Here is a 230,686-nt window from a genome sequence, read left to right on the forward strand (position 1 = left end):
AACTGGCCCAGTGATGAATGCAGCGCGCCAGTTTGCCTTCGTTCTCCCATTCCCAGAAAAAACTGGCGCCACCGGCTAGCTGTCGCTCAACGATGACGTGCTGCTCGTTGTAGCGATAATGTTCGGTTTCCCCAGCGGCATTTTTAGCTTCAACCAGACGATGCTGGTCGTCATAGCCGTACGTAACCAGTGTCTGGACGGTGCTCCAGGCCTGTTCCAACGTGTCCGCCGGCCGAAACTGTTGGTAGTCGACACCGATAATGTGTTTGCCGTGGTAGCGCAAAAGCAGGGCACGCCCCGCGCCGTTGTCCAAGCGCTTGATCTGCCCGAGGATGTCGCGGGTGATGTGCAACCGATTACCGTAGTGGTCGCTGACGGCAATTAACGTTGCGAATTCGTTGTTGAAACGAAAGTGATAGAAGGATGGACGCTCACCCGCCTGAGCCACAATCAACTCGCTGGGGTCGTCACCCAGGTAAATGGCCGCCCGCGAGAGGCTGTTAGTGATTGCCGGGCGTTGCTGGCTGGGAAGCGGAAAGGGCGTCGAGCGATTTTCATGATCGGTCCAGATGACTTCATTGCCATTGATTTCGAGCCGATGGCCCAGCGCATGGCTCCAGCCGAAACCCAGGCCACAGTCGATTTCTGCCGCGCTGGTCCTGTACAAACGGGTCCACTCAAAGGGCAGCAGGCCATCAAGTTGGCCGTCGTTCAGCGTCAACAACTCTTCGCCGGTTACCATCGAGACCGGGCATTTGTCGGTGCAAGTACGGGCCGCGGGTTCTGTGCTCTTGCCGGTGGGTGTCGTCGCTTGCCGTGAAGCGTCATCGCCAGTCTTGCCGTTGACCAGCCTGGCATTCCTCTGGCCGTCGATACGTAACTCGACCTCACCCCTTTTCATAGGCGTTGCCGTTCCACGCACCGCTACGGGGATATATTTGGCAACATATGCCATGAAGCCATTAATGATGGCGAACACAGACTCCACAAAGCCAATCACGGCCTTGAGGATGATTTCGCCGTACTTTTTCAACCGTGCCGCGAGATAGATGACCCCGGTACCTTCTGCGACAACCGTCAGGACGATCGCAATCACGATATCAATCGCGATCCCCATGACCGCGGCCGTGGTCATCTTCGCGGCGTCTCCGGCCATCTGCATCGGGGGTAAGCTCGCCAGCCAGATCAATGCACAACGCATCATCAAAAAGAGCGCCGCCTCGTCACTGGCCAGCAGCATGGCCTTCTTCATGACGTTGGGCGTTTGCCTGGCCACGTCGATGAGTCGATCAGTGCCTTCACCCAATTGTTCGCTGAATTTTCCCGGGTCTTTCAGAATGTCGAGTACCAGGCTGATGCCGTCCCACACACCTTTGAGGGCTTCCCAGCCACCTTCAAGAATGCCGGTACCGATCGCCAGGGCAGTGCCCGAAAGGGAAAGGCTCGACCATTGCTGCCTGTAACCCGCCGGGCCGTCCCACTGATTGCGCAGGAATTGTTCCAGCTCGCTTGTCAGCCCGGCATAGGTGCCGAATAACTCGTCGATCTGAGCCGGTGTCACCTCGCTGTGCACGCGAATCTGGTAATACTTGCCCGCAACACCGGCCGTCCAACGGGCCTTTCCCTGGGCATCCAGTTTGACAGTGCTGATCTCACCACTCTCAACGTCTACGATTTCGACTTCGATATCGCCGATCGGGATGTCATAGACCGACTCGAATTTGCTCTCGATCAGCAACGGCCCTTCTAGCGGACATCGAGTCACACTCGAGAGAAAATCGCCGTCAGTTATGCTCACTGATTTTTGGGTGTCACCTGCTTTGATGACTCGCTCCATTCCTATGAAGGAAGGCAGATCGTTGAGTCGGCTGAAATCGTCGGCGCGTTGTGCATACCAGGCTTGGGTTTGCTCCCGATAACGTTTCAAACTGTCCTTGAATGTCGCCAGTTCCTGATCGACGAAGGCAATACGATCCTTTGTCGACATCAACCTTGCTCCAGCATCAGTTCGTTCAGTAGCGCTTCATGAAGATTGTCCGACGCGTTTGCGCGGCTTATGAAACGGGCGACCTTCAGCTTCAAATTGCTCTCGGGCCAAGCGGTATAGATATCCAGGCGTTCTTCTTCCAACCACTGCATCAGGCTGCCAATCATTGTGGACGGGTCTTGTTTGGCCAGGCTATCGAGCAGGTCCTTGGGCACTTCCCACCATGGCCAATCCCTCACCGTTGGTATCCTTCTGGGGCTGACTTCCAAGCACTTTCCATTGATCAGGTAGCGTTCGAACACCGGCAGCATATTTCCAGCCGCGTCCCCAAGCCCTTCAAGGATCGGATGGATATGTCGTCCATCCCAAAATCGGAAAAATACATTGCCTCCACTCGGCATTTTTACCTGGGTGAGGCTGCGCAGATGCCCCAGTACCTCGTTAGGTTCGCAGCGCGACACGGCCAGCCAGCCCCATTCGAGGGCCTCGGTTTCAGCAATCCACGACAGGAACGTCGAGTTGGATTGGAGCTCGGTGATATAGGGCATTACCGGATGCCAAGTGGCGTAAGGGGTGTCGCTCCAGATCGGCATCAGAGTGTGGGTGCGGTCAGACATACGAAGGTTTCTCAGCGCATCGGCATCGCTCGCCGCGCTGATGACCAAGTACAGGCGCTCGTGTTTTTGCAGCGGCTGTTGCGCCAGCCATGCCTTGGGACTGAGGGGCATATGCGCCGGTGTTGCCATACAGGCTCTCCTTGCCAAAAAGTGCGAGTGCCCGGGAGGTTGCTCGCCCCGGTGAGTGCCGCACTTCTATCAAGGAGTGAGCCAGGTTTTTTCAACGCCCTTTACGGTGGGGTTCCGAGCGCTTTTTGGACTGCTTTGGCTAGGAGCTTTGGACTTTTAGGCAAAAAAACGCGCAAGAAATACAACAATTCAGCACCAATTGTTGTGCACTTGACTGGAGGCCTCACAGTTAGAGGCTTTCAGAGGGGGTGGTCGACAAGATTGCAATCAGCAGCGCGCAAGTCTTGCCGACTGATGTGTAGGAGGTATCGCGCCTGTTTGAAGTGCGGTGATGCCTTCAGGGAACAATGCCTTTTTGGATGTTGAGCGCCAAAAAAGTCATATTCAAAGGCCGTTTTCCCGGGAAAAAGTCCTACTAATGAAACTTCAACCACCGTTTCAAGCGCCGCTTGAAATGCCTCAAATACTTTCTCATGGACGTAAATCCTGCAACTACTAGATTAGGCCGCTCAATGCAGTGGAGACCTATGAAAAATGATCGTTCTGAACAGGGAAGTGGGCGAAGCGCTAAGACGTGACAAATACGTCAACGTTCGCGGTGGGGACTTCAACCTCTACGGTCATTTCGGCGATTTTGTCCGGCTGACCAAAAGCTGGGAAAACATGGAGCCCGACAGTTACTACGGCCAGGCCGAGTCAGGCATGCGTTTTCGCCGCTACAGCGACTTCCAATACAACCCTACGACCCGTGAGCTCAGCCAGCTCGAACACCGGGCCTACATTCAGTCCAAGGCCAACAACAGCTATGTCGGCGGGCTGGAACGGCACTTCCAGGACTTCTCCAACGAAGTGATCAATTCGCCGGTGATGCGCAGCCTGATCGACACGGATTTCGAGGTTTACAAGAACGTCCTGCCGCAGGAGCTGCACGATGAAATCTGGCAGTGCCAGATTCATCAGATCCGCATCGAGATCAAGCCCGGCAAGCAACTGGAAATCACCCCCGAAGGGATCCACTGCGACGGCTATCCGTTCAGCGGCGTGCATTTCTGGGGTCGCCATAATGTGGCAGGTGCCGAAAGTCGCTTGTACAGCGCCCAGGAAGAGCAACTGGCGGCGACGACCTACGAGGACATCCTCGACACCACGTTTTTCCTGGATCGCGACATGCGCCATTACGTGACCCCGGCGCGCAACACCCATAGCCATGACATGGCGTATCGGCAGATCCTGGCCATTTCCTTCTCGCGGCCCGGGACCGCTTTCGACATTGTTCGCTGAACGGCTCGAACCCATGGACGACCCGACGCAGCAGGTCCTGTTGCGCCGGGCCATGGTCCGGGACGCCGAGCGACTGGAGCGGTTCTTTCGCGGTTTCGACGAAGTGTCGTTCTGCGAATGGCAGGATGCCCGATTCTTGCGCGGTGTGTTGTTGCAGGACACCACCACCGCGTACCTGGCCATCGATGAGAGCGGTGACGTGGTGGGCGCCGTGATCGGCGGCATGCTCGGTACCCGTGGCACGATCAATCACTTGGCGGTCAGCCCGCAGCATCGCACCAAAGGCCTGGGCCAGCGCCTGGTTGAAGCCGCATCGGCGGACATGAAGCGGGTCGGCGTGCTGCGCATGTTCCTTTTCGTCGACGATGCTAATCTGGCCGGCAAGCGCTTCTGGGCGGCCCAGGGGTTCTGTGAGCCCCGGGGTGAAATCACCTTCGAGAGAGATTTATGAACAAGACTTCCAGCCAGCCGCTGGCGGTCGAACCACAAGCCTCGCGTACCTTTGCTGAAGCCAGTCCGGTGGTAGCGGGTTATTTCACGGTTTCGTTTGTGTTCGGTCTGATGGCGGTCAACGCCGGGTTGCCCCTGTGGTTGCCGGTGGCGATGTGCCTGTTCGTCTACGCGGGCGCTTCGCAATTCGCGGCGCTGGCGTTGATTTCCAGTGGCGCGTCGCTGACCACCATCGTGCTCACCACGTTCCTGATCAATGCCCGGCACATGCTGATGTCGGTCTACATGGCCAAGGCCCTGCGCGCGCTGGGGCTCAGTCGTTTCGAGCGCTGGTGCTACGCGGCGGGGCTGACAGACGAGTCGTTCGCGTTCCACAGCGTCAAGCTCGGCAGCGGGGCACCGGTGAGCGTGCGCTACCTGGTCGGTTTCAATCTGTTCTGCCACACATCTTGGGTACTCGGTGGCTTGTTGGGCGCCGTGTGCGCGCAATACGCGGCGCACCTCATCAAATACCAGCTCGACTATGCCCTGACGGCGATGATGCTCTATGTGCTGGTTTCATTGTGCAATACCCGTAACAAACTGATCGCCGCCCTGGCGGCTGTCGTCTGCATGGGCGGGCTGAGCCTGCTGGGCAGCTCGCCATTCAATGTCTTCATTGCCACGTTCGTAGGCTGCGGGGTGGGCGTATGCCTGACCAAACGTTCCTGATCCTGGTCGTGGCCCTGATGATGGCCGTGACCTTCCTGCCGCGCGCGCTGCCGTTGCAGATCAATACCGACCATTGGCCGCCCTTCGTCGCCCGCGCCCTGGAATACCTGCCAGTGGCGATCGTCGCTGCCATCAGCCTGACCCCCTTGCTGATCAAGGACCAGCAGATACAGCTCGATCGCCCTGAGCTTTATGCCGCGATTCCGACGCTGTTATGTGCGTATTTCAGCCGCAACCTGTTTCTCAGTGTGGCGGTGGGCACGGCGGCGTACATCGCGCTCGGCTCGTTCCTGTAGCGTCAGGTCCACCACATCGTGCAGCGCCTGGCCGGGCAACTCCGGATTGTTCACCGCCAGGCGGACCTCAAGGAAATCCTCGAAGTCCGGGAAAATCGCCAGGCCGTTGCGCAGCGCGGCTTCCCGAGACACCAGCCCCAAGCCATCGAGCTGAGTGATCAACGACAACGTCAGCGTTTCACTGCAGGAATACACCATGCGCTGGCTCGACCCGTATTCACCCAGGCCGGCGTCGAGAAAGCGCAGGAAGCTGTGGGAATACGGACATTCTTCTGCCGGACGCACCTGAAACTTGTCACCGAGCAAGCCAAGGGAATCGTCTGCGTCGCCACAATGGGCGCCGACCACCCGCACCTGCACATCCGGCATGGTGATGCTGGTAAAGCCGCCCTGTTGCTGCCCGATCAGGATCGCCAGGTCAAAGTCTTCATTCCTGAGCTTGCTCAGGTTCTCCATCGACTCGGCGTAGCTGAATTCCAGCTGATACTGAGGGAACACGGCAATCAACCGGTCGATCATCCGCCGGTTGAAATCCGCCGGCAGGGTGGTATTGAGCGCCACTCTGAGGGTGCGCTGTCGCGGCGTCTTGAGCGCTGCCACCTTCTCCTCCAACTGGCGGGTGGCCACCAGCACCTGATCCATGAAAGGCGTCAGTTCCGAACCTTGGCTCGTCAACGTCAGGCCCTTGTTTGAGCGCCGGAACAACCGGAAACCGAACTGTTCCTCGACCTTGTTCAACTGCGCCGCCAACGCCTGCACCGTGAGGCACGAATGCTCGGCCGCTGCCGACAACGAGCCGGTCTGCACGATACGCATGAGGTTGCGTAGGATTCTGCTATCCATGAGGTAATGCCCTCTACTTAAGTGGGCTCGCTATTTTTGTGCACCTGGCCCGTGCCAGGCAGTGCATGCTGGCTATCATCATGCACCTTGCCACGCTTGTCGCGATTTTGTGCCGAAAAGCGCCGGGAGGCGATGGTTGAGCTTATGCGGGATTTGGGGATTTTGCCCAGTCGATGCTGGCCGGGATCAGTTAGCAGGGTCATAGGTGGACTGTCTTGCGAAAAATCCTGCGTGAGTCTCGGAGCACTCCCAACATCATGGCTGATCGCTCTGATATCCGTCCTTGGAAACTCAGGTTGAAATACGCCCCTTAATACAAGAGATGCCAAACCTGCCGTTATCCATGCAAGGCCGCTTATCCACCTGACGTTGACCCATGGCGGCAGTCCCACCACAATGTTTTTGAGGTAGCGCCAATGTAGCTACAAATTTAGCAATGAGGTTTATTTCATGGGTGCACTATTAAAAACCACCGACGTGCGTTGCCGCATTGATGAGGACTTGAAGGCCCGTGCCACCGAGGTTTTGAACGCCTGCGGATTGAGTGTTAGCGACGCGATGCGTCTTTTCCTGCGCCAGGTTGTTGAGACTCAGGGGCTTCCATTCGAGATACGAGTGCCTTCGGACAAGACCGCCCGGGCCATGATTGAGGCACGGGATATCCGTCAACGATTCAACTCGATAGACGACATGCTGAGAGAGGCTGATGGCGAAACCGGGAGAAAAGCAAAAACGCGCTGAATTGCCGAAGCAATGTGCATATACGTCTGAATTCAAAAAGTCCTGGGAGCGTTACAAACGGGCAGGGCGGCGCGATATGAATGAAGTGCGTCACGTGATGGTCATGCTTTTTTTGGGTGAGCAGCTACCGAGCGAATACATGGATCATGCCTTGACGGGTAACTGGGTTGGATTTCGAGAGTGCCATATTGGCGGTGACTTTCTGTTGATTTATGAGCATTCACGCCCGAACCTGGTTACGTTTGTTGACTTGGGAAGTCATGCCGAATTGTTCAAATAGGACGTCTGTGGATTCCACTTGCGAATAAAAACTTAAAAATAATCCACATCTGTACTATCCTCTAAGCACCACCCCGCGACAAAGGAGCCCTCACCCATGGCGACTTCCTCCATCACCCTCAACGCACAGCAACAATTGGATTCCCCGGATGCGGGTCGAGTCGCGTTGAAATTTTTCTTCAATCTCATGGCGCTCTGGGGCTGCAGCGTCGAGCAGCAGCGCACATTGCTGGGCAAGGTGGGAAACACGACCTTCTACAAATACAAACAGCTGCCGGAAAACGTGAAGCTGCCTCGCGATACGCTGGAGCGCATTTCCTACCTCATGGGTATCCACAAGGCGCTGAGCATTATTTTCAGCAATAGCCGGGACCGTGCGTATCAATGGGTCAGCAGCCCGAACACTGCGGCGCCGTTCAATGGCCAGTCGGCGCTGTCCTACATGCTGACCGGACGGGTAGTGGACATCGCCGATGTGCGGCGATACCTCGACGGAGTACGCGGTTGATGGTGCCACCATTGGCGGACCCGCAATGGAAACGGGCCTATCGCATCGTCAACAGCAGCTTCCCACCGATTTCGCTGTTTGAAGACGTACTCGACCCTGAAGATTTGCCCACGGCCTATGCCCTGGAAGCGTTGACTAACGATCGGCTGATGGAGCAAGCCGGCGTGCTGTCCCGGGTACGCCCCGAAGACCGTATTTCCGGGCCCGGCTCTTCGCCGGTAATGGCGGCGTTCACCCACATCGGCAAAAGCAGCCGCTTCAGCGACGGCACCTTCGGCGTCTACTACGCGGCCAGCAGCCAGGAAGCCGCCATTGCCGAGACCTGTTACCACCAGGCGCGATTCCTTGGCGCAACCAACGAGCCAGACCTGGAGTTGACCATGCGCACCTACGTCAACAAGGTCGTCAAACCGCTGCACGACATCCGCCACGACCACCCCCACCTCCACAACCCGGACCCTACCGCCTACGGCCCGTCCCAAGTGTTTGCCCGGCAGCTGCGTGAAACCTTGTCCTGGGGGCTGCTGTACAACAGCGTCCGCCTGCCCGGCCATGAATGCGTGGCCGCGTTTCGCCCGCCGGCGGTTTCGATTCCGACGCAGGGCAAGCACATTCGGTATGTCTGGAGTGCCCAGAAGCGGGAGATTTCGTTTGTGTTTGAGGTGAGCGAGGTTTGAATCAGGTTTTTGCGGTGTTTTATGGCTGGGCAATAATTATTGCCCAGCCATAATTTTCAACAATTCGTGATTATTGAAATCAGAGGTTGCCACGCTGCCAACAGGAGCAAGCCTCGTCACAGAAGCGCAGTCGATTGATCAAATCTTGAACTGCTGCACCGAAGCCTGCATCGACCCCGCCGCGTTGTTCAATTGATCCGCGGTTTGCGTCAGGGTGTGAATCGAACGGGTGTTCTCACGGGACTGCTCGGCAATCGACTCCACTCGCTGGGCCATTTCATCACTGGCCTTGGATTGCTCGGCAATGGTCTGGGAAATTTCCTCCACCACTTCGGCCGCATGCCGGGCACCGGTGCGAATTTCACTGATGGACACCCCGGCCTGCTGGGCCAGGTTGACGCCTTCGTCCACGCGGCTGACACACGCCTGCATGTTCGCCACCGCATCCCGCGCGCTGGACTGGATGCGCTCGATCATCGCGGTGATTTCCTGGGTGGACTGGGTCGTGCGCGCCGCCAGGTTGCGCACCTCATCGGCCACCACCGCAAAACCACGCCCCGCCTCACCGGCACGGGCGGCCTCGATGGCGGCGTTGAGGGCCAGCAAGTTGGTCTGCTCGGCGATGCTTTTGATCACTTGGATAATGGAGTGAATGTCTTCGGACGACGCGTCCAGTGCCGTGATCTTGCTGGACGACTGGTTGACCACCTCGGCGATCCGGTTCATGCCTTCCACCACCCCGAGAATCACCTGGCCGCCGCTGCTCGCCAACTGCTCGGACTGCGCCGAGATCGTGCGGGCGCTGTCGGCGTGCTGATGGATCTGGCTGATGTTCGCCATCATCTGTTCCATGCTGGCCGCCATGCTCGTCGCGCTATGGGCTTGCTGATCGGCGCTGGACACAATTTGCCGCGCCGTATCGCCCAAATTCCGGGACGTGCCATGCAACTCATCGCTCTGGCCGCGGATCGTCGCGATCATCTGCCGCAGATTGGTCTGCATCTGCTCGATCACACCTTGTAACTGACCCAGCTCATCCTTGCTTTGAGCCCCCATCGAGCGCTGCAAATCCCCTTGGGAAATCGCCTGGGTATTGAGGATGATCTTGTTCAGCGGTGTCAGCACCGCCTTGAGCAGGCTCCACGACAACAGCGCCAGCGCCACGCAGGTGGCCAGCAACGTCACGATCAGCCAGCGTTCCGAGGTGTGAATGCTGCTGTCTTGATGCTCACGAGACGACTGCGCCTGGTTCTCGATCAACTCGCTCACGGCCTCGTTGCGTTCCTCCAGCGCTGAAAACGCCGTGTCGAACTCTGCGCGCAACGCATGGCCATCCTGGGAACCACTCAGTGCCTTGCCAATGATTTGCTTGGCTTTATCGATGTAGGTTTCGACTTGTGGCTTGAGCTCGACAATCGCCTTGGCGACATCCCCTGGCAACTTGGCCTCGGCATTTTCGGCGATGACCTTGCGCATCCGCTGCGTATGCTCATCGAACGCCTCCAGCACTTCCTTCGCCCCCTGGGCATCCCCCGGCTTCACCAGCAGAGCGGCGAGCACATCAGCACGAATGGCATCGTGCATCATGTCCGCCTCCATGTGCTTGCGCATGGCCGAAATACTGGTCTCGTTCTGCACCAGGGCCTTGGTCATGGAGTGATAACCCCACAACCCGATACCGCCAAGCAACAGCGCAAAAGAAAGACTGACCAACCCCGAGCCTATGACCTTGGTGCGGATCTTCATCGCTTACTGCTCCTGGAGCGGGGGATTCTGGGAAAGTGTAGTCGAGTGCCAGCAGAGCCCTGGCACAGGCCATGTTCTTATTCAAGGCTATCGGCGCAGGGAGGAATTAGATGAGCCTGTGGCGAGGGAGCTTGCTCCCGCTGGGGTGCGAAGCAGCCCTTTTTTAAGCTGCTTCGGCAGATAGAATCCAATGCTGCCCCGCTCGTGAGCAGCATTGGGCTTGCAGCTCTTAAGCCGGATTACTCCCCGGCGCCTCCAGCACCTTCACCACGTCATCAATGACGGCCTTGCTCATATCCTGCAAATAACACGATGCCCAGGCATACCGATCCGTGCTGCGAATCATCGCCGCGTCCTCGGCCAGGACCTTGGCAACGTGGAGCAGGTCGGAAGCGTGGGACAGGGCTTCGCCGATGGGTATGCCGCTGTTGACGCGGAATAGCGGGCGGTCGGAGTGGTAGGAGAAGGGGGTTAGGCCTGGGGTTTTGAGGTCTTTGGGATGGGTCATTGCGCACCTCCGTTTACCAATTGGCGGCGGGTGGTGACTCGCAAATCTATAAAGCGAGACTGCAGCAGATCCATGGCATGCATCGATAAACTCCCATATCAAGTGAGAGCTGCCACGTTCGTTCTCAGGCGAATGGGTGGCAGCTGTGCGCAGGCTGAGAAACCGGAGATACAGGAACCCGGCAGACCCGAAGGTCTCCCACGCACAGCCGCCATTGCACGGAATGCGGACATAAAAAAACGCCGCAAAACGTGGTTCGGGCGCTGTAGCGCCTGCATCTTACTCGGGTTCTCAGGCCCGGTCGCTGAATTGGCAGCGACAGTTGGAGAGTAGCTGGCGATGGGGGAGGCTGCAATCGTGGCGCGATGCTGGCGGGGAGAGGTTTAGGTATTTTTATAGATGGGCAATAATTTGCCTCGCTGTCGAAATAGCCGGCTGTCGACGCGCGAAGATAAGCGATTGGAGGAAATATCCAATGGATGATGAATACGAGCAATTCCAGCAGGACGTGCTCGAGTCCGCGTATCAAATGACATCGGGAGAAACCTCGCAGATTGTGCCCAACCAGGGCCAATTGCCTTCCATGGCAGTCCTGATGGACGAGGATGATGTGGTCTTGATCCATAAGGCGCGAGAGCGGCTTGCTGCTCCCCAACGAGTTAAGGTTTCACTGGACGATCTATAGCCCTGAGTTAAGTGGGTAGGTAGAAATGGCGCGGTCGGAAGGATACCTGCCATGAGTGATCGTGAAGGCAGTGCTTGCTCATGCCGTGCTCGGCGTAGGGGGAGGAAGTGCAGCGGGCTCAAGCTCAGGCCCATCAACCGCTAGAAACAACAAAGCCCTCGCATTTCTGCGAGGGCCTCGTCTTGTATGGTGCGGCACCAGGAGTCGAAAAATCGGACTTTTTTAATTCAATACAATGAGATAACAGCTATGGTTAATCTGCTATACCCCTAAAGCTACCCTAAGATTTTGCAGTTTTTTCGCTAGGGATTATTCCCATAGCAGGTGCAACGATGTGCTTAATAAATTTCAGAGTCTGCTTTTAGACTTTTGGCCTGCTGAGAGCCATCTTTAAAATCAGGCCGAAGTCGTAAATTTCTTTGATTTAGGCTGCTAAAGCTGCATTTGAGTTATACAAAATTCTCTAAAAATTCCGCGAGAGCATCTCCTTGGGAGTCTACCTGAGAAGAAAGCATGTTAATTCCCCATTGGTTAAGAATGGCTTCTTGGACGGGGTTTGGTCTAGGTGAAAATATGTATGACCGAGGCTGTGCCTCACTATTGCAGTTGGCCTTCCAGATTTTGGATAACTTGTAGAATAGAAACCTTAAATTTATATCGGCAAGTCGGTAACCAATGAATAGTACTGATTTGCCAAGCACGTCCGATCGCAATTTAATATCTAGAGGTGTTTCGAATTCTAATCTTTCAAAATAACTAGTTTCATCAAGTACTATCGAGGTGTCATCATCGAAGTCTCCGTGAAACTTAATTATTTGAGTGCTTCCAGGTCTTATCTTAGTTACGTCAGATACTGATGCTATTTTGGTGTATGGCTTTTGGAAGTGATCGAATGTGTTTTCGATCCATCGATCATAGTTTGTAGTATAAATTATTGGAAAGTTGGCTTTTGCAATCAGTTCATGAATTTTCGACGATTCGATATTGATAGTCGGAGCATGCCAGCTTCGGTCCATCCAGCTTCGGAGGGGACCGATACTACCTTTTTTGATCCTATAATATTCGGCAAGGGCGTAATGATCGCCAAATGTCTTATAAATCTCAGGGTCATACCCTAGTTCTTGAGCGATTTTGTCGATCAGTTCGCCCCAAGATGGAAGCCCCAGATTGGTGGATACTCCAGCACCAACGAAAAGTATAACGTTGCCTTGCTTAAAAGATGATAGTAACTGTTCCATCAAGTATTTCCATCTTTAAGAAACTGTTTAAATTTATCGAATGCAATACGCCTCATCGATATGTCATTTTTTCTATCCCCCATTTCCGCGAAAGTTTCAGTAAAGCCTTCTGGAATAAAAACACAATCCCACTGAAAGTCTCTGTTTCCTCGGGGTTCAGCAGATATGGTGCCTTTTATTGCACCTTCAAAAAGATGGATTTTCATAGAGTCGCAATATCCAATTATCGTTTTTGCGACCAAGTTAGTATTTTCCCCGGATCCAAACAGGGTCGAAAATTTGTCAGCTTGAAGCTTGTCCCAAAAAATCTGCGTTAATCCACCTGGGAAGCCATTGAGGCTGTCAATATAGAGACCAGTATGCTCGACGAAAACAGGGCGTCCTATTATATTGAAAGCCTTCAGTAATTTATCTCTGACCAAACTATCAACATTCTCGGTTTGGATTTCATCAATTGAGTATCGGGCAGCAACGACCTCTACCCCAGTATCCTGAAGTATTTGTTGGACTTCTTGGACTTTGAAGTTGTTTTTTGAAACAAATCTAATTTTCATTTTGATCTTCCATGAAGCTATATTTTCTTTGTAAGGTCAGCATGTTCTCGAGGATGGCACTATTTTCTGTTTCTTTATAAAACTCATTATAGTCATCGCTAATGCTCGCACCGTGAATCGCCGGATTGTCCGAGCAAATAACGAATGGTACACCGAATTTTATGAACTCACATACAGGGTGGGACTCGCTTGATTTTACAGCACCTGTTAGGCGGTTGCTAATAGGGCATACCTCTACACATATATCGCGCTTGTGCATCAATTCCATGATTTTCGTTGATTTGAATGCGGCTGTACCGTGTCCAATCCTGTCAGCATCAAACTCGGTGATAGCTTCTATAATATTTTGGGGGTTGCCTGTTTCCCCTGCGTGTATAGTGACTTTTAATCCTAAATCAGATTTTGCTTTCCGATATAACTGAGGGAGCTCTGTTGGAGATACGGTATCTTCGTTGCCAGCTAAATCTAGTCCTACTATTATTCCAGGCTTACCAATAGATGCATAAGCGGCTAAGAGGGTGCGTAGATGTTCCGCAGCGTAATCCCCGCGTGAAACCGTTAATATCAGTCCGCCCCTAATACCGTATTTTAATGAGGCGCTGTAAATCTCTTCGGTCAACCACAAAAGCGCCTCGGGTACTGTGACGTTATTAAGAAGTGCAAGATAAATTACGCTACTCCGCAACTCGACAAACTTTACATTTTGAGCTACTAGGTTTTCGAATGCACTAAAAACCATTAAATTGAGAGCTGTGCGACCTTGAGGAATAAGCCTTAAAACTTGCCAAGGCTTTAGATATGTCTGAAGGTCAGGGGAAGGTGTAAACCTGGTGAGGTCTCTTTCTAAATTAAAATTATCAGGAATTTCTGCTCCCTGCTGCTGGAGTAAATCAATAACTAGTCGAGTACTGACGAGGCCATTTAAGTGTACGTGTAGCTCACCCTTTTCCATGCTTTTAAAATCGTGCTCCATCAGAGAGGTCTTCATCAATAAAAAGTTGATCTAGAGGCTAAATTGCGCTGGTAATATGAAGGGTGCGAAATAGGCAGTAAAGATCTCTAGACTTATAATGGGTAACAAGACTTTAGACACAGTTACAAGCTGAAAATCCTTGGGTGTCGATTTTATTAGATTTATGCTCATCGAGTCCGGACGTACTGCTGGGGGGCATCCCATACCCCCTTTTGATATATTGGTTCAGAAGCTAATTATCTTGGAAATTACTTCAAGAGCTCAATTCGCTTTCTTCTAAACTTGAACCAATAACGGATAGCTCAAAGTTGTTAACTTCGGCCATCACATAGGCCAGATGGTGGCTAGTGTCATTGGTAATCCATTGTGGGTGCCCCCCCATACACTCTTTCTTGCTGCATTCTAAAATACGGTTATCACCCCAGCTAAAGGTTTCCCCCATATAGTATCTAGACTCAACAACAGTTTTGGCGAGCCCCCACATTTGTTGACCTTTTCCAGGAAGCTTCATGGAGTGACCGCGAACTATGAAAAAGTGCTTATCGATCGTATATCTGATTTTTCCATTAGCGTGAGGGTTTCGAATGCCTTCGTTACTCGACGGACCTCGTACACCATAGTCACTGTAGATGATCCGCAATTTCGGATTGCTTTGACGGATCGCTTGCCATACCAACATTTCTTTGCGTGGAATGATATCTGATGTATCGGGTTTCTTTACAGCTAGATCAATTGATTTAGGCAGTGAGCATCCTGATACAGCAATGTAGCTGAATGCGTATTTTTCAAGGATAGAAAGAATCGAATCTACCTTATCCAGCATGTCTACAACGGACCAACCGGTCACGTCGCCAAAATCAATTAGGCAAGAGCAGTTGCTTGGTTCAAGTGACAAACCGTCTAAGATAGACTCAATGTTCTCTTCGAAAAACTCTGGCTCTTCGGTGTCCTCTAAGGCTTGAAGATCAAGGCGTATACAGGACTGATGTAAAAGTTCTGGATCTAAGTTTTGTAGTGCCAATCGATAAGCTTGGTTTTCCCAGCGGTCATATCCGATTATTGGACGGATATTAACTCCGAGCGCAGTGAGTCTGCCATAAATATATTGGACGATATGCTCTCCAGACTCTACAGTCGCGTCTGGTTGCCAATGGAAGGCATCGACCATCGATGTTCTGCCTTTCCATACAGCGGCAATCCTATCAGTCACTTCGTTTAGGTACGCTGTGGTCAGATGAGCGCATCCTTCAAAACGCTTTGCTTCAGTAATGTTCTTGCCGATACGTGGGATTTCAAACAAAGGGCAAGTTCGGTCGGCAGTTATCTTGCTCATTTGAGCAACTGCTTTGAATTCGCTATCCATTGCTTTGAGAACAGGTATGTATCGAGGGGTCATTTGAAAACCTCGTAATCAGCTGTGGATAAAAACAACGATTTTACTTGGTGCTGCCCTGTCAAATCTGGAAAGCTACTATAATTTCCAGATTCTTTCCTCAATCTACCGGCAATTATAGCTGGATGGATTCTAAGCTCTCTTGCTAATGCCTCTATGTTTTCTCTATTTGGGGAGATGAAGGCATCGCTTCTTCTCCAGATTCCTCTAGGAATAAATGCCTCTCGCGCCAATCGATTCGCTTCCGCCTCACGCCGATCCTCCGACTCTGTATTAAGATCGTCTAAAAAGGCATCTTCATTCCCTACATGCTTCCAAATATGGGCGACCTCATGAAGCAGCGTGAACCAGAAGTTGTCTAGCCTATCGTATCTCAGTGTTAACGCGACAATTGGAGTGCCATCATTATCTTTCAGAGCTGCACCGTCCAATTGAGTGCCTTTAAGGTGAGGCTCAATTACTACTGCTATTCCTTGCCTTTCCAAATACTCTACAGCAAGTAGCGGGCCGCGTTCCGACCAGCTAAGTTGTGCGAGCTCTCTTAAAAAATTGCTGGAAATATTTTCACTGTTGAACGGGCCAAGTTTTGGTTTTCTTATACGTGCGGATTGTATTACTCTAGCTAGCCAAGCATAAAGGGAGTATTGGGTTGTTGGAGATTTTGCTTCTCCCGAAAGCGTTCTTCGAAATGCTGCGGCTCCGAACTGTAATCCTGCGTCTGAGATGAAATGTTTAACAATCTCTTCAACCGAAGTTTTTGCTTGAAATGAAAAGTTTTGCAGCCATCCCCTACGTGTCATTTCTTTAATTGGAAATTTCGACCAATCTATATCTTGTTTTGTTTGCTCGTTATCAGGGCTTGATAAACCTATAAGAGTTTCTGCAGATATGCCCAGTCCAAGTGATAATGCTCGAATCATTTGAACGGTTAAAGGTCTTTTTCTATTTAAAACTTCTGAAACCCGACTGCTGGTACCGAAGTAGGGAACGAGGTCTGCCTGCTTCAATCCCTTTTCTTGCATGCGAAAGAGAATTGCATCAATTGGATCTGGCGGCTCAACTGGGTACTTACTATTTTCGTAGGCTTCAAGTAGGACAGTGAGTACTTCAAGTCTGTCACTATCAGTAGTGTAAAGGGATGGATTTTTGGCCATCAGTACCTGAACTTCTTCAAGGTATGCTCGGTACTGTTCGTCTGTCCGGATAACCTTAGTGTCCATGGGTGTCTTCGCTAACTTTTAGATCTGTAATAAGGGCTACACCCTGCGGGAAGACGATTAACAGTTGTATCGTTAAGCCGCCATTACATACAGGGAATAAAAACGTACCATTGCCAGTGTTTTTGGCATTTGGGAATTGGCTGCTCACTTCAGTGGGATGCTTCCAGTGAGCGCTCATGACCTCAGACGCCCAGGTTCGCACCCACTTCTCAATTTCGCTGCCGATGCCTTTCAAGCTGGCTAGCTTTTCACGTCCGATGAGTCGCATATTTTTTCTTCCCGATTTGGGAGGATAATGCTCGGATTAGATAAGGCTGTCAATATCCCAATTTGGGAAAACCATCTATGCGTAAGCGTCAGTGCTTTTCCCATGAAGGCTTTCGCGTGATGGTTGCTCTCTTGGGGGTGGGGCGAAAATCCACAAGGTCGTTTCTCCTTGTTTTGACTGACTATCATTCCCACAAGCTATGGGTCTAGAGCAGACAATTTGATGGTACGTAACGTCCAGGTCTTTCCGGCCCTTTTGCAAACCAAATGCGCGGTAACCAGATAGTAGGCCCGTGTGTAGGGGGAGTGCTGGGCTAGATGAATGTCGAAAAACCAGACGAGATGCTTTCGTTGCCAGGTCCAAGGATTGTCTCGTTGCCAGCGATCAGAGATCGCCGCTTGAATGATCTTTGCCTGGCGTATATGACGCTCGCGTGTGGCATGCGATCCGGTCAGGACGGCAGCCAAGAAAAGCTCGATGTCGAATGGCTTACTCACGTCCTACCGCCGATATAAGCTGACACAATGTCGACCCTGCCGTGGCCCAGTTCATAGCTGATTTGGGTTCTGGTCTCCTGATCGAGACGCGGGTCGAACTGGTAGCATCTGCCTCCGTTGATCGGCGCTTGATGGTGGGAGAGTTGCTCATAGCGTTCGCACGCATAGGCCGCCCGCAATTCGTGAAACCCTTTAAGGTTGTGCGTATGGAGGATGTCCCGGGCAGGCCGAACGACGCACTGCCTGAAGTCGCGAAAGCTTTCGTGCGGAGCTAACAGGTTGCGGCTACCGTCGGGCGAGACTTGTTCGGCAAACCTCAGCGCGTCACGAATATGATCATCTACCGTAATCCATCGATGTGCCGACGCACCCGAGCGCCCACCTTTGGTGCCATCCTGGATGTTGATCCTGCCCAATTGGTTTGCCTCACGTTTTAGGCGTACAAGGTCGGCCAAGATAGCCTCTCGCAAGCGCATTCCGGTGGCTCGTGCCAACTGTGTAATAGCGGCGGCACGGGGATGCTGTTCGCGAAGCGCGTCGATAATGCGTATCACCTGTTCACGATCCTGACCTTGCGGTATCCCTGCAAGGTCTGCCGATCAATTTGCCGCGCATCGTTGAACCCCGGTCCATCTTTTGATCGACACCATCGTACAAATGCTTGCCACCGATCACTGTGTGCTTTGACGGTCCCGTAATGCCCGCCGCCAAACAGATATCGTAGCGCTTGCGGCCCGGCATAGCTCAGTTGCCGACCATAGCCAAAATTGCGCCCATCCCGTCTACCGACCAATCCCATGACCAAACTCCTCTCGAAGCCACACTTGTAAAACCTTCCCCACGTCATCCCGCCAAGAATGTTGAGTGTTATCAGGGATCAAGGCCCCTGCGACCTGTGAGGGTTGTCCACTAACGCGGGACTGACGGCTCTTTACGACCGGGAGCTTGGGCATCTCATGATCAGGCCTCCTGAGCACTTCCGAAGAAGTGGGCGGGTGGAGGCTGCACTGGCTGACGAGACCAGCGCCGCGAGATCCTGAGTCAGGTGAAGGCAGTGAAGCGATGACTGGGGCATGCCTGACTGTCAGTCAGGTGCAGTCCGTTCCGTGGGCTGCGGCACCATCATCTGCATCGCTGTTGCTGGTGACTTCGGGTTTGTCACGCCGATTGTCACGAGGGGGAATGCTGCAAAGCCTTGTATGACGTGGCTTGCAGCAGTGGTACGAGCGCCCGTCTCTTTCCAGGAGAAAGAGACGGGCGCAGGTTGGCGCAATGAAATGGCCAAGCGGATAGGTTGCTGCAGTGCAGCTATGAAAGGGAATGAGTTGCCGCAGTGGGCACTCTGGTAGAAGTAGGCATCCATCACATTGTTGTGACCGTGCGAGCCACCGGACGCTAATCGCACTTTGGGAGAACCACCACCGTGTGGCGTAGCCTTGAAGGTTCTGGCTACCTGGGTGCTGTCAAAGACAGCGCTTTGCCCGATCTTTTCTACGCCTGTGGATAATTTGGGTCAAGGCTCCAATTTTCGGGAGTTCTGCGGCTGTGGATGAAATTATCCAGCGGTGGAAATCCGTGGTTTTCCACAGACAGTTGCGTGGGCTTTAGATTTTTTAAGTGAGGTCCATCCAAACAGGGCGGCTTTGCAGCCCTGTTTGGATGGACCCGCGTGGCAGAGCAGATTGCGAGATTCTTATGGATGTACGCTTGCTTTACTGCGGCATTTTAAAAGCCAAAGCAGTGTTAGCACCGTCGGCCAAAACAACGTGTTGAGAACGTCGTGAGCGCTTGCCTGCCAGCGCCAGTATCCGAAGCTTCCAATATCGTCTCGCCGATCTACCCACTCGCCAGCACACGCAATGATGAAAACAACCAGCCAGCCAAGGTATGGCCTGAATCGTCGGGTGCCAACGGTCAACGTTAAATAGACTGCCATGCCCAAATAGATATGCAGCGCGTCTTTTGACAGCCCGGTTGCCGACACGATGGCGAGCTTGATGCTTTGTGAGGTTGAGATATCCATATCAATTCCTCCTCTCTGCGCCATTGCCGGACTTACGCTAGACCCCATTGCTGTTGATCTTTCCAATCATTTGGAAATCCCATGACTAGCAGATGATCCACTTCCTGCTGATCCATGATTTCGGCCAGGCGGAGCTTCCACTGGCTGTCTGGGCTGATCAAATCGGTTAGGTAGGCCAGCATCGTCAATACGATGTATAGCCGGTGTTTGGGCTGAGGCCGGTCGGCGGGAGCCGTTGGGATGACCCATTCTTTAGGTAAGGATGGTCGAATCGAGAGCTCCCGGTTCCATAGCCGTGAGTGGTGGGCACAGCAGTTTCGAATGAAGGTCAGCGTGTGAAGCCAGGAGGCCAATACTTCGAAGGGCAGGCTGAATCGGGTGGCGATAGCTTTCTTATCGGCGCTTCTGCCTATGGCATTGAAGAGGGTAGATACCGTCCCAAGGCTGAGTTCTTCCAGGACCGCCCAAGCGGGTGGCAGCTCAGGGTGGGCATAGGTTGCACCGTAATATCGGAAGTAGTTGTCACGCATGCGGTTTTCGATCCGCTGTTGCTGGAGCCCATCGGTCTGTCGGCCCTTTCTGATGCGGTCGATATCACGTCTGAGTTTGCTGCGCTCCTTATTCATTTGCTCCCGCATCGGACGCAACAGATCGGGGTGTGAGTATGACGAGGAGAAGACTGACGCGTCAGCTATCCAGTCAGGCCCGTATTTTGGACACATATAATTGCTGATGGTCGCTCGTATGGCGACTTCGACACGTTCGATGGCATCCATGGTGATGCGCCGCAACGAACCATCGAAGCGGTAGATGTCGACGATTGCCTTCAGTGTGCTGCCTGGCTTGAACGTGTGTTCAGGGTCTGGCTCCTGAAAGGGGCGCATGTAGGGACTCAGGCGAAACAGCGTGACCACTTCGAGAAAACGCATGGCCCGATCATCGTTGGCGATGTGCAAGCCTCGTTGTTTCAGCAGTTCCAATTGCTGTTCTACGCTGAGGGCCGGTTTGTCGAAGGGCCTCATGTAGTTTTCTCCAGGCAAAAAAAACCCGCACGATTTGAGCTTGCTGACTGGGTCAACCTAGGCTTGGCGGGTGTGTTGGGGTGCATTATAGGTAGGTGTAAGAAGCCGTCAACGTTGCACTGACGTGAAATTGTAACGAGTAGACGCGCGAGTAAAGCTTGGTCTGTCGATGCTGATAAGGCGGTGCTGGACTTTATCCAGCTTCTAGGAGGTTTAAACCTCCCAGAAACAACAAAGCCCTCGCATTTCTGCGAGGGCTTCGTTTTGTATGGTGCCGGCACCAGGAGTCGAACCCGGGACCTACTGATTACAAGTCAGTTGCTCTACCAACTGAGCTATACCGGCGTGTGGGCGACGATTATAGCGATTGGGTGCGTTCTGTAAACCCCTGAATTCTGACTATTTTTGCACGACCCATACTCAAGCGCGGTGCAGCAGGTTGCGCAGTTTGTTCAGGGCTCGCCAGGTGCGGCTGTTTTGCATGGCCTGGAGTTGGGCTTCGGCCTGTTCAGCCCGTTGCAGGGCGGCGCTGAGCTGTTGGTCTGCGTCGTCGATGGGGTGGCTGAATTTGTGGCCTTTGCAGAGTTGGAAGCCGTCGAGGTTGCACGGAGGGATGTCGAAGGCAGGTTTGAGGGCCAGGTGTTCTTCGGCGAGGTAGTAGGTGTTGATGCCGTCGAACAGGATGGACTGGTAGCCGGCGCCGGTCACCAGGGTTTCCCAGGTCTGGTCGCGGGCCCATGGGGTTTCGATGAGGATGATCCATGGGCGCCAGCGGCTGAAGTCCATGCCGCGCAGGACGGTTTCTTCGTGGCCTTCGACGTCGATTTTCAGGAAGTGGATGGGGCGGTCCTGGGCGTATTGCTCGCAGATGGAGGCCAGGGTGCGGGATTGGACGGTCTGGTTGCGCACGTCCATGCCGGCATCGCGGTGTTGTTGGGCGATGCTGGCTTCTACGGTGGAAAGGCCCGTGTCGGCGATGGTGTAGAAGGTCAGGCTTTCGGCGTTTTCGCCGGCCACGCATTGCAGGTTGATGTCGTGGGGGCGTTGTTGGCAGAGCGCGTCGTAGTAAGCCGGCACCGGTTCGATGTTGATGCCGCGCCAGCCGCGGTCGTAGAACGCTCGGGTAACCGAATCATCTGTCGGATGGTTGGCGCCGACGTCGAGGTAAAAGCCGTTTTCCACCGATTGAAGGGCGCGCCACAGGCGTATGTCTTCGAAGTTCTGTGCGTAGGAAATGAACGTCACGGCCAGTCCTTGCGTGTGTCGGCATTATGTCAATCACGATACGTGGGGCTGTTGTATAGCACGGGCGTGGTGGACGCAATTATTGGCGCGGCACAGCACTGAATTCGGCGGTTATGTCGTTTTGCTTAGACGCTTATGCACAACGGGCAGGATGGGGCCGGTGGAACCTTGCGATTTTGTGACCGCTTTCGCGTTTCGTCGCAAATCCCTGTTTTCATGGTTTTTTATCCATGTGAACAAAAAATGACCAGCGTTGATTGGGTCAGGAAATGGCGAATTTCTTGGATCCAGGTTTATTTCATCAACAGAGTTATCCACAGGGTGTTTCGTCTCAGCAACGTTCTGCCAGCAACAGCAGATTGCGCGGCGTCAGCAGTGTTTCGCAGAAGGTGCCGAGGCGAACCTCGTAGCCTTTTTGAGAAAGGAAAAGCGCTCGGTCCAGTACCAGCCAAAGTTCCAGGGGGCGCCGGAAAAGGCCTCGCAGCAACTCCAGGTTGCGCACCTCGGACAGGCGCTGATGGCCTGCTGCTTCCAAGGCGACCCAATCAGGCGCGCCGACTGTGGATAAGTCTTTGAGGGCCGTCAGGTCGGTACAGTATTGGGCGAAGGATTTTTCCAACCAGGCGCTGGGCAGCGAGGGGGTGGGCAAGTAGTCGTCGCACCCTCTGATTTGTCGTTGCAGCAGGTCGAAGCCCAGGCGCCAGGCCATGGATTGGTCCCGTTGTCTTCTGACGCGCGCGCCAGCGGTGACGGTTTCGGTCAGCGGCAGGCTGAGATCGTCGAGCGACAGCTGTAGGGCAGAGCCCTTGGCCGCGTCGGACAGCGCTTGATAATGCTCGCTGCTGATGCGGTTGTAGCAGCACGGCGCGATAGCCAGTTGTGCACAACCCGCGGCGCTGGCCAGGTGCATCAAGCGCACATGCAGGTCGCCGCAGGCGTGCAGGGCTACAGGCGTGTGCTCGCGGTGGAGCGCCTGGGCGGCGTCCGCCGCCAATACGTCTTGTTGCAGGTGCGTGGCGGACAGGTGATGGCGCTGGCTCAGTTGTTGGCCGTTGGCGACCAGTGCGGGGTCGTACTCCAGGCAGGTCAGTTGCTGCTCAGCGTGCAATAGGCGTCGACCGAGGTGGCCTTTGCCGGCGCACCAATCCAGCCAATGGGTCGGTTGGGTGGTGAAGTGCAGGCGGCTGGCGAAGGCTTCGATCTGCTGCCATTTGCGTCCGGGCACGTCGACGTTGAGGCGATGGCCTGGTGCTTGGAGCGTGCTGGCCGGCAATTGTGCAACAGCGCTCAATGCACGGGAGATAGCGGCCAGTTCCGGGAATGGCGTTGGCGCGTCTTCCATCAACCAGGGCTGATGATGATCGTTTTCTGCAGCCTCCAGCGAACGCTGGCGTAGCCATTGGGACAATTTCGGGTGGGACGTTTCCCAGGGCAGTTGCAGATGGGTGAACGGACGCGGTTTCCACAGTGCCTGGTGCGCCGTGAGAAAAACGTCCAGCGCGGTAAAGCGGGCGAGCAGGGCCTCGCCCGTCAGCACGCCGCTGTCAGCGCCCTTGGCAGGCATCGACGCGCAACCAGCGCTCCAGCTGCTTGAAGCCTTGCACCAACAGGAAGGACATCAGCAGGTAGAACATGCCGGCCGCGAAGAAGATCTCCACCGGCAAGTAGGTCCGGGCGATGATGGTGCGGGCCATGCCGGTGAGTTCCAGCAAGGTCACGGTGCTCGCCAGGGCGCTGGCCTTGAGCATCAGGATCACTTCGTTGCTGTAGGCCGGCAGGCCAATGCGCGCGGCGCGGGGCAGCGTGATGTAGAGCAACGCCTTTGGCCGGGACATGCCCAGGGCCCGCGCGGCTTCGATCTCGCCCCGGGGGATGGCCTGGATTGCGCCGCGCAGGATTTCGGCGATATAGGCGGCGGTGTGCAGGGTCATGGTGGCCGTGGCGCACCAGAACGGGTCCCGCAGGTACGGCCACATTGCACTGCTGCGCACGGCATCGAACTGCGCCAGGCCGTAGTAAACCAAGAACAGCTGGACCAGGAGCGGTGTGCCACGGAAAAAGAAGATGTAGGCGTAGGGCAACGCCCGTACGTACCACAGGCGCGAAGAGCGGGCGATGCCCAGTGGAATTGCCAGCAACAGGCCAGCGATCACGGCGATGGCCACCAGCTCCAGGGTCAGTGTCGCGCCTTGGGCCAGCTTCGGCAGCCACTTGATGATGACGTCCCAGTTCATTGGGTGCTCCTGGTAAATCCACGGGCGGCGCGTCGTTCCAGCAGGTGCATGCCGATCATGGCGAGCACTGTCAGGCCCAGGTACATGAACGCTGCAACCGTATAGAAGGTGAACGGTTGCTTGGACACGGTCACGCCGATTTGTGCATGGCGCATGATCTCTTCCAGGCCGATCACCGAGACCAGCGCGGTGTCCTTCATCAGGATCATGAACAGGTTGCCCAGGCCAGGCAGGGCGATGCGCCACATCTGCGGCATGATCAGCCGGGTGAAGATCCGCCACTTCGACAGGCCCAGGGCAACGCCAGCCTCACGGTGGCCCTTGGGGATCGCCAGGATCGCGCCGCGAAACACTTCGGTGGCGTAGGCGCCAAAGCACAGGCCCAGGGCAATGACCCCGGCGGCGAAGGCGTCGAGGGCGAGGTCGGGTTTGCCGAAATACTCGCCCAGGGCACGCATCAGGTTGACGGTGCCGAAATAGATCAACAGCACCCAGAGTAATTCCGGGATGCCGCGAACCAGTGTCGAATAGGTGCCGCCCAGCCATTGCAGCGGCTTGTACGGTGAGGTCTTGGCCAAGGCGCCGAGCAGGCCGAGCACCAGCCCCAGGCTCAGGGCCGACAGTGCCAGCTTGACGGTCATCAGCGCGCCGGCGGCGAGCGCCGGGCCGAATCCGTAGAGATCGATCATCATGGGTGTTTGTTCATATCGCGGCAGGCTTTGCTAAGGACCGGCGCCGCAATAAAGCGGTGCCGGCCAGGCACGTCAGTATCAATAGATGCTGAACGGGAAGTACTTGTCGTTGATCTTTTTATAGGTGCCGTCGGCAACGATTTCCTTGAGCGCGGCGTTCAGCTTGTTGCGCAGATCGTCGTCACCCTTGCGCACGGCGATACCGATCTTGTCGCTTTCCACCACTGGCTCGCCTTTGAATTCGTAGGCGCCGCCGTCTTTGCTCTTGAGCCATTCGTATTGCACGTATTTGTCCGCCAGGATGGCGTCAACGCGGCCCGAGAGCAGGTCCAGGTAGGCGTTTTCCTGAGTGTCGTAGAGCGTGACCTTTACGTTGTAGTCATCTTCCATGTTGCGATCGTCCAGCCAGGTACCGGCCAGCGTCGCGCGTTGTGCGCCAATGGTCTTGCCGCTCAGGTACGCCTTGTCGGTCTTGAAATCGGTGGTGGTCTTCGGCGCGATGAATTGCAGCTTGTTGGAATAGTACGGCTCGGTGAAGTCCACGGCCTGCTTGCGTTCCTCGGTAATCGACAGCGAGGAGATCAGGAAGTCGAACTTCTTGGCGTTCAAGGCCGGAATGATGCCGTCCCAGTCGGAAGTGACCACTTCGCATTCGACTTTCATCTTGGCGCACAGGGCGTCGCCAATATCCTTGTCGAAGCCGACCACGTTGCCGCTGGCATCTTTGTTATTGAATGGCGGATACGCCGCTTCGATGCCCATCTTCAGTTTGTCGGCCGCCATGGCACTGGCCGAGAAGACCAGGCTGGCCGCTGCGGCCAGGAGGAATTTCTTGTAGGTCTGCATGTGTACTGCTCCGTTAGCGGTTGCTGGACATGAATTGTTTACAGCGCGCCGAAAGCGGGTTCTCGAAGACCTGCTGTGGCGATCCTTGCTCCTCGACCAGGCCTTGATGAAGGAACACGACTTCGCTGGAAACCTGACGGGCGAATCCCATTTCGTGGGTGACCAGCAGCATGGTGCGTCCTTCTTCGGCCAGGGCGCGGATCACACTAAGTACTTCCTGGACCATTTCCGGGTCAAGGGCGGAGGTGGGTTCGTCGAACAGAATCACCTTGGGTTGCATCGCCAGTGTGCGGGCGATGGCGGCGCGTTGTTGCTGGCCGCCGGACAGTTCGGCCGGGTAGGCGTGGCGCTTGTCGGCGATACCGACTTTAGCCAGCAGGGCTTCGGCCACTTCGACGGCTTCGGCCTTGCTCTGGCCAAGCACCCGGCGCGGCGCTTCGATGATGTTATCGAGCACGCTCATGTGCGGCCAAAGGTTGAAGTTCTGGAAGACAAAACCGATCTCGCTGCGCATGCGGTTGATCTGTTTACCGTCGGCGGCCACCAGTTCACCGTTCTTTGCGGCCTTGAGCTTGAGCTCTTCGCCGGCCACCAGGATCTGGCCCTGGTTGGGGTTTTCCAGCAGGTTGATGCAACGCAGGAACGTGGACTTGCCGGACCCGGAGGATCCGAGGATCGAGATCACATCGCCGTCGCGGGCGGTCAGCGAGACGCCTTTGAGCACCTCCAACTGTCCGTAGCGTTTGTGCAGGTTGCGGATTTCAAGCGCGGGCGTGGCCTGGGCCATGTGCGGTCCTCATGGTATGTGCTCCCTTGCTGTTGGCTGCCTTCCTTGGCGAGGCGGCCAAGCTAGCATGCGTCCGAATGGCAGCCAACAGCGCTACGGGCGGTAAACCGGTGATGTGCGGCAGTTTGTCGCATCGACGCAGCAGACTGTCGCGCCATCAACAACCGAACGGCTGTTTGAACCTTGTTTACCGGTGAAAAGTCCGGGGAGTCGCGTAAAAAAAGGCGCGATGGTGCCAGCTTTGGGCGGGGGTTGGAAGGGTTAACCGGATGAGCGTTGCCGCAATCAAAAGTCTGTTGGATTATTCGGGCGCGTCCTTGAGATCCCACAGTATTTTGAGAACCTCTTGAAGCTGGCCCATGCAGTTTCGAAATCCGCCTGTACTTCAGGGCTGTGAAGCAATACTCCGTAGTTTCCTGAGCGAGAAAGTAGTCGTAAACCTGTGGGAGCGAGCTTGCTCGCGATAGCGGTAGAGAAGCCAACGGAGATGTGAGGTTGATGGCCTCATCGTGAGCAGGCTCACTCCCGCATTGGGCCTCGATTGAGCTGTTTTTTAACTTCAAGCCACCGAAGTTATAACCCTGTCGTCGTCACAGTGGTCCAATCCTCGATGCGCAGTCCGGGGACTCTTTCGAACTCTTTCAGGTTATTAGTGACTACGATCAGCCCGAGGGAACGGGCATGGCCGGCAATCATCTGGTCGTAGGGGCCTATTGGCTTGCCTATCTTTGCCAGTTCTGCCCGGATCATTCCGGTATGTGCTGCAGCGTCATAACCAAAAGGTAAAACCTCAAGTCGGGCACAGAATCCTTCGATGACTCCGAGATTTTTCTCCGGGGCGGATGACTTTTCTGCTCCATAGATCAGTTCCATCAGCGTGACTGCACTAATGCAAAGCTGGCCGTGATGAAGATTGAAAGCCTCTCTAACGATCTGGGGTTTATTCTTGATGGTGAAAATACAGATGTTGGTATCGAGCATGAATTTGATCATCAGAAAGACTCGCGCTCCTGATCGGCAGGTTGCTCACGCTCTGCCATAAAATCTGCTGTCGCGCTATCGCCATCGAACCAGCTATCCCACGCTTCGCCCGCCGGCGTGATGATGCGGGCTCTGCCTATGGCGATCACGTCTACACGCTTTACGTCGCTTGGCATCGCCACTGCTTTGGGTAGCCGGACCGCTTGGCTGCGGTTGCTCATGAAAAGGGTGGTTTGTTCCATGTGCAAGTCCTCAACTAAATGCAGTTGGAAGCATAGGACAATGCAGGGATATGTCAATGGGATATACCGGCTGCGAGAATGATCTCGTCCTAATCGGTACTCCCAATCGATCTAAACCTTAACGAGCAACTGTGATCAAAAAAAGAACGCATGTGAGTTATTTCCAGAACCTGGAGTCCTCGCCATGAAGCTTATTCATTACTTTGTGTTGCCCTTCATCGCCATCAGCATCCTGCTGTTCCCCATCGCTCTCAACGCCACCAACCTCGCGCCCATCGACAACACCGGCGTCCAGGTCCAACCCATGCAGCAGAACGGCATCACTTATCTGTCCGGCGGTATCGGCGAGGATGAAGCCCGGGCCATTGGGCAGGCCGAGGGTTACAACTTGCACATGACATTCGCGGTTGGCCCGGAAAACAAATACATCCCGGATGTGGAGGTCACCGTCCAGAACGCGTCGGGGCAAACGCTGCTGACTCTCAGCGATGCGGGGCCGCTGGTTTATGTGCAACTGCCGCCGGGCAAGTACAGCGTGGTGGCGACGCGCAACGGTGAGGCACGGCGCGACACTGCTGAGGTAGGCAGCGGGGCCGCGCGCAACCTGGTGTTCCATTGGAACGGTGACGAATAGCCGGCCGGTTTATTCGCTGGCGGGCTCTTCCATCGACTGGCGATAACGGTCCAGCGCTTCGCTGAAGTCCTTGATGAACTCCGGTGTGCTGAGCCAGCGTTGGGCGGTCTCGCGGTCCATGTCATCGATCCACATGCGGTAGTCCACCAGCATGTCGGCGGCCAGGTTGGTCGCCGCCATGCTTTCGTTTTCGGCGTTTTTCAGGTCGAGCAGGCCTGGACGTTCACTGATCATCACGCTCAGGGACGCGAGCAGCGTATCGAGCATTTCATTGCGGCTGACGGCCTCGGCTTCGCGCAGCTTGGCGAACAGTTCCAGCACGTAGACCGGTGGTTGGGCGGTGGCGTGGGCCGGGTCGCCATACATCGGGATCGATTTGCGCCCGGTCATGCGGATCTGCTTGGCTTTGTCTTTGGCGCGCTTGGCGCGTTTTTGCTGTTTGTTCAGTGAGGCCATTGGGCTTCGGTTTCCAATTCGTTAGGGGACGGTGCCCGGCTCAGTCGATTTTCGGCACGCTAAAGCGGAATTCGCTGCCCTGGCCTGGCTGGCTTTCGGCGTGCAGTTTACCGCCATGGGCCTGGACAATCCCCTTGGAAATGTACAACCCCAGCCCGGTGCCGTTCGGGTTGCCTTCCTTGGTCGTCCAGTAGCGCTCGAAAACATGAGGCAACTGCTCTGGCGCAATCCCTTCGCCAGTGTCGCGGACGCTGAACACGATCTCATCGCCGACGGACATCGCACTGATGCCCACGGTGCCTTGTTGCGGTGTGAACTTGATGGCGTTGCCAATCAGGTTCGACAGCACTTGGAACAGCCGCTCGGGGTCGGCGTTGATCTTCAGGTTGGGTTCGGCGTGGAAGGACATGTCGATGGCCTTGGCAGTGGCCAGCGGCGTCAGCAGCGAGCAGGCGTCTTCGAAGATCTGGCTGACGTCCATCGGCTGGGGATTGATGGTGTAGCGCCCGGCATCGATGCGCGAGGTGTCGAGCAGGTCTTCGAGCAGCGAGTTCATGCGGCTGGTGGCCTGTTGCATGGTGTCGATGGCTGAAGCGATTCGCTTGGAACTGTGGGAGCCGTCGGAGCTGAAGGCCTTTTGCATCATGCCGCAGAGCATGGAAATGACCGTCATCGGGCTGCGCAGGTCATGGGACACCACGGCCACCAGTTCATCGCGGGCCTGTACGGCCTGGCGCTCCTTGCGCACCTGGCGCGCCAGGTCGTTTTCCAGGGCCGAGCGCCGCAGGTCGTTGGCGGCGAACAGGTCGCCATGGGTCCATTTGGTGCTGATGCCGGCCATTTCGACTTTCCAGATATCGAAAGACGTCCGGGGCCGCAGACGCAGGCCGGTCTCGCTGTTTTCCAGGTCCAGGGGCTTTTGCGGGTCGCCGCTCCATTGGAGGGTTTGCTTCACCTCGGGACGGAACCACAGCACGCCGTTTTCCACTGGCTTGGGCAAGTGGATCGCCAGCACGCCGCTCGCCACGTCCTGATAAGCCTGGGCAGGCGCGAAAACGCTGCTCAGGTTGTGCTGGGAGAACACCGGTTTGCAGGTTTCCAGGATCCATTTGTGCAGCTCGCGGATCTGCTCGGGCTCCGGGCATTGGCCGTGGCGATGCAGCTTGTTGTCTTCGAAAATCGCCACGCCGCTGGCGCCGGTCAGGTTCATGAGCCGTTGTGGCTCATGGGACAGGCCATCGAAGACGTTTTCGCTGGACTCGGCCATGACGGTGGCGAGGATTTTGAGGTCTTCGAGCTTGGCGTCCCGTTGCCGGGTCAGTTCCAGGGCTTGCATGGCGCTGATCTGCAACGACAGCACCTGGCCGATGGTCTGGCAGGCCATGCGCATTTCATGGGGGACCAGCAGCGGCTGGCGATTGCCGCAACTGATCAGCCCCCACAAGCGCTCGCCTTCCATCAACGAGATGCTCATGGAGGACAGCACGCCCATGTTTTTCATGTACTGGCGGTGGATCGGCGAGACGCTGCGCAGTGTGGCAAAACTCAGGTCCAGGGGCGCCTGGGGGTCGGGGCGCAGTTGCGGGACCAGTGGCACCGGCGCGTAGTCGGCGTTAGGGATGATCCGCAGCCAGTTGGTGCGATACAGCTCGCGGGCCTGTTCGGGAATATCCGACGCCGGGAAAAACAGGCCCTTGTAGAGTTCCATCGACGGCGCGCTGGCCTCGGCGATCACTTGGCCGTGGCCTTCTTCCTCGAAGCGGTAGATCAGCACCCGGTCGTAGCCGGTCATGGCCTGGATCTCCCGCACGCTGATTTCGTACAGGGCCTGGAGGGTTTTCGCACTTTGCAGGCGTTGCAGCATGCGGCCCAGGTTGGCCTCGCCGCTGACGCCTTCGGGGCGATAGTCGCTCAGGTGTTGTTCCAGTTCGACGATCAGGGCGCCCTGATGGCGATGCACCAAGGCGTCAAAGCGCTGCTGGTTCATGACAATGGCCACGGGCGCGTTGTCGCTTTGCGGGGCGGCGCGACAGGCGACCAGGATCGCCTCGGCCTGTTCCAGCCCCAACAATGTGTCCAGCGTCTGGCCCAACAGCCTGTGGGGATCCTGCCCCATCAATTGCAATGCGTTGGCACTGACCTGACGGATCACGAAGTCGGGTTCGGACAGCATCAACAGCACGCCATGAGGCTGGATGGCCCCGGGGAAGCGAATCGGTTCATCTGCGCAATTGGCTAGCAGCTCTTCGAAGGCTTCCTGGTTTTCCGGGGTCATAGCAGTACCTTTTGGCTGTCCAGCCAGTGTTCGAAATGAGTGAACGTCGCTTTGGCGGCGCGTGTGACTTCGAGCGTCTGGGCCTGGCCAAGGTTCCTGTCGTCCAGGTACTGAAGGAAATCCTTCCAGCGTCGGCCGGTGAGCTCGCCATACACATTGAGAAAGGCCGCGCCGCTGCAAGCATCAAGACCGAGCTGCTCGGCCACCCTGCGCCGCAGGATCTGCCCGCCGAGAGTCGCACCTTCCAACACATAGGAAACGCCGAGGGCGGCGGCTCGGGAGTCGATCCGCGGCAGCGCCTGGCAGGTGGGCAACGCCTCGATAGCGGCTTCATCCAGGCCCAGTGCCGTGAGGTCGGCCCGCAATACCGGAAGTTTGACGCGCAGGGACTGGTCCAACCCGGCCGGAATCAGCGCCAGCACATGCAGCCGTTGTTCCAGCGGTCGATAAAAGCCGTAGTAGGCCGCCATCAGGCGTCGGTACAGATCCAGGTCCAGCCGTTGTGAGAAAAACGGCAGGCGTTTTTCCAGGGCGACGTGCAGTTCAGCGGTTTCGGTCCGCAATGCCTGGATCAGGGAAGGGTGGGGCGCGACCGGTGACATGCAGGATGAAGCTCGTTGACTGAAGCATTGCTGGAAAAAAAGCGCGCCAATCTTACATGGGTTTTTTGAGTGCGCATTCATCGGGTATCGGCTTTTATTCCTTCAAGTCGCTGCGCCTGATTGCCCCTTCCTCGAGGCGCGCCTGTTCGCGATCCAGCGCGTTGCGCAGCTCTTCTTCGGTGGGGAGCACCAACTGATACTGGCTGGCGAATAGCTGTTCATTGCCCTGCAGCACGGAATAACGCACCACCGACTCATCCTTTTGAGCGCAGAGAATGATGCCGACGGTGGGTTTGTCGTCAGGGCCGCGCTTGAGATCATCGTAGAGACGCACATACATATCCATCTGGCCGATGTCCTGGTGGCTGAGCTCGCCACGCTTGAGATCGACGATCACAAAGCACTTGAGCAGGTAGTTGTAGAAGACCAGGTCGATGTAGAGGTCTTTGCTTTCGGTGCTGATGCGCTGCTGACGGGCGATAAAGGCGAAGCCCTTGCCCAGTTCGAGAAGGAAGCCTTGTAGTTGGTCGATCAAGGCCTGTTCCAGGTCCGTTTCCTGTAGCGTGCCGGCGTTGGGCAGCCCGAGGCGTTTCAGGACAGCCGGGTCCCCGACGATGTCCCCGGTGCCGAGGATCATCTCCCTGATATGGGTGATGGCCTCCTGGCGTGCCTGGCGAATCAGCTCGCCGAGTTCGTTGATCAAGGGGGCGAGCTGTGGGTCGTCTTGGGGCAGCAGTGGCGTCATCGCAGTGTCCAGCCATTGAGAGGGGCGGACCGCAAGGATGCTCCAGGCGACGTTTCGATGATGCCGGACGGGGCTGATTGCTTGGGCGGAAAAATAGCGGATTGACGCAGGACGGGTATGACGCCGCCCCCTGTTGGTAGACCTTGGCTTGTAGGAACTATTCCCGCAGCCTGTCAGCCACCGCGAACCCCTTCGCCACAAAGCGCTTGGCGGGCGAAAGTCAGGCCTTAACTTGCGCCAGAGCCTGGGATGCGGCCACATAATCGGCCTGGAACTGCTCGCTTTCCACCCAATCCAGCGCGGTCTGCTCATCGACACCAGTGGTCAGGCGGCGATATTCGATCAGGGCCGTAATGATGAAGTCAGTGGCTTCTTCCTCACCTTCCTGCTCCAGCACCAACTCCAGCAGTGGATGCCCCAGGAAGACCGTGCACATGGCCTGTTGGCTGATCTTTTCGGCAGCGCCCATGAGTCGGAACATGTCCGATAGGTCCACGGTTTCCAGGTCGATGCGCTCGTCGTTCGGGTCGAGGAAGTCGTTCGGTGCAGCAGCACGCTTAGTACGGTTCTGCTTGGCTTTCGCCTTGGCGCGCTGGCTGCGCTTGTGCTGTTTGTTCGCCGATGACATGGTCGGATTCCTGATGGATAAGGCTATCTATCCTACAGCTTCAGCGGGAGTGCTTCGAATCTCAATCGACTATGAAGAGCGTAGCCCCCGATGAAGTGGAGGATCGATGGGGCTCGGCCTGGTCGGCTACCTGATAGCTCATGCCGGGCTTGAGCAAAAATTGCCGGCCATCTTCGAGTTCAGTATTGAGCTCGCCTTTGAGGCAAAACAGGATGTGGCCCTTGGTGCACCAATGGTCGGCCAGGTACCCGGGCGTATATTCCACCATCCGCACGCGAATGTTCCCGAACTGTTGGGTGCGCCAATAAGCGGTTCCGGTGACGCCTTTGTGCTCGGTGGGTTCGATGGTTGACCAGTCGGTGGTGCCAAAGGGGATGCCGGTGATGTCCATGTCGACTCGCTTGCTAGAGGGGAGCGCAAGAATGTAGCCGAGTCGATAAGGCGGAGGAAGAAAATCCCGGGCAATAAAAAACCCCGATCAATTTCTTGATCGGGGTTTTCGGTATTTGGTGCCCAGAGACGGAATCGAACCGCCGACACGGGGATTTTCAATCCCCTGCTCTACCGACTGAGCTATCTGGGCAACGGGGCGCATTAAACGGGTTTTTCAGGGGGGCGTCAAGCACGTTTTCAAAAAATATTTAATTATTACCGTCGCTTACGATCCGCCCCCGCGCTGAACAGCTTATTCGGACGGCGGTACGTAGCCTTCGGCCTTGGCGTAATCTTCGCCGGAAAAGTACTTGTCCATCTCGCCCTGAAGGTATTTGCGATCTTCGGCGTTCATCATGTTCAGGCGTTTTTCGTTGATCAGCAGGGTCTGGTGTTTCTGCCAGTCGGCCCAGGCCTTGGCCGAGACGTGGTCGTAGATGTCCTGGCCCTTGGCGCCCGGGAACGGTGCACGTTCCAGGCCTTCGAGTTCTTCTTTGTACTTGCGGCACATGATGGTGCGGGTCATTGCAACTCTCCTGCGTTCATTACGGCGGCCGCGCGTTCGAGCAAGGTTTTGACCGGGGCGGCAAGGCCCAGGCGCGGCGGGGTGGCGAGGTTATACCAGAGCCAGTCGGCCTCGGCCACGTGATGGCCGGTTTCCCGGACCCGGACCAGCCAGGGTTCGATCGCCAACTGGAAGTGGCTGAAGGTGTGCACCAGGCTTGGCATTTCCTGTTGGCTGCCCAATTCCAGCGAGTGTTGCAGGGCCAGGTGTTGCAGGTCGTCGAGGTCGTCGAGTTCCGGCAGGCTCCACAGACCGCCCCACAGCCCCGTGGAAGGGCGACGGTAAAGCAGGATTGCGCCTTCGTGGTTGGCCAGCATCGGCATCAAGGTGCGCTTTTTGGGCACTTCCTTGCGAGGCTTGGGAATCGGGTAGCGGGTTTCCAGGCCCAGCATGTGCGCCTCGCAACCGTTTTTCAGCGGGCAGAGCAGGCAGCTGGGTTTGCTGCGGGTGCAGAGTGTGGCGCCCAGGTCCATCATTGCCTGGGTGTAGGCGTTGACGCGGTCCTGGGGCGTGAAGCGCTCGGCGGTGGCCCACAGCTGTTTGGCGACCTTGGGTTCGCCCGGGTAACCTTCCTGGGCGGTGAAGCGCGCCAGCACCCGCTTGACGTTGCCATCGAGAATCGGCGCCCGCAGGCCCATGCTGATGCTGGCGATGGCGCCGGCGGTGGACAGGCCGATCCCCGGCAACTCGGTGAGTTTTTCCACGTCCCGGGGAAATTCGCCGCCGTACTGTTCAACGACGATTTTCGCGGTTTTCTGCAAGTTGCGCGCGCGGGTGTAATAGCCCAGCCCGGTCCACAGGTGCAGCACTTCGTCCTCCGGCGCGGCGGCCAGGGCTTGAACGGTGGGCAGCGAGGCCATGAACCGGTCGAAGTAGTTGAGCACGGTGCTGACCTGGGTCTGCTGCAACATGATTTCCGAGACCCACACCCGATAGGGTGAGATGGCTTGTTGCCAGGGCAAATCGTGGCGCCCGTGGCGGTCGAACCAGTCCAGGACAGCGGTGGAAAACTGCTCGGCTCTCATCGCTTGAACAGCCCCTTGAGCGCGTCTTTGAGTTCGGGGCTGACCTTGTCGCCCAGCTTCTCATCGATCTTGTCGCTGAGGCGATCGCCGGCCAGTTTTGCCGCGACCTTGCCCATCCCTTCGTTGTCCAGGCGGCAGGCCTTGGCGCCCAGCTCCAGCGGGCCGCGGCAGCGCAACGGCCATTCGATGCCGACGTAGCGTTCGTTGACCTGGCAGGCGGGGTCGGGCATGTCGCTCTTGTCACCTTCGACGATGATGCCGACACGGTAGTCCATGCCCAGCACCCGCAGGTCGATATCACCGTTGCCGTTGACGGTCATACCGGGAATGCGCACTTTCAGGTCCGGGTTGTTGGCGACGCCATTGTTGAAGGTGAGATTGCCGTTGAGTTGTTGGAATGGCGTGTCCTTGCCCCGGGGTTCGCCGCTGAGGGTCTTGCGATTGAGGGTGGCGATGCCTTTGCACAATTGCTGTTCGAGGTTGGCATTGAGCAGCACGCCATCGTTGATGACGAACCCGGCGGTGCCGTTGAGGCTGTCGATCAGGGCTTTCTGGCTATTGCCGCTGGCGGTGATCGCGCTGTTGAGCGTGACCAGGCCTTTGACCGGCGGATTCTTGCCTTGGCTTTCGATGATTTTCTCGGCAGGGACCCGGTTGATGCGCGTTTGCAGGCTCAGGCGTGGCGTAGCCTGGCGCACGTCCAAGGTGCCCTTGGTTTCGAAGTTGCCGCTGTACAGGTCGCCTCGCAGGTTCTCCAGGGTCAGCAGGCCGCCCAGGCCGGTGGCCTTGAGCGCAGCGTTCTGGATCGGCAGTTTATCGAGGGTCAGTTGCCCGAAGGTCAGGTCGGCATCGACGTCCAGCTTGCTCAGGCGTTCCACCGGAAACAGCCGGTCGTTACTCCAGGCGCCCTGGGTCGGCGCACTCGGCAGCGGTGTACTGCCGGCACCGGCCATCGCGCTGGCTTCGGTGTTACTGACTTCGGCCTCGCGGGCTGCCTTGGAGCTGTCGGCTTCGGCGGACTTTGGCGGCAGGTAACGGTCGACGTTGAACGTGTCGGCCTTGAGCTGTACGCGCAGGGACTGTTTGGCAAAGTCTTCCACGGCGATGCGACCGCTGAAATTGCTGTCGTCGACCTTCAGGTTGATGTTGTTGAATTCGACGCTGCTCGGCGTGCCGGCAATGCGGCTGACCAGTTCGACCTTGCTCAGGCTGCCTTCGGCCATGGCCGGGAGTTGCTGGCCGACGCTGTCGACGAACTTCGCCAGATCGAACTGAGCGATCGACACCCCGCCATTCAATTGCGGGGTCTTGTCGAGGTCGTTGACCTTCAGTTCACCCAGGGCGCGCAGTTGATTGAGCGACAGCTTGATGCCGGTCCATTCGGCGACGTTTGCCGCCTTGTCCAGGAACAGTTGGCCTTGGGCGGCGAAGTTCAGGGTCTTGCCCTGCAAGGGGTCGCCCGTGGCTTCGCCGGACAATTTCAGGTCTTCGAACTTGTAGCGTTGCAGGGCACGTTCGAAGCGCAGTTCACCCGTCACTTCGGTGCGTACGCGTACGGCTGGCTGGTTGCTGGACAGGAAGGCGGTCAGGGTGACCGGGATGTTGGTGGAGTCGTGGACCGGGCCGGTGCTCAGTTGGATGCTCTCGGCCGTGAACAGCTTGCCGGTCTGCTCGTCGGTGTATTGGACCCGCGCGTTGTTCACGGTCAGGCTGTCGATATCCAGGCGGGTCGGCTGGGCAGGTTTTTCTGCCGTGGTGCCGACGGGCGGGGTCGGTTGTTCGGCCGGCACGGGGGCTGGCGCGTTCGCCGTCGACGCAGAGGCCGGCACCTTGCCGATGTCTTCCCAGTTACCGTGCCCGTTCTTGTCACGGTTGAGCCGCAGGTTCAGGCCTTCGACCCGCACATCGCTCATTTGTACTTCCCGGCGCAGCAGGGGTATTACCCGGACCGAAAGGCCGAGCATCTGCAGGTCGGCGAAAGGCTGGGTCGGGCTGGCCAGGGTCGCGACGCTGGCGTCGTGCAACTCAAGACCCAGCCATGGAAACAGGCTCCAGCCGATGTCGCCATTGAGGGTCAGCTCGATGTGGGCCTTGTCGCGGGCTATCTGGCGGATCTCTTCTTTGTAGTCGTTGGGATCGAACAGGTGGGTCAGGGCAAAGCCCAGGGCCACAATGATCAGCAACAGCCCGAGAAGTACCAGACCCAGGATTTTGCCGAACGCTTTCATGGGCGAATCCTTGTAGGTTGAGTTCAAAATTTAGCCGGGAGTATAACGTCCTGAGTTGGCGGCGCGTTGGGGGATCGTTTCTCGATTCGCCGCCGCGCTGTCCCCCGTGGCGAGGGAGCTTGCACTCGCAGCGCCGTAAATGCCGTGTAGCAACCGTGTAGCAGCCGTGTAGGAGCTGTCGAGTGCAACGAGGCTGCGATCTTTCCTCCAACCCTTGAGTCTCAAGCGAAAGATCAAAAGATCAAAAGATCAAAAGATCAAAAGATCAAAAGATCAAAAGATCAAAAGATCGCAGCCTTCGGCAGCTCCTACAGTGCAAGCCCCCTCACCACGGGATTTGTCTGCAGCCATCGATTAGCTTTCATTAAGCGGCATCTTCAGCTTGGCCGCCAGGGCCTGGGCTTGCAGTTGCCCGGCCGGGGCCAACAAGTGCAGCTCGGCACCGTTCTGCGCGGCCATTCGCCGGGCCTCGCTCACCAGCCGTTCAGCCACGCCACGGCGGCGGGTAACGTTTCGTACGCACAGGTGGGACAAGCGCCAAGCGTTCTGGTGCCGTTGCAGGCGTGCTGCACCGAGCAGGCGGTCATTGAACCGTGCCGCGATCAATGCACCTTCCTCAAGGCATTGCGCGATCAGTTGCGTGGCATCGCCAAAGGGGGCGAACAGCCAGCCCGGGGCATCCTGGTAGATTTTCTGCAGGTCCTGTTGGTCCTGACAGTTGGCGTCGCAAATGAGCTGGACAACGATGGGCATGAAAATTCCTGAAAAAATAAATCGTTAGCCCCCTACAGAAAGCGAGCAAGCGTGCGATAAGACAGATGGCACGAAAAAGGTGATATCACTTTGGTTTTTCTGTCACGAGCAAATGGTAACCTTTGCCCGTTCGTCCGTCCTTCTGCGACTTGATGTCGCACACTATGGAGCTTCACCAGAAAATACAGCCATGCCTGCGTGCGATGAAGGCTGAGGGTGATGCGTGGCTGACGGACCATTCCAATAATTGGGGGATACACAATGAGCACGAGCATCACGGCAGGCGGCATCGCCGACCAGCCAGCGTTCCTCTCCAAGGAACGTATCATCGCCAAACCCGGTTTCAACCGGTGGCTGGTTCCACCGGCCGCACTGGCCATTCACTTGTGCATCGGCATGGCCTACGGCTTCTCGGTGTTCTGGTTGCCACTGTCCAAAGCCTTGGGTATCACCAAGCCTGTGGCCTGTGCACCGGATATGAGCTTCATCTCGCAAGTCTTTTCGTCCCAATGTGACTGGCCGATCTCGATGCTCGGCTGGATCTACACCCTGTTCTTCATCTTCCTGGGTTGCTCGGCAGCCATCTGGGGCGGCTGGCTGGAACACGCCGGGCCGCGCAAGGCCGGTGTTGTATCGGCATTGTGCTGGTGCGGTGGCCTGGTGATTTCTGCGCTGGGTATCTATACCCACCAGATCTGGCTGATGTGGCTCGGTTCCGGCGTGATCGGCGGTATCGGCCTGGGGTTGGGCTACATTTCCCCGGTGTCGACCTTGATCAAGTGGTTCCCGGACAAGCGCGGCATGGCGACCGGCATGGCGATCATGGGCTTCGGCGGTGGTGCGATGGTCGGTGCTCCGCTGGCCGCGGCGCTGATGAGCCATTTCGCTTCGCCAACCAGCGTGGGCGTATGGCAGAGCTTCCTGGTCATGGCTGCGATCTACTTCGTGTTCATGATCGGTGGCGCCTTGGCGTACCGCGTCCCGCCGACCGGCTGGAAGCCTGAAGGCTGGACCCCGGCACCGAAGAAAGCCGCGAACGCGATGATCACCCATCGTCACGTTCACGTGAACGTGGCCTGGAAAACCCCGCAGTTCCGTCTGGTATGGCTGGTGCTGTGCCTGAACGTATCCGCCGGTATCGGCATCATCGGCATGGCATCGCCACTGTTGCAGGAAGTGTTCGGCGGCAAGTTGCTCGGCAATGACTTGCCTTTCGGTCAGTTGGATGCTGCGCAACTGGGTCAGATCGCGGCCATTGCGGCCGGTTTCACTGGTCTGCTGAGCCTGTTCAACATCGGTGGGCGGTTCTTCTGGGCATCCTGCTCGGATTACCTGGGTCGCAAGAACACCTATTTCGTGTTCTTCGCCCTGGGCATTGCCTTGTACGCGCTGATCCCGAACCTGGGTCACCTGGGCAGCGTCGCGCTGTTCGTGGCGGCGTTCTGCATCATCCTGTCGATGTACGGCGGCGGTTTCGCCACGGTGCCGGCCTACCTGGCGGACCTGTTCGGTACGCAAATGGTCGGTGCAATCCACGGTCGCCTGCTGACCGCCTGGGCAGCGGCAGGCGTGCTGGGTCCGGTACTGGTGAACTACCTGCGTGAGTATCAACTGAGCATCGGCGTTGAACGTGCCGCGGCCTATGACATCACCTTGTACATCCTCGCCGGCCTGCTGGTGCTGGGCTTGCTGTGCAACCTGCTGGTCCGTCCGGTTGCCGACAAGTACTTCATGACCGACGCCGAACTGGCCGCCGAACAGGCGCTGGGCCATGACAAAGGCGCCGATGGCAGCACTTCGCTGGAGTGGAAAGCCGCGCCGGGCACCAAGCCCCTGGCGATCGCCGCCTGGCTGGTGGTAGGCATTCCGTTGGCGTGGGGTGTGTGGGTGACCCTGCAGAAGACGGCGGTGTTGTTCCACTAAGGAGTAGCCCGAACCCATCAGGGTAAGGGCAAATTTGTGGGAGCGGGCTTGCTCGCGAATGCGGTGGGTCAGCAGGCATATATGTCAGCTGACACTCCCTCTTCGCGAGCAAGCCCGCTCCCACAGTTGTTTTGGGCGATGGCAAAGACTTGTATGGACATGTCTATCGCCGACAGCGCGGGAGACAACCCGTCAGGGATATCACCTCTCGTGTTTCTGTTTGCCGCTCGCGCCCCTATAATGGCTGCCTTTTTCGCCCAATGATTTTGCGGAGCTGGTGATGGCCGAACGTAAGGCGTCTGTCGAGCGCGACACTCTGGAAACCCAGATCAAAGCCTCGATCAACCTGGATGGCACCGGAAAGGCCCGGTTTGATATCGGTGTACCTTTTCTTGAGCACATGCTGGACCAGATCGCCCGTCACGGGCTGATCGACCTGGACATCGTCAGCAAGGGCGACCTGCACATCGACGACCACCACACGGTGGAAGACGTCGGTATCACCTTGGGCCAGGCGTTTACCAAAGCCATCGGCGACAAGAAGGGCATCCGTCGCTACGGCCATGCCTACGTACCGCTCGATGAAGCGCTGTCGCGCGTGGTCATCGATTTCTCCGGCCGTCCGGGCCTGCAGATGCATGTGCCGTACACCCGTGCCACCGTCGGCGGCTTCGACGTTGACCTATTCCAGGAATTCTTCCAGGGCTTCGTCAACCACGCCAACGTGACCCTGCACATCGACAACCTGCGCGGGCACAACACCCACCACCAGATCGAAACCGTGTTCAAGGCTTTCGGCCGCGCCCTGCGCATGGCCGTCGAGCTCGATGACCGCATGGCCGGGCAGATGCCTTCGACCAAGGGCGTCCTGTAATGCAGACGGTCGCTGTTATCGACTATGGCATGGGCAACCTGCACTCGGTGGCCAAGGCGCTCGAGCACGTGGGCGCTGGCAAGGTGCTGATCACCAGCGATGCCGACGTGATTCGCGAAGCCGACCGAGTGGTGTTCCCCGGTGTCGGTGCGATTCGCGATTGCATGGCCGAGATTCGTCGCCTGGGCTTCGACAAGCTGGTGCTCGAAGTCAGCCAGGATCGTCCGTTCCTCGGCATCTGCGTGGGCATGCAAGCCTTGCTCGAACGCAGCGAGGAGAACGAAGGCGTCGATTGCATTGCCATGTTCCCAGGCCAGGTAAAGTTCTTCGGCAAGGGCCTGCATGAAGACGGCGAGCACCTGAAGGTTCCGCACATGGGCTGGAACGAAGTGAAGCAGACGGTGGATCACCCGCTGTGGCACAACATCCCGGACCTGGCGCGCTTCTACTTCGTGCACAGCTACTACATCGCCGCCGGCAATGCGCGGCAGGTGGTGGGCAGCGGGCACTATGGTGTCGATTTCGCTGCGGCCCTGGCCGATGGTTCGCGCTTCGCCGTGCAGTTCCACCCCGAGAAGAGCCATACCCATGGCCTGCAACTGTTGCAGAACTTCGCAGCGTGGGACGGGCGCTGGTAATGGCCCGCAAGAAACCGCCGATCCTCACCCTCACATCCGAGCAGGAGAGTGAAGCGAACCGCAAGATCCAGCGGTTCATGGAGGAACGTTTCGAGCTGGACCTGGGTTCGTTCGAAGCGGCGGAAATTCTTGACCTGTTTACCCGCGAAATTGCTCCGCATTATTACAACAGGGCGATTTTCGATGTGCAGACGCACCTTAAAGAAAGGTTCGAAAGCATAGAAAGCGACTTGTGGGCGCTCGAGAAAAACTGATTTTCGAGCCAAGCTGAATATTCGTATTTGAAGGTTTGCCAGATGCTGATTATCCCCGCTATCGATCTCAAGGACGGCGCTTGCGTACGTCTGCGCCAGGGCCGCATGGAAGACTCCACGGTGTTTTCCGATGACCCGGTGAGCATGGCCGCCAAGTGGGTGGAGGGCGGCTGCCGTCGCCTGCATCTGGTCGACCTGAACGGCGCTTTCGAAGGGCAGCCAGTCAACGGTGAGGTGGTCACGGCCATCGCCAAGCGCTACCCGAACCTGCCGATCCAGATCGGCGGCGGCATTCGCTCGCTGGAAACCATCGAGCACTACGTCAAGGCTGGCGTGAGCTACGTGATCATCGGCACCAAGGCCGTGAAGGAGCCTGAGTTCGTGGCTCAAGCCTGCCGCGCCTTCCCGGGCAAGGTCATCGTTGGCCTGGACGCAAAGGATGGGTTCGTCGCCACCGACGGTTGGGCTGAAGTCAGCACCGTGCAGGTGATCGACCTGGCCAAGCGTTTCGAAGCCGACGGCGTATCAGCCATCGTCTACACCGACATCGCCAAAGACGGCATGATGCAGGGCTGCAACGTCCCGTTCACCGCTGCCCTGGCTGCCGCGACGAAGATCCCGGTGATCGCCTCCGGCGGTATCCACAACCTGGGTGACATCAAGGCACTGCTCGACGCCAAGGCGCCGGGCATTATTGGTGCGATCACCGGTCGCGCGATCTATGAAGGCACCCTGGACGTCGCCGAGGCCCAGGCCTTCTGCGACGCCTACAACGGCTGAGGACTCACCATGGCGCTGGCCAAACGCATCATCCCTTGCCTGGACGTGGACAACGGCCGGGTGGTCAAGGGCGTCAAGTTCGAGAACATCCGTGATGCCGGCGACCCGGTGGAAATCGCCCGTCGCTACGACGAACAGGGTGCGGACGAGATTACCTTCCTCGACATCACGGCCAGCGTCGATGGCCGCGATACCACGCTCCATACCGTCGAGCGCATGGCCAGCCAGGTGTTCATCCCACTGACCGTGGGCGGCGGCGTGCGCACCGTGCAGGACATCCGCAACCTGCTCAATGCCGGTGCCGACAAGGTGTCGATCAACACCGCAGCGGTGTTCAACCCGGAATTCGTCGGCGAAGCGGCCCAGCACTTCGGTTCGCAGTGCATCGTCGTGGCCATTGACGCGAAGAAGGTCTCCGGCCCTGGCGAAACCCCGCGCTGGGAGATCTTCACCCACGGCGGTCGCAAACCCACGGGCCTCGACGCCGTCGAGTGGGCGAAGAAGATGGAAGGCCTGGGCGCCGGTGAGATCCTGCTGACCAGCATGGACCAGGACGGCATGAAAAACGGCTTCGACCTCGGTGTTACCCGCGCCATCAGCGATGCGCTGGGCATACCGGTGATCGCTTCCGGCGGTGTCGGCAACCTGCAGCACCTGGCCGACGGCATCCTGGAAGGCCATGCCAGCGCGGTGCTGGCGGCGAGCATTTTCCACTTTGGCGAATACACCGTGCCGGAAGCCAAGGCCTACCTGGCGCATCGCGGTATCTGTATACGCTGATCGCTGGACACCATGGCGGGCCCAAGGCACTCTTGGGCACACCATGGATTGCGGTAGCCCGACATGCTCAAACGCCTCGTTCTTGCCTTTGCCGGTGCCACACTGCTGCTCGCAGGCACCGTCCGCGCCGCTGATACATCGCTGGTGTTGCTGACGGAAAATTTCCCGCCGTACAACATGGCCAAGAACGGCAAGAACTTTGCCCAGGACGAGAACATCCATGGCATTGCCGTGGACATTGTCCGCGAAATATTCAAGCGTGCCGATATCTCCTACAGCCTGACGCTGCGTTTCCCCTGGGAGCGGATCTACAAGCTCGCGCTGGAAAACCCAGGCTACGGTGTGTTTGTCATGGCGCGGTTGCCGGAGCGTGAAAAGCTTTTCAAATGGGTTGGCCCGATCGGCCCGGATGACTGGATCATGCTCGCCAAGACCGATAGCAAGATCGCCCTCGGTTCGCTGGAGCAGGCGCGTCAATACAAGATCGGTGCCTACAAGGGCGACGCGATTGCCGAGACCTTGGCCAGGCAAGGGTTGAACCCGATCGTCGCGTTGCGTGATCAGGATAACGCCCGAAAACTGGTTAACGGCCAGATTGATCTATGGGCCACCGGCGATCCTGCCGGGCGTTACCTGGCGCGTCAGGAAGGGGTGACCGATCTCAAGACCGTGCTGCGTTTCAACAGCGCCGAGTTGTACCTGGCGTTGAACAAGGACGTGCCTGACGATGTGGTCGCCCGGCTTCAAAAGGCCCTGGATGAATTGCGCAAGGAAGGTGAAGTGGACGCGATCATGGCGCGGTATCTCTGACCGCTGTGCAGGACTGTGCCGCCGCCATCGTCGGATCGCCGCCCGGAGCAAGCTCGCTCCCACGGTGGTTCTGAATCGGGCACAACGTTTGTGTTCACAGCAGATCCCCTGTGGGAGCGAGCCTGCTCGCGATGAAGGCAACGCGTTTCCCGCTACCGATAAACCCCATCTTTCCCATGCCCGAGCATCGCCCGATTGCTGCGCAGGCTGATCATCAACTTGATGTCGATCCATTCGATGCCCTGGGCCTTGAGCCGCGGTAGCTCGCGTTCGAGCACTGCCAGGGTCTGTGGGTAGGGATGGCCGATCATCACGGCCGAGCCTTGCCGGCGGGCCAGGTCGATGGCGATCTGGAGCTGGTGGGTGATGGCGGCTTCGGTGCGCTCGTCGTCCAGGAACACGTCCCGCGACACACTGGCGAGGCCGATCTTTTGCGCCTCGGCGGCGGCGACGGTCTGGGCGCTGGTGCGGCTGTCGACGAAAAACTTGTGTCGCTGCTGCAAGTTCGCCATCAGCCATTCCATGGCCTGGGGCTGGGCGGTCATGCGGCTGCCCATGTGGTTGTTGATCCCGCTGGTATAGGGCACGGCAGCGAATGCGGCGTCGAGGCGCTTGCCCAGCTCTTCGATGGGCAGTTCGGGGTGCCAGGCGAATGGCCCGGTGGCCGGGTCCATGGGCATGTGCAGCATGACCAGCTTGCCAGCGCGATGAGCCTCACGGGCGAATTCGGCGGCGTGGGGGGTGTCAGGCATGATCGCGGCGGTGACCGGGCCGGGGAGGGCCAGAACCCGGCGATCCCGAGGCAGGTTTTGCCCCAGGTCGTCGATGATCAGGCTCAGGTAGGCCTTGTGCGGCGAAGAGGGTGTGGCGGGCGCCGCGTTAACGGCTCCCGCCAGCAGGCACAGCAGGACGAAGATGAAGCGCAGGCCCATCTCAGCGGCCGGACGTGATGTTCAACCCTTTGAGCAGGCTCAGGGCCTGGGCCAACTGGTAGTCGTCATCCTGTGGCATTGGCTTGGCCTTGGCGCCGGAGCCCGTTGGTTTGTCGGCGCCGCCGTTGCCATTGCCCAGGTGACCTTGCAGGTCGGCTTCCTTGAAGTACTCGCTGTCCTGCTCGCTGGTGATCTTGGCCTTGCGCACCTCGATGTCCGGGACGATGCCCTGGGCCTGGATGGAGCGACCGTTGGGCGTGAAGTACAGCGCGGTGGTGATTTTCAGGGCGCGGTCGTTGTTCAGTGGCAATACGGTCTGCACCGAGCCCTTGCCGAAACTGGTGGTGCCCATGACCACGCCACGCTTTTGGTCCTGCAGGGCGCCGGCGACGATTTCCGATGCCGAGGCGCTGCCGCCGTTGATCAGCACGACCAATGGCACGGCTTCGCTCAGGTCGTTGCCGGTGGCCGAGAAGCGCAGCTCGGAATTGGCGATACGCCCCTTGGTGTAGACGATCAGGCCCTTGGTGATGAAGTGATCCACCACTTCCACCGCCGATTGCAGCACGCCGCCGGGGTTGTTGCGCATGTCCAGGACCAGGCCGTTGAGCTTCTTGCCGTTGTCCTTGCGCAGCTTGGCCAGGGCCTTGGCGACTTCTTCGCCAGTCTTGACCTGGAATTGGGTAATGCGGATATAACCGTAGCCCGACTCCAGCAACTGGCTCTTCACACTCTTGACCTGGATGATCGCCCGCGTGAGGGTCACGTCGAACGGCGTGCCACCGTCGCGTACCAGGGTCAGGGTGATCTTCTGGCCGATCTTGCCGCGCATCTTGTCCACGGCTTCGGTCATGCTCTGGCCGCGCGTCGGCTGGCCGTTGATCTTGACGATGAAATCACCGGCCTGGATGCCGGCCTTGGAAGCAGGGGTGTCGTCGATGGGCGAAACCACTTTGACGAAACCGTCTTCGCTGCCGACCTCGATGCCCAGGCCACCGAATTCGCCGCTGGTGCTTTCCTGCAGCTCGGCAAAGTCGTCCGGCCCCAGGTAGGCCGAGTGCGGGTCAAGGTTGCTGAGCATGCCTTTGATGGCATTCTCCAGCAGCATCTTGTCATCCACCGGTTCCACGTAGGCGGCCTTGATCCGGTCCATGACCTCGGCAAAGGTGCGCAGTTCGTCCAGCGGCAGCGGGGCCTTGGTGGTCGCGGCTGTGGCGGCGGGTGCCGACGGGACCGGTTCGGCGGCGAAAGCCAGGGGCGCTCCGATCACGAGGGCGATCGTCAGGGCCAGCGAGGTAAGGCGGGACAAATGCAGCATGTCGAACGAACTCCTTAATAGGATGGGCGCGCTTATCCTTGCGCACGACACCATTGGGCCGGGTCACTGGGGCGACCCTGCTGACGAATAGCGAAATACAGTGCTGGCGTGTCCTGCCCGCCACTGTTACCGACCGTGGAGATGGATTCACCGGCCTTGACCACATCCCCCGCAGCCTTGAGCAGCGTCTGGTTGTGGCCGTACAGGCTCAAGTAGCCGTTGCCGTGATCCAGGATTACCAGCAGGCCGGCGCCGCGCAACCAGTCGGCGAAGACCACACGCCCGCCATGCACGGCATGTACCTGGCTGCCGGCGGAAGCGCTGATCATCACGCCGTCCCACTTGGCCCGGGTGTCGTCGCCGCGGGTTTGGCCGAAGCGCGCAAGTAATCGACCATTGACCGGCCATGGAAGTTTGCCCCGCGCCAAAGCAAAAGCGCCGCCGAAGGTTTCGCCATCACTGGAAACCAGCGCGCCGGGGCTCGATTTCACCGGTTTGCGCGGCGCGGCGCCGTCGTCCGCGTCGGCCTGGGCCTCACGCAAGCGCTTTTTTTCGGCTTCCTGCTGGGCGATCAGCGCTTTCTGACGCGCTTCTTCTGCCTCTCGGGCCTGTCGGGCCAGGGTTTCTTCAATGGTTTTCAGTACCTTGGCCAGTTCGGCCTGGTCCTGCTCGCGGGCCTTGAGCTTGCTGTCGCGAGCCTTCACGTCGTCATTGAGCTTGGCCAGGGCCACCTGGCGTTCCTTGCGGACCTTCTCGAGTTCTTCGCGCTGGCTGTCGAGGCTGCTTTTCTGCACCAGCAACTGGGCTTGCTGCAGTTCGATGTCTTTTTCGACATTGGCCAGTTGGCGCAGGGTTTCGTTGAAGTTCTTGAGCTGTTCCAGGCGTGCCTGGCTCAGGTAATCGTAATAAGTGAGGGTACGGGCGAATTTCTCGGGGTTTTGCTGGTTGAGCAGCAGCTTGAGATATTCCTGGCGACCGTTCTGGTAGGCGGCCCGGGCCTGGATGGCGATCAGTTTTTGCTGTTCAGTGCGCGCGCTCTGGAGTTTTTTTTTCTCTCCATCGAGTCGCTGCAGCTCGGATTCGCTTTTCTTCAGCTCTTTTTGCAGGGCGTCGACCTGCTTCTCCAGCTTGCCCATCTCGGTCTCGGTGCCGCGCAGGTCTTTCTGCACGCTGGATTTCTCTTCCTGCAACTTGCCCAGCAGTTTCTTCAGCTCGGCAATGTCCTGGCGCGTGGCTTCCAACTGTTGTTGGGTTTGCGCGCGCTCGTCGGCAAAGGCCGGTTGGAGCAGGCAGGTCAGAGCGAGGGCTATCAGGACGCGAAGCATAGAGGCGGGCGACACCAGGGAAAGGGACGGCCTAGTATGCCCGCCCCACGCTGCAAAAAAAACGCCCATTTGGGGCTGTGTGATAACTGGAGGGGTGCAGGGCACTTATTTCCCGCCAAACCCCTGTGGGAGCAAAGCTTGCTCGCGATGACGTCAGCACATCCAACGTAAATGTAGATTGTTAGATTGCTATCGCGAGCAAGCTTTGCTCCCACAGGATTTACGGTGATTGATGGATCAATCAGACCAGGATCGAAGTCCCGGTCATTTCCGCCGGCTTCTCCATGCCCAGCAACATCAGCATGGTCGGCGCCACGTCAGCCAGCACGCCACCGTCGCGGACCTTGAAGTTGCGCTTGCCAACATAGATGAACGGCACCGGCTCGGTGGTGTGGGCGGTGTGGGCCTGGCCGGTGGATTCGTCGGACATCTGCTCGACGTTGCCGTGGTCGGCCGTGATCAGTGCTTCGCCGCCGACCTTTTCCAGGGCTTCGACGATGCGGCCAACGCAGGTGTCCAGGCATTCCACGGCCTTGACCGCTGCCTCGAACACGCCGCTGTGGCCCACCATGTCGCCGTTGGCGTAGTTGACCACGATCACGTCGTAACGCTGGTTTTCAATGGCGTCGACGATGCGGTCGGTCACTTCCGGGGCGCTCATCTCCGGTTGCAGGTCGTAGGTGGCGACTTTCGGCGAAGGGATCAGGATGCGTTCCTCGCCCGGGAAAGGCTCTTCACGGCCGCCGGAGAAAAAGAACGTCACGTGGGCGTATTTTTCGGTCTCGGCGATGCGCAGTTGGGTCTTGCCATTCTTCGCCAGGTAGTCGCCCAGCACGTTTTCCAGGCTGCCGGCGGCGAAAGCCGATGGCGCGGGGATGCTGGCGGCGTATTGCGTCAACATCACGAAACCGGCCAGTTTTGGCTGGCGAGCGCGTTCGAACTCCTTGAAATCGTCTTCGACAAACACGCGGGTCAGTTCGCGGGCGCGGTCGGCTCGGAAGTTCATGAAGACCACGGCGTCGCCGTCTTCTACCTTGACCGGCTCACCGATGGTGGTGGCCTTGACGAATTCGTCGCTTTCGCCGCGCTCGTAGGCGGCTTGCAGGCCTTGCTGGGCGGTGGCAGCGTTGAAATCGGCGCTGCCGTCGACGATCAGGTTGTAGGCCTGGGACACGCGGTCCCAACGGTTGTCACGGTCCATGGCGTAGTAGCGACCAATGAGGCTGGCGATGCGCCCCTTGCCGAGTGCCTGGAAGGCGGCGTCCAGCAGTTCGATCGACGAAGTGGCGCTTTTCGGCGGGGTGTCGCGGCCATCGAGGAACGCGTGCAGATAGATCTTCTCGGCACCGCGCTTGACGGCCAGTTCGGCCATGGCGATCAGGTGATCCTGGTGGCTGTGCACCCCACCGTCGGACAGCAGGCCCATGAAGTGCACGGCCTTGCCGGCAGCCACGGCTTTATCCACGGCGGCGCAGATGGTCGGGTTTTCGAAGAACTCACCGTCGCGGATCGATTTGGTCACGCGAGTGAAGTCCTGGTACACCACGCGGCCGGCGCCGAGGTTCATGTGGCCGACTTCGGAGTTGCCCATCTGCCCGTCCGGCAGGCCGACGTCCATGCCGCTGCCGGAGATCAGGCCGTTGGGCACGGTGGCCCACAAGCGGTCCAGCACAGGCTTTTTGGCCGAATACACGGCGTTGGATTCGTGGCTGTCACTGTGACCGAAGCCGTCGAGAATCATCAGGACCAAAGGTTTAGGCGTGGTAGTCATGGAATCCACTCGTGGCTGGTTAAAAGAAGACGATGGAAAAGGGACGGGCAGTTTAAAGGTAAGTTCCGACGGCGTCACCGCCGGGCGGGGTTTGGCCCACCTTGTGTGCTGTGTATACTGGCCGACATTTTAACGCCCTGGAACCTCCTTCGATGGTTGCTCACCTGATTGAATTTGCCACTAACCACTACATTCTCGTCGGTATCTTCGTCGTACTGCTGGCGTTGCTGGTAGTCCATACGATGCAGGGCGGCGGCCGCAGCCTCAGTACCGGCGAGCTGACGGCGCTGGTCAACAAGGATGCCGGCGTGGTGGTGGACATCCGCCCAAACAAGGATTACGCCGCCGGCCACATTGTCGGGGCGGTGAATATTCCCCAGGACAAACTGATCGCCCGTATCGGCGAGCTGGAAAAGCACAAGGCCAAGACACTGATCCTGGTAGATGCCCAAGGCCAGCACGCCGGCACCCACGCCCGCGAGCTGATGAAGTCCGGTTTCACCGCCGCCAAGCTGTCCGGCGGCGTTGCGAGCTGGAAAGCCGACAACCTGCCCCTGGTGAAGTGAAATGCCCCACGTTGTTGTCTATTCCAGCGATTACTGCCCCTATTGCTCCAGAGCCAAGTTCCTGCTCCAGAACAAAGGCGTGGCTTTCGAAGAGATCAAGGTCGACGGCAAGCCGCAACTGCGCGCCGAAATGACCCAGAAGGCCGGGCGCACGTCCGTGCCGCAGATCTGGATCGGCAGCACCCACGTGGGCGGTTGCGATGATCTGTTCGCCCTGGAGCGCGCCGGCAAGCTCGACGCGATGCTCAAGGCCTGAATTTCCTATTAATAGAACCTGAAAGTAAGAAGGATCTGCGATGACTGACCAACAGAACACAGCTGCCACTGAAGAAGAAGCCGCACCGCAATTCTCCTTGCAGCGCATTTATGTCCGTGACCTGTCCTTCGAAGCCCCGAAAAGCCCGGCGATCTTTCGCCAGCAGTGGGAGCCGAGCGTAGGCCTGGACCTGAACACACGCCAGAAAGCCCTGGAAGATGACTTCCACGAAGTGGTGCTGACCCTGTCGGTTACCGTGAAGAACGGTGACGAAGTGGCGTTCATCGCCGAAGTGCAACAGGCCGGGATCTTCCTGATCAAGAACCTGGATGCCGCTTCGATGAGCCACACCCTCGGCGCGTTCTGCCCGAACATCCTGTTCCCGTACGCCCGCGAAACCCTGGACAGCCTGGTGACCCGCGGTTCGTTCCCGGCCCTGATGCTGGCTCCGGTGAACTTCGATGCCCTGTATGCGCAAGAACTGCAGCGCATGCAGCAAGAAGGCGGCGCGACCGTTCAGTAAACGGCGCTGCCAGCCCGGCACAAAACTGTGGGAGCGAGCCCTGTGGGAGCAAGGCTTGCTCGCGATGAACGATGACGCGGTTTTGCAGTTGAACCGTGTCGACCTCATCGCGAGCAAGCTTTGCTCCCACAGGCTCGCTCCCACAGGTGTTTCTGGCTGACAGGCAGGGTTCAGGCGAAGCCGTTCTGCCGCCACGCTTCATAAACCGCCACCGCCACGGTGTTGGACAGGTTCAGGCTGCGGCAGCCTTCGCGCATCGGCAGGCGCAAGCGCTGGTCGGCGGGCAGGGCATCCAGCACCTCGGCCGGCAGGCCACGGCTTTCCGGGCCGAACAGGAACGCATCGCCAGCGACGAAGCTGGCGTCATGGAACGGCCGCGAACCCTTGGTGGTGAACGCGAACAGGCGCGGATGCCCGAGGCTTTCCAGACAACTGGCAAGGTCGGCGTGACGCTGCAAGGTGGCATACTCGTGGTAGTCGAGGCCAGCTCGGCGCAGGCGCTTGTCGTCCATTTCGAAGCCCAGCGGTTCGATCAAATGCAGGTGGCAGCCGCTGTTGGCGCACAACCTGATGACATTGCCGGTATTCGGCGGAATTTCCGGTTGAAAAAGGATGACGTGAAACATGCACGGCTCCGCAGATAAAGATGAGCGGCATTCTACGCTGCAAACCGACCGGCGTTCGAAGCTAATGCCTCGGGTGATGGGCTCGTTGGCGATCTTCGGGATGATGGTTGGCTTGATGATCGGCCGCCTGACCACGCCTGAACCGAGCGAGCTGCAGCAGGTCGAGGTGGCTGATGGCGTGCTTGTCGCTTGGTTCAACAATGAACCCAAGCTCCATGGGGAAATCGTCGACGGCTCAGTGGCGCTGCTGTTCCAGGCAGAAGGTCGGCCGCAGAAGGGCCAGCTCAAGCTCAACGGCAAAGACGTGAACTGGCGGGTGCGCTTGAGTGACAAGGGGTTGTTGTTGATGCTGGTGGCGGCGCGTCCGTTGCGAGGAGAGTGGACCGGCAGCGAGGTCGATGACCGCTGGCGGCTGGAGGTCCGTCTCCAGGAGCAATAAAAGAGGGAATCCCCGGCCTGCCTGTACCAAGGTCCCCAAAACGGGAGGGCTCACCGCGAAGGTTCAGCCCTGGTGTAAAGAAGGGAAACCTTGACCTGCCTGTATCAAGGCCCCCAAAACAGTGGGCTCGATGAGCCCGGTATAAAAGAGGGGAATCCCCGGCCTGCCTGTACCAAGGTCCCCGAAACTGGGTAGTGATTGAGTTATTGCAGGGGGCGTGCCAGTTTTAAATGGCTTGTCACAAATAATCTGCCGGTTATGCGAAAAGCCCCGTATTTCGGGGCTTTTGCTTTTATGTGGGCTGGTTTTTGCGTGGCGGGCCGATGGGGCCGGACTTGGGCGCATGAGCAATTGCGGTTCGCCGTGCATTGAAGCGGTGCATGGAGCCTTTAAAAGCATCGTCGGATCGCCGCCCGGAGCAAGCTCGCTCCCACAGGGTTCAGTGGTGTTCACGCGCTCGCGAACACTGAAAATCCATTGTGGGAGCGAGCTTGCTCGCGATGGGGCCTTCAAATTCAGCCAAGGGCTAAAGGCCGATCAGCCCTCATCCCCGTCATCATCATCCCCACCGTCGACCTTCATCCCCAATTCCTTGATCTTGCGGGTCAAGGTATTGCGGCCCCAGCCCAGCAGTACCGCCGCGTCGCGGCGGCGGCCGGCGGTGTGCTTGAGGGCGGTTTCGATCATGATCCGCTCGAAGGCCGGCACGGCGCTGTCCAAAAGGCTCGACTGGCCGCGGGACAGGGCCTGGTCGGCCCACTGGCGCAGGGCTTGCTCCCAGTTGGTCACCGGGGCCGAATCCTGCGGCAGGCTCAACAGCTCTGGCGGCAGGTCGCTGATGTGCACTTCGCGACCCGAAGCCATCACCGTGATCCAGCGGCAGGTGTTCTCCAGCTGACGCACGTTGCCCGGCCACGGCAGGTTCTTGAGGTATTCCTCGGTTTCGCTCTTGAGCAACTTGGGCTCGACCGCCAGTTCCTGGGCCGCGCGGCTGAGGAAGTGCCGGGCCAGGGTCGGGATGTCTTCGCGACGGTCCGCCAGGCGTGGGATATGAATGCGGATCACGTTCAGGCGATGGAACAAGTCCTCACGGAATTTGCCGGCGTGGACCAGGGTTTCCAGGTTCTGGTGGGTCGCGGCGATGATGCGCACGTCCACTTTGACCGGCGTATGACCGCCCACCCGGTAGAACTCGCCATCGGCCAGCACGCGCAGCAAGCGGGTCTGGGTGTCCGCCGGCATGTCGCCGATTTCGTCGAGGAACAACGTGCCGCCGTCGGCTTGCTCGAAACGCCCGCGCCGCAGGTTGGCCGCGCCGGTGAACGCACCTTTTTCGTGGCCGAACAGCTCGGACTCCATCAGGTCCTTGGGAATCGCCGCCATGTTCAGCGCGATGAACGGCGATGCCGCCCGTGGGCTGTGGCGGTGCAGGGCGTGGGCCACCAGTTCTTTACCGGTGCCCGACTCGCCGTTGATCAGTACGGTGATGTTGGAGTGGCTCAGGCGCCCGATGGCGCGAAACACTTCCTGCATCGCCGGCGCTTCACCGATGATTTCCGGGGTACGGGCCAGGGCTGGCACCTCTTCCATGCCCTGTTGTTCCTGGGCATGTTGATTGGCGCGCTTGACCAGCGACACCGCTTCATCGACGTCGAAGGGCTTGGGCAGGTATTCGAAAGCGCCGCCCTGGTAGGACGCCACGGCGCTGTCCAGGTCGGAATGGGCGGTCATGATGATCACCGGCAGCCGCGGATGCTGTTCGCGAATCCGCGCCAGCAGGTCCAGGCCGCTGGCGCCAGGCATGCGGATGTCGGAGATGATGACGTCCGGTTGCTGACGCGCCAGGCGACTCATCACCCCATCGGCGCTGTCGAAGCTCTGGGTGGTCATGCCTTCCTGTTGCAAGGCTTTTTCCAGGACCCAACGGATAGAACGGTCGTCATCGACGATCCACACGGTTTCACTACGGCTCATGTCGATGTGGCTCCTTGTTCCAGTGGCAGGAAGATCGAGAAAGTGGTGTGGCCGGGGTGGCTTTCACATTCGATCAAGCCCTGATGCTGACTAATGATGTTCTGGGTAATGGCCAGGCCCAGCCCGGTACCGTCCGGGCGGCCGCTGACCATGGGAAAGAAAATGGTTTCCTGCAGTTCGGCAGGGATGCCCGGGCCGTTGTCGATGATTTCGATCTTGGTCACCAGGCGATGGCGAACATGGCCGATGGTGAACTGGCGCATGGCGCGGGTGCGCAGGCTGATGCGGCCCAGGCGCAGCTCGTTCTGGCTGCTGATAGCTTGCATCGCGTTGCGCACGATGTTCAGCACGGCCTGGATCATCTGTTCGCGGTCGATCAAGACATCGGGAATGCTCGGGTCATAGTCGCGCACCAACGAGATGCAACCCTGGCTTTCGGCTTCCACGAGGCTGCCGACACGCTCCAGCACTTCGTGGACGTTGCACATCGCCAGCGATGGCAGCTTGTTCGAGCCGAGCATGCGGTCCACCAGGTTCCGTAGGCGGTCGGCTTCTTCGATGATGACGTTGGTGTAGTCCTTGAGGCTTTCTTCCGGCAGTTCGCGGGCCAGCAATTGCGCCGCGCCACGAATCCCGCCGAGGGGGTTCTTGATCTCGTGGGCCAGGCCGCGCACCAGCATCTTGCTGGTTTCCTGCTTGGACAATTGCGCTTCTTCCTTGGTGATCCTCAGCAGGCGATCACGCGGGTGGACTTCCAGCAGCAGCAGGGTGGCGCCGTTGTTCAGGATCGGTGTAACCGCGTAATCCACGGTCAGGGTCTGGCCGGTCAGCGCGGTGAGCATCGCTTCGCGCTTGGTGAACGGATGGGCTTGTTCCACCGCCTGGCGCAAGGAGTTGAGCGCTTCAGCGGATTCGGTGAACAACTCGCTGATGAACTGCCCGTGGCTGCGCTGGCCACTGACGGCCAGGAGCATCTCTGCCGCCGGGTTCATGTACTCGAGGCGCAGTTCGGCATCGAGCAGGATGGTCGCGGTGGTGAGGTTGTCGAGCAGCAAGCGGTGTAGTGCGTCGCTAATGGTCATCAGGACCTCTTTTGGAGCGTAGCAACTGGGGATCGGTCCCAAATTGCGCGCGCGATTGATGCGCTGTTGCTAGGAAAATGCAAAAACCAAACCAAGGCTCCGAAAAGAAGCGTTTAGAGCCTCAAAAGGGTGTTTTTCGCCCTGTCGCGTGGCGTTCTGCCAGCTTCTTCGGGTACTTTCGAACCAAAATGGGTTTGGAAACTGAGTAGCGTGCAAGGCTTTGCACCAATATAGTGCGCCAGCCTGAGCGACATCAGAAGAACGGCAAGATGCTGCTTTTTTCTTCTTCAGGCTTTTCGGCGAGGGGGCACTCGGGGCGTTGACCGTAATCGGCCGTGGCGCAGGGTTTGATGCGGCGCTTTTGCGCCAGGGACATGCGTTGCATATGGAAGGGCTGGTTGGCGGTGCGTTCGACGATCCGGTCCTGCTCATCGAGGATTTCTGCCGCCAGGTGATGGGTGCCTCGATCAATGTTGTTCAAGGCAAACACCGGGCTCGGCCCCGCCTCGCCCGTCGGCTGGCCGTCGAGCAGCAGGCGGTAGCGGTGGCCTTTTTTCAGGCCGGGTTCGCTGGTGACGCTGACGATCAGTTCGCCTGCGGTGCTGCGAATCGTGGCGTCCGGCTCGGGTATCAACAGTCGGAGCATTTCGTAATGAAACAGGGGCTCGGGCCGGGTTTCGGTCGTGGGCGCCGAGGTTGTGTCCAGGGGCGGCGCCGGCATCCGGTTGCTGGGCGGCAGTTGGACTTTCTTCGCATTGCCGGGGCGCGGTTGATCGGTGAAGACGCGATTACCCTGGGCATCGATGTAGGTGTAGACCTGCGCCACCCCAGGCAGCGCCGCCAGCGTCAGGCTAAGCGCGAGCAACCAGCGGATCATGGCTGGTGCACCCGCTGCACGGTGAAGGTCACGGTTTCGCTCTGTTGCACGAGCGTGTCCCCGTCGATGACTTGAACCGCCAGGCTGTGCTCGCCCCGATCGATGTTCACCAATTGCAGGCGCGGCACGTTGGACGGCTGGCCGTAGGGTTGGCCATCCAGCAGCAGCCGGAACAGATGCGGGCTGCGCAGGCGCGGTTGAGCCCGCACGCCGACGGTGAAGGTGCCATTGTTGGCACGCAGGGCTTGCTCAGTGGGGATGTCCGTCAGTTCGAGTATCTCGTAGGCATCGCGCGGCTCGTCGCTGTTCGCGGGGGCTGGTGGTGTGTCCGGGCTGGCGGGGGATTGGCGTTCGATGCTGTTGAGTGGCGGCAACTCCACCGTCTGGGCCGGTACGCCTTGGGGTGGCTGGTTGCTGTAGGCGGTGTTGCCGTCAGCGTCGGTGTACTTGTAGATCTGCGCGGCGGCTGGCAGTGCCAGCAGCAGCAACAGAATGATTGAAAAACCACGACCCATGGAAAATCGACCGAAAACGAAAAGTGATGGGTTGCAGCATAGGCCAGGGCGGAGGGTTGGCCCAGTTGTTGTGTTGCATGCGCCTCCTGTGGGAGCGGGCTTGCTCGAGAAGGCGGGGTGCCAGTCGCTGAGGTGTTGAATGTGCTGGCCTCATCGCGAGCAAGCTCGCCCACAGGGGGCCTCAGGATTTTGTGGAGATGCACAGCTCTCCGGTCGCCCGGATCAGGGCGAGCCGGTGCACCGGGTGCTGCTTGTTGTGGTGGGTTGCCTGGGCCAGCCATTGCGGGCACTGCGGGTCGGTGCGGTAGGGGGCGAAGTCGGCCAGTTGTTGCAGCAGGCGTTTTTGCAGTCGGTCGAGTTGCGGGCGGATCTGTCCCACCAGGTCCGGGCGTGGGAGGTCCGGGGCCTTGCCGTCCAGGGCCCAGTCGGACAGGTTGATGTACTGCACCATTTTGTTGGCTTCAATTTGGGCGGCGAAAAAAGCTTCCACGGTTTCGCCACTGAGCTTGTAGGTCGGCGCCTGGGCAACGGCGGCGGCAATGACTTCTCGCTCGCGCTGACGGTCTTCTACCGCTTTATGGCTGTCCCATTTGCTCAGCGCCACTTGATCGGCGAGGGCCAGGCGTTCGCCAATGGCGTTAAGCAGCGGGGTAAGGGCCTCAGGGGCGGGCGTCGAGGCGGCTTCGGCGGTGGGGGCCAGCAGCGCGGCGGACAGGGCAAGGCAGAGCTTGAAGCGTGAAGTCATGGGCAGTCTCGTCTTCAGTGGAGGAGCAACGAGGCATCATGCACGTAACCTGCGCGCATAAAAAAGGCCTCCCGAAGGAGGCCTCTTTTTATTCACGCCGTGCGTGGCGGCGTTTACTGGATCAGCAGCTGTAGTACAGCTCGTATTCCAGTGGGTGAACGAAGGTGCGAACCTTGATTTCTTCTTCGCTTTTCAGTGCGATGTAAGCGTCGATGAAGTCATCGCTGAATACGCCGCCCTTGGTCAGGAAGGCGCGGCCCTTGTCCAGCTCTTCCAGGGCTTCTTTCAGGCTGCCGCACACCTGTGGGATTTCCTTGGCCTCTTCAGGCGGCAGGTCATACAGGTTTTTGTCAGCGGCATCGCCAGGGTGGATCTTGTTCTGGATACCGTCCAGACCGGCCATCATCAGTGCGGCGAAGGCCAGGTACGGGTTGGCAGCCGGATCCGGGAAACGCGCTTCGATACGGCGGGCTTTAGGGCTGTTCACGTAAGGAATACGGATCGAGGCGGAACGGTTGCGAGCCGAGTAGGCCAGCATGACCGGGGCTTCGAAGCCAGGTACCAGACGCTTGTAGGAGTTGGTCGACGGGTTGGTGAAGCCGTTCAGGGCCTTACCGTGCTTGATGATACCGCCGATGAAGTACAGGGCGGTGTCCGACAGGCCGGCATAGCCTTCGCCTGCGAAGGTGTTCTTGCCGTCTTTGGAGATCGACATGTGAACGTGCATGCCCGAACCGTTGTCGCCATACAGAGGCTTGGGCATGAAGGTCGCGGTGCGGCCGAAGGCATCGGCAACGTTGTGTACGCAGTACTTCAGGGTCTGGACTTCGTCAGCCTTCTTGACCAGCGTGTTGAATTTCACGCCGATTTCGTTCTGGCCGGCAGTTGCCACTTCGTGGTGGTGAACTTCGACGGTCTGGCCCATTTCTTCCAGTGCGTTGCACATGGAGGTACGGATTTCGTGGTCGAAATCGAACGGTGGAACCGGGAAGTAGCCGCCCTTGATACCTGGGCGGTGGCCTTTGTTGCCGCCTTCCACGTCCTGGTCGGACATCCACGAACCTTGTTCGGAGAAGATCTTGAACATGGAGCCGGAGATATCGGACTTGAACTTGACCGAGTCGAAGATGAAGAACTCAGGCTCAGGACCGAAGAAAGCGGTATCGCCGATACCGGTGGACTTCAGGTATTCCTCGGCGCGGTGGGCGATGGCGCGTGGGTCGCGGTCATAGCCTTGCATGGTCGAAGGTTCGATGATGTCGCAGACCAGGATCAGGGTCGGCTCTTCGGTGAACGGGTCCAGGACGGCCGTTTCGTCGTCCGGCATCAGGATCATGTCGGAGGCTTCGATGCCTTTCCAGCCGGAGATGGAGGAGCCGTCGAACATTTTCCCGATTTCAAAGAATTCGTCGTCCAGCGCATCACGGGCCGGCATGGTCACGTGATGTTGAGTACCTTTGGTGTCAGTGAAGCGCAGATCAATCCACTTGACGTCATGATCTTTGATGAGTTGAACCGACTTCGACATATGTCCTCCGGGTGGCTTCGGGCGGGTAGTGGAGTGCCCTTAGATATGGGTGATGCCGGCGCGAATACTCTGCCAAGGCAACCTGCCTCACAAGGGAGCAAATTGCATGCCAGTGCCCCAGCATGGGTTTTTTGCACCAAATCCACGCTTTTAAAGGCATCAATCAAAGATTGCCAGACAATAACGCACTGCAATGTGGCGTCGTCAATGGATAATGACCTGTTTTGGTGCATGCAAAACCATCTGCACATAAACTGGTTAAACCTTGAGCAATTTCCGCTATAATCCGCGCCCCCCTTTTTCGGCTGGCCGTTCGCGCGCTGTTTTCATGAAACTAATCGTAAAAGTCTTCCCCGAGATCACCATCAAGAGCCGCCCGGTACGGATGCGTTTCATCCGCCAGTTGGCCAAGAACATCCGTGCCGTGCTCCGAGACCTGGACCCGGCCGTGGTGGTGAACGGCGTGTGGGACAACCTCGAACTGGAAACCCGTGTCAGCGAACCCAAGGCCCTGAAGGAAATGACCGAGCGCCTGAGCTGCATGCCGGGCATCGCGCATTTCCTGCAAGTCGATGAATACCCGCTGGGGGACTTCGACGACATCCTCGCCAAATGCATGCTCCATTATGGTGATGCCCTGGCCGGCAAGATTTTTTCGGTGCGCTGCAAGCGTGCCGGCAAGCACCCGTTCAGTTCGATGGATGTGGAGAAGTATGTCGGCAGCCAATTGCGCCGACAGTGCGGCGCGGCCGGTATTTCCTTGAAAGACCCGCAGGTCGAAGTGCGCATCGAAATTCGCGACCAGCGGCTGTTCGTGATCCACAGCCAGCACAACAGCATCGGCGGTTATCCGCTGGGTTCGCTGGAGCAGACCCTGGTGCTGATGTCCGGCGGCTTCGACTCCACGGTGGCCGCCTACCAGATCATGCGTCGCGGGTTGATGAGCCATTTCTGCTTCTTCAACCTCGGCGGGCGTGCCCATGAACTGGGCGTGATGGAAGTGGCGCACTTCATCTGGAAGAAGTACGGCAGCTCCCAACGCGTGTTATTTGTGAGTGTGCCGTTCGAGGAAGTTCTGGGCGAGATTCTCGGCAAAGTCGATAACAGTCATATGGGCGTCATTTTGAAGCGTATGATGTTGCGCGCCGCTTCACGAATTGCCGACCGCCTGCAAATCGACGCGCTGGTGACCGGCGAGGCGATCTCCCAGGTGTCGAGCCAGACGCTGCCGAACCTGTCGGTGATCGATTGCGTGACCGAGAAACTGGTCTTGCGGCCGCTGATTGCCAGCCACAAGCAGGACATCATCGACCAGGCCAATGAAATCGGCACCGCCGAATTTGCCCGGCACATGCCGGAGTACTGCGGCGTCATCTCGGTCAATCCGAAGACGGCGGCCAAGCGCGGGCGGGTGGAGCACGAAGAGAAAGAATTCGACATGGCGGTGCTCGAGCGTGCGCTCGAAAACGCCAGGCTGGTGCCAATCGATCGAGTCATCGATGAGTTGGGCCAGGACATACAAATTGAAGAAGTCGGCGAAGCGCTGGCCGGTCAGATCATCATCGACATCCGTCACCCGGACGACGCTGAAGACGATCCGCTGAGCATCGCCGGCATCGAGGTAAAAACGATGCCGTTCTATGCAGTGAACGCGCGTTTCAAGGAACTGGACCCTACTCGCCAGTACCTGCTGTATTGCGACAAAGGCGTGATGAGTCGCCTGCATGCCCACCATTTGCTCAGTGAGGGGCATGCCAATGTGCGCGTTTATCGACCGAGCTAAGTGCCCGGGGCTGTTTGCCTGTGGCCTGCGTCACCGGCCCCCCGACGCCGCCGACAGGCTGTAACGGCTTTGTCGGACTCAACGTAAATCGCTGCCACGACCTGTCAGCACACCGAATCCTCTGATCGAGATACACAAGTGATCGAAAATCTACGCAACATCGCCATCATTGCTCACGTTGACCATGGTAAGACCACCCTGGTAGACAAACTCTTGCGTCAATCCGGCACCCTGGAGCGCAACGAGCTCAACGACGAGCGCGTGATGGACTCCAACGACCAGGAAAAAGAGCGCGGTATTACCATCCTGGCGAAAAACACCGCCATCAACTGGAATGGCTACCACATCAATATCGTGGACACCCCGGGCCACGCCGACTTCGGTGGTGAAGTAGAGCGCGTGATGTCGATGGTCGACTCCGTGCTGCTGCTGGTCGATGCCCAGGACGGCCCTATGCCGCAAACCCGTTTCGTGACCAAGAAGGCTTTCGAAGCCGGCCTGCGTCCGATCGTGGTCATCAACAAGGTTGACCGTCCAGGCGCGCGTCCGGACTGGGTCCTGGACCAGATCTTCGACCTGTTCGACAACCTGGGTGCCACCGAAGAACAGCTGGACTTCAAAGTCGTCTACGCCTCGGCCCTGAACGGTATTGCCGGTCTGGACCACACCAACATGGCTGAAGACATGACCCCGCTGTACCAGTCGATCGTCGACGACGTACCGGCGCCGAAAGTCGACCGTGACGGCCCGTTCCAGATGCAAATCTCGGCACTGGACTACAACAGCTTCCTGGGTGTTATCGGTGTTGGCCGTATCGCCCGTGGTCGCGTCAAGCCGAACACCCCAGTGGTTGCCATCGACGCCGACGGCAAGAAGCGCAACGGTCGTATCCTCAAGCTGATGGGTCACCACGGCCTGCACCGCATCGACGTTGAAGAAGCTGCGGCCGGCGACATCGTCTGCATCAGCGGCTTCGAGCAACTGTTCATCTCCGACACCCTGTGCGACCCACTGAACGTCGAAGCGATGAAGCCGTTGACCGTCGACGAGCCAACCGTTTCCATGACCTTCCAGGTCAACGACTCGCCATTCTGCGGTAAAGAAGGCAAGTTCGTGACCAGCCGCAACATCAAGGAACGCCTGGACAAAGAGCTGCTCTACAACGTTGCCCTGCGCGTTGAAGAAGGCGACTCGGCCGACAAGTTCAAGGTCTCCGGCCGTGGCGAGCTGCACCTCTCGGTACTGATCGAAACCATGCGTCGCGAAGGCTTCGAAATGGGCGTGGGCCGTCCTGAAGTGATCATCCGCATGGTGGATGGCGTCAAGCACGAACCGTACGAAAACGTGACCATCGACCTGCCGGAAGAATCCCAGGGCGCGATCATGGAGCAAATGGGCCTGCGCAAAGGCGACCTGACCAACATGGTTCCGGATGGCAAGGGCCGTGTGCGCCTTGAGTACAACATTCCGGCCCGTGGCCTGATCGGTTTCCGTAACGAGTTCCTGACCCTGACCTCCGGTGGCGGCATCCTGACTTCGATCTTCGATCGTTACGACGTGATGAAGTCCGGCGACATGTCCGGCCGTCAGAACGGTGTCCTGGTATCGGTTGCGACCGGCAAGGCCCTGACCTACTCGCTGGAAACCCTGCAAGCGCGCGGCAAGCTGTTCGTCGAGCACGGCCAGGATATCTACGAAGGTCAAATCGTCGGCCTGAACAGCCGCGACAACGACCTGGGCGTGAACCCAACCAAAGGCAAGAAGCTCGACAACATGCGTGCTTCGGGCAAGGACGAAACCATCGCCCTGGTTCCACCGGTCAAGTTCACCCTGGAGCAAGCGCTGGAGTTCGTGCAGGAAGACGAGCTGTGTGAAGTGACGCCTAAGTCCATCCGTCTTCGCAAGAAGATCCTGGGCGAAAGCGAGCGTACCCGCGCTGCCAAGAAAAGCGGCAACTGAGTTTCGACTTAGCTAGCAGCTAAAAAAACGCCCCCGGTCGTGAGATCGGGGGCGTTTTTTTATGCCTGGAAGTTATGTGGCGGCTGTCAGGGCCCTATCGCGAGCAAGCTCGCTCCCACAGTGGGTCTTCAGTGGATACAGACTTCGTGTGGGAGCGAGCTTGCTCGCGATAACGGTGGTTCAGACACAGCAGAACCAGCAGTCGATCAAAATTTGTCCAACGTCCGCGGATTGCGCTCGCGCTCCACTTCCTTGGGCTTGTAGGCGCAATAGCCTGGCCGTGGTCCAACCCGCGGATGGTTGCGGCAGGTGTCCGGGCGTTTCTCGTAAATGGTGCACAACCGGCTCTTGCGATCCAGATAAAGGCAGTCGTTGTTGCTCATGCGCTGGAGCGTGAAGATCTCGGACTTCTGGTTGTAGCGCTCGACGATCCCTTCCTTTTGCAGGCGCTTGGCGATGTTCTTCGGCGGGTCGCCCAGTTCGAACTCATCGACGATGCCGATGCGGATCAGGTCCTTGATCTTGACCTCCACTGGCAGCGTGCAGCAGCTCGACACACAGGAGCCGCACATCGGGGCGGAGTACTTGGCCCAGGTATCGAGTCGGTCGATCTCCGCGGCGGCGATCAGGTTGGGCTTCATCATCACGGTTTACCAGCATGCATCAGGGCGCGCGATCATACCGGGACTGGTGAAATTTTGAACGACCATCCGCCAGTTTTTTTTCATCGCGGCCAAATCCGCCCGGATCGGCACGGCCCCTGCATTCATTCGACCATCCGGCAATTCCCTGGCGGCGATTCTCCGACACTCGGGGAAATCCACCGAACCAAGAGCCTGAACCGTCTGTCAGACCGTCTAGGCTCAGACAATTCCATGCTCGTTCGAGGTCTTATCAATGACTCAAGAACCACTTGTTCGCGAAGCCGAAGTTGCGGCATTTCGCGACGCCGTGTTGACCAAACTCACTTATGCCGTCGGCAAGGACCCGGATCATGCGTTTGATCACGACTGGTTCGAAGCCATCGCCCTTGCTGCGCGCGACCACATGGTCGAACACTGGATGGACCACACGCGACAGATCTACCGCAAGGGTCAGAAGCGCGTCTATTACCTCTCCCTGGAATTTCTCATCGGCCGCTTGCTCTACGACAGCCTGAGCAACCTCGGCTTGCTGGACACGGCGCGCGAGGCCCTGACCGAACTGGGCGTGGACCTGGAGCGTATCCGCCTGCTCGAGCCGGATGCGGCGTTGGGCAACGGTGGCCTTGGTCGCTTGGCCGCGTGTTTCATGGAAAGCATGTCGACCCTGGGCATTGCCGGCCACGGCTACGGTATTCGTTATGAACACGGCCTGTTCCGCCAAGCCATCGTTGACGGCTGGCAGCAGGAGCAGACCGAACACTGGCTGGATTTCGGCAACCCCTGGGAGTTCGAACGGCCGGAGGTGGTTTACCCGATCGGCTTTGGCGGCAGCGTCGAGACCGTGACCGATGACGCGGGCAAGACTCGGCAAGTCTGGACGCCGGGCGAAACCGTGCGGGCCATTGCCTATGACACGCCGGTGGTGGGCTGGCGCGGTGCCAGCGTCAACACCCTGCGCCTGTGGCGTGCCCGGGCCATGGAAGAGCTGCACCTGGAACGCTTCAATGCCGGCGATCACTTGGGCGCGGTGGCGGAAGTGGCCCGGGCCGAAAGTATTTCCCGCGTGCTGTACCCGGCCGACAGCACCGAGGCGGGCCAGGAACTGCGCTTGCGCCAGGAATACTTCTTCGTGGCCGCCTCGCTGCAGGACTTGCTGCGCCGTCATCGCAACATGCACACCTCGGTGCTGACCCTGGGCGACCACGCCGCGATCCAGCTCAACGACACTCACCCGTCCATTGCCGTGGCCGAGTTGATGCGGCAATTGGTGGATGTCTACGACGTGGCTTGGGACGCGGCCTGGCAGATCACTCAGGACACGCTGTCCTACACCAACCACACGCTGCTGCCCGAAGCCCTGGAAACCTGGTCGGTGGGGTTGATGGAGCGCATGCTGCCCCGGCACATGCAGATCATCTACCTGATCAACGCCCAGCACATCGATTCGCTGCGGGCCAAGGGCGTGCACGATTTCGATGTGCTGCGCTCGGTTTCGCTGATCGAAGAGGACAATGGCCGCCGGGTGCGCATGGGTAACCTGGCATTCCTCGGTTCCCACAGTGTCAACGGCGTGTCCGGGCTGCATACCCAGTTGATGCGCAGCACGGTGTTTTCCGAGTTGCACAAGCTCTATCCGGAGCGAATCAACAACAAGACCAACGGCATCACCTTCCGCCGCTGGTTGTTCCAGGCCAACTCCGAATTGACCTCGATGATGGTCGACGCCCTCGGCCCGAGCGTGCTCGACAACCCCGAGGAACGCTTGATCGAGCTGGAACCGTTCGCCGACAAGCCAGCGTTTCGCAAACAGTTTGCCGAGCAGCGCTTGCACAGCAAGAAGGCCCTGGCCTACTTGATCCACGAGCGGCTGGGGATTGCCGTGAACCCGGCGGCGATGTTCGACGTGCAGGTCAAGCGGATCCATGAATACAAGCGCCAGTTGCTCAACCTGATGCACACCGTGGCGCTGTACCAGGCGATCCGCGCCGAGCCGGAAGTGGACTGGGTGCCGCGGGTGAAGATCTTCGCCGGCAAGGCTGCCGCCAGTTACCACCAGGCCAAGCTGATCATCAAACTGACCAACGACATCGCCCGGGTGGTGAACAACGACCCGACCGTGCGCGGCCTGCTCAAAGTGGTGTTCCTGCCCAACTACAACGTCAGCCTGGCCGAAAGCATCATTCCGGCGGCGGACCTGTCGGAGCAGATCTCCACGGCCGGTTTCGAAGCGTCAGGCACCAGCAACATGAAGTTCGGCCTCAACGGTGCGCTGACCATCGGTACCATGGACGGCGCCAACGTGGAGATGCATGAGCGCATTGGTGGTGAACATATGTTCATCTTCGGCCTGACTTCCGAGCAGGTGGAAGCGCGCAAGCAAAACGGTGAATTCAGCGCCGCGCCGGACATTGCCGCGTCCCATCGACTCAACGACGTATTGCAGGCGATTCGCGGCGGGGTGTTCTCGCCGGATGATCCGATGCGCTACGCCGGGCTCGTGGACTCGCTGGTGGACTATGACCGCTTTCTGGTCTGCGCCGACTTCGACTCCTACTGGAACGCCCAGGCCAAGGTCGAAGAGCGTTGGCATGACTCCAAGCAATGGTGGCGTTCGGCGGTGCTCAACACTGCGCGCATGGGCTGGTTCTCCTCGGACCGGACCATCCGTGAATACGCGACCGACATCTGGAAGGCCTTGGAGTAGCGTTTGCTGCAAGAAATGTGAGCGAAGCCCAACGGCGGTTGGGCTTCGTCGATATACTAGGCGCCAGTTTCGCCGGGCTGTGATGTGGCCGGACTCAATTATTGGCAGCGCCGATATTCCAATGTGGGAGCGGGCTGTGTGGGAGCAAGGCTTGCCCGCGATGAAAACGCCGCGGTTTCTTGAGGACCGCAGCGCCTGGATCGCGAGCAAACCTTGCTCCCACACAGCCCGCTCCCACAGGGTTTGGGGGTTTCCACTAGACTGATCCAGGCATCGCATCACCACGGTTACGCCCGCAACGGGCTGCTTAGGGATATCGACCATGCAATGGATCTTGACGCTGTTGGGCCTGGCACTCGGCTGGGTGGTGGACGAGTCGTTCGCCGATGCGCTGATAGGCGCGTTGGTGGGGCTTGGCATCGCCCAATCGTTTCGGCTGGGCCGGTTGGGTGTCCAGGCGGCCAAGCAACAGATCTTATTGCAAGAAGCCCAACAGAGCTTGCTCACGCTGGAGGCGCGCCTGGCAGTGCTTGAGCGTGGGACCGTTGCCGCACCGAGTGAGCCAGCGCCAGCGCCCAAGGTTGTCGTGCCCCAGGCCGCGACGCCCGAGACGCGCACGACGTCTGAGCTCATCTGGGAGTTGCCGCCCGACCTCGAACCCGTTCCCGCGATGGCCACCCAGGCCAGCCAGCCATTGCCCGATGACGTTTGGAAACCCGCGCCAACCACGTCCAGTGGGCGTGCCGATCGCGACTTCGCGCCGTTGCCCCTGGAACCGATGGCTTCGAAACCCGCGTCTCCCCGTGGCCCGAATTTGTTCGACCGCGCCGTAATTGGTGCGCGCAACTGGCTGTTCGGCGGCAATACGGTGCTGCGGGTCGGCGTGGTGCTGTTGTTCCTCGGCCTGGCGTTTTTGCTGCGCTACGCCACCGAAGGCATGGTGGTGCCGATCGAATTGCGTTACGCCGGCGTCGCGGCCAGTGCGTTGGGCCTGTTGGGCCTGGGCTGGTGGTTGCGCCAGCGCAACAGCAGTTATGCGCTGATGCTCCAGGGCACGGGGATCGCCGTGCTGTACCTGACGGTGTTCGCGGCCATGCGCCTGCATCCGTTGCTCGATTCCAAGGCGGCCCTGGGCTTGCTGGTCGCGGTGACGGTGTTCTCGGCCATCCTGGCGATTACCCAGAACGCCCTGGGCCTGGCTGCGGCTGCGGCGCTGGGCGGGTTTGCCGCGCCGATCCTGACTTCCACCGGCAGTGGCAACCACGTCGCGCTGTTCAGCTATTTCATCCTGCTCAATGCCGGCATCCTCGCGATTGCCTGGTTCAAGGCCTGGCGCCTGCTCAACCTGATCGGCTTTGTCGGCACCTTCGGCATCGGTTTCGCCTGGGGCCTGCGCTCTTACGCGCCGGAACTGTTCTGGAGCACCGAGCCATTCCTGATTCTGTTCTTCCTGATGTACCTGGCGATTGGCTTGCTGTTCACCCGTCGCAAACTATTGGAAATGAGCGATGCCCCTGAAGACGCCAGCCGCGACGCGCTGCTGCACTGGTCGGCGCGCAAGGGCGATTATGTGGACGGCACCATGCTGTTCGGCCCGCCGTTGGTGGGCTTGGGCTTGCAGTTCGCGTTGGTGCAGCATCTGGAGTTCGCCGCTGCGTTCAGCGCCCTGGCCCTGGGCATGATCTACATGGGCCTGGCGCGGGTATTGATGGGCGGTCGCGCCTTGCTGCTGGCCGAAACCTGCCTGGCCCTGGGAGTGATTTTTGCCACCCTGGCGATCCCTTTGGGGCTCGATGCCCGTTGGACCGCTGCGGCGTGGGCCGTGGAAGGCGCGGGGATCTTCTGGTTGGGCCTGCGCCAGCAACGTCCACTCGCCCGGGCCTTTGCCTTGTTGCTGCAATTGGGCTCGGCACTGGCGTTCGTCAGCCAATTGCGTACCGGCGACGGCAGCCTGCTCGATGGTTCAGCGCTGGGTGCGTTGATGCTCGGCGGCGCCTTGCTGTTCACCTTTTACCAACTGCGCAAGGCTGAGCCTGAACATACCGCAGGTTGGGAGCGCCAAGGCCTGCCGGTGCTGGCTGTGCTGGGATTGAGTTTTCTCTATCTTCTGGCACCGCTGTTCTTCTTCACCTACGGCACCGCCATCGCCTGGGCCCTGGCCGGTTTGGCGACACTGTTTGTGGGCCTGCGCTTGCAATCGCGCAGTTTCCTGTTCACTGCATTTGCGGTGCAATTGCTTGGCGGCGCGCTGTTCCTGTTGCGCTTGCAAGGCGCCGAGGTGGATTCGACGGCGGTGTTCAGTGCCGGCTGGAACGGTTTGCTCAGTGCCTCGCTGATCGGCCTGGCGCTGATTGGCGGCATGTTGCTGGCGGCACGTGACGACATGGTGCGCAGCGATGGCCGGTTGCTGCGCGGCTTGTCGGTGGTGTTGCTGGCGGGGCTGGTGCTGATCAATCTTGCGGTGCTGTTCGTCCTGTCGTGGCAAACGGCGAGCGGTGTATGGGCGGCCAGCGGCCTGTTGATCATCTGGCTGAGCCTGTACCTGAAACAACGCGTGAGCTTTGTCTTCGGCCTGCTGCTGCAATTGCTTGGTGGTGCGGCGTTCTTGACGGCGGAGCCGGCGCTGTTGGGGCCGCTCGACGCCGAGGATCTGCGGCCCCTGGCCCATAGCGGTTTCTGGACGCCGCTGGTGCTGGGGCTGGCAGCGCTGGTGGGCGCATGGCGCCTGCAACGGGCACACGCGGCGCAGGAGCTCGAGGCCTTGAGCTTGCAGCGCTTGTCCGAGCTGCTGCTGATCTGGGGCGCCGGTTGGTGGGCGCTGGCGTGGACCAGCGAAGTATTGCGCTTTGCCCCGGCGAACCTGCAAGGCAGCTGGCTGCTGATGGTTGCGGCGATCAGCGTGGCGGTGGGGGCGGTCTTGGCGCTGCGCTTGAAATGGCCGGCGCTGGGGCTGCTGTGCACCTTGCTGATTCCGGCGGCGGGCTGCGTGCTCGTTGCGACTGGGCACAGCCGCTATCACCCGGCGGCGGACTTTGGCTGGCTGGCCTGGACGGTGGTGTTTGCCGTGCATTTGCTATCGCTCAAGCGCCTGGCCGCGACGCTGCCGGCCCAGGCGCGCAGCACAGCCCATGTGCTCGGTTGCTGGTTGCTGATCGGCGTGCTGGCGCTGGAGCTGCGTTATAGCCTGCTGTTGTTGTCCGAGCAGTACAACGCCTGGCGCTGGCTGGGCTGGGCGATCCTGCCGAGCCTTTACCTGGTGCTGATGGCCGCTGCGCGCGCCTGGCCGTGGCCGATATCGGCCCAAACGCGCGAATACCGTATCTACGCGGCGGCGCCCCTGGCGCTGTTGATGCTCGGTTGGTTCTGGCTGGCCAATACCTTCAGCGACGGTACCGCCGAACCCTTGCCTTATGTGCCGCTGGTCAACCCGTTGGAGCTGGGCCTGCTGTTTGCCTTGTTCGGTGTCTATGTGTGGGCACGCAGTGCGCTGGCGCAACTGGCGATCCGTTGGGCCCATGCCGAGCACGTTGCCCAGTTGATCGCCGGTGTGTCGCTGTTCGCGTTCTTCACCGCCCTGGTGATGCGCAGTGCCCACCATTGGATCGGCGTGCCATTCGAACTGGATGCGCTGCTCGAGTCGATGTTCGTACAGGCTGGGCTGTCCATTGTCTGGACCCTGATCGCCCTGGGCCTGATGATCGGTGGGCATCTGCGCCATCGCCGTGAAGTGTGGCTGATTGGCGCGGCGTTGATCGCCGTGGTCGTGGCCAAGTTGTTCTTTGTCGAATTGAGTAACCGTGGCGGTCTGGCGCGGATCGTGTCGTTTATCGGCGTAGGCGTGTTGCTGCTGGTAGTGGGCTATTTTGCGCCGCTGCCGCCCAAGCGCCCGGAGACGGTCGCGCAGGATGAGCCGCCGATGCCTGTCAGTGAGGGAGTGTCGTCTTGAGTCGCAAGTTGAGTCGGATCGGGCTGGGTATGGTCGGATTGTGGGTGGCATTGTCGGCTATGGCCCAGGAGCAACCGGCGGATTTTGCCCATCGGGTGCCATTGGCCTTGAGCGGCGAAGGGCCGTGGTATCGCCTCCCATTGCCCCTGGACGTGCAGTTGCAGGCGCGGCAGACCGACCTGAGCGACCTGCGGGTCTTCAACGCGGCTGGCCAGGCCCAGGCCTACGCTTTGGTGCGCGAATCGGCCCAGAGCCGGGAAAACCGCAGCCTCACCGACGTGAAGTGGTTCCCGTTGTACAACGCTGCCGATGACAACGAGCGCGCGCCCAGTGTGCGGGTGCAATCGAACGCCAACGGCACCCTGGTGCAAGTCCAGCCCTCCAGCCGGCTCGAAGCAGGGGAGGAGGAGTTGCGTGGCTGGTTGTTGGATGCCAGCGCGATCAAGGCACCGTTGCAGCAGTTGGTCCTCGACTGGACCAGTGAGCGCGACGGTTTCCAGCGGTTCACCATCGAAGCCAGTGATGATTTGCAGCACTGGCAGTCGTGGGGTGAAGGCCAGGTGGCGCGCTTGATCTTTGCCGATGAGCGGGTCGAGCAGCATGAAGTGAGCTTGCCGGGGCAATCGGCGCGTTACCTGCGGTTATTGTGGGATTCGCCGTCCTCCGCGCCGATCCTGACCTCGGTCCAACTGCAAAGCGCCAGCCGCGAAAGCCTGCCGTTGCCGCTGGCCTGGTCGCCGCCGTTGGCCGGCAGCACCGTGAAGGCCGGCGAATACACCTGGCAGTTGCCCATGGGGCTGAACATCGAGCAGGTGCAGATCGAGTTGAGCCAGGCCAACAGCCTGGCGCCGGTGACCCTGAGCGGTCGCCGTGAAAGCAGCCATCCGTGGCAACCGCTGGGCAGCGGCTTGCTCTATCGCCTGACGCAGAATGGCCAGGATGTGCTGCAAAACCAATTGCAACTGTCTGGCCAGACCGTGCAGCAATTGAAACTGACCGTGGACGAGCGTGGCGGCGGCCTGGGCAACGAAGCCCCGGCCCTGCGCTTTGCCGTGCGTACGACCCAGGTGGTGTTCCTGGCGCGCGGCGAAGGGCCCTACAGCCTGGCCCTGGGCAGTGCGACAGTGAAAGCGGCCAGCTTGCCCTTGACCACGCTGGTGCCCGACTACAAGCCGTCGCGCCTGGCGACGCTGGGTGCCGCGACCGTGAACGGCGCGGCCCCGTCGACGTCGGCCCCGGCAACCGCGCCGGCGACGGTCGATACCAACTGGAAGAAAATCGGTTTGTGGGCGGTGCTGCTGCTCAGCGTGCTGTTCCTCGCGGCGATGGCGTTCAGCCTGTTGCGCAAGCCACCGGCCAAATCCCCGTAGGAGCTGTCGAGCGAAGCGAGGCTGCGATCTTGTCCCAGACAATTGAATCTTGAGTGAAAGGATCAAGATCAAAAGATCGCAGCCTCGCTTCGCTCGACAGCTCCTACACGGGTTGGCAGGCCCGGATATGAACTCAATCCACCATTCCCCGTCTCATAGGAGGAATTAAGTCCCGACTCGCGCTAAACTGCGCTGGTTTTTCCGCCCCCTATTCTTCGGAGCCGTCCATGTCCCGCGTTACCTTGAGTCGCTATTTGATTGAGCAGACCCGCAGCAACAACACCCCTGCCGATCTGCGCTTTTTGATCGAAGTGGTGGCGCGTGCGTGCAAGGAGATCAGCCACGCCGTCTCCAAAGGCGCGCTGGGTGGTGTCCTGGGCAGCATGGGCACCGAGAACGTGCAGGGCGAAGTGCAGAAGAAGCTCGACGTGCTGTCCAACGAAATCCTGCTCGAAGCCAACGAATGGGGCGGCCACCTGGCCGGCATGGCGTCCGAAGAAATGGACAATGCCTACCAGATCCCGGGCAAATACCCCAAGGGTGCCTACCTGCTGGTGTTCGACCCACTGGACGGTTCGTCGAACATCGACATCAACGCACCGGTTGGCACCATCTTCTCGGTACTGCGCTGCCCGAACGAGTACCTGAGCCAGAACGAAGCCTTGAATGAAAAGGCCTTCCTGCAGCCAGGCACCGAGCAGGTCGCTGCCGGTTATGCCATCTACGGCCCTCAGACCATGCTGGTGCTGACCCTGGGCGACGGCGTCAAGGGCTTTACCCTGGACCGCGAGATGGGCAGCTTCGTCCTGACACACGAAGACATCACCATTCCTGAGAGCACCCAGGAATTCGCGATCAACATGTCCAACCAGCGTCACTGGGAAGCCCCGGTGCAACGCTACGTTGCAGAGTTGCTGGCGGGTGAAGAAGGCCCGTTGAAAAAGAACTACAACATGCGTTGGGTCGCCGCGATGGTTGCCGATGTGCACCGCATCCTGACCCGTGGCGGTCTGTTCATGTACCCGCGCGACAGCCGTGAGCCGTCCAAGCCGGGCAAACTGCGCCTGATGTACGAAGCCAACCCGATGTCGTTCCTGGTGGAACAGGCTGGCGGTGCCTCCACCGACGGCCATCAGCGCATCCTCGATATCAAGCCCGAAGGCCTGCACCAGCGCGTGGCGGTGTTCCTCGGCTCGAAAGAAGAAGTGGCGCGCGCCACGGCTTACCACAAGGAGTGAATCATGGCCGAGCCCTGGCAGCCGTTGCTCGATTGGTGGTTTGGTTCAGCCAAGACACCAGACGAAATATCCGCTGACAAGGGCAAGCTGTGGTTTGGCAAAGGCCATGATCGCCAGGCGCAGGAGCGCTTTGGCGATCAGGTCGAGCTGGCACTGGCCGGCGGATTGACCGACTGGGCGCAACGCCCGCAAGGTTGGCTGGCCCTGGTGCTGCTACTGGACCAACTCCCGCGAATGATCTTTCGCGATACCCCCAAGGCCTTCTCCGGTGACCTGCGTGCCCAAGCGCTGGTGGCCCAGGGCATGGCAGCGGGTTTCGACCGGCAACTCACACCGATCCAGCGCGTATTCATCTACCTGGTGCTCGAGCACTGCGAAAACCTGGCGGTGCAGAACGAAGCCGTGTCGCGGTTTATCGACCTGGTGCGAGAACAACCGGAGGCGCAGCGGGCGGTGTTTGAAGACAACCTGGATTATGCCGAGCGGCATCAGAAGATCATTGCCCGGTTTGGGCGCTTTCCTCATCGCAATGCGGTGTTGGGGCGGGAGTCCACGGCTGAGGAAATCGAGTTTTTGAACAGGCCTGGGTCCAGGTTCTGATTTTGCTGTGAGGCTGATGCCGCTATCGCGAGCAAGCTCGCACACACTGGATTTCCATTCGCTGACAGTCCTGTGGGAGCGAGCTCGCTCGCGATGGGGCCTTCCAGACTAGATCCGGAAACTACCCACCAACTGCTTCAACCGCGCCGCCTGCTGTTCCAGGTCGGCACAGGCCCGCAAGGTGGCTTGCAGGTTTTCCACGCCTTCCTGGTTCAGGGTGTTGATCTCGGTGATGTCGACGTTGATCGACTCCACCACGGCGGTCTGTTCTTCGGTGGCGGTGGCCACGGACTGGTTCATGCCATCGATTTCACCAATACGCTGGGTCACGCTGCCCAGGCGTTCGCCGGCCTGGTTGGCGATGCTGACGCTGCCTTCGCTCTGGCGCTGGCTATCGGTCATGGTCAGTACCGCTTCCCGGGCGCCGACTTGCAACTCTTCGATCATTTTCTGCACTTGCTGCGCCGAATCCTGGGTGCGGTGGGCCAGGTTGCGCACTTCATCGGCCACTACTGCGAAGCCGCGTCCGGCTTCACCCGCCCGGGCGGCTTCGATGGCGGCGTTGAGGGCGAGCAGGTTGGTCTGCTGGGAAATGCTGGTGATCACCTCAAGAATCTGGCCGATGTTCACCGTGTTGCTGTTCAAGGTTTCGATGTTGCCGCACGAATCGCTGATCTTGGCCGACAGCTGTTGCATGGCCGCGATGGTCTTATCCACCACGTGCTGGCCATCTTCGGCCAGGTTGCGGGCTTCGCTGGAATGCTGTGAGGCGAGGGCGGCGTTCTGGGCGATTTCCTGGGCGGCGGCGCCGAGCTGGTTGATGGCCGCGGCCACGCTGCTGGTGCGCGAAGCCTGCTGGTCGGAATTGAACATCGACGAGTTGGACGCGCTGACCACGCGCAGGGCGACTTCGTTGACCTGCCCGGTGGCCGAAGCCACTTCACGGATCGAGGTATGAATGCGCTCGACAAACCGGTTGAACGACGTACCCAGCGCACCGAACTCGTCGTGGCCATGGATGACCAGGCGCCGGGTCAGGTCGCCTTCGCCTTCGGCGATGTCATGCATGGCGCGGCCCATGGCCAGCAGCGGCTGCATCAGCACACGGATCAACAGGCCGAGCAGGGCGATGATGAACACCACGGCAATGACCATGGCGATCAGTGCCGAAGTACGGAACTCGCTGAGCATCGCCAGCGCGGTGTCCTTGTCGAGCACCAGCGCCACGTACCAGTCGGCTCCCGGCACGCCGTTGACGTGGGTGAAGGAGATGAATTGGGTCTTGCCGTCGAGATCGACTTCTTTCACGCCCGGGCTGATCTGAGGCGCGCCGTTAGGGTAGGCCTCGGCCAGGGTCTTGAGCACGCGCTTGCTGTCGGGGTGGATCAGGATCTTGCCGTCGGCGCTGACGATGAACGCGTGGCCGTGGCCGCCGAAGTTCAGCGAGTTGATGATGGCGCTGACGCTGGACAGGTCGATGTCCGCACCGGCCACGCCGATCATCTGGTTCTGGTGTTGCACCGGGGTGGCGACGGTGATCACCAGCTTGCCCGACGAGGCGGCGATGTAGGGTTCGGTGACGATGGTTTGCTGTGCGCTGTTGGCGGCCTTGTACCAGCCACGGGCGCGCGGGTCGTAATCGGCGGCGCGATTGCCGGCCGGTACCGAGAACATCACGCCGTCGGTGCCGCCAAAATAGCTGAGCTGGAAATTGCCGGTGTAGGCCGGCAGGCCCACGGCGCGCTTGAGGCTGTCGGCACTGCTGCCGTCCACGGCGATCTGTTGGGCCAGCGATTGCAGCAACTGGATGCGGCCGTCGACCCACGTCTGGATGTTGCGGCTGGTCAGGCTGCCGAGCTCCTGCATGGAGGTCTCGGTGCTGGTGTTCAAGCTCTGACGTTGACGATAGTCGTTGAACAGGATGAAACAGGCGAATGCAACGGCCACCACGAGGGCGGCAGCCAACAGGATTTTATGGCTGAATTTCATGTTTCTGGTCATTAATAACACTACCGCGGAGGGACGGGTCAGGACGGGGCGCCAATTTGCCATAACGCAGTCGATTGCGCTGTTTCTTTTTATCGGCGCAGGAACCCGTCTCATCAATCATCAGCGATTCATTGCGACGAAATGCACGACGCTGTCACAAACCGGGTGTTTCATCGTTGAAACACTTGTCGAGGCCCAATAAATACTGGGGCCGTCAGGGAACCAGATAGGGGTTTTCTCTTCTAAGCTTCTGGTTGGCACCTGCCACCCCCCTTCCGTTCCAGGAGTTACACCATGTCGCTGCGATCTATCGCCTTGTTGTTTGTGTGCGTCGTATTGACTGCATGCAGCAAGGTCAACCAGGAAAACTACTCGAAACTGTCGGCTGGCATGCCCAAGTCCGAAGTCGAATCGTTGCTGGGGAAACCGACCGATTGTTCAGGCGCGCTCGGCATGTCCAGCTGCACCTGGGGCGACCAGAAAAGCTTTATCAGCGTGCAGTACGCCGGTGACAAAGTGTTGATGTTTTCCGGCCAAGGCCTGAAGTAAACCGAGGCCAGAGGCCTGCGGGAGAAAAATAATGATGCGGTTAGTTTTTGTGCTTTTGGCCGGCCTGGTTTTGGCTGGCTGTGCCACTTCTGGCGAAGATCCGTTGGCGCCCAAGACGGTCAACAGCGTCAACCTCAAGCGTTACCAAGGGACCTGGTACGAGTTGGCCCGTCTACCGATGTACTTCCAGCGCAACTGCGCGCAATCGGAAGCGCACTACACCCTCAAACCTGACGGCAATATGGATGTGTTCAACCGCTGCCTGACCTCGGACTGGCAGTGGGAAGAAGCCAGGGGCACCGCCTCGCCGCAGGTGCCGGGCAAGACCGACAAGCTGTGGGTCGAGTTCGACAACTGGTTTTCGCGGATCGTGCCGGGCGTGGCGAAAGGGCAATACTGGGTGTTGTACGTCAGCGATGACTACAAGACCGCCATCGTCGGCGACCCAAGCCGTCGCTACATGTGGCTGCTGTCCCGTACACCGACCGTCAATAGCATCGTGCGCGAGGAGCTGCTGAGCAAGGCGCGCCAGCAGGGCTACGACACGACACGTCTGATCTGGCGCGCGTCGGATCGACAGATGGCCAAGACCTCGGACTGATTGCCTCCCGAGAACCAATGTGGGAGCGAGCTTGCTCGCGATGACGGACTTTCAATCAACCTCAGTGTTGAATGTGAAGGCCTCATCGCGAGCAAGCTCGCTCCCACATTTTTTATCCGCGTCAGCCTAAAAGTTCGCGCAGTACCTGGGTAAATGCCCGGGCACTTTCCTCTTCCCCGGCATGCCGCCCATCGCGCACCACCCACCGTCCGCCGACCATCACATCGCGCACCTGGCGATCGCCGCCGGCAAACAGCCAGCGATTGAGGATCCCGTCGCCCTGGGCCGTGGCCAGGTACGGGTCGCAGCCATCGAGCACCAGCCAGTCGGCGCGCTTGCCGATTTCGAGGGCGCCGATCGGTTGCCCCAGGGCCTGGGCGCCGCCTTCCAGCGCGGCATCAAACAAGGTGCGGCCGACCATCGGCTGATCCGCTCGATGCACGCGGTTGCGCCGTTGATCCCGCAGCCGCTGGCCATATTCCAGCCAACGCAATTCTTCGACCACGCTCAGTGATACATGGCTGTCGGAGCCGATCCCCAGGCGCCCGCCCTGGGCGAGGAAATCCACGGCCGGGAAAATCCCATCCCCCAGGTTGGCTTCGGTGGTCAGGCACAGGCCGGCAATCGCCCGGCTCCTGGCCATGAGGCTGACTTCCTGGGCGTTGGCGTGGGTGGCGTGGACCAGGCACCAGCGCGAGTCGACTTCGGTGTTTTCGTACAGCCATTGCAGTGGACGGGCGCCGCTCCAGCTCAGGCAGTCGTCGACTTCCTTCTGCTGCTCGGCGATGTGGATGTGCACCGGGCAATCACGGTCACTGGCGGCCAGCACGTCCTGGATCTGCCCGGGTGTCACGGCGCGCAACGAGTGGAAGCACAAGCCCAGGGCCTGGGACGGTTGCCCGGCCAGGATTGGCTGCAAGCGGGACTGGAGCTTCAAGTAGTTTTCGGTGCTGTTGATGAACCGGCGCTGCCCGTCATTGGGCGTCTGGCCGCCAAAACCTGAATGGCTGTAGAGCACCGGCAGCAGTGTCAGGCCGATGCCGGCGGCGCTGGCGGCATGGCTGATGCGCAAGGCCAGCTCCGCCGGGTCGGCGTAGGGCGTGCCGTCGGTGTCGTGGTGTACGTAGTGGAATTCGGCGACCGAGGTGTAGCCGGCCTTGAGCATTTCGATGTACAGCTGGCGGGCGATGATGCCGAGTTGGTCGGGGCTGATTTTTCCGACAAGGCGATACATCAAGTCGCGCCAGGTCCAGAAACTGTCGTTGGGATTGCCCGCCACTTCTGCCAGCCCGGCCATGGCCCGTTGGAAGGCGTGGGAGTGCAGGTTCGGCATGCCCGGCAACAGCGCACCGCCCAGCCGTTCGGCACCGTCTGCGTGGGAACCGGCCTGGATATGGGTCAGGACGCCTTTGGCATCGACCTCGAGACGTACATCATGGGCCCATCCACTAGGCAGCAGCGCGCGTTCGGCAAAGAAGGCGGACATGGTTCAACCTCATCGTGCGTAATTTGTATATACATATACAGACGTTTGCCTGGCCGGTAAACTCCGGCAAGCTAGCAACCTTATCCGCAGAACAGGGAACCGCCGTGCCGACTCCGCCTGCCAAACCGCCGCTGGCCGCAAACATGGGTGACAGTCCGGCACCCCTGTACGCCCGCGTCAAACAGATGATTACCCAGCAGATCGACAGTGGGAACTGGCCGCCGCATTACCGCGTGCCGTCGGAAAGCGAACTGGTCAGCCAACTGGGCTTCAGTCGCATGACCATCAACCGTGCGCTGCGGGAAATGACCGCCGACGGCCTGTTGGTGCGCATGCAGGGTGTCGGCACCTTCGTGGCCGAGCCCAAGAGCCAGTCCGCATTGTTCGAAGTGCATAACATCGCCGACGAAATCGCCTCCCGTGGCCATCGCCACACTTGCAAGGTCATCACCCTGGAAGAAGAGGCGGCCGGTTCCGAGCGGGCCCTGGCCCTGGACATGCGCGAAGGCCAGAAGGTGTTCCATTCGCTGATCGTGCATTTCGAGAACGACATCCCCGTGCAAATCGAGGACCGTTTCGTCAATGCACTGGTGGCGCCGGACTACCTCAAGCAGGACTTCACCGTGCAAACCCCCTATGCCTATCTGAATCAGGTCGCGCCGTTGACCGAGGGCGAGCATGTGGTCGAGGCGATCCTGGCCGAGCCGAACGAATGCAGGCTGTTGCAGATCGAAAGGGGCGAGCCGTGCCTGTTGATCCGCCGCCGTACCTGGTCCGGACGCCAGCCGGTGACCGCCGCACGCCTGATCCATCCGGGGTCGCGTCACAGTCTGGAAGGGCGCTTTCATAAATGAGCCAGTTGAAGGTTTTACGCGCGGCAGACTACCCACGCATGCCGTGGAAAAACGGTGGCGGCAGCACCGAAGAAATCACCCGTGATGCCGGCACCGGCCTGGAAGGTTTCGGTTGGCGGCTGTCGATTGCCGATATCGGTGAGTCGGGCGGGTTTTCCACTTTTGCCGGTTACGAGCGGGTCATCAGTGTCTTGCAGGGAGACGGCATGACGCTGAACGTCGATGGCCAGGCCACGCGGGCTTTGCATCCGCTGGACCCTTTTGCGTTCAGCGGCCAGAGCCATGTGTATTGCACGCTGCTGGGCGGGCCGATTCGCGACTTCAACCTGATCTACGCGCCGCAGCGTTACCGCGCACGGTTGCAGTGGCTGGGCGGCCAGCAGCGGTTTTTCAGCGAGGCGCAAACGGTGCTGGTGTTCAGTGCGGCTCCGGGATTGGCCGTCAAGATCGGTGAGTCCGCCGTGGGCTTGGGCCTCTACGACTGTTTACAACTGAGCGGTAACACCGGGCTGGTGAACATTTCCACCCACGGCCAATGCTGCGTGATCGAGCTGACGGCCCGCTGAATCGGCTTCACTCACCTTGTGGCGAGGGGATTTATCCCCGTTGGGCTGCGAAGCAGCCCTGAATCCAGACACCTAGATACATCAGGAAAAACGTAGGGAGTCGCTTCGCGACCCAGCGGGGATAAATCCCCTCGCCACAAAAGCTCACCTGATTGTTCCTTCCGTGCGCACCAACTTGTTACCGAATGCCCCAGCGTGGCGCAATACCACGCTTCTGTGCCCCTCCGATTTCCCCCTCGATAACCCTCTTCAAAAATTTCATGCAGCTCAGCAACCCTTAAATCACAAGGCTTTCAGCCAATTCCCCAACCATTTCTGAACACCGCCGCCAACAAGTTGGCCGCTTGATTGCATATGCTTGTACATACAAGTAAAGACGTATGCGTATGAGTCACCGATATTCAACGCAACGTTCACTGAATCGCTGCCCACTGCCCGGGCTGGTCTGGATTGATCGCTGAGGAGTTTTTGCTGTGACCGACGCTACCCGCAAACCCGAAAAATACCGTGACGTTGAAATCCGTGCCCCTCGCGGTAACACGCTGACCGCCAAGAGCTGGCTGACTGAAGCGCCGTTGCGCATGCTGATGAACAACCTCGACCCGGAAGTGGCCGAGAACCCCAAGGAACTGGTGGTCTACGGTGGTATCGGTCGTGCGGCACGCAACTGGGAGTGCTACGACAAGATCGTCGAAAGCCTGACCCACCTGAACGACGACGAAACCCTGCTGGTGCAATCCGGCAAGCCGGTAGGGGTATTCAAGACCCACAGCAACGCCCCTCGCGTATTGATCGCCAACTCCAACCTGGTGCCGCACTGGGCCAGTTGGGAGCACTTCAACGAACTCGACGCCAAGGGCCTGGCCATGTACGGCCAGATGACCGCCGGCAGCTGGATCTACATCGGCAGCCAGGGCATCGTGCAAGGCACTTATGAAACCTTCGTCGAGGCCGGCCGCCAGCATTACGACTCCAACCTCAAGGGCCGTTGGGTCCTGACCGCCGGCCTGGGCGGCATGGGCGGTGCGCAACCGTTGGCCGCGACGCTGGCCGGTGCTTGTTCGCTGAACATCGAATGCCAACAGGTGAGCATCGATTTCCGCCTGAAAACCCGCTATGTCGATGAGCAAGCCACTGACCTGGACGACGCCCTGGCGCGCATCGAGAAATACACCGCCGAAGGCAAGGCGATTTCCATCGCGCTGTGTGGGAACGCTGCCGAGATCCTGCCGGAAATGGTCCGCCGTGGTGTACGCCCGGACATGGTCACCGACCAGACCAGCGCCCACGACCCCCTCAACGGCTACCTGCCGGCCGGCTGGACCTGGGACGAATACCGTGCCCGTGCCAAGACCGAGCCTGCCGCCGTGGTGAAGGCCGCCAAGCAATCGATGGCCGTCCACGTCAAAGCCATGCTGGCCTTCCAGAAAATGGGCGTGCCGACCTTCGACTACGGCAACAACATCCGCCAGATGGCCCAGGAAGAGGGCGTCGAAAATGCCTTCGATTTCCCAGGCTTCGTCCCGGCGTATATCCGTCCGCTGTTCTGCCGTGGCATTGGCCCGTTCCGCTGGGCTGCGCTGTCGGGTGACCCGCAGGACATCTACAAGACCGACGCCAAGGTCAAGGAACTGATCCCCGACGACGCCCACCTGCACAACTGGCTGGACATGGCCCGCGAGCGCATCAGCTTCCAGGGTCTGCCGGCACGTATCTGCTGGGTCGGCCTGGGCCAGCGCGCCAAGTTGGGCCTGGCGTTCAACGAGATGGTGCGCAGCGGCGAATTGTCGGCACCGATCGTCATCGGTCGCGACCACTTGGACTCCGGTTCCGTGGCCAGCCCCAACCGTGAAACCGAATCCATGCAGGACGGTTCCGATGCCGTCTCCGACTGGCCGCTGCTCAACGCCTTGCTCAACACTGCCAGCGGCGCGACCTGGGTGTCGCTGCACCACGGTGGCGGCGTCGGCATGGGCTTCTCCCAGCACTCGGGCATGGTCATCGTTTGCGACGGTACCGACGAAGCGGCCGAGCGCATTGCCCGTGTGCTGCACAACGACCCGGCCACGGGCGTGATGCGCCATGCCGATGCCGGCTACCAGATCGCCATTGATTGCGCCAAGGAACAGGGGCTGAACCTGCCGATGATTACCGGGTAGGAGCTGGCGAAGCCTGCGATCTTTTGATCTTGATCTTGGTCTCGATCTTTCGCTTGAGATTCAAGTGTCAGGGGAAAGATCGCAGCCTCGTTGCACTCGGCAGCTCCTACAGGGGCGTTATCCAATGACCAGAACAATCCACAGAGGTTGAACCATGGCTGTCACCAGCACGCGCGCAAGCAGCAAGCCGTTGATCGAGAAACGTTCGATCGACTACATCCCGGAAACGGAGAGACACGGCCGATTGTTGAGCCAGTTCACCCTCTGGATGGGGGCCAACCTGCAAATCACTGCCATTGTCACCGGCGCATTGGCGGTGGTGCTGGGCGGTGATGTGTTCTGGTCGTTGATCGGTTTGCTGATCGGCCAACTGCTCGGCGGTGGCGTCATGGCGTTGCATGCCGCGCAAGGGCCCAAGCTGGGCCTGCCGCAGATGATCTCCAGCCGTGTGCAGTTCGGTGTGTATGGCGCGGCCATCCCGATCGTGCTGGTGTGCCTGATGTACCTGGGTTTCACCGCAACGGGAACCGTGCTTTCCGGCCAGGCGCTGGGCCAGTTGTTTGGCGTCAGCGACAGTGTCGGCATCCTCATTTTTGCCAGTGTCATCGTGCTGGTCACGGTGCTCGGTTATCGGGTGATTCACTTCATTGGCCGTGTCGCCAGCATCCTTGGTGTGATTGCCTTTGTTTACCTGTTCGCTCGCCTGATGAGCCAGACGGACGTTGGCGCACTCCTGCAAATCCGCCATTTCAGCTGGAGCAGTTTCCTGCTGGCGGTGTCGCTCGCGGCCTCCTGGCAGATCGCCTTCGGCCCCTACGTAGCGGACTATTCGCGTTACCTGCCGAGCAAGACGTCCTCGGTCAAAACCTTTTTTGCCGCGGGCGCCGGTTCAGTCATCGGCGCACAGGTGGCGATGATCCTCGGCGTGTTTGCCGCGGCCTCGGCCAACGGGCAGTTTGCCGGTCACGAAGTGGCCTACATCGTTGGCCTGGGGGGCACCGGCGCCACCGCCGCGCTGCTGTACTTCAGCATCGCGTTCGGCAAGGTCACCATCTCCACGCTGAACTCCTACGGCAGTTTCATGTGCATTGCGACCATCATCAGCGGCTTTCGGGGCCACTTGAACGTAACGCGCCTGCAGCGTCTGGTCTTCGTGCTGGTCATCGTTGGCGCTGCGACCCTGATCGCGCTGCTCGGCCAGCACTCGTTCCTCGGTGCGTTCAAGTCTTTCATCCTGTTCCTGCTGGCGTTCTTCACGCCTTGGAGCGCGATCAACCTGGTGGACTACTACTGCATCACTCGTGAGCGCTATGACGTGCCGGCACTGAACGATCCGAACGGTCGCTACGGTCGTTGGAACGCCCTCGGCATCAGCGTCTATGTCTTCGGCGTACTGGTTCAACTGCCGTTCATTGCCACCAAGTTCTATACCGGTCCGCTGGTGGAAGCCATGGGCGGTGTGGATATTTCCTGGATCATCGGCCTGGTGGTCCCGGCGGCGTTGTATTACGTCGTCGCCAGGAAGTGGCACAGCGCAGTACCCGATCAATTGATCCTGCCGGTCGAGCAGGACGCGGTTGACGCACAACCGAGCAGGGCGGGCCGCATCCAAGCGGTCTGATGGGACGTTGACAGGGCTGGATGCCTCTTGACTGCCGTAAGCCAATCCAACTGATTAGGAGCGTCACATAATGAAGTCGAACAAGACCCTGCTGACCACATTGCTTGCCATGGGCCTGCTGGCCAGCGCTGGCGCCACACAAGCGGCGGGTTGGTGCGAGTCGGGTAAACCGGTGAAGTTCGCCGGCCTGAACTGGGAAAGCGGCATGCTGCTGACCGACGTGATGCAAGTGGTGCTGGAAAAAGGCTACGACTGCAAGACCGACAGCCTGCCCGGCAACTCCATCACCATGGAAAACGCCTTGGGCAGCAACGACATCCAGGTGTTTGCCGAAGAATGGGTCGGCCGCAGTGAAGTCTGGAACAAGGCCGAGAAGGCCGGCAAGGTAGTCGGCGTCGGTGCCCCGGTCGTGGGCGCCATCGAAGGCTGGTACGTGCCGCGCTACGTGGTTGAAGGCGACGCCAAGCGCAAGCTCGAAGCCAAGGCACCGGGCCTGAAGAACATCGCTGACCTGGGCCAGTACGCCGCCGTGTTCAAGGACCCGGAAGAACCGTCCAAGGGCCGTTTCTACAACTGCCCGGCCGGTTGGACCTGCGAGCTGGACAACAGCGAAATGCTGAAAAGCTACGGCCTGGAAAAAACCTACACCAACTTCCGTCCAGGCACCGGCCCGGCACTGGATGCGGCGGTGCTGTCGAGCTACAAGCGTGGCGAGCCGATCCTGTTCTACTACTGGTCGCCCACGCCGCTGATGGGCCAGGTGGACCTGGTGAAGCTGGAAGAAAAACCGGGCGTGGATAAGAGCGTAAGCATCAAGGTCGGCCTGTCCAAGACCTTCCACGACGAAGCCCCGGAACTGGTGGCGGTGCTGGAAAAGGTCAACCTGCCGATCGATATCCTGAACCAGAACCTCGGGCGCATGGCCAAGGAGCGGATCGAGTCGCCGAAACTGGCGAAGATCTTCCTGAAGGAACATCCTGAAGTCTGGCACGCCTGGGTAAGCGAAGACGCTGCCAAGAAAATCGACGCGGCTCTGTAGGTCGAATACTTCCCGGCCAACCGTGGGGCTGGCCGGGACGTTCACCGCATCCACTTGATCGAGAGTCTCTTATGTTTCCCGAAAGCTTTACCTTCTCCATCGCCGATTGGGTCAACGGTTGGGTCGACTCCCTGGTGACCAACTATGGCGATGTGTTCCGGCACATCTCCGAGACCCTGCTGTGGGCCATCGTCAACCTCGAAGGCCTGCTGCGCATGGCGCCCTGGTGGCTGATGCTGGCCATCGTCGGCGGCATCGCCTGGCACGCCACCCGCAAGGTCGCAACCACGGCGATCATTGTCGGCCTGCTGTTCCTGGTGGGCGCGGTGGGCCTGTGGGACAAACTGATGCAGACCCTCGCCCTGATGCTGGTGGCGACATTTATTTCGGTATTGATCGGCATTCCGCTGGGCATTCTCTCGGCGCGCAGCAATCGCCTGCGTTCGGTGCTGATGCCGCTGCTGGACATCATGCAGACCATGCCGAGCTTCGTGTACCTGATTCCGGTGTTGATGCTGTTCGGCCTGGGCAAGGTCCCGGCGATTTTCGCCACGGTGATCTACGCCGCGCCCCCACTGATTCGCCTGACCGACCTGGGCATCCGCCAGGTGGACGGCGAAGTGATGGAAGCTATCAACGCCTTTGGCGCCAACCGCTGGCAACAACTGTTCGGCGTGCAACTGCCCCTGGCCCTGCCGAGCATCATGGCCGGGATCAACCAGACCACCATGATGGCCCTGTCGATGGTCGTCATCGCCTCGATGATCGGCGCCCGTGGCCTGGGTGAAGACGTACTGGTGGGCATCCAGACCCTCAACGTCGGACGTGGCCTGGAAGCGGGCCTGGCCATCGTGATTCTCGCCGTGGTCATCGACCGCATTACCCAGGCCTATGGTCGTCCTCGGCATGAGGTGAGCAAATGAGCAACGCAGCCATCAGCAAGATCGAAGTCAAGAACGTCTTCAAGATTTTCGGCAATCGCTCCAAGGACGCCCTGGAGCTGATCCGCCAGAACAAGACCAAGGACCAGGTGCTGGCCGAAACCGGTTGCGTGGTTGGCGTCAACGACCTGTCGCTGAGTATCGGCACCGGTGAGATCTTCGTGATCATGGGCCTGTCCGGTTCCGGCAAGTCCACGTTGGTGCGCCATTTCAACCGGCTGATCGATCCTACCAGTGGCGCGATCCTGGTGGACGGCGAAGACATCCTGCAACTGGACATGGACGCCCTGCGCGAATTTCGCCGGCACAAGATCAGCATGGTGTTCCAGAGCTTCGGCCTGCTGCCCCACAAGAGCGTGCTGGATAACGTCGCCTATGGCTTGAAAGTGCGTGGCGAGAGCAAGCAGGTGTGCACCGAGCGGGCGCAGCACTGGATCAACACCGTGGGCCTGAAAGGCTACGAGAACAAATACCCGCACCAGCTCTCCGGTGGCATGCGTCAGCGCGTCGGCCTGGCCCGGGCCTTGGCGGCGGACACCGACATCATCCTCATGGACGAAGCCTTCAGCGCCCTCGACCCGCTGATCCGTGCGGAGATGCAGGACCAGTTGTTGGAGCTGCAAAAGACCCTGCACAAGACCATCGTCTTCATCACCCACGACCTCGACGAGGCCGTGCGCATCGGCAACCGCATCGCGATTCTCAAGGACGGCAAGCTGATCCAGGTCGGCACGCCCCGGGAGATCCTGCACTCGCCGGCGGATGAGTATGTCGATCGGTTTGTGCAGCGCAGGGCGGCGGTGGTGTAAGGCAGGACTCAGTTGTGGCGAGGGGATTTATCTGTGGGAGCAAAGCTTGCTCGCGATACAGGCGCCTCGGTTCCAGAGAGATCGCGTTGTTTTTATCGCGGGCAAGCCTTGCTCCCACAGATATCCGCTCCTCGCCACAAATGTTATTGGCAACTTTATGTGCATGAGGCTTTAGATGTCCCAGGCTGAAAAAATCATAATCACAGGCGCCCCATTGCGTTGGCAGGACGTGGTCGCCGTTGCCCGCTTTGGCGCTGTGCTCGAGCTGTCGACCCAGACCTGGGCGCGGATCGACAATGCCCAGGCCATCGTCCAGCGCATCGTCGAAAGTGGCGAGCGCGCCTACGGCGTCAACACCGGCCTGGGAGCCTTGTGCAATGTTTCGCTCAAGGACGAACAACTCAGCCAACTGTCGCGCAACACCCTGCTCAGCCATGCCTGTGGTGTTGGCGCGCCGCTTTCTGACGAGCAGACCCGGGCGATTCTCTGTGCCGCCATTCTCAATTACAGCCAGGGCAAGTCCGGCATTCACCGCCGGGTGGTCGAAGCGCTGTTGGCGCTGCTCAATCGCGGCATCACGCCGCAAGTGCCGTCCCAGGGCTCGGTGGGCTACCTGACCCACATGGCCCACATCGGCATTGCGCTGCTGGGTGTCGGCCAGGTCAGTTATCGCGGGCAAATAGTCCCGGCGCAACAGGCCCTGGCCGCAGAGGGTTTGCAACCGGTGCAACTGGGGGCCAAGGACGGTTTGTGCCTGGTCAACGGCACGCCGTGCATGACCGGCCTCAGCTGCCTGGCCCTGGCCGATGCCACGCGGCTGGTGCAATGGGCCGACGTGATTGGTGCCATGAGCTTCGAGGCCCTGCGCGGACAGATTGCCGCGTTCGATGCCGACGTCATCGCCCTCAAGCCACACCCGGGCATGCAGCAGGTCGGGAGCAATTTGCGCGCGTTGCTCGACGGCAGCGAAGTCATCGCCGCGAGCCTGGGCATTCGCACCCAGGACGCCTTGAGTATCCGCTCGATTCCCCAGGTGCACGGCGCGGCGCGCGATCAGTTGGCCCACGCTCGGCAACAGATCGAAACCGAACTCAACGCGGTGACCGATAACCCGCTGTTGCTGGGTACGCCGGAGAACTTCCGGGTCATGTCCCAGGCCAATCCCCACGGCCAGTCGGTGGCGCTGGCGGCGGACCTGCTGGCGATTGCCATGGCTGAGATCGGCTCCATCGCCGAGCGCCGCCTCGACCGCTTGATCAACCCCCACGTCAGCGGCCTGCCGGCCTTCCTGGTGGCCAACCCCGGGGTGAACTCGGGGATGATGATCGTGCAATACGTCGCCGCGTCGTTGTGCGCGCAGAACAAACAACTGGCGCAACCGGCGGTGCTCGATAATTTCGTCACCTCCGGGTTGCAGGAAGACCACCTGAGCATGGGCACCAACGCGGCCCTGAAGCTGCACCAGGCGCTGGAAAACTGCACGCAGATCCTCGCCATCGAATACCTGCTGGCGGCCCAGGCCTTTGAGTTTCTCAAGACCCAGCGCTTCGGCGCCGGCACCGGCATTGCCTGGAAACTGCTGCGCGAGCGCGTCCCGGCCTACGACCAGGACCGCTGGCTGGCACCGGACATCGCCAGTGCCGCCGGTCTGCTCAAAGACCCGAACGTGCTGCACAGCGTATTACCGAATTTGAATTGATCAAAAAAGCGCCAGCGTGCCAAGGCACCTCTTGCCCACAAGGCATCGCCCACAAAGCGAAGGTGACGGATAACGGAACATTCCGGAGCGACTGGCGGGTGAAAACAAAACTCTCAAAAGGAGCAATACATGACTGCCTTAAACCTGATTCCCGGCCAACTGAGCCTGGCTCAATTGCGTGACATCTATCAGCAACCGGTTACCTTGAGTCTCGACGCCAGCGCCTCGGCACAGATCGAAGCCAGCGTTGCCTGCGTTGAACAGATCCTTGCCGAGAACCGCACCGCCTACGGCATCAACACCGGTTTCGGCCTGCTGGCCTCGACCCGCATCGCCAGCGAAGACTTGGAAAACCTGCAGCGCTCCCTGGTGCTGTCCCATGCCGCCGGGGTGGGCGAGCCAATCAGCGATGCGCTGGTACGGCTGGTCATGGTGCTCAAGGTCAACAGCCTGAGCCGAGGTTTTTCCGGCATCCGCCGCAAGGTGATCGATGCGCTGATTGCGCTGATCAATGCCGAGGTCTACCCGCACATTCCGCTCAAGGGTTCGGTGGGTGCGTCCGGTGACCTGGCGCCTCTGGCCCACATGTCCCTGGTGTTGTTGGGCGAAGGCAAGGCTCGCTATAAAGGCGAATGGCTGCCGGCCGTCGACGCGCTGAAAGTGGCGGGCCTCGCGCCGCTGACCCTGGCCGCCAAGGAAGGCCTGGCGCTGCTCAACGGCACCCAGGTGTCCACCGCGTTTGCCCTGCGTGGTCTGTTCGAAGGTGAAGACCTGTTCGCCGGGGCCCTGGCCCTGGGCAGCCTCACGGTGGAAGCGGTGCTCGGCTCGCGTTCGCCATTCGATGCGCGCATCCATGCCGCCCGTGGCCAGAAAGGCCAGATCGACGCCGCCGCTGCCTACCGCGATCTGCTGGGCGAGCGCAGCGAAGTGTCGGATTCGCACCAGAACTGCGACAAGGTCCAGGACCCGTACTCCTTGCGCTGCCAGCCGCAAGTGATGGGCGCCTGCCTGACCCAGTTCCGCCAGGCCGCCGAGGTGTTGGTGATCGAGGCCAACGCAGTGTCGGATAACCCGCTGGTGTTCGCCGCCGAGGGCGACGTGATTTCCGGCGGCAACTTCCACGCCGAACCGGTGGCGATGGCGGCCGACAACATGGCCTTGGCGATTGCCGAGATTGGCTCCCTGAGCGAGCGCCGTATTTCGTTGATGATGGACAAGCACATGTCGCAACTGCCGCCGTTCCTGGTGGCCAATGGCGGGGTGAACTCCGGCTTCATGATCGCCCAGGTCACCGCTGCCGCCCTGGCCAGTGAAAACAAGGCGCTGTCCCATCCCCATTCGGTGGACAGCCTGCCGACCTCGGCCAACCAGGAGGACCACGTTTCCATGGCCCCGGCCGCTGGCAAGCGCTTGTGGGAAATGGCCGAGAACACCCGTGGGATCCTCGCGGTGGAATGGCTCGCAGCATGCCAGGGGCTGGATTTGCGCGGCGGTTTGAAGACCTCGGCCAAGCTGGAGCAAGCCCGGGCACTCCTGCGTGCAGAAGTGCCGTTTTATGAGAAGGACCGCTTCTTTGCGCCGGACATCAATGCGGCCACTGAATTGCTGGCGAGTCGGTGCCTGAACGAATTGGTCACGGCGCAGTTGTTGCCGAGCCTTTAACTGCTCAAGAGCGTGCACCCTGTAGGAGCTGCCGAAGGCTGCGATCTTTTGATCTTGATCTGTTGTGCGTTCGCTCACGACTCAATTGTCTGGGGAAAGATCGCAGCCTCGTTGTACTCGGCAGCTCCTACGTGTGCGCTTGTCATTAATCATACGGAGGCATCGGGATGAAAACCCTCTGGCAAAACTGCCACGCCGCCACCATGGCCCAGGGCGTCTACTCGATCATCGAAGACGCCGCGATCGTCACCCAAGGCGAGCACATTCAGTGGATCGGCCCGCGTGCCGAATTGCCGACGGGTGACTATCCGGCGGTCAACGACCTCAAGGGTGCCTGGGTCACGCCGGGGCTGATCGACTGCCACACCCACACAGTGTTTGGCGGCAATCGCAGCGGGGAGTTCGAGCAGCGCCTGCAAGGCGTCAGCTATGCCGAGATCGCCGCAGCCGGCGGTGGCATCGCCAGCACCGTGCGCGCCACCCGCGCCGCCAGTGAAGACGAGTTGTTCGCCAGCGCCGCCAAGCGTCTGGCAAGCCTGATGCGCGACGGCGTGACCACGGTGGAAATCAAGTCCGGCTACGGCCTGGACCTGGCCAGCGAGCGCAAGATCCTGCGTGTTATCCGCCGCCTCGGCGCTGAGCTGCCAGTCAGCGTACGCAGCACTTGCCTGGCGGCCCACGCCTTGCCGCCGGAATACAAGGATCGCGCCGACGATTACATCGAGCACATCTGCACCGAGATGCTTCCGGCCCTGGCGGCCGAAGGGCTGGTGGATGCGGTGGATGCCTTTTGCGAATACCTGGCGTTTTCCCCGGCGCAGGTCGAGCGGGTGTTCATCACCGCGCAACAACTGGGGCTGCCAGTGAAGCTGCACGCCGAGCAACTGTCATCCCTGCACGGTTCAAGCCTGGCGGCGCGTTACCAGGCGCTGTCGGCCGATCATTTGGAGTTCATGACCGAGGACGATGCCAAGGCCATGGCCGCATCCGGCACCGTGGCGGTGCTGTTGCCGGGCGCGTTTTACTTCCTGCGTGAAACCCAACTGCCGCCCATGGATGCCCTGCGCAAGCACGGTGTGAAAATCGCCGTGGCCAGCGACCTCAACCCCGGCACCTCGCCGGCATTGTCGTTGCGCCTGATGTTGAACATGGCGTGCACCTGTTTCCGGATGACCCCGGAAGAAGCCCTGGCGGGGGGGACGATTCATGCCGCCCAGGCCTTGGGCATGGCAGACACCCACGGTTCGCTGGAAGCCGGCAAGGTCGCGGACTTTGTCGCCTGGCACATCGACCGCCCGGCCGATCTGGCCTACTGGCTCGGTGGCGATCTGGAAAAACGCGTCGTGCGTCACGGCGTGGAAATCGATTGAGGAGAGTGGTTGTGGAGAAGGTCCTGAATTTCAAGCAAGGGCGCGTGCCGCTGTTGATCAGCATGCCCCACGCCGGCCTGCGCCTGACCCCGGCGGTACAGGCCGGGTTGATCCCCGAGGCCCAAAGCCTGCCGGACACCGACTGGCACATTCCCAAGCTCTACGAGTTTGCCTCTGAGCTGGGCGCCAGTACCTTGGCCGGCGAATATTCGCGATTCGTCGTCGACTTGAACCGCCCCTCCGATGACAAGCCGATGTACGTCGGCGCCACCACCGGTCTGTACCCGGCGACGCTGTTCGATGGCGTGCCGTTGTTTCGCGACGGGTTGGAGCCATCGGCTGAGGAACGAGCGACGTATCTGCAGCAGATCTGGATGCCCTACCACCAGGCGCTGCGTCAGGAACTGGCGCGGCTCAAGGCCGAGTTCGGCTATGCCTTGCTGTTCGATGCCCATTCGATCCGTTCGGTGATCGCGCACCTGTTCGACGGCAAACTGCCGGACTTCAACCTCGGCACGTTCAACGGTGCCAGTTGCGACCCGACGCTTGCCAGCCAGCTCGAAGCCATCTGCGCTCGTCATGGTGAATTCACCCACGTGCTCAATGGGCGGTTCAAGGGCGGACACATCACCCGGCACTACGGCAACCCGGCCGAAGACATCCACGCGGTGCAACTGGAACTGTGCCAGAGCACCTACATGGAAGAGTTCGAACCGTTCAACTACCGCGCTGATTTGGCTGCGCCGACCCAGGTGGTGCTCAGCGAATTGCTGGAAGGCTTCCTGGCGTGGGGACGGCAGGCTTACAAGAAATAAAGACCTGCCCAATATCCTGTGGCGAGGGGATTTATCTGTGGGAGCAAAGCTTGCTCGCGAGACAGGCACCGCGGTTTCAGAGCGAGCGCGTTGTTTTCATCGCGGGCAAGCCTTGCTCCCACAGGCTCCCTCGCCACAAGTTTATGTGCGCTGATTCCTTGGAATGGGAACTGTCGCCACCGTGCAAAACCGAGTCGCCACAGTTCATCTTCAGCCCCTCGGCGCTGCGTAATGTTTTGGGCACGGTGCAGCAAGACACCGGCCTACAATAATCCGCTGCCGTACGAGACCTTCCCGATGAAAAGACTGTTCAAACGCTGTCTGTCGATCCTCTGCGGTACCACCCTCTTGAGCGCTGGGGCGATGGCCGCCGAGCCGGCGTCCTGCCAGACCGTGCGCATGGGCGTGGTCAACTGGACCGACGTGATCGCCACCAGCGGCATGGCCGATGTGTTGCTCACCGGCCTGGGCTATGAAAGCAAGCAGACCAGCGCCGTGCAGCAGATCATCTTCGCCGGCATCCGCGACAAGCGCCTCGACATCTTCCTGGGTTACTGGAAGCCGGCGATGGACAAGAACATCGCGCCGTTCCTGGCGGCCAACCAAGTGAAGGTATTGGACAAGCCTAGCCTGGCCGACGCCCAGGCCACCCTGGCTGTTCCAGACTACGTGGCAGCGGCGGGGCTCAAGACCTTTGCCGACATCGCCCGGTTCAAGGACCAGCTCGGTGGCAAGATCTACGGGATCGAGCCGGGCAGCGGGGCCAACACCACCATCAAGACCATGATCGAAACCAACCACTTCGGCCTCAAGGACTTCAAGCTGATCGAATCCGGTGAAGCGGGCATGCTGGCCGCGGTGCAGCGGGCGGTGAATCGCAAGGAGTTCGTGGTCTTCGTCGGCTGGACCCCGCACCCGATGAACATCAACATGAACATCACCTACCTGACCGGCAGCGAGGACGTCTATGGCCCGAACGAAGGCGCCGCGACCGTCTCCACCGTCACCGCGCCGGACTACGCCCAACGGTGCCCGAATGTGAACCGCTTGTTGGAAAACCTCACCTTCACCGCCGCCCAGGAGAGTCAGTTGATGGTGCCGATCATGGCGCGCAAGACGCCCCAGGACGTCGCCCGGCAATGGCTGCGCGATCATCCCGAGGATTTGCAGCGCTGGCTGGCTGGCGTGACCAGCTTCGATGGCAAGGATGGCGTGGCGGCGGTGCAGGCCAGTCTCAAGAAGTGACCTTGCATATCGTGGCGGGCGATCTATCTGTGGTGGAGTGAGCTATCTGTGGGAGCAAGGCTTGCCCGCGATGGCGGTGGTACAGCCAAACATTATGTCGACTGACACACCGCCATCGCGGGCAAGCCTTGCTCCCACATTTCAATAGGTGGTGTTCTTCATGGCCTCATATCCACTCTCAGAACAGATGTCAGCCTTCATCGACAAAACCCTGAGCTTCACCAGCCCGGACGACAGCCTCGCCGGTCTGCGCCAGGCCTACAGCCAAATGTGCCGGGCGTTCACCCCGGCATGCCCGCCAACACTGGCCATCGAGGATTTCGAACTGGCCGGTGTGGCCGTGCGCGCCTATCACCCACGGGGCGCCGCGCCACCCGCCGGCTGGCCGTGCATCCTCTATCTGCACGGTGGTGGTTGGGTAGTGGGGGACCTGGACTCCCATGACTTCATCTGCATGGAGCTGGCGGCTGCCCTGGGTGTGCTGGTGTTGGCGGTGGATTATCGGCTGGCACCAGAGCATCCGTTTCCAGCCGGGTTGGACGATTGCCTCGCCGTGTGGCGTCATCTGGCAGCCGCGCCCTTGGCCATTGACCCATGTCGCCGGCTGGTGGTCGGCGACAGTGCCGGCGGCAATCTCGCCGCGGCGTTATGCCTGGCCTTGCGCGATGCCGGGCAAGCGTTGCCTCGGTCCCAGGTGCTGATCTATCCGGCGCTCGGTGGCCCGGCAACACTACCCTCGCGCCACGAATGTGCCGATGCGCCGCTGTTGAGCCGCCATGACCTGGACAACTATCACGCGCTTTACCTGGGCGACGTTGCACCGTCGCCTTGCGCCATGCCGTTGCTTGCAGATCACCTGGGCGGCCTGCCGCCGGCACTGATCCTCGTGGCGCAATGGGACCCGCTGCGCGACGATGGTGTCCTTTATAGCGAGCGGCTGAACGCCGCAGGGGTAGCGGCTGCGCTGTCTGTCGGCGAAGGGTTGGTCCACGGTTGCCTGCGCGGTCGGGGCCAGGTGCCGGAGGTCGATCAGATGTATCGCACGCTGCTGGCGTACCTGGCTGACATGCTTTGACTGCGCAGGGGACATGCTCATTAAGGTAATTCGGGTTTATGATGCCGGACGGCAGACTAAATAGACGTCCCCACAGGGATGACTCGACCCCTTACGGAGCGCGCAATGCAGACTTTGTACCCGCAGATCAAACCCCATGCCCGGCACGATCTGGCTGTCGATGACACCCACACGCTCTATGTCGATGAAAGCGGCTCCCCCGAAGGCCTGCCGGTGGTGTTCATTCACGGCGGCCCGGGTGCTGGCTGCGATGCGCAGAGCCGCCGCTACTTCGATCCGAACCTGTACCGCATCGTCACTTTCGACCAGCGCGGCTGCGGTCGGTCCACCCCTCATGCCAGCCTTGAAAACAACACTACCTGGGATCTGGTCGAAGACCTGGAGCGCATCCGCAAGCACCTGGGTATCGAGAAATGGGTACTGTTTGGCGGCTCCTGGGGCTCGACCCTGGCCCTGGCCTACGCCCAGACTCATCCGGAGCGGGTACATGGCCTGATCCTGCGTGGGATCTTTCTCTGTCGGCCGCAGGAAATCGAGTGGTTCTACCAGGCCGGCGCCAGTCGCCTGTTTCCCGACTATTGGCAGGACTACATCGCCCCGATCCCGTTGGACGAGCGCGATGACCTGCTCAGCGCCTTCCACAAGCGCCTGACCGGTAATGACCAGATCGCCCAGATGCACGCGGCCAAGGCCTGGTCCACCTGGGAAGGGCGCACCGCGACCCTGCGTCCGAACCCGCTGGTGGTCGATCGCTTCTCCGAGCCGCAGCGGGCGCTGTCGATCGCCCGGATCGAATGCCACTACTTCACCAACAACGCCTTCCTCGAACCCAACCAGTTGATTCGCGACATGGGCAAGATCGCCCATTTGCCGGGCGTCATCGTGCATGGCCGCTACGACGTCATCTGCCCACTGGACAATGCCTGGGAGCTGCACCAGAACTGGCCCAACAGCGAACTGCAGGTGATTCGCGACGCAGGTCACGCCGCTTCGGAGCCTGGGATCACCGACGCACTGGTGCGCGCCGCTGCGCAAATGGCCCGGCGCCTGCTCGACCTGCCGCCTGAAGAAGCATGAAGGGGCTGTTGCAACGAGTTCGCGGCGCGCGGGTCGAAGTATCAGGCGAGATCGTCGGGGCGGTGGATCAAGGCTTGCTGGTGTTGGTGGCCGTCGAGCCCGGGGATACCCGGGCCAGTGCCGACAAGCTCTTGCATAAACTGCTTAACTATCGAGTGTTCAGTGACGCCGACGGCAAGATGAACCTGTCCCTGGTGGATGTCGGTGGTGGCTTGTTGCTGGTGTCGCAGTTCACCTTGGCGGCAGACACCAAAAGTGGTTTGCGCCCGAGCTTTTCGACCGCCGCGCCACCGGCCCTGGGAGAAGAGTTGTTCAACTATCTGCTGAGCCAGGCGAAACAGGTGCATGGCACTGTGGCATCAGGTAGATTCGGCGCCGACATGCAGGTGCATTTGGTCAATGATGGCCCGGTAACCTTCCTGTTACAGGCCTGAAAGCGTTTGAAACATCTTTTCGGTCCTGTTTCGGGGCAAAACAGGGTGTTTTCTCGATAAATACTTTGCGGCCCCTGATGCGTTGTCACGCGGGCTACTAGATAATCGCGCGCTACGGGGGATCAGCGCTCGCTGGTCCATTTGACTTTAGGTAGAGACTTGTCCTGAACCGTTTGGGGAATCATTTTGTCCCATCGGAGTCGGAACAATGCTCGCCAACTTGGCAAGAGTGGTCAGCAGGAACGGTTTTTCAGCGCCGTTACCGTGCAGATACTTTATCTGGCCGTTGGTTTTTTGATCAGTTTTCGGCGAGGGTTGCTCGTGATTGTTAGTCCCTGTAATGCACCAAAAATGACTGCCAAACGGTTTAGACGCGCTTTGGTAGCGGGCTCGGCCCTGCTTTGCCTGTTCGGCGCAGGCCAACTGTGGGCATTCAGCCTCGATGATGTATCGGCGAAGGCTCAAGAACTGGCCGGGCAAAAATTCGAAGCCCCGCGCAGCAATCTGCCGAACGAATTCCGCGATATGAAATTCGCTGACTATCAAAAAATCCGTTTCCGCACCGAAAAGGCCGAATGGGCCGACCAGAAGACGCCGTTCAGGCTGTCCTTCTATCACCAGGGCATGCATTTCGACACGCCGGTGAAAATCAACGAAATCACCGCGACCACCGTCGATGAGATCAAGTACGACCCGTCGCGCTTCGATTTCGGCGACGTGAAATTCGATCCCAAGGCTACCGAGCAACTGGGCTACGCCGGTTTTCGCGTGTTGTACCCGATCAACAAGGCAGACAAGCAAGACGAAATCATGACCATGCTGGGCGCGAGCTACTTCCGCGTCATCGGCAAGGGCCAGGTCTATGGCTTGTCGGCTCGTGGCATGGCCATCGACACCGCGTTGCCATCAGGTGAAGAGTTCCCACGCTTTCGCGAATTCTGGATCCAGCGTCCGAGACCGACCGACAAGCACCTGGTGATCTTCGCCCTGCTGGATTCGCCGCGGGCCACTGGCGCCTATCGGCTGATCTTGCGCCCGGGCACCGACACTATCGTTGACGTGAAGTCGCGCGTGTTCCTGCGTGATCGCGTCAACAAGCTTGGCATCGCCCCGTTGACCAGCATGTTCCTGTTTGGCGCCAACCAACCGTCCAAGGTGCTGAACTACCGTCGCGAACTGCACGATTCCAGCGGCCTTTCGATCCATGCCGGTAACGGCGAGTGGATCTGGCGCCCGCTGAACAACCCGAAACACCTGGCCGTGAGCAACTTCTCGGTAGAAAACCCGCGTGGTTTCGGCCTGCTGCAACGGGGGCGTGACTTCAGCCATTACGAAGACCTGGACGACCGCTACGACAAGCGTCCAAGTGCCTGGATCGAACCTAAAGGCGATTGGGGCAAGGGGTCGGTCGACCTGGTAGAAATTCCGACCGCCGACGAAACCAACGACAATATCGTTGCCTTCTGGAGCCCGGAAAAACTGCCGGAGCCAGGCCAACCGCTGGACTTCAGCTACCGCCTGCACTGGACCCTCGACGAAGCCAGCCTGCACTCGCCTGACAGCGCCTGGGTCAAGCAGACCCTGCGCTCCACCGGTGACGTGAAGCAGTCCAACCTGATTCGTCAGCCGGATGGCAGCGTGGCCTACCTGGTGGATTTCGAAGGTCCGTCCCTGCAAGCGCTGCCGGAAGACGCCGATGTGCGTAGCCAGGTGAGCGTCGGCGAAAACGGCGAGATCGTCGAGAATAGCGTGCGCTACAACCCTGAAACCAAGGGCTGGCGCTTGACCCTGCGGTTGAAGATCAAGGATTCGAAACAGGCCACCGAAATGCGCGCGGCGCTGGTTCGTCCATTGACGCCTGTCGAAGCCCCGGCCGCCTCGCACTCCGTGACCACGACCCTGGCCAAGGCCGATAAGGTTGCCCGGCAGCAGACCGAAAGAGAACTCGCCCAAGAAAAAGCGAAAGACGAAGCCAAGGCCGTCAAGACGGCGGACGCTGCTGTTGAACCGACCCCAACCCAGCAGGAACCGGAACCGACTGAACAAGTCCTGACCGAGACCTGGAGCTATCAGTTGCCAGCCGATGAGTAATACTCCAGTACAGCCAGAGACGCTCAGCGAGTACCTGGCCCATTTACCCATGACCGACGAGCAGCGCGCCGAACTGGCGGGCTGCAAGTCCTTCAGCGAATTGCACGAACGCCTGTCCTCCTCGACCTTTGACGCGCCTGCCGAGGCGGCGCAAGCTTCGGTGGGCCGCCGGCTGACCCTGAGCACTGCCGAAGAGCTCGAGGACGCCGAAATGCTGGGGCTCGACACCAGTGGTCGGGTGTGCCTGAAAGCCACGCCGCCCATTCGTCGGACCAAGGTCGTGCCGGAGCCGTGGCGCACCAATATCCTGGTGCGCGCCTGGCGGCGCCTGACCGGTCGTACCAACCCGCCGAAGCCGCCCAAGGATGAGCGCGTGCTGCCCCATGCACGCTGGCGTACCGTGGGCTCGACCCGCCGCTACATCCTGCTGATATTGATGCTTGGCCAGACCATCGTCGCCGGCTGGTACATGAAAGGCATCATGCCGTACCAGGGCTGGTCGTTCGTGGACCTGGAAGAAGTCCTGCATCAACCGCTGTTGCAGACCGCCACGCAGGTGCTGCCCTATGCGCTGCAAACCAGCATCCTGATTCTGTTCGGGATCCTGTTCTGCTGGGTCTCGGCAGGTTTCTGGACGGCGCTGATGGGCTTTCTCGAATTGCTCACCGGCCATGACAAATACCGTATTTCCGGTGCCAGCGCCGGCAACGAACCGATTCCCAAGGACGCCCGCACCGCCCTGGTGATGCCGATCTGCAACGAAGACGTGCCACGGGTATTCGCCGGTTTGCGCGCCACGTTCGAGTCTGTGGCCGCCACCGGTGACCTGGATCGCTTCGACTTCTTCGTGCTCAGCGACAGTAACGAAACCGATATCTGCGTCGCCGAACAACAGGCCTGGCTGGACGTCTGCCGTGAAGCCGGTGGCTTCGGCAAGATCTTCTATCGCCGCCGTCGCCGTCGCGTGAAGCGCAAGAGCGGCAACCTCGACGACTTCTGCCGTCGTTGGGGCAGCGACTACAAGTACATGGTCGTGCTCGACGCCGACAGCGTCATGAGCGGTACGTGCCTGACCAGCCTGGTGCGCCTGATGGAAGCCACGCCGGACGCCGGCATCATCCAGACCGCGCCACGCGCCTCGGGCATGGACACGCTGTATGCGCGCATGCAGCAGTTCGCCACCCGGGTGTACGGTCCGCTGTTTACTGCCGGCCTGCACTTCTGGCAGTTGGGTGAATCCCACTACTGGGGCCACAACGCGATCATCCGCATGAAACCGTTCATCGAGCACTGCGCCCTGGCGCCGCTGCCCGGTAAAGGCGCGTTCGCCGGTGCCATCCTGTCCCACGACTTCGTCGAAGCTGCGCTGATGCGCCGCGCCGGCTGGGGCGTGTGGATTGCCTATGACTTGCCGGGCAGCTACGAAGAGCTGCCGCCGAACCTGCTGGACGAACTCAAGCGTGACCGTCGCTGGTGCCACGGCAACCTGATGAACTTCCGGCTGTTCCTGGTCAAGGGCATGCACCCGGTGCACCGTGCGGTATTCCTGACCGGCGTGATGTCCTACCTGTCGGCGCCGCTGTGGTTCTTCTTCCTGGTGCTGTCCACTGCGTTGTTGGCAGTGAACACGCTGATGGAGCCTCAGTACTTCCTTGAGCCGCGCCAGCTCTATCCGTTGTGGCCACAATGGCACCCGGAAAAGGCCATCGCCCTGTTCTCCACCACTATCGTGCTGCTGTTCCTGCCCAAGCTGCTGAGCATTGTGCTGATCTGGGCCAAGGGTGCGAAGGAGTTCGGCGGCAAGTTCAAGGTGACGCTGTCGATGCTGCTGGAGATGCTGTTCTCCATGCTGCTGGCGCCGGTGCGGATGATTTTCCACACCCGCTTCGTGCTCGCCGCATTCCTGGGCTGGGCCGCAACCTGGAACTCGCCGCAGCGTGACGACGACTCCACGCCATGGAGCGAAGCGGTCAAGCGCCACGGTCCGCAAACCTTGCTGGGCTTCTTCTGGGCCTTGCTGGTGATTTGGCTGAACCCAAGCTTCCTGTGGTGGCTGGTGCCGATCGTCGGGTCGCTGATGCTGTCGATCCCGGTATCGGTGATTTCCAGCCGCGTGGGCCTGGGCTTGAAGTCCCGTGATGAAAGCCTGTTCCTGATCCCTGAGGAATACGCACCGCCACAGGAGCTGCTGTCGACAGACCAGTACACCCATGAAAACCGTTGGCATGCGCTCAAAGACGGTTTCATCCGGGCGGTGGTCGATCCGCAACAGAATGCCTTGGCGTATGCGTTGGCAACCTCGCGTCACGGCAAGGCCGAGCCGATCGAATGGCTGCGGGTCGAACGTGTTCGTCACGCCCTGAAGGTCGGCCCGGCCGGTCTCAGCAACGCCGAGCGACTGGCCCTGCTGAGCGACCCGGTCGCCCTGTCCCGCCTGCATGAGCAGGTCTGGAGCGAGGCTCATCCTGAGTGGCTGGCGGCGTGGCGTGAGTCGGTCAAGGCCGATCCCCATGCACCGCTGTTGCCGCTACAGCCGGTGAGCGCACAGCCTCAGGTGGCCTGATACGCAAAAAGCCCCGCTTCTGGAAGGAAGCGGGGCTTTTTGTTGGGCGTATTTTCTATCTGCGGATCGCCCTTGTGGCGAGGGAGCTTGCTCCCGCTGGGTGGCGCAGCCGCCCCCGATTTTGTGGTGCGGTCAGTGTTGTGGATTGATGCTATCCAACATCCGGTTTGCCAATAACCTGCTCAGTTCGATCAGTTGCTGAATGCCGAAGGCAACGTGGCGCCGCGAGCCTTTCAGGTCGAACGCGAGGTCGCTGACCATGGCATCGGCTGAGGCCAGGTTTTCGCTGAGGTTGGCCAGCAGGCTTTCGGTGTCGATGCCGTCGACGACGGTGAAGAGCTGGCCCGATGGCTGTTTTTCTTCGGGGTTGGGCTGTTTGGGCTTCAGGTAGTAATCGAGTGCGCGGTCGGTGGCTTCCTGGAGTTTCTTGGGGTCGGTTTCTGGTTCTGGTGGATTGGGTGTGACCTTGTGCATGGTTGACGCTCCTTGATTGATGGAGCCGCCAGACATCGCTGCTAAACGAAAAGGGTGGCGACTGTGCGCGGGTTAGCAGACCAGGAATCAAGGAACCCGGCGCACCGAAGTGCCCCACGCACAGCCGCCATAAAGCGGACCTGCGTGCCTTGATATTTTGCCGAGCTGCTAAACCCGATCGCTGAACTGACAGCGACCTGCAAACGTTAGAGCCCAGGGCCAAGGCGCACAAGCCGGCGGATTCTGGCGTAGTTGTAGGCAATGGCGCAAGGCTGTGTAGCCCTGTGCTGAAGGGCTGATCTTTGTGTGTATATCCGTTATTTAGGTAACGGCGGCTTATGGTTCCGCCCTTACGGCGGGTCACTTTCGAAAAGCCCGGAAGCCGGCCCAGTCGAAAGCAACCAAAGCGCTCATGCCCCACCACTTGGCACCTCGCTCCGCCATGGTGGTTAACGGGGCGCCGAGATCAACGTCCACCACGAGGCGGCCTAGTAGCCGACCTGGCTCTCCCGGTCGTACACCCCTCAGATCTGTTTGAGCAGGACCTGTGGGAGCAAAGCTTGCTCGCGAGGCGGCCTGACAGCCGGCCTGGTTCTCCCGGTCGTACTCCGATCCAATTGATGTGGGAGCGGGCTTGCTCGCGAAGACGGCGGGGCAGTCAGTATTGATGTTGCCTGACAGACCGCTATCGCGAGCAAGCTTTGCTCCCACAGATCTAACGGGTGTACGACCGGGAGAACCAGGTCGGCTGTTAGGCCGCCTCGCGGTGGACGTTGATCTCGGGCGCCCCGTTAACCACGCTGGCCGAACGCAGGCATTGCGCAGTGGGCATCCCGGCATGGATGCCGGGTTAGCCGCGCTGGGCCATGGATGGCCCTTCGCGGCGGGCCCACGGAGCAATGCCTTCGTTCGGGCATGCCGAGCCTAAGCGAGGCACCGAGTGGTGGGGCAGAAGCGTTTTGCTTACTTTTGCGCTTGTCAAAAGTGAGCCGCTGTAAGAGCGGAACCCTCAGCAGCCGTGACCTAAATAACGGATATACACACAAAGGGCGGCTGCGCCACCCAGCGGGAGCAAGCTCCCTCGCCACGGGTTATGCGTAGGCCTGCTAGACCCGAAACCGCCCCACCAACGTCTGCAAATGCACCCCCAACCGCGCCAGCTCAGCACTGGAGGCCGCAGTCTCTTCACTGGACGACGCCGTCTGCTCCGACACATCACGCACATTCAGCACACTACGGTTGATCTCCTCAGCCACCGCGCTCTGCTGCTCGGCTGCCGCAGCGATCTGCTGGTTCATCGACTGGATCGCCGAAACCGTACGGGTGATGTTCTCCAACGAGCCCCCGGCGCGGCGGGTCAGCTCGACGCTGTTGTCGGTCAGGTTGCGACTATTGTCCATGATGGTCGCGACCTGCTGGGTGCCCGATTGCAGGCCGACGATCAGCTCTTCGATTTCTTCAGTGGACTTCTGGGTGCGCTGCGCCAGGCTGCGAACCTCATCGGCCACGACCGCAAAGCCACGTCCGGCTTCCCCTGCGCGGGCCGCTTCGATGGCGGCGTTGAGGGCCAGCAGGTTGGTTTGCTGGGCCACGGACTTGATCACGTCGAGCACGCTGCCGATCTTGTCGCTTTCACGCTTCAGGTCGCCCATCGCGGCGGTGGAGTTGCCCACTTCGAGGGCCAGGCGTTCGATCTGGGCGATGGCTTCGCCGACCACTTTTTCACCTTCGCGCGCCTGCTGATCGGCGGCGACGGCGGCTTCGGAGGCTTCCTCGGCGTTGCGGGCGACTTCTTGCACCGTAGCGGTCATTTCATGCATGGCGGTGGCGACCTGATCGGTTTCCACTTTTTGGCTGTTGACCCCGGCGCTGGTCTGCTCGGTCACGGCCGAGAGTTGTTCGGCGGCGCTGGCGATCTGGGTAACACCTTCGCCTATGCCACCGATCAATTGCCGCAGGCCCACGGTCATGCTTTGCATGGCGCGTTGCAATTGGCCAAGTTCGTCGCGGCGTTCTGAGGTGAGATTGTGGGTCAGGTCGCCGGCGGCCACGCGCTCGGCGACCTTCAAGGTTTCGCCGAGTGGACCGACGATCTGCCGGGTGATGAACAGGGCAGCGATCACGCCAAACAGCAGCGCCAGGGCGGCGGCGGCGATCAGGACAGACTTGGCCTGGCCGGTATCATGGTCACGCACGGCCGTCTGGGATACGGTGAGCTTCTGGCTGGAGTCGATCAGTACCTTGCCTTGCTCACTCATTCGTTGCAGTGCTGCACCGTTATCCAACTGGGAGTCGCGGAACTGGCTGACCGCCGCGCGATAGACGTTCATCGAGTCGCTGGCTTGTTGGAGGGTATCGGCGTGTTCCTCGGGTAGCTGGGCCGGCAAGCGTGCCAGTAGCTTCAGGACATCGGTGATAGCATCGATGGCCGGCTGCTGGGCCTCGCTTTTTCCGCTGTAGGTGTAGCCGCGAACCTGATAGCGCGCCTGTTGGATCGCCTTGCTCAGGGCCACCACACTGTTGAACTGGGTTATATCACCGCTTTGCAGCGAGGCTTTTTCCACCTTGGCGACGTGGGCCACGGCGTTGTCGGCGCTGGCGCCGAGCTTGCTGCGGGCGTCTTCGCGGCTGACGGTGGCGCTGGTCATCAGGGCGAAGGCGCTTTTGTATTCGGCGACGGCGGCCAGTTGCGCATCGATCAGCGCCACATCGGCCGGTTGTTCGATCAATTGGCGAGCAGTCTGCAGGCCCTCTTCGAGCTTGGCCAGCAGGTCGTTGACCTGTTGTGGCCCTTTCTCGCCCCGCGTGGTGCTGTAGTCGATGCTGGCCAGGTTCAAGTCTTTGCTCAAGTCGTTGAGACTGGCAATGAACCCCAGTTTGTCACCCCGACTGATGACATTGCCCAGGCCGGACCAACCGGTGAATGCAATCATCAAGGTGAGGAATAGCACCAGGCCGAAGCCTGCGCCGAGTTTGCGATTAACGCTTACGTTTCCCAAGCCTTGGGCAAGCCACCGGACCATGCTGATACTCCTTTGGAGCGTTGTATTGGTTTTATGGGGACTATATCGGCGGCTTGGGCGGGATCTGTAGAAATGAGCTCAGGAATCTCGAAGTGGGTTGTTTGTGGCGAGGGGAAAGCAGCGATACCTCTCAGAACAACCGCGAAAGCAGCGCTGCAACCGCCGTCTCGACCCGCAGGATCCGCTCGCCCAGCTGCACCGGTTGCAGGCCGGCCTTGGCCAGCAGGTCGATCTCGTATGGAATCCAGCCGCCTTCCGGGCCGATGGCCAATGTCACCGGTTCGGTCAGTGCGCGAGGGCAGGGCGGGTAGTTGCCGGGGTGACCGACCAGGCCCAAGGTGCCGTCGGTCATGGCCGGCAGGCGGTCTTCGACGAAGGGTTTGAAGCGTTTTTCGATGATGATTTCTGGCAGTACGCTGTCCCGGGCTTGTTCCAGGCCCAGGATCAGTTGCTCGCGGATGGCCTCGGGCTCAAGGAATGGCGTCTGCCAAAAGCTCTTTTCCACGCGATAACTGTTGACCAGCACCACGCGTGGCACGCCCATGGTGGCAATGGTCTGGAACACCCTTCGGAGCATTTTCGGACGCGGCAGTGCCAACACCAGCGTCAGCGGCAACTTGGCCGGTGCCGGCTGGTCGAGAGTCACTTGCAGTTCGGCCTCGCGGGCTTCCAGGCGCAGCACCTGGGCCGTGCCCATCAACCCACCGATGCGCCCGACCCGCAGGCTGTCACCGACAGCGCAGCGATGGACTTCCTGCATGTGGGTCAACCGGCGATCACCCAGGATCACGCGGTCAGGCCCGATGAAGTCGGCCTCTTCGAGCAGCAGCAGGTTCACGCTTGGGTCGCTGGCGGCTGGTCGTTGTGGTCATCGGCTGGCTGTTCCTCGGGCTCTTCTTCCCGGCGCTTGCGCACCAGGCCACCGAACAGGATGCCGATCTCGAACAGCAACCACATCGGCACGGCCAGCAGGGTCTGGGAGAAGATGTCCGGCGGGGTCAGGATCATGCCGACCACGAAGCAGCCGATGATCACGTAGGGGCGGACCTTCTTCAGGTAGCTCACGTCAACCACGCCGATCCACACCAGCAGCACCACCGCCACGGGGATTTCGAACGCCACGCCGAAGGCGAAGAACAGCGTCATGACGAAATCCAGGTAACTGGTGATGTCGGTCATCATCTCTACGCCCGCCGGGGTGGCGGCGGCGAAGAACTTGAAGATCAGCGGGAACACCAGGTAATAGGCGAAGGCCATGCCGGTGTAGAACAGCAGGATGCTGGACATCAGCAGCGGCACGGCGATGCGTTTTTCATGCTTGTACAGGCCTGGCGCGATGAAGCCCCAGATCTGGTGCAGGATCACCGGGATCGCCAGGAACAGCGAGACCATCATCGTCAGCTTGAGCGGCGTCAGGAACGGTGACGACACGTCTGTGGCGATCATCGTTGCGCCTTCCGGCAGGTACTGGCGCAGTGGCGTGGAGACGAAGGTGTAGATCTGCTGGGTGAAGGCAAACAACCCGGCGAAGATGATGAAAATCGCCGCGACGCAACGCAGCAGGCGGGTGCGCAACTCGGTAAGGTGCGATACCAGCGGCATCGGCTGGTCGTTCTCTGGGATATTGCTCATGGGGCTCGCGACGGCAATGTAGGGTCGTTGGGCACTTCTGGCGTTGTCGCCGTCGGGGCGGGTTCCACCGGTTTGGCAGGCTCGGCCACCACGGGCGCCGGGTCATCCACCGGCACCTGTGGCGCAATCGTCGGCTCGACCGCAGGTTGGACCGGCGTCGGTTCCTGTTGGGTCGGCGTGAAGATTTTCCGCGCTTCTTGCTCCAGGGACAGAATATGTTCGTTGTGAAGTTGCCGACGGATGTCGTCGGCACCGATTTCACGTTCAACTTCCTGTTTGATCGCATTGAAGCTGCGCTTCAGGCGCCCGATCCACAGACCGGCGGTGCGCGCAGCACCCGGCAGACGCTCGGGGCCCAGTACCAGCAGGGCGACGAGGCCGACGAGCAGCAGTTCAGTGAAGCTGATCCCAAACATTAGTCAGTGCTCACGAGTCTTTGCGGGCGGGCTCTTCGACTTTCTGGGCCTGCACGTCGATGGTGTGCGGCGCATTCACAGGCTGGGCGGCCTGGGGGTGTACCGGTTGGGTCGGCTGCGCCGGTTGGCCAGGAGCCGCCGTCGGATCGGTCGGTTTTTCGTCATCGTTCATGGCTTTGCGAAAGCCCTTGATCGATTCGCCAACATCGGTGCCAAGGTTTTTCAGTTTCTTGGTACCGAATACCAACACCACGACGACCAGGATGACGATCCAGTGTTTCCAGTCAAAAATACCCATGGGACTATTCCTCTCAAAAGTTGATCAGGCAGACGGGCGCGAGGCTTTCTCGACGTGCCCGGACAGACCGAAGCGACGGTCCAGTTCATCCAGTACGGCCTGCGGATGCTGCCCCAGTTGGGCCAGCATGACCAGGCTGTGGAACCACAGGTCGGCGGTCTCGTAGATCACGTCGCTGCAATCGCCGCTGATGGCGGCGTCCTTGGCGGCGATGATGGTCTCGACCGACTCTTCGCCGACTTTCTCCAGAATCTTGTTCAAGCCCTTGTGGTACAGGCTGGCGACATAGGAACTGTCGGCCGCGGCGCCCTTGCGCTCTTCCAGCACCTGGGCCAGGCGGGTCAGGGTGTCACTCATGGGTATGTCCTGAATAAATGGCATGCGGGTCTTTGAGCACCGGGTCGACGGTTTTCCAGTCGCCGTTCTCGAAGACGCGATAGAAGCAGCTTTGACGGCCGGTGTGGCAGGCAATCTCACCGACTTGCTCGACCATCAGGATGATGACGTCGCCGTCGCAGTCCAGGCGCATCTCATGCAGGTGTTGGACATGCCCGGACTCTTCACCTTTGCGCCACAGCTTGCCACGCGAACGTGACCAATAAATGGCGCGGTTCTCGGCGGCGGTCAGGGCCAACGCCTCGCGGTTCATCCAGGCCATCATCAATACGCGCCCGGTCTTGTGGTCCTGGGCGATGGCCGGCACCAGGCCGTCAGCGTCCCATTTGATCTCGTCCTGCCAGTTTTTCATCTTTGACTCCGACCATGGGCCGCGCACCTGAGGACGGCGGGCCCAGCGTTGAAACAGTGTGCCAGCGTGAACCGGTGCTGGCTATCGGCGAACGACCAGATACAGACCGACCACCATCATGATACCGGCGGGCCAGTGACCCAGTTGGCTCAGCGGCCCACCGGTCGCCAGCACCGCGCCGCCACCCAGGTGAGCGGCGCCCAGCAGGCGCAACAGCCAGTCGTCCTTGCGGCGGTGCCACGGGGGCGCCGGGTCGTGGGCGTGGGGCTGTGACATGCGTTCGAGCAGGTCGCGGGTCATGTTGGCCAGGTGCGGGAGCTGCTCGAACTGGCTCTGCACGTTGCCCAGCAAGGTTTTGGGGCTGACACGCTCGCGCATCCAGCGTTCGAGGAACGGCTGGGCGGTGTTCCACAGGTCGAGGTCCGGGTACAACTGGCGGCCGAGACCTTCGATGTTCAACAGTGTTTTCTGCAACAGCACCAACTGTGGCTGGACTTCCATGTTGAAGCGTCGTGCAGTCTGGAACAGGCGCATCAGCACCTGGCCGAAGGAAATATCTTTTAATGGTTTTTCGAAGATCGGTTCGCACACGGTACGGATCGCCGCTTCGAATTCGTTGAGCTTGGTCTCGGCCGGCACCCAGCCCGAATCGATGTGCAACTGGGCGACGCGACGGTAGTCACGCTTGAAGAAGGCGAACAGGTTGCGCGCCAGGTAGTCCTGGTCTTCGGGGGTCAGGCTGCCGACGATGCCGCAGTCGATGGCAATGTATTGCGGGCTCCACGGCTGCACCGTGCTGACGAAGATGTTGCCCGGGTGCATGTCGGCGTGGAAGAAGCTGTCGCGAAACACCTGGGTGAAGAAGATTTCCACGCCGCGTTCAGCGAGCATCTTCATGTCGGTACGCTGGTCGGCCAGGGTCGCCAGGTCGGTGACCTGGATGCCGTAGATGCGCTCCATCACCAATACTTTCGGCCGGCACCAGTCCCAATAGACTTGCGGTACATACAGCAGCGGCGAACCTTCGAAGTTGCGACGCAACTGGCTGGCGTTGGCCGCCTCGCGCAGGAGGTCGAGTTCGTCGTAGATGGTTTTTTCGTAGTCCTGGACCACGTCCACCGGGTGCAGCAGGCGGGCATCGGCCGACAACCGCTCGGCGGCACGAGCGAGGATGAACAGCCACGCCAGGTCCTGGGCGATGATCGGCTTGAGGCCCGGGCGGATGACCTTGACCACCACTTCTTCGCCGCTCTTGAGCTGGGCGGCGTGAACCTGGGCTACGGAGGCCGAAGCCAGGGGCTCTACATCGAAACGGCTGAAGACTTCGCCGATCTTCTTGCCCAGTTGTTCCTCGATCAGCGCCACCGATACCTTGGAATCGAACGGCGGCACGCGGTCTTGCAACCGCATCAGTTCATCGGCGATGTCTTCGGGCAACAGGTCGCGACGGGTCGAAAGGATCTGCCCGAACTTGATGAAGATCGGCCCCAGGTCCTGCAAGGCCAGACGCAGGCGTGCACCGCGACTCAGGTCCAGGGGGCGCCGGGGGAACCAGCGCCACGGCAGCACGAAGCGCAGGGCCAGGAGAAACCAGGGCAGCGGCAGGGCGAACAGCAGGTCATCGAGGCGGTAGCGGATCACGACGCGCTGGATGCGCAACAAACGGCGGACGGCAAGCAGCTTCATGCGTTATCGCTTGGTTTCAAGGGATCGGGAAAGGCGCTCGAAACGCGCCTCGAGACGTTCCAGGTCAAGTTTGACCTGGTCCAGTTCATCAAAACGGGCTTGCGCTTCGCGTTGGCCTACGAGGGTACGCGATTCTTCGGCCAGGTATTCACTCAGATTCTGCCCCAGGCTGGCGAACCCCTGGCGATACCAGCGGCTGCGGCTGCGCAAATGGCCGCTGAGCAATTGGGTCGCCACCGGACCGATCCAGCGGGACACTTCGTATTCCCAGTCCAGCTCCAGGTCCTGGAGAATCGCCGCCAGCTCCAGCAGTACGCCGCTGTCGCCGTCCAGCTCCACGTCGGGGCTGTGCAGCACCGCGGTCTTGTCCTTGCCCAGGGCCAGCTTCAGCAGGCTCGACGCCGGGGCGCGCAGCGTGCAGTCGGCCTCGGCTTCCCAGTGCGCGGCGAGCATCAGGCCTTCGTCGCTGGGCAGGATGAACAACCGCAACGCCGGGCTGCGGCAGTCGACGGCGATCACGCGGCCGCTCAAGCGCGCCAGGCGCGCGAGCGCCGTGCTGTCCAGGCGCAGCACCCGGTTGAGGCCGAGTTCGACGCTGGCGAGCAGGCCGGTGAGCAGCATCAGGGCTTGATACCGCGGTGCAGGGCGACGATGCCTGCGGTCATGTTGTGGTAGGTCACTCGGTCGAAACCGGCCTCGACCATCATCGACTTCAGGGTTTCCTGGTTCGGGTGCATGCGGATCGATTCGGCCAGGTAGCGATAGCTTTCCGAGTCGTTGGTGATCAGCTTGCCCATCAGCGGCATGAAGGCGAACGAGTAGGCGTCATAGGCCTTGGACATCAGCGCGTTGGTCGGCTTGGAGAATTCCAGCACCAGCAGGCGGCCACCGGGCTTGAGCACTCGCAGCATCGAGCGCAGGGCATCTTCCTTGTGGGTGACGTTGCGCAGGCCGAAGGCGATGGTCACGCAGTCGAAATGGTTGTCGGGGAACGGCAGCTTTTCAGCGTCGGCCTGGACGAACTCGACATTGCCGGCCACACCCAGGTCCAGCAGGCGGTCGCGACCGACCTTGAGCATGGATTCGTTGATGTCGGCCAGGACCACCTGGCCGGTCGGCCCGACGATGTGGGAAAACTTCTTCGTCAGGTCGCCCGTGCCGCCGGCGATGTCCAGCACGCGATTGCCGCTGCGCACGCCCGACAGTTCGATCGCGAAACGCTTCCACAGGCGGTGCATGCCGCCCGAGAGCAGGTCGTTCATCAAGTCATACTTGGCGGCGACGGAGTGGAAAACCTCAGCGACTTTTTCCGCTTTCTGGCTTTCCGGCACGTTCTTGAAGCCGAAGTGAGTGGTGGGTTCGGCATCGCTGCCTTTGCGCTGATCAGTCATATCGCGGTCACCAAAAAAGAATGCGGGACATTCTAATCCCGGTGGAGGGCTTTGTCTTGGCAAGGCTGAAGGTAAGATGGGCTACCGCCGGGACGTTTTGACGCAGCCAGGGTCTGAAACGTTCAGGCAAGTCCCGATAGAACAGGAGTTACCCGATGGCCCGTATAACTGTTGAGCGTGCCCATGGCCTGGGCAAGGAAGCGGCGCGAGAGAAAGCCGACAAGCTGGCGCAGAAGTTGTCCGACAGCTATGGCCTGGAGCCGCAGTGGGTGGGCGACACCCTGAAACTCAAGCGTTCCGGGGTCAAGGGCGAGGTGCATGTGGGCGATGACTCGATCCGCGTCGACGTGGAGCTGGGCATGTTGATGTCGGCCATGAGCGGCACGATCAAGACGGAAATCGAAAAGGCGTTGGATAAGGCGTTGGCCTGATTGATCGAAAGGAGGATGCAGCACTCAAGTTCACCCCCAAACTCTGTGGGCGCGGGCTTGCTCGCGAAAGCGTTGGACCAGTCAACATCAATAGTGAATGACCCACCGCATTCGCGAGCAAGCCCGCTCCCACATGAGGCCACTCGCTATCCAGTTTGTGTCAGTTGTTAGGGTGCCCTTTCTAATTATTGTCACTACTTTGTGCCTGAGCCCGTCCATGTGCGGGCAGTTCCTCAAACCTTTTTCGAGTGAGGTGCACCATGGCCAAAGTTATTCTGAAGAAAAAAACCGACGTTGAATCTTCCACGCTCGGCGACGTGAAAACGTACGCGCGCAAGATCTGGCTGGCTGGCCTGGGCGCCTACACGAAGGTTGGCCAGGAAGGCAGCGAGTACTTCCAGGAGCTGGTAAAGGCTGGTGAAGTTATTGAAACCAAAGGCAAAAAGAAAATTGCCGGGAAACTTGAAGCGGCCAACAGCGAATTGATTGAAGCCAAGAGCGACGTCAATACTTTCAAGGCCCGGGTTGAAGTACAACTCGATAAAGTCGAGAAGGTATTCGATGCCCGTGTTGCAAGTGCCTTGAATCGTATCGGCATTCCGTCTAAACATGACGTTGAGACACTCTCTGCTAAGCTCGATGAGCTGACAGCATTGCTCGAACGTGTCGCGCGTAAACATTAAGGAGAACGGGATGGCTGGCAAAAAAATCACAGAAAAAGAGGGCAGCTCGTGGGCCGGGAAGATTGAAAAGTATTCCCGCAAAATCTGGCTTGCTGGTTTAGGCGTGTACTCGAAGATCGACACTGACGGCAGCAAGCTCTTCGAGTCCCTGGTTAAGGACGGCGAAAAGGCCGAAAAACTCACCAAGACGGCAGTCGGCAAACAAGTCGATGCAGCCAAGGACTCTGCCGAGTCCGCCAAGTCGCGAATCGGCGGCGTGAAGGATCGGGCACTGGGCAAATGGGACGAACTGGAAGGGGCTTTCGACAAGCGCCTGAACAGTGCGATCTCGCGCCTGGGTGTGCCGAGCCGTAATGAAGTCAAGGCACTGCACAGCAAGGTCGACACCCTGACCAAGCAGATCGAAAAACTCACCGGCGCCAAAGTCGCACCGGTGGCGACCAAGACTGCAGCGGCCAAGCCGGCCGCTAAAACGGCGGCCAAGCCACTGGTCAAGGCTGCGGCAAAACCCGCTGCCAAACCTGCGGCGAAAGCAGCGGCCAAGCCTGCGGCTAAAACTGCTGCGGCCAAGCCTGCTGCCAAGGCGGCGGCCAAATCGGTAGCGGCTAAACCTGCGGCCAAAGCGGCAGCCAAGCCTGCGGCCAAACCCGCGGCTAAGGCGGCAGCCAAACCGGCAGCCAAGCCCGCCGCCAAGCCTGCGGTAAAAGCGGCGGCCAAACCCGCTGCGGCGAAAAAACCGGCCGTGAAAAAACCGGCCGCGCCGAAAGCCGCTGCACCGAAGGCGCCGACCGCGGCCGCCAAACCAACGGCCCCGATGAGCACGGCGAACTCTGCCGCTGCTCCGACCCCGGTCGCCACGCCAACTCCAGCGTCGGCTCCAACGACGCCTACCACCCAGTCCTGATTCTGCGGGACATGCAAAAACGCCCGGCCTGTGAAGGTCGGGCGTTTTTGTTTGTACGCAGGTCAACCTGTGGGAGCGAGCCTTGTGGGAGCAAGGCTCGCTCACAATGGATCTGCCACTGCCGGTGGTTACTCGTGTTCTTCCAGGTAGCGCAACGCCAGTTGCTCAGTCGCTACCTTGGTCGCGGGCGGCAGGTGTGGGGCCACCAGCATCATGATCTGGTAGACCACCAGCCGCACCTCGCCTTCGCGGTCCAGGATCCGCTGGTAGTCCAGGGAGAACAGCAAGGTCATGGTGATCTGCTCCACCAACTGACCCAGGGCCTGGGTGTCGCTGACCAGCAACCCCTGGGCCTTGAGCTGCGCCAGCAGTGAGGCGAGGGTACGCTTCAGGGCATTGAGCAACTGGCGGATGCCCTTGGCGAGCTTCGGCAGGCGCCCGGCCAGGTTCGACAGGTCCTGGAAGAGAAAGCGGTACTGGGCCAGGCGCTCGACGATCAAGTGCAGGAACAGCCAGTAGTCTTCCGGCGCCAACTGCACGTCTGACGGAGGGTCCAGCAGCGGTGCCAGTTCGCCCTGGAATCGCTCGAACAGCCCGAGGATCAGCGGTTCCTTGCCATGAAAGTGGTAATAGAGGTTGCCCGGGCTGATGCCCATTTCGTTGGCAACTTCCATGGTGGAGACGTTCGGTTCGCCCTTTTCGTTGAACAACTGCAGGGCACATTCAAGGATGCGGTCGCGGGTTTTCATCCGGTCTTCTTAATGATCAAGTCGTGCCACGGCCAATCGCCTGGCCGTGGGGTAAGGCTTTCAGCGCACGCGAACATAGGTGCCGGGAGCTGCGTCCAGGGGCGGGTAGTTCGCGTTGCCCAAGGTCATCTGGGTTTCGTGCTGGGCGCCGGAACGTTCCTGGATCCAGCCCAGCCATTGGGTCCACCAACTGCCATCGACGTGCTTGGCGTCGTGGTACCAGGCCCGTGGGTCGCTGCTCATTTTTGCGCTTTCGATGTAGTTGGCCTTGGGGTTGCCCGGCGGGTTGAGGATGCTCTGGACATGGCCGCTGTTGGAAAGCACGAAGCGTTTTTCGCCACCGAGCAGCAGCGTCGAGCGATACACCGCGTCCCACGGCGTGATGTGGTCATTGATGCCGCCCACACTGAAACTGTCCACTGTCACTTTCTGCAGGTCGATGGGTGTGCCGCACACTTCCAGGCCGCCGGGATGGGTCAGTGGGTTGTGCTTGAAGAAGTCCAGCAGGTCGCCGTGGTAAGCAGCCGACAGGCGGGTGCAGTCGTTGTTCCAGTAGAGGATGTCGAAGGCCGGTGGCTCCTTGCCCAGCAGGTAGTTGTTGATGAAGTAGGTCCAGATCAGATCGTTGGGGCGCATCCAGGCGAACACCCGGGCCAGGTCGCGGCCATCGAGGATGCCTTTCTGGTAGGAGCGGCGCTTGGCGGCTTCGAGGGTCTGCTCGTCGATGAACAGCGTGGCCTGGCTATCGATCTGGCTGTCCAGCAGGCTCACCAGGTAGGTGGCACTGGCGACCCGGCGTAGCTGGCGCTTGGCCTGCAGGTGGCCTTGCAGGGCGGCGATGGTCATGCCCCCGGCGCAGGCACCCATCAGGTTGACCTCGCGGGCGCCGGTGATCGCCCGGCAGACGTTCATGGCTTCTTCCACGGCCTCGACGTAGCTGGACAGGCCCCATTCGCGGTGGCGTATGTCAGGGTTGCGCCAGCTGATGATAAAGACCTGCAAGCCGTTTTTCAGGGCGTACTGGACGAAGCTGTTGGAAGGGCTCAGGTCGAAAATGTAGAACTTGTTGATCTGCGGCGGCACGATCAGCAACGGCTTGGCGTATTGCTTTTCACTCATGGACCGGTACTGGATCAGCTCGAGCAATTCGTTGCGAAACACCACCGCGCCGGGGGTGGTCGCCAGGGTCTTGCCGACTTCAAAGGCATGGGGTGTGGTTTGTCGCGGCAACCCGTCGTTGTGCAGCAGGTCGTCCACCAGGTGGCTGAGGCCTCGAACCAGGCTGGTGCCGCCGGAGTTGAACAGTTCCTTGACCGCCAGCGGGTTGAGCAAGGTATTGGACGGCGAAACGGCGTCGTTGAGCAGGGCGAAGGCGAAGTGGGCGCGGGCGCGGTCATCCTGGCTCATGGTGCTTTCGTCGATCCAGCTCGTCACCTGTTTCTGCCAGCTCAGGTAGGCCTGCAGGCTGCGGCGGTAGAACGGATTGAGCTGCCAGGTGGGGTCGGCGAAACGCTGGTCGTTGGGGTTGGTGGGGTGCAGGGTCTCGCCCAGCAGCACGCGACCCAGTTGACCGCCCAGCTTCAACGCATGCCGGGCACTGTGCACCGGGTTGCGCAAGCCGTGTACGGCAACGCTGCGCAAGGTGGACAGCAGGTCCCTGCCACGCAGGCCGGTGACCGCACTTTGTACGTTGATGAAGCTGGCAGGGGCGGGCATGGAACCCTTCGCCGGTTTGTCGCGCATGAGTCAACTCCTTCGTCATCAGGCAAAAAACAAACACACCGAACCAGACAACATAGTCGCTGTTTCGGGTCGCTGCGCGGTCCGGCGTCCTGCCAGGCGCAAATGGGCGGTTTCAGCCGCCGCCCAGCGGCGAGGGATGCGGATGCATCACTGCACGCTGACGTTCTTCCTCCAGGAATTTCATGATGATCGGCGCCACTGCCTCGGCCCGGGTGATCAGGAACAGATGGCCGTCATCGATGATGTGCAATTGGGCGTTGGGAATGCGCCAGGCCAGCATGCGCATGTTGATCAGCGGGATCAGCGGGTCGTCGTCGCCGGCCAGCACCAGGGTCGGCTGGTGGATCTTGTGCAGCCAATGGATGCTGGTCCAGCCCAGGCCTGCGAACAGTTGCCAGTAATAACCGAGCTTGCCCGCCGAACGAACCTTGGCCGCATGGCTGGCCGCCAGGCTCGGATCGCGACGGAACGAACCGCCGTAGATCAGCGGGGCGATACGCATCACATGGGACGGTTGAACGTAGCGCCGGGGGCTGGCCATCATCCACAGCACCTTCGGTTTGCCCGGCACCATCACCGCCCCGGCCGCCGTGGCCGCCAGTACCAGCTTCTTGCAGCGCTCGGGGTAGTCATAGGCGAACTGCTGGGCCAGGGCGCCCCCCCAGGACACGCCGATCACGTTGACCTGCCCGTAGTCCAGGTAATCGAGCATCCGCGCGGTGAGTTTGGCCAGGCCAGGAAAGCGATACGGCCGGTTGGGCGTCGATGAACCACCGACGCCGGGAACGTCAAAGGCGATGACTTCCAAGTCCGGGTCCAGGGCCTGGATGAACGGGAACACCAGCTCGAGGTTGGCGCCGATGCCGTTGAAAATCAGCAGCGGCGTCAAGTGAGGCTTGCCGGGACGTACCGCGGTGCGCAAGGTCTGGCCATCCAGATCGACGGTACGGAAGATGTACGGTTGCGGCATGCTTCAAGCCCTGTGGGTTGGGTCGCTGTCTTTCATTTTTCCCCTACCCCCTGTGGGAGCGAGCTTGCTCGCGATTGCGATGTGTCAGCACATACAGGTGTTGAATGTACCGCCGTCATCGTGAACAAGCTCGCTCCCACATGGGATCTGCTGTGAACATGAGTTGTATGTTCCCCAGCGCTGTGGGCCTTGCATTCAGTGTCGGCTGGCGGGATGTATTCGTGAGCAAGCCCACCCCCGCAGCAGACGAGTTGCATCCATTACCGCTCATGCACATAAGTGCCGGGCGCCGCTTCACCGGCCGGGTAGGCCTTGTTGCCCAGCACGGTCGGGGCTTTTTTCAGTTTGCCCGAGCGTTCGGCCTGCCAGGCCTGCCAATGCAACCACCAGGAGTCGGTGTGCTTGGTTGAGTTCTCCTGCCAGTCCTCGGCCTTGGCCGGCATGTCGTCACTGGTCATGTAGCGTGACTTGGGGTTGCCTGGCGGGTTGAGGATGCTCTGGATATGGCCGCTGCTCGAGAGCACGAACTCGACCTTGCCGCCGAACAGCTGCGCCGATTTGTAGCAGGACTTCCACGGCGTGATGTGGTCGTTGGTGCCGGCCAGGGAGAAGATGTCGGCGGTGACCTGCTTGAGGTCGATGGGCGTGCCGCACACTTCCAGTGCGTTGGGGCGGATCAGTGGGTTGTTCTTGAACATTTCGATGAGGTCGCCGTGGAACGCTGCCGGTAGCCGCGTGGTGTCGTTGTTCCAGAACAGGATGTCGAACACGGGTGGCTCGTTGCCCAACAGGTAGTTGTTGACCCAGTAGTTCCAGATCAAGTCGTTGGGGCGCATCCAGGCGAACACCTTGGCCATGTCGCGACCTTCGAGTACACCGGCCTGGTAGGAGTGGCGCTTGGCCGCTTCCAGGGTCTGCTCGTCGACGAACAACGCCACGTCGGTGTCCAGGGTGGTGTCGAGCACGCTGACCAGCAGGGTCAGGGCATTGACCTTTTTCTCGCCGAGGGCGGCGTAATGGCCCAGCAGCGCGGTGCAGGTGATGCCGCCCGAGCAGGCGCCGAGCATGTTCACGTCCTTGCTGCCGGTGATGGCCGTGACCACGTCCACCGCTTCCTTGAGCGCCTCGATGTAGGTCGACAGGCCCCACTCGCGCTGCTCCTTGGTGGGGTTGCGCCAACTGACGATGAAGGTCTGCACGTTGCCGCGCAGGCAGAAGCGCGCCAGGCTCTTGTCCGGGCTCAGGTCGAATACGTAGAACTTGTTGATCTGTGGCGGCACCACCAGCAGCGGTCGCTCGTGGACCTGCTCGGTGATGGGCCGGTACTGGATCAGCTCCAGCACGTCGTTGCGAAACACCACGGCACCTTCGGTCACGCCCAGGCTCTTGCCGACCTCGAACGCGCCCATGTTGACCTGGCTCGGCATCCCGCCGTTGTGCACCAGGTCCTTGGCCAGGTGGGAGAGGCCATCGAGCAGGCTCTTGCCGCCAGTTTCGAAGAAGCGCTTGACCGCCGCCGGGTTGGCCGCCGAGTTGGTCGGGGCCATGGCTTCGGTCATCAGGTTGATCACGAAATGGCCACGGCTGATGTCCGCGGGCGAGAGGTTGCTGTCGTCGATCCAGGCGTGCAGCTCCTTGCGCCACGCCAGGTAGGTTTGCAGGTAGCGTTTGTAGAGGGGGTTCTGGCTCCACGCCGGGTCGGCGAAGCGACGGTCGTCGCCGGCCGGTTGCAGTTCGGATCTGCCGAACAGGACATTCTTGAGTTCGACGCCGAAATGGGCGACGTGCTTGACGCTGTGCAGCGGTTGCTTGATGGCCTGGGTCAGCACCATGCGGGCAGAGGCCAGCAGATCTTTTCTGCGCAAGCCGACGACGGGATTCAACCCCAGGGTATTTTCCGAGGCTTGATACTTCAGGTCATCGTTGTTCTTGTTGCTCATCTACGACGCTCCATTGTCCTTCAGACGAGTACCCGGATCGTGCCATGAAGCCACACAGCCAATACCAGGTACGCTGCTCGGGTGACCATTAATTCCGCATCGAGGGGCCAATGAGGAAACGTGTGCCAGGAACTCGGCAGTTCCTCTGCAGGTAACTTGCCAGCTCCATTGGTTACCCGAGTTTAATTTTTTTCGCAAGCAGGCCAGTCATTGACGTTGCCGCGCGGGCATTCAAGCAGATGAGTCTAGAAAATTCGCCCTAAAGCGCCAGCCCTTGAATTAGAGCATCAGCTTGACGACGGACTCGTTCGGATCGCGGGTTTTTCCGGCGGCCTTGAGTTCGCCAAGATAATCGTTCCACAAGTCTTCCTGGCGCACCGCCAACTGGTAGAGATAGTCCCAGGTGAACAGCCCGCTGTCGTGGCCGTCGTCGAAGGTCAATTTCAGTGCGTACTGGCCGGCCGGTTCGACCTTGGTCAGGGCAACGTTGAGCTTGCCGTATTGCAGGATGGGTTTGCCATGGCCCTGGACCTCGGCCGAAGGCGAGTGCACCCGCAGGAATTCGGCGGGCAGGTGATACTCCTCGTCCGGCGCGTATTTGAGCGTCAGGGTCCTGGAGGCTTTGTGCAAGTTGATGGCGGTGGGGAGTTTGGTCATGGGGTCGTCAGTCTCTTGAAGCCTTGCATGCACGATATGTGGCGAGGGAGCTTGCTCCCGCTGGACGATGTAGGAGCTGGCGAAGCCTGCGATCTTTTGATCTTGATCTTCACGCCAGACTCAATTGGCGGTGGAAGGATCGCAGCCTCGTTGCACTCGACAGCTCCTACAGAGCCCAGCGGGAGCAAGCTCCCTCGCCACAGAAGCTCGCTCACATTGGGTGTGGCTTACAGGATATACCGCGACAGGTCTTCGTTCTGCGCCAGCTCACCCAGGTGGCTGTTGACGTACTCGGCGTCGATGAGGATCGGCGTTTCGTTGTGGGCGCTGGCCAGGTCGCCGGCGCTGAACGAGACTTCCTCGAGCAGGCGTTCGAGCAGCGTGTGCAGGCGACGGGCGCCGATGTTCTCGGTCTTCTCGTTGACCTGCCAAGCGATCTGGGCCAGGCGCTTGATGCCTTCTGGCGTGAACTCGATGCTCAGGCCTTCGGTCTTGAGCAGCGCGCAATACTGTTCGGTCAGGGACGCGTGGGGCTCGCTGAGGATGCGTTCGAAGTCTTCCGGCGTCAGTGCCTTGAGTTCGACACGGATCGGCAGGCGACCCTGCAACTCCGGCACCAGGTCGCTCGGCTTGCTCAGGTGGAACGCACCGGAGGCGATGAACAGGATGTGGTCGGTCTTGACCATGCCCAGCTTGGTGTTGACCGTGCAGCCTTCGATCAGCGGCAGCAGGTCGCGTTGCACACCTTCGCGGGACACATCGGCACCGCCGACATTGCCGCGCTTGGCGACCTTGTCGATTTCGTCGATGAACACGATGCCGTGTTGCTCGACCGCCTCCAGCGCCTTGGCCTTCAACTCTTCTTCGTTGACCAGGCGGCTGGCTTCTTCGTCGCGCACCAGTTTCAGCGCTTCCTTGACCTTGAGCTTGCGGTTTTTCTTCTTGCCCTTGCCCATGTTGGCGAACAGGCTCTGCAACTGGTTGGTCATCTCTTCCATGCCTGGCGGCGCGGAAATGTCGACACCGGCCATTTCGGCCACTTCGATCTCGATTTCCTTGTCGTCCAGCTGGCCTTCGCGCAGGCGCTTGCGGAACAGCTGGCGGGTGTTGGAATCCTGGGTCGCGGCGGCGTCGGCGTTGAAACCCATTCGCGCCGGTGGCAGCAGGGCGTCGAGGATGCGCTCTTCGGCGGCGTCTTCGGCGCGGTGGCGGACCTTGGTGATTTCCTGTTCGCGCAGCAACTTGATGGCGGCATCGGCCAGGTCACGAATGATCGACTCGACGTCGCGACCGACATAGCCGACTTCGGTGAACTTGGTGGCTTCGACCTTGATGAACGGCGCGTTGGCGAGTTTGGCCAGGCGACGGGCGATCTCGGTTTTACCGACGCCGGTCGGGCCGATCATCAGGATGTTCTTGGGGGTCACTTCGACGCGCAGTTCTTCGGGCAGTTGCATCCGGCGCCAGCGGTTACGCAGGGCGATGGCGACGGCGCGCTTGGCATCGTCCTGGCCGATGATATGGCGGTTGAGTTCGTGGACGATTTCGCGGGGAGTCATGGACATAATAATAGGTGGTCCTCAAGCAGGAACGGGCCGTGGCGTGGGTCGCCTGGACAGGCTTATTCCGCGAGGTCCTGCTCCTCAATGGTCTGGGTGTGGTTGGTGAAGACACAGATATCGCCGGCAATGCCCAAGGCAGTCTCGACGATCTCACGGGCCGACAGGTCGGTTTTTTTCAGCAGGGCGCTGGCCGCAGCCTGGGCATAGGCACCGCCGGAACCCATGGCGATCAGGCCGTCTTCGGGCTCAACGACGTCGCCGTTGCCGGTGATGATCAGGGACGCGTCCTTGTTGGCGACCGCGAGCATGGCTTCGAGGCGGCTCAGGGAGCGGTCGGTGCGCCATTCCTTGGCCAGTTCCACGGCGGCACGGACCAGGTGGCCCTGGTGTTTCTCAAGCTGGCCTTCGAAACGTTCGAACAAGGTGAAGGCGTCGGCAGTGGCCCCGGCAAAGCCGGCGATGACCTGGCCGTGATACAGGCGGCGGACTTTCTTCGCGTTGCCTTTCATCACGGTGTTGCCCAGTGAAACCTGGCCGTCGCCGCCCATGACGACTTTGCCATGACGGCGGACTGAAACGATGGTGGTCAAGGGAGAGTCTCCACGCAGCGGGGCGAAAATGCCCGGATGGAACTCATATGGGGGTGGCGTGGGGTTTTTCAACTGCGGGGGACGAGTGGTGCGAGTCACGTAGGAGCTGTCGAGCGCAGCGAGGCTGCGATCTTTCCCCAGCCAATTGAGTCCCAAGCGAAAGATCAAAAGATCAAAAGATCAAAAGATCGCAGCCTCGCTGCGCTCGACAGCGCCTACAAACCCAGCGGCCACAAAAGCCTGTCCTCAGCGGAAATCAGCGGCTCTGGCGTTGTTGTAACAACAAATTGCTGAACCCGCTGCCGGCCAACTGTTTCTGGGCCATGGTCAGTTCCTCGCGGTTGCTGAACGGGCCGACCAGTACTCGGTACCAGGTTTCGTCCTTCACGGTGCCGGACTCCACCGACACGGATTGGCCCAGCAGAATGATCTGCGCCCGGACCTTGTCGGCGTCGGCTTCCTTGCGGAACGAACCGGCCTGCAGGAAGAACTTCGTCACCGGCGCGGCTTTCTGCACCGGCGGGGCCGGTGGCGGCGTGATGCCGGCCAGGGCTGCCTGGGCGCGAGCGGTATCGATCTTCGCCGCTTCGGCCGGGGTCACTGGCGTGGCGGGCACCTGCGGTACTTGCGGTGTCGGCAGGGTTTTCTCCGGCACGGCCTCGGGCGGCACGATGACTTCCGATTCCGGCAGCAAGGTGTAGAAGTCGTACTTCGGCTTCACCGGTTGCGTCGGGCTCGGCGGGGTCTTGTTGGCCTCGGCGATCCGCGTGGCTTTCTGCTGCTCTTGCCGCACGCGCTTGACGTCATCGCCCTGGCCCGGCTCCAGCTTCATCAGAAACACAATGAAAGCGCCGACGGTCAGGCCGATGGCCATCCACAACCAGCCCGGAATCGGTTTTTTGGCTGGAGGCTGGTAACGACTGGCGCCGCGTTTGGGTGCAGGTTTTTTCTTGGCGGCCAACTTACATGCGCTCCAGGGTTTCCAGGCCCAGCAGTTCCAGGCCTTGCTTGAGCGTACGCCCGGTCAGCGCGGCGAGGCGCAGGCGGCTCTGCATTTGCCCTGGGGTTTGCGCGCTGAGGATCGGGCAGTTCTCGTAGAAGCTGGAGAACAGGCCGGCGACATCGTACAGGTAGGCGCACAGCGTGTGCGGCGTGCCCTTGTCGGCGACGTTGTTCAGCACCTCGCCGAACTGCGCCAGCTTAGCCGCCAGCTCCTGTTCCTGAGGGGCCTCGAGCACAATCTGGCCGTCCACTTCGTTGAAGCTTTTGCCGAGCTTGCGGAACACTCCCGCCACGCGGGTGTAGGCGTACAGCAGGTACGGCGCGGTGTTGCCTTCGAAGTTGAGCATCAGGTCGAAGTTGAAGCTGTAGTCGCTGGTGCGGTGCTTGGACAGGTCGGCGTATTTCACCGCGTCGATGCCCACGACCTTGGCGATCTTGCGCAGTTCGTCCTCGGCCAGGTCCGGGTTCTTGCCCTTGACCAGGGTGTAGGCGCGGTCCTGGGCTTCGGTCAGCAGGTCGATCAGCTTCACCGTGCCGCCGTCGCGGGTCTTGAACGGGCGGCCGTCAGCGCCGTTCATGGTGCCGAAGCCCATGTGCTCCATGTCCATCGGATGGGTGACGAAACCGGCCAGGCGCGCGACTTCGAACACTTGCTGGAAGTGCAGGGCCTGGCGCTGGTCGACGAAGTACAGCACCCGATCGGCCTTGAGCACGCGGTTGCGGTAGCGCACGGCCGCCAGGTCGGTGGTGGCATAGAGGTAGCCCCCGTCGGCCTTGACGATGATCACCGGCAGCGGCTCGCCATCGGCGGTCTTGAACTGGTCGAGGAACACGCACTGGGCGCCGTTGCTTTCCACCAGCATGCCCTTGGCCTTGAGATCGTTGACCACGTTGATCAGGTCGTCGTTGTAGGCGCTTTCACCCATCACGTCGGCCATGGTCAATTTGACGTTCAGCAGCTCGTAGATTTTCTGGCAATGGGACAGGGAGATGTCCTTGAACTTGCTCCACAGCGCCAGGCACTCGGCATCGCCGGCCTGCAGCTTGACCACCAGGCCACGGGCGCGGTCGGCGAATTCGGGCGACTCGTCGAAGCGTTGCTTGGCGGCGCGGTAGAAGTTCTCCAGGTCCGACAGCTCATTGCTGGTGATGGGGTTTTCCTGCAGGTAGGCCATCAGCATGCCGAACTGGGTGCCCCAGTCGCCGACGTGGTTCTGGCGGATCACGGTGTCGCCGAGAAACTCCAGGACCCGGGCCACGCCATCGCCAATGATGGTCGAGCGCAGGTGGCCGACGTGCATTTCCTTGGCCAGGTTGGGGGCCGAGAGGTCGACCACGGTGCGCTGCACCGGGCCCGCCTTGCGTACGCCGAGGCGTTCGTCGGCCAGGGCTGCGTCGAGGCGTGAGGCCAGGGCCTGGGTGTTCTGGAAGAAGTTGATGAACCCCGGCCCGGCGATCTCGGCCTTGGTGACGTTCTCGTCGGCAGGCAGCGCAGCGATGATTTTTTCCGCCAGGTCGCGGGGTTTCATGCCGGCCGGTTTGGCGAGCATCATCGCGATGTTGCTGGCGAAGTCGCCGTGGGTCTTGTCGCGAGTGTTTTCGACCTGAATTGCCGGCGACAGGCCTTCTGGCAGCACACCTTCAGTGACGAGTTGGGCGATGGCTTGCTGGATGAGCTGGCGAATGGTGTCTTTCATGGTCTTCTCTTTCAACCGCAGGCGCGGCGGCGCTTCGATGCGCTGGTGGAAAAACTGAGCATTATCCGTGGCGAAGACGGGCTTGCCAACTGTAGCGGGTTGGTTGGGGATGTGTGGTGACTATTCTTGGTGGCCTGGATGTACACAATCCTCTGTGGGAGCGAGTTTGCTCGCGATGGCGGCGGGTCAGCTTGCATTGATGTTGAATGCCAGACCGCTATCGCGAGCAAGCTCGCTCCCACAGAGGCCAGGCTTGCAATCCATTCAATACAAATCCACCGGATCCACATCCAGCGACCAGCGCACCGCACGCCCGCTGGGCATCTGTTCCAGCACCAGCAGCCAGGCGTTCAGCAGTCGATGCAGCGGTGCCCGGGCATTGGCCTGTAATAAAAGCTGCGCGCGATAGCGCCCGGCCCGCCGTTCCATCGGCGCCGGCACCGGGCCCAAGAGTTCGATGCCGGTGAGGTTCTGCTGCGCCAGCAAGCGCTCTGCCTCGCTGCAGGCCTCATCGAGAAAGCCTTCGGCCTGCCCCGGCTTGTGGGCTTCGGCCCGCAACAGCGCCAGGTGGGCAAACGGCGGCAGGCCGGCGCTGCGGCGTTCGCTCAAGGCCTGTTCGGCGAAGGCGAAATAACCTTGCTCGGTCAGTTGGATCAGCAATGGATGATCGGCCAGGTGGGTCTGGATGATCACTTTGCCCGGCTCCTCGGCCCGCCCGGCCCGGCCTGCGACCTGGACGATCAACTGGGCCATGCGCTCGCTGGCGCGGAAGTCACCGGAAAACAGTCCGCCATCGGCGTCGAGGATCGACACCAGCGTAACCCGTGGGAAGTGATGCCCCTTGGCGAGCATCTGCGTGCCCACCAGGATGCACGGCTGGCCCTTCTGGATCGTGGCGAACAACTGGTTCATCGCATCCTTGCGCGAAGTGCTGTCGCGATCCACCCGCAAGACCGGGTAATCGGGAAACAGAATGCCCAGCCGTTCTTCGGCACGCTCGGTGCCGGCGCCGACCGGGCGCAAGTCCACTTTGCCGCACTGGGGGCAGTGCCTGGGCACGCGCTCGACGTGGCCGCAATGGTGGCAACGCAACTCGCCATGGCGTTGATGCACGGTCATCCGCGCGTCGCAGCGTTCGCAGCCGGACATCCAGCCGCAGTCGTGGCATAACAGGGTCGGGGCAAAACCGCGGCGATTGAGGAACACCAGGACCTGTTGCCCGGCGGCCAGGGTCTGGCCGATGGCTTGCTGCATCGGCCCGGAAATACCGCTGTCCAGCGGGCGACTTTTCACGTCCAGGCGCAGGAAGCGCGGTTGCTTGGCGCCGCCGGCCCGCTCATTGAGGCGTAGCAGGCCGTAGCGGCCGGTGTAGGCGTTGTGCAGGCTTTCCAGCGATGGCGTGGCCGAGCCGAGGACGATCGGGATGTTTTCCTGGCGGGCGCGCACCAGCGCCAGGTCGCGGGCGTGATAGCGCAGGCCTTCTTGCTGTTTATAAGAGCCGTCGTGTTCTTCGTCGATGATGATCAGGCCGGGGTTCTTCATCGGCGTGAACAGGGCCGAACGGGTGCCGATGATGATATCGGCCTCGCCGTCACGGGCGGCGAGCCAGGCCTCCAGGCGTTCGCGGTCGTTGACCGCCGAGTGCACCAGGGCGATCCGGGCGTTGAAGCGCTGTTCGAAGCGCGCCAGGGTTTGCGGGCCGAGGTTGATTTCCGGAATCAGCACCAGCGCCTGCTTGCCGGCCTCCAGGGCCTGGCGGATCAGTTGCAGGTAGACCTCGGTCTTGCCGCTGCCGGTGACACCTGCCAGCAGAAAGGCGTGATAACTGTCGAAACCTGCGCGAATCGCTTCGCAAGCGGCCTGCTGTTCGGCGTTGAGCGGCAGTTCCGGCTGGGCCAGCCAATGTTCATGGCGGGCGCCGGGGGCGTGCCTGCGCACTTCCACCTGGACCAGGTCCTTGGCCAGCAAGAGGTCGAGGCTGTCCTTGCTGAGCATCAGTTTGCTCAGCAGTTGATGAGCCACGCCGTGGGGGTGTTGGGCCAGGGTCGCCAAGGCCTCACGCTGGCGTGGCGCGCGGGCGATGCGTGGATCGTCCAGCGAGGCGCCGGGTGCCACCGACCAGAACCGCTCCTGGCGCGCCTCGGCCGGTTCGCCCTGGCGCAGCAGCACCGGCAGCGCCCAGCTCAGGGTGTCGCCGAGGCTGTGCTGATAATACTGGGACGTCCACAGGCACAACTTGAACAGCGCGGCGGGCAGCGGTGGCGAGGCATCGAGCAGAGCCAGGGCCGGTTTGAGCTTGTCGACCGGGACCTCGCTGTGGTCGGTGACCTCCACCAGGATGCCGATCATCTCCCGCCGGCCGAACGGCACCCGCAGGCGCATGCCCGGATGCAACTGGGCGCGCAGGACCCCGGCCGGGGCGCGATAGTCGAACAGGCGGCGCAGGGGCGAAGGCAGGGCGAGGCGCAGGATGGCGTCGGGCACGCGGGGCAATCTCAATAAACAGGCATTTGGTGAGGCTGGCGCTGAATGGGGGAGCGGGCTTGCTCGCGAAGGCGCAGTATCAGGCAGAAATGACGTGCCTGACACGCCGCCTTCGCGAGCAAGCCCGCTCCCACAGGGATCGCGCATGAGGCCGGGAGCCTAGCAGACGGTTGGTACAAGTCATAGCTTGCGTGATTGATGTTGTCTGGTAGAATCCGCGGCCTAATTACGTGCGGTATTCAACAATAGTGTTGGGTGGCGGCACGCTAGCCTGAGGAAAACAGCATGAAAACCGATATCCATCCGGAATACCCAGTAATTGCCGTAACCTGCAGCTGCGGCAACAAGTTCGAAACGCGTTCGACCTACGGCAAAGCCATGGCGATCGACGTTTGCAACGAATGCCACCCGTTCTACACCGGCAAGCAAAAGACTCTGGATACCGGCGGCCGTGTTCAGAAGTTCGCCGATCGTTTCGGTGCTTTCGGCAAAGTTACTCCAAAAGCCTGAGGCTGATCATTTTGGATGGTCGTCTCGACCGCTCCAGACTGATGAAAAAGGCGTCCCTTGTGGGCGCCTTTTTTGTGTCTGCGATTTGGCTGGCGGATGCCCAGGCCTTTTGCCCGGCGCCGGCGGGCCTTGTCCCGGTGACGGTACAGCGGGTGGTGGATGGCGATACGTTACGCCTGACGGATGGCCGAAGCGTGCGCATGATCGGCCTCAATAGCCCTGAGCTGGGGCGGCAAGGGGGTTCCGATGAACCCTTCGCTGTTGCGGCTCGCCGTCGGCTCCAGGCGCTGGTGGCTGACAGCGAGGGGCGCGTGGGATTGCTGCCTGGCAAGGAAGGCAAGGACCGCTACGGTCGTACCCTGGCCCATGTCTACAGTAGCCAGGGCGCGAATCTCGAAGCGCAATTGCTCGCCGAGGGTTTGGGTTTTCATGTGGCGGTGGCACCGAATGTCGACCTGGTGGCCTGCCAACGTGCTGCCGAACGTCAGGCGCGTGCAGCGGGGCTAGGGCTGTGGAAACGCTCGCCTGTGCTCAACACATGGCAAATCAAGGCATCGGGTTTCGCCGTGCTCAGCGGGCGCGTGAGTGAAGTCAGGCGTAATCGGGGCGGTATATGGCTCCAATTGCCGGATTCGGTTGTATTGCATGTTGCGCCCAATCTCGTGAGTCGTTTCGATAAGGCTTCGCTTGAGGGGTTCAAAGGTCGGCAGATTGAAGCCCGTGGCTGGCTGGTTGATCGTTCACGGCGTGGTGGGCTTAAGCAAGGCCAGGCGCGCTGGCTGCTGCCGTTGACGGATCCGGCCATGTTGGGCGCAACGCCTCGATAGAAAATTGTAGACATTTCCTTGCTGGATTGTATGCATGTAGCCCTTGTGTTTCGCGGCTCTTGGCCCAAAGTCGTAGGGCAGGGCGCTTGACAGCAGTGACTGGTCAGTCTTGTGGGGACTTTGCGAGGCGCGTATCCTCGGCGGTCCGTCTGTCCAACACAGTAAAAAGCGGAATGCCCACATGTCTGATCTGAAAACTGCCGCTCTCGAATATCACGCTAATCCTCGTCCAGGGAAGCTGAGTGTCGAGCTCACCAAGGCCACCGCTACTGCTCGCGACTTGTCGCTGGCCTACAGCCCCGGCGTAGCCGAACCAGTCCGCGAAATCGCTCGCGACCCTGAACTGGCCTACAAATACACCGGTAAAGGCAACCTGGTTGCAGTCATTTCCGATGGCACCGCGATTCTCGGCCTGGGTAACCTCGGCCCATTGGCTTCCAAGCCAGTCATGGAAGGCAAGGGCGTGCTGTTCAAGCGCTTCGCCGGTATCGATGTATTCGACATCGAAGTCGATTCCGAGAGCCCGCAAGCCTTCATCGACACCGTCAAGCGCATCTCCATCACCTTCGGCGGCATCAACCTGGAAGACATCAAGGCACCTGAGTGCTTCGAGATCGAGCGCGCCCTGATCGAGCAGTGCGACATTCCGGTATTCCACGATGACCAGCACGGCACCGCGATCGTGACCGCGGCCGGCATGATCAACGCCCTGGAAATCGCCGGCAAGACCCTGCCGGAAGCCAAGATCGTCTGCCTGGGCGCCGGCGCTGCGGCCATCTCCTGCATGAAGTTGCTGGTGAGCATGGGCGCCAAGATCGAAAACATCTTCATGGTTGACCGTACCGGCGTGATCCACTCCGGCCGTGACGACCTGAACCAGTACAAGGCTGTGTTTGCCCACGCGACCGAGAAGCGCTCCCTGGCGGACGCGCTGGACGGTGCCGACGTGTTCGTGGGCCTGTCGGGTCCGAACCTGCTGAGCGCGGAAAACCTGCTGCGCATGGCGCCGAACCCAATCGTGTTCGCGTGCTCGAACCCGGACCCGGAAATCGCCCCGGAACTGGCTCACGCGACTCGTAACGACGTGATCATGGCCACCGGCCGTTCGGACTACCCGAACCAGGTCAACAACGTACTGGGCTTCCCGTTCATCTTCCGCGGTGCCCTGGACGTTCGCGCCAAGCGCATCAACGAAGAAATGAAAGTCGCGGCCGCCAACGCCCTGCGCGAACTGGCCAAGCTGCCGGTGCCTCAGGAAGTGTGCGACGCCTACGGCGGCATCAAGCTGGAATTCGGTCGTGAGTACATCATTCCGAAACCAATGGACGCCCGTCTGATCACCCTGATCTCCGACGCCGTGGCCAAGGCCGCGATCGAGACTGGCGTGGCCACCCTGCCGTATCCGAAGAACTACCCGCTCAAGAGCGTGGATGATGTGTTCAACGGCTAAGCCGTTGTAGCGCTTCAACAAAAAGCCCCGGCTCCTGTGAGCCGGGGCTTTTTTGTGCATGCCGATCTTGTGTGACCACCGCAAATCCCTGTGGGAGCCGAGCTTGCTCGCGATTGCGGTCTGGCATTCAACATGGATGCAAGCTGACCCGCCGCCATTGCGAGCAAGCTCGGCTCTCACAGGGGATGTGTGTTTTAAGGGGTTGAAAAAAGCCCCGCACTTCTTCCGAAGGCGGGGCTTTTGGATGGTGTCCGGTCAGAACAGGTCGATCGGCGCTGCTTCGTCCGCCGGCAGCGGGCTGCCCGGTGCGACGCCGTTGCCCAGTTCGTTGACCGACGGTGGCGTGTCTTCGCTCTTGAACAGTTCGAAGTACGCACCCGGAGTACTTGGCGTCGCAGCGCGGCCACTGACCGGGTCGACCCGCAGGCTGAGGATGCCTTCCGGTTCCGGCTGGGTGTGAGGTGGTTTGTCCTTGAGGGCGGCGCCCATGTAGCTCATCCAGATCGGCAGCGCCACGGTGCCGCCGAACTCGTGGCGACCCAGGCTTTCAGGCTGGTCGAAACCGGTCCAGACAGTGGTCACGTAATCGGCGTTATAGCCGGAGAACCAAGCGTCCTTGGATTCGTTGGTGGTGCCGGTCTTGCCCGCGAGGTCGGTGCGACCCAGGGCCAGGGCGCGGCGGCCGGTGCCGAGCTTGATCACGTCTTGCAGCATGCTGTTGAGGATGTAGGTGGTGCGGCCATCGACAATGCGCTCGGCGATGGCGGGTGCCTGCGGCAGGCCCGGGGCCGTAGTGGCTTCACCCGCTGTCGCATTGACCGTGAACGACTCGGTGGCCGGTGCGGCGACGCCATCGCTGGCCTGCTCACCCGTGGGAACGCGTGGCGGGTTGGCGACGAACAGCGTCTCGCCGTTGCGGCTTTCAATCTTGTCTATGAGGTAGGGGGTGATCTTGTACCCGCCGTTGGCAAACGTACTCCAGCCCGTGGCGATTTCCATCGGCGTCAAGGTTGCGGTGCCCAGGGCCAGGGACAGGTTGCGCGGCAGGTCCTGCTTGTTGAAGCCGAACTTGGTGATGTAGTCGATGGTGCGGTCTACGCCCAGTGCCTGCAACAGGCGGATCGAGACCAGGTTGCGGGATTTGTACAGCGCCTCACGCAAGCGAATCGGGCCGAGGAACGTATTGGTGTCGTTCTTTGGTCGCCAGACTTTGTCCAGGTACTCATCGACGAACACGATCGGCGCGTCGTTCACCAGGCTGGCGGGGGTGTAGCCGTTATCCAGGGCAGCGCTGTAGACGAACGGCTTGAAGCTCGAGCCTGGCTGGCGCTTGGCCTGCAATGCCCGGTTGTAGTTGCTTTGCTCGAAGGCGAAGCCACCCACCAACGAACGGATGGCACCGTTCTGCGGGTCGAGGGACACCAGTGCGCCTTGGGCGGCCGGGATCTGGCTGAATTTGAGCGTGTTGTCCGCCTGGCGCTGGACGCGGATCAGGTCGCCGACCTGGGCGACGTCCGACGGTTGCCGTGGGTTGGCACCCATGCTGTTGGTATTGAGGAACGGACGGGCCCATTTCATGGTGTCCCAGGCCACGTGTTCCTCCTGTTCGCCGTTACGGGTCAGCACCTTGATGCCGTCCTTGTCCACCGACGTGACAATCGCCGGCTCCAGGCTGCTGATGGTGCGCTGCTTGGACAGCTCCAGGGCCCAGGCTTCCCTGGTCTTGCCCGGCAGGCGCGATTCGGGGCCGCGGTAGCCGTGGCGCTGATCGTAGGTCATCAGGCCCTCGTGCAACGCGGTGGTGGCCATTTCCTGCAAGTTGCTCGGCACCGTGGTGATCACGCGGAAACCTTCGGTGTAAGCCTCGCTGCCATAGCGCCCGACCATCTCGGCACGGGCCATCTCGGCGATATACGGGGCATTCACTTCCGGGGTAGGTACGTGATAGCTGGCGTTCAGTGGCTCATTGATCGCGGCGGTGTAGTCGGCCTCGCTGATCTTGCCGAGCTTGTACATGCGCCCCAGGATCCAGTCGCGACGCTCCTTGCTGCGCGCCGGGTTGGCCAACGGGTTGAAGCGCGAGGGTGCCTTGGGCAGGCCGGCAATCATCGCCATCTGTGCCAGGCTCACATCGCGGATCGACTTGCCGTAATACACCTGCGCCGCCGCCTCGATGCCGTAGGCGCGGTTACCCAGGTAAATCTTGTTCACGTACAGCTCGAGGATTTCATCCTTGGTCAACTGCCGCTCGATTTGCAGGGCCAGGAGAATCTCGGTGGTCTTGCGCGAGAAGCTGCGTTCGCTGGTCAGGAAGAAGTTCTTGGCCACCTGCATGGTGATGGTGCTGCCGCCGGACTGGATGTGTCCGCTCTTGATCAACTGGCTGGCGGCGCGCATCAGGCTGCCTGGATCGACGCCATAGTGGTTGGCGAAGTTATCGTCTTCAGCACTTAGTAACGCATTGATGAAATTGGGGGGAATGTCGGCGAAACGGATCGGTGTGCGGCGCATTTCGCCAAATTCGGCGATCAACTTGTCGTCGCTGCTGTACACCCTCAGGGGAATCTGCAACTGAATGCTTCTCAGCGCCTCCACGGACGGCAATCCCGGACTAAGGTAAAGAAAGGCACCGCTCAGGCCCAAAAGCAGTCCGCAGAAAACGGCGACGATGGACCATCCGAAAAATTTCAGCAGACGAATCAAGGCTTTTGGATATCCAGGCAAAGAATGAAAAGGCGCCAGGTGCAGGGATGGACCCGTGCTTGCAACAAAGCGAAAAAAAACGCTGGGCATTATAAGCATTTTTTTTCGTCGGGAATGCCATCCGGACGTCCGTCGGGCTGGAGTGATTGAACGCAATGCGTATTAGAGAGTCCGTAACTCACGGATAGTCATAGGGAATTGGTAGTGCTACGACTCTTCAATAAAAAAGCCCATGCGCTTCTGGGGATCGACATCAGTTCGACGTCGGTGAAGCTGCTGGAGTTGAGCCGCCAGGGCGAGCGATACCGCGTCGAGTCCTACGCGGTCGAACCGCTGCCAGTCAACGCCGTGGTCGAGAAGAACATCGCCGAGCTCGAAGGGGTGGGCCAGGCGTTGTCGCGGCTGTTGGCCAAGGCCAAGACGCCCTTGCGTAGCGTGGCGGTGGCCGTGGCGGGTTCGGCGGTGATCACCAAGACCATCGAGATGGACGCCGGTCTGTCCGACGATGACATGGAAAACCAGCTCAAGATCGAGGCCGATCAGTACATCCCTTATCCCCTGGATGAGGTGGCCATCGATTTCGAAGTGGTGGGTGTTTCGCCGCGCAGTACCGAGCGCGTCGAAGTGCTGCTGGCGGCGTGCCGCAAGGAAAACGTCGAGGTCCGCGAGGCCGCGTTGGCGCTCGCCGGGCTGACGGCGCGGGTGGTCGATGTGGAGGCTTATGCGTTGGAGCGGGCTTTTGGCATGCTCGCCACGCAACTGGCCGCGTCCCAGGAGCGGCTGACCGTGGCGGTTGTCGACATCGGCGCCACCATGACCACCCTCAGCGTGCTGCACAACGGACGCATCATCTATACCCGCGAACAATTGTTCGGTGGCCGCCAGCTGACCGAGGAAATCCAGCGCCGCTATGGCCTGACTCCCGAGCAGGCCGGCCTGGCAAAGAAGCAGGGTGGCCTGCCGGACGATTATCTCAGCGAAGTGCTGCAACCTTTTCGTGAGGCCCTGGTACAGCAGGTCTCGCGGTCCCTGCAGTTCTTCTTCGCCTCGGGCCAGTACAGTGCGGTGGACCACATTCTGCTGGCCGGGGGCACGGCTTCGGTCGCCGGCCTGGATCGGCTGATCGAGCAGCGCTTGGGCACGCCGACCCAGGTGGCCAACCCGTTTACCAACATGGCCCTGAGCAGCAAGGTCAATGCCGGCGCCCTGGCTGGTGATGCGCCCGCACTGATGATTGCCTGTGGGCTGGCCCTCAGGAGTTTCGACTGATGGCGCGGATCAATCTGCTTCCGTGGCGCGAAGAGTTGCGCGAAGAGCGGCGCAAACGCTTTTTGCTGGCCTTGGTGGGGGCGCTGGTCGGTGCGGTCGGCGTGGTCCTGGTTGCGATCCGGTACATCGACAACGCCATCGACCACCAGGTCGCTCGCAATAGCCATCTCTCCGAGCAGATCGCCGTACTGGACGAGCGCATCAAGCAGATCAGCGAATTGAAGGCTCGTCGCCAGCAGTTGCTGGAGCGCATGCGCATCATCCAGGATCTGCAAGGGAACCGGCCGGTGAGCGGGCGCATCTTCGACCAGTTGGTGCGGACCTTGCCGGATGGGGTGTATTTCACTGAAGTGAAGATGGAAGACCGGACGCTCTCGATCAAGGGGGCCGCGCAATCGAACAACCGGGTCTCGGACCTGATGCGCAACCTGGACTCGTCGGACCTGTTCGACACGCCCAGCCTGACGGAGGTCAAGGCCACCACCGCCGGGCAGCTCGACCAGGCCAACGTTTTCCAACTGACGGTTCGCCAGACCCGCCCTGCCGATGCGGAGGACGCCCAATGAAACCTGGGGAGTGGTTCGACGCGCTGCGCAAGATCGACCTCAGTGACCTGGACACCAACAACATCGGTTCCTGGCCGGCACCCATCAAATGGCTGGCCGGTATCCTGCTGGTGGTCCTGGTGCTGGGGCTGGGCTATAACTTTGCCTTGAGTGACCTGGAGAACCAGTTGCAGCAGGTGCGCGAAGAAGAAAACACCCTCAAGGCGCAATTCGCGGGCAAGGCCCACATGGCCGCGAACCTGGAGCGCTACACCGAGCAGATGAAGCAGATGGAAACATCCTTTGGTGTGCTGTTGCGGCAATTGCCCAGCGATACCGAAGTGCCGGGCCTGCTGGAGGACATTACCCGCACTGGCCTGGGCAGCGGCCTGGAGTTCGAGGAAATCAAGCTGCTGCCGGAGGTCACCCAGCCGTTCTACATCGAGTTGCCGATCCAGATCACCGTGACCGGCGGCTACCACGACCTGGCGACATTCGTCAGTGGGGTGGCCGGGCTGCCCCGGATTGTCACGCTGCACGATTTCGACATCGCACCGATGGAACCCGAGGCAGGCGCGAAGCTGCGCATGAGCATCCAGGCCAAGACCTACCGATACAACGAGCAGGAGGCGCAACCATGAGGTCGGTGTGTCGCATCTGTCTGCTGGCAGGCCTGGTCGCGCTGGCGGGGTGCAACAACGACGACGGTTTCAGCGACCTGGACGCCTACATGAACGAAGTGCGCCTGCGGCCACCCGGCAAGATCGAGCCGACGCCGACGTTCAGGCCCCACGAGACCTTTACCTACAGTGCCGCCAACCTGCGCAGCCCGTTTTCCCGGCAGATCCGCGTGGACCAGGCCGACCGGCAGCGGGGTTCACGCAACGTCCGGCCCGACCCGAACCGGGTCAAGCAGTACCTGGAAGGCTTCAACATCGAGCAGTTTGAAATGGTCGGTACGATCTCCAACGCCGGTGGTTCCTTCGCGCTCCTGCGAGGCGCGGGCGGGGTGCATCGGCTCAAGGTCGGTGACTATCTGGGGCGCAACGACGGGCGGATCGTCAACATCAGTGCCACCCAGGTCGATGTGGTCGAACTCGTTCCCGATGGCGAGGGTGCCTGGCTGGAGCGACCAAAGACCATTCCTTTGAAAGAGCACTCATTAGTGGAACTCGAACAATGAACAGGATTTTTCCAGCCCTCGGTATTTCGCTATGGATAGCGCTGTTGTCGCCGATGGTTCATGGGGCCAGTCTGAAGACGCTGGATGTGGCGGCGTTGCCGGGGGACCGTGTCGAGTTGAAGCTGACCTTCGACGGGCCGCCGCCGACGCCCCGGGGCTACACCACCGAACAACCGGCGCGGATTGCACTGGATCTGCCGGGCGTGACCAATCAACTGGCCAGCAAGCGCCACGACCTGGGCGGGGGCAATGCACGTAGCGCTACCGTGGTCGAGGCTGGGGATCGCACCCGGTTGATCATCGGTCTTACCCAGCTGGCGCCCTATGACGCCCGGGTCGAAGGTAACAACCTGTTCGTGGTGGTTGGCAAGGGCGCCGCCTCGACGGGCACTGCACCGAAGAGCGCGGCCCAGGCCTCGCGCCCGGCGGTTGCCAGCGCTGCGCCTGCGAGGGCCAGTGCGCCGGTGGGCAAGGCGATCCGTGGAGTGGACTTCCAGCGCGGGACCCAGGGCGAAGGTAACGTGGTGATCGATCTGTCTGACCCGTCCATCACCCCGGACATCCAGGAGCGCGAAGGCAAGATCATCCTCAATTTCGCCAGGACCCAATTGCCCGAGCCACTGCGGGTGCGCCTGGACGTCAAGGACTTCGCCACCCCGGTGCAATTCGTCAATGCCAGTGCCGGCAGTGAGCGGGCGACCATCAGCATCGAACCCAGCGGCACCTTCGACTACTCGACCTACCAGACCGACAATAAGCTCACCGTCAGCGTCCGGCCCATGACCGTCGACGACCTGCAAAAACGCAACGCCGACCGCGCGGCCTACACTGGCGAGAAGCTCTCGCTCAACTTCCAGGACATCGAGGTGCGGTCGGTCCTGCAACTGATTGCCGATTTTACCAACCTCAACCTCGTGGCCAGCGACACAGTGCAAGGAGGCATCACCCTGCGGTTGCAGAATGTGCCCTGGGACCAGGCGCTCGACCTGGTGCTCAAGACCAAGGGGTTGGACAAGCGCAAGGTCGGCAACGTGCTGTTGGTGGCGCCGGCCGATGAAATTGCCGCCCGTGAGCGTCAGGAACTGGAGTCGCAGAAGCAGATCGCCGACCTGGCACCGCTGCGGCGTGAACTGTTGCAGGTCAACTATGCGAAGGCGGCCGACATCGCCAAGTTGTTCCAATCGGTGACCAGTGCCGAGGCGAAAGCCGATGAGCGCGGCACGATCACGGTCGATGAGCGCACCAACAACATCATTGCCTACCAGACCCAGGACCGCCTCGACGAACTGCGCCGGATCGTGGCGCAGCTGGATATTCCAGTGCGCCAGGTGATGATCGAGGCGCGGATTGTCGAGGCCAACGTCGACTACGACAAAAGCCTGGGCGTACGCTGGGGCGGTTCGGTTCAAAACAAGGGCAACTGGAGCTCCTCGGGGGTCACCACGGGCGACTCCACCACTATCGGCACGCCGGGCAGCACCAGCACCAACCAGCCGTTCGTCGACCTGGGCGCCTCGGGCAACACCTCGGGCATCGGCATCGCCTTCATCACCGACAACGTATTGCTGGACCTTGAGCTGACGGCCATGGAGAAAACCGGTAATGGGGAGATTGTCTCCCAGCCCAAGGTGGTGACATCCGACAAGGAGACCGCAAAGATCCTCAAGGGCACGGAAATTCCTTATCAGGAAGCCAGCTCCAGCGGCGCTACGTCGGTATCGTTCAAGGAGGCTTCGCTATCGCTGGAGGTGACCCCGCAGATCACCCCAGACAACCGGATCATCATGGAGGTCAAGGTCACCAAGGATGAGCCGGACTACCTGAACAAGGTGAATGATGTGCCGCCGATCAAGAAAAACGAGGTCAATGCCAAGGTCCTGGTCAATGATGGCGAGACCATTGTGATTGGTGGGGTTTTCTCAAATACTCAGAGCAAGGTTGTAGATAAGGTGCCATTTCTTGGCGATGTGCCGTATCTTGGCCGCCTTTTCCGGCGTGATGTGGTTTCGGATAGCAAATCCGAGCTGCTGGTGTTCCTCACTCCGCGTATCATGAATAACCAGGCGATTGCTGTGAGTCGTTGATTCTGTGCGAAATTTGATTCTTGTTGGGCCGATGGGCGCTGGAAAAAGCACCATCGGCCGTTTGCTGGCCAAAGAGCTGCGCCTGCCATTCAAAGATTCCGACAAGGAAATTGAATTGCGCACGGGCGCCAATATCCCATGGATTTTCGACAAGGAAGGCGAACCGGGCTTTCGTGACCGTGAGCAGGCGATGATCGCCGAGCTGTGCGCGTTCGATGGCGTGGTGCTCGCCACCGGTGGCGGCGCGGTGATGCGCGAAGCCAATCGTCGGGCGCTGCATGCCGGCGGACGAGTGGTCTATCTGCATGCTTCTGTCGAGCAGCAGGTCGGTCGCACCGCCCGGGATCGCAACCGGCCGCTGTTGCGCACCGCCGACCCGGCCAAGACCCTGCGCGACCTCCTGGAGCTGCGTGACCCGCTGTATCGGGAAATCGCCGACCTGGTGGTGGAAACCGATGAGCGGCCGCCGCGGATGGTGGTGCTGGACATTCTCGATCGCCTTCAGCAACTGCCTCCCCGTTAATGCGCATGGCGAAATGCGCTATCCTCGACGTCCCGTCATGGCCCGCCTGGGGCGTGGCGGATGGCCATTAACTGGCCCCAGAACAAGCACCGTGGACTTTCGTTAATTGCAGGCAGGACGCCTGATTCCATCTTCACTGTGGGGACACATGCAGACACTTAAGGTCGACCTGGGCGAGCGCAGCTACCCGATTCATATTGGCGAAGGCTTGCTGGACCAGCCCGAACTGCTGGCGCCGCATATCGCCGGACGGCAAGTGGCGATCATTTCCAACGAGACCGTCGCGCCCCTGTATCTGGAACGTCTGACCCGCAGCCTGTCGGCCTTCTCGGTCATTTCCGTGGTGTTGCCCGACGGCGAAGCCTTCAAGAACTGGGAAACCCTGCAACTTATCTTCGACGGCCTGCTGACCGCGCGCCATGATCGCCGCACTACGGTGGTTGCCCTGGGTGGCGGTGTGATCGGCGACATGGCCGGTTTTGCAGCCGCCTGCTATCAGCGCGGCGTCGATTTCATCCAGATTCCTACCACGCTGCTGTCCCAGGTCGACTCATCGGTGGGCGGCAAGACCGGGATCAACCATCCGCTGGGCAAGAACATGGTCGGTGCTTTCTATCAGCCCAACGTGGTGCTGATCGACACCGCCACCCTCAATACCTTGCCGGCCCGCGAACTGTCTGCGGGGCTGGCGGAAGTCATCAAGTACGGGCTGATCTGCGACGAACCGTTCCTGGGTTGGCTCGAAGAGAATGTCGACCGTCTGCGTGCGCTGGATCAAGCGGCGCTGACCTACGCTATCGAACGTTCCTGCGCCGCCAAGGCTGCCGTGGTGGGTGCCGATGAGCGTGAGTCGGGGGTGCGCGCCACCCTCAACCTGGGTCACACCTTTGGCCATGCCATCGAAACCCACATGGGCTATGGTGTCTGGCTGCACGGTGAAGCGGTTGCGGCCGGTACGGTCATGGCCCTGGAGATGTCTTCGCGCCTGGGCTGGATCAGCGAACAGGAGCGTGATCGCGGTATTCGTCTGTTCCAGCGCGCCGGGCTGCCGGTGGTTCCGCCCGAGGAAATGAGCGAGGCGGATTTTCTTGAACACATGGCTATCGACAAAAAAGTGATCGACGGTCGTCTGCGTCTGGTGCTGCTGCGCCACATGGGCGAAGCGGTGGTGACCGACGATTATCCGAAAGAAGTTCTACAGGCCACGCTGGGAGCGGACTACCGCGCCCTGGCTCAGCTTAAAGGTTAATAAGATCCGATGACTAGTTTGCATGCCGACGAGGCTTTCCTCGGCCATTTCCAATTGAGTCATGACCCTTTTGCCCCACGGGTCCCGGGCTTCAAATTCTTCCCTGCCCAGCGCAAGCCGGTGCTGGGCCAGTTGCATCACCTGGCGCGCTACAGCCAGTTGCTGCTGGTGGTCACCGGCCCCCAGGGCAGCGGCAAGACCTTGCTGCGCCAGGCCCTGGTGGCCAGCACCAACAAACAGTCCGTGCAAAGCGTGGTGGTGTCGGCCCGTGGCGCTGGCGATGCAGCCGGTGTATTGCGTCAAGTGGCCCAGGCGCTGAACGTCGCGCAGGCTGAGATCGGTGCAATTCTCGATCAGATCGTGCAGCTGGCGCTGACCGGGCAGGAAGTCTATCTGTTGGTGGACGATGCCGAGCAACTCGACGAGTCGGCCCTCGAGGCCCTGCTGGCCCTGGCGGCCGGTGCGCCGGAGGGTCGCCCTCATGTGTTCCTGTTCGGCGAGTCGTCGCTGATCGCCGACCTGGACCAATTGAACCTTGATCAAGAGCGCTTCCACGTCATCGAGCTGGCGCCCTATACCGAGGAAGAGACGCGTGAATACCTGGCCCAGCGTCTTGAGGGGGCGGGCCGGGGTATCGAACTTTTCACCGCCGATCAGATCTCTGAGATTCACGAAAGCTCCGACGGATGGCCTGGCAACATCAACCAGGTCGCCCGCGATGCTCTGATCGAAGTCATGATTGCCAGCCGCTCAGCGGTGAAGCGTCCAAGTATGGGGTTCAACATGCCGAAGAAACACGTATTGGCAATTTCCGCCGTCGTCGTGGTCGCGGTTGCCGCCGCCTGGCTGATGCCGGGTCGCACCAAGGCACCCACCACGGGTGCCCCTGCCAACGAACAAGCGCAACTGCCCCTCGGTCAAGGGACCTCGCAACCCAGCGGTAGTGCGCCGGCAGTGGAATTCGCCGGCAACACCCAGCCGATGCCGTTGCCGCTGGTCGGCCAGTCGCAGCCGGTCATGCGCAGCCCGCTGGCTGAAGCAGCCGGTGGCATCAACGAGGGCGACGACGGCGCAGCGCCACCGATCGACGACAGCAGCGACACGCCGCCGACCGTGACCACCACCGCACCGCCTGAGGGCGTGCCGGCAGGTCCTGCCCCGACGCCTGCCCCGGCCGCCAAGCCGACCCCGGCGCCCACCCAGGTCGCCACTGCCAAGCCTGCCCCGGCGCCAGCGCCAGCCGCCAAGCCTGCCCCTGCCCCTGCCCCTGCCAAGGCCTCGGGCGGTAGCTGGTACGCCGGCCAGGCACCGAGCAACTACGTGGTGCAGATCCTCGGCACCAGTTCCGAGGCCTCGGCACAGAACTTCGTCAAGGAGCAGGGCGGCGAGTACCGCTATTTCAAGAAATTGCTCAACGGCAAGCCGTTGTATGTCGTCACCTACGGCAGCTTTGCCAATCGTGATGCCGCCGTTTCCGCCATCAAGGCCTTGCCAGCGAAGGTTCAGGCTGGTAAACCTTGGCCTCGCACTGTCGCCAGCGTCCAACAGGAACTGGCAGCAACTCGCTGAAGATTCGGCGGCCTTACCCAGGCCGCCTCTCCCGGCAACCTCAAAAATTCCGCAGGGGCGGGCGACCTTTCAGGCCGCGCGCCTTGTGGTGTCTGCGTCACAGTAGTGTTTGAGTCGTAGCGGTCGAACCCAAAAAAGTTTTGACTAGCACAGCGTATAGCTTTAAACCTTTCACAAATGCGACATGGATTTGCGACAGTTCGTCGTCAAATTTGTGAGCCTCTGTGTCGGTGTGTACAATGACCTCCCTTTTGCCCCCGCAAAGCTGGCGTACGTTCGGCGCGGAACGCAACTGGTTGAATTGAAAAGAAATTTGCCTCGATAAGAGGCAGCCTGGTGAGAAAGTGTCTATGAAAGCAGGTCTGTACCAACCAGATGAATTCAAGGATAACTGTGGTTTCGGCCTGATAGCCCACATGCAGGGCGAGCCGAGCCATACCCTTTTGCAAACGGCCATTGAGGCCCTGACCTGCATGACCCACCGCGGTGGGATCAACGCCGACGGCAAGACCGGTGACGGTTGTGGCTTGCTGATTCAAAAGCCTGACGAGTTCCTGCGTGCCATTGCCCAGGAAACGTTTGGCGTGACCCTGCCCAAGCAGTACGCCGTGGGCATGGTGTTCTTCAACCAGGATCCGGTAAAGGCCCAAGCGGCTCGCGAAAACATGAATCGCGAGATCCTGGCCGCCGGCCTGCAACTGGTGGGCTGGCGCAAAGTGCCGATCGACACCAGTGTCCTCGGCCGCCTGGCGCTTGAGCGCCTGCCGCAGATCGAACAGGTGTTCATCGCCGGCGACGGCCTGAGCGACCAGGACATGTCGATCAAGCTGTTCAGCTCCCGTCGTCGCTCGTCCGTGGCCAATGCCGCCGACACCGATCACTACATCTGCAGCTTTTCCCACAAGACCATCATCTACAAAGGCCTGATGATGCCGGCGGACCTCACCGCCTTCTATCCGGACCTGAGCGACGAGCGCCTTAAAACCGCAATCTGCGTGTTCCACCAGCGCTTCTCCACCAACACCCTGCCGAAATGGCCGCTGGCCCAGCCATTCCGCTTCCTCGCCCACAACGGCGAGATCAACACCATCACTGGCAACCGCAACTGGGCCGTGGCCCGTCGCACCAAGTTCGCCAACGACCTGATGCCCGACCTCGAAGAACTCGGCCCGCTGGTCAACCGCGTGGGTTCCGACTCCTCGAGCATGGACAACATGCTGGAACTGATGGTGACCGGTGGTATCGACCTGTTCCGCGGCGTGCGCATGCTGGTGCCGCCGGCGTGGCAGAACGTCGAGACCATGGACCCGGACCTGCGCGCCTTCTACGAATACAACTCCATGCACATGGAACCGTGGGACGGCCCGGCCGGTATCGTCATGACTGACGGCCGCTACGCGGTGTGCCTGCTGGACCGTAACGGCCTGCGTCCGGCGCGCTGGGTCACCACCACCAACGGGTTCATCACCCTGGCGTCGGAAATCGGCGTCTGGAACTACCAGCCCGAAGACGTCATCGCCAAGGGCCGCGTAGGTCCGGGCCAGATCTTTGCCGTGGACACCGAGACCGGCCAGATCCTCGACACCGACGCCATCGACAACCGCCTCAAGTCCCGTCATCCGTACAAGCAATGGCTGCGCAAGAATGCCTTGCGCATCCAGGCGACCATGGAAGACAACGACCACGGCTCGGCGTTCTACGACGTCGACCAGCTCAAGCAGTACATGAAGATGTACCAGGTGACGTTCGAAGAGCGTGACCAGGTGCTGCGTCCGCTGGGCGAGCAGGGCTACGAAGCGGTCGGTTCCATGGGTGACGACACGCCGATGGCCGTGCTGTCGCAGCGCGTGCGCACGCCGTACGACTATTTCCGCCAGCAGTTCGCCCAGGTGACCAACCCACCGATCGACCCGCTGCGCGAAGCGATCGTGATGTCCCTGGAAATCTGCCTCGGTGCCGAGCGCAACATTTTCCAGGAGTCGCCGGAACACGCCTCGCGGGTGATCCTCAGCTCGCCGGTCATTTCCCCGGCCAAGTGGCGCTCGTTGACCAACCTCGACCGCCCGGGTTTCGCGCGCCAGGTCATCGACCTGAACTACGACGAAAGCGTCGGCCTGGAAGCGGCCATCCGCAACGTTGCCGATCAGGCTGAAGAAGCCGCGCGCGCCGGTCGTACCCAGATCGTGCTGAGCGACCGTCATATCGCGCCGGGCAAGCTGCCGATCCACGCCTCATTGGCCACCGGCGCGGTGCACCATCGCCTGACCGAAAAAGGCCTGCGCTGCGACTCCAACATCCTGGTAGAGACCGCCACCGCCCGCGATCCGCATCACTTCGCGGTGCTGATCGGTTTCGGTGCCTCGGCGGTGTATCCGTTCCTGGCCTATGAAGTGCTGGGCGACCTGATCCGTACCGGTGAAGTGCTGGGCGACCTCTATGAGGTGTTCAAGAACTACCGCAAGGGCATCACCAAGGGCCTGCTCAAGATCCTGTCGAAGATGGGCATCTCGACCATCGCCTCGTACCGTGGCGCGCAACTGTTCGAGGCCATCGGCCTGTCCGAAGAAGTCTGCGAGCTGAGCTTCCGTGGCGTGCCGAGTCGCATCAAAGGTGCGCGTTTCGTCGACATCGAAGCCGAGCAGAAGGCCCTGGCCGCCGAAGCCTGGAGCCCGCGCAAGCCGATCCAGCAAGGCGGCCTGTTGAAGTTCGTCCATGGCGGCGAATACCACGCCTACAACCCGGACGTGGTCAGCACCTTGCAAGCGGCCGTGCAACAGGGCGACTACAGCAAGTTCAAGGAATACACCTCGCTGGTGGACAACCGTCCGGTGTCGATGATTCGCGACCTGCTCAAGGTCAAGACCCTCGACACGCCGTTGGACATCAGTGAAATAGAGCCGCTGGAATCGGTGCTCAAGCGCTTCGATTCGGCCGGTATTTCCCTGGGCGCCTTGTCCCCGGAAGCCCACGAAGCCCTGGCCGAAGCCATGAACCGCCTCGGTGCGCGTTCCAACTCCGGCGAGGGCGGCGAAGACCCGGCGCGCTACGGCACCATCAAGAGCTCGAAAATCAAGCAGGTGGCCACCGGCCGCTTCGGTGTGACGCCGGAATACCTGGTCAACGCTGAAGTGCTGCAGATCAAGGTTGCCCAGGGCGCCAAGCCCGGCGAAGGCGGCCAGTTGCCCGGCGGCAAGGTCAATGGCCTGATCGCCAAGCTGCGCTATGCGGTCCCTGGCGTGACCCTGATCTCGCCGCCACCGCACCACGACATCTACTCGATCGAAGACTTGTCGCAACTGATCTTCGACCTCAAGCAGGTGAACCCCAAGGCGCTGGTCTCGGTGAAACTGGTGGCGGAAGCGGGCGTTGGCACCATCGCGGCCGGCGTGGCCAAGGCCTATGCCGACCTGATCACCATCTCCGGCTACGACGGTGGCACCGGCGCATCGCCGCTGACTTCGATCAAGTACGCTGGCGCGCCGTGGGAACTGGGCCTGGCTGAAACTCACCAGACCCTGCGCGGCAACGATTTGCGCGGCAAGGTCCGGGTGCAGACCGACGGCGGCCTGAAAACCGGCCTGGACGTGATCAAGGCCGCCATCCTCGGCGCCGAGAGCTTCGGCTTCGGCACCGCGCCGATGATCGCCCTGGGCTGCAAATACCTGCGTATCTGCCACCTGAACAACTGCGCCACCGGCGTGGCGACCCAGAACGACAAGCTGCGCAAGGACCACTACATCGGTACCGTCGACATGGTGGTGAACTTCTTCACCTACGTGGCCGAAGAGACCCGTGAGTGGCTGGCGAAGCTGGGCGTGCGCTCGCTTGAAGAACTGATCGGCCGTACCGATCTGCTGGAAGTGATCGAAGGCCAGACCGCCAAGCAGCAACACCTGGACCTGACCCCGTTGCTGGGCAGCGATCTCATCCCGGCGGACAAGCCTCAGTTCTGCCAGGTCGATCGCAATCCGCCGTTCGACAAGGGTGAGCTGGCCGAGAAGATGGTCGACATGGCCGCTGCGGCGATCAACGACCTGAGCGGTGCCGAGTTCGACCTGGACATCTGCAACTGCGACCGTTCCATCGGCGCACGGATCTCCGGCGAAATCGCGCGCAAGCACGGCAACCAGGGCATGGCCAAGGCGCCGGTCACCTTCCGCTTCAAGGGTACCGCGGGCCAGAGCTTCGGCGTCTGGAACGCCGGTGGCCTGAACATGTACCTGGAAGGCGATGCCAACGACTACGTGGGCAAGGGCATGACCGGCGGCAAGCTGGTCATCGTTGCGCCCAAGGGCAGCGTCTACAAGTCCCAGGACAGTGCCATCATCGGCAACACCTGCCTCTACGGCGCAACGGGCGGCAAGCTGTTCGCCGCCGGCACCGCGGGCGAGCGTTTTGCCGTGCGTAACTCCGGGGCCCACACTGTGGTGGAAGGCACCGGTGATCACTGCTGCGAGTACATGACCGGTGGTTTTGTCTGCGTGCTGGGCAAGACCGGTTATAACTTCGGCTCTGGCATGACTGGCGGTTTCGCCTACGTGCTCGACCAGGACAACACCTTCGTTGACCGGGTCAACCACGAACTGGTGGAAATCCAGCGGATCAGTGGCGAGGCGATGGAAGCCTATCGCAGCCACCTGCAAAACGTGCTGAACGAGTACGTCGCGGAAACCGACAGCGAGTGGGGTCGTGAACTCGCCGAGAACCTCGATGACTACTTGCGCCGTTTCTGGCTGGTCAAGCCCAAGGCTGCCAACCTGAAATCGTTGCTTTCCAGCACTCGTGCCAACCCGCAGTGATATGCGCCTGAAGAGTTTGATGAGGTTTTAACAATGGCTGAACGTCTGAATAACGACTTCCAGTTCATCGATGTCGGGCGCAAGGATCCGAAGAAGAAACTGTTGCGTCAACGCAAGAAAGAGTTCGTGGAAATCTACGAGCCTTTCAAACCCCAGCAGTCGGCCGACCAGGCCCACCGCTGCCTGGGCTGCGGTAACCCGTACTGCGAATGGAAGTGCCCGGTGCACAACTTCATTCCCAACTGGTTGAAACTGGTGGCCGAGGGCAACATCCTCCAGGCCGCCGAGCTGTCCCACCAGACCAACACCCTGCCGGAAGTCTGCGGCCGGGTGTGCCCGCAGGATCGCCTTTGCGAAGGTGCGTGCACCCTCAACGACGGTTTTGGCGCGGTGACCATCGGTTCGGTGGAGAAGTACATCACCGACACCGCGTTCGCCATGGGCTGGCGTCCGGACATGTCCAAGGTCAAGCCGACCGGCAAGCGCGTGGCGATCATCGGTGCGGGCCCGGCGGGCCTGGGCTGTGCCGATGTGCTGGTGCGTGGTGGCGTGACCCCGGTGGTGTTCGACAAGAACCCGGAAATCGGCGGTCTGCTGACCTTCGGCATTCCCGAGTTCAAGCTGGAAAAGACTGTGCTGAGCAATCGTCGCGAAGTCTTTACCGGCATGGGCATCGAGTTCCGCCTGAACACCGAGGTGGGCAAGGACGTGACCATGGAGCAGCTGCTCGAAGAGTACGATGCGGTCTTCATGGGCATGGGCACCTACACCTACATGAAGGGCGGCTTTGCCGGTGAGGACCTGCCAGGCGTCTATGACGCACTCGACTTCCTGATCGCCAACGTCAACCGCAACCTGGGCTTTGAAAAGTCGCCGGAAGATTTCGTCGACATGAAGGGCAAGAAGGTCGTGGTACTCGGCGGTGGCGACACGGCGATGGACTGCAACCGTACGTCGATTCGCCAGGGCGCCAAGTCGGTGACCTGTGCCTACCGTCGTGACGAAGCCAACATGCCCGGTTCGCGCAAAGAGGTGAAGAACGCCAAGGAAGAAGGCGTGAAATTCCTCTACAACCGCCAGCCAATCGCCATTGTCGGCGAAGACAAGGTCGAAGGCGTGAAGGTGGTCGAGACCCGTCTCGGCGAACCGGACGCCCGTGGCCGTCGCAGCCCCGAGCCGATCCCAGGTTCCGAAGAGATCATCCCGGCCGACGCCGTGGTCATCGCCTTCGGCTTCCGCCCAAGCCCGGCGCCGTGGTTCGAGCAGTTCAGCATCCAGACCGACAGCCAGGGCCGCGTCGTGGCCCCGGAACAAGGCCAGTACAAGCACCAGACCAGCAACCCGAAGATCTTCGCTGGTGGCGACATGGTCCGGGGTTCCGACCTGGTGGTGACGGCGATCTTCGAAGGCCGCAATGCGGCGGAAGGGATCCTCGATTACCTGCAAGTCTGACCGAACGACACAAAACCCTGTGGGAGCAAAGCTTGCTCGCGATCCAGGCGCCTCGGTACCCAAGAGACCGAGGTGTTTTCATCGCGGGCAAGCCTTGCTCCCACAAGAAACTGTTCTCACAGTTGTTTTCGTGGTGTTGCGAACACTGCTTTGCCCCGCGACAAATTGCCCCGATAGATAAAAGGCACGGCTCTTGCCGTGCCTTTTGCCTCGCGCTCTGAGAAAATGCCCGCACTTTTTTTCCGGATGCCGACATGACTGCCCTGAAGAACGACCGTTTCCTTCGCGCCCTGCTCAAGCAACCCGTAGACGTCACCCCGGTGTGGATGATGCGCCAGGCGGGTCGCTACCTGCCGGAGTACCGCGCCAGCCGCGCCAAGGCCGGTGACTTCATGAGCCTGTGCATGAACCCCCAGTTCGCCTGCGAAGTGACGATGCAGCCGCTGGATCGGTATCCGCAGTTGGACGCGGCGATCCTGTTCTCCGACATCCTCACAATCCCCGACGCCATGGGCCAGGGCCTGTACTTCGAGACCGGCGAAGGCCCGCGCTTCAAAAAAGTCATCAGCACCCTGGCCGACATCGAGGCCTTGCCGATTCCCGATCCGCAGAAAGACCTGGGCTATGTCATGGACGCGGTCAGCACCATTCGCCGTGAACTCAACGGTCGCGTACCACTGATCGGCTTCTCCGGCAGCCCATGGACCCTGGCCACCTACATGGTCGAAGGCGGCTCGTCGAAGGACTTCCGCAAGACCAAGGCAATGCTCTACGACAACCCGCAGGCCATGCACTTGTTGCTGGACAAGTTGGCCCAGTCGGTGACGTCCTACCTCAACGGCCAGATCCTGGCCGGTGCGCAAGCGGTGCAGATCTTCGATACCTGGGGCGGCAACCTGTCGGCGGCGGCGTACCAGGAATTCTCCCTGGCCTACATGCGCAAGATTGTCAGCGGCCTGATCCGCGAGCACGAAGGTCGCAAAGTCCCGGTGATCCTGTTCACCAAGAACGGCGGCCTGTGGCTGGAAAGCATCGCCGATGCCGGCGCCGACGCCCTGGGCCTGGATTGGACCTGCGACATTGGCAATGCGCGCGAGCGCGTCGGTCACAAGGTCGCGCTGCAAGGCAACATGGACCCGACTGTGCTCTACGCCAAGCCTGAAGCCATCCGCGCTGAAGTCGGGCGCATCCTGGCCAGCTACGGCAGTGGCAGCGGCCATGTGTTCAACCTCGGCCATGGCATCACCCCGGAAGTCGACCCGGAACATGCCGGCGCCTTCCTGCGGGCGGTGCATGAGTTGTCGGCGCAATATCACCTCTGATTGCGGCCCTTGTCACCCAGCCTGTCCGGACCTGTGCCGGACAGGCTTTTTAATGTCCGTTTTTTGATAGATATTGCGTGAAATCAGTCGGTTGTTTTATTCGGTGTTTCTGTTTTTTTGTGCTGTGTTTGATAGCTAGTTCTATTTGTAAGAGTTTTCTCTATTTATGTAAGAAGAATAGAATCAGAGATCCTTCCTTCTATGTTGAGAGACTTATCCTACATAGGGGTAGTCCAACTTTCTGGCATTTGCCGTCGAAGAGCAATTGAGTGAAAACCTGGAGGCGCTGCACATCAGCATCGGCCCGCGCGACCGTCAGCATCGTTATCCGCTGATGGTGACGCAGCGAGACCGTTTCCAGGCGTTGCTGGCGTTACTCACCACGCAGGGCATCGATGTGCGTGCGGTGCATGTCGATGCCGACCTGCTTGCCGGCGACCAGGCAATTGGCGTGCGCTGGTTTGGGCTTTGTAGGAGCTGCCGAAGGCTGCGATCTCTTGATCTTTCGCTGCGACTCAATTGTCCGTGACAAGATCGCAGCCTCGTTGCACTCGGCAGCTCCTACACCAGGTTTGGACAGGGACCGCGTGTGGCTTAAACCTGAACATTCCCCGGCAACAACGGCAATTTGGCCAACTTCACCGCCACCCACAACGCGACCACCAGCAAACCACCGATGAACAAGCCGACACCGTTCCACCCGCCCAGGTGCCAGGCCACGCCGCCCGCCGTGCCCGCAACGCTGGAGCCGGCGTAATAGCTGAACAAATAAAGTGACGAAGCCTGACCCTTGGCCTTGAGGGCGCGGCGGCCGATCCAGCTACTGGCAACCGAGTGGGCGCCGAAGAAGCCGAAGGTGAACACCAGCATCCCCAGGACCACCAGCCACAGCGGGGTGGCCATGGTCAGCACGAGGCCGGCCAGCATCAGCGCGATGGTTGCCCAGAGCATTTTGCGCCGGCCGAGTTTGTCCGCCAATGCGCCGACTTTGGCCGAGCTGTAGATGCCCGACAGGTACACCACCGACAGCAGCCCGACGAAGGCCTGGTCCAAGTGATAGGGCTCGGCCAGAAGGCGGTAGCCGATGTAGTTGAACAGCGTCACGAACGCGCCCATCAACACGAAGGCTTCAAGAAACAGCAGCGGCAAGCCGGCGTCGCGAAAGTGCATGGTGAAACCGTCCAGCAGACTGCGCGGGTGCAGCGAACGGGGACGGAAATTGCGTGACTCAGGCAGGATTCTCCAGAACACCGCTGCTGCGATCAGCGCCAGGCCGCCAATCACCAGCATCGCGGTGTGCCAGCTGACGAAGTCGATCAAGACCCCGGCAATCAGGCGTCCGGACATGCCGCCGATGGCGTTGCCGGCGATGTACAGCCCCATCGCCAGGCCGATGTGCCTGGGATGGATTTCTTCGCTCAAATACGTCATCGCGACCGCTGCCAACCCGCTCAACGACAACCCCACCAAGGCGCGCAGCAGCAATACACCCTGCCAGGTCGGCATCATGGCGCTGGCAATCGTACACACTGAGGCGGCGAACAGCGCCGCGACCATCACCGGCTTGCGCCCGATGCGGTCGGAAATCGGACCGGTGATCAACAGGCCGATCGCGAGCAGGCCGGTCGCCACCGACAGAATCAGGCTGCTCTGCGCTGCATTGATGGAAAACTCCCGGGACAACAGCGGCATCATCGGTTGCACGCAATACAGCAGGGCAAAGGTCGCAAAGCCACCACAGAACAGCGCCAGCACCGTGCGCATGAACATCGGCGTGCCTTTCTCGATGTAGATGTCCTTGAGTTCGGCGACGGCATCATCCTGCGTACGCAGTGGGATTTCATGGGCCAGTGGAGCGACAGCAATTTTCACGGTGGACCTCGCAAGGGCACGATCAGGCAGGCAATGAAAAAAGCATATAGCCGGCTAATGATTCTATCCAATATATTGTTCGACCTGTTTAAGACGTTTTGCGACCTATTGGATTGCCCCATGGAATTGCGTCACCTGCGTTACTTCATCGCCGTTGCCGAAGAACTGCATTTCGGCCGTGCCGCGTTGGCCCTGGGCATCTCCCAGCCGCCCTTGAGCCAGCAGATCCAGGCGCTGGAGCAGGAGATTGGCGCGCGGCTGTTCGAGCGTACTAATCGTCGGGTCGAATTGAGCGAGGCCGGACGGTTGTTCCTTGAAGAAGCGCGGCGGGTATTGGTTCAGGTCGACAAAGCCGCCGACGTCGCCCGCCGCGCCCAACTGGGGGAATTGGGCGAGCTGAAAATCGGCTTCACCTCCTCGGCACCGTTCAATTCCACCATCCCCCAGGCGATTTTTTCATTCCGGCAACGCTTCCCGGCGGTGCACCTGAACCTGCGGGAAATGAGCAGTACCCAAGTGGCCGACGCACTGCTGGACGAAGTGATCGAGGTGGGCATCATGCGCCCATTGCCGCTGCCCGACACCCTGACGGAAATCGAGCTCAGCCGCGAACCGCTGGTAGCCGTGCTCAGTGCCAAGCATCCCTTGGCCCAGGGCAATGAAGACGGCCTGTTCCTCTCGGCCTTGGCCCAGGAGCCGTTCGTGTTCTTCCCCCGCAGCTACGGCAGCGGCCTCTACGCCCAACTCCTGAACCTGGCCCGCGACGCCGGTTTCAGCCCGCATTTCGCCCAGGAAGCCGGCGAAGCCATGACCATCATCGGCCTGGTCGCGGCGGGGCTGGGGGTCTCGGTATTGCCGGCGTCTTACCAGCGCATGCGTATCGATGGGGTTGTCTACCGCCCGCTGCTCGATCCGGCGGCGGTGTCGGCGGTGTGGCTGGTACAGCGCAAGGATCAGCGTTCGCCGATGGCGGCAGCGTTCGTGGCGTTGTTGACTGGCAATACCGAGTAGCGGTTAAGCGAAAAACGCCTGTGTTCGCGAGCAAGCCCCACCCTTGACCGTGGGTGGTCGCAGCACCTTCACTCTGCGCAAAACGCCTGTGGAGCGGGCTCAATCCCCCCAAACGGTCGCAGGTTTGTTGGCGTGGTAGTCAAAGAAGCCCTGGAGTGTCCAGGTATCGCGCTGGCGTTCGAACGCGGCGCGCCACGCGCCCCTGCCACCCCCTGGCGCCAGCCTGGCCATGTCGTACCAGTAATACCGGTTGATTTTCTTTGTGGTCACCCTGCCGGCACGAATGTCATCCATGATTTCAAGCACTTTCGTTCTGGCAGCTTCGGGAAAGTTGTCATAAGCCATTTGTGACTCAGCCAGTGGGCTCGTATTGACCGTGAACTTGTCCGGCGCTGACAAGAGAACCGTTGGCGCTGGGGACTCAGCTGGAGGTTGTGTGCCTGTCACTTTATTTGTGCGGGCCTGGGTCATCACCTCGATGTCGAACGCGTCATAGCTTAATAGTTTTCCGGTGAACCTCGTGATGTCTTCCTCGGTAACAAGCATCGTCTTCTGCTGTGATCTACCTCGGTTGACAATGACGTAGGGAAGACTGTTCTGCCGGATCTCGGTCAGGAGTCCTGGCATGTTTCTGCGGCGCATTTCCACGCGGAAGATACTGATGAATTTCGTTTTGTACTCTTCGCGATGTTCGGGAGAGGCAATATATTTCCACTTGGCAGTCTCTATATCAGGTCCATCTCCCGGGAATAGCGGTTGTAGCTCGTCCAGGATTTGCTTTTTTGTCGTTTTCAATACGTCTTCGTGGGCATCTGAGATTTTACGCACGGCTTCTCTCAGTTTTCCTTTCTCAGGGGTGATTGCCAGGAATGTTGCACCCGTTACGTTGTCCTCCAACGAGGAGACCACCGTCTTGAATTTGCCTTTGCGATCAATCAGCCTGCCTCCCAGTCGTTCAATCTTATTGAAGATGAGTATTTGTTGGGCGGCCGTCAGGGTGAAGCCATCGGGCCTCGCTTCGATGTAGTTAGCTGCCGAGTCGACGTGCATCCACATATTGATTTTATGTAAGAGCTTCTCGTGTGCGGTTATGCGTGTTTGATAGACCTGGCTTAGTTGCGAGCGATAAGTATCCAAGTCTCGTATGCCCACCTCTTGCATGCTTTCCTGGAGTATTCGTACAACCAGCTCTTCAGGCATGGAGTTAACGACACGTTTTACTGTGTTGGCCAGTTCGACAGGGGGGCTGAATTCAGTTATCAAAGCGCCCTCCACTAATATGTTGTATTTCTTCTGTTCCGGGGTTTCCCGGTAGCGACTGATCAGACTCTGTACAGCACCGCCACCAAGTAGCCGCAAGGGCGCCTCGATCTGCCATCGGCCGTTTTTCCAGGTGACCGGGCGTTGGTTCGTACGGTTGTTGGGGGCATAGATAATCCGCTCGCCTTCCTGCATGGCTGACTTGAAGTACTTGCTGCCTATTTTCAGATAACCCTGCCCGTTCGTGTCCTGGTAGCGATTACGGCCCTCTGCCACCAACCCTTTGCCGTCAAACCCCTTGAGATGAAAGGGTTCCAGCTCCGGATCCGGCATTCTGGGCAGAGACGAGAGCATCGGGCATGCCTGGCGTCGGATACGGCTTGCGCGAGCCATGATCACGTCCTGTCCGGCTTCGACCAAGACCTCACCCATCCCACTGATGAAATCACTTGTCCACTGGCTGAAGCTGCCGCCCTCGTTGTCTATCGCCGACACTGCGGCGCCCCCGGCCATGGTCGGCAGAATCGCCAGCCCGAATAGGCTGCCCAGCCGACCGCCAGCCACCATCGACATCGCGCCTGTCAACAGCATGACACCGTTGCGGCGTCCTTCCCGCGCCGCCGTGCTGTCACGCTGCGCGTTGCTCACTGTCAGCGTTTGCGCCGTATTTATTGCATGGGTGATTTGCGTCTCATGCAGTGCTTCGAACAGATTCCCTCCTACGATGGGCGAAGAAATTTTCGCTGTAAAATCCGCTTGAGCCCTGGCCCTCGCCCAGGTGAAAGTGGATTGCGTGACCTTCTTGATCTTTTCATCAAGGGTCAGGTTTTCCGGGGTCGGCACCATGCTGGCGAGTTGCGCGGTCTGCTCCAGCAGCGGCAGTTGCGCGATGAGCCAGCGGGTCATCTGCGGCGTAGCGGTGAGTGCCTGCGCCAGGGCGGCTTCCAATGTCCGGCCGCTGGCAGCGTCCACGTCCCTGAACGCTTTGCCATCCGGCGCGTCCGGCGTATACAACGTCAGCGACGGACGGCTCGCCACGCTCCTGACTCCAAATGCCACGATCGACTTCAAAACGCTGTCGCCCCATTGCAACTGGCGGACCACCACCTCGTGCCCGTTGACCTTGGCGCGCCGATCCGGCGTGGGACTGTCCAGCGCTGCCAGCACCAGGTTCAGTCCGGTATTGTCCTTGTCATGCCTCAAGTCCCCCGAGATGTGAGCCGCCCAGACCTGTGCCCGCATCTGCTTCGCTTTCAGGGCCAGCCATTGCGATTTCCGCTCCCGGGCAGCGAGTTGCAGTTCGGCCGGAAGCCGGCGACCGAGGTCTGCCCGTTCAATGACCTCGACAATCTGCGCAAAGCTCAGTGGCCCGACGACGGTCGGGTGGGCTGCGTTACGTTCGTCGTGGGTCAGGTTGGACATGGCCCATTGCGTCATGGAGCGCTGGTCATCAACGATCCCTCTCACGCGGTCTTGCGAGAGTCCGGAGCCAAACGGCGATGTGCCTGTCGGCGCACGCGGGTCGACAAGTTCTCTTCTGAAACTCAACGAGACGCTGTCAGGGTCAACCGGTGGGTATTTTTCTGCGATATAGCGGGCAAGCAGCGTGCGGCTCCGTTTTTCGAGCGCCTCTGGAGTGGCCAACATCACCGGGTCCGGGGGAGGCGGCGTGTCCACCATGCTCTGGTGCAGCGCCTGGATAGCCTTCCACCAGGCGAGGCGGTCAGCACCAGTGATGTGTGGCGAATCGTGAAGCCATTCGTCCAGTCTTTTCAGGTTCAGTCGCAGTTCACGCTCGTCCATGACGCCCGCCAGGTCCAGCGTATTGCCTATGTCGGCCGCGGCATCCATCCGTCTTACCCAGGCCGCGATGCCCTCTCCTTCGACGGGACCATTCAAAAACGTATTGCTGATGGCTGTTTTTTGCGTCGAGCGCAAATCGTCGACCAGATGAACCAGAAAGTTCTTGGCCAGTGGTACGGTGTCCAGCTCACTCCCAGCCTCATCGTCGTTCTTCAAACTGGACGTCAGTAGCGCCTGACTGGCGAACACTTCCAACGGATGACCTGGACGGTACAAGACGAACCCCGTCGAATGACTGGCATCGTCGGGCCGTGTCAGCACGACGGCACCCCGTACCGGCAGGCTGAACTCCCAAGGCTGGAGGCTCAGGCTCAAGCTGAAGACGCCGGATGTTGCGCGAGCGCCCCCAAGGCCCGAGGCTGCAGCCACATGGCGCGTCACCGCGTTGTGGGTGGCCCGGTCCAACGTCGTATCCCGAAGATGAAGATCCGCTTGCGCCTTAAGTTGCGTACCGAGTTCTTCGGCCAACCAGTCGGCGACACTGCGGCCCGGGGTGAAGTCGGCCGGTGTCGTCCAGAACTCGTCCAGTTTCTGTGTCAGCAGCTGTTCATAGGATGCTTGCGTGGTGTTCAGCAGCCGCTTGATTTGCTCCTTCGCTTCACGGCTGTTCAGCGCGGCGGGCGTTTGTGTGGAGGAGCCGTTATTGACGACAACTTCGAGATAGTCCATCTCGGAGAAAAACGCCTGGATGTCCATCTGACCGGCGACGGCACGCCAGAACAGCGTCTCGAGGTACGACATGGACGCCACTGTCCGCCTGGACGTCGGCCCAGCGGGCACGCGCTCCGAGAGCGGGATCGGCTCCTCTTGCAGCGTGCGTACAGATAAATCTTCGACCATCAGGTCGCTTGCCGATACCGGGAAGTTGTCGTTGAACCACTGCTTCAGGTGCTGCCTTGTGATCGTTGAAGGCGTTGGAACGGCGCCATTCAAGCGGAGCATGTGTTGCTGCGAAGTCATCAGCAGACTGATGTCGGCCTGTGGCGAGTCGAGAGGCGGTGTGGGGGAAGTGTCTTCCTGCATGTTCTCATCCTGAGAGTTTTCGGAAGAGCAACTTATTGCGGGCAGGCGACGATAGGGTGGTAGATGGATACCGCACATAAGCAAGGGAGGCGGTGTACGACGTCCGGTGTTGACCCATGGTCAGGGGCCTTTGGATTGTAGGAAAACGCGCATTTCGAGTTGCGACACTTCCTATTCGTACCAGATACCCCACCGCTGGGATTGCGACTCGCCTGCGCTGCAACGTCTTATTCATCATTCCGAATCGTCCGGCTCAGTGCTCCTCCCCAGCGGCAAGGGACGCAGCCTGAAGCCCATGAATAAGGCCCCTGGAAATGCACTCATCTTTGGACGCCCGCTACACCAACGAAATCTCCCGTGAAGCGCTCCGTCATTTGGATGACTTGTACCTGGAGCAACGCCACCTGGAGGGTTACGGCGAAGAAGTCGCGGCATTCGTTAATCGACAAAAAGCATTCGTCGAAGCTCATCCGCCCATCGCTATTTATCGAGTGGCCACCGAAGGCAGCCAGACGCGTAACGGCGGAACGATCCAGCAGGTGTCATCTTCGTTGACGTTCACCTTGGACAATGGCTGGAAAGTACGCGCCGCGCAGAAAGGCGACCAGGTGGTGTATGCCGATGGCAGCACGGCACGGATCATCACCGGCGCCGGGGAAAACAATAGCAACATCGCACTGGTTGGCAGTCGCTTGAGCAATGGCGACGAAATCATCAATACGCTTCAGAAACGTTTCTTGATCATCGTGCGTGAAGGTGTGCCGATGGCGGAGGATTTCTTGCCTGCGCTTAGGCTGGCGCAGGTTCATTGTTTGCACTCGAATGCGATGAAGGAGGACATCCAATGAGTGAGGGTTACTTCAAACCTGTGGGAGCGAGCTTGCTCGCGATGACGGTGGCACAGCCGACATCACTGGCACTGACTCTCCGCTATCGAATCCTGTAGGCGTTGCCGAAGGCTCGGGCCGCGTTCGGACGATCTTTTGATCTTTTGATCTTTTGATCTTTTGATCTTTCGCTTGAGACTCGGGTGTCTGGGGGAAGATCGCAGCCTCGTTGCACTCGACAGCTCCTACACAGCTCCTACGCAGCGCCTACGCAGCTCCTACGCAGCTCCTACATTCCGGCGGGGCTTCAAAAGGTGTTATTGCACCTTCGCCAAATCCCCTTTCAACGCAACCCCCGCCATGATCGCGCCGGTGCTGATGGCTTCGGCCACGGCTTTGTCGAATGGCAGGAGCAGCGCGGTATCACGGGCCTGGCTGAGGCTTGGCAGGGTGCTGAGCAACAGGGCGGCGGTCACGGCGATTTTCTTCAACGACATCAAGGTCTCCTTGACGAGGAGTAACAGGGTTTTGAATCCGATTCAGTGCCAGCGGCGGAAAATCAGCGAGGTGTTGACCCCACCAAAGGCGAAGTTGTTGTTCATCACGTATTCGTGGCTCATCGACCGTAACTCGTTACGCAGGTAATCGAGCTTGCCACATTGGGGATCAACCTCATCAAGGTTGAAGGTGTGCACGTAGAGGTCGCGGTTCATCATTTCGATGCTGAACCAGGACTCCAGCGCCCCGCAGGCACCCAGGGTGTGACCGAGGAAGCTTTTCTGCGAGCTGATGGGCATGTGTTCCCCAAACAGGCTGCTGGTGGCCAGGGTTTCGGCAATGTCGCCCTGTTCGGTGGCGGTGCCGTGGCCGTTGACGTAGCCGATGGCCGAAGGTTCGAGGCCGGCATCTTCCAGGGCCAGTTCCATGGCCCGGCGCATGGTGAGCAGTTCGGGGCGGGTGGCGTGCTGGCCGTCGGCATTGCTGCCAAAGCCGACGATCTCGGCATGGATCCGCGCGCCGCGCGCCAACGCATGTTCCAGTTCTTCGAGTACCAAGATGCCGGCGCCTTCGCCGATCACCAGGCCATCGCGGTCCTTGTCGTAGGGACGCGGGCTGGTTTGCGGCGCATCGTTTTTCAGGCTGGTGGCGTAGAGCGCATCGAACACCATCGCTTCGGTCGGGCACAGCTCTTCGGCGCCACCGGCGAGCATCAGCGGCAGGCGTCCGAACTTGATGGCCTCGTAGGCATAGCCGATTCCATGGCTGCCGCTGGTGCAGGCGCTGGAGGTGGGAATCAGGCGCCCGGTCAGCCCGAAGAAGATGCTGATGTTGGCCGCCGTGGTGTGGGGCATCATCCGCACATAGGAGTTGGCGTTCAGCCCTTCGGCCACGCTGTTGAGCAGCATGTTGCCGAACGCCTTGATCTCGTCGGTGCTGCCGGTGGACGAACCGCAGGACACGCCCATGCGCCCGTCCTTGATCGACGCGTCGCCCAGCAGGCCGGCGTCGGCCAGGGCCTGTTCCGCCGACGCGACCGCCAGGCGCGAAACCCGGCCCATGCTGCGCAGTTGCTTGCGGGTCCAGTGGGCCGGGACCTGGAAGTCGTCGATGGGGCCGGCCAGGCGGGTGTTCAGTTCGGTGAAACGGTCCCACTCATCCATGCGCCGGATGCCGCTGCGGTTGGCGGCGAAGTTGGCGGCGATGGTCTCCCAGTCGCTGCCTATGGAGGTGATGCCGGCCATGCCGGTGACGACGACGCGCTTCATCAGCACAAGCCTCCGTTGACGGCCAGGACCTGCCGGGTGATGTAGCTGGCTTCGGCGGACATCAGGAAATTCACCGCGCCGGCCACTTCTTCCGGGGTGCCCATGCGCTGGGCGGGGATCATTTTCATCAGTTCTTCCACGGGTACGTTTTCATTGAGCATGGCGGTGTCGATCAGGCCTGGCGCGACGCAGTTGACGGTGATCTTGCGCTTGCCCAGCTCGATTGCCAACGCCTTGGCCGCGCCGATCAAACCGGCCTTCGAGGCGCTGTAGTTGACCTGGCCGCGATTGCCGATCAGGCCGGAAACCGAGGTGATACAGACGATCCGCCCGGCGGCGCGACGACGGATCATCGGCATCATCACCGGATGCAGCACGTTATAGAACCCGTCGAGGTTGGTGCGCATCACCACATCCCAGTCGTCTTCGCTCAGGGCCGGGAAGGCACCATCGCGGGTCAGGCCGGCGTTGAGCACCACGCCGTAATAGGCACCGTGGGTTTCGACATCGGCTTCGAGAATGGCCTTGCACGCGGCACGGTCGGCCACGTCGAATTGCAGCACTCGGGCATTGCGGCCCAGGGCCTGGATTTGCGCCTGGACCGTCTCGGCCTCGGCGCGGCCGCTGCGGCAGTGCAGCACGATGTCGTGCCCGGCCTGGGCCAGGCGCAGGGCGATGGCGCGGCCGATACCACGGCTGGAGCCGGTGACCAGTACGGATTCAGTCATGACGGGTTTCCTGTTGCGGACGGTTCATGAAGGTAATGGGCGGCCTGGGGCGGACGGAATACGTTGAGCCGGGCCGTGGCATGGATGCCGGGGCCGCGGATGTGGCATTCGAACACGCCCATGCCGTTGTCGTCTTCCAGGGAGCGCACACCGTGGATGGTCAGTTCGACGCCCACGGGAAAACACTCGACGTTGCATTCGAACTTGCGGGTGCCGAGCAAAAAGCCCAGCGCCACGGCATCACCCCGTTGGCGTGCATGGCAACCGGCAAACGCCGCGACGCTTTGGGCCATCAGCTCGATGCCGACCCAGGCCGGCAGCGCGCCGTCGTCGCGGCTGAACAAGCCGCCGGGCTTGACGGTGGCGTGGGTATGGATCTGTTCGTCATCGAACGACAGGATCCGGTCGATGAGGATCATGTCGCCGGCATGGGGCAGCAGTTCGGCGAGCGGCCAGTCAATCATGGGGCGTCTCCGATAATCAGGCTGACGTTGTTGCCGCCGAATGCAAATGAATTGCTCATCAGGCGGCGTGGGGTGGCCGGGTTCAGGCGGGTGCCGGCGGTGACCCAGTCCAGTGCCGGCAGGGCCGGATCGGCCTTGCCGTCCCAGGCATGCGGCGGCAAGGCCAGGGCGGTGTTTTCGGTGCTCAGGGCCAGCCAGCAGAATGCTGCTTCCAATGCCCCTGCCGCGCCGAGGGTATGGCCGGTCATGGGCTTGGTGGACGAGCAGGGCACGCCCGCCGGAAACAGCCCGGCCACTGCCTGGCTTTCCATGGCGTCATTGTGTTGCGTGGCGGTGCCGTGCAGGTTCAGGTAGTCGATCTGGCTGGCCTCGAGGCCGGCGCAGCGCAGGGCTTTTTCCATGGCCTGGCGGGCGCCGCGACCGCTGGGTTCAGGTGCGGAAATATGGTGGGCATCGGAACTGGCGCCGTCGCCGAGCAAGGCAATCGGTGTGCCTTCGCCTGGCGTCTTGCTCATGAGAAACAGCACCGCTGCTTCGCCAATGTTGATGCCGCTGCGGTTCACCGAAAACGGATTGCAGCGTTCGTTCGACACCGCTTCCAGTGCGGAAAAACCGTTGAGGGTCAGTTTGCACAGGCTGTCCACGCCACCGCACAGCACGGCATCGCACAGGCCCAGGTCCAGCAGGCGCCGGGCGCTCATCAAGGCGCGGGCGCTGGAGGTGCAGGCCGTGGAAATCACGTACGACGGGCCGCTCAGGCCGAGCCATTCGGAAAGAAAATTGGCCGGCGCACTGAGTTCCTGTTGCTGGTAGTCGTAGCCATCGGGGAAGCGCTGCTCGCGCAGGTAATGGGCAATGCCCTGGCTGGCTTCATCGATCCCCGAAGTGCTGGTGCCCAACACGATGCCGATGCGGGCGCGACCGTAGGCCTCGATGGCCTGGTCGATCTCGGCGCGAATCTGCAACCCGGCTTCCAGCAGCAGTTGATTGTTACGGCTGCGGTGCGCCAACAGGGTTGGGGGAATGGGGGCGAGTTCACCCGGCACTGCGGCAACCGGCAATGCACGTTCGGCCACCCAGCCGTCCTTGATACGCACGCCCGAGCAGTCGCCGGCAAACAGGTTGCGTGCCACCTCATGTTTGTTGCGGCCGAGGGCGCAAATCACCCCGAGGGCATTCAAATAGGCGGTCATGGGGCGTTCTCGGTCAACGGTGTGATGCGGTAGCGTGGGCCTTGGAGCAGGCTCATTTCAAAATCCAGCGGCTGCGTGTAGCGCACCTGCCAGCGACTATCGAGCGTCCGTTGCGACGCCTGTTGCCGGGCGGCCGGGTAGTTGTCGGACAGTTCGGTTTCAGGAGTCAGGGCGAACAACAGCGCCGCGAACAACTCCCGGGCCTCGGCATTGGGCGGCAGCAGACCGTCAGCCTGCCACCGGCCAGCGACCAGGCGCTGGCGGGCCACGGGAATGCCCAGCGGGTCCATCATCGACCAGCGAAGGCCTGCGTCTTCGCGCTGGATCACCAGCAGCCAGTCCTGGCGTTGGCCGGCCATTGTCCGCTCGATGTGCAGTTGCATCGGCAAGGCCAGGGTTGGCGTGCGCTCGGGCAGCGGCGCATGGCTGGCGCAGGCGCTGAGCAGCAACAGGCAGCCGAGAAGCAGGGCACGAATCATCCGGGGGCCCCTTCGATGGGCTTGCGAGCCACTACATTGACCAGGGTTTCCTCTCGCTCGCCGAACGGTTTGGCACGGCGCAGGCCAAAACGCTCCAACAAGCCGAAGTCCTTGGCGCGGCTCCACCACAGATACGGATAGGACACATTGCGGGCTTCGAATTGCAAGCCTTGGCTGCGGATCATCTCCAGGTACTGGGTGGCACTTTTCTGCACGTGCATGGGGTGACGGAACAGCCAGCGGATCACCCAGGTATCGATGTAGGCCTCGGTGGATTCGGCGAACATCAGGTAACCACCGGGCTTGAGCACGCGATAGAACTCGGCGAGGGCTTTTTCCTGCTCCACCAGGTGATGGAAGGTCTGGTGGCAGAACAACAGGTCGACGCTGGCATCGGGCACCGCCAAGGTCGCGCAGTCGCTGCCGATCAGTTCCACGGCCATGTCCTGGCGCGTGGCTTCCTCCCGGCTCAGGTCGAGGCTGTGGGGATCGGCGTCGACCCCGATCAGGCGCTGCGGCGCGAACACCTGGCGCAGGTATTGAAACGACTTGCCCTGGCCGCAGCCGGCGTCCAGCAGCACCGGGTTGGTCGGCAGCGGGGTGCTGAACAGGCTGCACAGGTCGTTGATCGCAACGCGCAATACATGGTGCTGCCAGGTGTGGCTGCGCAGGAACCAGAAACCGAAGCGGGTTTCTTCGACGTAGTTGTCGCTCAGGTAGCTCATGGTCGCTGACTCGGCGCCGGGCTCGCGCAGATTTCCGAAAGCATGCGCAGGCGCCGCTTGGGTTCGCTGACGAACGGGTTAAGCGAGTCCCAGGCGTAGCCGGCCAGGATCGAGCTGATCATGCGCCGGATGTCGGCCGAACCTTCGGTGTAGAAAATCACGTCCTGGAAGGTGCCGGCGTACCAGCCCTCGACGTAGCAGCGGAAGGTGTCGACGCCGCGCTTGAGCGGCTCGGCAAACTCGCGTTGCCAGTCCACGCTTTCGCCTTGCAACTGGCGATGGAGCACGGCGGCGGCCATGCTCGCCGAGCGCATGGCAATGGTCACGCCGGAGGAGAACACCGGGTCGAGGAATTCAGCGGCGTTGCCCAGCAGGGCGAAGCCTTGGCCGTGCAGGGTCTTGACGTTGGCCGAGTAGCCGCCGATGGTCCGCGCCGGGGTGTCCCACACGGCGTTTTGCAGCACGCCGGCCAGGCTTGGGGTTTCATCGATGAAACCGCGCAGGCAGGCATCGAGGTCGTCGGTGCGGCCGGCGAAATGTTCCGCCGCCGCGACCACGCCCACCGAGCAGCGCCCGCCGCTGAACGGAATGGTCCAGAACCACACGTCGCGTTTGCTCGGGTGGGTGGTGATCAGGATTTTCTCCCGGTCGAACGCCGGTGCGTCGATGCGATCTTCGATGTGCGTGAATACCGCCTGGCGCACCGGGAAATTCGACGGGGCCTCAAGGTCCAGCAGGCGCGGCAGGACCCGGCCATAGCCGCTGGCATCGAGCACGAAGTCGGCCTCGACCCGGTACTCGCTGCCATCTTCGCGCAGCACGCCCAGTTGTGGCTTGGCGAGGCTGAAATCGGCGCTGGCAATCGCTTGGCCGTAGCGGATCTCCACGCCTTGCAGGGCGGCCTGGTCGGCCAGCAACTTGTCGAAGTCGGCGCGTTGTACCTGGAAGGTCGTAGGCTTGCCGTTGCTGAAGGTATCGCCAAAATCGAAGGCACTGTAGCGCTCGCCCCAGGCAAACGCGGCACCGTTCTTGCGCTGGAACCCGGCGGCATTCACCGCCTCGAGCATGCCGGCTTCTTCGACGAAATCCAGGCAATGGGACAGCAGGCTCTCACCGATGGAGAACCGGGGGAAATGCTGGCGCTCGATGACCAGCACATCATGGCCCTTGCGCTTGAGCAGCGCGGCGGCGATGGCGCCGGAAGGGCCTGCGCCGATGATGACGACCTGGCGATATTCCGTTTCAGTAACAGGCATTGGAATTCCTCGAATATCCATAGTCATCGTAGGTCTTGTCCTTGAGCGGGTGTGGGGTGTTCCCGACGTCCGGCCCACGGCGCCAGCATGAAGCTGAAGGCCAGCCCCAGGCTTACCGCCAGGCCGAAATTACTCACCGCCGGTGTGCTGGACAACGCCAGCAGGCCGAACGACAGCCAGGTGGTGATTGCCGCCAGCAATGTGCCCAGCAGGCTCACCGCCGCGCCGCCGATCTGCTCGCGCATCAGGATCGCGTAGTCGACGCCGATGGCTGTCACCAGCAACAGGCCGAACAGGCTGAACAAGGTCAGTGGCTGCCCCAGCCAGCCGAGGCTCGCCAGGCTGCACAGCGCGGCCAGCAGCGGCAATGCCACGATGCGCAAGGCGCCGCCGACGCCAAACGGCCAGATCAGTACCAGCACAATCAGTACGCAGGAAGCCAGTTTCAACTCGGCGGCGCTGACCTGCGTGGCGGCGAAGACCCGGTTGAGGTCGCCCAGGCGATCCACCAGTTGGACACCCGGCAAATCTGCCGCCTGTACCCGCAGCAGCGCCGCATCGTTCAAACCTTGCAGGCTGACCACCGCCGCGACGCCTGGCGCTGTTGATCCGAGCCAGAGTGTGCGATATGGCTCGGCCAAGGGACCTGCCAGGGCGGCGTCAATGTCGGTCACCGGCAGGGCCTGTAATTGCGCCAGCTCCGCTTGCAACGCAGCGACCGGGACGCCCAGGTCCAGCAGCGGTTGCCAGAAGGCTGGCAAGCGGGCCAGGGCCTCACGCACTTTCTGCTGTTCGGCGGGCGGGCTGACCAGTTGGTTCAGCGACAGGTAGCCCTGGAGTTTTTCCAGGCCGATCAACTGATCCAGCCGCTCGTTGAGGGCGGTCTGGCGCTCCAGCAGTTGGGATTGGTCGTCGGCGCGGATCAGGAAGAACTGACTGGTGGGCTGGAAACCGGTGATGCGCGCGACGTCGCGGGCTTCGTCGGTGAGGTGCTGGGGCGTGCCGATCCACTGGCGGATGTCGTTTTTGGTGGTCAGGTGCCAGAGGCCGCCTGCGCAGAACGTCAGCAGCAACATCAGCAGGACCGGCGTGCGTACCCGTTTCAGCAGGGCTTCGCGAGCCTTGAGCAGGTATTGGCAGACCTGGAGCGGCCATTGGGCCGGACGCAGCTCTGCGCCCTTGAGCAGCGCCGGCAGCAGGCAGACCGCGGTCAGGTAGGCGCCGAGCAGACCGGCGGCGGAAAATATCGCGATCTGGGTCAGGGCCGGGAAGGGCGTCCAGGCCAGGGCCAGGTAACCGATGCAGGTGGTCACCAGGCTCAGGCTCAGCCCCGGCAGGGTCAGGCGCAAGGCCGGCCAGCTACGCCACGGCTTGAGGCTCCAGCTCTTGGACAGGTAATGCAGCGGGTAGTCCACCGCGACGCCGATCAGGCTGGAGCCCAGTACCAGCGTCATCACATGCATGCGCCCGAACATGGCCACGCAGGCCACCGCGCCAAACAGCACGCCCACCAGCACCGGCACGAACGCCAGCCACACGCGCAGGCGTCGGAAGGCCAGCAACAGCAGCAGCAAGATGCCGACGGTCGCGCCACCGCCGACCCAGGTGATTTCCCGCGAGGCCTGTTGCTGGCCGCTGGCGGCGTACAGCAGGCCGCTGGCCGCCAGCAGTTGCCCTTGGGCCTGGCCCGCCTGGTCGCGGCTGCGTTGCAGCAGTTGGGCCACTTGCAATGGCAGGTTCATGTCGAAGGCGTTGCCCTGGGCGCGGGCCCGCAGCATCACCCAGCTTTTACCGTCGGCATCGGCGACCAACGCACCGCTGCCGATGTCGAATTTTATCGCGCCGCGTTGCGGCTGGCTGTTCTGGATGCGCCCGGTCAGGCCGAGCCAGTCGTCCTGGCTCGGCACCAGGCTGAAACCGCTGAACGGATCGAACAGTGCCTGCACGCGCTGTTGGATGAATGCCTCGGGCTGCTCGATCAGTTGCTGTCGGTCCGCCGCCGAGAGCATCGCCAATCGCCCGTTGAGCAATTGCCTGCGCAGCGCTGGCAAGTCGGTCTGCAACGTCCACTGGACCTTGTCGAACAGGCCGCTGGCCTGCCACTGCTCGCCCAGGGTTTGCGCCAGGGCGATGGCTTGCTGGCGATCAGCGTGGCCGACCAGCACCAGCACCTCGCGATTGAGCGGCTCCTGCATGCGTTGTTCGGCGACCAGCTCCAGGGCATCGGGGGATGTGCCCGGCACCAGCTCCATGAGGTTGACCGACAGCGGCGCGCCGTTGCGCCATTGCCAACCGGCGAGCGCGAGCACCGCCAGCAGCAGGATCAGGAACAGCCGGGGCAGCATCCGCTCACTCGGCAAAATCATGTTGCTCCGCTTCGCTCAAAGGTTGCGCGCCGGTAGCGTCCTGCATGCGCAGCACGGTGCTGTCGCCCTGGGTTTCCAGCAGTTCGATGCGCTGCACCAGTTCGCCGCCGTCGATGTTGATTTGATTGAAAACCTGTTTGAGCAGCACCGAGCGCGGGGTCAGGGTGAGCTTCCATCGTTGCGGCTCGCCCGACAGGCTCAGTTCGAAATCCCGCTGCAGGCCTGTGCTGTCACCCTGCAACACTGCCAGGAACAATCGGTTCTGCTCGGCGCCGGCGCTCTTGTTCGGCAGCATCTGCCAGGTGCTACCGTCTCGTCGGGCGATGCCTTGAGGGGTGATGCGGTAATCCTGTTGCAGCGGGGTTTGCAGCAGCCACAGCAGGCCGTGGTTTTTCGCCAGCACGAAGCGCCCCTTGCTGGTGAGGGGCTGGGGCAGGGCGCGCAGGTGTTTTTCCTGGATGAACTGCCCGTGGATCACCTCCGGGCGGGCCAGTTGGTCGCTCAGCTGTTGCAAGTCGAACGCCTGGGCCAGGGGCGCCAGGCAGCTTAGCAACAGGCAGCACAGCAACAGCCGGGCAGACAGGCGCTTCATGGCAGTTTCCTTTCCACGGCTTCGACAAACACCCGGGGCGAGGCCAGCAGCATTTCGCGACTGGCGAGGTCCACGGCCACTTGCACGGAACTGGCACGGGTCAAGCGGTCACCGGTAGCCGCGTCGCTGATCAGGTAGTTGATCTTCAGCCGGTTTTCCCACTCCACCAGGCTGGCGCGTACGGTCAGGGCCTGGCCGAACACGGCGCTGCGCACGTAGCGCAGTTGCAGGTCGATGATCGGCCATGCGTGGCCGGATTCGAGCATGTCGTTGTAGTTGTGGCCAATCAGGTCGAGCAAGGCGCAGCGGGCCACTTCCAGGTATTTGACGTAGTGGCCGTGCCAGACCACGTTCATCGAATCGACATCGAAAAACGGCACCACGATCTGCGTGTCGACGTGCAAGACACCTTGGTTACGCATGCAGCCTCCAGTGTTGCTCGGCGATGCGTTGCAGGCACAGGCGCAGTTCGCCTTCCAGGGCGCGGTCTTCGATCACAGGGGGGAAATCCTCGGTCAGTTGCTGGTGCATGGCGGCCAGGGCCGGCGGCAGTGGGCGCGCGTCTTCGGCACGGCTGCGCAGCCACACGCCCTGGTTGGCGGCCAGCAAGGTGGCGGCGGCAACTTGTTCGGTCAGCTCCAGCACGCGGATCGCGTCCCGGGCGGCGATGGTGCCCATGCTCACCTTGTCCTGGTTGTGGCACTCGGTGGAACGCGAGAACACGCTGGCCGGCATGGTGTTCTTCAGGGCTTCGGCGGTCCAGGCACTGGTGCCGATCTGCACGGCCTTGAAGCCATGGTTGAGCATCGCCCGCTCGGCGCTGGCGCCGGACAGGTTGCTTGGCAGGCCATGGTTGTAGCGCTCGTCCACCAGCAGTGCGAGCTGGCGATCCAGCAAGTCGGCGACGTTGGCCACCAGGTTTTTCAGGCTGTCCATGGCGAAGGCGATGTGCCCGCCGTAGAAATGCCCGCCGTGGAGCACGCGCTCGGCTTCGGCGTCGATGATCGGGTTGTCGTTGGCGCTGTTGAGTTCGGTTTCGATGAACGCGCGCAGCCAGCCCAGGCTGTCGGCCAATACCCCAAGTACATGGGGCGCGCAGCGCAGGGAATAGCGGTCTTGCAGGCGATGCAGCGGCGCGGTTGGGGCGTCGATCGCCAGGTCCTTGCGCAGCCACGCGGCGACTTGCATCTGCCCCGGGTGTGGCTTGGCGGCGAACAGGCGTTCGTCGAAGTGTTCCGGGTTGCCTTGCAGGGCGACGACGTTCAGCGCGGTGATGCGGGTTGCCAGTTGCAGCAGGTAGTCGGCGCGGGCGAAGGCCAGGCAGGCCAGGCCGGTCATCACGGCGGTGCCGTTCATCAGCGCCAGGGCCTCCTTGGGTCGCAGCACCAGCGGAGTCCAGCCCAGTTCGCGATGCACATCAGCGGCCAACCGCCGTTCGCCACGGAACATCACTTCCCGTTCGCCGGACAGCGTGGCGGCGACGTAGGACAGCGGTGTCAGGTCGCCGCTGGCGCCCACCGAACCTTCCTCTGGGATCAGCGGCAGGATGTCGTGTTCGAGAAAGGCCTGGAGGCGTTCCAGCAGTTCCACCCGCACCCCCGACACGCCGTGGCACAGCGACTGCAAACGCGCCGCCAGCACCGCACGGGTGGCCTGGGCGTCGAGCAGCTTGCCCAGGCCGCAGCCGTGGAACGTGTACAGGTGACGCGGCAGGGCCTCGACGTGGTGCAACGGCACGGCCACCACGCAGGAGTCGCCGTAACCGGTGGTCACGCCGTAGATCACGCCTTCCTTGTCCAGCAGGGAATCGAGGAATTGCGCACCCTTGGCAATGCGTTGGCGGAACGCCGGGTCATGCTGCAACCGGGTCGGTGCCTGGTGGTTGGCCAGGGCCAGCACATCTTCGATGCGCAAGGGGCGTTCGCCGAAGGTTACCGGCTCAGGAGTGGGCATCGTCATCGGTCTTCCAGAAAGGGTAAAAGTTGAACCACTGTTGGGGGGCCTGGAGGCAGTATTGCGCCAGGCACTCGGCGTAGCGGCCGGCCCAGTGGGCGATCACTTGCTCGCGGTCGTTGCGTTTCCACACCACGGCATCGGCGAAGGGTTCGAGGGTGACGCGATAGCGCCCCTCGTGCTTGAGGCACATCAACAGGTTGACCGGGCATTTCAGCAGGCCGGCCAGCAGCCAGGGGCCCTGGGGAAAGGCGGCCGGGTGGCCCATGAAGTCCACGGTCACGCTGCGCCCGCCGTGCAGCGGTACGCGGTCGCCGGCAATTGCCAGCCACTCGCCGCGCTCCAGGCGTTCGCTCAACTGCAACATGATCACCGGGTCCAGCTCGCTGACCTGGATCAGCCGCAGGTGCGTGGCACCGGCTTCGCCCAGCAAGCGGTTGAACTGCTCGGCGTGCTTGGTGTGCACCAGCACGTTCATGGTGACTTTCTCGCCCAGCTCGGCCAGGGCCCGGCACATTTCCAGGTTGCCCAGATGCGCCCCCACCAGCATTTGTCCGCGGGCATCGCGCAGATGATTGCGCAACAGGGCCGTGTCGACGATTTCGATCTGGTCGATGCTCAGCTTGCCGTTCCAGACGTCGAGCTTGTCCAGCAGGGAATCGGCAAAGGCCATGAACTGGCCGAATACCCGCCAACGGGTCGGGCGCAGCTCGGGACGTGCGCTCCAGTCGGCCAGGCGCTGCTGATATTGCCAGGCCGCCTGGCGGGCACTGCGACCGAAAATGAAGAAGTACAGGACGATGCCGTACAGCACCGGGGTCAGCAAGCGTCGACCGAGCACCTTGGCGGCGACCGCAGTGAGTTTCATCAGCCAGAAACTGCCGCGCTCCTGGCGGTCGGCCCAATGTTGCTTGTCTTCCTGAAGGCTCATGCCCGCCACCGTCGCCAGAGAATCAGGGGGGAACGCACGAGCATGCCGAAGAACAACCGGGTGTGCATGCTGGAAATTAGCACGTTGTCGTGGAACAGGCGAAAGTGCGAGACCCCGTCCTGAGGGTAATGGACCCGCGTGTGCAGCCAGTGCATCGGCTGATTGCGCCAGGCCAGGCGCACGAGGATGTCCGAATCGAAATCCATGCGCTTGCCGATATTGGCCGAGTCGATCAGCGCCAGGGTCGGTGCCAGGGGATAGACCCGAAAGCCGCACATGGAATCGCGGATTTGCAGGGACAGGCTGTTGATCCAGACCATGACGTGGGTCAGGTAGCGCGCGTACAGGCGACCTTTCGGCACGCTGGCGTCGTAGCGTGGATAACCACAAATCACTGCGTCCGGGTGGGCACGGGATTGTTCGATGAAGGCTTTCACGTCGCCAAGATCGTGCTGCCCGTCGGCGTCCACCTGCAAGGCGTGGCTGAAACCCAGGCGCGAAGCCTCGCGCAGGCCGGTCATTACCGCGCCGCCCTTGCCCTGGTTGACGGCCAGCCTGACCAGATGAACCTGATCGCTCTCGGCCAACCGTTCCAGCACGGCGGCGCACGCCGGGCTGCTGGCGTCATCCACCAGCACGCAGGGCAGGCCGTTGGCGAGCAACGCCTGGACCACGGCCGAGATGGCGGTTTCGTGGTTGTAGACCGGGATGACGGCGCAGGGGTTATGCATATTTTCTGCCCTCCACAAATCCACTGTGCAGCGCTTCCCTGTGGCGAGGGAGCTTGCTCCCGCCGTAGGAGCTGCCGGAGGCTCGGTGCCGCGTTCGGACGATCTTTTGATCTTTCGCTTTGGACTCAATTGATAGGGACAAGATCGCAGCCTCGTTGCACTCGACAGCTCCTACGCAGCCCAGCGGGAGCAAGCTCCCTCGCCACAGTGATACGTGCAGGTGCCTAGGCATTGTTTTCCCCCAACACAATCCGCCCACTGGAGCAGGCCGCCGTGTCATTGCGGTAGGCGAAGTACAGCTTGCCGCGCTCGCGGTCGAAGCGCAGGTGCAGTTGGATTTCATCGCCGGGGCGCACCAGTTGCTGGAATTTCAGCACTTCCATGCCGACGAACCGGGGCGGCAGGTCCAGCAGTTGCCGGCCCAGGCTCAAGGCCCAGTCGACCTGCACCACGCCCGGCAGTACCGGCGCGGTGGGGAAGTGGCCGCTGAAGTACGCCAGGTCTGGCGGCACGACCAATTGCAGGCTCCACTCACCGTCGGTTTCGACGTGCTCCAATACCTCAGGGGCCTTGGGGCGCGGCGCCATCAGCAGCGCCTCGACCTCGGCCTGGGGCAGCTTGCCCTGGGCGTTGAGCGGCAACTGCCGCAACCAGCGCCAGCGCCGCGGCAGGGCGAGGGTTTCGCAATGTTCGCTCAGGTGCCGGCGCAGGCCTTCGGTGACGGCGCGTCGGCCCTGGTTGCGCAAGGCAAGCAGGCCGGCGTCGCTCAGCACCAACAGCGCGCCGAGGGAGGCGCGATTCTCTTGCACCACCCCCAGCCGCGCTTCGCTGACCCAGTCGTGGGTCACCAGCGCTTGTTCCAGCATCGGCAGGGAGATACGTTTTTCTTCGAGCTTGACGATACGGTCCAGTCGCCCGAGCAGTTCAAAGCGGCCATCTTCGGCGATTCGCGCCGCGTCGGCGGTGTGTTCCACATGCCCGGTCGGCAGATAGGGCGAGGCGATCAGCAGGGCGCCGTCGCTGTCCTGGCTCAGCTTGACGTCGGCAAAGGGTTCCCACAATCCGCCTCCCTGGCGCCAGGCGATGCCGCCGGTTTCCGAACTGCCGAAAATTTCCGTCGGCCATTGCTCCAGGCGCCGCTGCAAGCTTTGCGCAGCCTCGGCCGGCAAGGCGCCGCCAGAGGAGAACACCCGGCGCACGCAGCTCAAGGCCGGCCAATCGAGGTTGTCGCCCATGCGCTTGAGCAGCGCCGGGCTGGCGACCCAGGCGAAGTCCGGCTGTTCGCGGCTGGCGCGTTGCAGGTCTTCGGGGAAGGCCAATTGCCGCCGCACGAAGGTACGCCCGGCGCACAGCGGCCATAGCACGCGGAACAGCAGGCCGTAGATGTGCTGGGTGGCAACGCTGCCGATCATGCAGGCCGGGCCCAGGTCGGCGCCCCACAGGTGTTCCAGGGCCTGGACCTCGTTACTCAACTGGCGCAGGGTTTTCTCGATGCGCTTGGGCTCGCCGCTGGAGCCGGAAGTGCACAGGCTCAGCCAGCAGTGATCGAGGTCCAGCTCGGCGGCGTCCATCGGCGCCTGTTGCAGGTCGCCGGGGTGTGTATCGCCGGGCTGGTCGGTCAGCCACAGGTCCACGTCCGCCGTCCAGCGCTGGCGTGTCTGCGCTTGCAGGTCGGCGGGAAGCAGGACCCGGACCCCGGCGCGCCAGGCTCCGAGCAGGGCGACGGCCAGGTCGGCGGCATCTTCCAGGTGCACTGCCACATGCCGCACGCCCCGGGCATGCAGGCCGGCCGCCAGGCGCAACGCCGCGTCCCGCAGTTGCGAGTGATTCAGCGCCGGATCGACCGCAACGGCGCGTTCCGGCTGAGCCTTGAGCAGCATCTGCTCAAGTGTTATCCAATTCATGGGCGGCCTCTTACCCGTTGTCGTATGAGCCATTCAATGGCAAACAGCAGCCCCATCAATCCGTAGGAAATCAGGCCGGTGTACAACATCCACCAACTCAGCGGCGCCCAGAGGGTCAGGGCGGCGGCGAGCAAACCGTTACACAGGAAAAACACACTCCAGGCCACCGTGACCTGGCGGGTATACACCACCGCCTTGGCCGGCAACTGCGGTTCACGCAGGCGGGCCAGGCGCTCGATCATCGGCGGGCCGTATTTCAGGCTCAGCACGAACAGCCCGAGCATGAACGCGCTGATCAGCACCGGATACCAGCGCAGCAGGAGCGGGCTGTCGAACAGCGCGAGCAATATGCAAAACACGATTGCCGTGGCCGCCATCCAGCGGCTGCCGGCCCCACCCTTGCCAAGCAATGCCCGGGCCAGCCACAGGCTTCCCAGCAACAGCCCGAACTGCCACGGGGCGAAGTGCTCCATGCCGAAATACACCGCAAAGGGGTAGAGCAGGCCCGCCAGCAGCAGGCCGAGGCCAATCAGCCGGGTCATGCGGCCGGTTGGACCAGTCGATAGACCGCCTCGACCACGTCATTGACGGTGCGCACCGACTTGAATTCTTCGGCGGCGATTTTCTTGCCGGTCTGACGCTTGATATGGTCGATCAGGTCGACCGCATCGATGCTGTCGATTTCCAGGTCCTGATAGAGGTTCGATTCCAGCGTCACACGCTTGGGGTCCAGCTCGAAAAGCTCGACCAGAGCATCGCGCAGGGTGTGGAAAATATCGTCACGAGTTTGCATGATCCGGTCTCAGGGGCGTTTTGCAGTGACGAAGGCCGCAAGGCTTGCCACATTGCTGAAATGGTTACGGGTGTCCTTGGCGTCGGCGTCTATCTTGATGCCGTACTGTTTCTGAATCGCCAGGCCGAGCTCCAGGGCATCCACCGAATCCAGGCCCAGGCCTTCGCCAAACAGGGTCTGGTCGTCGCCGATGTCGTCGATGCCAATGTCCTCCAGGCCGAGGGCGTCGATGATCAGCTGTTTGATGTCACGGTGCAGATCGCTCATCTTCGGCGAGCTCCTTGATGTAATAGTGATGCAAAAAATCGTTGAGCCTGCGCGAAGCCTGGGGTGGCGGGCCGAGCGCGGCGAACGCCTGTGGGTCTATATCGGCCCCGACGCGAAAACTGAAGTGCACGCGACGCCGGGGGATGCGATACCAGGGTTCAGCCTTGGTCAGGGTCGTGGGGCAGACCTTGATCGTGACGGGTGTGAGAATTTTCGCACCTCGCAGGGCGATAGCCGCCGCCCCCCGATGAAAGGCCGGCACCTGGCCTGGCTGGGTACGCGTCCCTTCGGGGAAGACGATCAGCGTCTGGCCTTCTTGCAGGGCATCGCTGGCGGCATCGAGCATGTCCATGCTGCCGTCGTTGCTGATGTATTGGGTCGAACGCAGTGGGCCACGGGTAAAGGGGTTGTCCCAGAGGCTTTGCTTGACCACGCAGTTGGCGTCGCGCACCAGCCCGATCAGGAACACCACGTCGATCAGCGACGGGTGGTTGGCAATGATCATCTGCCCGGGGCGCCCGAGCCGTTCGGCGCCATCGATCTGGTAGGTGAGCACCCCGGTGCGGGCCATGAACCGGATGAAGAACCAGAACAGCCGTCCGACCGTGCGACGGGCCCTCTGGCGGTGGGCCTGGGCATCGCCGGGCCACCAGGCCAGCAACGGGAACACCAGCAAACGCAGGCACAGCCCACCCAGCCCGAACAGGGCGAAGCTTGCGGCCGTCGCGACCAGGCGCCAGTAATAGGCGTCGCGAGGTTTACCGTTCACCGGTTGCGTTGCCAGGTCCATACACGATTCTTCCAGGCATGTTGGCAGGTGGTTTCGTTATCAAGCAGGGTACGCAACAGATCCAGGGCATGGGGCCAGTCGCTGCCAGGTAATTGGTCGTCCTGTGTACGCAGATCCAGTTGCCAATCGTCGCCCGGGGTCAGCAGCAGGCCCATGGCATAGGGAAACGGCACGTCATTGACCCACGGTGCGTAGACCTGCGGCGGTTGTTCTTCGGTGATCACCAGCAACACCGCCGGCGAGCCTTCGTTCAACAGCGCGACGGCCTCAAGCACGCCGTGTTCCAAGCCATCGCCGGTAGCGGCCAGGGCCGTCATTTCGCTGGTTTCGCCGCGCATGATCGACCACAGGCCAATCACCGCGTTGTGCACCGACAGGCTGAATTGGGTCGGCGACAAAGGCTGGTCGGCTGCCAGGTCCTTGAGAATCTCGAAAGTGCGCGGGGTTTCGCCGTGGCGGGAAATAAAGACCAACGGTAGGTCCGGCCGGCCCTCGGCCAGCGGCCAGCCGACACTGAAGGCCATCCGCGCCAGGCGGCTGAGGCGCCGGCGCTGCATGGCCGGCAGGAACGAAACGTCAGGGGCGGCATCGCTGGCTGGCAATACGACCGGCTGTCGGCTCCACGCCTGCCAATCGTCCACGCTTTCGAGCCCAGGGGCCCATGCGCGCCATTGGGCGATATTGAAATTGATCACAAAATTCATCCCACCCCTGCGGGCTTTTATTGTCACGGTTCAGTGGTTTGACCCGCGTCCAACCCTGCATGGCCTTGCGACACAAGTGGCGCGCATTATCCCGGTGCGGTTGGCTTGTAGCAAATACTGGTTACATTTTGTCCAGTGAAATGTACGAGTTGGTCCGCTTAAGACCAGGCTTGGACCATTGTCGTGATCAGCACGAGCCTGTCTGTAGGTTGTTTCTGTTACGGTCTGGGCGAATTGACGCTTGAATCGTTGGAAAAGCCACTGTTGCTGTAGTCCTTCTACGCAGAAGGTAGCTAAGCGGTGCCGCGGACTACTACACTCGGGAATCTTTGATACACGGAGGTTTTGACATGCGGCGTGTGGTGTTCAATCAGAAAGGTGGCGTGGGCAAATCCAGCATCGCCTGCAATCTGGCGGCAGTCAGCGCCAGCGAGGGCTATCGTACGCTGTTGGTGGACCTGGATGCCCAGGCCAACTCCACTCAATACCTGACTGGCCTGACCGGCGATGACATTCCCATGGGCATTGCCGACTTCTTCAAGCAGACCCTGTCGTCCGGGCCTTTCTCGAAAAAGAACAAGGTGGATATCTACGAAACGCCGTTCGACAACTTGCACGTGATCACGGCCACGGCGGAGCTGACGGATCTGCAGCCAAAGCTTGAGGCCAAGCACAAGATCAACAAGCTGCGCAAACTGCTCGAGGAGCTGGGGGAGGATTACGACCGGATTTACCTGGACACCCCGCCAGCACTGAATTTCTATGCGGTTTCAGCATTGATCGCCGCCGATCGGGTACTGATCCCGTTCGACTGCGACAGCTTCTCCCGACAGGCGCTGTATGGTCTGCTGGCGGAAATCGAAGAGCTCAAGGACGACCATAACGAAGGCCTGCAAGTCGAAGGCATCGTGGTCAACCAGTTCCAGGCCCGGGCCAGCCTGCCGCAGCAGATTCTCGACGAACTGATCGCCGAAGGCTTGCCGGTATTGCCGGTGTACCTGAGCAGTTCGGTGCGCATGCGCGAATCCCACCAGGCCAGCCTGCCGCTGATCCACCTTGACCCGCGGCACAAGCTGACCCAGCAGTTCGTGGAGTTGCATGGGTTGCTGGAGCAGGCTTGAAGCAAAAGATCGCAGCCTTCGGCAGCTCCTACAGGATGAGCGCTAACCCTGTAGGAGCTGCCGAAGGCTGCGATCTTTCCAGGCTGTGCTTCAAATCCCCTGGCTGCGCAACCAAGCCATCAACTGCGGCAACGGCAACGCCCCACTCTGGCGCGCCACTTCCCGACCGTCCTTGAACAGGATCAGGCTGGGAATCGAGCGGATCCCCAACTGCGCCGATAATTGCGGGTTGGCCTCGCTGTCGAGCTTGGCCAGCCGGCATTTGCCCGCCAGTTGCGCGGCGGCTTGTTCGAACACGGGCGCGAAGGACTTGCACGGTCCACACCAGTCGGCCCACACATCCACCAGCAACGGCAGGTCACCCTTGATCTGGCTGGCATAGTCGCCTTGCTTGAGTTCGAACGGCTTGCTCGATAACACCTGGGCCTTGCAGCGCCCGCACTTGGGTTGGTCGCCCAGGCGTTCGGCGGGTATGCGATTGAGCCCGTTGCAATGGGGGCAGGGGATCAGCATTGGGTCAGTCTCCAGAAAGTCATGGGCACAGATTGAACACTATATAGAAACCACCACAAAAGCTTGTGGGAGCAGGCTTGCTCGCGATGGCGGTGTATCAGTCAATACTGCATTGACTGTCAGACCGCCATCGCGAGCAAGCTCGCTCCCACAAGGGTATATCGGTGTGGCTGTTATTTAGCGTTGGTCAGCGTGTTATAGCTGGTCATCAGGTTGCGGTAGTCCGGGATGTGGTTGGAGAACAAGGTCGCCAGTCCTTCCACGTCGTTGCGCCAGTCGCGGTGCAGTTCGCAAGCCAGGCCGAACCAGGTCATCAGTTGCGCACCCGAGGATGACATGCGGTCCCAGGCCGATTGACGGGTCAGTTCGTTGAACGTGCCGGACGCATCGGTGACCACGAACACGTCGAAGCCTTCGGCCAGGGCCGACAGTGCCGGGAAGGCTACGCACACTTCAGTGACCACGCCGGCGATGATCAATTGCTTCTTGCCGGTGGCCTTGATCGCCTTGACGAAATCTTCGTTGTCCCAGGCATTGATCTGGCCAGGGCGAGCGATGTACGGCGCGTCCGGGAACAAGCTCTTGAGCTCGGGCATCAGCGGGCCGTTGGGGCCGGTCTCGAAGCTGGTGGTGAGGATGGTCGGCAGTTGGAAGTACTTCGCCAGGTCGGCCAGGGCCAGCACGTTGTTCTTGAAACGGTCCGGGTCGATGTCGCGCACCAGGGACAGCAGGCCGGCTTGGTGGTCCACCAGCAGGACGGCGGCGTTATCTTTGTCGAGACGGTTGTAGGAAGTGGTCATGGCGTAGCCCTCATTAAGTTTTGGTTGCCGAAGGTTTCGGCGTGGTTAAGGTTTTTAATGTCGGTGCAGCGATTGATCGGTGACTCATCCGGTCGAAGCGCCCCGGCTTCAATCCGTGTTGCGATTCGATGGGTGTAGATTAAAACTGGCACCTTTGATGCGCTAGACTGCAAAAATCCGCCTTAGCGTTCTATTTGGAGAACGATCATCGAAGACCTCAACACGCTTTACTACTTCACCCAGGTGGTCGAGCACCGTGGGTTCGCCGCTGCTGGCCGGGCGCTGGACATGCCAAAATCCAAGCTCAGCCGGCGTATCGCCCAGTTGGAGGAGCGGCTCGGGGTGCGCTTGCTCCACCGCACCAGCCGCCACTGCACGTTGACGGAGATCGGTCAGGCCTATTACCAGCGCTGCCTGGCGATGCGGGTCGAAGCCGAGAGCGCGGCGGAAGTGATCGAGCGCAACCGCTCCGAGCCCCAGGGGCTGGTGCGCATCAGTTGCCCGACGGCATTGCTCAACAGTTGGGTCGGGCCGATGCTGACCCGCTACATGCTCAAGTACCCGCGGGTGGAGTTGTTCATCGAGAGCACCAACCGCCGGGTGGACCTGATCCATGAAGGGTTCGATATCGCCTTGCGGGTGCGCTTTCCGCCGCTGGAAAACACCGACATGGTCATGAAAGTGCTGAGCAACAGCACCCAGTGCCTGGTGGGCAGCCCGGCGTTCCTGGAGCGCTTGTCTTCACCGGCCTCCCCGGCAGACCTCAACGGCTTGCCCAGCGTGCATTGGGGCGCGGCACAGCGTGAATACCAGTGGGAATTGTTCGGTCCGGACGGCACCCGCGCGCTGATCCGCCATGCACCGCGCATGGTCACCGACGACCTGCTGGCCTTGCGTCACGCCGTGTTGGCCGGCATCGGCATCGCCCACCTGCCCACCGTGGTGGTGCGCGAGGACATCGCGGCCGGCCGGCTGGTGGAACTGGTCCCGGGCTGGACGCCCAAGTGCGGGATCGTCCATGCGATCTTTGCCTCGCGGCGCGGGTTGCTGCCGTCGGTGCGTACGTTGATTGACTTTCTGGCCGAGGAATTCAGCCAGAGTGATATGGCGTAGGGCAGGCCCACTTGGGTGAGCCTGCTTCTGTGGGAGCCAAGCTTGCTCGCGATGAACGATAACGCGATCTTTCGATAGATCGAGGCGCCTTCATCGCGAGCAAGCTCAGCGCCCACAGGCTTTTCACCGACCTTCCTCCGGGGTTCGCCAAAGGTATCCGAGGCTGCCATTCATCAGGTGCGCCGCACTGAGAACGTGTCAAGGCCTCAAAAAGACTCCACGTACCTGTTTGCAACCTCAGGAGGTCCCATGAGCCATTCTCAAGACCCAGCCACTCCCCAAGCACCGGTCAACCCCAACGACGACGGCTTCGTGCTCGGCACCGCTGGCCGCGACGAAGACCCCAACGCCGCCCCGTCCTACGCTATCGACCGTCGCCACGAACGGGATGAACTGACCCCCGAAGACGCCCGTGGCATGCCCGGCTATCCCGAGGAAAAGCCAGCGGCTAAACCCAAGGAGAAGCGGGTTGAAGAGGCAGAGCCGGGAATCGAGACGCCTGAGCAGGGGAACGATAAGGTTGGATGATCAGGCCGCGATGACTTTCGCCCAGACAGCCCTCGCCGTAGAAACTGTCATCTTTCTTCCTAGGATTATCGCAATTTGCGATAAGTCCAATCTGTGTTTAACTCATCTATAGCAAAATGAGATGAGAAAAAAGATGAGCGCACTGATTGAACAAGTCGCCGCCCATTGGGAGTTTGTGTCGCCCCTGCTGCGTAAGCCCAGGAGCGAAGAGGATTACGACCGGTTGGTCGCTGCGCTCGATGAATTGTTGGAGTTGGTTGGCGAAGAAGAAGAAGCCCATCCGCTGATGAGTCTGGTGGATATCATCGGTGAATGGATCGAGGCCTGGGATCATCAGCACCGGCCGATGCCCAAGGCAAGCGGCGTTGAGGCGCTTCGTTATCTGATGCGCGAACACGGTTTGAGCCAGAGCGATCTGCCGGGTATAGGTGCCCAGTCGGTGGTGTCGGAGATATTGAGCGGCAAGCGCCAGTTCAATTTAAGGCAGATCCGCTGGTTGGCGGAGCGCTTCGGCGTATCGGTTGAGACCTTCATTTGATGGCTTGGATTGCCAATTGTGAAGAGGAAGCTTGCGCCCGCCCGCCCGCTCGCTCGCCCGCTCGGTTCCGTAGGAGCTGCCGAAGGCTGCGATCTTTTGATCTTTTGATCTTTTGATCTTTTGATCTTTCGCTTGAGATTCAAGTGTCTTTGGAAAGATCGCAGCCTCGTTGCACTCGACAGCTCCTACACAGCTCCTACACAGCTCCTACACAGCTCCTATACAGCTCTTACATAGCTCTTACATAGCTTCTACGGCCCAGCGGGAGCAAGAGCCCTCGCCGCAGGGGGATGCGCTATGTCGACCGGCGGGGCTCGACGTTGTCCAGTTCCCGGTTCGCCAATAAGCCGCTCAGTTCGATCAGCTGCTGAACGCCCATGGCAATGTGTCGCCTGGAGCCTTTCAGGTCGAATGCCAGATCGCTGACCATGGCGTTGGCCGAGGCTAGGTTTTCGCTGAGGTTGGCGAGCAGGGTTTCGGTGTCGACGCCGTTGACGACGGTGAAGAGTTGGCTTGGATCGGCTTCGGGTTTGCTGCGTTTGGGGCTGAGGTAGTAATCGAGGACGCGGTCAGCAGTTTCGTCGAATTCTTTTGAGTTTTTATTGGCTGGATCGGTATCGGGCGGGTTGGGGTTGCTTTGAATATGGTGAATCTCCGTGATTGGTTGAGCCACCACGACCTATCGCTAAACAAGTAAAGGTGGCGGCAGTACGCAGGTTAGCGATCCGGGTCACAGAAACCCCGGGTAGACCAGAAGGTCTCCCACGCACAGCCACCATTAAGCGAGTTGCAGACGTAAAAGACTGCAATCGAGACTGGGCATTGTTGCGTCTGTGTAGAGTCGGATCGCTAAACCCGATCGCTGATTTGTCAGCGACGGGGAAACGATAAAGCCCGACCCCAAGGCGCACAAGCCGGCGGATTCTGGCGCAGTTGTAGGCAACGGCGCAAGACTGCGTAGCCTGCTCCTGAATGGTCCTACATCGAAATAAACGCGCTGATGGTTACGGGCTTCAGCATTGGGCTCAGAGGCTGTGATGAGCTGAAGATCGCCATCGCGAGCAAGCTTGCTCGCGATGACTTTCTCCCAGACAACCCTGAACCTACGGCGAGGGAGGGTTACGACGAGCAACTGATCTCCAGATGCTTGCCCCACTCCGGCGGACGTTGCGCGTAGCTGTCCATGCCCGGTTGTTCTTCGAATGGCTTGCTCAGCACCGTGTGCAGGCGGCGGACTTCGTCGTAGTCACCGGATTCGGCAGCGTCGATGGCCTTCTGCGCCAGGTAGTTGCGCAGCACATACAGTGGGTTCACCGCATGCATGCGAGCGCGGCGCTGGTCTTGATCGACGGGGCCTTCGCGGTTGACGCGGGCGACATACAGTTCGCCCCAGGCATCGAAACCCTTGAGGTCGACGAAGTCATCGCGCAGGGTGGCGACGGCTTGTTCGGGGGCTTGGTCGCCCAGTCGACGGAAGAACAGACTGTAGTCGACGCCGCTGTTTTGCATCAATTGCAGCAAGCGCTCCAGCAGTTTCTGGTCATCCTCTTCGGCGCTGGTCAAGCCGAGGCGGCGGCGCATCAGGTCAAGGTAGTGGGCCTGGTACAGCGGTAAGTACAGCCCGAGGGTTTCACGCAGGGCTTCGACGCTGATGAACGGCGTCAGGGCCTGGGCCAGGGCGCTGAGGTTCCACTGGCCGATGGGGACCTGGTTGCTGAAGGAGTAGCGACCCTGGTCATCGGAGTGGTTGCAGATGAAGTTGGCGTCGAAGTCGTCGAGGAAGGCGAACGGCCCGAAGTCGAAGGTGATGCCCAGGATCGACATGTTGTCGGTGTTCATCACGCCGTGACAGAAACCGTAGGCCTGCCATTTGGCAATCAACTCGGCGTTGCGCTCGACGATTTCACGGAACATCGCCAGGTACGGTTCCGGCTGCTCACGGCACTCGGCGAAATGCAGGTTCAATACGTGCTCGGCGAGGGTCGCATGCAGCTCGGGTTTCTTGGTGTAGTAGAAATATTCGAAATGCCCGAAGCGCACGTGGCTGGGCGCCAGGCGCAGCACCATGGCGGCGCGCTCCTGCTTTTCGCGCCACACTGGGGTGTCGGAGCCGATCACGCACAAGGCGCGGGTGGTGGGGATGCCCAGGGCGTGCAGGGCTTCGGAGGCGAGGAATTCGCGGATCGAGGAACGCAGTACCGCGCGCCCGTCGCCCATCCGTGAGAACGGCGTCTGGCCGGCGCCCTTGAGGTGCAGGTCCCAGTGCTCGCCGGCCTCGTTGTACACCTCGCCCAGCAGCAACCCGCGGCCGTCGCCCAATTGCGGGTTGTAGTGGCCAAACTGATGCCCCGAATACACCATCGCTCGGGGCTCCGTTTCGGCCCACAGCTTGTGGCCGCCAAAGATCTCGGCAAACAGTGGTGCCTGGGCTTGCGCCGGGTCCAGGTCCAGCAGCGCCATGGCGGCCGGGCTGGCGACCACCAGCCGCGGATTGTCGATGGGCTCGGGCAGTACGTGGGTCGATAGGCCGTCGCCCAGGCGGGCAAAGCGGTTATCGAAGATCAAGGTTTCCAGCGTTTTCATGGCCGTCTCCGGCGCGATGCCCTCGGGCATTGCGCGATCAGTCGAGGGTGGCTGCCGGCGGCTCTGGCAAGGACTTGGGCCCTGGCGCGAGGGGAGGCTCGGGCGTCGTCGTCTTGTCTTGCGGCAAGACGGGCGTCAGTTTGTATTCCAGGCCCTGAACGTTTTTCAAGGAGACCTCCACCTGCCGGAACGCAATACTGATGTTGTGCTTTTTGAATTCGCGGCTGATGAACCGATTGATCTCGTCCAGTACGGGGTTGCGGTCGCCCAGGTCACGCACATGCATGCGCAGCTCATGGTCCAGGGTGCTTTCCCCGAAGTTCAGGAAGTACACCAGTGGTTCCGGCTCCTTCAGCACCCGTGGATTTTCCCGGGCTCCCTTGAGCAGCAGCTCCTTGACCAGGTCAAGGTCCGACCCGTAGTCGACACCTACCTTAAGGGTTACCCGCGTCACGGTATCGGTCAGCGACCAGTTGATCAATTGCCCGGTGATGAACGTCTTGTTCGGGACGATGATGTCCTTGCGGTCGAAGTCGGTGATGGTGGTGGCACGAATGCGAATCTTGCTGACCGTGCCCGACAGGTTGCCAATGGTGATGGTGTCGCCGATGCGCACCGGACGCTCGAACAGGATCATGATGCCGGAGATGAAGTTGGCGAAGATTTCCTGCATGCCGAAGCCCAGGCCCACCGACAGCGCGGCCACCAGCCATTGCAGTTTGTCCCAGCTCACGCCCAAGGTGGACAGGGTGGTGACGAAACCGACGCCGGCGATCACGTAGGACAGCAGCGTGGTGGTGGCATAGGAACTGCCCTGGGCCAGGTTCAGCTTTGACAGCACGAACACTTCCAACAGACCCGGCAGGTTGCGCGCCAGGGCGAAGGTGATGCCGATGATGATCAGCGCGCCGAGCATGTCGCCGATGCTGATAGGCACCATGCTCGTGGCGGCGCCGCTGCCGCTGGTGTACTCATAGAGGGTGATGTTGTCCAGGTAGGAGAACACGCTGATCAGGTCCGACCAGACCCAGTACAGCGCTGCGATGAAACCGCCGAGCAACGCCAGGCGAATCAGGCGCAGGGATTGTTCGTTGACCTTTTCGATGTCCAGCGTTGGCTCTTCGATCACCGCTTCGCCGTCGCCGGCCTCCTTGGCCGCCTGGCGCTTGGCCAGGGCGCGCTGGTAGGCCAGGCGCCGTGCCGCGACCGACAGGCCACGCACGAAAGTGGCCTCGATCACCAGCCAGAACATCAGCAGGTACAGGGTATTGATCAGCCGGTCGCTGAGTTTCAGCGCGGTGTAGTAGTAGCCAAAGCAGACCGCCACGAACAATGCGATCGGCAGGGCGGTGAACATCACCCCGACCGCCTTGCGAAACAGCGAGGTGTTCTTGTGGGTCGGGCTGCTGAGGAGCAGGCGGCTGAGCAGCCAGGCCATCGAGGCATAGCAGGTCAGTACCACCGGCATGCCGAGCACGTCATCGGCCAAGGCCGACGGTTGCAGTTCCGCCACGGCCACCACCGCCACCAAGGCCAATACCACCAGCCCGAGCCGACGAATCCAGCCCTGGAGGAATTCCACCTGGGGTTTTTCCCAACGGAAATGCAACTCGGCCACGCCACCGGGGGAAAGGATCCGATAGGCGGTATAGAACACCAGCCAGGCTTGCCCGATCTGCAGCAGCGCCGCGCCAAGGTTGGTGTTCTGGCCGCGGGCGTCGATCTGCAAGGCATAACCGCACAGGGCCAGCGCCAGGGCCACCGGCATCGCCAGCAAGATATTGATCAGGATCGCCTGGGGTGTATGCCACTGGCTGTCGCGCTTGAAGTGGCCGACATCCTGGTGAACCTTGTTCAAGCGGGCATAAAGGTTCTTGCGTCGCCACAGCAGCGCACCGATCAGCAATGCCAGGGGCAGGAACAGCAGCGGCCGCTGAGTCAGGCCGTCGGCCAGTTCGCTGAGGCTCGAGGCCCAGGGCAGTGAGTCAACCTGTTTCTCCAGGCGCATCGGCACGCCGCGCATCCAGTCGAAATCCAGCGGTTTGTTGCTGGGGATCCAGAACATTTGCTCTTCGAGGGTCTCTCGCAGGTTCTGGGCGGTGCTGAGCAGTTGTTTCTGGTTGAGCTGCAAGGTGATGGATTCGTTGAGTACCGCACTCAATTCGCGGTTCAGGCGTTCCAGCAGGTCGACGCGGGTCAGTGCCAGGTCCAACAGCGTCTTGCGCAACTGCGGTGTAGCTTGCTCCGACGGCTGGGAGGCCAGCAGGCTGTCGACATAGGCGCTGGGATTATTCAACAGCTCGCGCTGCTGGCTGACTTCGAACTGGTACAGGCGGATGTCGGCGATCTGGTCGGCCAGGTTCTGGTCCAGCTTCAGGCGCGGCAGGCTCTGGCGTTGCTTGTAGAGGATCTTGGAGAGCAGCAGGCTGCCCTTGAGCACGCTGATCTGCTCGTCCAGGGCGGCGTCGGTCTGGGTGACGCTGTCCAGCAGTTGCTTGGTCTGCAGGTTCTGCTGGGTGACTTCGTTGAGGCGGTCGGTGCTTTTGAGCAGGTAGTCGGAGAGCTTCAGGTTGGCCGCGCTTTCGGTCGCCAGCAAGCTGCTGCCGCCGGCCTTCTGGGCTTCGATGGATTGCTGGGTCACCGTCTCCTGTGACTGGGCCAGGCGCTTCTGGTTGATCAGGTTTTGCAGCTCCTGGATCTCCTGCTCCATGCGGTCGATTTTTTCCGACAGCAAGTCGTGCTGGCTATTGCCCAAATCTTGCAACTGGCTGTTGCCAGCCAGTTCCTGGCGACGCAACGGGATCAGCGCATTGAGTGCCGCCAGCTCGGCGTTGAGCTGGTCGCGTTGTTCGCCGCTCAAGGTCTTGCCGGCGTCCCTGCCGGCCTTGAGGGTGGCGTTGATCTGCTGGATGCGGCTCTGGCTGTTGGAAATTTCCCCCTGGGCCCGCTCGGGTCGTGTCTGGGCGGTGATGACCAGGCTGTTGGCCTCGGCCAGGGCTTTTTGCAGGTCGCCCTGCTGGGCGGAGCGATCCGTGAGCATTTGCTCGAGCTGGGGAATCGGCAGGTTGGCGTAGCGTTGCGCCACCGGTACCACCGCCGTGCCCTTGAGCCGCGCCAGTTCGCGCTGGTTCTCGATGTTCTGCTTGGGCGCAGTGGCCAGTTGCTGTTTGAGCGCCTGCAGCTTCTGTTCGTACTCGGCTTTTTTGTTGAGTTGGGTCAACGTGTTCTGCAAGACCGCCTGCAGGGCTTTCTGCTCGGCTTCCGGCAGTTTGCGGTCGGCGATCTTGTCCAGGCTGGCCTGCACCGAAGCGCTGGTGGGAAGGTCAGCGGCTTGCAGGGTGCAGACAGAGAGACTCAGGCCCAGCAGGGCGATGACGAAAAAGGAGCGCAGGGTAGGCATAGAGACCGGTCGAGCAAGTGAGAGTGGGAGCAGTTTAGAGGAACAAGCCGGGACCCGGGCGACTTCCTTCGGGGAATCTGACGCCCACTTTGCCGATCTTGTTCCCGTCCATGACTGCGACGGTCCACAGGGTGTTGTTCCAATCCACCTGGTCGCCGACCACTGGAGCGCCACCGACTTTCTGGGCAATGAAACGGCCCAGGGACATGTCGGGATCGATGCCGTCCAGTTTCAGTCCGTACAGCGCCGCAACCGCGGCCAGCTGGGCGTCTCCTTCGAGTACGAAGTCGCCGAAGAAGCGCAGATCCAGGCCCCGTTGCGGCGCTTGGCTGAACAGTTTTCCCAGGGCCGGCAAGTCGTGTTCATGGCCGATGACACACAACAAATCATCGACTTCCAGCACCGTACTACCCGACGGATGGAGCAGTTGCTGGCCACGAAACAGGGCAGCGATGCGCGTGCCGTCCGGCATTTTCAGGTCCCGCAGGGGCGAGCCGATGCACCATTTTTCCGCGCCCAGGCGATAGATGAACAGCTCCCACTCGCTGGTGACGTGGACTTCCAGCGCCGCCCGGGAAATCGGCAGCGGCTCGGGCGGGACGGTCACGTGCAGCAACTTGGCGACCCACGGCAGGCTCGTGCCCTGCACCAGCAGCGAGACCAGCACGATAAAGAACGCCAGGTTGAAATAGAGCTGGGCGTGGGGCAACCCAGCCATCAACGGGAACACCGCCAGGATGATCGGCACCGCGCCGCGCAGGCCGACCCAGGAAATGAACGCTTTCTCGCGACCGTGGAACGCCTTGAACGGCAGCAGGCCGACCACGACCGACAGCGGACGCGCAAACAGAATCATCCACAATGCCAGGCCCAGGGCGGGCAGGGCGATGGGCAGCAGGTCGTGGGGCGTGACCAGCAACCCCAGCACCAGGAACATGCCGATCTGCGCCAGCCAGGCCATGCCATCGAGCATGTGCAGGATACCGTGGCGGCTGCGCACCGGACGGTTGCCGATCACCAGGCCGCACAGGTACACCGCGAGGAAGCCGCTGCCGTGCAGGGCGTTGGTCAAGGCAAATACGGCCAGGCCGCCGCTGATGACCAGGATCGGGTACAGGCCGTTGGCCAGGTTGATGCGATTGACCAGTTGCAGCATCAGCCAGCCGCCGCCCAGGCCGATCACCGCACCGATACCAAACTCGCGCACCAGATGCCCCACCAGGCTCCAATGCAGGCCGGTTTCGCCACTGGCGAGCATGCCGATCAAGGTGACGGTCAAGAATACCGCCATGGGGTCGTTGCTACCGGACTCGATCTCGAGGGTGGCGCTGACCCGCTCATTCAGGCCCTTGCCGCCCAGCAGCGAAAACACTGCCGCGGCGTCGGTGGAGCCGACGATGGCGCCAATCAGCAGGCCCTGGATCAGGTTCAGGTTGAACAGCCACGCCGCCGCCAGGCCGGTCAGCCCGGTGGTGATCAATACCCCGACCGTGGCCAGCGACAACGCGAAAGCTCGAGACCCGCGTGCGCAAGCCGCCGTCCAACAGGATGACCGCCAATGCGAGGTTGCCGACCAGATAGGCCGTGGCGTAGTTATCGAAAAGAATACCGGCGCCGTCGACACCGGCCGCCATGCCCACGGCCAGGATGATCACCAGGATCGGGATGCCCAGGCGCGACGAAAGAGAACTCACCAGAATGCTCGCACCCACCAGCAACGCGCCGATCAAGAACAGGCTGTTGATGGTCGTCGCAGTCAAAGGCAGTACTCCGGGAATCTTGAGGGACAGGCACAAACTGACCATGCAGTCTGCGTGCCAGCGATTCTAACCTGTTGAAATGTGATGCTGTCAAAAAAGGTTTGGGCGTCTTCCTTCTAGCCTTGCGCCTGCCAGACCGTTTCGCAGGCGATTGTGCTTTAGACGAGTTATTTCGTAACCGGATATGGGAAACAGCTGATAACAAACCAGCAGCTCCATTGGGCCAATCCAATGTTGACTCCCGCAGGGGCGCTCCCTAGTATCCGCCCGCTATTTTGGATGCCGCTTCTTGCTCGAGGGATCGAACATGTCTTTACCCGCCCTGTGGGCGAGGTTGTGCCTGGCTTTGCTCTGCCTTTCTCCGCTTTCCCCTGTTTATGCCGCGCCAACCCCTGGCGACACTGACCTTATCCGCGAACGCCAGAATCGCCTGCTCGAAGAGCAGCGTCGGCGCCTCGAAGAACTCAAGGACCTGCCAGGCAAAGAAGCAAAGCCAGTCCCGCCGGCAAAACCTGCCGATACCCGTTGCTTCCTCATCAAGACCATCGAACTCAAAAGCGCCGATGCCCTGTCCGAGCGCGAGCGCCAACGCTTGCTCAAGCCCTACATCAATCAGTGCCTGGGCGTGCCGCAGCTTAACGAGCTGCTCAAGACCGTTACCGATGCGTACCTGGAAAAGGGCTTGGTCACGAGCCGTGCCTATTTGCCACAACAGGATTTGTCCAGCGGGCATCTGCAGGTGCTGGTAGTCGAGGGACGGCTTGAGAGCCTGAAGGGCGCCGAGGACAGCGGACTCTCCGAGCGGGAGCTGACCATGAGCTTTCCGGGCAAGCCGGGCGATTTGCTCAATCTGCGGGAGATCGAGCAAATGATCGATCAACTGAACCGCCTACCCTCCAACCGTGTGGAAATGGAGTTGGCGCCAGGGCAGAACATCGGCGGCAGTGAAGTGCTGGTCAAGAACACCGCGCAGAAACCTTGGCGCGCCGGTATGTCACGGCATAACGATGGACAAAAGAGCACCGGTGAGCAGCAATGGGGCGTCTCCCTGGACTGGGACAATCCCTTGGGCCTGGCCGATCAATTGGCCTTGCGCGGCGGCCACGATGCCGTCAGCGACCATCAGAAAACCTCGCGCAACGCCATGTTCTATTACAACTTGCCGTTTGGCTGGTGGAACCTGAGCTACAGCTATAGCCAAAGCGAGTACCGGACGCCGGCGCAGCTCAACGGCTTTACCTTCAAGCAGACCGGCGACAGCCAGAGCCATCAGTTTCGCCTGGAGCGGGTGGTGCATCGTGACGCGGTGAGCAAGACTTCCTTGAACACAGGCCTGGCGTACCTGCGTACCAATAACTTTTTCGAAGACAGCAAGCTCGATGTGAGCAGTAACCGCATCAGCGAGGCGCAGTTCGGCATCAATCATGGCCGGCGAGTGGGCAATGCCTTCGTCAACCTCGACCTGGGCCTGCAACAAGGTATCGGTGCCCTCGATGCCCAGGGCGATCATGAGCCGGGCCCTGGAGTGCCAGATGCGCGCTATCGCAAATACACCGCGACCCTCAGCTATTTGCAGCCCTTCATGCTGGGCGGCGAGTCCTTCAGCTTCAGCAGCCTGATGACCGGCCAGCGCAGCGAGGATGCATTGTTCGCCTCGCAGCGCATGAGCCTGGGCGGCCTGTCGTCGATTCGCGGCTACAAGGACCAGACACTGTCTGGCGACAGCGGCGGCTACTGGCGCAACGACCTGCGCTGGAGCCGTCCGGTGACCCTGCAATGGCTACGCCCGGTATTCGCCGAATACGGCACCAGCCTCGGTTATGACCAAGGCGTGATTCGCGGTAATCGCTACAACGGTAGCGAGCACGGGCGCATGTCGAGCAACTCGCTGGAGTTATTCGCCCGAGGCGAGCACCTGAGCGCCAGCGTCACCTTCGCCCATTCCCTGGAACGTCCGGATGTCCTGACCGCGCGCGAAGCGCCGATCTACTTCCGCGTGGATGTATCCATCTAAATTTCTGCTGTAACGAGACCTGATCATGGACGACCGCCAATACGCCTTCCTGGCCCGCCAGCCTTCCGCTGCCCTGCAAACCCGCGAGCAGTTCTGGGGCATGCCCAAGCGCGGCCTGGCGTTCCTGTTGGCCAACGTCATGTTCTGGCAACCGCTGTGGGCCCAGGCGGGCGGCATCGTGGTCAGCGCGCCGGGCACCAGCCTCGGCCAGGCCGGCAATGGCGTGCCGGTGGTCAACATCGCCAAGCCCAACGGCAGTGGTCTGTCTCACAACCAGTTCAAGGACTATAACGTCGGCAGCAACGGCGTGATCCTCAACAACGCCACGTCCCGCACCCAGTCCACGCAATTGGGCGGCATCATTATCGGCAACCCGAACCTCAAGGGCACGGCCGCCAAAGTCATCCTCAACGAAGTCAACGGCGGCAACCCGAGCCAGCTGCGTGGCTACACCGAAGTGGCCGGGCAGTCGGCCCACGTCATCGTCGCCAACCCCTACGGCATCACCTGCAACGGTTGCGGTTTCATCAATACCCCCAAGGCGACCCTGACCACGGGCAAGCCGATCATCGAAAACGGCCAGGTGGGTCGCTATCACGTGGACCAGGGCAGCGTCGCCATTGAAGGCGCGGGTCTGAACGCGAACAACGTCGACCGCTTCGAAATCATCACCCGCAGCGCCAAGATCAATGCCGAGCTCCAGGCCAAGAACCTGACCATCGTCGCCGGGCGCAACGACGTCAACGCCAATACCCTGAACGCTACTGCCCGGGTTGATGATGGCAGCGCCAAACCGGAGCTGGCCATCGACTCCTCGGCCTTGGGTGGTATGTACGCTGGCGCCATCAAGCTGGTGGGGACCGAGGCCGGGGTTGGCGTGAAGCTGGACGGCAAGATGGTTGCCAGTGGCGGTGATATCCAGCTCGATGCCAATGGACATTTAAGCCTGGCGCAGACCACGGCGTCGGGCGTGGTTGATATCAACGCCCAGAGCCTGGATGCCCGGGAAACGATTTATGCCGGAAATCAGGTCCAGGCGACGACCCGAGGCACCCTTACCAACCGACAAGCGATCGCCGCGCGGGACAACGTCACGCTGACGACCGACGGGCAGCTCAACAACCTGGGCATCATCGAGGCGGGCGTCAACGTCGACAACACTCGCAACCAGATGGGCGACGTGGAGTTGACCGCGGCGAATATCGACAATCGCAGGCAGAGCGTAATCGCCAGTCGTGACTTGAAAGCCACGGCCAAGCAGACCCTCGACAATCGCGGCGGCACTCTTTCTGCCGGAAAAACACTGACCCTCGATGGCAAGGACATCGACAACCGCGCCGGGACGTTGGTCAGCCAGGACACGTTGCAAGCGCGGGCCAACGGGACGCTGGACAACCGCGATAAAGGGACAATTGCCAGCGACGGCGAGCAGAAGCTGGTGGCCGGTACGCTGAAGAACAGCGTAGGGGTCATCAGCAGCAACGATCTTCTCAAGCTCGAAACGGACGACCTGGATAACAGCAGCGGCAAAATTGCGACGGACGCCACGCTGACTCTCAAGGGCGGCAGCATTGAAAACAGCGCGGGACAAATCACCAGCCAGGGTGACACGGTTGCGACGCTGAAAAGCTTCAACCAGAAGGACGGCAAGTTGGTCAGCCAGGGGAAACTGACCCTGACCGCAGACCACATCAACAACAGCGACGATGGTTATATCGCCTCGGTCAAGGCGATGAGCCTGACCGCTTACCAGCAACTGCTCAATAACGGCGAGGCGATCATCAGCACTGAGCAGGGGCTGACGATCAGCGGCGGTGGTCTCGATAACACCAAAGGCAGCCTGCTCAGCCAAGGTGACCTTAAGGTCGATATCACCGGTGACTTCGTCAACCAGGATGGCAGTGCCATCACCCAGGCCGGGAACGTGGATATCGAGGCGAGCAGCCTCGATAACCGTGGCGGTGTCCTTGCCAGTGTCGGCGGTTGGCTGAAAGCGACGCTGGACACGGTGTTGGATAACGGCGAGTCGCTCACCTCCGCCGACGCAGCTGGGTTGATCCAGGCGCACTCCGTCGATCTCGATGCGAAACAAGCGATGCTCAACAATGGCGGGCAGGTTTCGGCTTTGTCCGATGACGTTGATATCACCACCGCCACGCTTGAGAACCGCAACGGTGCAGTGCTCGCCAAACAGGCCTTGACTGTACGCGCTCGGAATCTGGACAACAGAGACGGACGCGCAGCGGCAAGCGCCATTGATTTCGGTTTGACCGGGGCACTGAACAACCAGCGTGGTCTGGTGGAGGGTTCCAACGGCCTGCTGATCCGTGCTGCGTCAGTTGATAACCAGGGCGGCAAGTTGCGCTCGGTGGGCAAGCTGGGGACTGCGACGCTAACGGTTGATCAACTGCTGGACAACCAGAGCGGCGTCATTGAAGCGGCCACCCAGGACCTGTCCTTGCAGATGGCAGGCTTCAAAAATGCTGGCGGCAATGTTCGTCATGTGGGCACCGGCACCTTAGGCGTGGACCTCGCCAGGTTCAGCAACATCGGCGGCAGCCTGATGACCTCAGGCACCCTGACCGTCGACGCGGCGCGTTGGGACAACAGCTCGGATATCCAGGCTAATGTCCTGAACCTGAAGGTGGGCCAGCTCAATCAGACCAGTAGCGGCAAGTTGGTTGCGGTGCAAAGCCTGTTGGCTACGGGCGGCACTTGGAACAACGCGGGGATCATCAGCAGCGACGTTGATTTGGATCTGAAGCTGACCGGTGCTTATGTCGGCACCGAAAACAGCCGCCTCAGCAGCGTCGGTAAATTCGATCTGAGTGCGGCCAGCCTCGATCTATCCAGCGCCTCGCGCCTGGCTGGTGGTGGCGTTACCACCGTCACCAGTCTCGGTGCATTGAACAATGCCGGACGGATCACCGGCGGCGGCAAGTTCTCCCTGGCCGCCACGAGCCTGGTCAATACGGGCACGCTGGGTGGTGCCGACACCTTGGAGCTGCTTGCCAACGAGGCCCGTAACGATCGCGGCCTGATCTTTAGCGGCGCGGACATGGCCCTGCGTTTCAATCGCTTCACCAACTATCGTGCGGACGTCTACAGCCTGGGGGCACTGAATGTCGCGGCCCGAGATGGCGTCGCTCGCAGCGTGTTGCTGGAGAACATCTCCGGCACCCTTGAGTCGGCCAAGGACATGTCGCTGCGCAGCGACACCCTGATCAATCGCAAGGACGTTTTTTCCACCACCGATGAGCTGGTGTCGGGCTCCATCAGTGTCAAATGCTATGACTGCGGTGGTGACCACCACAACGTCGACTATGTGGCCAAGGAAACCTTCCAAAGCGTCGTGCTCGAAGACTCGGCCAGTGCCACGTTGATGAGTGGGGCGAAGCTGACCGTCGACGGCTCCACAGTGACCAACCAATACAGCGTGATGGCCTCGGCTTCCGACCTGCTGATTACCGCAGACAACTTCGCCAACGTTGGCGCTGCTTCCGGCACCAGCGTCAGGACGCGGACCTGGAACACCGGCAGGGTCACCGATGGGACAGACGAGCGCTTCCGTTCCAGAGTCATCGTTCCTTACAACGCCCAGGCCAACCCGAAGCAAGTGCCTGTCGATGCACTGAACAATTTCCGCCAAGTGAGCGACATCACTACCGTGACGCCAGGGCAATCGCTGGCAGCAGCAGTGGTTCAATCGGGCGGGAACATCAGCATCCAAGCGACACAACAGCTGGAAAACAGCAGCATTGCGCAGTTCCAGACGCCGCTGGCGGGCGCAACCAAGTCAGCGGCCACCGATGTGGCCAATGTCGCACAGCCAGCGGTCGTGGTGCTCAACCCTCAATTGCCGCCTGATCTGGCCCAACAACAAGTCAACCCGACCACTATGCCCGGATTCGCCTTGCCGACGGGCGAGAACGGCCTGTTCCACGTCGTCGACAGCGCGGCGGCGGCGCAAAACAGTCATGACCAAAGCCAGGCCAACGTCCGGGGGGCGAACGCAAGCTGGGCCGTTACAGGCCACAAGTACGTAGTTGAAACCAATCGTGAACTGACCGACCTCAAACAGTTCATGAGCTCGGACTACCTGCTCGGTAATCTGGGGTATGACCCGGACACCAGTTGGAAGCGCCTGGGCGATGGCTTGTACGAACAACGCCTGATCCAGCAAGCCGTGATCGCCCGCACCGGCCAACGTTTTCTCGATGGCCAGACCTCCGACGAAGGCATGTTCAAGTACCTGATGAACAACGCCATCGCCAGCAAGGAACAACTGAACCTGGCCCTTGGCGTGACCCTGACTTCGCAACAAGTCGCCGCGCTGACCCATGACATCGTCTGGATGGAAGATCAGGTCGTCAATGGTGAGCACGTGCTGGTGCCGGTGCTGTACCTGGCGCAGGCCAACGACCGGCTGATGGCCGATGGCGCGCTGATCCAAGGCAAGAATCTCACGCTCATCGCAGGCACCGACCTGAGGAACGCCGGGACGCTGCGTGCCAGCGAAAACCTTTCGGCCGCAGCCGGCAACAATCTGCTCAACACCCGCCTGGCCGAGGCTGGCGAGCGGCTCAAGTTGGTCGCGGGCAAAGACCTGGTCAACATGCAAGGCGGCATCCTCAAGGGCAAGGACGTCGAGCTCTCGACCTTGACCGGCGACGTCCGCAACGACCGGACCATCACCACCATTGAGAACAGCGGCAAGGGCTTCAGTTCGAAAACCTCCGTTGTCGACAACGCCGCGCGCATCGAGGCCGGCAACAACCTCACCATGCGTGCAGCGGGCGATCTGCTCAACGTGGGCGGCGCGATCACCGCGGGCAACAACGCGGACTTGAGTGCGGGCAAAGACGTCGTCATCTCCGCCGCTCGCGAAGAAAACGGCTCGATGCGCCAGGACAAGCGCCACTTCTGGGAGCAGAGCCAGACCGTCCAGCACGCCAGTGAAGTCAAGACGGGCGGCGACCTCAACGTCACCGCCGGCAACAACCTCACCGTCGTCGCCAGCCATCTGCAAGCCAAGGGCGACATCAACCTGAGCGGCAACGACGTCGCCCTGATCGCGGCGGCGAACGAGGACTCCAGCGAATACCGCTACAAGCGCAGCGGCAAGAAAATCAACAAGGAAGAAGACCATGTCTCGCAGCAGGCGACCACCCTCGATGCCGGGGGGGATGTAAGGGTTGCTGCGCGCAATGATCTGTTGATGGTTGCGAGCAAGATTGCGGCGGGTAATGAGGCCTACCTGGTGGCGGGTAAGCAGTTGAGTCTGTTGGCGGAGCAGAATCGGGATTATTCGCTGTATGACATGAAGAAGAAGGGCGGTTGGGGGAGCTTGAAGATGCGGCGCGATGAGGTGACACAAATCACCCATGTCGGCAGCCAGATCCGCTCCGGAGGCGACCTGATACTCAAGAGCGGCGATGACCAGCGCTACCAAGTGGCCCAGCTCCAAAGTGGAAAGGATCTGATACTGCAAAGCGGCGGCGCCATCGTCTTTGAGGGCGTTAAAGACCTGCACGACGAAAGTCATACCAAGACCAACAACAACGCGTTCTGGAACTCTGCCAAGGGCAAGGGGAATACCGACGAAACCTTGCGCCAGACTCAGATGACGGCAGCGGGCAACATCACGATCAAGGCGGTCGAAGGCCTGAAGATCGATATCAAGCATGTCGATCAGCAAACGGTCAGCCAGACCATCGACGCGATGGTGAAAGCCGACCCGCAACTGGCTTGGATCAAGGACGCCGAGCGGCGCGGTGACGTCGACTGGCGGCAGGTGAAGGAAATCCATGAGTCCTTCAAATACAACACGTCAGGTTTGGGGCCGGCGTCGCAGTTGATCATCGCCATCGCCCTGGCCGCCGTAATGGGGCCGATGATGGCCACCATGAATACCATGGTTCAGGCCGGAGCAATCAGCGTCGCGACCAAGGCGACGGTCAGTACCATCGACAACCGAGGAAACCTCGGCGCGATTGCCAAGGACGTTACTTCCAAGGAGAGCCTGAAAGGGTATGCCGTCTCGATAGCTACGGCAGGGGTTACCCAAGGGCTTGGCTATGACGCCAGCACGGTTGGCTTCAATGCCGAGAGCGTAAAGACAGTCGCTATGAAAGTGGCTGCGGATGCTGCGATTAAAACAGCGGTGTACGGAGGCAGTTACCAAGACAACTTAGCAACTTCGTTGGCTGGAACGGCGGCCAGCATTGGTGGAGCGTATGGCGCCGGAAAAATCGGCGACTTAGGTCTGGCCGAAGGCAGCTTGGAAGCGATTCTGCTTCATTCGGCCTTGGGCGGATTGATGGCGGAAGTCATGGGAGGAGACTTCCGTACAGGAGCAATAGCGGGCGGGGCAAACGAGGTTCTTATCGGTTTGCTGGGGGATACGCTCCTGCCCTCGCATCTGGAGCCCGGTACGCCTGAATACACTCGGGCCCAAGAGAATCTGGTGGCACTTTCAAAAGTTGTCGGCGTTCTAGGCGCTGCGGCCTCCAATGGCGACCTCGAAGTCGCTGCGCAAGTGGCGGAAAACGGCACGCGTTACAACTTCCTAGGAGACCACTCCCGCGCGGAGCGAGACAGGGCTCTCAAGGAATATGAAGAAACCAAGAGCCTGGACGCCGCCAAAAAAATGATGGTGCTCCAAGGCTCGGACCAGCGTAGCGATGCGTTGTTGGCACGTTTTCACACCGATCCCGCGTCGCTTTCTCCGGCAGAAAAAACAGAGCTAGGCGCTTATCTTCAGGTCTACGGCTACGAGCAAAGTAAAGAACACGGGGTAGAGGCTGCCCGCACCAGCATCAACAATCTGCTTGAAAATGGACCGGATCCTTACCGAGACTTTCCGTATGCGGGCGGTACTACCCAGGAGCGAATTGCCTACGCCGACGGCCTGAGAGCTCAGGATGGCGTATCGGTTGCCAACATCTTTTGGTCCAGGGACCAGAGCGCTAGCGAAATGCTGTACCGCGATGCTGAGGGTTACCTGCGCATCAATCGTGAAATGCAGGCGATGAGTGACGTGGGGTCACCTGCTCTGTATTTCCTGACCGGAAATCTCGGCACTACGATTCGGGTCGCAGCTGCGGCGAATGGTGCACTCCAAGCAGGACACGGTGCGGGCCAGGTCTACGATGGTGATACGTGGAATGGCATCGGCAACATTGTGGTCGGCGCTATGAATGCGGCGAGTCTTGGGGTGCCAAAGATCGGCTCCTCTGGACGTGTCAATGGTAGTGCAGGTGCAAAAGGCGCTGCGTCCAAGAATGCGAATGCAACAAGCATGCTTACGGATCTGGAAGCCGCTGCGCTGGTCGAGAGAAATGTAATAGAAGGATCGGCTAAGGGAGCTGCACCAAAAGTGGCGGCAGAGGGAAAGGTAGGAGGACAGACCTTTCAAGACGTCAATCAAACCTCTCGTCCGCTCAACGAGGCGGATCCAAAAATACCTTCGTTGATTACGGATAGAATTGCAGATAAAGCCGCTACGAATCCTGGCAAGCTTTATCCAAACGGAAATATGAAAGATGCCCACGCTGAAATCGGTGTGATTCAGCAAGCATATAGCGCTGGTAAAACCGCCGGAGCGGACATGTCCATGACAGTCGCAGGAAAGGATGTATGCGGATTCTGCAAAGGCGACATAGCCGCTGCCGCGGAAAAGGCTGAGTTGAAATCTTTAACCGTAAGAGCTATAGATGATAAAACGGGACTGCCGAAAAATTATTACTGGGAGTCAGGTATGAAGTCCATTAAGGAGAAAAAATAGATGATAATCGGAGGGTATACGCTTAGTCCTGAGTGCGGTAGATTGCAGATCCCTCTTGTTCATCAGCCGACCATGGAAGATGTTAAATCCATTATATATGAATGTGGTAGATTCGATGGTGTCGCTTCGTTGTCTATTACCCCTGTACCTGAAGTTGGGCCTTACGAAATCAATCTTTATGCTGATTCTGGAAATTATCTTTTGATGTTAAATCAATACTTGGATGATGGGGAGCACGTTGTGCGTACCCTTAATAATACGTCAGCTGGAACAAAGCTGATTGACGTTTTGGGTGATTGCTATCAAGCGAATTTAATTACAAGAGATATAGGGCTCGTTGTTTCTTGTTTTCAGGAGTTTTTAAGTTTTGGTGATGTAAGTGCATTGGTGTTAAGTGTTTAGGGCAAAAAAAATGCTCTAAAAAGGGGGCAGATTTATGTGCGCCAGGCAAAGCTTGGTCGCTTGGGACTGACGGCGTAAGCCGTCACGAAATGGCGTAAGAAACCCAGCGGGTATGAACCCCGTCCGGTAAAGGTTAGCCACTGACCGGAAGCGAGTCTTGCGTGGTGACTGGGTAACCGGCGCTGCGAAGCGTAGACAGCGAGCGTATAGGCCGTGTGATTGAGCCTCGAAATATCCGCAGCGTGGAAGCCGACGCTCTATAAATGGCGGAAGGCCGCATGGAGATGCCGCAATGGCTTGGCATCGAAGTTCCACCGGGAGGAAATTGGAAGGAAGATGACTACACCAAATAACGGTTCTATAATTTGTGTTCGTGGGGTTTGTAAATAGGTGGCTTATGGATTTAGATAGGATGATTGAGAGCATTAAAACAAGAGAGGAGTTTGCAGACTTTATTTGTGGGCTTAAGGAGAATTTGGAATTAAATTCAGGCGAGTGGGAAAACCCTACGCTGGAAAGGTTTTTGGACGCAATGGAAGCTTGGGTTCGAGCGATGAATTTCTACGCAATGAACTCTGGAGATGAGGAAGCCCTCATCCCTAGTTGGCAGACATTTGCAAAAATATTGTTTGCATCTAAGATTTACGAATAGTATTAGCGTTTTAATTGGTTCGTTGGGACAAAAGGAGCTCGGGCTGTTGCAAATGACGTGATTAATCATTCAGAAATAGGGTTCATTGTGGATCGGAAAACCTACGACCTACTCCACGGCATACCGGATCATGCTGATTATGCCGCCGAGGCAGGTGAGCTGGAGGCCGAAGATATACCGCAGGAAAGAATGACTGCAGTGTTGGATTTGCTTCGCAATTCAGATGATGATGTTGTGCAGCTTCGAAGCTGCAAACTTGTTGACTAGCTGGGGGGTTTTCGAGGGGTTGGTTGCATTAAGCGAAAGCATGGAAAAGCCGGAACTTATCAAAAATACCTACCCCCACAGGTTGCATGGATACGATGATACTTATCGCCAGATCCTCATGGCTGTAACCATGTACTTCGCAAATATGGTCGACAGGGGACAAAGGGAAGTCGCTAGGGCTCAAGCTTTTTTACCACTGTCTACTATCATCGAGTTGGCAGGAACGGAACCCTTTGAAATATCTGACGCTTTCGCCTTCTTAAAGCGTGAGCGGTATCCGGAGTACATCCCGCTTGTTAAACAGCACCTCAGCTCGATAATAGATCGCCCCGAAATACATCAATGGAAAATCTACGACGCTATGGAGTTTCTGATGGGGGTTGAGCCAGAATTCGTTATGTCTCTGCTGCAACTGAGAAACAAGAGCACCGAAGATTTTATGCCGCGGCAACGTAGCTGATTTAAGCGAGGCGTTGATGGCAGTAGAGGGGGCAGCTTGTTTGATAAGCGAAGGGGGGCGTGACATACCTATAGCGGCGCGAGGACTGCTTGCGCAGCCCAGCGGGAGCAAGCTCCCTTGCCACGAGAGCCAGTTGATTAATCAATTGGTGGAGGTTATAGCGGGCACCACGGGTCTTCCCCGTTTGCGCTTTCCAGGATCTTCGGAAAGTTTCGCGCGAATCCCCAGCCTGAAGCCACGGCGGTCATGGTGGTTTTGCAGGCGGGGTTCTTTTCCGAGACGATCACGTTCATATAGAACTGGCTTCCGTAAATTGTTGGCGCCCACAGCACCATGTCACTTCTTTCGGCGTTCCGGTCGACTTTCAATTGAATGGTGTTGACGAGTCTTGCGCCGGTGTTGAGCTCGGTTACTTGGGGGTGGAAGCAGTGGTTCAGGTAGCCTTGCACGCGTTCTTCCACCACCGCCCGCTCTTGCGTCAGGCAATACTCGGGGCTGGTTGTGCCGGTGTTCAACAGCTCGTCCTTGGAATATGGATGCAGCGAGCAGCCGCCCAGTAACAGAAAAACGACTCCTGTAAATCCCTTGTACAAATTCAAGCTCCTTCTAGAAACGGCGGTTTGCCAAAGCGGATTGCCGCAAGGCGGCGGGCGGGACTATACGCAATTTTTTCGGCCTGGAACGACTAAACCAGCTCGCCGTAGGAATCGGCGGAAAGAATATTCCCCATTGACTTGCAGGACATTTCCTAGAAAATTCCAGCCTCTTGCGCCTGCCGATTTCGGTGCCTAGTCTTTGTTCACCGCTGCCCATCAGCGGTCGGGTTTAGCAGCTCGGAGTCACGTTAGGCGCATGGCAACTGCCATTCAGTGCGAGCGATTTTTATCGCTCGAATTCTTATGGCGGCTGTGCGCAGGGCATCCTCGGGTGCGCCGGTTTCCTAACGTACCGGTCTGCTAACCTGCGCACGGCTGCCACCTATTCGTTTAGCAGCGAACGTGGCGGCTCCCACTTACGTTAGGAGCATTCCATGGACAAACTCATCCCAGACCCACCCGTTCCACCGCTGCATCTGGATATCGCAGCCGACGCCAACGCTGAACGTGTCATCGATTCCTATCTGAACCCCAAACCTGCCCAGCGTGACAAGAAGCCATCCCCCGACCAGCTATTCACTGTCGTGGAGGGCATTGATGCTGAGAGCCTGCTGGCCAACCTCAGCGAAACCCTGGCTTCTGCCAATGCGATGGCCAGTGACCTGGCGTTCGACCTGAAAGGCTCGCGACGACATGTTGCGTTGGGGCTGCAACAGTTGATCGAGTTGGGCGAGTTATTGGCAAACCGGGCGTTGGATACCGTCGATCCCAGGTAAGCCGGAAGGTTGAGAAACGAGCGGATTCCAGAGTGAAAACATTGTGGCGAGGGAGCTTGCTCCCGCTCGGCTGCGAAGCAGTCGTCGCTTTTAAGGACGGGGCCGCTGCGCGGCCCAGCGGGAGCAAGCTCCCTCGCCACAAAAGCCAGGCGGATGATTGCTCACTATCATCCGTTACGCGGCTTAAAGGCTGAACCGTCCAACCATGCTGTTCAGATCCACGGCCAAACGCGACAGTTCAGCACTCGCGGCACTGGTCTGATTGGCACCCGTGGCCGATTGCACCGACAGGTCGCGGATGTTCACCAGGTTGCGGTCGACTTCACGGGCCACTTGGGCCTGTTCTTCGGCGGCACTGGCGATCACCAGGTTGCGTTCATTGATCTCGACGATGGCGGTGTTGATCGTGTCCAGGGACATGCCGGCACCGCGGGCGATGTTCAACGTCGACTCCGCACGTTCGGTGCTGTTGCGCATCGAATCCACGGCGTGTTCGGTGCCGCTCTGGATGCTGCCGATCATGCGCTCGATCTCGCTGGTCGACTGCTGGGTACGGTGGGCCAGGGCGCGCACTTCGTCGGCGACCACGGCAAAGCCGCGACCGGCCTCACCGGCACGGGCGGCTTCGATGGCGGCGTTGAGCGCCAGCAGGTTGGTCTGGTCGGCCAAGCCGCGGATCACGTCCAGCACCTTGCCGATGTCACGGGACTCATTGGCCAGGTTGCCGATCAATGTGGCGGTGCCCTGCACATCGGCGCTCATGCGTTCGATGGCACTGACGGTTTCCTGCACCAGGTCGCGGCCGTCGCCGGCAGACGTGGTGGCGTTTTTCGACGCTTCGGAGGTACTGACCGCATTGCGCGCGACTTCTTCCACGGCGCTGGTCATCTCGTTGACCGCGGTGGCGGCCTGTTCGATTTCGTTGTTCTGCTGGGTCAGGCCACGGGCGCTTTCGTCGGTGACACTGTTGAGTTCTTCGGCGGCGGAGGCCAGTTGCGTGGCCGAGCCGGAGATTCGCTGCAAGGTGTCGCGCAGTTTTTCCTGCATGGTCGACATCGCCCGCAGCAGGCGGCCGGCTTCGTCGCTGCCATCGACAACAATCGGGCGGGTCAGGTTGCCCTTGGCGATTTCTTCGGCGGCGTCCAGTGCGTTGGCAATCGGCTTGGTGATGCTGTTGGTCAGCAGCCAGGCGAACAGCAGGGTCAGGCCGGTGGCGATGACCAGCAGGGTGACGACCCAATTGAAAGCGGTGGAGTACTGTTTCGCCGCGCCTTGATTGAAGGCTTCCGCTTGCTGGTTGTTGATCTCCGTCAAACGGGCGAGCACTGCGTTGATGGCGTCGGAATTGCTCATCAGTTCGGTGTTGAGCAGCGCCTGCAATTCAGTGACCTGATTGTTGCGCGACAGGGTTTTCATCCGTTCTTCGAGCTGACGGTATTGCCCGAGCAGTTGCACATATTGATCGTAGGCGGCCCGTTCGTCCGGGGCGCTGATGAGTTTTTCATACGCGACCTGGGCGGCGCGGATCTGCTGGTTGCGTTGCTCGAACAGATCGAAGGTTTTCTGCTGGGTGTCCGGCTCGCGATTGGTCAGCAAGCGATAGGACAACACCCGCAGGCGCAGGGTGAGTTGGGTGAACTCGTTCAGGGCCTTGATGCTCGGCACACTGTTGCGGGCGATGCTCTCGCCGGATGCGCGGATGTTGCTCATCTGGGTCAGGGCAAATACCCCGAGGGCGAGCATCAGGGCGCCGATCAGGGCAAAGCCCAGGAACGCCCGCGGCGCGATGTTCATATTACGTAGAGACATGGAAAGTACCGGAAGGAGGCGCATCCGTGCGGGGCTGTGACTGCTGTTACCTGACTTATCGGTCATACGACTAAAGTCTTGAGTGACATGCGTGCTTTTGTCACAGGGCAGCCCTGGCCGCGCGACGAAGGGTAGGAACCAGATCCACGAATCGCAGTCTCTACAGCTCGCGAGCGAAGTACCGTCGCTGTGTAAACCATGGCATCGACGGTGACTTTTCTTTATCGTACGCGCCCCTTGAAAAAGCCTGGAAATCAATATGTTGGAAACATCCCTCAGCCAGTTGGAACAACTGGTCAATGACCTGGTGCAACAGAACCGTCACCTCACCGGACTGAACGAAACCCTGGGCGCGGAACTGGCCAGGGCCAAGGATGAAAACGAGAGCCTGCAACTGAGCCTGATGGAACAGGAAGAACTGCACGGCACCACCGCCGCTCGCATCCAGGCGCTGATCGAGCGCGCCAGCGCCGGGGCTGTCAGCGCATGAAGCACGGCGCCGATGGGGTGACAGTCATCTCGATCCTGGGAGAAGACTATTCAATCAAAGCGCCGACCGGGCAGGAACAGGCCCTGTTGGACGCTGCCTCCATGCTCAAGGCCGCACTGGCCGACACGAAAAGAAAATACCCGACGCTGATCGGAGATCGCCTGTTGGTACTGGCGGCGATGAACCTGTGTTCGCAACAGATGGAGATGCAAAAGGCTCATCAGGCGGAACTCGACCGTTACCAAGAGCAAGTCAGCGCCACGGTCGATGTGATTGCCAAGACGATCCAGCAGGCCTGAAACCTAAGGACCAAAGGTTGATGGTGATCTCATTGTGGGAGCGGCGGTGCGGCGATCCGACTTGCTCGCGAAGGCGGTGGATCAGGCAAATCAATTGCAACTGGCATACCGCTTTCGCGAGCAAGCCCGCTCCCACAGTGGAGGGTGGTGAACGCAGATGTCGTATTCACTTGGAACCCTGTGGGAGCGAGCTTGCTCGCGATGGGATTTGAGCCCCACCACAAGCGCTGGCTCAGAACCACTCATCCCGCATTTCCAGGCACGTATCATCCCGCGCCTCAAGAATCGCCAGCTCATGATGGCAACCCGGTACTTCCCAGGTCAGGAAGTAGCGCGCTGCTTGCAGTTTGCCTTTATAGAAGTCGTTGTCCGCCGCATTCCCCTTGGCCAAGCCTTCCTCGGCACGAATCGCCTGTTCCAGCCAGCGCCAGCCGATCACCATATGCCCGAACACCTTCAGGTACAGCGCCGAATTGGCGAGGCTGCTGTTGACTTTGCCTTGGCCCAGGTCCGTCAGCAGGCCCAGGGTGACGGTTTGCAGGCGCGCCACCAGCGCTTCCAGCGGCTGGCGCAACGGCGTCAGTGAGGCATGCGCCTGGGCGCGTTCAGTGGTGTCGGCCACCAGCCGGATTAACTGCTTGAGCCCGGCACCGCCGTTCTGCGCCAGTTTTCGCCCTAGCAGGTCCAGGGACTGGATGCCGTGGGTGCCTTCATGGATCGGGTTCAGGCGGTTGTCGCGGTAATACTGCTCCACCGGATATTCGCGGGTGTAGCCGTGCCCCCCCAGAATCTGGATCGCCAGTTCGTTGGCCTTCAGGCAGAACTCCGAGGGCCAGGATTTGACGATCGGGGTCAGCAGGTCCAGCAGCTCATGGGCGCGCCTGCGCTCGGCTTCGCTTTGCAGGGTAGTGGTGTCGTCGAACAGGCGCGCTGCGTACAGGCCCAGGTCAAACGAACCTTCAACGTAGGCTTTCTGGGTCAGCAGCATGCGGCGCACGTCGGCGTGCTGGATGATCGCCACGGGAGCAGTGGTTGGGTCCTTGCTGTCGGGAACCCGGCCCTGGGGGCGTTCGCGGGCGTATTCCAGGGAATACAGGTAGCCGGCGTAACCCAGCATCACTGCGCCCATGCCGACGCCGATCCGCGCCTCGTTCATCATCTGGAACATGTAGCTCAGGCCGTGGTGCGGCTTGCCTACGAGGTAACCGACACATTCGCCGTTGTCGCCGAAGTTCAGCGCGGTAGAAGTGGTGCCACGCCAGCCCATCTTGTGGAACAGCCCGGCCAACAGCACGTCGTTACGTTGGCCGAGGCTGCCGTCGTCGTTGACCAGGAACTTGGGCACGATAAACAGCGAAATGCCCTTCACGCCCGGCGGCGCATCCGGCAATTTCGCCAGGACCATGTGCACGATGTTTTCCGACAACGGATGATCGCCGCCGGAAATGAAGATCTTGTTGCCTTTGAGTCGATAAGTGCCGTCGGACGCAGGCTCCGCGCGTGTACGAATATCCGACAGCGAAGAGCCTGCATGGGGCTCGGTCAGGGCCATGGTGCCGAAGAAACGACCGTCGATCATCGGTTGCAGGAAGCGTTGCTTCTGCTCCTCGCTGCCGAAGCTCTCGATCAGGTTCGCCGCGCCCATGGTCAGGAACGGATAAGAGGTCGAAGCGGCGTTGGCCGACTGGAAATGTGCGAAGCAGGCCTGGGACAGCAGCGTCGGCAGTTGCATGCCGCCTGCCTCGAAGCTGCGCGCCGCGTTGAGAAAGCCCGCCTCGAGGAAGGCATCCACCGCCGGTTTTACCTCGGGAATCAGAATCGCCTCGCCGTTCTCGTAGCGCGGTTCGTTTTCATCATTCTTGCGGTTGTGGGGCGCGAAAAATTTCTCGGCGATGCTGCGGGCCGTGCCGAGGGCGGCGTCGAAGGTTTCGCGATTGTGTTCGGAAAACCGCTCGCGCTGGGTCAGGCCCTCGGCATCAAGGACTTCATACAGCTCGAAAGCCAGATTGCGGGAACTGAGCAGCGTCTCGGACATGGCAGCCTACCTTTTTTTGGAATGGGCCGAGTCTAGGCGCGGTAATGGAGGCTGAACAGGATGATTGATTTGGGTGATGGAGGAGCGAGGGTGACGCTAATCAGATGTGGGGGGCGGGCTCTGTGGGAGCAAGGTTTGCCCGCGATGAAAACGCCGCGCTCTCTTGAGGACCGCAGCGCCTGGATCGCGAGCAAGCTTTGCTCCCACAAAACTCGCTCCACACAGGGATTCGATTGCCAGGCACCCGTTGCAGGTGCCTGGTTTACAGCGGTTTAGCCGATAGTCATCAAGCTGGCGTTACCACCCGCCGCGGCGGTGTTGACGCTCAAGGCCCGCTCGATCACCAGGCGTTCCAGCGCAATGTTGGTCTCGCCCTGGGACAAGCCGTGCACCCCAACGATGGCGCCGGCGCGCTTGGCTACCTGCTGGCAAACGCCGCGCAGCTGGTCCGAATCGCCGTGGTGCAGGACCGCGTCGAATAGCACCTCGTCCTTGCTCCAGTCGGCAATCCGCTGGATGCGTGCCTGAATTTCCTTCGGCAAGCGTGCGAACAAAGCCTTGCTGGTGTCGGTTTCCGGCCACACGGCCGAGCCACCCACGGCCAGTACGGCCGCCAGTTGCGTCAGCAGGTCGCCTTCCACGTCGGCCAGGCACAACACGTGCTCGCGCGGCAGGATGGCGTAGCTGTTGCGTTCGCCGGTCGGGCCGGTCAGCTGGCGGGTGATACCGCTTTGCGACTGGGCCGCGAACTGCACGCACAGGGCGCTCAGCTCGGCAAGCTTCTGGCTGTCGGCCCAGGCTTGCAGGGCGGTGAGCGGTTTACCCATGGCCTCGCGCAAACGCAGGTCCGGTGCTGTCAGGGCGTCGCCACGGACGAAGGATTGTTGGATCGCATCGGTAGGACGTGTCGACAACAGGCGGTACAGGTACAGCGGACCACCGGCCTTGGGACCGGTGCCCGACAGGCCTTCGCCACCGAACGGCTGCACACCGACCACAGCACCGACAATGTTGCGGTTCACGTAGACGTTACCCGCATGCACATTGTCGATGACCTTGGCGATGGTCTCGTCGATGCGCGTGTGCACGCCCAGGGTCAGGCCGTAGCCGGAGGCGTTGATCTGGTTGATCAACTGATCCAGTTCCTTGCGCTTGTAGCGCACCACGTGCAGCACCGGGCCGAAGATCTCGCGCTGCAGCTCGTCGAAGCTTTCCAGCTCGATGAGGGTTGGCATCACAAAGGTGCCGCGCTTGCACTCGTCACTGTCGGCGATTGCCATCTGGTACACGGTGCGACCCTTGTCGCGCATGGCCTGGATGTGTTTCTCGATGCCGGCCTTGGCTTCGGCGTCGATCACCGGGCCGATGTCCACGGACAGGCGCTCAGGGTTGCCGAGGCGCGATTCGGCCATGGCGCCCTTGAGCATTTCGATGACGCGGTCGGCGGAGTCTTCCTGCAGGCACAGCACCCGCAGGGCCGAGCAACGCTGGCCGGCACTGTCGAACGCCGAGGACACCACGTCGATGACCACTTGTTCGGTCAGCGCCGAGGAGTCGACGATCATGGCGTTCTGGCCGCCGGTTTCGGCGATCAGCGGGATCGGACGGCCCTGGTTGTCCAGGCGGCCGGCGATGTTGCGTTGCAGCAGGCGAGCGACTTCGGTGGAGCCGGTGAACATCACGCCTTTGACCCGCTCGTCACCCACCAGGCGGGCACCGACGGTTTCGCCACGGCCCGGCAGCAGTTGCAGCACGCCTTCCGGAATGCCGGCTTCAAGCATCAGGCGCACAGCCTGGGCCGCCACCAATGGCGTCTGTTCGGCGGGCTTGGCCAGTACCGGGTTGCCGGCGGCCAGTGCGGCGGCGACCTGGCCACTGAAAATCGCCAGCGGGAAGTTCCACGGGCTGATGCAGACCACCGGGCCCAGTGGGCGGTGGGCGTCGTTGGTGAAGTCGTTGCGCGCCTGCACGGCGTAGTAGCGCAGGAAGTCCACGGCTTCACGCACTTCGGCAATGGCGTTGGCAAAGGTCTTGCCGGCTTCGCGGGCCAGCAGGCCCATCAGCGGCTGGATCTCGCCTTCCATCAGGTCAGCGGCACGCTCGAGGATCGCGGCGCGCTCGGCTGGTGGCGTGGCCTGCCAGATCGGTGCGGCGTTGAGGGCGCACTGGATGGCGTTGTCGACGTCGGCGACCGTGGCTTCCTGCACATGGCCGACCACGTCGCGGTGATCGGACGGGTTCAGCACCGCTGCCGGGGTTTCTTCGCTGGCAGCGCAACCGAGCATCGGCGCGGCTTTCCAGTCGTTATGGGCCGTGGCCAGCAGGGCGCAGGACAGCGAAGCCAGACGATGTTCGTTGGCCAGGTCGATGCCGCTGGAGTTGGCGCGGTCGCTGCCATACAGATCCCGAGGCAGAGGGATGCGCGGGTGCGGCAGGCCGAAGCCGCCTTCCAGCGTTGCCATCTGCTCGATGCTGGCCACTGGATCGGCCACCAGCTCCTGAATCGAGATGGACTGGTCGGCGATACGGTTGACGAACGAAGTGTTCGCGCCGTTTTCCAGCAGGCGACGTACCAGGTACGCCAGCAATGTTTCGTGGGTGCCGACCGGCGCGTACACACGGCACGGACGGTTCAGCTTGCCTTCGGAGACCTTGCCTACAACCTGTTCGTACAGTGGTTCACCCATGCCGTGCAGGCACTGGAATTCGTACTGGCCCGGGTAATAGTTCTGACCGGCGATATGGTAGATGGCTGCCAGGGTATGGGCGTTGTGCGTGGCAAATTGCGGGTAGATGACTTCCGGCACCGACAGCAACTTGCGGGCGCAAGCGATGTAGGACACGTCGGTGTACACCTTGCGGGTATAGACCGGATAGCCTTCCAGGCCTTCGACCTGGGCGCGCTTGATCTCGCTGTCCCAGTACGCACCTTTTACCAGGCGGATCATCAGGCGATGACGGCTGCGGCGGGCCAGGTCGATGACGTAGTCGATCACGTACGGGCAACGCTTCTGGTACGCCTGGATCACGAAGCCGATGCCGTTCCAGCCGGTCAGTTGCGGCTCGAAGCACAGGCGCTCCAGCAGATCCAGCGACAGCTCGAGGCGGTCGGCTTCCTCGGCGTCGATGTTCAGGCCGATGTCGTATTGCTTGGCCAGCAGGGTCAGCGACAGCAAGCGCGGGTACAGCTCTTCCATGACGCGCTCATACTGGGCGCGGCTGTAACGCGGGTGCAGGGCAGACAGCTTGATGGAAATGCCTGGGCCTTCATAAATCCCACGACCATGGGACGCTTTGCCGATCGAATGGATGGCTTGTTCGTACGAGGCGAGGTACTTCTGGGCGTCATGTTCGGTAAGTGCGGCTTCACCCAGCATGTCGTAGGAGTAGCGGAAGCCCTTGGATTCGAACTTGCTGGCGTTGGCCAGGGCCTCGGCGATGGTTTCGCCGGTGACGAACTGCTCGCCCATCAGGCGCATGGCCATGTCGACGCCCTTGCGGATCATCGGCTCGCCGCTCTTGCCGATGATGCGGCTCAGGGAGGAGGTCAGGCCCGCTTCGTTATGGGTGGCGACCAGTTTGCCGGTCAGCAGCAGGCCCCAAGTGGCGGCGTTGACGAACAGCGACGGACTGTTGCCCAAGTGCGGATGCCAGTTACCGGTGCTGATCTTGTCGCGGATCAGCGCATCACGGGTGCCTTTGTCCGGGATGCGCAGCAGCGCTTCGGCCAGGCACATCAGCGCCACGCCTTCCTGGGACGACAGGGAAAATTCCTGCAGCAAACCTTGAACGATACCGGCACGGCCGCCGGCACTTTTCTGGTTACGCAGTTTTTCCGCAATCGAGGCGGCCAGCTTGTTGGTGGCTTCGGCCATTTCGGCCGGCAGGCGGGCCTGCTCGATCAGCATCGGCACCACTTCCGGCTCAGGGCGACGGTAGGCGGCAGTGATGGAGGCGCGCAAGACCGATTGCGGCAGGATGCTCTCGGCAAATTCGAGGAAGCATTGGTGAGCATGGTCGACCTGCACATCGCCGGCATCCTCGCTGTCGGTGCGAGGTGAACCGTTCAGCTCGGTCAGGGTTGCACCACCCTCGAGTTTTTCCAGGTAATTGAAAATTGCCTGCTTGATCAGCCAGTGCGGCGTACGATCAATCGAGGTTGCGGCCGCCTTGAGGCGTTCGCGGGTCGGGTCATCGAGTTTGACCCCAAGGGTGGTGGTAGCCATATTTTTATCCTCATGTTTACCACGTATTGCGTGGCATCAGCTGGCGGCAAGATTAGCTGCGAGATGACTGAGGTGCAACCGGGTGCAACCCTTTTTTTCCTGAAATGACAGGCAGCTCATCCGGAAGCAAACACTGGCCTGTTAATCCTGCACCGGCTTAGTGCTTTGGCTTCTAGCTGAGTGCTATGAACTGCACTAAAAGGGAGCAAAAAACACGGTTTTTGCGATAAAACCGATCAGGTGCAACTTATTCGAGCGAAACTGGTTGCACCTTATTTGATTTGTTGAATAGCATTCGCGGCCAAGGTGCAACCGGTTCAAGGCCGAGGGGCATCGGCTGATGGCTTTCCTGGGGAAACATCAGTCATAAAATCGCGGGACTGCAAATCGTCGCTACAACGTCTGCGTTGTCGACGCTTTCAACTGCCACCGCTACATAAAAACAAAGCCAGGGCGTAACTCATGAGTGTTAGTAATCCCACCCTGATCACTTTCGTGATCTATATCGCTGTAATGGTCCTGATCGGCCTGATGGCTTATCGCTCCACCAACAACCTTTCCGATTACATCCTGGGCGGCCGCAGCCTGGGCAGCGTGGTAACCGCATTGTCCGCCGGTGCCTCCGACATGAGTGGCTGGCTGTTGATGGGCTTGCCCGGTGCTATCTACATGTCCGGCCTGTCGGAAGGCTGGATCGCCATCGGCCTGATCATCGGTGCCTACCTGAACTGGCTGTTCGTGGCCGGTCGCCTGCGGGTACAGACCGAGCACAACGGTGATGCGCTGACACTGCCGGACTACTTCTCCAGCCGTTTCGAAGACAAGAGCGGCCTGCTGCGGATCATCTCTGCGGTGGTGATCCTGGTGTTCTTCACCATCTACTGTGCCTCCGGCATCGTGGCCGGTGCCCGTCTGTTTGAAAGCACCTTCGGCATGTCCTACGAGACAGCACTGTGGGCCGGTGCGGCGGCAACCATTGCCTACACCTTCATCGGTGGCTTCCTGGCCGTGAGCTGGACCGACACCGTACAAGCGACCCTGATGATCTTCGCGCTGATCCTTACGCCGATCATCGTGCTGCTGGCTACTGGCGGCGTGGATACCACGTTCCTGGCCATCGAAGCGAAAGATCCTACCGCTTTCGACATGCTGAAAAACACCACCTTCATCGGCGTGATCTCGCTGATGGGTTGGGGCCTGGGCTACTTCGGCCAGCCGCACATCCTGGCGCGCTTCATGGCGGCTGATTCGGTCAAGTCGATCGCCAAGGCGCGTCGCATCTCCATGGCCTGGATGATCCTCTGCCTGGGCGGCACCGTGGCCGTGGGCTTCTTCGGTATCGCGTACTTCTCGGCACACCCTGAGGTGGCCGGTCCCGTGACCGAGAACCCTGAGCGGGTGTTCATCGAGCTGGCGAAGATCCTGTTCAATCCATGGGTTGCCGGTGTGTTGCTGTCGGCCATCCTGGCGGCGGTCATGAGTACCTTGAGCTGCCAGTTGCTGGTGTGCTCCAGTTCCCTGACCGAAGACTTCTACAAGACCTTCCTGCGCAAGGGCGCTTCCCAGTTGGAACTGGTCTGGGTCGGCCGCGCCATGGTGCTGCTGGTGGCCTTGGTCGCCATTGCCCTGGCCGCTAACCCGGAAAACCGTGTACTGGGTCTGGTGAGCTACGCTTGGGCCGGTTTCGGTGCCGCCTTCGGCCCTGTTGTCCTGATCTCCGTGATCTGGAAGAACATGACCCGCAATGGCGCGCTCGCCGGCATCCTGGTGGGTGCAATCACCGTGATCGTCTGGAAGCATTTCGCGTTGCTGGGCCTGTACGAAATCATCCCTGGCTTCATCTTCGCCAGCCTGGCCATCTACATTGTCAGCAAGATGGGCTCGCCTACCGCGGGCATGCTGCAGCGTTTCGACGCGGCGGAAAAAGATTTTCGTCTGAACCAGTAAGGTCTTCAGCGCGGCCTCGATGGCTCGCAGGAGGGTTTGCATGAAAAACGGCCCGTCTCTAGTGGAGGCGGGCCGTTTTTTCATGGGTGTCAGTCCGGGTTGGCGTCAGGCTGGTTTAGAAAGATCAGCACGCCCAAAATCGCCATGTAGAACCTGAACGCAGCGTCCTGGCCATTCCAGATTTCTGATTGCCACATCAGGAACCACTCGCCACCGATGACCATGAAACCAAAGAACCAGACGAAGAAACCCACCGTCAAGCCGGTAACGGCCCATCCCTTGGCGCGGGCGAACACCGGGGCCTCGGCCTGGCGTGCCTGCCACAGTTTCAATGCTCCGTAGCCCAAAAGCCCCGCCGTCAGCGCTTCGCCGAAAATGATCAGCCAATAGGCTCCGTGCCACATCCAGGGTTGATCGATGGCGCGATACCGGGCGGCATTGTCGGGAAAGGTGGTATCCATACTCAATACGTGATGGACGAAATTGAAATTGGAGCTGTAGTCCGTGACGTTGTTGAACACGGTCAGGAAGGCGAATGCGGCGAGCGCCAGGGTCATTGCGATTTTTGCGTAACGTGTCGTCATGCCGTGCGTCCTTTGCTTTTTTGCGACCAGAGCACGTTATCACGCACGCCAAAGCCCAGAAATCGGCAACGTTGCAGGAAATGGCTGATTCGTTTGTAGGGCGGTTGCGGTTGGCCGCGATGCCTCGAATGTCTATCGGAAAATGCATCAGGTTCTGCGGCTTTTAGCTTCTTGGCTGTAGGGGAAATCTGTTTTTCCTGACCGCCAATCCATTCACCCTATCGCTCGTGCAGAATCGCCCGCCTCCATTTCGCAGAGGCACATTGGATGTTCCCGCCTGCCAACCAACCTCGTTTCACGCTAACGCTCGACAGCGGGCCGAATGAACTCAAGGTGCTTGAGTTCAAGGGCAAGGAAGCCATCAGCCAGCCCTATCGCTTCGACCTGGAACTGGTCAGCGAGCGGTCTGACCTGGCGCTGGAAGAGCTCCTTCATCACCAGGCATTTCTGAGGTTCGATGATTTGGGCGGTGGCATACACGGTCAGGTCTATAGCGTGGCCCAGGGGGATTCGGGCAAGCGCCTGACCCGTTATCAGATCAGCCTGATGCCCCGCCTGGCCTACTTGCGCCATCGCATCAACCAACGGATTTTCCAGCACCTGAGCGTGCCCGATATCGTCGCCAGGGTGTTGAAGGAACACGGGATCCTGGCGGATGCCTGTCACTTCACGCTTGGTGGGCAATACCCCGAGCGCGAGTATTGCGTGCAGTATGGCGAAAGCGACCTGGCGTTCATCGAGCGGATCTGCGCCGAAGTCGGCATCCATTATCACTTCAGGCACCTCCCGGATAGCCATCTGCTGGTGTTCGGTGACGACCAGACGGTGTTTCCCCGCCTGCCCGAATCAACGCTGTACCTGCCGGGCAGCGGCATGGCCGCCGCCGAGCCGGCCATCAAGCGCCTGGCGGTGCGGCTCCAGACCCGTACCACTGCGGTGACGCTGCGTGATTACGACTTCCGCAAGCCCGGTCTGTTACTGCAAACCCACCTCGACAATCGGCAGCGCCCTGTGCTCGAGGACTATCACTACCCCGGCGGTTTCTCTGCCCGTGACGACGGCAAGCATCTGACCCGACGTGCCCTTGAGCGCCATGGCGCCGACCACTGCGTGGCAGAAGGCGGCAGCGATGAAAGTGCCTTCGTCAGCGGGCACTTCATGTGCATCAAGGATCATCCCCGGGAACCGTGGAATGATCTCTGGCTCCTGACGCAGATCGACCATCATGGCCGTCAACCGCAGGTGCTGGAAGAAACAGCCGCTGTCGGCCCGGATGAATTCCAGGGCTACAAAAATACCTTTCTCGCCACGCCATGGGACGTGTTCTTTCGGCCGCCGCTGCATCACGAAAAGCCCCGCGCCCACGGCTATCAGTCGGCGGTAGTGACCGGGCCGGTCGACAGCGAAATCCACTGCGATGAGTTCGGACGGGTCAAGGTGCAATTGGTCTGGGATCGCGACGGTCAGTGCGATGAGCACTCCAGCTGCTGGCTGCGCGTGGCCTCCGGTTGGGCCCACGATCACTATGGCGCAGTGATGATCCCCCGGGTCGGGATGGAAGTCCTGGTGGGGTTCATCGATGGCGACGTGGACAAACCGTTGGTCGTCGGGTGCCTGCCCAATGGCGCCAACCCGGTGCCGCTGGACCTTCCGGCGGACAAGACCCGCAGCGTGTTGCGCAGCCAGAGCAGCCCCGGCGGGGGAGGTTACAACGAATTGCGCATCGAGGATCGCAAGGGTGCCGAGGAGATCTACCTGCGGGCCCAGCGCAACTGGACCCAGCATGTGCTTCACGACCAGCGGGTGCAGGTCGATCACGAGCGCAGCATCGTTGTCGCCGGTACGGCACGGCACGAGCTCAAGGCCGATGAGCAGCGCCTTACCCATGGTGGGCGCCGGGCAGAAGTGCGGCAGGACGATCATCTGCTGGTGAGCGGCGAGCGGCATATTCGTGTCACCAGCCAGGTACTGAGCGCCAGCCAGCACTTTCATGTCAGCGCCGGCCAGCAAGTGGTATTGGACGGGGGCGCCAGCGTCACGCTTCAGGCCGGCGGCCATTGGATCAACATCGGCGCCGGCGGGATCTCCAGCAGTGTACCCATTGAAGTCGGTGGGGCGCCGATGGCAGTCATGAGGGCGGCATCCGGCGCGCCAGACAGCGCCGAGAAGCTGGTCGCTGCGGCGGCGCCTGCGCTTTCCCTTGCGCAAATCCTCAGTTTCCAAGGCTCGGCGCCGTTCTGCGAGGAGTGTGAGCGTTGCAGAAACGGTGCCTGCACAGTGCCGCCGGTCTTGCACAAGCCTGTCGATGTCCGGGGGCGTCCATGAGCAGCGACCAATCTCCTCGCGCCTGGCTTGAGGACCACCCCTTGCAGGCCTCTGAGCAACTTTTCGCCATTTTCAGCAATGCCAGTAGCGCCGGGGCGTTGTCGGCCTGGAGGCGCTCTATGAACGCAGTCGCCAGCCCGATCTGGGCCGATACGTCGTACGCCGAGTGGGAAACGGTCATGCCCTATGCAGGGCTGGTCAGCGCAGACAGCGGGTTTCTTGATTGGATAGCCGCCACCGACTCCCTCGATTGGGGTTGGCTGGCGGTTTCGTGTGTGAGCCAGCAAATCCTTGCCGAACACTTGCGAGGACTCACAAAGGTGCTGTTGCCCGATGGCAAGCCGGTCTTCCTGCGTTTTTGGGATGGGCGCTTCATGCGGCCGATTCTGCAATCTACGGAGGTAGACGCCGGGCAACTCTTGCCGGTCATCAAGCGATGCCTGATCAACGGGCAATCCCTTGAGATCGGGGGAAATGCCCTGCGCCCGGCCCAGGCTTTCCCCTGGTGGCAAGTGCCCGTCGCACTGTTGGACGCAATGGTCGAGGTTCCGACGGACTGTCTGCTGGACAACTTGCTCGCCTGGCTGGGTGAAGAGCATCCGTATTTGTTCGAACGGGTCGACGGCAGCGTCCTGCGGCGCAAGATTGCCCACTTTCTTGAGCGATCGGAGGCGGTTGAGGCGAAAAAGGCGCCATTGCAGGCGTATTTGATGCGTGAGCTGGGCTGATGTTGGCGTGTCCGCCGGGCTGCGAACCCCTGACGTCCGACGCGCTTCAAGGTAAACTCGTCGCCCTTCGCAGGAGCCGCCATGAACTATCGCCACGCCTTCCACGCCGGCAATCACGCCGATGTGTTCAAACACCTGACCTTGACCCGCCTCATCGCTTTGATGTCGCGCAAGGAGCAGCCCTTCGCCTACCTCGATACCCACGCGGGCATCGGGCTGTACGACCTGCAGGGTGACCAGGCCAACCGTACCGGTGAGTACCTGGAGGGCATTGCGCGGTTGTGGGGCGAGAGCGATCTGCCACCGTTGACCGCCGATTACATGAAGGTGCTGCACGAAATGAACCCGGACGGGCAGTTGCGCTACTACCCGGGCTCGCCGGAACTGGCGCGGCGCCTGACCCGTTCGCAGGACCGTGTGCTGCTCAATGAAAAGCACCCTGAAGATGGCGTGTTGCTCAAGGACAACATGAAAGGCGACCGTCGCGTGGCGGTCCATCTGGGTGAGGGCTGGCATGTGCCGCGGGCGCTGCTGCCGGTGGCAGAGAAGCGTGCCCTGATGCTGATCGATCCGCCGTTCGAACAGCTGGACGAGATGCAGCGTTGCGCCGCCTCCCTCAAGGAAGCCATTGGCCGGATGCGACAGACGGTGGCGGCGATCTGGTACCCGGTAAAGGACCAGCGGATGTTGCGTCGCTTCTACCAGGATCTGGCCGGCACGGGCGCGCCGAAGCTGTTGCGGGTGGAGCTGCTGGTGCACCCATTGGCGACGCCCAACAGCCTGAACGGCTCCGGCCTGGCGATTGCCAATCCGCCGTGGGGGCTGGAGGAGGAATTGCGTGAACTGCTGCCGTGGCTGTCGAAAAAGTTGGGACAGACCCAGGGTGGGTGGCAGATGGATTGGTTGATCGCTGAGAGCTGATGCGTCGATGGCGCCTGGAAGGTCGTCATCGCGAGCAAGCTCGGCTCCCACAGGGTTGTGGGGTGTACACAGAATTGTAGCTGCCACAAATCCCTGTGGGAGCCGAGCTTGCTCGCGATGACGGTGGTTCAGCTGCATTGCTGTTGAATGTGCCGCCGCCATCGCGGGCAAGCCTCGCTCCCACGAGCCCAGCTCCCACACTGGGACCGGGGGCTTGAAAGTCAGATCGGGCAGGTCACGCCCGTACCGCCAATCCCGCAATAGCCTTCAGGGTTTTTCGCCAGGTACTGCTGGTGGTAGGTCTCGGCGAAGTAGAACGTCGGTGCTTCTTCGATTTCGGTCGTGATGGTGCCTTTGCCCGCCTTGGTCAACTCGGCCTGGAAGACTTCTTCGCTGTGTTTGGCCGCCGTCAGTTGAGCCGGGGTGGTGGCATAGATCACCGAACGGTACTGGGTGCCGATGTCATTCCCCTGGCGCATGCCCTGGGTCGGGTTGTGCAGTTCCCAGAACATTTTCAGAAGCTGCTCGTAGCTGACTTTTGCTGGCTCGTAGACCACCAGCACCACCTCGCTGTGGCCGGTGAGGCCCGAACAGACTTCTTCATACGTCGGGTTCGGCGTGAAGCCGCCGGCATAACCCACCGCCGTACTGACCACGCCTTCGCGCTGCCAGAATTTGCGTTCTGCGCCCCAGAAGCAGCCGAGGCCGAAGATTGCGAAATCCACGTCCATGGCAAACGGGCCCAGCAGTGGCGCGTCGAGGACGAAGTGTTTTTCCGGCACGGTCATTGGCGTTTCACGGCCAGGCAGGGCTTGTTCTTGAGTAGGAAGCACGTTTTTGTTCACCAGAATTTCCGAGCGCAAGACCATCATCAGTCCTCTCAGTCAGATTGAGTTGAGCGAAATAGACCGTCAGTGTGCCCAATGCCGATTCGTTAAGAAAGCGACAACGGTGGCGAGGGGATGGACGTAGAGGTGGCTGCGACCGTCAGACCAGCGGTCCGCGGGGGTAGCGCTTGAGTTTTTCGACCAGATCGGCGCCGGGGATTGGTCGGTCGAACAGGTAGCCCTGGCCGACGTCGCAGCGATGACGGCGCAGGAAGGCCAGTTGCTGGGCGGTCTCGATGCCTTCGGCCACGACCTTGAGTTTCAGGTTGTGGGCCATGGCGATCACTGCGGAGGTGATCTCCATGTCGTCCTGGTTGTCCGGGATTTCGTGGATGAAGCTGCGATCGATCTTGATGATGTCGATCGGGAATTTCTTCAGGTAACTCAGGGACGAATACCCGGTGCCGAAGTCGTCCATGGCCAAGGTCAGCCCCAGGCGCTTGAGCTGGTCGAGCTGCAAGTGGGTGTCTTCGGTGGCTTCCAGCAACAGGCCTTCGGTCAGCTCCAGTTCCAGCAGCCGGGCCGGCAGTTGCTCCTCCTTGAGAATGCTGGCGATGGAGGCGACCAGGTCCGGGTCGGAAAACTGCTTGGGCGACAGGTTGATCGCCACTTGCAGGTTACCCAGGCCGGCTGCGGTCAGTTGCTTGCTCATGCGGCAAGCCTGGCGAGCGATCCATTTGCCAATGGGGATGATCAGGCCGGTTTCTTCGGCCACGCTGATGAACTGGTCCGGGCGGATCATGCCCTTTTCCGGATGGTTCCAGCGCAGCAGCGCTTCCATGCCCAGCAGGCGGCCGCTGCGCAGGCACAGCTTGGGCTGGTAGAACACGTCCAGCTCGTTCTGGGTCAGGGCGCGGCGCAGGTTGTTTTCTACGAACAGCTTGTAGCTGGCCTCGGCATTCAGGGCCTCGGTGAACACCTGGACCTGGTGCTTGCCGTTGGCCTTGGCCTTGTGCAGGGCGAGACCGGCGTTGCGCATCAGGGTCTGTGGATCGCGACCGTGCAGCGGCGCGCAGGCCAGGCCCACGGAGCCGGTCACGCTGATCAACTGGTTATCGACGAACATGGGTTTGTCGAGGGTCATCAGCAACTGACTGGCGATCTGCTGCCCGGCTTCCAGGCTCGTGTCGTCCAGCAGGACCGCGAATTCGTTACTGGCAAATCGCGCCAGGCTGCCGCTGGGGCTCAAGCTGTTGCGCAGGCGCCGGGCCAGGCTGATCAGCAGTTTGTCGCCGGTCTGGTGGCCGAGGCTGTCGTTGATGCGCTTGAAGTTGTCGATGTCCACCAGCAGCAGGCTGATGGGTGAGTCACTGTCCCGGGCGAAGCGTTCATCGAGGTTGCGAATGAACGCCGGACGGTTGCCCAGGTTGGTCAGGTTGTCGGTGTAGGCCAGGCGCTCGATGCGCTGCTGGGCCAGCTTGGTCTGGGTGATGTCTTCGTAGATGCCGATGTAATGGGTCAGCTCGCGGTTATCGCCATAGACCTTGGAGATCGACAGCTGGCCCCAGTAGGGCTCCAGGTTCTTGCGCCGGCTCTTGAACTCACCCTGCCAGCTGTTGCTCTGGGCCAGCGCCGAGGGTGCGTCGAACAGCAGTTCGCTGAGGTTCTCCAGGGCCGGCAGTTCCGAGAGGCGTTGGCCGTGGACTTCCTCGGTGGTGTACTGGGTGATCGCGGTGAAGCTCGGGTTGACGTACTCCACCACACCGTCGCAATTGACCAGCAGGAACGCGTTGGCGCTCTGCTCCACAGCGCGCTGGAACAAGTGCAGGGCGCTGGTGGCGGTACGTCGGTTGTGGTTGTTGATAACCTGGGCGAACTGGTCCGCCAGCTCGCCGGCAAAGGCGATTTCATCCGATTGCCAGGCGCGGGTGACGCCCACTTGCTCCAGGCACAGCACGCCCACCACCTGGCCGTCGATACGCACGCTCGCGTCGAGAATGGCATTGACGTCACGGGCGCGCAGGCTCTCGGCCATTTCCCGGGTGCGCGGGTCGCGCATCGCATTGTGGGCGTCAATGGCGCGGCAGGTCTGCAACGCCTCCATGTAGTTGGGAAAGTCGTTGGCGTTGATCACCGCTGGCAGGAAATACTCCTGGGACGCGTGGTTGTAGGCGGAAATCGGCACCAGTTTGCCATCGTCCAGATTCCAGAGGCTGGCGCAGTCGATCTGGTAGATGTCGCAGGCGCTGCGGGTGATGAGTTCGGCCGCTTCGAGCAGGGAGTTGTTGGCACTGTAGCGTTGACGGGTCAGCAGCAGGATCAAGTCTTGTTGGGCGCGTACCCGGTCCAGGTGCTGGAGCTGTTCTTGCTGGGCGCGCTGGTTCAGTTCCAGGGCGATCTGCAGGCGTGAATTCTGGGTTTCCAGGTCCAGCGCGGGCACGGAGGGTTCGCCTTGCAGCAAATGGTCCACCGCCAGCAGGTAACCGCGTAGCAGATGACGATTGTGTTGCTTATAGGCTTCACCCGTCTCCAGCACATTCATCGGGCCCTTGGTGGTGTGGAGCGTGTAGCGAATCTGGTAATGCGCGGCCTGGGCCAATTGTTGCTGGATGGCGTCGTGCAACTGATAGCGCGCTTCGGGCTCCATCAAGCTGGCGTAGGGCGCACTGACCAGCGAGCACAGTTCTACCGCCGGCAGACCGAAGTATCGCTCGCAGTTGGGGTCGAGGAACAACAGCGCCCAGCTTGCTTCATTCAGCCGTTCGAAACGCAGCATACCGAGCCGCGAGGGCACCGGTAACTGCGTCACTACCTCGGCCGCCATACGGCTGGCGGCATCGGGTTGGCTTTTCATGGGGAAACTCGCTTCGAAAATGCTGATCGCGCCGGGCTGACGCCCTCGTTATTACGGATTGGCGCAAGGTTGCATCATTGCGGCACTGGCTGACAAGAGAGATGAAGGCCAAGTGCTATAAACCTTTTATCGGCCGACGAGAGGATTTCTCCAGTCGCCGACCGATCAGAGGGCATGGAAGGTCATTGCAGGGCAATATCGACGGTTTGCAAGGGATTGCCGTCCCGGTCGTGGAAGGTGACTTGAAGGCTCTGCGCCGTGACATGCAGGCGGGCGAAGTTGTCCTGGCTCACCACTTTGCTGGTCAGTTCATAGCGGTACTCACCGCTTTTGGTGCGGGCCATGGGCCTGTGGAAAATAAAATCCGAGGCTTTTGCAAAAGGCAGCAATTTGCTGTTGTAGAACGGCGAGGAAACGACGGTGTTGACCTCGAAATCAGGATCCTCGCTGTGACCCAGGCGGCTGGTCATGGAACCGTGGACATCGCCCGAGACGAAAACCACGTTTTTGATCCGGTGGCGGCGTATGGTTTCCAGCAGGCGCAGGCGTTGTTCCGGGAAGGCCTGCCAGGCATCGCCATCATCGTGCTTGCTGTCAGGGAAGAACATGACGCTGGTCACGACGAGTTTGACCCGGGCGGGGCTGTTGACGAGCCACTCGAGCAAAGACTGTTCCTGTTCCTTGTCGAGGATGCGCCGATCATCCGCCGACAGGTTGCGTTGCGTCCGGCTGTCGGTGACGAACCATTGGATATCGCCGTGGGTGAAGGTGTACCAGTAGCGGGTTAGCGACTTGTTTAATGTTCCGTCGTTCGACAGTTCATGGGCGGGTCCATGGCTGGCCTGATAAAGCCCATAAGCGTCCATGGCATTGGCGTACAGGATGTCGTCGTTACCGGTTCTCCTGGCAGGCCAGTTGTCTTCGATCTCATGGTCGTCGAGGATCATGTAGGTAGGGGTACCAGACATCAGTTTCCTGATGTGCGGCTGGGTGAATACCGTGCGGTATCTGGAGAGAATGTTCTTATAGGTTCGGTCCGGGCCGATGACATTCAGGTCATCCAGATAAACCTGGTCGCCGGTCATCAACACCGCGCTGATCGGTGGGTCGGCCTGCGCCACGAGGCGGTTGATGCCGGCAAAGGTGCGGTCCCCAAGCCCGGGTAGCAGCGGCGTGCCTGCGGCGATTCGCAAGTAGCGGCAAGAACCCACGATATAGGCGCGAGGTGCATCGGTTCTGCTGGCCGGTGTGCGTAAGCAGTAGGTGTTCCGGGGCCATTGCAGCGGCAGTTCCTGGACGGTTACCACGGTATGGGTCGGGCTCAGGGGACTGACCCAGCCGGCCTGGTATTCGTAGGCGGTATCGGGTTGAAGGTCTTTCAACACGATCACATCGGACATGTCGCGGTAGGCCTCCAATTGGACAAAGTGCCCTTTCGACCAGCGTGTATCGCCTTGGCGCCGGTGGCGAATGCCGGCGAATGCCCGGTTGTTGGCGTGATCGCCCCGCAGGAATATCCGGGCGTGATCCGTTGTCGTGTGGCCGACTATGGGGCCGACGGTAGGTTTGAACATATTCGAATCCATTCGAAATTTTAGTAGTGGGGGCAAGTATCAAGTTGCCTTGGCGGCTTGATGCTAAAGCTCGACGCGCCATAAATATCGCTAGGGAAGGGGGCGCAAGTTGTGGGAAATGACTAACAGGTGGCGTGGTCATTTAGAGCTTGTGTGGTAGGAAAATAGCCTTGGCGCCGCAAGACCATTGTGGGAGCAGGCTTGGATTCCAGGCAAAAAAAGCCCCGCCAAACGGGCGGGGTTGAGGTACGAGCGTGGCGCTCGGAAAACGGTGCGCCGAATGGCCCTCCCAAGGGAGGGCCGCCCGGTGTTACAGCAGGATGGTGCGGATGTCGCCCAGCAGGTCGCTCAAGCGCTTGGTGAAGCGTGCAGCGGCGGCGCCGTTGATCACACGGTGATCGTAGGACAGCGACAGTGGCAGCATCAGCTTGGGCTGGAAGGCTTTACCGTCCCAGACCGGCTGGATGGTGGCCTTGGAAACACCCAGGATCGCCACTTCCGGCGCGTTGACGATCGGCGTGAAGCCGGTGCCGCCAATGTGCCCGAGGCTGGAGATGGTGAAGCAGGCGCCTTGCATGTCGTCGGCAGTGAGCTTCTTGCTCCGGGCTTTTTCGGCCAGGGCAGCGGCTTCGCCAGCCAGTTGCAGCAGGCTCTTCTGGTCGACGTTGCGGATGACCGGTACCAGCAGGCCTTCCGGGGTGTCGACGGCAAAGCCGATGTGCACGTATTTCTTGCGGATCACAGCCTTGCCGCTTGGCGCCAGGGAGCTGTTGAAGTCCGGCAGTTCCTTGAGCAGGTGCGCACACGCCTTGAGCAGCAGGGGCAGCACGGTCAGCTTCACGCCGGCCTTTTCCGCCACGGCTTTCTGGGCGACGCGGAAAGCTTCCAGCTCGGTGATGTCGGCCTGGTCGAACTGGGTCACGTGCGGAATGTTCAGCCAGCTGCGGTGCAGGCTCGAAGCGCCGATCTGCATCAGGCGCGTCATGGCCACTTCTTCGGTTTCGCCGAAGCGGCTGAAGTCCACCGCCGGGATCGGCGGAATGCCCGCGCCGCCAGTGGCGCCTTCGGCCGGTGCGTTCTTGGCCTTCTGCATCATGGCCTTGACGTAGGCTTGCACGTCTTCTTTCAGCACGCGACCGTGAGGGCCGCTTGGGCCGACGGCCGACAGCTCGACACCGAATTCACGGGCCAGCTGACGCACCGCAGGGCCAGCGTGCACCTTGGCACCGCTTGGCGCAGGCGCGGCGACCGGGGCTGGGGCAGCCTCGGCCTTGGCGGCAGGCGCGGCGGCTGGAGCCGGGGCTTCGGTCTTGGCGGCAGGTGCAGCGGCCTGGGCGGGTGCGGCAGGCGCCGCAGCGCCAGCGACCTTGAGTTTCAGGATCAGGTCACCGGTGCCGACTTCGTCTTCCAGCTTGATCTCGACGCTTTCCACCACACCGGCGGCCGGCGAGGGGATTTCCATGCTGGCCTTGTCGGATTCCAGGGTGATCAGCGACTGGTCGGCTTCGACGGTGTCGCCAACCTTGACCAGCACTTCGATGATCTTGGCCTTGCCCGACGAACCGATGTCCGGGACATGAATGTCCTGGACGGTGGCAGCGGCAGGCGCAGCAGCTGGCGCGGGAGCCGCTTCGGCAGCCGGTGCGGCGGCAGGCTTTTCAGCCGCGGCCGGGGCGGCAGCAGGGGCGGGTGCTTCAGGCGCCGCAGCGGCGCCCTCGACTTCCAGTTCCAGCAGTTCGTCGCCTTCTTTCAGACGGTCGCCGAGCTTCACTTTCAGGCTCTTGATGACACCGGCCTTCGGCGCAGGCACTTCCATGCTGGCCTTGTCCGATTCAAGCGTCAGGATGCTCTGGTCGGCTTCGATGCGGTCGCCGACCTTCACAAACAGTTCAATTACTTCACCTTCACCGCTGCCGATGTCAGGTACGCGAATGAGTTCGCTCACGAAAATTCTCCTCAGCAGTCCAGTGGGTTGCGTTTTTCCGGATCGATGCCGAACTTGGCGATGGCTTCGGCCACCACTTTAGGTTCGATATCGCCACGGTCAGCCAGGGCTTCCAGGGCTGCCAACACAACGAACTTACGGTCGACTTCGAAGAAGTGACGCAGCTTCTTGCGGCTGTCGCTACGGCCGAAACCGTCGGTGCCCAGCACTTTGAATTCCTTGGAAGGAACCCACTGACGGATCTGTTCGGCGAACAGCTTCATGTAGTCGGTAGACGCGATGACCGGACCTTTGCGGCCGTTCAGGCATTCTTCGACGTAGCTCAGCTTTGGCTTCTGGCCAGGGTGCAGGCGGTTGCTGCGCTCTACGGCCAGGCCGTCGCGACGCAGTTCGTTGAAGCTGGTGACGCTCCAGACGTCGGCGCCGACGTTGAACTCTTCACGCAGGATCTTCGCCGCCTCACGCACTTCGCGCAGGATGGTGCCCGAGCCCATCAGCTGGACGTGGTGCGCCGCTTCGCGGGTATCTTCTTCGAGCAGGTACATGCCCTTGACGATGCCTTCCTCTACGCCGGCCGGCATGGCTGGCTGCTGGTAGGACTCGTTCATCACGGTGATGTAGTAGAAGACGTCCTGTTGCTCTTCGGTCATCTTCTTCATGCCGTCCTGGATGATCACCGCCAGCTCGTAGCCGTAGGTCGGATCATAGGTGCGGCAGTTCGGGATGGTCCCGGCCAGCATGTGGCTGTGGCCGTCTTCGTGCTGCAGGCCTTCACCGTTGAGGGTGGTGCGGCCTGCGGTACCGCCGATCAGGAAGCCACGGGTACGGCTGTCGCCGGCCGCCCAGGCCAGGTCGCCGATGCGCTGGAAGCCGAACATCGAGTAGAAGATGTAGAACGGCAGCATCGGCTGGTTGTGGCTGGAGTACGAAGTACCGGCGGCAATGAAGGAACTCATGGCGCCCGCTTCGTTGATGCCTTCTTCGAGGATCTGGCCCTTCTTGTCTTCGCGGTAGAACATCACCTGGTCTTTATCGACTGGCTCGTAGAGCTGGCCGACGGACGAGTAGATACCCAACTGGCGGAACATGCCTTCCATACCGAAGGTACGGGCTTCGTCCGGGATGATCGGGACGATGCGCTGGCCGATTTCCTTGTCCTTGACCAGTTGCGCGAGGATCCGCACGAAAGCCATGGTGGTGGAGATTTCACGGTCGCCCGAGCCGTCCAGGATTGCCTTGAGGGTCTCCAGTGGCGGGGTCGGGACGCTGAAGCTCTTGGCGCGACGCTGCGGTACGAAACCGCCCAGTGCGGCACGGCGCTCTGCCAGGTAACGAGCTTCGGCGCTGCCTTCTTCGGGCTTGAAGAACGGCAGGTTTTCCAGCTCGCTGTCCTTGACCGGAATGTCGAAGCGGTCGCGGAACAGCTTCAGGCTGTCGACATCGACCTTCTTGGTGTTGTGCGCGGTGTTCTTCGCTTCGCCGGCACCGGTGCCATAACCCTTGATGGTCTTGGCCAGGATGACGGTTGGCTGCTCTTTGTGGTTGACTGCCTGATGGTACGCCGCATAGACCTTGTACGGGTCGTGGCCGCCACGGTTGAGCTTCCAGATCTCGTCGTCGGACAAGTCGGCAACCATTGCCTTGAGTTCAGGCGTGTTGAAGAAGTGCTCACGGACGAACGCGCCGTCCTTGGCCTTGTAGTTCTGGTACTCGCCGTCGATGACTTCGTCCATACGACGTTGCAGGATGCCGTCGACGTCCTTGGCCAGCAGTGGGTCCCAGAAGCGACCCCAGATGACTTTGTTGACGTTCCATTGGGCGCCACGGAACACGCCTTCGAGTTCCTGGATGATCTTGGCGTTGCCGCGAACCGGGCCGTCGAGGCGCTGCAGGTTGCAGTTGATGACGAAGATCAGGTTGTCCAGTTTCTCGCGGCCGGCCAGGGAGATCGCGCCCAGGGATTCCGGCTCGTCGCACTCGCCGTCACCCATGAAGCACCAGACTTTCTGCTTGCCTGGCTGGATGAAGCCACGGGCTTCCAGGTACTTCATGAAGCGCGCCTGGTAGATCGCCTGGATCGGACCCAGGCCCATGGAAACGGTCGGGAACTGCCAGAAGTCCGGCATCAGCCAAGGGTGCGGGTACGAAGACAGGCCGTTGCCGTCCACTTCCTGGCGGAAGTTGTTCATCTGGTCTTCGGAGATGCGGCCTTCCATGAACGCACGGGCGTAGACGCCTGGCGATGCGTGACCCTGGAAGTAGATCAGGTCGCCGCCGTGTTCGTCGGTCGGGGCCTGGAAGAAATAGTTGAAGCCGATGTCATACAGCGTCGCGCTGGAGGCGAAGCTGGAGATGTGACCGCCCAGGTCAGAATCTTTCAGGTTGGTACGCATGACCATGGCCAACGCGTTCCAGCGTACCAGCGAGCGAATGCGGCGTTCCATGAACAGGTCGCCAGGCATGCGTGCTTCGTGGGTAACGGGGATCGTGTTGCGGTACGGCGTGGTGATGGCGTAGGGCAGTTGCGAACCGCTGCGGGTTGCGAGTTCGCCCATACGGGTCATCAGATAATGAGCACGGTCTTCGCCTTCTTTGTCGAGAACCGATTCCAGGGCGTCCAGCCATTCCTGGGTTTCGACGGGATCGAGGTCTTGCATGGCTTGCTCCAGGGCGGAAAGGCTACCAGAATCGGTTGCCTGAGTTTGCGACTGGCCTTGTGGGCAGACGATATAAATTCTTGGATTGCCGAAGGTTGTTTCGGCGGCGTGTAGTTTTACTACAAATCGTCGGCCGTTTCAGCCTTTCGAATGTATAGACGAGTAGTAAAACTACACATGAGCGGCTTATGGCCCCTCGTTTCGTTGTGAGAATAATCGTTACTGTTGGTCTTTAGCCAACTCGAACAGGTAAAAACTTGATGCCGGCTGCCAATAAAATCAGATTTTCAGCTATTTATCATCTTTGTTCGACAGTCGATCAGGTAGTGTCTTTTGAAAAAACACTACATCCAGCCTCCCCTGCGCCGATCAAGGATAGACCATGAGCCTGCCCTCGCTTGCCCCAATACCGGAAATGGTACCGGCCATTCTCCAGTCATTGGTCAGTCGCGCCGAGCAGTCGTTCCGTGCGGTGGTCGCCTTGCTCGACGACGATCACGGGCTGTCGGCCTGGACCCCGCAGCGCTGGGAGGCGTTCAACCGTATTGCCGCCGCCAGCGACTTTGTCATCGAGCAGAGTGTCCGTGACCCGGTGATGCTACTGGAACTGGTGCGCAGCGGCGAACTGGACCGCAGCCTGGCGCCCGGTGAAATGTGCGCGCAGATCGGTGCCGCCGTGCAGGCCGCCGAGACGGAAGAAGAGCTGGGCCGCGTCCTGCGCCGCCAGCGCACCCGCCAGCAAGTGCGGATCATCTGGCGCGACCTGACCCGCCAGGCCGACCTGGTCCAGACCTGCCGCGACCTCTCGGACATGGCCGACACCTGCATCGACCAGGCCTATCAATGGTTGTACCAGCGCCTCAGCCAGCAATTCGGCACACCCACCGGACGGCGCAGCGGCGAGCCGCAGCAGATGGTCATCCTGGGCATGGGCAAGCTCGGCGCCGTGGAGCTGAACCTGTCGTCGGACATCGACCTCATTTTCGCCTACCCCGAGGGTGGCGAAACCGTTGGCGTCAAGCGACCGCTGGATAACCAGGAATTTTTCATCCGCGTCGGCCAACGCCTGATCAAGGCCCTGGACCCGATGACCGTCGACGGTTTTGTGTTCCGCGTCGACATGCGTCTGCGCCCCTACGGCTCGGCCGGAGCGCTGGTGCTGAGCTTCAATGCCCTGGAGCAGTATTACCAGGACCAGGGCCGCGACTGGGAGCGTTACGCTATGATCAAGGCGCGCGTGGTGGCGGGTGACCAGGTGGCGGGAGCGCAACTGCTCGACATGCTGCGCCCGTTCGTCTATCGCCGTTACCTGGATTTTTCCGCCATCGAAGCGCTGCGCACCATGAAGCAACTGATCCAGCAGGAGGTGCGGCGCAAGGGCATGGCCGACAACATCAAGCTGGGCTCGGGCGGCATTCGTGAGGTGGAGTTCATTGCCCAGGCGTTCCAACTGATCCATGGCGGTCGCGACCTGAGCTTGCAGCAGCGCCCGCTGCTCAAGGTGCTGGGCACGCTGGAAGGCCAGGGCTATCTGCCGGCCAAGGTGATCGACGAGCTGCGTCAAGGTTATGAATTCCTGCGTTATACCGAGCATGCGATCCAGGCCATTGCCGACCGCCAGACCCAGATGTTGCCGGACAACCCGCAGGATCAGGCGCGCATTGCCTTCATGCTGGGGTTTGCCGACTGGTCGACCTTTCACGAGCAATTGATGTACTGGCGCGGGCGTGTGGCCTGGCATTTCGGCCAGGTCATCGCCGACCCGGATGAAGAAGCGGGCGTCGAAAGCGAAGTGGTGGTGGGCGGCGAATGGTTGCCGTTGTGGGAAGACAGCCAGGATGAAGAGGCGGCGTGTCGTCAGTTGGAAGAGGGCGGCTTCGTCGATGCACCCAAAACCCTCAAGGCCTTGGCCGCCTTGCGCGGCAGCCCGCAACTGCGCGCGATGCAACGCCTGGGACGCGAGCGTCTGGATGCCTTCATTCCGCGCCTGCTGGCCCAGGCTGTGGAGCATGCCGATCCGGACTTGGTGCTGGAGCGGGTGCTGCCCTTGGTGGAGGCCGTGGCCCGCCGTTCGGCCTACCTGGTGCTGTTGACGGAAAACCCCGGCGCCCTGCGGCGTTTGCTGACGTTGTGCGCGGCGAGCCCGTGGATTGCTGAACAAATCACCCGCTTCCCATTACTGCTCGATGAATTGCTCAACGAGGGCCGGCTGTTCAAGCCGCCCTTGGCGCCGGAGTTGGCGGCGGAGTTGCGTGAGCGCCTGACGCGCATCCCCGAGGATGACCTTGAGCAACAAATGGAGGCGCTGCGGCATTTCAAGCTGGCGCACCGCCTGCGGGTGGCCGCCTCGGAAATCGCCGGCAGCCTGCCGCTGATGAAAGTCAGCGATTACCTGACCTGGCTGGCCGAGGCGATTCTCGAACAAGTGCTGGCCCTGGCCTGGCGCCAGACGGTGGCCAAGCACGGTGTGCCATTGCGCACCGATGGCAGCCTGTGCGATCCGGGCTTCATTATTGTCGGTTATGGAAAAGTCGGCGGCCTGGAATTGGGGCATGGTTCGGACCTGGACCTGGTGTTCATCCACGATGGCGACCCTCAGGCGGAAACCGACGGCCCGAAACCCATCGACGGCGCGCAGTTCTTCACCCGGCTCGGCCAGCGGATCATTCACCTGTTGACCGCCCAGACCAACTCCGGGCAGTTGTATGAAGTGGACATGCGCCTGCGGCCGTCCGGGGCGTCGGGGTTGCTGGTCAGTTCCCTCGGGGCGTTTGCCCGTTATCAGGAGAATGAAGCCTGGACCTGGGAGCATCAGGCGTTGGTGCGGGCGCGGGTGCTGGTGGGCAGCCAGGACGTGGGCCAGGCGTTCGAGAAAGTCCGCGCCCAGGTGCTGGGACGCAAGCGTGACTTGCCGACGCTGCGCCAGGAGGTCAGCGAGATGCGCGCCAAGATGCGCGACAACCTTGGCAGCAAGGCCACCGCCGCCGGGACTGCGCCGAATGCCTTCGAGGCCACGGCGCCCTTCGACCTCAAGCAGGACGCCGGAGGTATCGTCGATATTGAATTTATGGTGCAATACGCGGCCCTGGCGTGGTCCGAGGAACACCCGTCGCTGGTGCGCTACACCGATAACATCCGCATCCTGGACGGGTTGCAGGAGGTTGGGTTGATGCCGGCCGAAGATGCCACGCTGTTGCGCGAGGCCTACAAAGCCTACCGATCCGCCGCTCACCGCCAGGCCTTGCAGAAGGATGCCGGGGTGATCCCGGGCGACCAGTTCGTGGATGAACGCAGGCAGGTACTGCGGATCTGGCGGGAGCTGGGGCTGAGCTGAAGATTTAAATGTGGTGTGTTGTAGATTAGGGCAACAGGCAACGACCTAAGCCACAGTGATTCTCGAGGCGGGGAGGCGTAGGCCTCCCCGTATCGTTTTTGGAAAACACATGAATATTCTGATCGTTGGGCCCAGCTGGGTCGGTGACATGGTGATGGCGCAGACACTGTTCCAGTGCCTTAAACAGCGTCATCCGCAGTGCGAAATCGACGTCCTGGCCCCCGAGTGGAGCCGGCCGATCCTTGAGCGCATGCCCGAGGTACGCAAGGCCTTGAGCTTCCCGCTCGGCCATGGCGTGCTGGAGCTGGCGACCCGTCGGCGCATCGGCAAATCCCTGGCCGGTCAGTACGACCAGGCGATCCTGTTGCCCAATTCGTTGAAATCGGCGTTGGTGCCGTTCTTCGCCGGCATCCCCAAGCGCACCGGCTGGCGTGGCGAGTTTCGCTACGGCCTGCTCAACGACGTGCGCACGCTGGACAAAGAACGTTATCCGCTGATGATCGAGCGTTTCATGGCCCTGGCCTGCGAGCCTGGGGCCGAGCTGCCCAAGCCGTATCCACGACCCAGCCTTGCGATCGATCCGGTGACCCGTGAAGCGGCACTGGCCAAGTTCGGCCTGAGCCTGGATCGTCCGGTGCTGGCCCTGTGTCCGGGGGCCGAGTTCGGAGAGTCCAAGCGCTGGCCGGCGGAGCATTACGCCCAGGTTGCCGAGGCGAAGATTCGCGAAGGCTGGCAGGTCTGGCTGTTCGGCTCGAAAAAAGATCACCCGGTGGGCGAAGACATCCGTTCGCGGCTGATCCCGGGGCTTCGGGAAGAGTCGGTGAACCTCAGCGGCGACACGTCCCTGGCCGAAGCCATCGACCTGCTGTCCTGCGCCGATTCGGTGGTGTCCAACGACTCCGGCCTGATGCATGTGGCCGCAGCCCTGAACCGGCCATTGGTGGCGGTCTACGGTTCCACCTCGCCAGGCTTCACGCCTCCGCTGGCCGACAAGGTCGAAGTCGTGCGCCTGGGCATCGAGTGCAGCCCGTGCTTCGACCGCACCTGCCGCTTCGGTCACTATAATTGCCTGCGCCAGCTCATGCCGTCGTCGGTGAACGAGGCCCTGGAGCGTTTGCAGGGCATACCCGTGGAGGTTCGGTAACTTGCGGGTATTGCTGATCAAGACCTCTTCGCTGGGGGATGTGGTTCACACCCTGCCGGCGCTGACCGATGCGGCGCGGGCGATTCCTGGCATCAAGTTCGATTGGGTGGTGGAAGAAGGCTTTGCCGAAATCCCCACCTGGCACCCGGCTGTGGGCAAGGTCATCCCGGTGGCGATTCGTCGCTGGCGCAAGAACCTCTGGCAAACCATCAAGAGTGGCGAATGGCGACGCTTCAAGCAGAGCGTGCGCGCCGAAAAGTACGACCTGGTCATCGACGCCCAGGGTCTGCTGAAAAGCGCCTGGCTGACCCGCTACATCAAGGCCCCGGTGGCCGGTCTGGATAAAGATTCGGCGCGTGAGCCCCTGGCGGCGCGCTTTTATTCCCGGTGCCTGGCGGTGGCTCGCGGTCAGCATGCGGTCGAGCGCGTACGGCAGCTGTTTGCCCTGGCGCTGGGTTATGACTTGCCGCAGACGCAGGGTAGCTATGGCCTCAACGTCGACCGATTGGTGGAGTTGCCACGCCCCTATCCCTATGTGGTGTTCCTGCACGGCACGACCTGGGAGTCCAAGCATTGGCCCGAACTGTACTGGCGCCAGCTCACCGAGCGCATGGGGCAGTTCGGCGTGGTAGTAAAGCTGCCGTGGGGCAGCCCCGCCGAGAAGGCCCGGGCCGAACGCATCGCCAGCGGGTTGCGCAATGCCCTGGTGCTGCCGAAGCTGAACCTCGGCGGGATGGGCAAGGTGCTTGCCGGGGCCCAGGCTTGCGTGGCCGTGGACACCGGTCTCGGTCATCTGGCCGCGGCCCTGGACGTGCCGACCATTTCCCTGCTCGGCCCGACCAATCCGGTGCTGACCGGTGCCTACGGCAAGGGCCAGATTCACCTCGCCAGTGATTTCCCTTGCGCACCGTGCATGCAGAAACACTGCACTTACCCGCCGACCGCCGAAGACGCCCGGCGGTTTGACCTGAAACGCGAGCAGCCCCTGTGCTTCACGCGTCTGAACCCCGAGCGTGTTGCCAGCCACCTGAGCACGTTATTGGCTGAGGAGCCGCGCTGATGCAATTGGCTTTTGTCCTTTACAAGTACTTCCCCTTCGGTGGCCTGCAGCGTGACTTCATGCGCATCGCCCTGGAATGCCAGCGACGCGGTCACCAGATCCGTGTCTACACGCTGATCTGGGAAGGTGACGTGCCGCCCGGTTTCGAAGTGCTGGTGGCGCCGGTCAAGGCGCTGTTCAATCATCGTCGCAACGAGAAGCTCAGTGCGTGGATGGAGGCCGACCTGGCCAAGCGCCCAGTGGACCGTTTGATCGGCTTCAATAAAATGCCCGGCCTGGACGTGTATTACGCCGCCGACGGCTGCTTCGAAGACAAGGCGCAGAACCTGCGAAATTCGCTGTACCGGCGCTGGGGCCGCTACCGGCATTTCGCCGAGTACGAGCGGGCGGTGTTCGCCAAGGACGCCAAGACCGACGTGCTGATGATTTCCGAAGTCCAGCAGCCACTGTTCATCAAGCACTACGGCACGCCGCTTGAGCGCTTTCACCTGCTGCCGCCGGGCATCGCCCAGGACCGGCGGCGGCCCGCCAACGCCGACGAGATCCGTGCCGCGTTCCGGGCCGAATTCGAGCTGGCCGAGGATGATCTGCTGCTCGTGCAGATCGGTTCCGGATTCAAGACAAAGGGCGTGGATCGCAGCCTCAAGGCCCTGGCCGCGCTGCCCGCCGAATTGCGAAAGCGCACCCGGCTGTTTGTAATCGGCCAGGACGACCCCAAGGTATTCCAACTGCAGAGCGCCGCACTGGGGCTCGGTGAAAATGTGCGGTTCCTCAAGGGCCGCAGCGACATCCCGCGTTTCCTGCTGGGCGCCGACCTGTTGATCCATCCGGCGTACAACGAGAACACCGGCACCGTACTGCTCGAAGCGCTGGTGGCCGGGTTGCCGGTGCTGGTGAGTGCGGTGTGCGGGTACGCCCATTACATCGCCGAGGCCGACAGTGGCCTGGTGTTGGATGAGCCGTTCGAGCAAGCACAGCTCACCGAGTACCTGGGCCGCATGTTGAACGATGCCGATGCCCGGGCGGCCTGGAGCCGCAACGGTCTGGCCTTCGCCGAGACGGCTGACCTCTACAGCATGCCGCAGCACGCGGCCGATGTGATATTGGCGGAGCACGCACAATGAAGTTGATGCTGGCCGAACCGTTCAAGAGCCTTTGGGCCGGGCGCGATGCGTTCGCCGAAGTCGAGGCGCTCAAGGGCGAGGTCTATCGCGAACTGGAAGCCCGGCGCACCTTGCGCACGGAGGTGGACGGTCGCGGTTTTTTCGTGAAGATCCACCGCGGCATCGGTTGGGGCGAGATCTTCAAGAACCTGTTCACCGCCAAGCTGCCGGTACTCGGCGCAGGGCAGGAATGGAAAGCCATCCAGCGTTTGCAGGAAGTCGGCGTGCCGACCATGACCGCTGTCGCCTACGGCGAGAAGGGCAGCAACCCGGCAGACCAGCACTCGTTCATCGTCACCGAAGAGCTGGCGCCGACCGTCAGCCTTGAAGACTTCAGCATCGACTGGGTCAAGCAACCGCCGCAACCGGCACTCAAGCGTGCCCTGATCGCCGAAGTGGCGCGCATGACCGGCATGATGCACCGCGCCGGGGTCAATCATCGCGACTGCTACATCTGCCATTTCCTGTTGCACACCGACAGGCCAGTGACACCTGCCGATTTCAAACTTTCGGTGATCGACCTGCACCGTGCCCAGACCCGTCCAGCCATTACCACTCGCTGGCGCAACAAAGACCTGGCGGCGCTGTATTTCTCGGCGCTGGACATCGGCCTGACCCGGCGCGACAAACTGCGTTTCCTCAAGGGCTATTTCCAGCAGCCGCTGCGCCGAATCCTCGCTGAAGAGGCGTCCTTGCTGGCCTGGCTCGAAGGCAAGGCCAATAAGCTGTATGCCCGCAAGCAGCGATATGGGGACGCGCTCTGATGTCGGGTTGGAATCTGGAACCGGCCTACGCCGATCTGGCGCAGGATTTCGGTAGCCTCGAAGCGGTATTCGCGTTGCAAGGGGAGCGGTTGACCCGTGATCCGTTGTCAGAGGTGATCCGGGTGCAGCGAAACGGCGTGAATTACTACGTCAAGCGCTACGTCGGGGCCGGCAAAGGCTTGCGGCGCTACCTGGGCAAGCCGCGGGTCAAGTCTGAATGGCAGAACCTCAAGCGCTTCGCCAAATGGGGCATTCCCACCGCCGAAGTCGTGGGTTGGGGCTTGGAGCGAAACGGCGCGACCTATGCCCGTGGCGCGATGATCACCCGCGAGCTGCCGCATACCGAAGACCTTTCGGCCCTGGCCGAGCGTCGCGATCCAAGGCTGGCCGACCGCGCCTGGGTCGACAATGTGAGCCGGCAACTGGCCGTCTACACGCGGACCATGCACGATCATCGTTTCACCCATAACGACCTGAAGTGGCGCAACCTGTTGATCGATGACCAAGCGAAGCTGTTCCTGATCGACTGCCCGAACGGCGCCTTCTGGCGTGGCTTCTGGCTCAAGTACCGTATCACCAAGGATCTGGCATGCCTGGACAAAGTGGCCAAGTATCACTTGTCGGCCACGAAGCGCCTGCGGTTCTACCTGCAATACCGCCAGCGCGACCGGCTCGATGCGTGTGACAAGAAACGCATCCGTCACGTGGTGAGATTTTTCGAGGGGCGTGAATGACTGATTTTCTGGCCGCTGAAGACCGGGCGTTGTTGCAACGTCATGGCCTGGACAGCTTCGAGGCCTTGTGGGCGCGGGAACTGGACGCGGTGGACGAACCCAACACCTCGGGTGACGGCTGGAGCAGCGTGTTCCGGCTGGAGCTGGAGGGGCAGGGTTATTACCTCAAGCGCCAGAGCAATTACCTGACCCGGACCTTGTCCCACCCTTTTGGCGAGCCAAGTTTCTCCCGAGAGTTTCGCAACATCAGCCGTTATCGCCAACTGGGCATTCCGGCCCTGCAAGCGGTGTTCTATGGCCAGCGCAAGGTGAGCGGCGAGGTGCGGGCGATTCTGCTGACCCGCGCCCTGGACGGCTGGGATGACCTGGATTCGCTGGTGCAGCGCTGGTCGAGCCTGACGGCGGCGCAGCGCACCACCATCCTCAACGCCTGCGGTCAGTTGGCGCGGCGCC

At 60.7% G+C, this 230,686-nt stretch carries 190 protein-coding genes, 2 tRNA genes and 7 pseudogenes (2 of these 199 running past the window's edge); 90 read left to right on the forward strand and 109 right to left on the reverse strand.

Going from position 1 to position 230,686, the window contains the following annotated elements; genetic code table 11:
• Both GFU70_RS01720 and GFU70_RS01725 read right to left on the reverse strand, forming a co-directional pair.
• A protein-coding gene (locus GFU70_RS01720; RefSeq protein ID WP_153387508.1) for an RHS repeat-associated core domain-containing protein crosses the window boundary here: on the reverse strand, positions 1 to 1,987 show its 5' portion. Its footprint begins 2,714 nt before the window's first position; 1,987 of the gene's 4,701 nt are visible here — the first part of the coding sequence; it begins with the start codon at positions 1,985 to 1,987; its stop codon lies beyond the left edge, outside the window.
• Positions 1,987 to 2,733, reverse strand: coding sequence for a DUF4123 domain-containing protein (locus GFU70_RS01725; RefSeq protein WP_413468835.1), 747 nt, complete (start codon positions 2,731 to 2,733; stop codon positions 1,987 to 1,989). Before GFU70_RS01725 ends, GFU70_RS01720 begins: the two co-directional genes overlap by 1 nt.
• A gap of 534 nt (positions 2,734 to 3,267) precedes the next feature.
• Here GFU70_RS01725 and GFU70_RS01730 point away from each other — a divergent pair.
• Genes GFU70_RS01730 through GFU70_RS01745 form a run of 4 tightly spaced genes read left to right on the forward strand, consistent with a single transcriptional unit; the run spans position 3,268 to position 5,471 of the window.
• On the forward strand, positions 3,268 to 4,014 hold the full coding sequence (locus GFU70_RS01730) for a 2OG-Fe dioxygenase family protein (protein WP_058544977.1): 747 nt from the start codon (positions 3,268 to 3,270) through the stop codon (positions 4,012 to 4,014).
• A gap of 13 nt (positions 4,015 to 4,027) precedes the next feature.
• The gene (locus tag GFU70_RS01735) at positions 4,028 to 4,465 is read left to right on the forward strand and encodes a GNAT family N-acetyltransferase (RefSeq protein ID WP_175360550.1); all 438 of its coding nucleotides are present in this window, start codon (positions 4,028 to 4,030) and stop codon (positions 4,463 to 4,465) included.
• Positions 4,462 to 5,175 carry an AzlC family ABC transporter permease gene (locus tag GFU70_RS01740; RefSeq protein WP_003196767.1) on the forward strand — a complete coding sequence of 238 codons (714 nt, stop codon included), beginning with the start codon at positions 4,462 to 4,464 and terminating at the stop codon, positions 5,173 to 5,175. Before GFU70_RS01735 ends, GFU70_RS01740 begins: the two co-directional genes overlap by 4 nt.
• Positions 5,154 to 5,471 carry an AzlD domain-containing protein gene (locus GFU70_RS01745; RefSeq protein ID WP_058544978.1) on the forward strand — a complete coding sequence of 106 codons (318 nt, stop codon included), beginning with the start codon at positions 5,154 to 5,156 and terminating at the stop codon, positions 5,469 to 5,471. The genes GFU70_RS01740 and GFU70_RS01745 overlap by 22 nt, the downstream gene beginning before the upstream one ends.
• Here GFU70_RS01745 and GFU70_RS01750 read toward each other — a convergent pair.
• Complete coding sequence (locus tag GFU70_RS01750; protein ID WP_058544979.1) at positions 5,388 to 6,314, reverse strand: LysR family transcriptional regulator; 927 nt, start codon at positions 6,312 to 6,314, stop codon at positions 5,388 to 5,390. The genes GFU70_RS01745 and GFU70_RS01750 overlap by 84 nt on opposite strands.
• Positions 6,315 to 6,764: 450 nt before the next feature.
• On the opposite strand from GFU70_RS01750, the gene GFU70_RS01755 reads away from it, so the two are divergent.
• The 4 genes from GFU70_RS01755 (at position 6,765) to GFU70_RS01770 (ending at position 8,519) form a co-directional block, all read left to right on the forward strand.
• A complete protein-coding gene (locus GFU70_RS01755) occupies positions 6,765 to 7,055 on the forward strand; it encodes a type II toxin-antitoxin system RelB/DinJ family antitoxin (protein ID WP_041475661.1) in 291 nt (96 codons plus the stop codon).
• Positions 7,021 to 7,335, forward strand: coding sequence for a type II toxin-antitoxin system YafQ family toxin (locus tag GFU70_RS01760; protein ID WP_058544980.1), 315 nt, complete (start codon positions 7,021 to 7,023; stop codon positions 7,333 to 7,335). The genes GFU70_RS01755 and GFU70_RS01760 overlap by 35 nt, the downstream gene beginning before the upstream one ends.
• A gap of 96 nt (positions 7,336 to 7,431) precedes the next feature.
• Positions 7,432 to 7,842 carry an MbcA/ParS/Xre antitoxin family protein gene (locus GFU70_RS01765; protein ID WP_003196771.1) on the forward strand — a complete coding sequence of 137 codons (411 nt, stop codon included), beginning with the start codon at positions 7,432 to 7,434 and terminating at the stop codon, positions 7,840 to 7,842.
• Positions 7,842 to 8,519 (forward strand): RES family NAD+ phosphorylase, encoded by a 678-nt coding sequence (locus GFU70_RS01770; RefSeq protein WP_153387509.1) that lies wholly within the window; start codon positions 7,842 to 7,844, stop codon positions 8,517 to 8,519. Before GFU70_RS01765 ends, GFU70_RS01770 begins: the two co-directional genes overlap by 1 nt.
• A 138-nt stretch (positions 8,520 to 8,657) precedes the next feature.
• On the opposite strand, the gene GFU70_RS01775 is transcribed toward GFU70_RS01770, so the two are convergent.
• The gene (locus GFU70_RS01775; protein ID WP_153387510.1) at positions 8,658 to 10,265 is read right to left on the reverse strand and encodes a methyl-accepting chemotaxis protein; all 1,608 of its coding nucleotides are present in this window, start codon (positions 10,263 to 10,265) and stop codon (positions 8,658 to 8,660) included.
• Between the two features lie 229 nt (positions 10,266 to 10,494).
• Positions 10,495 to 10,773 (reverse strand): DUF3077 domain-containing protein, encoded by a 279-nt coding sequence (locus GFU70_RS01780; RefSeq protein ID WP_057449173.1) that lies wholly within the window; start codon positions 10,771 to 10,773, stop codon positions 10,495 to 10,497.
• A gap of 475 nt (positions 10,774 to 11,248) precedes the next feature.
• Here GFU70_RS01780 and GFU70_RS28915 point away from each other — a divergent pair, with 475 nt between their 5' ends.
• Positions 11,249 to 11,458, forward strand: coding sequence for a hypothetical protein (locus tag GFU70_RS28915; RefSeq protein ID WP_193034272.1), 210 nt, complete (start codon positions 11,249 to 11,251; stop codon positions 11,456 to 11,458).
• A 449-nt stretch (positions 11,459 to 11,907) separates the two neighbouring features.
• Here the strand turns inward: GFU70_RS28915 and GFU70_RS01790 are convergent, their stop codons facing one another.
• From GFU70_RS01790 to vapB, 18 genes and pseudogenes are all read right to left on the reverse strand, one after another.
• The gene (locus GFU70_RS01790) at positions 11,908 to 12,696 is read right to left on the reverse strand and encodes an SIR2 family NAD-dependent protein deacylase (protein WP_153387511.1); all 789 of its coding nucleotides are present in this window, start codon (positions 12,694 to 12,696) and stop codon (positions 11,908 to 11,910) included.
• Entirely contained in the window at positions 12,696 to 13,250 is a 555-nt protein-coding gene (locus GFU70_RS01795) for a non-canonical purine NTP pyrophosphatase (protein WP_112196100.1), read from the reverse strand. The genes GFU70_RS01790 and GFU70_RS01795 overlap by 1 nt, the downstream gene beginning before the upstream one ends.
• Positions 13,240 to 14,223 carry an adenosine deaminase family protein gene (locus GFU70_RS01800; protein ID WP_153387512.1) on the reverse strand — a complete coding sequence of 328 codons (984 nt, stop codon included), beginning with the start codon at positions 14,221 to 14,223 and terminating at the stop codon, positions 13,240 to 13,242. The genes GFU70_RS01795 and GFU70_RS01800 overlap by 11 nt, the downstream gene beginning before the upstream one ends.
• Before the next feature lie 253 nt (positions 14,224 to 14,476).
• Positions 14,477 to 15,619: a beta family protein gene (locus GFU70_RS01805; RefSeq protein ID WP_112196101.1), complete on the reverse strand. Its 1,143-nt coding sequence runs from the start codon at positions 15,617 to 15,619 to the stop codon at positions 14,477 to 14,479.
• On the reverse strand, positions 15,616 to 16,836 hold the full coding sequence (locus GFU70_RS01810) for an ImmA/IrrE family metallo-endopeptidase (protein WP_153379197.1): 1,221 nt from the start codon (positions 16,834 to 16,836) through the stop codon (positions 15,616 to 15,618). Before GFU70_RS01810 ends, GFU70_RS01805 begins: the two co-directional genes overlap by 4 nt.
• Entirely contained in the window at positions 16,826 to 17,104 is a 279-nt protein-coding gene (locus GFU70_RS01815) for a type II toxin-antitoxin system HigB family toxin (RefSeq protein ID WP_058418254.1), read from the reverse strand. Before GFU70_RS01815 ends, GFU70_RS01810 begins: the two co-directional genes overlap by 11 nt.
• Positions 17,105 to 17,597: 493 nt before the next feature.
• A pseudogene (locus tag GFU70_RS01820) lies at positions 17,598 to 18,400 on the reverse strand (integrase domain-containing protein).
• An 894-nt stretch (positions 18,401 to 19,294) separates the two neighbouring features.
• Positions 19,295 to 19,624, reverse strand: a complete 330-nt coding sequence (locus GFU70_RS01825; protein WP_153387513.1) for a hypothetical protein — start codon at positions 19,622 to 19,624, stop codon at positions 19,295 to 19,297.
• 32 nt (positions 19,625 to 19,656) lie between these two features.
• A complete protein-coding gene (locus GFU70_RS01830) occupies positions 19,657 to 20,646 on the reverse strand; it encodes an Abi family protein (protein WP_153387514.1) in 990 nt (329 codons plus the stop codon).
• 269 nt (positions 20,647 to 20,915) lie between these two features.
• Positions 20,916 to 20,991 (reverse strand) — tRNA-Thr (locus GFU70_RS01835).
• 75 nt (positions 20,992 to 21,066) lie between these two features.
• Positions 21,067 to 21,891, reverse strand: coding sequence for an FkbM family methyltransferase (locus GFU70_RS01840; RefSeq protein WP_153387515.1), 825 nt, complete (start codon positions 21,889 to 21,891; stop codon positions 21,067 to 21,069).
• Positions 21,892 to 22,222: 331 nt separating this feature from the next.
• Positions 22,223 to 23,455, reverse strand: a complete 1,233-nt coding sequence (locus GFU70_RS01845) for a methyltransferase (RefSeq protein WP_153387516.1) — start codon at positions 23,453 to 23,455, stop codon at positions 22,223 to 22,225.
• Positions 23,436 to 24,125, reverse strand: a complete 690-nt coding sequence (locus tag GFU70_RS01850; protein WP_116643371.1) for an ABC transporter permease — start codon at positions 24,123 to 24,125, stop codon at positions 23,436 to 23,438. The genes GFU70_RS01845 and GFU70_RS01850 overlap by 20 nt, the downstream gene beginning before the upstream one ends.
• Positions 24,122 to 24,817, reverse strand: coding sequence for an ABC transporter permease (locus GFU70_RS01855; RefSeq protein WP_064106967.1), 696 nt, complete (start codon positions 24,815 to 24,817; stop codon positions 24,122 to 24,124). The genes GFU70_RS01850 and GFU70_RS01855 overlap by 4 nt, the downstream gene beginning before the upstream one ends.
• 78 nt (positions 24,818 to 24,895) lie before the next feature.
• Positions 24,896 to 25,663 carry an ABC transporter substrate-binding protein gene (locus GFU70_RS01860; protein ID WP_058546212.1) on the reverse strand — a complete coding sequence of 256 codons (768 nt, stop codon included), beginning with the start codon at positions 25,661 to 25,663 and terminating at the stop codon, positions 24,896 to 24,898.
• A 13-nt stretch (positions 25,664 to 25,676) separates the two neighbouring features.
• On the reverse strand, positions 25,677 to 26,450 hold the full coding sequence (locus GFU70_RS01865) for an ABC transporter ATP-binding protein (RefSeq protein ID WP_003196795.1): 774 nt from the start codon (positions 26,448 to 26,450) through the stop codon (positions 25,677 to 25,679).
• Positions 26,451 to 27,023: 573 nt separating this feature from the next.
• Entirely contained in the window at positions 27,024 to 27,443 is a 420-nt protein-coding gene (gene vapC / locus GFU70_RS01870) for a type II toxin-antitoxin system tRNA(fMet)-specific endonuclease VapC (RefSeq protein ID WP_058546213.1), read from the reverse strand.
• Complete coding sequence (gene vapB, locus GFU70_RS01875) at positions 27,443 to 27,673, reverse strand: type II toxin-antitoxin system VapB family antitoxin (protein WP_058546214.1); 231 nt, start codon at positions 27,671 to 27,673, stop codon at positions 27,443 to 27,445. The genes vapC and vapB overlap by 1 nt, the downstream gene beginning before the upstream one ends.
• A 184-nt stretch (positions 27,674 to 27,857) precedes the next feature.
• Here vapB and GFU70_RS01880 point away from each other — a divergent pair, with 184 nt between their 5' ends.
• Positions 27,858 to 28,307 carry a carboxypeptidase-like regulatory domain-containing protein gene (locus GFU70_RS01880; protein ID WP_153387517.1) on the forward strand — a complete coding sequence of 150 codons (450 nt, stop codon included), beginning with the start codon at positions 27,858 to 27,860 and terminating at the stop codon, positions 28,305 to 28,307.
• A gap of 9 nt (positions 28,308 to 28,316) precedes the next feature.
• On the opposite strand, the gene GFU70_RS01885 is transcribed toward GFU70_RS01880, so the two are convergent.
• The 11 genes and pseudogenes from GFU70_RS01885 to panM all read right to left on the reverse strand — a co-directional run bounded on the left by GFU70_RS01885 (position 28,317) and on the right by panM (position 38,016).
• A complete protein-coding gene (locus GFU70_RS01885; protein ID WP_116643368.1) occupies positions 28,317 to 28,763 on the reverse strand; it encodes a hypothetical protein in 447 nt (148 codons plus the stop codon).
• 40 nt (positions 28,764 to 28,803) lie between these two features.
• Entirely contained in the window at positions 28,804 to 31,038 is a 2,235-nt protein-coding gene (locus GFU70_RS01890; protein WP_153387518.1) for an ATP-binding protein, read from the reverse strand.
• A complete protein-coding gene (locus GFU70_RS01895) occupies positions 31,035 to 31,640 on the reverse strand; it encodes a biliverdin-producing heme oxygenase (protein WP_153387519.1) in 606 nt (201 codons plus the stop codon). Before GFU70_RS01895 ends, GFU70_RS01890 begins: the two co-directional genes overlap by 4 nt.
• Positions 31,641 to 31,734: 94 nt before the next feature.
• Positions 31,735 to 32,307 (reverse strand): annotated as a pseudogene (locus GFU70_RS01900) (PDDEXK nuclease domain-containing protein); the annotation flags it as partial.
• A 298-nt stretch (positions 32,308 to 32,605) separates the two neighbouring features.
• On the reverse strand, positions 32,606 to 33,013 hold the full coding sequence (locus GFU70_RS01905; protein WP_058546220.1) for a hypothetical protein: 408 nt from the start codon (positions 33,011 to 33,013) through the stop codon (positions 32,606 to 32,608).
• Positions 33,014 to 33,074: 61 nt separating this feature from the next.
• A complete protein-coding gene (locus GFU70_RS01910; protein WP_014336091.1) occupies positions 33,075 to 33,404 on the reverse strand; it encodes a DHCW motif cupin fold protein in 330 nt (109 codons plus the stop codon).
• Positions 33,405 to 33,520: 116 nt separating this feature from the next.
• A tRNA-Phe gene (locus tag GFU70_RS01915) sits at positions 33,521 to 33,596 on the reverse strand.
• Positions 33,597 to 33,698: 102 nt separating this feature from the next.
• On the reverse strand, positions 33,699 to 33,971 hold the full coding sequence (locus tag GFU70_RS01920) for an oxidative damage protection protein (RefSeq protein ID WP_003196814.1): 273 nt from the start codon (positions 33,969 to 33,971) through the stop codon (positions 33,699 to 33,701).
• A complete protein-coding gene (gene mutY, locus GFU70_RS01925; RefSeq protein WP_153387521.1) occupies positions 33,968 to 35,035 on the reverse strand; it encodes an A/G-specific adenine glycosylase in 1,068 nt (355 codons plus the stop codon). Before mutY ends, GFU70_RS01920 begins: the two co-directional genes overlap by 4 nt.
• Positions 35,032 to 37,263: an AsmA family protein gene (locus GFU70_RS01930; RefSeq protein WP_153387522.1), complete on the reverse strand. Its 2,232-nt coding sequence runs from the start codon at positions 37,261 to 37,263 to the stop codon at positions 35,032 to 35,034. Before GFU70_RS01930 ends, mutY begins: the two co-directional genes overlap by 4 nt.
• A 354-nt stretch (positions 37,264 to 37,617) precedes the next feature.
• A complete protein-coding gene (gene panM / locus GFU70_RS01935; RefSeq protein ID WP_058546223.1) occupies positions 37,618 to 38,016 on the reverse strand; it encodes an aspartate 1-decarboxylase autocleavage activator PanM in 399 nt (132 codons plus the stop codon).
• A 261-nt stretch (positions 38,017 to 38,277) separates the two neighbouring features.
• On the opposite strand from panM, the gene GFU70_RS01940 reads away from it, so the two are divergent.
• The 7 genes from GFU70_RS01940 (at position 38,278) to GFU70_RS01970 (ending at position 44,075) form a co-directional block, all read left to right on the forward strand.
• Positions 38,278 to 39,939, forward strand: coding sequence for an OFA family MFS transporter (locus GFU70_RS01940; protein ID WP_058546224.1), 1,662 nt, complete (start codon positions 38,278 to 38,280; stop codon positions 39,937 to 39,939).
• 280 nt (positions 39,940 to 40,219) lie between these two features.
• Positions 40,220 to 40,813 carry an imidazoleglycerol-phosphate dehydratase HisB gene (hisB, locus tag GFU70_RS01945; RefSeq protein ID WP_003186751.1) on the forward strand — a complete coding sequence of 198 codons (594 nt, stop codon included), beginning with the start codon at positions 40,220 to 40,222 and terminating at the stop codon, positions 40,811 to 40,813.
• Positions 40,813 to 41,451, forward strand: a complete 639-nt coding sequence (hisH, locus tag GFU70_RS01950; protein ID WP_058546226.1) for an imidazole glycerol phosphate synthase subunit HisH — start codon at positions 40,813 to 40,815, stop codon at positions 41,449 to 41,451. The genes hisB and hisH overlap by 1 nt, the downstream gene beginning before the upstream one ends.
• On the forward strand, positions 41,451 to 41,705 hold the full coding sequence (locus GFU70_RS01955) for a DUF2164 domain-containing protein (protein WP_058546227.1): 255 nt from the start codon (positions 41,451 to 41,453) through the stop codon (positions 41,703 to 41,705). Before hisH ends, GFU70_RS01955 begins: the two co-directional genes overlap by 1 nt.
• A gap of 42 nt (positions 41,706 to 41,747) precedes the next feature.
• A complete protein-coding gene (gene hisA, locus GFU70_RS01960; protein ID WP_058546228.1) occupies positions 41,748 to 42,485 on the forward strand; it encodes a 1-(5-phosphoribosyl)-5-[(5-phosphoribosylamino)methylideneamino]imidazole-4-carboxamide isomerase in 738 nt (245 codons plus the stop codon).
• A 9-nt stretch (positions 42,486 to 42,494) separates the two neighbouring features.
• Positions 42,495 to 43,265: an imidazole glycerol phosphate synthase subunit HisF gene (gene hisF, locus GFU70_RS01965; protein WP_153387523.1), complete on the forward strand. Its 771-nt coding sequence runs from the start codon at positions 42,495 to 42,497 to the stop codon at positions 43,263 to 43,265.
• A gap of 63 nt (positions 43,266 to 43,328) precedes the next feature.
• Positions 43,329 to 44,075: a substrate-binding periplasmic protein gene (locus GFU70_RS01970; protein ID WP_058546229.1), complete on the forward strand. Its 747-nt coding sequence runs from the start codon at positions 43,329 to 43,331 to the stop codon at positions 44,073 to 44,075.
• A gap of 152 nt (positions 44,076 to 44,227) precedes the next feature.
• On the opposite strand, the gene GFU70_RS01975 is transcribed toward GFU70_RS01970, so the two are convergent.
• The 4 genes from GFU70_RS01975 to gpmI form a co-directional block, all read right to left on the reverse strand.
• The gene (locus GFU70_RS01975; RefSeq protein WP_116643360.1) at positions 44,228 to 45,007 is read right to left on the reverse strand and encodes a divergent polysaccharide deacetylase family protein; all 780 of its coding nucleotides are present in this window, start codon (positions 45,005 to 45,007) and stop codon (positions 44,228 to 44,230) included.
• 1 nt (position 45,008) lies between these two features.
• On the reverse strand, positions 45,009 to 46,325 hold the full coding sequence (locus GFU70_RS01980; RefSeq protein ID WP_058546231.1) for a S41 family peptidase: 1,317 nt from the start codon (positions 46,323 to 46,325) through the stop codon (positions 45,009 to 45,011).
• A gap of 32 nt (positions 46,326 to 46,357) precedes the next feature.
• A complete protein-coding gene (locus tag GFU70_RS01985; RefSeq protein ID WP_058546232.1) occupies positions 46,358 to 47,650 on the reverse strand; it encodes a murein hydrolase activator EnvC family protein in 1,293 nt (430 codons plus the stop codon).
• Between the two features lie 241 nt (positions 47,651 to 47,891).
• On the reverse strand, positions 47,892 to 49,421 hold the full coding sequence (gene gpmI, locus GFU70_RS01990) for a 2,3-bisphosphoglycerate-independent phosphoglycerate mutase (RefSeq protein WP_058546233.1): 1,530 nt from the start codon (positions 49,419 to 49,421) through the stop codon (positions 47,892 to 47,894).
• 152 nt (positions 49,422 to 49,573) lie between these two features.
• Between gpmI and GFU70_RS01995 the strand changes: the two genes are divergently transcribed.
• From GFU70_RS01995 to secB, 3 genes are read left to right on the forward strand one after another with little or no spacing between them, the layout of a single operon-like run.
• Positions 49,574 to 49,987: a rhodanese-like domain-containing protein gene (locus GFU70_RS01995; RefSeq protein WP_116643359.1), complete on the forward strand. Its 414-nt coding sequence runs from the start codon at positions 49,574 to 49,576 to the stop codon at positions 49,985 to 49,987.
• Between the two features lies 1 nt (position 49,988).
• Positions 49,989 to 50,243, forward strand: a complete 255-nt coding sequence (gene grxC, locus GFU70_RS02000) for a glutaredoxin 3 (protein WP_003186737.1) — start codon at positions 49,989 to 49,991, stop codon at positions 50,241 to 50,243.
• 40 nt (positions 50,244 to 50,283) lie between these two features.
• The gene (gene secB / locus GFU70_RS02005; protein WP_058546235.1) at positions 50,284 to 50,766 is read left to right on the forward strand and encodes a protein-export chaperone SecB; all 483 of its coding nucleotides are present in this window, start codon (positions 50,284 to 50,286) and stop codon (positions 50,764 to 50,766) included.
• Between the two features lie 170 nt (positions 50,767 to 50,936).
• On the opposite strand, the gene trmL is transcribed toward secB, so the two are convergent.
• A complete protein-coding gene (gene trmL / locus GFU70_RS02010) occupies positions 50,937 to 51,392 on the reverse strand; it encodes a tRNA (uridine(34)/cytosine(34)/5-carboxymethylaminomethyluridine(34)-2'-O)-methyltransferase TrmL (protein ID WP_058546236.1) in 456 nt (151 codons plus the stop codon).
• Between trmL and GFU70_RS02015 the strand changes: the two genes are divergently transcribed.
• Positions 51,391 to 51,831, forward strand: a complete 441-nt coding sequence (locus tag GFU70_RS02015; protein WP_058546237.1) for a hypothetical protein — start codon at positions 51,391 to 51,393, stop codon at positions 51,829 to 51,831. The genes trmL and GFU70_RS02015 overlap by 2 nt on opposite strands.
• Positions 51,832 to 52,368: 537 nt before the next feature.
• Here the strand turns inward: GFU70_RS02015 and ntrC are convergent.
• The 6 genes from ntrC to glnA form a co-directional block, all read right to left on the reverse strand.
• Positions 52,369 to 53,805: a nitrogen regulation protein NR(I) gene (ntrC, locus tag GFU70_RS02020; RefSeq protein ID WP_058546238.1), complete on the reverse strand. Its 1,437-nt coding sequence runs from the start codon at positions 53,803 to 53,805 to the stop codon at positions 52,369 to 52,371.
• Positions 53,802 to 54,887 (reverse strand): nitrogen regulation protein NR(II), encoded by a 1,086-nt coding sequence (glnL, locus tag GFU70_RS02025; RefSeq protein WP_058546239.1) that lies wholly within the window; start codon positions 54,885 to 54,887, stop codon positions 53,802 to 53,804. The genes ntrC and glnL overlap by 4 nt, the downstream gene beginning before the upstream one ends.
• Positions 54,888 to 55,140: 253 nt before the next feature.
• Positions 55,141 to 55,764, reverse strand: a complete 624-nt coding sequence (locus GFU70_RS02030; RefSeq protein WP_058546240.1) for a DUF4124 domain-containing protein — start codon at positions 55,762 to 55,764, stop codon at positions 55,141 to 55,143.
• Positions 55,761 to 56,279 (reverse strand): DUF4124 domain-containing protein, encoded by a 519-nt coding sequence (locus tag GFU70_RS02035; RefSeq protein ID WP_058546241.1) that lies wholly within the window; start codon positions 56,277 to 56,279, stop codon positions 55,761 to 55,763. Before GFU70_RS02035 ends, GFU70_RS02030 begins: the two co-directional genes overlap by 4 nt.
• A 181-nt stretch (positions 56,280 to 56,460) precedes the next feature.
• The gene (locus GFU70_RS02040) at positions 56,461 to 57,024 is read right to left on the reverse strand and encodes a chorismate mutase (RefSeq protein ID WP_058546242.1); all 564 of its coding nucleotides are present in this window, start codon (positions 57,022 to 57,024) and stop codon (positions 56,461 to 56,463) included.
• 121 nt (positions 57,025 to 57,145) lie between these two features.
• Positions 57,146 to 58,552 (reverse strand): type I glutamate--ammonia ligase, encoded by a 1,407-nt coding sequence (gene glnA / locus GFU70_RS02045; RefSeq protein ID WP_057449143.1) that lies wholly within the window; start codon positions 58,550 to 58,552, stop codon positions 57,146 to 57,148.
• A gap of 328 nt (positions 58,553 to 58,880) precedes the next feature.
• Between glnA and thiI the strand changes: the two genes are divergently transcribed.
• The gene (gene thiI, locus GFU70_RS02050) at positions 58,881 to 60,335 is read left to right on the forward strand and encodes a tRNA uracil 4-sulfurtransferase ThiI (RefSeq protein ID WP_153387524.1); all 1,455 of its coding nucleotides are present in this window, start codon (positions 58,881 to 58,883) and stop codon (positions 60,333 to 60,335) included.
• A 138-nt stretch (positions 60,336 to 60,473) separates the two neighbouring features.
• The gene (typA, locus tag GFU70_RS02055; protein ID WP_058546244.1) at positions 60,474 to 62,294 is read left to right on the forward strand and encodes a translational GTPase TypA; all 1,821 of its coding nucleotides are present in this window, start codon (positions 60,474 to 60,476) and stop codon (positions 62,292 to 62,294) included.
• A gap of 206 nt (positions 62,295 to 62,500) precedes the next feature.
• Here the strand turns inward: typA and GFU70_RS02060 are convergent, their stop codons facing one another.
• Positions 62,501 to 62,938, reverse strand: coding sequence for a YkgJ family cysteine cluster protein (locus tag GFU70_RS02060; RefSeq protein WP_003196865.1), 438 nt, complete (start codon positions 62,936 to 62,938; stop codon positions 62,501 to 62,503).
• A 253-nt stretch (positions 62,939 to 63,191) separates the two neighbouring features.
• On the opposite strand from GFU70_RS02060, the gene GFU70_RS02065 reads away from it, so the two are divergent.
• The 5 genes from GFU70_RS02065 to GFU70_RS02085 all read left to right on the forward strand — a co-directional run bounded on the left by GFU70_RS02065 (position 63,192) and on the right by GFU70_RS02085 (position 72,796).
• Positions 63,192 to 65,642 (forward strand): glycogen/starch/alpha-glucan phosphorylase, encoded by a 2,451-nt coding sequence (locus tag GFU70_RS02065; protein WP_058546245.1) that lies wholly within the window; start codon positions 63,192 to 63,194, stop codon positions 65,640 to 65,642.
• A 322-nt stretch (positions 65,643 to 65,964) separates the two neighbouring features.
• On the forward strand, positions 65,965 to 69,588 hold the full coding sequence (locus tag GFU70_RS02070; RefSeq protein WP_153387525.1) for a DUF2339 domain-containing protein: 3,624 nt from the start codon (positions 65,965 to 65,967) through the stop codon (positions 69,586 to 69,588).
• Positions 69,589 to 69,617: 29 nt separating this feature from the next.
• Positions 69,618 to 70,958, forward strand: a complete 1,341-nt coding sequence (locus GFU70_RS02075) for a DUF3999 domain-containing protein (protein ID WP_413468841.1) — start codon at positions 69,618 to 69,620, stop codon at positions 70,956 to 70,958.
• 227 nt (positions 70,959 to 71,185) lie between these two features.
• A complete protein-coding gene (locus GFU70_RS02080) occupies positions 71,186 to 72,196 on the forward strand; it encodes a class 1 fructose-bisphosphatase (RefSeq protein WP_058546248.1) in 1,011 nt (336 codons plus the stop codon).
• A 3-nt stretch (positions 72,197 to 72,199) separates the two neighbouring features.
• The gene (locus GFU70_RS02085) at positions 72,200 to 72,796 is read left to right on the forward strand and encodes a DUF924 family protein (RefSeq protein WP_058546249.1); all 597 of its coding nucleotides are present in this window, start codon (positions 72,200 to 72,202) and stop codon (positions 72,794 to 72,796) included.
• 108 nt (positions 72,797 to 72,904) lie between these two features.
• On the opposite strand, the gene GFU70_RS02090 is transcribed toward GFU70_RS02085, so the two are convergent.
• On the reverse strand, positions 72,905 to 74,797 hold the full coding sequence (locus GFU70_RS02090) for a methyl-accepting chemotaxis protein (RefSeq protein WP_196764469.1): 1,893 nt from the start codon (positions 74,795 to 74,797) through the stop codon (positions 72,905 to 72,907).
• A 282-nt stretch (positions 74,798 to 75,079) separates the two neighbouring features.
• Between GFU70_RS02090 and GFU70_RS02095 the strand changes: the two genes are divergently transcribed.
• The gene (locus GFU70_RS02095) at positions 75,080 to 75,334 is read left to right on the forward strand and encodes a hypothetical protein (protein WP_058545945.1); all 255 of its coding nucleotides are present in this window, start codon (positions 75,080 to 75,082) and stop codon (positions 75,332 to 75,334) included.
• Positions 75,335 to 75,365: 31 nt separating this feature from the next.
• Positions 75,366 to 75,935 (forward strand): lipocalin family protein, encoded by a 570-nt coding sequence (locus GFU70_RS02100; protein WP_058545946.1) that lies wholly within the window; start codon positions 75,366 to 75,368, stop codon positions 75,933 to 75,935.
• 121 nt (positions 75,936 to 76,056) lie between these two features.
• On the opposite strand, the gene GFU70_RS02105 is transcribed toward GFU70_RS02100, so the two are convergent.
• Positions 76,057 to 77,421, reverse strand: coding sequence for a formimidoylglutamate deiminase (locus GFU70_RS02105; protein ID WP_153387527.1), 1,365 nt, complete (start codon positions 77,419 to 77,421; stop codon positions 76,057 to 76,059).
• Between the two features lie 143 nt (positions 77,422 to 77,564).
• Here GFU70_RS02105 and hutC point away from each other — a divergent pair, with 143 nt between their 5' ends.
• The 17 genes from hutC (at position 77,565) to mdoH (ending at position 99,441) form a co-directional block, all read left to right on the forward strand.
• Positions 77,565 to 78,275 carry a histidine utilization repressor gene (gene hutC / locus GFU70_RS02110; protein WP_193034295.1) on the forward strand — a complete coding sequence of 237 codons (711 nt, stop codon included), beginning with the start codon at positions 77,565 to 77,567 and terminating at the stop codon, positions 78,273 to 78,275.
• Positions 78,272 to 78,841 carry a HutD family protein gene (locus tag GFU70_RS02115; RefSeq protein ID WP_058545650.1) on the forward strand — a complete coding sequence of 190 codons (570 nt, stop codon included), beginning with the start codon at positions 78,272 to 78,274 and terminating at the stop codon, positions 78,839 to 78,841. The genes hutC and GFU70_RS02115 overlap by 4 nt, the downstream gene beginning before the upstream one ends.
• 473 nt (positions 78,842 to 79,314) lie before the next feature.
• Positions 79,315 to 81,000, forward strand: coding sequence for a urocanate hydratase (hutU, locus tag GFU70_RS02120; RefSeq protein WP_064106964.1), 1,686 nt, complete (start codon positions 79,315 to 79,317; stop codon positions 80,998 to 81,000).
• 154 nt (positions 81,001 to 81,154) lie between these two features.
• Entirely contained in the window at positions 81,155 to 82,621 is a 1,467-nt protein-coding gene (locus tag GFU70_RS02125; RefSeq protein WP_153387529.1) for a purine-cytosine permease family protein, read from the forward strand.
• A 70-nt stretch (positions 82,622 to 82,691) separates the two neighbouring features.
• Complete coding sequence (locus GFU70_RS02130; protein ID WP_116643352.1) at positions 82,692 to 83,660, forward strand: ABC transporter substrate-binding protein; 969 nt, start codon at positions 82,692 to 82,694, stop codon at positions 83,658 to 83,660.
• Between the two features lie 71 nt (positions 83,661 to 83,731).
• Positions 83,732 to 84,583: an ABC transporter permease gene (locus tag GFU70_RS02135; RefSeq protein WP_058546448.1), complete on the forward strand. Its 852-nt coding sequence runs from the start codon at positions 83,732 to 83,734 to the stop codon at positions 84,581 to 84,583.
• Entirely contained in the window at positions 84,580 to 85,410 is an 831-nt protein-coding gene (locus tag GFU70_RS02140; RefSeq protein WP_153387530.1) for a quaternary amine ABC transporter ATP-binding protein, read from the forward strand. The genes GFU70_RS02135 and GFU70_RS02140 overlap by 4 nt, the downstream gene beginning before the upstream one ends.
• 175 nt (positions 85,411 to 85,585) lie before the next feature.
• Positions 85,586 to 87,109 (forward strand): histidine ammonia-lyase, encoded by a 1,524-nt coding sequence (gene hutH, locus GFU70_RS02145; protein WP_153387531.1) that lies wholly within the window; start codon positions 85,586 to 85,588, stop codon positions 87,107 to 87,109.
• 129 nt (positions 87,110 to 87,238) lie between these two features.
• Positions 87,239 to 88,771: a histidine ammonia-lyase gene (hutH, locus tag GFU70_RS02150; RefSeq protein WP_058546445.1), complete on the forward strand. Its 1,533-nt coding sequence runs from the start codon at positions 87,239 to 87,241 to the stop codon at positions 88,769 to 88,771.
• A gap of 167 nt (positions 88,772 to 88,938) precedes the next feature.
• Positions 88,939 to 90,141 (forward strand): imidazolonepropionase, encoded by a 1,203-nt coding sequence (gene hutI, locus GFU70_RS02155; protein ID WP_153387532.1) that lies wholly within the window; start codon positions 88,939 to 88,941, stop codon positions 90,139 to 90,141.
• 11 nt (positions 90,142 to 90,152) lie between these two features.
• Entirely contained in the window at positions 90,153 to 90,956 is an 804-nt protein-coding gene (hutG, locus tag GFU70_RS02160) for an N-formylglutamate deformylase (RefSeq protein ID WP_153387533.1), read from the forward strand.
• 297 nt (positions 90,957 to 91,253) lie between these two features.
• Positions 91,254 to 92,201 carry a choline ABC transporter substrate-binding protein gene (locus GFU70_RS02165; protein ID WP_153387534.1) on the forward strand — a complete coding sequence of 316 codons (948 nt, stop codon included), beginning with the start codon at positions 91,254 to 91,256 and terminating at the stop codon, positions 92,199 to 92,201.
• Positions 92,202 to 92,361: 160 nt separating this feature from the next.
• Positions 92,362 to 93,276 carry an alpha/beta hydrolase gene (locus GFU70_RS02170; RefSeq protein ID WP_153387535.1) on the forward strand — a complete coding sequence of 305 codons (915 nt, stop codon included), beginning with the start codon at positions 92,362 to 92,364 and terminating at the stop codon, positions 93,274 to 93,276.
• A 105-nt stretch (positions 93,277 to 93,381) separates the two neighbouring features.
• On the forward strand, positions 93,382 to 94,353 hold the full coding sequence (gene pip / locus GFU70_RS02175) for a prolyl aminopeptidase (protein WP_003196909.1): 972 nt from the start codon (positions 93,382 to 93,384) through the stop codon (positions 94,351 to 94,353).
• Complete coding sequence (gene dtd / locus GFU70_RS02180) at positions 94,350 to 94,787, forward strand: D-aminoacyl-tRNA deacylase (RefSeq protein WP_058546441.1); 438 nt, start codon at positions 94,350 to 94,352, stop codon at positions 94,785 to 94,787. The genes pip and dtd overlap by 4 nt, the downstream gene beginning before the upstream one ends.
• A gap of 321 nt (positions 94,788 to 95,108) precedes the next feature.
• Positions 95,109 to 96,878, forward strand: coding sequence for a glucan biosynthesis protein G (locus tag GFU70_RS02185; protein ID WP_058546449.1), 1,770 nt, complete (start codon positions 95,109 to 95,111; stop codon positions 96,876 to 96,878).
• Positions 96,871 to 99,441 (forward strand): glucans biosynthesis glucosyltransferase MdoH, encoded by a 2,571-nt coding sequence (gene mdoH, locus GFU70_RS02190; RefSeq protein WP_058546440.1) that lies wholly within the window; start codon positions 96,871 to 96,873, stop codon positions 99,439 to 99,441. Before GFU70_RS02185 ends, mdoH begins: the two co-directional genes overlap by 8 nt.
• A 132-nt stretch (positions 99,442 to 99,573) precedes the next feature.
• Here mdoH and GFU70_RS02195 read toward each other — a convergent pair whose 3' ends face one another.
• The 11 genes and pseudogenes from GFU70_RS02195 to ubiE all read right to left on the reverse strand — a co-directional run bounded on the left by GFU70_RS02195 (position 99,574) and on the right by ubiE (position 109,109).
• On the reverse strand, positions 99,574 to 99,915 hold the full coding sequence (locus GFU70_RS02195) for a DUF6124 family protein (RefSeq protein WP_116643344.1): 342 nt from the start codon (positions 99,913 to 99,915) through the stop codon (positions 99,574 to 99,576).
• Between the two features lie 1,106 nt (positions 99,916 to 101,021).
• A complete protein-coding gene (locus GFU70_RS02200; RefSeq protein ID WP_058543912.1) occupies positions 101,022 to 102,938 on the reverse strand; it encodes a methyl-accepting chemotaxis protein in 1,917 nt (638 codons plus the stop codon).
• 130 nt (positions 102,939 to 103,068) lie between these two features.
• Positions 103,069 to 103,776 (reverse strand): 16S rRNA (uracil(1498)-N(3))-methyltransferase, encoded by a 708-nt coding sequence (locus GFU70_RS02205; RefSeq protein ID WP_058543911.1) that lies wholly within the window; start codon positions 103,774 to 103,776, stop codon positions 103,069 to 103,071.
• Positions 103,773 to 104,570 (reverse strand): twin-arginine translocase subunit TatC, encoded by a 798-nt coding sequence (tatC, locus tag GFU70_RS02210; protein ID WP_058543910.1) that lies wholly within the window; start codon positions 104,568 to 104,570, stop codon positions 103,773 to 103,775. Before tatC ends, GFU70_RS02205 begins: the two co-directional genes overlap by 4 nt.
• Positions 104,567 to 104,986: a Sec-independent protein translocase protein TatB gene (tatB, locus tag GFU70_RS02215; RefSeq protein WP_058543909.1), complete on the reverse strand. Its 420-nt coding sequence runs from the start codon at positions 104,984 to 104,986 to the stop codon at positions 104,567 to 104,569. Before tatB ends, tatC begins: the two co-directional genes overlap by 4 nt.
• Positions 104,987 to 104,996: 10 nt before the next feature.
• Positions 104,997 to 105,284 (reverse strand): twin-arginine translocase TatA/TatE family subunit, encoded by a 288-nt coding sequence (locus GFU70_RS02220; protein WP_058543908.1) that lies wholly within the window; start codon positions 105,282 to 105,284, stop codon positions 104,997 to 104,999.
• Between the two features lie 24 nt (positions 105,285 to 105,308).
• On the reverse strand, positions 105,309 to 105,641 hold the full coding sequence (locus tag GFU70_RS02225) for a phosphoribosyl-ATP diphosphatase (RefSeq protein WP_003186671.1): 333 nt from the start codon (positions 105,639 to 105,641) through the stop codon (positions 105,309 to 105,311).
• Positions 105,634 to 106,032, reverse strand: a complete 399-nt coding sequence (gene hisI, locus GFU70_RS02230; RefSeq protein WP_003196931.1) for a phosphoribosyl-AMP cyclohydrolase — start codon at positions 106,030 to 106,032, stop codon at positions 105,634 to 105,636. Before hisI ends, GFU70_RS02225 begins: the two co-directional genes overlap by 8 nt.
• Before the next feature lie 81 nt (positions 106,033 to 106,113).
• Complete coding sequence (gene ubiB / locus GFU70_RS02235) at positions 106,114 to 107,718, reverse strand: ubiquinone biosynthesis regulatory protein kinase UbiB (protein WP_153387536.1); 1,605 nt, start codon at positions 107,716 to 107,718, stop codon at positions 106,114 to 106,116.
• A pseudogene (locus tag GFU70_RS02240) lies at positions 107,715 to 108,339 on the reverse strand (SCP2 domain-containing protein). Before GFU70_RS02240 ends, ubiB begins: the two are co-directional and overlap by 4 nt.
• Positions 108,339 to 109,109, reverse strand: a complete 771-nt coding sequence (ubiE, locus tag GFU70_RS02245; protein ID WP_003196937.1) for a bifunctional demethylmenaquinone methyltransferase/2-methoxy-6-polyprenyl-1,4-benzoquinol methylase UbiE — start codon at positions 109,107 to 109,109, stop codon at positions 108,339 to 108,341. The pseudogene GFU70_RS02240 and the gene ubiE overlap by 1 nt, the downstream one beginning before the upstream one ends.
• A gap of 155 nt (positions 109,110 to 109,264) precedes the next feature.
• On the opposite strand from ubiE, the gene GFU70_RS02250 reads away from it, so the two are divergent.
• The 3 genes from GFU70_RS02250 (at position 109,265) to GFU70_RS02260 (ending at position 111,127) form a co-directional block, all read left to right on the forward strand.
• Positions 109,265 to 109,540 (forward strand): polyhydroxyalkanoic acid system family protein, encoded by a 276-nt coding sequence (locus GFU70_RS02250; protein ID WP_058543906.1) that lies wholly within the window; start codon positions 109,265 to 109,267, stop codon positions 109,538 to 109,540.
• Between the two features lie 260 nt (positions 109,541 to 109,800).
• On the forward strand, positions 109,801 to 110,223 hold the full coding sequence (locus GFU70_RS02255; RefSeq protein WP_058543905.1) for a phasin family protein: 423 nt from the start codon (positions 109,801 to 109,803) through the stop codon (positions 110,221 to 110,223).
• Between the two features lie 10 nt (positions 110,224 to 110,233).
• Positions 110,234 to 111,127, forward strand: a complete 894-nt coding sequence (locus GFU70_RS02260) for a phasin family protein (RefSeq protein WP_116643340.1) — start codon at positions 110,234 to 110,236, stop codon at positions 111,125 to 111,127.
• 128 nt (positions 111,128 to 111,255) lie between these two features.
• On the opposite strand, the gene GFU70_RS02265 is transcribed toward GFU70_RS02260, so the two are convergent.
• From GFU70_RS02265 to GFU70_RS02310, 10 genes are all read right to left on the reverse strand, one after another.
• Positions 111,256 to 111,876 carry a TetR/AcrR family transcriptional regulator gene (locus tag GFU70_RS02265; protein ID WP_058543904.1) on the reverse strand — a complete coding sequence of 207 codons (621 nt, stop codon included), beginning with the start codon at positions 111,874 to 111,876 and terminating at the stop codon, positions 111,256 to 111,258.
• A gap of 60 nt (positions 111,877 to 111,936) precedes the next feature.
• Positions 111,937 to 113,619: a class II poly(R)-hydroxyalkanoic acid synthase gene (gene phaC / locus GFU70_RS02270; protein ID WP_058543903.1), complete on the reverse strand. Its 1,683-nt coding sequence runs from the start codon at positions 113,617 to 113,619 to the stop codon at positions 111,937 to 111,939.
• Positions 113,620 to 113,731: 112 nt separating this feature from the next.
• Entirely contained in the window at positions 113,732 to 114,589 is an 858-nt protein-coding gene (phaZ, locus tag GFU70_RS02275; protein WP_003186648.1) for a poly(3-hydroxyalkanoate) depolymerase, read from the reverse strand.
• A 260-nt stretch (positions 114,590 to 114,849) separates the two neighbouring features.
• Positions 114,850 to 116,529, reverse strand: coding sequence for a class II poly(R)-hydroxyalkanoic acid synthase (phaC, locus tag GFU70_RS02280; RefSeq protein ID WP_058543902.1), 1,680 nt, complete (start codon positions 116,527 to 116,529; stop codon positions 114,850 to 114,852).
• A gap of 279 nt (positions 116,530 to 116,808) precedes the next feature.
• Positions 116,809 to 117,186, reverse strand: coding sequence for a gamma-butyrobetaine hydroxylase-like domain-containing protein (locus GFU70_RS02285; protein WP_018606686.1), 378 nt, complete (start codon positions 117,184 to 117,186; stop codon positions 116,809 to 116,811).
• Positions 117,187 to 117,413: 227 nt separating this feature from the next.
• Positions 117,414 to 118,751, reverse strand: coding sequence for an ATP-dependent protease ATPase subunit HslU (gene hslU, locus GFU70_RS02290; protein ID WP_058543901.1), 1,338 nt, complete (start codon positions 118,749 to 118,751; stop codon positions 117,414 to 117,416).
• A 56-nt stretch (positions 118,752 to 118,807) separates the two neighbouring features.
• Complete coding sequence (gene hslV, locus GFU70_RS02295) at positions 118,808 to 119,338, reverse strand: ATP-dependent protease subunit HslV (RefSeq protein ID WP_003186641.1); 531 nt, start codon at positions 119,336 to 119,338, stop codon at positions 118,808 to 118,810.
• Between the two features lie 256 nt (positions 119,339 to 119,594).
• Positions 119,595 to 120,299, reverse strand: a complete 705-nt coding sequence (locus GFU70_RS02300; protein ID WP_153387537.1) for an SPOR domain-containing protein — start codon at positions 120,297 to 120,299, stop codon at positions 119,595 to 119,597.
• Between the two features lies 1 nt (position 120,300).
• Positions 120,301 to 122,037 (reverse strand): arginine--tRNA ligase, encoded by a 1,737-nt coding sequence (gene argS / locus GFU70_RS02305; protein WP_058542646.1) that lies wholly within the window; start codon positions 122,035 to 122,037, stop codon positions 120,301 to 120,303.
• Positions 122,038 to 122,301: 264 nt separating this feature from the next.
• A complete protein-coding gene (locus tag GFU70_RS02310) occupies positions 122,302 to 124,521 on the reverse strand; it encodes a primosomal protein N' (protein ID WP_153387538.1) in 2,220 nt (739 codons plus the stop codon).
• A 285-nt stretch (positions 124,522 to 124,806) separates the two neighbouring features.
• Between GFU70_RS02310 and rpmE the strand changes: the two genes are divergently transcribed.
• The 3 genes from rpmE (at position 124,807) to GFU70_RS02325 (ending at position 127,308) form a co-directional block, all read left to right on the forward strand.
• Complete coding sequence (gene rpmE, locus GFU70_RS02315; RefSeq protein ID WP_058542648.1) at positions 124,807 to 125,031, forward strand: 50S ribosomal protein L31; 225 nt, start codon at positions 124,807 to 124,809, stop codon at positions 125,029 to 125,031.
• Between the two features lie 41 nt (positions 125,032 to 125,072).
• The gene (locus tag GFU70_RS02320; RefSeq protein WP_153387539.1) at positions 125,073 to 125,858 is read left to right on the forward strand and encodes a thermonuclease family protein; all 786 of its coding nucleotides are present in this window, start codon (positions 125,073 to 125,075) and stop codon (positions 125,856 to 125,858) included.
• Positions 125,859 to 126,039: 181 nt separating this feature from the next.
• On the forward strand, positions 126,040 to 127,308 hold the full coding sequence (locus GFU70_RS02325) for a malic enzyme-like NAD(P)-binding protein (RefSeq protein WP_058542650.1): 1,269 nt from the start codon (positions 126,040 to 126,042) through the stop codon (positions 127,306 to 127,308).
• 255 nt (positions 127,309 to 127,563) lie between these two features.
• On the opposite strand, the gene GFU70_RS02330 is transcribed toward GFU70_RS02325, so the two are convergent.
• Positions 127,564 to 130,008, reverse strand: a complete 2,445-nt coding sequence (locus GFU70_RS02330) for a penicillin-binding protein 1A (protein ID WP_165826103.1) — start codon at positions 130,006 to 130,008, stop codon at positions 127,564 to 127,566.
• Between the two features lie 207 nt (positions 130,009 to 130,215).
• Between GFU70_RS02330 and GFU70_RS02335 the strand changes: the two genes are divergently transcribed.
• From GFU70_RS02335 to GFU70_RS02390, 12 genes are all read left to right on the forward strand, one after another.
• On the forward strand, positions 130,216 to 131,280 hold the full coding sequence (locus GFU70_RS02335) for a pilus assembly protein PilM (protein WP_058542652.1): 1,065 nt from the start codon (positions 130,216 to 130,218) through the stop codon (positions 131,278 to 131,280).
• A complete protein-coding gene (locus GFU70_RS02340) occupies positions 131,280 to 131,846 on the forward strand; it encodes a PilN domain-containing protein (protein ID WP_058542653.1) in 567 nt (188 codons plus the stop codon). The genes GFU70_RS02335 and GFU70_RS02340 overlap by 1 nt, the downstream gene beginning before the upstream one ends.
• Positions 131,843 to 132,466: a type 4a pilus biogenesis protein PilO gene (pilO, locus tag GFU70_RS02345; protein WP_116643335.1), complete on the forward strand. Its 624-nt coding sequence runs from the start codon at positions 131,843 to 131,845 to the stop codon at positions 132,464 to 132,466. Before GFU70_RS02340 ends, pilO begins: the two co-directional genes overlap by 4 nt.
• Positions 132,463 to 133,008, forward strand: coding sequence for a pilus assembly protein PilP (locus tag GFU70_RS02350; protein ID WP_116643334.1), 546 nt, complete (start codon positions 132,463 to 132,465; stop codon positions 133,006 to 133,008). The genes pilO and GFU70_RS02350 overlap by 4 nt, the downstream gene beginning before the upstream one ends.
• Complete coding sequence (gene pilQ, locus GFU70_RS02355) at positions 133,005 to 135,092, forward strand: type IV pilus secretin PilQ (RefSeq protein ID WP_153387540.1); 2,088 nt, start codon at positions 133,005 to 133,007, stop codon at positions 135,090 to 135,092. Before GFU70_RS02350 ends, pilQ begins: the two co-directional genes overlap by 4 nt.
• Before the next feature lie 4 nt (positions 135,093 to 135,096).
• Complete coding sequence (gene aroK, locus GFU70_RS02360) at positions 135,097 to 135,615, forward strand: shikimate kinase AroK (RefSeq protein ID WP_003196983.1); 519 nt, start codon at positions 135,097 to 135,099, stop codon at positions 135,613 to 135,615.
• Between the two features lie 148 nt (positions 135,616 to 135,763).
• Entirely contained in the window at positions 135,764 to 136,864 is a 1,101-nt protein-coding gene (aroB, locus tag GFU70_RS02365) for a 3-dehydroquinate synthase (protein ID WP_116643332.1), read from the forward strand.
• A 9-nt stretch (positions 136,865 to 136,873) separates the two neighbouring features.
• A complete protein-coding gene (locus GFU70_RS02370) occupies positions 136,874 to 138,433 on the forward strand; it encodes an AAA family ATPase (RefSeq protein ID WP_153387541.1) in 1,560 nt (519 codons plus the stop codon).
• 350 nt (positions 138,434 to 138,783) lie between these two features.
• Positions 138,784 to 143,232, forward strand: coding sequence for a glutamate synthase large subunit (gltB, locus tag GFU70_RS02375; protein WP_153387542.1), 4,449 nt, complete (start codon positions 138,784 to 138,786; stop codon positions 143,230 to 143,232).
• A gap of 33 nt (positions 143,233 to 143,265) precedes the next feature.
• Complete coding sequence (locus tag GFU70_RS02380) at positions 143,266 to 144,684, forward strand: FAD-dependent oxidoreductase (protein WP_003196992.1); 1,419 nt, start codon at positions 143,266 to 143,268, stop codon at positions 144,682 to 144,684.
• Positions 144,685 to 144,938: 254 nt separating this feature from the next.
• The gene (hemE, locus tag GFU70_RS02385) at positions 144,939 to 146,006 is read left to right on the forward strand and encodes a uroporphyrinogen decarboxylase (RefSeq protein ID WP_058543744.1); all 1,068 of its coding nucleotides are present in this window, start codon (positions 144,939 to 144,941) and stop codon (positions 146,004 to 146,006) included.
• A 241-nt stretch (positions 146,007 to 146,247) separates the two neighbouring features.
• Positions 146,248 to 146,535 (forward strand): type II secretion system protein GspL, encoded by a 288-nt coding sequence (locus GFU70_RS02390; protein WP_319017042.1) that lies wholly within the window; start codon positions 146,248 to 146,250, stop codon positions 146,533 to 146,535.
• A gap of 65 nt (positions 146,536 to 146,600) precedes the next feature.
• Here the strand turns inward: GFU70_RS02390 and GFU70_RS02395 are convergent, their stop codons facing one another.
• Positions 146,601 to 147,857: an MFS transporter gene (locus GFU70_RS02395; protein ID WP_413468842.1), complete on the reverse strand. Its 1,257-nt coding sequence runs from the start codon at positions 147,855 to 147,857 to the stop codon at positions 146,601 to 146,603.
• Between the two features lie 141 nt (positions 147,858 to 147,998).
• On the opposite strand from GFU70_RS02395, the gene GFU70_RS02400 reads away from it, so the two are divergent.
• A complete protein-coding gene (locus GFU70_RS02400) occupies positions 147,999 to 148,889 on the forward strand; it encodes a LysR family transcriptional regulator (protein WP_058543746.1) in 891 nt (296 codons plus the stop codon).
• Between the two features lie 99 nt (positions 148,890 to 148,988).
• Here GFU70_RS02400 and GFU70_RS02405 read toward each other — a convergent pair whose 3' ends face one another.
• Positions 148,989 to 153,035 carry a dermonecrotic toxin domain-containing protein gene (locus GFU70_RS02405; RefSeq protein ID WP_153387543.1) on the reverse strand — a complete coding sequence of 1,349 codons (4,047 nt, stop codon included), beginning with the start codon at positions 153,033 to 153,035 and terminating at the stop codon, positions 148,989 to 148,991.
• A gap of 314 nt (positions 153,036 to 153,349) precedes the next feature.
• Here GFU70_RS02405 and GFU70_RS02410 point away from each other — a divergent pair, with 314 nt between their 5' ends.
• Positions 153,350 to 153,883, forward strand: a complete 534-nt coding sequence (locus GFU70_RS02410) for a PAAR domain-containing protein (RefSeq protein WP_058543748.1) — start codon at positions 153,350 to 153,352, stop codon at positions 153,881 to 153,883.
• Between the two features lie 329 nt (positions 153,884 to 154,212).
• Here the strand turns inward: GFU70_RS02410 and GFU70_RS02415 are convergent.
• The 20 genes and pseudogenes from GFU70_RS02415 to GFU70_RS02510 all read right to left on the reverse strand — a co-directional run.
• Positions 154,213 to 154,359: pseudogene (locus GFU70_RS02415) on the reverse strand (excinuclease); the annotation flags it as partial.
• Positions 154,360 to 154,401: 42 nt separating this feature from the next.
• A complete protein-coding gene (locus GFU70_RS02420) occupies positions 154,402 to 155,628 on the reverse strand; it encodes a beta-ketoacyl-ACP synthase (RefSeq protein ID WP_058543749.1) in 1,227 nt (408 codons plus the stop codon).
• Positions 155,628 to 156,356, reverse strand: coding sequence for a 3-ketoacyl-ACP reductase FabG2 (locus GFU70_RS02425; protein ID WP_058543750.1), 729 nt, complete (start codon positions 156,354 to 156,356; stop codon positions 155,628 to 155,630). The genes GFU70_RS02420 and GFU70_RS02425 overlap by 1 nt, the downstream gene beginning before the upstream one ends.
• On the reverse strand, positions 156,353 to 156,820 hold the full coding sequence (locus tag GFU70_RS02430) for a hotdog family protein (protein ID WP_153387544.1): 468 nt from the start codon (positions 156,818 to 156,820) through the stop codon (positions 156,353 to 156,355). The genes GFU70_RS02425 and GFU70_RS02430 overlap by 4 nt, the downstream gene beginning before the upstream one ends.
• Positions 156,817 to 158,013, reverse strand: coding sequence for a beta-ketoacyl-[acyl-carrier-protein] synthase family protein (locus tag GFU70_RS02435; protein WP_153387545.1), 1,197 nt, complete (start codon positions 158,011 to 158,013; stop codon positions 156,817 to 156,819). The genes GFU70_RS02430 and GFU70_RS02435 overlap by 4 nt, the downstream gene beginning before the upstream one ends.
• On the reverse strand, positions 158,010 to 158,492 hold the full coding sequence (locus tag GFU70_RS02440; RefSeq protein ID WP_058543753.1) for a DUF3261 domain-containing protein: 483 nt from the start codon (positions 158,490 to 158,492) through the stop codon (positions 158,010 to 158,012). The genes GFU70_RS02435 and GFU70_RS02440 overlap by 4 nt, the downstream gene beginning before the upstream one ends.
• Positions 158,489 to 159,217, reverse strand: a complete 729-nt coding sequence (locus GFU70_RS02445) for a class I SAM-dependent methyltransferase (protein WP_058543754.1) — start codon at positions 159,215 to 159,217, stop codon at positions 158,489 to 158,491. The genes GFU70_RS02440 and GFU70_RS02445 overlap by 4 nt, the downstream gene beginning before the upstream one ends.
• A complete protein-coding gene (locus GFU70_RS02450) occupies positions 159,214 to 160,473 on the reverse strand; it encodes an NAD(P)/FAD-dependent oxidoreductase (RefSeq protein WP_153387546.1) in 1,260 nt (419 codons plus the stop codon). Before GFU70_RS02450 ends, GFU70_RS02445 begins: the two co-directional genes overlap by 4 nt.
• A 23-nt stretch (positions 160,474 to 160,496) precedes the next feature.
• Positions 160,497 to 162,839, reverse strand: coding sequence for an MMPL family transporter (locus GFU70_RS02455; RefSeq protein ID WP_153387547.1), 2,343 nt, complete (start codon positions 162,837 to 162,839; stop codon positions 160,497 to 160,499).
• Positions 162,823 to 163,431, reverse strand: coding sequence for an outer membrane lipoprotein carrier protein LolA (locus GFU70_RS02460; RefSeq protein ID WP_058543757.1), 609 nt, complete (start codon positions 163,429 to 163,431; stop codon positions 162,823 to 162,825). The genes GFU70_RS02455 and GFU70_RS02460 overlap by 17 nt, the downstream gene beginning before the upstream one ends.
• On the reverse strand, positions 163,428 to 163,853 hold the full coding sequence (locus tag GFU70_RS02465) for an acyl-CoA thioesterase (RefSeq protein WP_058543758.1): 426 nt from the start codon (positions 163,851 to 163,853) through the stop codon (positions 163,428 to 163,430). Before GFU70_RS02465 ends, GFU70_RS02460 begins: the two co-directional genes overlap by 4 nt.
• Positions 163,846 to 165,390, reverse strand: coding sequence for an HAL/PAL/TAL family ammonia-lyase (locus GFU70_RS02470; protein WP_064106958.1), 1,545 nt, complete (start codon positions 165,388 to 165,390; stop codon positions 163,846 to 163,848). The genes GFU70_RS02465 and GFU70_RS02470 overlap by 8 nt, the downstream gene beginning before the upstream one ends.
• Entirely contained in the window at positions 165,371 to 166,315 is a 945-nt protein-coding gene (locus GFU70_RS02475) for a glycosyl transferase (protein WP_064106957.1), read from the reverse strand. Before GFU70_RS02475 ends, GFU70_RS02470 begins: the two co-directional genes overlap by 20 nt.
• Positions 166,312 to 167,046: a glycosyltransferase family 2 protein gene (locus GFU70_RS02480; RefSeq protein WP_116643322.1), complete on the reverse strand. Its 735-nt coding sequence runs from the start codon at positions 167,044 to 167,046 to the stop codon at positions 166,312 to 166,314. The genes GFU70_RS02475 and GFU70_RS02480 overlap by 4 nt, the downstream gene beginning before the upstream one ends.
• A gap of 224 nt (positions 167,047 to 167,270) precedes the next feature.
• Complete coding sequence (locus GFU70_RS02485) at positions 167,271 to 168,950, reverse strand: AMP-binding protein (protein WP_064106956.1); 1,680 nt, start codon at positions 168,948 to 168,950, stop codon at positions 167,271 to 167,273.
• Positions 168,947 to 169,492 (reverse strand): hypothetical protein, encoded by a 546-nt coding sequence (locus GFU70_RS02490; RefSeq protein ID WP_058543721.1) that lies wholly within the window; start codon positions 169,490 to 169,492, stop codon positions 168,947 to 168,949. The genes GFU70_RS02485 and GFU70_RS02490 overlap by 4 nt, the downstream gene beginning before the upstream one ends.
• Complete coding sequence (locus tag GFU70_RS02495) at positions 169,489 to 169,743, reverse strand: acyl carrier protein (RefSeq protein ID WP_058543720.1); 255 nt, start codon at positions 169,741 to 169,743, stop codon at positions 169,489 to 169,491. Before GFU70_RS02495 ends, GFU70_RS02490 begins: the two co-directional genes overlap by 4 nt.
• A gap of 9 nt (positions 169,744 to 169,752) precedes the next feature.
• Positions 169,753 to 170,010 (reverse strand): phosphopantetheine-binding protein, encoded by a 258-nt coding sequence (locus tag GFU70_RS02500; RefSeq protein ID WP_058543719.1) that lies wholly within the window; start codon positions 170,008 to 170,010, stop codon positions 169,753 to 169,755.
• On the reverse strand, positions 169,991 to 170,800 hold the full coding sequence (locus tag GFU70_RS02505) for a lysophospholipid acyltransferase family protein (protein ID WP_058543718.1): 810 nt from the start codon (positions 170,798 to 170,800) through the stop codon (positions 169,991 to 169,993). Before GFU70_RS02505 ends, GFU70_RS02500 begins: the two co-directional genes overlap by 20 nt.
• Entirely contained in the window at positions 170,776 to 171,504 is a 729-nt protein-coding gene (locus GFU70_RS02510; protein WP_058543717.1) for a beta-ketoacyl synthase chain length factor, read from the reverse strand. The genes GFU70_RS02505 and GFU70_RS02510 overlap by 25 nt, the downstream gene beginning before the upstream one ends.
• A 350-nt stretch (positions 171,505 to 171,854) precedes the next feature.
• Here GFU70_RS02510 and GFU70_RS02515 point away from each other — a divergent pair, with 350 nt between their 5' ends.
• Entirely contained in the window at positions 171,855 to 172,625 is a 771-nt protein-coding gene (locus tag GFU70_RS02515) for a ParA family protein (RefSeq protein ID WP_058543716.1), read from the forward strand.
• A gap of 90 nt (positions 172,626 to 172,715) precedes the next feature.
• On the opposite strand, the gene trxC is transcribed toward GFU70_RS02515, so the two are convergent.
• Together trxC and ycaC are read right to left on the reverse strand one after the other, a co-directional pair.
• On the reverse strand, positions 172,716 to 173,138 hold the full coding sequence (gene trxC / locus GFU70_RS02520) for a thioredoxin TrxC (protein ID WP_058546359.1): 423 nt from the start codon (positions 173,136 to 173,138) through the stop codon (positions 172,716 to 172,718).
• Positions 173,139 to 173,311: 173 nt separating this feature from the next.
• Positions 173,312 to 173,938, reverse strand: coding sequence for an isochorismate family cysteine hydrolase YcaC (ycaC, locus tag GFU70_RS02525; RefSeq protein WP_003197053.1), 627 nt, complete (start codon positions 173,936 to 173,938; stop codon positions 173,312 to 173,314).
• A gap of 207 nt (positions 173,939 to 174,145) precedes the next feature.
• Here ycaC and GFU70_RS02530 point away from each other — a divergent pair, with 207 nt between their 5' ends.
• The 3 genes from GFU70_RS02530 to GFU70_RS02540 all read left to right on the forward strand — a co-directional run bounded on the left by GFU70_RS02530 (position 174,146) and on the right by GFU70_RS02540 (position 176,117).
• Complete coding sequence (locus tag GFU70_RS02530; RefSeq protein WP_193034296.1) at positions 174,146 to 175,051, forward strand: LysR family transcriptional regulator; 906 nt, start codon at positions 174,146 to 174,148, stop codon at positions 175,049 to 175,051.
• Between the two features lie 249 nt (positions 175,052 to 175,300).
• Entirely contained in the window at positions 175,301 to 175,579 is a 279-nt protein-coding gene (locus tag GFU70_RS02535; protein WP_058545528.1) for a hypothetical protein, read from the forward strand.
• Between the two features lie 133 nt (positions 175,580 to 175,712).
• The gene (locus GFU70_RS02540; RefSeq protein ID WP_153387548.1) at positions 175,713 to 176,117 is read left to right on the forward strand and encodes a helix-turn-helix domain-containing protein; all 405 of its coding nucleotides are present in this window, start codon (positions 175,713 to 175,715) and stop codon (positions 176,115 to 176,117) included.
• Between the two features lie 295 nt (positions 176,118 to 176,412).
• Here GFU70_RS02540 and GFU70_RS02545 read toward each other — a convergent pair whose 3' ends face one another.
• From GFU70_RS02545 to GFU70_RS02560, 4 genes and pseudogenes are all read right to left on the reverse strand, one after another.
• Complete coding sequence (locus GFU70_RS02545; protein WP_153389142.1) at positions 176,413 to 176,769, reverse strand: DUF6124 family protein; 357 nt, start codon at positions 176,767 to 176,769, stop codon at positions 176,413 to 176,415.
• Between the two features lie 467 nt (positions 176,770 to 177,236).
• Positions 177,237 to 178,700 carry a protein adenylyltransferase SelO gene (gene selO / locus GFU70_RS02550; RefSeq protein ID WP_058545533.1) on the reverse strand — a complete coding sequence of 488 codons (1,464 nt, stop codon included), beginning with the start codon at positions 178,698 to 178,700 and terminating at the stop codon, positions 177,237 to 177,239.
• A 37-nt stretch (positions 178,701 to 178,737) separates the two neighbouring features.
• Positions 178,738 to 182,100: a mechanosensitive channel MscK gene (mscK, locus tag GFU70_RS02555; RefSeq protein WP_058545526.1), complete on the reverse strand. Its 3,363-nt coding sequence runs from the start codon at positions 182,098 to 182,100 to the stop codon at positions 178,738 to 178,740.
• 34 nt (positions 182,101 to 182,134) lie between these two features.
• A pseudogene (locus GFU70_RS02560) lies at positions 182,135 to 183,860 on the reverse strand (potassium/proton antiporter).
• Between the two features lie 307 nt (positions 183,861 to 184,167).
• Between GFU70_RS02560 and GFU70_RS02565 the strand changes: the two are divergent.
• From GFU70_RS02565 to GFU70_RS02585, 5 genes and pseudogenes are all read left to right on the forward strand, one after another.
• Entirely contained in the window at positions 184,168 to 185,874 is a 1,707-nt protein-coding gene (locus tag GFU70_RS02565) for a ShlB/FhaC/HecB family hemolysin secretion/activation protein (protein WP_153387549.1), read from the forward strand.
• Between the two features lie 25 nt (positions 185,875 to 185,899).
• Positions 185,900 to 193,660 carry a DUF637 domain-containing protein gene (locus tag GFU70_RS02570; RefSeq protein ID WP_153387550.1) on the forward strand — a complete coding sequence of 2,587 codons (7,761 nt, stop codon included), beginning with the start codon at positions 185,900 to 185,902 and terminating at the stop codon, positions 193,658 to 193,660.
• Positions 193,661 to 194,062: a DUF6911 family protein gene (locus tag GFU70_RS02575; protein WP_153387551.1), complete on the forward strand. Its 402-nt coding sequence runs from the start codon at positions 193,661 to 193,663 to the stop codon at positions 194,060 to 194,062.
• A gap of 412 nt (positions 194,063 to 194,474) precedes the next feature.
• Positions 194,475 to 194,714, forward strand: coding sequence for a hypothetical protein (locus GFU70_RS02580; RefSeq protein ID WP_226921023.1), 240 nt, complete (start codon positions 194,475 to 194,477; stop codon positions 194,712 to 194,714).
• Between the two features lie 87 nt (positions 194,715 to 194,801).
• Positions 194,802 to 195,441, forward strand: a pseudogene (locus tag GFU70_RS02585) (hypothetical protein).
• Positions 195,442 to 195,596: 155 nt separating this feature from the next.
• Here the strand turns inward: GFU70_RS02585 and GFU70_RS02590 are convergent.
• Positions 195,597 to 196,034, reverse strand: a complete 438-nt coding sequence (locus tag GFU70_RS02590) for a hypothetical protein (protein ID WP_058545569.1) — start codon at positions 196,032 to 196,034, stop codon at positions 195,597 to 195,599.
• A gap of 437 nt (positions 196,035 to 196,471) precedes the next feature.
• On the opposite strand from GFU70_RS02590, the gene GFU70_RS02595 reads away from it, so the two are divergent.
• Positions 196,472 to 196,813 (forward strand): DUF6124 family protein, encoded by a 342-nt coding sequence (locus GFU70_RS02595; RefSeq protein ID WP_153387553.1) that lies wholly within the window; start codon positions 196,472 to 196,474, stop codon positions 196,811 to 196,813.
• A 183-nt stretch (positions 196,814 to 196,996) separates the two neighbouring features.
• Here the strand turns inward: GFU70_RS02595 and GFU70_RS28970 are convergent, their stop codons facing one another.
• On the reverse strand, positions 196,997 to 197,869 hold the full coding sequence (locus GFU70_RS28970; RefSeq protein WP_413468843.1) for a methyl-accepting chemotaxis protein: 873 nt from the start codon (positions 197,867 to 197,869) through the stop codon (positions 196,997 to 196,999).
• Between the two features lie 30 nt (positions 197,870 to 197,899).
• Positions 197,900 to 198,688, reverse strand: a pseudogene (locus GFU70_RS28975) (MCP four helix bundle domain-containing protein); the annotation flags it as partial.
• A 193-nt stretch (positions 198,689 to 198,881) separates the two neighbouring features.
• Here GFU70_RS28975 and GFU70_RS02605 point away from each other — a divergent pair.
• Together GFU70_RS02605 and GFU70_RS02610 are read left to right on the forward strand one after the other, a co-directional pair.
• A complete protein-coding gene (locus GFU70_RS02605; protein ID WP_153387555.1) occupies positions 198,882 to 199,112 on the forward strand; it encodes a hypothetical protein in 231 nt (76 codons plus the stop codon).
• A complete protein-coding gene (locus GFU70_RS02610) occupies positions 199,109 to 199,411 on the forward strand; it encodes a cell division protein ZapA (protein ID WP_058545572.1) in 303 nt (100 codons plus the stop codon). The genes GFU70_RS02605 and GFU70_RS02610 overlap by 4 nt, the downstream gene beginning before the upstream one ends.
• Positions 199,412 to 199,643: 232 nt before the next feature.
• Here the strand turns inward: GFU70_RS02610 and GFU70_RS02615 are convergent, their stop codons facing one another.
• Positions 199,644 to 201,446 (reverse strand): acyl-CoA dehydrogenase, encoded by a 1,803-nt coding sequence (locus GFU70_RS02615; RefSeq protein ID WP_058545573.1) that lies wholly within the window; start codon positions 201,444 to 201,446, stop codon positions 199,644 to 199,646.
• A 272-nt stretch (positions 201,447 to 201,718) separates the two neighbouring features.
• Complete coding sequence (putA, locus tag GFU70_RS02620) at positions 201,719 to 205,672, reverse strand: trifunctional transcriptional regulator/proline dehydrogenase/L-glutamate gamma-semialdehyde dehydrogenase (RefSeq protein ID WP_058545574.1); 3,954 nt, start codon at positions 205,670 to 205,672, stop codon at positions 201,719 to 201,721.
• A 462-nt stretch (positions 205,673 to 206,134) separates the two neighbouring features.
• Between putA and putP the strand changes: the two genes are divergently transcribed.
• Positions 206,135 to 207,619, forward strand: coding sequence for a sodium/proline symporter PutP (putP, locus tag GFU70_RS02625; protein ID WP_058545575.1), 1,485 nt, complete (start codon positions 206,135 to 206,137; stop codon positions 207,617 to 207,619).
• A gap of 89 nt (positions 207,620 to 207,708) precedes the next feature.
• On the opposite strand, the gene GFU70_RS02630 is transcribed toward putP, so the two are convergent.
• Complete coding sequence (locus GFU70_RS02630) at positions 207,709 to 208,203, reverse strand: DUF2165 family protein (protein ID WP_058545576.1); 495 nt, start codon at positions 208,201 to 208,203, stop codon at positions 207,709 to 207,711.
• 267 nt (positions 208,204 to 208,470) lie between these two features.
• Between GFU70_RS02630 and GFU70_RS02635 the strand changes: the two genes are divergently transcribed.
• From GFU70_RS02635 to GFU70_RS02645, 3 genes are all read left to right on the forward strand, one after another.
• Entirely contained in the window at positions 208,471 to 210,528 is a 2,058-nt protein-coding gene (locus GFU70_RS02635) for a type VI secretion system tip protein VgrG (RefSeq protein ID WP_058545577.1), read from the forward strand.
• Positions 210,525 to 211,256 (forward strand): DUF4123 domain-containing protein, encoded by a 732-nt coding sequence (locus GFU70_RS02640; protein ID WP_058545578.1) that lies wholly within the window; start codon positions 210,525 to 210,527, stop codon positions 211,254 to 211,256. Before GFU70_RS02635 ends, GFU70_RS02640 begins: the two co-directional genes overlap by 4 nt.
• 81 nt (positions 211,257 to 211,337) lie before the next feature.
• Complete coding sequence (locus GFU70_RS02645) at positions 211,338 to 212,177, forward strand: 23S rRNA (adenine(2030)-N(6))-methyltransferase RlmJ (protein WP_003197086.1); 840 nt, start codon at positions 211,338 to 211,340, stop codon at positions 212,175 to 212,177.
• 221 nt (positions 212,178 to 212,398) lie between these two features.
• Here GFU70_RS02645 and msrA read toward each other — a convergent pair whose 3' ends face one another.
• From msrA to aceE, 5 genes are all read right to left on the reverse strand, one after another.
• Positions 212,399 to 213,046, reverse strand: a complete 648-nt coding sequence (gene msrA / locus GFU70_RS02650) for a peptide-methionine (S)-S-oxide reductase MsrA (RefSeq protein ID WP_058543056.1) — start codon at positions 213,044 to 213,046, stop codon at positions 212,399 to 212,401.
• Positions 213,047 to 213,164: 118 nt separating this feature from the next.
• Entirely contained in the window at positions 213,165 to 215,858 is a 2,694-nt protein-coding gene (locus tag GFU70_RS02655) for a putative bifunctional diguanylate cyclase/phosphodiesterase (protein WP_058543022.1), read from the reverse strand.
• A gap of 182 nt (positions 215,859 to 216,040) precedes the next feature.
• Positions 216,041 to 217,432 carry an alkaline phosphatase D family protein gene (locus GFU70_RS02660; protein WP_153387556.1) on the reverse strand — a complete coding sequence of 464 codons (1,392 nt, stop codon included), beginning with the start codon at positions 217,430 to 217,432 and terminating at the stop codon, positions 216,041 to 216,043.
• A 310-nt stretch (positions 217,433 to 217,742) separates the two neighbouring features.
• Positions 217,743 to 219,377, reverse strand: coding sequence for a dihydrolipoyllysine-residue acetyltransferase (aceF, locus tag GFU70_RS02665; RefSeq protein ID WP_058543023.1), 1,635 nt, complete (start codon positions 219,375 to 219,377; stop codon positions 217,743 to 217,745).
• An 11-nt stretch (positions 219,378 to 219,388) separates the two neighbouring features.
• Entirely contained in the window at positions 219,389 to 222,034 is a 2,646-nt protein-coding gene (gene aceE, locus GFU70_RS02670; protein ID WP_116643311.1) for a pyruvate dehydrogenase (acetyl-transferring), homodimeric type, read from the reverse strand.
• A 382-nt stretch (positions 222,035 to 222,416) separates the two neighbouring features.
• Here aceE and glnE point away from each other — a divergent pair, with 382 nt between their 5' ends.
• The 7 genes from glnE to GFU70_RS02705 form a co-directional block, all read left to right on the forward strand.
• Complete coding sequence (gene glnE / locus GFU70_RS02675; RefSeq protein WP_153387557.1) at positions 222,417 to 225,368, forward strand: bifunctional [glutamate--ammonia ligase]-adenylyl-L-tyrosine phosphorylase/[glutamate--ammonia-ligase] adenylyltransferase; 2,952 nt, start codon at positions 222,417 to 222,419, stop codon at positions 225,366 to 225,368.
• Positions 225,369 to 225,477: 109 nt separating this feature from the next.
• On the forward strand, positions 225,478 to 226,512 hold the full coding sequence (gene waaF / locus GFU70_RS02680) for a lipopolysaccharide heptosyltransferase II (protein WP_153387558.1): 1,035 nt from the start codon (positions 225,478 to 225,480) through the stop codon (positions 226,510 to 226,512).
• Position 226,513: 1 nt separating this feature from the next.
• On the forward strand, positions 226,514 to 227,572 hold the full coding sequence (gene waaC, locus GFU70_RS02685) for a lipopolysaccharide heptosyltransferase I (RefSeq protein ID WP_153387559.1): 1,059 nt from the start codon (positions 226,514 to 226,516) through the stop codon (positions 227,570 to 227,572).
• Positions 227,572 to 228,696 carry a glycosyltransferase family 4 protein gene (locus GFU70_RS02690; RefSeq protein WP_153387560.1) on the forward strand — a complete coding sequence of 375 codons (1,125 nt, stop codon included), beginning with the start codon at positions 227,572 to 227,574 and terminating at the stop codon, positions 228,694 to 228,696. The genes waaC and GFU70_RS02690 overlap by 1 nt, the downstream gene beginning before the upstream one ends.
• Entirely contained in the window at positions 228,693 to 229,499 is an 807-nt protein-coding gene (gene rfaP / locus GFU70_RS02695) for a lipopolysaccharide core heptose(I) kinase RfaP (RefSeq protein ID WP_058543029.1), read from the forward strand. Before GFU70_RS02690 ends, rfaP begins: the two co-directional genes overlap by 4 nt.
• Positions 229,499 to 230,233: a lipopolysaccharide kinase InaA family protein gene (locus tag GFU70_RS02700; RefSeq protein ID WP_058543030.1), complete on the forward strand. Its 735-nt coding sequence runs from the start codon at positions 229,499 to 229,501 to the stop codon at positions 230,231 to 230,233. Before rfaP ends, GFU70_RS02700 begins: the two co-directional genes overlap by 1 nt.
• A protein-coding gene (locus GFU70_RS02705; RefSeq protein WP_153387561.1) for a lipopolysaccharide kinase InaA family protein crosses the window boundary here: on the forward strand, positions 230,230 to 230,686 show its 5' portion. It continues 296 nt past the right edge of the window; only the first 457 of its 753 coding nucleotides appear in the window; it begins with the start codon at positions 230,230 to 230,232; the stop codon falls past the right edge of the window. Before GFU70_RS02700 ends, GFU70_RS02705 begins: the two co-directional genes overlap by 4 nt.

This window comes from Pseudomonas brassicacearum (assembly GCF_009601685.2).
GTDB classification, from domain to species: Bacteria; Pseudomonadota; Gammaproteobacteria; order Pseudomonadales; family Pseudomonadaceae; genus Aquipseudomonas; species Aquipseudomonas kilonensis_B.

What these genes read in the sequence shown, in the direction of transcription:
- GFU70_RS02690 (WP_153387560.1), top strand. Translation starts at nt 227,572, where the DNA reads ATGCAATTGGCTTTTGTCCTTTACAAGTACTTCCCCTTCGGTGGCCTG.
- GFU70_RS01850 (WP_116643371.1), bottom strand. Translation starts at nt 24,125, where the DNA reads ATGAACTGGGACGTCATCATCAAGTGGCTGCCGAAGCTGGCCCAAGGC.
- GFU70_RS02340 (WP_058542653.1), top strand. Translation starts at nt 131,280, where the DNA reads ATGGCGCGGATCAATCTGCTTCCGTGGCGCGAAGAGTTGCGCGAAGAG.
- GFU70_RS01860 (WP_058546212.1), bottom strand. Translation starts at nt 25,663, where the DNA reads ATGCAGACCTACAAGAAATTCCTCCTGGCCGCAGCGGCCAGCCTGGTC.
- GFU70_RS02255 (WP_058543905.1), top strand. Translation starts at nt 109,801, where the DNA reads ATGGCCAAAGTTATTCTGAAGAAAAAAACCGACGTTGAATCTTCCACG.
- GFU70_RS02440 (WP_058543753.1), bottom strand. Translation starts at nt 158,492, where the DNA reads ATGATTCGTGCCCTGCTTCTCGGCTGCCTGTTGCTGCTCAGCGCCTGC.
- GFU70_RS01760 (WP_058544980.1), top strand. Translation starts at nt 7,021, where the DNA reads ATGGCGAAACCGGGAGAAAAGCAAAAACGCGCTGAATTGCCGAAGCAA.
- pip (WP_003196909.1), top strand. Translation starts at nt 93,382, where the DNA reads ATGCAGACTTTGTACCCGCAGATCAAACCCCATGCCCGGCACGATCTG.
- trmL (WP_058546236.1), bottom strand. Translation starts at nt 51,392, where the DNA reads ATGTTTCACGTCATCCTTTTTCAACCGGAAATTCCGCCGAATACCGGC.
- GFU70_RS02470 (WP_064106958.1), bottom strand. Translation starts at nt 165,390, where the DNA reads ATGACGATGCCCACTCCTGAGCCGGTAACCTTCGGCGAACGCCCCTTG.
- GFU70_RS02455 (WP_153387547.1), bottom strand. Translation starts at nt 162,839, where the DNA reads ATGATTTTGCCGAGTGAGCGGATGCTGCCCCGGCTGTTCCTGATCCTG.
- GFU70_RS01855 (WP_064106967.1), bottom strand. Translation starts at nt 24,817, where the DNA reads ATGATGATCGATCTCTACGGATTCGGCCCGGCGCTCGCCGCCGGCGCG.
- GFU70_RS01905 (WP_058546220.1), bottom strand. Translation starts at nt 33,013, where the DNA reads ATGTCATCGGCGAACAAACAGCACAAGCGCAGCCAGCGCGCCAAGGCG.
- GFU70_RS02510 (WP_058543717.1), bottom strand. Translation starts at nt 171,504, where the DNA reads ATGAATTTTGTGATCAATTTCAATATCGCCCAATGGCGCGCATGGGCC.
- GFU70_RS02655 (WP_058543022.1), bottom strand. Translation starts at nt 215,858, where the DNA reads ATGAAAAGCCAACCCGATGCCGCCAGCCGTATGGCGGCCGAGGTAGTG.
- selO (WP_058545533.1), bottom strand. Translation starts at nt 178,700, where the DNA reads ATGAAAACGCTGGAAACCTTGATCTTCGATAACCGCTTTGCCCGCCTG.
- hutH (WP_153387531.1), top strand. Translation starts at nt 85,586, where the DNA reads ATGTCCCAGGCTGAAAAAATCATAATCACAGGCGCCCCATTGCGTTGG.
- GFU70_RS02260 (WP_116643340.1), top strand. Translation starts at nt 110,234, where the DNA reads ATGGCTGGCAAAAAAATCACAGAAAAAGAGGGCAGCTCGTGGGCCGGG.
- GFU70_RS02635 (WP_058545577.1), top strand. Translation starts at nt 208,471, where the DNA reads ATGTTCCCGCCTGCCAACCAACCTCGTTTCACGCTAACGCTCGACAGC.
- GFU70_RS02370 (WP_153387541.1), top strand. Translation starts at nt 136,874, where the DNA reads ATGACTAGTTTGCATGCCGACGAGGCTTTCCTCGGCCATTTCCAATTG.
- GFU70_RS02435 (WP_153387545.1), bottom strand. Translation starts at nt 158,013, where the DNA reads ATGACCGCCTATTTGAATGCCCTCGGGGTGATTTGCGCCCTCGGCCGC.
- hutH (WP_058546445.1), top strand. Translation starts at nt 87,239, where the DNA reads ATGACTGCCTTAAACCTGATTCCCGGCCAACTGAGCCTGGCTCAATTG.
- rfaP (WP_058543029.1), top strand. Translation starts at nt 228,693, where the DNA reads ATGAAGTTGATGCTGGCCGAACCGTTCAAGAGCCTTTGGGCCGGGCGC.
- grxC (WP_003186737.1), top strand. Translation starts at nt 49,989, where the DNA reads ATGCCCCACGTTGTTGTCTATTCCAGCGATTACTGCCCCTATTGCTCC.
- GFU70_RS02460 (WP_058543757.1), bottom strand. Translation starts at nt 163,431, where the DNA reads ATGAAGCGCCTGTCTGCCCGGCTGTTGCTGTGCTGCCTGTTGCTAAGC.
- GFU70_RS02125 (WP_153387529.1), top strand. Translation starts at nt 81,155, where the DNA reads ATGGCTGTCACCAGCACGCGCGCAAGCAGCAAGCCGTTGATCGAGAAA.
- GFU70_RS01880 (WP_153387517.1), top strand. Translation starts at nt 27,858, where the DNA reads ATGAAGCTTATTCATTACTTTGTGTTGCCCTTCATCGCCATCAGCATC.
- GFU70_RS02015 (WP_058546237.1), top strand. Translation starts at nt 51,391, where the DNA reads ATGCACGGCTCCGCAGATAAAGATGAGCGGCATTCTACGCTGCAAACC.
- GFU70_RS01810 (WP_153379197.1), bottom strand. Translation starts at nt 16,836, where the DNA reads ATGGACACTAAGGTTATCCGGACAGACGAACAGTACCGAGCATACCTT.
- hemE (WP_058543744.1), top strand. Translation starts at nt 144,939, where the DNA reads ATGACTGCCCTGAAGAACGACCGTTTCCTTCGCGCCCTGCTCAAGCAA.
- GFU70_RS02105 (WP_153387527.1), bottom strand. Translation starts at nt 77,421, where the DNA reads ATGTCCGCCTTCTTTGCCGAACGCGCGCTGCTGCCTAGTGGATGGGCC.
- GFU70_RS02380 (WP_003196992.1), top strand. Translation starts at nt 143,266, where the DNA reads ATGGCTGAACGTCTGAATAACGACTTCCAGTTCATCGATGTCGGGCGC.
- hisH (WP_058546226.1), top strand. Translation starts at nt 40,813, where the DNA reads ATGCAGACGGTCGCTGTTATCGACTATGGCATGGGCAACCTGCACTCG.
- GFU70_RS02410 (WP_058543748.1), top strand. Translation starts at nt 153,350, where the DNA reads ATGCACTCATCTTTGGACGCCCGCTACACCAACGAAATCTCCCGTGAA.
- GFU70_RS02425 (WP_058543750.1), bottom strand. Translation starts at nt 156,356, where the DNA reads ATGACTGAATCCGTACTGGTCACCGGCTCCAGCCGTGGTATCGGCCGC.
- GFU70_RS02250 (WP_058543906.1), top strand. Translation starts at nt 109,265, where the DNA reads ATGGCCCGTATAACTGTTGAGCGTGCCCATGGCCTGGGCAAGGAAGCG.
- GFU70_RS01765 (WP_003196771.1), top strand. Translation starts at nt 7,432, where the DNA reads ATGGCGACTTCCTCCATCACCCTCAACGCACAGCAACAATTGGATTCC.
- mscK (WP_058545526.1), bottom strand. Translation starts at nt 182,100, where the DNA reads ATGCCTACCCTGCGCTCCTTTTTCGTCATCGCCCTGCTGGGCCTGAGT.
- GFU70_RS01735 (WP_175360550.1), top strand. Translation starts at nt 4,028, where the DNA reads ATGGACGACCCGACGCAGCAGGTCCTGTTGCGCCGGGCCATGGTCCGG.
- phaZ (WP_003186648.1), bottom strand. Translation starts at nt 114,589, where the DNA reads ATGCCGCAACCGTACATCTTCCGTACCGTCGATCTGGATGGCCAGACC.
- GFU70_RS02070 (WP_153387525.1), top strand. Translation starts at nt 65,965, where the DNA reads ATGCAATGGATCTTGACGCTGTTGGGCCTGGCACTCGGCTGGGTGGTG.
- GFU70_RS02130 (WP_116643352.1), top strand. Translation starts at nt 82,692, where the DNA reads ATGAAGTCGAACAAGACCCTGCTGACCACATTGCTTGCCATGGGCCTG.
- hslU (WP_058543901.1), bottom strand. Translation starts at nt 118,751, where the DNA reads ATGTCCATGACTCCCCGCGAAATCGTCCACGAACTCAACCGCCATATC.
- GFU70_RS02320 (WP_153387539.1), top strand. Translation starts at nt 125,073, where the DNA reads ATGAAAAAGGCGTCCCTTGTGGGCGCCTTTTTTGTGTCTGCGATTTGG.
- GFU70_RS01725 (WP_413468835.1), bottom strand. Translation starts at nt 2,733, where the DNA reads ATGGCAACACCGGCGCATATGCCCCTCAGTCCCAAGGCATGGCTGGCG.
- GFU70_RS28915 (WP_193034272.1), top strand. Translation starts at nt 11,249, where the DNA reads ATGGATGATGAATACGAGCAATTCCAGCAGGACGTGCTCGAGTCCGCG.
- GFU70_RS02400 (WP_058543746.1), top strand. Translation starts at nt 147,999, where the DNA reads ATGGAATTGCGTCACCTGCGTTACTTCATCGCCGTTGCCGAAGAACTG.
- GFU70_RS02580 (WP_226921023.1), top strand. Translation starts at nt 194,475, where the DNA reads ATGATTGAGAGCATTAAAACAAGAGAGGAGTTTGCAGACTTTATTTGT.
- GFU70_RS02465 (WP_058543758.1), bottom strand. Translation starts at nt 163,853, where the DNA reads ATGCGTAACCAAGGTGTCTTGCACGTCGACACGCAGATCGTGGTGCCG.
- GFU70_RS01845 (WP_153387516.1), bottom strand. Translation starts at nt 23,455, where the DNA reads ATGCCTGCCAAGGGCGCTGACAGCGGCGTGCTGACGGGCGAGGCCCTG.
- GFU70_RS02505 (WP_058543718.1), bottom strand. Translation starts at nt 170,800, where the DNA reads ATGGACCTGGCAACGCAACCGGTGAACGGTAAACCTCGCGACGCCTAT.
- GFU70_RS02490 (WP_058543721.1), bottom strand. Translation starts at nt 169,492, where the DNA reads ATGACCCGGCTGATTGGCCTCGGCCTGCTGCTGGCGGGCCTGCTCTAC.
- GFU70_RS02475 (WP_064106957.1), bottom strand. Translation starts at nt 166,315, where the DNA reads ATGAGCCTTCAGGAAGACAAGCAACATTGGGCCGACCGCCAGGAGCGC.
- GFU70_RS01795 (WP_112196100.1), bottom strand. Translation starts at nt 13,250, where the DNA reads ATGAAAATTAGATTTGTTTCAAAAAACAACTTCAAAGTCCAAGAAGTC.
- GFU70_RS02615 (WP_058545573.1), bottom strand. Translation starts at nt 201,446, where the DNA reads ATGTCCGAGACGCTGCTCAGTTCCCGCAATCTGGCTTTCGAGCTGTAT.
- gpmI (WP_058546233.1), bottom strand. Translation starts at nt 49,421, where the DNA reads ATGACTACCACGCCTAAACCTTTGGTCCTGATGATTCTCGACGGCTTC.
- GFU70_RS01920 (WP_003196814.1), bottom strand. Translation starts at nt 33,971, where the DNA reads ATGACCCGCACCATCATGTGCCGCAAGTACAAAGAAGAACTCGAAGGC.
- glnE (WP_153387557.1), top strand. Translation starts at nt 222,417, where the DNA reads ATGAGCCTGCCCTCGCTTGCCCCAATACCGGAAATGGTACCGGCCATT.
- GFU70_RS02645 (WP_003197086.1), top strand. Translation starts at nt 211,338, where the DNA reads ATGAACTATCGCCACGCCTTCCACGCCGGCAATCACGCCGATGTGTTC.
- thiI (WP_153387524.1), top strand. Translation starts at nt 58,881, where the DNA reads ATGAAACTAATCGTAAAAGTCTTCCCCGAGATCACCATCAAGAGCCGC.
- GFU70_RS02265 (WP_058543904.1), bottom strand. Translation starts at nt 111,876, where the DNA reads ATGAAAACCCGCGACCGCATCCTTGAATGTGCCCTGCAGTTGTTCAAC.
- GFU70_RS02445 (WP_058543754.1), bottom strand. Translation starts at nt 159,217, where the DNA reads ATGAGCTACCTGAGCGACAACTACGTCGAAGAAACCCGCTTCGGTTTC.
- GFU70_RS02165 (WP_153387534.1), top strand. Translation starts at nt 91,254, where the DNA reads ATGAAAAGACTGTTCAAACGCTGTCTGTCGATCCTCTGCGGTACCACC.
- GFU70_RS02535 (WP_058545528.1), top strand. Translation starts at nt 175,301, where the DNA reads ATGAGCCATTCTCAAGACCCAGCCACTCCCCAAGCACCGGTCAACCCC.
- phaC (WP_058543903.1), bottom strand. Translation starts at nt 113,619, where the DNA reads ATGCGCGACAAACCGGCGAAGGGTTCCATGCCCGCCCCTGCCAGCTTC.
- GFU70_RS01825 (WP_153387513.1), bottom strand. Translation starts at nt 19,624, where the DNA reads ATGGATATCTCAACCTCACAAAGCATCAAGCTCGCCATCGTGTCGGCA.
- GFU70_RS02040 (WP_058546242.1), bottom strand. Translation starts at nt 57,024, where the DNA reads ATGACTTCACGCTTCAAGCTCTGCCTTGCCCTGTCCGCCGCGCTGCTG.
- GFU70_RS02500 (WP_058543719.1), bottom strand. Translation starts at nt 170,010, where the DNA reads ATGAGCGATCTGCACCGTGACATCAAACAGCTGATCATCGACGCCCTC.
- GFU70_RS01815 (WP_058418254.1), bottom strand. Translation starts at nt 17,104, where the DNA reads ATGCGACTCATCGGACGTGAAAAGCTAGCCAGCTTGAAAGGCATCGGC.
- GFU70_RS02325 (WP_058542650.1), top strand. Translation starts at nt 126,040, where the DNA reads ATGTCTGATCTGAAAACTGCCGCTCTCGAATATCACGCTAATCCTCGT.
- GFU70_RS02570 (WP_153387550.1), top strand. Translation starts at nt 185,900, where the DNA reads ATGGACGACCGCCAATACGCCTTCCTGGCCCGCCAGCCTTCCGCTGCC.
- GFU70_RS02485 (WP_064106956.1), bottom strand. Translation starts at nt 168,950, where the DNA reads ATGAATTGGATAACACTTGAGCAGATGCTGCTCAAGGCTCAGCCGGAA.
- GFU70_RS02170 (WP_153387535.1), top strand. Translation starts at nt 92,362, where the DNA reads ATGGCCTCATATCCACTCTCAGAACAGATGTCAGCCTTCATCGACAAA.
- GFU70_RS02660 (WP_153387556.1), bottom strand. Translation starts at nt 217,432, where the DNA reads ATGTTCAAACCTACCGTCGGCCCCATAGTCGGCCACACGACAACGGAT.
- GFU70_RS02220 (WP_058543908.1), bottom strand. Translation starts at nt 105,284, where the DNA reads ATGGGTATTTTTGACTGGAAACACTGGATCGTCATCCTGGTCGTCGTG.
- tatC (WP_058543910.1), bottom strand. Translation starts at nt 104,570, where the DNA reads ATGAGCAATATCCCAGAGAACGACCAGCCGATGCCGCTGGTATCGCAC.
- putP (WP_058545575.1), top strand. Translation starts at nt 206,135, where the DNA reads ATGAGTGTTAGTAATCCCACCCTGATCACTTTCGTGATCTATATCGCT.
- ntrC (WP_058546238.1), bottom strand. Translation starts at nt 53,805, where the DNA reads ATGAGCCGTAGTGAAACCGTGTGGATCGTCGATGACGACCGTTCTATC.
- pilO (WP_116643335.1), top strand. Translation starts at nt 131,843, where the DNA reads ATGAAACCTGGGGAGTGGTTCGACGCGCTGCGCAAGATCGACCTCAGT.
- GFU70_RS02610 (WP_058545572.1), top strand. Translation starts at nt 199,109, where the DNA reads ATGAAGCACGGCGCCGATGGGGTGACAGTCATCTCGATCCTGGGAGAA.
- GFU70_RS01730 (WP_058544977.1), top strand. Translation starts at nt 3,268, where the DNA reads ATGATCGTTCTGAACAGGGAAGTGGGCGAAGCGCTAAGACGTGACAAA.
- GFU70_RS02090 (WP_196764469.1), bottom strand. Translation starts at nt 74,797, where the DNA reads ATGACCAGAAACATGAAATTCAGCCATAAAATCCTGTTGGCTGCCGCC.
- waaF (WP_153387558.1), top strand. Translation starts at nt 225,478, where the DNA reads ATGAATATTCTGATCGTTGGGCCCAGCTGGGTCGGTGACATGGTGATG.
- hutI (WP_153387532.1), top strand. Translation starts at nt 88,939, where the DNA reads ATGAAAACCCTCTGGCAAAACTGCCACGCCGCCACCATGGCCCAGGGC.
- gltB (WP_153387542.1), top strand. Translation starts at nt 138,784, where the DNA reads ATGAAAGCAGGTCTGTACCAACCAGATGAATTCAAGGATAACTGTGGT.
- GFU70_RS02080 (WP_058546248.1), top strand. Translation starts at nt 71,186, where the DNA reads ATGTCCCGCGTTACCTTGAGTCGCTATTTGATTGAGCAGACCCGCAGC.
- GFU70_RS02115 (WP_058545650.1), top strand. Translation starts at nt 78,272, where the DNA reads ATGAGCCAGTTGAAGGTTTTACGCGCGGCAGACTACCCACGCATGCCG.
- GFU70_RS02575 (WP_153387551.1), top strand. Translation starts at nt 193,661, where the DNA reads ATGATAATCGGAGGGTATACGCTTAGTCCTGAGTGCGGTAGATTGCAG.
- GFU70_RS02350 (WP_116643334.1), top strand. Translation starts at nt 132,463, where the DNA reads ATGAGGTCGGTGTGTCGCATCTGTCTGCTGGCAGGCCTGGTCGCGCTG.
- GFU70_RS01800 (WP_153387512.1), bottom strand. Translation starts at nt 14,223, where the DNA reads ATGGAGCACGATTTTAAAAGCATGGAAAAGGGTGAGCTACACGTACAC.
- aroB (WP_116643332.1), top strand. Translation starts at nt 135,764, where the DNA reads ATGCAGACACTTAAGGTCGACCTGGGCGAGCGCAGCTACCCGATTCAT.
- pilQ (WP_153387540.1), top strand. Translation starts at nt 133,005, where the DNA reads ATGAACAGGATTTTTCCAGCCCTCGGTATTTCGCTATGGATAGCGCTG.
- GFU70_RS01775 (WP_153387510.1), bottom strand. Translation starts at nt 10,265, where the DNA reads ATGAAGATCCGCACCAAGGTCATAGGCTCGGGGTTGGTCAGTCTTTCT.
- msrA (WP_058543056.1), bottom strand. Translation starts at nt 213,046, where the DNA reads ATGGTCTTGCGCTCGGAAATTCTGGTGAACAAAAACGTGCTTCCTACT.
- GFU70_RS02405 (WP_153387543.1), bottom strand. Translation starts at nt 153,035, where the DNA reads ATGCAGGAAGACACTTCCCCCACACCGCCTCTCGACTCGCCACAGGCC.
- GFU70_RS02430 (WP_153387544.1), bottom strand. Translation starts at nt 156,820, where the DNA reads ATGATTGACTGGCCGCTCGCCGAACTGCTGCCCCATGCCGGCGACATG.
- hisI (WP_003196931.1), bottom strand. Translation starts at nt 106,032, where the DNA reads ATGAAAAACTGGCAGGACGAGATCAAATGGGACGCTGACGGCCTGGTG.
- GFU70_RS02035 (WP_058546241.1), bottom strand. Translation starts at nt 56,279, where the DNA reads ATGGGTCGTGGTTTTTCAATCATTCTGTTGCTGCTGCTGGCACTGCCA.
- panM (WP_058546223.1), bottom strand. Translation starts at nt 38,016, where the DNA reads ATGCCCATCGTTGTCCAGCTCATTTGCGACGCCAACTGTCAGGACCAA.
- GFU70_RS01780 (WP_057449173.1), bottom strand. Translation starts at nt 10,773, where the DNA reads ATGACCCATCCCAAAGACCTCAAAACCCCAGGCCTAACCCCCTTCTCC.
- GFU70_RS02540 (WP_153387548.1), top strand. Translation starts at nt 175,713, where the DNA reads ATGAGCGCACTGATTGAACAAGTCGCCGCCCATTGGGAGTTTGTGTCG.
- ubiE (WP_003196937.1), bottom strand. Translation starts at nt 109,109, where the DNA reads ATGACTGATCAGCGCAAAGGCAGCGATGCCGAACCCACCACTCACTTC.
- GFU70_RS02700 (WP_058543030.1), top strand. Translation starts at nt 229,499, where the DNA reads ATGTCGGGTTGGAATCTGGAACCGGCCTACGCCGATCTGGCGCAGGAT.
- ycaC (WP_003197053.1), bottom strand. Translation starts at nt 173,938, where the DNA reads ATGACCACTTCCTACAACCGTCTCGACAAAGATAACGCCGCCGTCCTG.
- GFU70_RS02095 (WP_058545945.1), top strand. Translation starts at nt 75,080, where the DNA reads ATGTCGCTGCGATCTATCGCCTTGTTGTTTGTGTGCGTCGTATTGACT.
- GFU70_RS02100 (WP_058545946.1), top strand. Translation starts at nt 75,366, where the DNA reads ATGATGCGGTTAGTTTTTGTGCTTTTGGCCGGCCTGGTTTTGGCTGGC.
- GFU70_RS02030 (WP_058546240.1), bottom strand. Translation starts at nt 55,764, where the DNA reads ATGATCCGCTGGTTGCTCGCGCTTAGCCTGACGCTGGCGGCGCTGCCT.
- GFU70_RS01975 (WP_116643360.1), bottom strand. Translation starts at nt 45,007, where the DNA reads ATGGGCCTGCGCTTCATCTTCGTCCTGCTGTGCCTGCTGGCGGGAGCC.
- GFU70_RS02065 (WP_058546245.1), top strand. Translation starts at nt 63,192, where the DNA reads ATGACTCAAGAACCACTTGTTCGCGAAGCCGAAGTTGCGGCATTTCGC.
- aceE (WP_116643311.1), bottom strand. Translation starts at nt 222,034, where the DNA reads ATGCAAGACCTCGATCCCGTCGAAACCCAGGAATGGCTGGACGCCCTG.
- secB (WP_058546235.1), top strand. Translation starts at nt 50,284, where the DNA reads ATGACTGACCAACAGAACACAGCTGCCACTGAAGAAGAAGCCGCACCG.
- GFU70_RS02225 (WP_003186671.1), bottom strand. Translation starts at nt 105,641, where the DNA reads ATGAGTGACACCCTGACCCGCCTGGCCCAGGTGCTGGAAGAGCGCAAG.
- GFU70_RS01980 (WP_058546231.1), bottom strand. Translation starts at nt 46,325, where the DNA reads ATGCTGCATTTGTCCCGCCTTACCTCGCTGGCCCTGACGATCGCCCTC.
- hisB (WP_003186751.1), top strand. Translation starts at nt 40,220, where the DNA reads ATGGCCGAACGTAAGGCGTCTGTCGAGCGCGACACTCTGGAAACCCAG.
- GFU70_RS02420 (WP_058543749.1), bottom strand. Translation starts at nt 155,628, where the DNA reads ATGAAGCGCGTCGTCGTCACCGGCATGGCCGGCATCACCTCCATAGGC.
- GFU70_RS01885 (WP_116643368.1), bottom strand. Translation starts at nt 28,763, where the DNA reads ATGGCCTCACTGAACAAACAGCAAAAACGCGCCAAGCGCGCCAAAGAC.
- ubiB (WP_153387536.1), bottom strand. Translation starts at nt 107,718, where the DNA reads ATGAAGCTGCTTGCCGTCCGCCGTTTGTTGCGCATCCAGCGCGTCGTG.
- GFU70_RS02085 (WP_058546249.1), top strand. Translation starts at nt 72,200, where the DNA reads ATGGCCGAGCCCTGGCAGCCGTTGCTCGATTGGTGGTTTGGTTCAGCC.
- GFU70_RS02595 (WP_153387553.1), top strand. Translation starts at nt 196,472, where the DNA reads ATGGACAAACTCATCCCAGACCCACCCGTTCCACCGCTGCATCTGGAT.
- GFU70_RS01790 (WP_153387511.1), bottom strand. Translation starts at nt 12,696, where the DNA reads ATGGAACAGTTACTATCATCTTTTAAGCAAGGCAACGTTATACTTTTC.
- GFU70_RS01865 (WP_003196795.1), bottom strand. Translation starts at nt 26,450, where the DNA reads ATGGCCCAGGCCACGCCCGCGCTTGAAATCCGCAACCTGCACAAACGC.
- rpmE (WP_058542648.1), top strand. Translation starts at nt 124,807, where the DNA reads ATGAAAACCGATATCCATCCGGAATACCCAGTAATTGCCGTAACCTGC.
- GFU70_RS01830 (WP_153387514.1), bottom strand. Translation starts at nt 20,646, where the DNA reads ATGAGGCCCTTCGACAAACCGGCCCTCAGCGTAGAACAGCAATTGGAA.
- argS (WP_058542646.1), bottom strand. Translation starts at nt 122,037, where the DNA reads ATGAAAGACACCATTCGCCAGCTCATCCAGCAAGCCATCGCCCAACTC.
- GFU70_RS01805 (WP_112196101.1), bottom strand. Translation starts at nt 15,619, where the DNA reads ATGACCCCTCGATACATACCTGTTCTCAAAGCAATGGATAGCGAATTC.
- GFU70_RS02450 (WP_153387546.1), bottom strand. Translation starts at nt 160,473, where the DNA reads ATGCCTGTTACTGAAACGGAATATCGCCAGGTCGTCATCATCGGCGCA.
- GFU70_RS02135 (WP_058546448.1), top strand. Translation starts at nt 83,732, where the DNA reads ATGTTTCCCGAAAGCTTTACCTTCTCCATCGCCGATTGGGTCAACGGT.
- dtd (WP_058546441.1), top strand. Translation starts at nt 94,350, where the DNA reads ATGAAGGGGCTGTTGCAACGAGTTCGCGGCGCGCGGGTCGAAGTATCA.
- trxC (WP_058546359.1), bottom strand. Translation starts at nt 173,138, where the DNA reads ATGCTGATCCCCTGCCCCCATTGCAACGGGCTCAATCGCATACCCGCC.
- GFU70_RS01995 (WP_116643359.1), top strand. Translation starts at nt 49,574, where the DNA reads ATGGTTGCTCACCTGATTGAATTTGCCACTAACCACTACATTCTCGTC.
- GFU70_RS02605 (WP_153387555.1), top strand. Translation starts at nt 198,882, where the DNA reads ATGTTGGAAACATCCCTCAGCCAGTTGGAACAACTGGTCAATGACCTG.
- glnL (WP_058546239.1), bottom strand. Translation starts at nt 54,887, where the DNA reads ATGACCATTAGCGACGCACTACACCGCTTGCTGCTCGACAACCTCACC.
- GFU70_RS02195 (WP_116643344.1), bottom strand. Translation starts at nt 99,915, where the DNA reads ATGCACAAGGTCACACCCAATCCACCAGAACCAGAAACCGACCCCAAG.
- GFU70_RS01940 (WP_058546224.1), top strand. Translation starts at nt 38,278, where the DNA reads ATGAGCACGAGCATCACGGCAGGCGGCATCGCCGACCAGCCAGCGTTC.
- GFU70_RS02630 (WP_058545576.1), bottom strand. Translation starts at nt 208,203, where the DNA reads ATGACGACACGTTACGCAAAAATCGCAATGACCCTGGCGCTCGCCGCA.
- GFU70_RS01895 (WP_153387519.1), bottom strand. Translation starts at nt 31,640, where the DNA reads ATGTCACCGGTCGCGCCCCACCCTTCCCTGATCCAGGCATTGCGGACC.
- GFU70_RS01970 (WP_058546229.1), top strand. Translation starts at nt 43,329, where the DNA reads ATGCTCAAACGCCTCGTTCTTGCCTTTGCCGGTGCCACACTGCTGCTC.
- GFU70_RS01750 (WP_058544979.1), bottom strand. Translation starts at nt 6,314, where the DNA reads ATGGATAGCAGAATCCTACGCAACCTCATGCGTATCGTGCAGACCGGC.
- hisF (WP_153387523.1), top strand. Translation starts at nt 42,495, where the DNA reads ATGGCGCTGGCCAAACGCATCATCCCTTGCCTGGACGTGGACAACGGC.
- GFU70_RS02060 (WP_003196865.1), bottom strand. Translation starts at nt 62,938, where the DNA reads ATGATGAAGCCCAACCTGATCGCCGCCGCGGAGATCGACCGACTCGAT.
- GFU70_RS01930 (WP_153387522.1), bottom strand. Translation starts at nt 37,263, where the DNA reads ATGAAAGCGTTCGGCAAAATCCTGGGTCTGGTACTTCTCGGGCTGTTG.
- GFU70_RS02480 (WP_116643322.1), bottom strand. Translation starts at nt 167,046, where the DNA reads ATGCATAACCCCTGCGCCGTCATCCCGGTCTACAACCACGAAACCGCC.
- GFU70_RS01890 (WP_153387518.1), bottom strand. Translation starts at nt 31,038, where the DNA reads ATGACCCCGGAAAACCAGGAAGCCTTCGAAGAGCTGCTAGCCAATTGC.
- vapC (WP_058546213.1), bottom strand. Translation starts at nt 27,443, where the DNA reads ATGATCAAATTCATGCTCGATACCAACATCTGTATTTTCACCATCAAG.
- GFU70_RS01955 (WP_058546227.1), top strand. Translation starts at nt 41,451, where the DNA reads ATGGCCCGCAAGAAACCGCCGATCCTCACCCTCACATCCGAGCAGGAG.
- GFU70_RS02640 (WP_058545578.1), top strand. Translation starts at nt 210,525, where the DNA reads ATGAGCAGCGACCAATCTCCTCGCGCCTGGCTTGAGGACCACCCCTTG.
- GFU70_RS01985 (WP_058546232.1), bottom strand. Translation starts at nt 47,650, where the DNA reads ATGCTTCGCGTCCTGATAGCCCTCGCTCTGACCTGCCTGCTCCAACCG.
- GFU70_RS01910 (WP_014336091.1), bottom strand. Translation starts at nt 33,404, where the DNA reads ATGGACATCACCGGCATCCCCTTTGGCACCACCGACTGGTCAACCATC.
- GFU70_RS02565 (WP_153387549.1), top strand. Translation starts at nt 184,168, where the DNA reads ATGTCTTTACCCGCCCTGTGGGCGAGGTTGTGCCTGGCTTTGCTCTGC.
- hutC (WP_193034295.1), top strand. Translation starts at nt 77,565, where the DNA reads ATGGGTGACAGTCCGGCACCCCTGTACGCCCGCGTCAAACAGATGATT.
- mutY (WP_153387521.1), bottom strand. Translation starts at nt 35,035, where the DNA reads ATGAGAGCCGAGCAGTTTTCCACCGCTGTCCTGGACTGGTTCGACCGC.
- GFU70_RS02075 (WP_413468841.1), top strand. Translation starts at nt 69,618, where the DNA reads ATGGTCGGATTGTGGGTGGCATTGTCGGCTATGGCCCAGGAGCAACCG.
- GFU70_RS02515 (WP_058543716.1), top strand. Translation starts at nt 171,855, where the DNA reads ATGCGGCGTGTGGTGTTCAATCAGAAAGGTGGCGTGGGCAAATCCAGC.
- GFU70_RS02200 (WP_058543912.1), bottom strand. Translation starts at nt 102,938, where the DNA reads ATGGTCCGGTGGCTTGCCCAAGGCTTGGGAAACGTAAGCGTTAATCGC.
- glnA (WP_057449143.1), bottom strand. Translation starts at nt 58,552, where the DNA reads ATGTCGAAGTCGGTTCAACTCATCAAAGATCATGACGTCAAGTGGATT.
- hisA (WP_058546228.1), top strand. Translation starts at nt 41,748, where the DNA reads ATGCTGATTATCCCCGCTATCGATCTCAAGGACGGCGCTTGCGTACGT.
- GFU70_RS02140 (WP_153387530.1), top strand. Translation starts at nt 84,580, where the DNA reads ATGAGCAACGCAGCCATCAGCAAGATCGAAGTCAAGAACGTCTTCAAG.
- vapB (WP_058546214.1), bottom strand. Translation starts at nt 27,673, where the DNA reads ATGGAACAAACCACCCTTTTCATGAGCAACCGCAGCCAAGCGGTCCGG.
- tatB (WP_058543909.1), bottom strand. Translation starts at nt 104,986, where the DNA reads ATGTTTGGGATCAGCTTCACTGAACTGCTGCTCGTCGGCCTCGTCGCC.
- GFU70_RS01740 (WP_003196767.1), top strand. Translation starts at nt 4,462, where the DNA reads ATGAACAAGACTTCCAGCCAGCCGCTGGCGGTCGAACCACAAGCCTCG.
- putA (WP_058545574.1), bottom strand. Translation starts at nt 205,672, where the DNA reads ATGGCTACCACCACCCTTGGGGTCAAACTCGATGACCCGACCCGCGAA.
- GFU70_RS28970 (WP_413468843.1), bottom strand. Translation starts at nt 197,869, where the DNA reads ATGTCGACCATGCAGGAAAAACTGCGCGACACCTTGCAGCGAATCTCC.
- GFU70_RS02495 (WP_058543720.1), bottom strand. Translation starts at nt 169,743, where the DNA reads ATGCAAACTCGTGACGATATTTTCCACACCCTGCGCGATGCTCTGGTC.
- GFU70_RS01745 (WP_058544978.1), top strand. Translation starts at nt 5,154, where the DNA reads ATGCCTGACCAAACGTTCCTGATCCTGGTCGTGGCCCTGATGATGGCC.
- GFU70_RS01755 (WP_041475661.1), top strand. Translation starts at nt 6,765, where the DNA reads ATGGGTGCACTATTAAAAACCACCGACGTGCGTTGCCGCATTGATGAG.
- mdoH (WP_058546440.1), top strand. Translation starts at nt 96,871, where the DNA reads ATGAGTAATACTCCAGTACAGCCAGAGACGCTCAGCGAGTACCTGGCC.
- phaC (WP_058543902.1), bottom strand. Translation starts at nt 116,529, where the DNA reads ATGAGCAACAAGAACAACGATGACCTGAAGTATCAAGCCTCGGAAAAT.
- GFU70_RS01770 (WP_153387509.1), top strand. Translation starts at nt 7,842, where the DNA reads ATGGTGCCACCATTGGCGGACCCGCAATGGAAACGGGCCTATCGCATC.
- GFU70_RS02285 (WP_018606686.1), bottom strand. Translation starts at nt 117,186, where the DNA reads ATGACCAAACTCCCCACCGCCATCAACTTGCACAAAGCCTCCAGGACC.